224 protein-coding genes, 3 tRNA genes and 1 pseudogene (2 of these 228 running past the window's edge) are annotated in these 227,685 nt (G+C 70.7%); 74 read left to right on the top strand and 154 right to left on the bottom strand.

Annotated features, from left to right (window positions below):
- Positions 1-247, bottom strand: the beginning of a protein-coding gene (locus tag NYZ95_RS08965; RefSeq protein WP_262850794.1) for an acyl-CoA dehydrogenase family protein. It extends 932 nt beyond the left edge of the window; 247 of the gene's 1,179 nt are visible here — the first part of the coding sequence; the start codon lies at positions 245-247; its stop codon lies beyond the left edge, outside the window.
- Between the two features lie 80 nt (positions 248-327).
- Between NYZ95_RS08965 and NYZ95_RS08960 the strand changes: the two genes are divergently transcribed.
- Positions 328-957, top strand: coding sequence for a pyridoxamine 5'-phosphate oxidase family protein (locus NYZ95_RS08960; RefSeq protein ID WP_262850792.1), 630 nt, complete (start codon positions 328-330; stop codon positions 955-957).
- Here the strand turns inward: NYZ95_RS08960 and purE are convergent, their stop codons facing one another.
- Both purE and NYZ95_RS08950 read right to left on the bottom strand, forming a co-directional pair.
- Entirely contained in the window at positions 958-1,461 is a 504-nt protein-coding gene (purE, locus tag NYZ95_RS08955; RefSeq protein ID WP_262850790.1) for a 5-(carboxyamino)imidazole ribonucleotide mutase, read from the bottom strand. It abuts the gene before it with no gap.
- Positions 1,454-2,650 (bottom strand): 5-(carboxyamino)imidazole ribonucleotide synthase, encoded by a 1,197-nt coding sequence (locus NYZ95_RS08950; RefSeq protein ID WP_262850789.1) that lies wholly within the window; start codon positions 2,648-2,650, stop codon positions 1,454-1,456. The genes purE and NYZ95_RS08950 overlap by 8 nt, the downstream gene beginning before the upstream one ends.
- A 67-nt stretch (positions 2,651-2,717) precedes the next feature.
- Between NYZ95_RS08950 and NYZ95_RS08945 the strand changes: the two genes are divergently transcribed.
- Positions 2,718-3,143 (top strand): GtrA family protein, encoded by a 426-nt coding sequence (locus NYZ95_RS08945; RefSeq protein WP_262850787.1) that lies wholly within the window; start codon positions 2,718-2,720, stop codon positions 3,141-3,143.
- 6 nt (positions 3,144-3,149) lie between these two features.
- On the opposite strand, the gene NYZ95_RS08940 is transcribed toward NYZ95_RS08945, so the two are convergent.
- Genes NYZ95_RS08940 through NYZ95_RS08930 form a run of 3 tightly spaced genes read right to left on the bottom strand, consistent with a single transcriptional unit; the run spans position 3,150 to position 5,478 of the window.
- Entirely contained in the window at positions 3,150-4,130 is a 981-nt protein-coding gene (locus NYZ95_RS08940; RefSeq protein WP_262850785.1) for an adenylate/guanylate cyclase domain-containing protein, read from the bottom strand.
- Position 4,131: 1 nt separating this feature from the next.
- Complete coding sequence (locus NYZ95_RS08935) at positions 4,132-4,635, bottom strand: PH domain-containing protein (RefSeq protein WP_262850783.1); 504 nt, start codon at positions 4,633-4,635, stop codon at positions 4,132-4,134.
- Between the two features lie 12 nt (positions 4,636-4,647).
- Entirely contained in the window at positions 4,648-5,478 is an 831-nt protein-coding gene (locus NYZ95_RS08930) for a biotin--[acetyl-CoA-carboxylase] ligase (protein WP_262850781.1), read from the bottom strand.
- A gap of 66 nt (positions 5,479-5,544) precedes the next feature.
- Here NYZ95_RS08930 and NYZ95_RS08925 point away from each other — a divergent pair, with 66 nt between their 5' ends.
- Genes NYZ95_RS08925 through NYZ95_RS08915 form a run of 3 tightly spaced genes read left to right on the top strand, consistent with a single transcriptional unit; the run spans position 5,545 to position 8,017 of the window.
- The gene (locus NYZ95_RS08925; RefSeq protein WP_262850779.1) at positions 5,545-7,143 is read left to right on the top strand and encodes an acyl-CoA carboxylase subunit beta; all 1,599 of its coding nucleotides are present in this window, start codon (positions 5,545-5,547) and stop codon (positions 7,141-7,143) included.
- Positions 7,140-7,355, top strand: a complete 216-nt coding sequence (locus NYZ95_RS08920; RefSeq protein WP_262850778.1) for an acyl-CoA carboxylase epsilon subunit — start codon at positions 7,140-7,142, stop codon at positions 7,353-7,355. The genes NYZ95_RS08925 and NYZ95_RS08920 overlap by 4 nt, the downstream gene beginning before the upstream one ends.
- A 53-nt stretch (positions 7,356-7,408) precedes the next feature.
- Positions 7,409-8,017, top strand: a complete 609-nt coding sequence (locus tag NYZ95_RS08915; protein ID WP_262850776.1) for a Maf family protein — start codon at positions 7,409-7,411, stop codon at positions 8,015-8,017.
- Between the two features lie 80 nt (positions 8,018-8,097).
- Here the strand turns inward: NYZ95_RS08915 and NYZ95_RS08910 are convergent, their stop codons facing one another.
- From NYZ95_RS08910 to NYZ95_RS08900, 3 genes are read right to left on the bottom strand one after another with little or no spacing between them, the layout of a single operon-like run.
- The gene (locus NYZ95_RS08910; protein WP_262850774.1) at positions 8,098-8,658 is read right to left on the bottom strand and encodes a GNAT family N-acetyltransferase; all 561 of its coding nucleotides are present in this window, start codon (positions 8,656-8,658) and stop codon (positions 8,098-8,100) included.
- 11 nt (positions 8,659-8,669) lie between these two features.
- A complete protein-coding gene (locus NYZ95_RS08905; protein ID WP_262850772.1) occupies positions 8,670-9,839 on the bottom strand; it encodes an acyl-CoA dehydrogenase family protein in 1,170 nt (389 codons plus the stop codon).
- Positions 9,840-9,858: 19 nt separating this feature from the next.
- Positions 9,859-11,010, bottom strand: a complete 1,152-nt coding sequence (locus NYZ95_RS08900) for a glycosyltransferase family 4 protein (protein ID WP_262850770.1) — start codon at positions 11,008-11,010, stop codon at positions 9,859-9,861.
- A 344-nt stretch (positions 11,011-11,354) separates the two neighbouring features.
- Here NYZ95_RS08900 and NYZ95_RS08895 point away from each other — a divergent pair, with 344 nt between their 5' ends.
- Positions 11,355-13,370: a vWA domain-containing protein gene (locus tag NYZ95_RS08895; protein WP_262850768.1), complete on the top strand. Its 2,016-nt coding sequence runs from the start codon at positions 11,355-11,357 to the stop codon at positions 13,368-13,370.
- A 48-nt stretch (positions 13,371-13,418) separates the two neighbouring features.
- Positions 13,419-14,807: a hypothetical protein gene (locus tag NYZ95_RS08890; protein ID WP_262850766.1), complete on the top strand. Its 1,389-nt coding sequence runs from the start codon at positions 13,419-13,421 to the stop codon at positions 14,805-14,807.
- 6 nt (positions 14,808-14,813) lie between these two features.
- Here NYZ95_RS08890 and NYZ95_RS08885 read toward each other — a convergent pair whose 3' ends face one another.
- Positions 14,814-15,848, bottom strand: coding sequence for a serine/threonine-protein kinase (locus NYZ95_RS08885; protein ID WP_262850764.1), 1,035 nt, complete (start codon positions 15,846-15,848; stop codon positions 14,814-14,816).
- Positions 15,841-16,299: a DNA-binding protein gene (locus NYZ95_RS08880; protein ID WP_262850762.1), complete on the bottom strand. Its 459-nt coding sequence runs from the start codon at positions 16,297-16,299 to the stop codon at positions 15,841-15,843. The genes NYZ95_RS08885 and NYZ95_RS08880 overlap by 8 nt, the downstream gene beginning before the upstream one ends.
- A 96-nt stretch (positions 16,300-16,395) precedes the next feature.
- Between NYZ95_RS08880 and NYZ95_RS08875 the strand changes: the two genes are divergently transcribed.
- From NYZ95_RS08875 to NYZ95_RS20390, 7 genes are all read left to right on the top strand, one after another.
- Positions 16,396-18,183, top strand: a complete 1,788-nt coding sequence (locus NYZ95_RS08875; protein WP_262850760.1) for an acetyl/propionyl/methylcrotonyl-CoA carboxylase subunit alpha — start codon at positions 16,396-16,398, stop codon at positions 18,181-18,183.
- 7 nt (positions 18,184-18,190) lie between these two features.
- Positions 18,191-19,540 carry a hypothetical protein gene (locus NYZ95_RS08870; RefSeq protein WP_262850758.1) on the top strand — a complete coding sequence of 450 codons (1,350 nt, stop codon included), beginning with the start codon at positions 18,191-18,193 and terminating at the stop codon, positions 19,538-19,540.
- The gene (locus NYZ95_RS08865; protein WP_262850756.1) at positions 19,537-20,232 is read left to right on the top strand and encodes a hypothetical protein; all 696 of its coding nucleotides are present in this window, start codon (positions 19,537-19,539) and stop codon (positions 20,230-20,232) included. The genes NYZ95_RS08870 and NYZ95_RS08865 overlap by 4 nt, the downstream gene beginning before the upstream one ends.
- Positions 20,229-21,431 (top strand): hypothetical protein, encoded by a 1,203-nt coding sequence (locus tag NYZ95_RS08860; RefSeq protein ID WP_262850754.1) that lies wholly within the window; start codon positions 20,229-20,231, stop codon positions 21,429-21,431. Before NYZ95_RS08865 ends, NYZ95_RS08860 begins: the two co-directional genes overlap by 4 nt.
- A gap of 49 nt (positions 21,432-21,480) precedes the next feature.
- Positions 21,481-21,891 (top strand): universal stress protein, encoded by a 411-nt coding sequence (locus NYZ95_RS08855; protein ID WP_262850753.1) that lies wholly within the window; start codon positions 21,481-21,483, stop codon positions 21,889-21,891.
- Positions 21,892-21,956: 65 nt separating this feature from the next.
- Positions 21,957-25,334, top strand: a complete 3,378-nt coding sequence (locus tag NYZ95_RS08850) for a pyruvate carboxylase (RefSeq protein WP_262850751.1) — start codon at positions 21,957-21,959, stop codon at positions 25,332-25,334.
- Positions 25,335-25,462: 128 nt separating this feature from the next.
- A complete protein-coding gene (locus NYZ95_RS20390; protein WP_262850749.1) occupies positions 25,463-26,371 on the top strand; it encodes a DUF559 domain-containing protein in 909 nt (302 codons plus the stop codon).
- An 83-nt stretch (positions 26,372-26,454) separates the two neighbouring features.
- Here NYZ95_RS20390 and NYZ95_RS08840 read toward each other — a convergent pair whose 3' ends face one another.
- The gene (locus tag NYZ95_RS08840; protein ID WP_262850747.1) at positions 26,455-27,828 is read right to left on the bottom strand and encodes an NAD(P)H-quinone dehydrogenase; all 1,374 of its coding nucleotides are present in this window, start codon (positions 27,826-27,828) and stop codon (positions 26,455-26,457) included.
- Positions 27,829-27,931: 103 nt separating this feature from the next.
- Positions 27,932-28,582: a biliverdin-producing heme oxygenase gene (locus NYZ95_RS08835; RefSeq protein WP_262850745.1), complete on the bottom strand. Its 651-nt coding sequence runs from the start codon at positions 28,580-28,582 to the stop codon at positions 27,932-27,934.
- A gap of 219 nt (positions 28,583-28,801) precedes the next feature.
- On the opposite strand from NYZ95_RS08835, the gene NYZ95_RS08830 reads away from it, so the two are divergent.
- The 6 genes from NYZ95_RS08830 to NYZ95_RS08805 all read left to right on the top strand — a co-directional run bounded on the left by NYZ95_RS08830 (position 28,802) and on the right by NYZ95_RS08805 (position 36,950).
- Positions 28,802-29,902 carry a heme/hemin ABC transporter substrate-binding protein gene (locus NYZ95_RS08830; protein ID WP_262850743.1) on the top strand — a complete coding sequence of 367 codons (1,101 nt, stop codon included), beginning with the start codon at positions 28,802-28,804 and terminating at the stop codon, positions 29,900-29,902.
- A complete protein-coding gene (locus NYZ95_RS08825; RefSeq protein WP_262850741.1) occupies positions 29,899-30,969 on the top strand; it encodes a FecCD family ABC transporter permease in 1,071 nt (356 codons plus the stop codon). Before NYZ95_RS08830 ends, NYZ95_RS08825 begins: the two co-directional genes overlap by 4 nt.
- Complete coding sequence (locus NYZ95_RS08820) at positions 30,966-31,766, top strand: heme ABC transporter ATP-binding protein (RefSeq protein ID WP_262850739.1); 801 nt, start codon at positions 30,966-30,968, stop codon at positions 31,764-31,766. Before NYZ95_RS08825 ends, NYZ95_RS08820 begins: the two co-directional genes overlap by 4 nt.
- Positions 31,763-32,854, top strand: a complete 1,092-nt coding sequence (locus NYZ95_RS08815; RefSeq protein WP_262850737.1) for a hypothetical protein — start codon at positions 31,763-31,765, stop codon at positions 32,852-32,854. The genes NYZ95_RS08820 and NYZ95_RS08815 overlap by 4 nt, the downstream gene beginning before the upstream one ends.
- Positions 32,851-34,971 carry a hypothetical protein gene (locus NYZ95_RS08810; RefSeq protein ID WP_262850735.1) on the top strand — a complete coding sequence of 707 codons (2,121 nt, stop codon included), beginning with the start codon at positions 32,851-32,853 and terminating at the stop codon, positions 34,969-34,971. The genes NYZ95_RS08815 and NYZ95_RS08810 overlap by 4 nt, the downstream gene beginning before the upstream one ends.
- Before the next feature lie 62 nt (positions 34,972-35,033).
- Positions 35,034-36,950 carry an Ig-like domain-containing protein gene (locus NYZ95_RS08805; RefSeq protein WP_262850733.1) on the top strand — a complete coding sequence of 639 codons (1,917 nt, stop codon included), beginning with the start codon at positions 35,034-35,036 and terminating at the stop codon, positions 36,948-36,950.
- An 83-nt stretch (positions 36,951-37,033) separates the two neighbouring features.
- Here the strand turns inward: NYZ95_RS08805 and NYZ95_RS08800 are convergent, their stop codons facing one another.
- Entirely contained in the window at positions 37,034-37,633 is a 600-nt protein-coding gene (locus NYZ95_RS08800) for a TetR/AcrR family transcriptional regulator (RefSeq protein ID WP_262850731.1), read from the bottom strand.
- Between the two features lie 62 nt (positions 37,634-37,695).
- Between NYZ95_RS08800 and NYZ95_RS08795 the strand changes: the two genes are divergently transcribed.
- From NYZ95_RS08795 to NYZ95_RS08780, 4 genes are read left to right on the top strand one after another with little or no spacing between them, the layout of a single operon-like run.
- Positions 37,696-38,505, top strand: coding sequence for a purine-nucleoside phosphorylase (locus NYZ95_RS08795; RefSeq protein WP_262850729.1), 810 nt, complete (start codon positions 37,696-37,698; stop codon positions 38,503-38,505).
- Positions 38,505-39,293, top strand: coding sequence for an NAD-dependent epimerase/dehydratase family protein (locus NYZ95_RS08790; RefSeq protein WP_262850727.1), 789 nt, complete (start codon positions 38,505-38,507; stop codon positions 39,291-39,293). Before NYZ95_RS08795 ends, NYZ95_RS08790 begins: the two co-directional genes overlap by 1 nt.
- Complete coding sequence (locus NYZ95_RS08785) at positions 39,290-40,918, top strand: phospho-sugar mutase (protein ID WP_262850725.1); 1,629 nt, start codon at positions 39,290-39,292, stop codon at positions 40,916-40,918. Before NYZ95_RS08790 ends, NYZ95_RS08785 begins: the two co-directional genes overlap by 4 nt.
- A 7-nt stretch (positions 40,919-40,925) precedes the next feature.
- On the top strand, positions 40,926-42,953 hold the full coding sequence (locus tag NYZ95_RS08780; RefSeq protein ID WP_262850723.1) for an alkaline phosphatase family protein: 2,028 nt from the start codon (positions 40,926-40,928) through the stop codon (positions 42,951-42,953).
- 3 nt (positions 42,954-42,956) lie between these two features.
- Here NYZ95_RS08780 and NYZ95_RS08775 read toward each other — a convergent pair whose 3' ends face one another.
- From NYZ95_RS08775 to NYZ95_RS08755, 5 genes are all read right to left on the bottom strand, one after another.
- The gene (locus tag NYZ95_RS08775) at positions 42,957-43,733 is read right to left on the bottom strand and encodes an ABC transporter permease (protein WP_262850721.1); all 777 of its coding nucleotides are present in this window, start codon (positions 43,731-43,733) and stop codon (positions 42,957-42,959) included.
- Positions 43,730-44,713, bottom strand: coding sequence for an ATP-binding cassette domain-containing protein (locus NYZ95_RS08770; protein ID WP_262850719.1), 984 nt, complete (start codon positions 44,711-44,713; stop codon positions 43,730-43,732). Before NYZ95_RS08770 ends, NYZ95_RS08775 begins: the two co-directional genes overlap by 4 nt.
- 172 nt (positions 44,714-44,885) lie before the next feature.
- Positions 44,886-45,560: a PadR family transcriptional regulator gene (locus tag NYZ95_RS08765; protein ID WP_262850717.1), complete on the bottom strand. Its 675-nt coding sequence runs from the start codon at positions 45,558-45,560 to the stop codon at positions 44,886-44,888.
- 114 nt (positions 45,561-45,674) lie between these two features.
- The gene (locus tag NYZ95_RS08760; RefSeq protein ID WP_262850715.1) at positions 45,675-46,760 is read right to left on the bottom strand and encodes a glycoside hydrolase family 25 protein; all 1,086 of its coding nucleotides are present in this window, start codon (positions 46,758-46,760) and stop codon (positions 45,675-45,677) included.
- Positions 46,761-47,089: 329 nt separating this feature from the next.
- Positions 47,090-47,926, bottom strand: coding sequence for a universal stress protein (locus NYZ95_RS08755; protein ID WP_262850713.1), 837 nt, complete (start codon positions 47,924-47,926; stop codon positions 47,090-47,092).
- Between the two features lie 60 nt (positions 47,927-47,986).
- Here NYZ95_RS08755 and deoC point away from each other — a divergent pair, with 60 nt between their 5' ends.
- Genes deoC through NYZ95_RS08735 form a run of 4 tightly spaced genes read left to right on the top strand, consistent with a single transcriptional unit; the run spans position 47,987 to position 51,906 of the window.
- The gene (gene deoC, locus NYZ95_RS08750; protein ID WP_262850711.1) at positions 47,987-48,937 is read left to right on the top strand and encodes a deoxyribose-phosphate aldolase; all 951 of its coding nucleotides are present in this window, start codon (positions 47,987-47,989) and stop codon (positions 48,935-48,937) included.
- Positions 48,938-48,947: 10 nt separating this feature from the next.
- A complete protein-coding gene (locus tag NYZ95_RS08745) occupies positions 48,948-50,429 on the top strand; it encodes an aldehyde dehydrogenase family protein (RefSeq protein ID WP_262850709.1) in 1,482 nt (493 codons plus the stop codon).
- Positions 50,426-51,286 (top strand): aldehyde dehydrogenase family protein, encoded by an 861-nt coding sequence (locus NYZ95_RS08740; protein ID WP_262850707.1) that lies wholly within the window; start codon positions 50,426-50,428, stop codon positions 51,284-51,286. Before NYZ95_RS08745 ends, NYZ95_RS08740 begins: the two co-directional genes overlap by 4 nt.
- Positions 51,283-51,906, top strand: a complete 624-nt coding sequence (locus NYZ95_RS08735; protein ID WP_262850705.1) for a nucleoside/nucleotide kinase family protein — start codon at positions 51,283-51,285, stop codon at positions 51,904-51,906. The genes NYZ95_RS08740 and NYZ95_RS08735 overlap by 4 nt, the downstream gene beginning before the upstream one ends.
- Here NYZ95_RS08735 and NYZ95_RS08730 read toward each other — a convergent pair.
- The 14 genes from NYZ95_RS08730 to NYZ95_RS08665 form a co-directional block, all read right to left on the bottom strand.
- Complete coding sequence (locus tag NYZ95_RS08730) at positions 51,881-53,497, bottom strand: substrate-binding domain-containing protein (protein WP_262850703.1); 1,617 nt, start codon at positions 53,495-53,497, stop codon at positions 51,881-51,883. The two genes, NYZ95_RS08735 and NYZ95_RS08730, sit on opposite strands and share 26 nt — an antisense overlap.
- Positions 53,498-53,588: 91 nt before the next feature.
- A complete protein-coding gene (locus NYZ95_RS08725) occupies positions 53,589-55,199 on the bottom strand; it encodes a substrate-binding domain-containing protein (protein ID WP_262850701.1) in 1,611 nt (536 codons plus the stop codon).
- Between the two features lie 68 nt (positions 55,200-55,267).
- Positions 55,268-56,335 (bottom strand): adenosine deaminase, encoded by a 1,068-nt coding sequence (locus tag NYZ95_RS08720; RefSeq protein WP_262850699.1) that lies wholly within the window; start codon positions 56,333-56,335, stop codon positions 55,268-55,270.
- 48 nt (positions 56,336-56,383) lie between these two features.
- Positions 56,384-57,673, bottom strand: a complete 1,290-nt coding sequence (locus NYZ95_RS08715) for a thymidine phosphorylase (protein WP_262850698.1) — start codon at positions 57,671-57,673, stop codon at positions 56,384-56,386.
- The gene (locus NYZ95_RS08710; protein WP_262850696.1) at positions 57,670-58,881 is read right to left on the bottom strand and encodes a cytochrome P450; all 1,212 of its coding nucleotides are present in this window, start codon (positions 58,879-58,881) and stop codon (positions 57,670-57,672) included. Before NYZ95_RS08710 ends, NYZ95_RS08715 begins: the two co-directional genes overlap by 4 nt.
- Positions 58,882-58,904: 23 nt before the next feature.
- Positions 58,905-59,303, bottom strand: a complete 399-nt coding sequence (locus NYZ95_RS08705) for a cytidine deaminase (RefSeq protein WP_262850694.1) — start codon at positions 59,301-59,303, stop codon at positions 58,905-58,907.
- Complete coding sequence (locus tag NYZ95_RS08700; RefSeq protein ID WP_262850692.1) at positions 59,300-60,559, bottom strand: ABC transporter permease; 1,260 nt, start codon at positions 60,557-60,559, stop codon at positions 59,300-59,302. Before NYZ95_RS08700 ends, NYZ95_RS08705 begins: the two co-directional genes overlap by 4 nt.
- A complete protein-coding gene (locus NYZ95_RS08695; RefSeq protein ID WP_262850690.1) occupies positions 60,556-61,650 on the bottom strand; it encodes an ABC transporter permease in 1,095 nt (364 codons plus the stop codon). Before NYZ95_RS08695 ends, NYZ95_RS08700 begins: the two co-directional genes overlap by 4 nt.
- Entirely contained in the window at positions 61,647-63,152 is a 1,506-nt protein-coding gene (locus NYZ95_RS08690) for an ABC transporter ATP-binding protein (protein ID WP_262850688.1), read from the bottom strand. The genes NYZ95_RS08695 and NYZ95_RS08690 overlap by 4 nt, the downstream gene beginning before the upstream one ends.
- A 110-nt stretch (positions 63,153-63,262) precedes the next feature.
- Positions 63,263-64,333, bottom strand: a complete 1,071-nt coding sequence (locus NYZ95_RS08685; protein ID WP_262850686.1) for a BMP family lipoprotein — start codon at positions 64,331-64,333, stop codon at positions 63,263-63,265.
- A 251-nt stretch (positions 64,334-64,584) separates the two neighbouring features.
- Positions 64,585-65,766 carry an amidohydrolase gene (locus NYZ95_RS08680; RefSeq protein WP_262850684.1) on the bottom strand — a complete coding sequence of 394 codons (1,182 nt, stop codon included), beginning with the start codon at positions 65,764-65,766 and terminating at the stop codon, positions 64,585-64,587.
- 110 nt (positions 65,767-65,876) lie between these two features.
- Positions 65,877-66,623, bottom strand: a complete 747-nt coding sequence (locus NYZ95_RS08675; protein ID WP_262850683.1) for a succinate dehydrogenase/fumarate reductase iron-sulfur subunit — start codon at positions 66,621-66,623, stop codon at positions 65,877-65,879.
- Positions 66,620-68,599: a fumarate reductase/succinate dehydrogenase flavoprotein subunit gene (locus NYZ95_RS08670; protein ID WP_262850681.1), complete on the bottom strand. Its 1,980-nt coding sequence runs from the start codon at positions 68,597-68,599 to the stop codon at positions 66,620-66,622. Before NYZ95_RS08670 ends, NYZ95_RS08675 begins: the two co-directional genes overlap by 4 nt.
- Before the next feature lie 5 nt (positions 68,600-68,604).
- Positions 68,605-69,324 (bottom strand): succinate dehydrogenase cytochrome b subunit, encoded by a 720-nt coding sequence (locus tag NYZ95_RS08665; protein WP_262850679.1) that lies wholly within the window; start codon positions 69,322-69,324, stop codon positions 68,605-68,607.
- Positions 69,325-69,411: 87 nt separating this feature from the next.
- Here NYZ95_RS08665 and NYZ95_RS08660 point away from each other — a divergent pair, with 87 nt between their 5' ends.
- Complete coding sequence (locus NYZ95_RS08660; RefSeq protein ID WP_262850677.1) at positions 69,412-70,335, top strand: LysR family transcriptional regulator; 924 nt, start codon at positions 69,412-69,414, stop codon at positions 70,333-70,335.
- Positions 70,336-70,340: 5 nt separating this feature from the next.
- Here NYZ95_RS08660 and NYZ95_RS08655 read toward each other — a convergent pair whose 3' ends face one another.
- From NYZ95_RS08655 to NYZ95_RS08635, 5 genes are read right to left on the bottom strand one after another with little or no spacing between them, the layout of a single operon-like run.
- On the bottom strand, positions 70,341-71,300 hold the full coding sequence (locus tag NYZ95_RS08655; protein ID WP_262850675.1) for a serine/threonine dehydratase: 960 nt from the start codon (positions 71,298-71,300) through the stop codon (positions 70,341-70,343).
- Positions 71,297-72,379 carry a YihY/virulence factor BrkB family protein gene (locus NYZ95_RS08650; RefSeq protein WP_262850674.1) on the bottom strand — a complete coding sequence of 361 codons (1,083 nt, stop codon included), beginning with the start codon at positions 72,377-72,379 and terminating at the stop codon, positions 71,297-71,299. The genes NYZ95_RS08655 and NYZ95_RS08650 overlap by 4 nt, the downstream gene beginning before the upstream one ends.
- 34 nt (positions 72,380-72,413) lie before the next feature.
- Positions 72,414-72,923, bottom strand: a complete 510-nt coding sequence (locus tag NYZ95_RS08645; protein WP_262850672.1) for a 2'-5' RNA ligase family protein — start codon at positions 72,921-72,923, stop codon at positions 72,414-72,416.
- 41 nt (positions 72,924-72,964) lie between these two features.
- Entirely contained in the window at positions 72,965-73,981 is a 1,017-nt protein-coding gene (gene trpS, locus NYZ95_RS08640; protein WP_262850670.1) for a tryptophan--tRNA ligase, read from the bottom strand.
- Positions 73,974-75,299 carry a hemolysin family protein gene (locus NYZ95_RS08635; protein ID WP_262850668.1) on the bottom strand — a complete coding sequence of 442 codons (1,326 nt, stop codon included), beginning with the start codon at positions 75,297-75,299 and terminating at the stop codon, positions 73,974-73,976. The genes trpS and NYZ95_RS08635 overlap by 8 nt, the downstream gene beginning before the upstream one ends.
- Before the next feature lie 40 nt (positions 75,300-75,339).
- On the opposite strand from NYZ95_RS08635, the gene galK reads away from it, so the two are divergent.
- Both galK and NYZ95_RS08625 read left to right on the top strand, forming a co-directional pair.
- Positions 75,340-76,458, top strand: coding sequence for a galactokinase (gene galK / locus NYZ95_RS08630; RefSeq protein ID WP_262850666.1), 1,119 nt, complete (start codon positions 75,340-75,342; stop codon positions 76,456-76,458).
- 91 nt (positions 76,459-76,549) lie between these two features.
- The gene (locus NYZ95_RS08625) at positions 76,550-77,410 is read left to right on the top strand and encodes a prephenate dehydratase (protein WP_262850664.1); all 861 of its coding nucleotides are present in this window, start codon (positions 76,550-76,552) and stop codon (positions 77,408-77,410) included.
- 3 nt (positions 77,411-77,413) lie between these two features.
- Here the strand turns inward: NYZ95_RS08625 and NYZ95_RS08620 are convergent, their stop codons facing one another.
- The gene (locus NYZ95_RS08620; RefSeq protein WP_262850663.1) at positions 77,414-77,875 is read right to left on the bottom strand and encodes a hypothetical protein; all 462 of its coding nucleotides are present in this window, start codon (positions 77,873-77,875) and stop codon (positions 77,414-77,416) included.
- A gap of 26 nt (positions 77,876-77,901) precedes the next feature.
- Positions 77,902-78,210 (bottom strand): hypothetical protein, encoded by a 309-nt coding sequence (locus NYZ95_RS08615; RefSeq protein WP_262850661.1) that lies wholly within the window; start codon positions 78,208-78,210, stop codon positions 77,902-77,904.
- A gap of 443 nt (positions 78,211-78,653) precedes the next feature.
- Between NYZ95_RS08615 and trxA the strand changes: the two genes are divergently transcribed.
- The 7 genes and pseudogenes from trxA to NYZ95_RS08580 all read left to right on the top strand — a co-directional run bounded on the left by trxA (position 78,654) and on the right by NYZ95_RS08580 (position 85,398).
- Positions 78,654-79,037, top strand: coding sequence for a thioredoxin (gene trxA / locus NYZ95_RS08610; RefSeq protein WP_262850659.1), 384 nt, complete (start codon positions 78,654-78,656; stop codon positions 79,035-79,037).
- Positions 79,038-79,116: 79 nt separating this feature from the next.
- Positions 79,117-80,604, top strand: coding sequence for a DHA2 family efflux MFS transporter permease subunit (locus NYZ95_RS08605; protein WP_262850657.1), 1,488 nt, complete (start codon positions 79,117-79,119; stop codon positions 80,602-80,604).
- Between the two features lie 5 nt (positions 80,605-80,609).
- Complete coding sequence (gene purU / locus NYZ95_RS08600; RefSeq protein WP_262850655.1) at positions 80,610-81,473, top strand: formyltetrahydrofolate deformylase; 864 nt, start codon at positions 80,610-80,612, stop codon at positions 81,471-81,473.
- A 162-nt stretch (positions 81,474-81,635) separates the two neighbouring features.
- The gene (locus NYZ95_RS08595; protein ID WP_262850653.1) at positions 81,636-82,661 is read left to right on the top strand and encodes a sulfate ABC transporter substrate-binding protein; all 1,026 of its coding nucleotides are present in this window, start codon (positions 81,636-81,638) and stop codon (positions 82,659-82,661) included.
- A gap of 147 nt (positions 82,662-82,808) precedes the next feature.
- Positions 82,809-83,567 (top strand): annotated as a pseudogene (gene cysT, locus NYZ95_RS08590) (sulfate ABC transporter permease subunit CysT); the annotation flags it as partial.
- A complete protein-coding gene (locus NYZ95_RS08585; RefSeq protein WP_262850651.1) occupies positions 83,564-84,427 on the top strand; it encodes a sulfate ABC transporter permease in 864 nt (287 codons plus the stop codon). The pseudogene cysT and the gene NYZ95_RS08585, both read left to right, overlap by 4 nt.
- The gene (locus NYZ95_RS08580) at positions 84,424-85,398 is read left to right on the top strand and encodes a sulfate/molybdate ABC transporter ATP-binding protein (RefSeq protein ID WP_262850649.1); all 975 of its coding nucleotides are present in this window, start codon (positions 84,424-84,426) and stop codon (positions 85,396-85,398) included. Before NYZ95_RS08585 ends, NYZ95_RS08580 begins: the two co-directional genes overlap by 4 nt.
- A gap of 59 nt (positions 85,399-85,457) precedes the next feature.
- Here the strand turns inward: NYZ95_RS08580 and NYZ95_RS08575 are convergent, their stop codons facing one another.
- A complete protein-coding gene (locus tag NYZ95_RS08575; RefSeq protein WP_262850647.1) occupies positions 85,458-86,684 on the bottom strand; it encodes an MFS transporter in 1,227 nt (408 codons plus the stop codon).
- Between the two features lie 163 nt (positions 86,685-86,847).
- Here NYZ95_RS08575 and aqpZ point away from each other — a divergent pair, with 163 nt between their 5' ends.
- Positions 86,848-87,600, top strand: coding sequence for an aquaporin Z (gene aqpZ / locus NYZ95_RS08570; RefSeq protein ID WP_262850645.1), 753 nt, complete (start codon positions 86,848-86,850; stop codon positions 87,598-87,600).
- Between the two features lie 101 nt (positions 87,601-87,701).
- Positions 87,702-88,691 carry a malate dehydrogenase gene (locus NYZ95_RS08565; RefSeq protein ID WP_262850643.1) on the top strand — a complete coding sequence of 330 codons (990 nt, stop codon included), beginning with the start codon at positions 87,702-87,704 and terminating at the stop codon, positions 88,689-88,691.
- An 82-nt stretch (positions 88,692-88,773) separates the two neighbouring features.
- Here NYZ95_RS08565 and NYZ95_RS08560 read toward each other — a convergent pair whose 3' ends face one another.
- The 3 genes from NYZ95_RS08560 to NYZ95_RS08550 are packed head-to-tail and all read right to left on the bottom strand — an operon-like array spanning position 88,774 to position 90,348.
- A complete protein-coding gene (locus tag NYZ95_RS08560) occupies positions 88,774-89,178 on the bottom strand; it encodes a phage holin family protein (RefSeq protein ID WP_262850642.1) in 405 nt (134 codons plus the stop codon).
- Between the two features lie 28 nt (positions 89,179-89,206).
- A complete protein-coding gene (locus NYZ95_RS08555; RefSeq protein ID WP_262850640.1) occupies positions 89,207-89,491 on the bottom strand; it encodes a DUF3017 domain-containing protein in 285 nt (94 codons plus the stop codon).
- Entirely contained in the window at positions 89,488-90,348 is an 861-nt protein-coding gene (locus tag NYZ95_RS08550) for a bifunctional methylenetetrahydrofolate dehydrogenase/methenyltetrahydrofolate cyclohydrolase (protein WP_262850638.1), read from the bottom strand. The genes NYZ95_RS08555 and NYZ95_RS08550 overlap by 4 nt, the downstream gene beginning before the upstream one ends.
- A gap of 30 nt (positions 90,349-90,378) precedes the next feature.
- Between NYZ95_RS08550 and NYZ95_RS08545 the strand changes: the two genes are divergently transcribed.
- Positions 90,379-90,918 (top strand): YbaK/EbsC family protein, encoded by a 540-nt coding sequence (locus tag NYZ95_RS08545; RefSeq protein WP_262850637.1) that lies wholly within the window; start codon positions 90,379-90,381, stop codon positions 90,916-90,918.
- 27 nt (positions 90,919-90,945) lie between these two features.
- Here the strand turns inward: NYZ95_RS08545 and purH are convergent, their stop codons facing one another.
- The 3 genes from purH to NYZ95_RS08530 are packed head-to-tail and all read right to left on the bottom strand — an operon-like array spanning position 90,946 to position 94,377.
- Positions 90,946-92,547 carry a bifunctional phosphoribosylaminoimidazolecarboxamide formyltransferase/IMP cyclohydrolase gene (purH, locus tag NYZ95_RS08540; RefSeq protein WP_262850635.1) on the bottom strand — a complete coding sequence of 534 codons (1,602 nt, stop codon included), beginning with the start codon at positions 92,545-92,547 and terminating at the stop codon, positions 90,946-90,948.
- On the bottom strand, positions 92,544-93,137 hold the full coding sequence (purN, locus tag NYZ95_RS08535; protein ID WP_262850956.1) for a phosphoribosylglycinamide formyltransferase: 594 nt from the start codon (positions 93,135-93,137) through the stop codon (positions 92,544-92,546). Before purN ends, purH begins: the two co-directional genes overlap by 4 nt.
- Before the next feature lie 13 nt (positions 93,138-93,150).
- Positions 93,151-94,377, bottom strand: a complete 1,227-nt coding sequence (locus tag NYZ95_RS08530; RefSeq protein WP_262850633.1) for a cell division protein PerM — start codon at positions 94,375-94,377, stop codon at positions 93,151-93,153.
- 140 nt (positions 94,378-94,517) lie between these two features.
- Between NYZ95_RS08530 and NYZ95_RS08525 the strand changes: the two genes are divergently transcribed.
- On the top strand, positions 94,518-96,371 hold the full coding sequence (locus tag NYZ95_RS08525; RefSeq protein ID WP_262850631.1) for a SigE family RNA polymerase sigma factor: 1,854 nt from the start codon (positions 94,518-94,520) through the stop codon (positions 96,369-96,371).
- A 77-nt stretch (positions 96,372-96,448) separates the two neighbouring features.
- Here the strand turns inward: NYZ95_RS08525 and sucD are convergent, their stop codons facing one another.
- Both sucD and sucC read right to left on the bottom strand, forming a co-directional pair.
- Entirely contained in the window at positions 96,449-97,342 is an 894-nt protein-coding gene (sucD, locus tag NYZ95_RS08520) for a succinate--CoA ligase subunit alpha (RefSeq protein WP_262850630.1), read from the bottom strand.
- 14 nt (positions 97,343-97,356) lie between these two features.
- Positions 97,357-98,520 carry an ADP-forming succinate--CoA ligase subunit beta gene (gene sucC, locus NYZ95_RS08515; protein ID WP_262850629.1) on the bottom strand — a complete coding sequence of 388 codons (1,164 nt, stop codon included), beginning with the start codon at positions 98,518-98,520 and terminating at the stop codon, positions 97,357-97,359.
- A gap of 105 nt (positions 98,521-98,625) precedes the next feature.
- On the opposite strand from sucC, the gene NYZ95_RS08510 reads away from it, so the two are divergent.
- Positions 98,626-99,519, top strand: a complete 894-nt coding sequence (locus NYZ95_RS08510; RefSeq protein ID WP_262850627.1) for an alpha/beta fold hydrolase — start codon at positions 98,626-98,628, stop codon at positions 99,517-99,519.
- 169 nt (positions 99,520-99,688) lie between these two features.
- On the top strand, positions 99,689-101,044 hold the full coding sequence (locus NYZ95_RS20385; protein WP_262850626.1) for a peptidoglycan DD-metalloendopeptidase family protein: 1,356 nt from the start codon (positions 99,689-99,691) through the stop codon (positions 101,042-101,044).
- A gap of 44 nt (positions 101,045-101,088) precedes the next feature.
- Here NYZ95_RS20385 and pcrA read toward each other — a convergent pair whose 3' ends face one another.
- Positions 101,089-103,506: a DNA helicase PcrA gene (gene pcrA, locus NYZ95_RS08500; protein ID WP_262850625.1), complete on the bottom strand. Its 2,418-nt coding sequence runs from the start codon at positions 103,504-103,506 to the stop codon at positions 101,089-101,091.
- Positions 103,507-103,624: 118 nt separating this feature from the next.
- Between pcrA and NYZ95_RS08495 the strand changes: the two genes are divergently transcribed.
- On the top strand, positions 103,625-104,014 hold the full coding sequence (locus NYZ95_RS08495; RefSeq protein ID WP_262850623.1) for a GntR family transcriptional regulator: 390 nt from the start codon (positions 103,625-103,627) through the stop codon (positions 104,012-104,014).
- 24 nt (positions 104,015-104,038) lie between these two features.
- Here the strand turns inward: NYZ95_RS08495 and zwf are convergent, their stop codons facing one another.
- Positions 104,039-105,469 (bottom strand): glucose-6-phosphate dehydrogenase, encoded by a 1,431-nt coding sequence (gene zwf, locus NYZ95_RS08490; RefSeq protein WP_262850622.1) that lies wholly within the window; start codon positions 105,467-105,469, stop codon positions 104,039-104,041.
- A 152-nt stretch (positions 105,470-105,621) separates the two neighbouring features.
- On the opposite strand from zwf, the gene NYZ95_RS08485 reads away from it, so the two are divergent.
- Both NYZ95_RS08485 and NYZ95_RS08480 read left to right on the top strand, forming a co-directional pair.
- The gene (locus NYZ95_RS08485) at positions 105,622-106,713 is read left to right on the top strand and encodes a ferredoxin reductase (RefSeq protein WP_262850621.1); all 1,092 of its coding nucleotides are present in this window, start codon (positions 105,622-105,624) and stop codon (positions 106,711-106,713) included.
- 10 nt (positions 106,714-106,723) lie between these two features.
- Positions 106,724-108,007 (top strand): fatty acid desaturase family protein, encoded by a 1,284-nt coding sequence (locus NYZ95_RS08480; protein ID WP_262850620.1) that lies wholly within the window; start codon positions 106,724-106,726, stop codon positions 108,005-108,007.
- A 92-nt stretch (positions 108,008-108,099) separates the two neighbouring features.
- Here NYZ95_RS08480 and NYZ95_RS08475 read toward each other — a convergent pair whose 3' ends face one another.
- Genes NYZ95_RS08475 through NYZ95_RS08460 form a run of 4 tightly spaced genes read right to left on the bottom strand, consistent with a single transcriptional unit; the run spans position 108,100 to position 113,588 of the window.
- Positions 108,100-110,202 carry a heavy metal translocating P-type ATPase gene (locus NYZ95_RS08475; RefSeq protein ID WP_262850619.1) on the bottom strand — a complete coding sequence of 701 codons (2,103 nt, stop codon included), beginning with the start codon at positions 110,200-110,202 and terminating at the stop codon, positions 108,100-108,102.
- 18 nt (positions 110,203-110,220) lie between these two features.
- Positions 110,221-111,567: a protealysin inhibitor emfourin gene (locus tag NYZ95_RS08470; protein ID WP_262850617.1), complete on the bottom strand. Its 1,347-nt coding sequence runs from the start codon at positions 111,565-111,567 to the stop codon at positions 110,221-110,223.
- Positions 111,568-111,606: 39 nt separating this feature from the next.
- Positions 111,607-112,293, bottom strand: a complete 687-nt coding sequence (locus NYZ95_RS08465; protein ID WP_308212229.1) for a response regulator — start codon at positions 112,291-112,293, stop codon at positions 111,607-111,609.
- Positions 112,290-113,588, bottom strand: a complete 1,299-nt coding sequence (locus tag NYZ95_RS08460) for an ATP-binding protein (protein WP_262850616.1) — start codon at positions 113,586-113,588, stop codon at positions 112,290-112,292. The genes NYZ95_RS08465 and NYZ95_RS08460 overlap by 4 nt, the downstream gene beginning before the upstream one ends.
- A gap of 142 nt (positions 113,589-113,730) precedes the next feature.
- On the opposite strand from NYZ95_RS08460, the gene NYZ95_RS08455 reads away from it, so the two are divergent.
- The 3 genes from NYZ95_RS08455 to NYZ95_RS08445 are packed head-to-tail and all read left to right on the top strand — an operon-like array spanning position 113,731 to position 115,531.
- Positions 113,731-115,002, top strand: a complete 1,272-nt coding sequence (locus NYZ95_RS08455; RefSeq protein ID WP_262850614.1) for a PspC domain-containing protein — start codon at positions 113,731-113,733, stop codon at positions 115,000-115,002.
- Entirely contained in the window at positions 114,999-115,340 is a 342-nt protein-coding gene (locus NYZ95_RS08450) for a hypothetical protein (RefSeq protein WP_262850612.1), read from the top strand. The genes NYZ95_RS08455 and NYZ95_RS08450 overlap by 4 nt, the downstream gene beginning before the upstream one ends.
- Entirely contained in the window at positions 115,337-115,531 is a 195-nt protein-coding gene (locus NYZ95_RS08445) for a PspC domain-containing protein (protein WP_262850610.1), read from the top strand. The genes NYZ95_RS08450 and NYZ95_RS08445 overlap by 4 nt, the downstream gene beginning before the upstream one ends.
- Before the next feature lie 81 nt (positions 115,532-115,612).
- Here NYZ95_RS08445 and NYZ95_RS08440 read toward each other — a convergent pair whose 3' ends face one another.
- The 5 genes from NYZ95_RS08440 to NYZ95_RS08420 form a co-directional block, all read right to left on the bottom strand.
- Entirely contained in the window at positions 115,613-116,053 is a 441-nt protein-coding gene (locus NYZ95_RS08440; RefSeq protein ID WP_262850608.1) for an Lrp/AsnC family transcriptional regulator, read from the bottom strand.
- Between the two features lie 49 nt (positions 116,054-116,102).
- Positions 116,103-116,489 carry a nuclear transport factor 2 family protein gene (locus NYZ95_RS08435; RefSeq protein WP_262850606.1) on the bottom strand — a complete coding sequence of 129 codons (387 nt, stop codon included), beginning with the start codon at positions 116,487-116,489 and terminating at the stop codon, positions 116,103-116,105.
- 38 nt (positions 116,490-116,527) lie between these two features.
- Positions 116,528-118,276 carry an ABC transporter ATP-binding protein gene (locus NYZ95_RS08430; protein ID WP_262850605.1) on the bottom strand — a complete coding sequence of 583 codons (1,749 nt, stop codon included), beginning with the start codon at positions 118,274-118,276 and terminating at the stop codon, positions 116,528-116,530.
- Entirely contained in the window at positions 118,269-119,993 is a 1,725-nt protein-coding gene (locus NYZ95_RS08425; protein WP_262850603.1) for an ABC transporter ATP-binding protein, read from the bottom strand. Before NYZ95_RS08425 ends, NYZ95_RS08430 begins: the two co-directional genes overlap by 8 nt.
- Before the next feature lie 84 nt (positions 119,994-120,077).
- On the bottom strand, positions 120,078-120,599 hold the full coding sequence (locus NYZ95_RS08420; protein WP_262850602.1) for a VOC family protein: 522 nt from the start codon (positions 120,597-120,599) through the stop codon (positions 120,078-120,080).
- A 136-nt stretch (positions 120,600-120,735) separates the two neighbouring features.
- On the opposite strand from NYZ95_RS08420, the gene nhaA reads away from it, so the two are divergent.
- The 4 genes from nhaA (at position 120,736) to NYZ95_RS08400 (ending at position 124,845) form a co-directional block, all read left to right on the top strand.
- The gene (gene nhaA, locus NYZ95_RS08415; protein WP_262850600.1) at positions 120,736-122,031 is read left to right on the top strand and encodes a Na+/H+ antiporter NhaA; all 1,296 of its coding nucleotides are present in this window, start codon (positions 120,736-120,738) and stop codon (positions 122,029-122,031) included.
- Positions 122,032-122,087: 56 nt separating this feature from the next.
- Complete coding sequence (locus NYZ95_RS08410) at positions 122,088-123,191, top strand: GNAT family N-acetyltransferase (protein ID WP_262850598.1); 1,104 nt, start codon at positions 122,088-122,090, stop codon at positions 123,189-123,191.
- An 80-nt stretch (positions 123,192-123,271) separates the two neighbouring features.
- Positions 123,272-123,622, top strand: coding sequence for a YciI family protein (locus NYZ95_RS08405; RefSeq protein WP_262850596.1), 351 nt, complete (start codon positions 123,272-123,274; stop codon positions 123,620-123,622).
- Positions 123,619-124,845 (top strand): RNA polymerase sigma factor, encoded by a 1,227-nt coding sequence (locus NYZ95_RS08400; RefSeq protein WP_262850595.1) that lies wholly within the window; start codon positions 123,619-123,621, stop codon positions 124,843-124,845. Before NYZ95_RS08405 ends, NYZ95_RS08400 begins: the two co-directional genes overlap by 4 nt.
- 8 nt (positions 124,846-124,853) lie before the next feature.
- Here NYZ95_RS08400 and NYZ95_RS08395 read toward each other — a convergent pair whose 3' ends face one another.
- A complete protein-coding gene (locus tag NYZ95_RS08395) occupies positions 124,854-125,375 on the bottom strand; it encodes a DinB family protein (protein ID WP_262850593.1) in 522 nt (173 codons plus the stop codon).
- A 3-nt stretch (positions 125,376-125,378) separates the two neighbouring features.
- Entirely contained in the window at positions 125,379-126,935 is a 1,557-nt protein-coding gene (guaA, locus tag NYZ95_RS08390) for a glutamine-hydrolyzing GMP synthase (RefSeq protein ID WP_372500469.1), read from the bottom strand.
- Between the two features lie 155 nt (positions 126,936-127,090).
- Between guaA and NYZ95_RS08385 the strand changes: the two genes are divergently transcribed.
- Positions 127,091-127,381: a GIY-YIG nuclease family protein gene (locus tag NYZ95_RS08385; protein WP_262850589.1), complete on the top strand. Its 291-nt coding sequence runs from the start codon at positions 127,091-127,093 to the stop codon at positions 127,379-127,381.
- A gap of 373 nt (positions 127,382-127,754) precedes the next feature.
- Here the strand turns inward: NYZ95_RS08385 and NYZ95_RS08380 are convergent, their stop codons facing one another.
- The 9 genes from NYZ95_RS08380 to groES form a co-directional block, all read right to left on the bottom strand.
- Positions 127,755-129,461 carry a GMC family oxidoreductase N-terminal domain-containing protein gene (locus tag NYZ95_RS08380; RefSeq protein WP_262850588.1) on the bottom strand — a complete coding sequence of 569 codons (1,707 nt, stop codon included), beginning with the start codon at positions 129,459-129,461 and terminating at the stop codon, positions 127,755-127,757.
- Positions 129,462-129,545: 84 nt separating this feature from the next.
- On the bottom strand, positions 129,546-131,162 hold the full coding sequence (locus tag NYZ95_RS08375) for a succinic semialdehyde dehydrogenase (RefSeq protein WP_262850586.1): 1,617 nt from the start codon (positions 131,160-131,162) through the stop codon (positions 129,546-129,548).
- 107 nt (positions 131,163-131,269) lie between these two features.
- The gene (locus tag NYZ95_RS08370) at positions 131,270-132,985 is read right to left on the bottom strand and encodes a helicase HerA-like domain-containing protein (protein WP_262850585.1); all 1,716 of its coding nucleotides are present in this window, start codon (positions 132,983-132,985) and stop codon (positions 131,270-131,272) included.
- A gap of 48 nt (positions 132,986-133,033) precedes the next feature.
- Positions 133,034-134,137 carry a GuaB3 family IMP dehydrogenase-related protein gene (locus tag NYZ95_RS08365; protein ID WP_262850583.1) on the bottom strand — a complete coding sequence of 368 codons (1,104 nt, stop codon included), beginning with the start codon at positions 134,135-134,137 and terminating at the stop codon, positions 133,034-133,036.
- 50 nt (positions 134,138-134,187) lie between these two features.
- Positions 134,188-135,705, bottom strand: a complete 1,518-nt coding sequence (gene guaB, locus NYZ95_RS08360; RefSeq protein WP_262850581.1) for an IMP dehydrogenase — start codon at positions 135,703-135,705, stop codon at positions 134,188-134,190.
- A gap of 107 nt (positions 135,706-135,812) precedes the next feature.
- Positions 135,813-136,661 (bottom strand): hypothetical protein, encoded by an 849-nt coding sequence (locus NYZ95_RS08355; protein ID WP_262850580.1) that lies wholly within the window; start codon positions 136,659-136,661, stop codon positions 135,813-135,815.
- Positions 136,658-137,257 carry a sigma-70 family RNA polymerase sigma factor gene (locus NYZ95_RS08350; protein ID WP_262850578.1) on the bottom strand — a complete coding sequence of 200 codons (600 nt, stop codon included), beginning with the start codon at positions 137,255-137,257 and terminating at the stop codon, positions 136,658-136,660. Before NYZ95_RS08350 ends, NYZ95_RS08355 begins: the two co-directional genes overlap by 4 nt.
- A 199-nt stretch (positions 137,258-137,456) precedes the next feature.
- Positions 137,457-139,055 (bottom strand): chaperonin GroEL, encoded by a 1,599-nt coding sequence (gene groL, locus NYZ95_RS08345; RefSeq protein ID WP_262850577.1) that lies wholly within the window; start codon positions 139,053-139,055, stop codon positions 137,457-137,459.
- A gap of 102 nt (positions 139,056-139,157) precedes the next feature.
- Positions 139,158-139,457 (bottom strand): co-chaperone GroES, encoded by a 300-nt coding sequence (groES, locus tag NYZ95_RS08340; protein ID WP_139085961.1) that lies wholly within the window; start codon positions 139,455-139,457, stop codon positions 139,158-139,160.
- A 219-nt stretch (positions 139,458-139,676) separates the two neighbouring features.
- On the opposite strand from groES, the gene NYZ95_RS08335 reads away from it, so the two are divergent.
- The gene (locus NYZ95_RS08335; RefSeq protein ID WP_262850573.1) at positions 139,677-140,858 is read left to right on the top strand and encodes a class I SAM-dependent methyltransferase; all 1,182 of its coding nucleotides are present in this window, start codon (positions 139,677-139,679) and stop codon (positions 140,856-140,858) included.
- Between the two features lie 70 nt (positions 140,859-140,928).
- Here the strand turns inward: NYZ95_RS08335 and NYZ95_RS08330 are convergent, their stop codons facing one another.
- Positions 140,929-143,007 carry an Ig-like domain-containing protein gene (locus tag NYZ95_RS08330; RefSeq protein ID WP_262850571.1) on the bottom strand — a complete coding sequence of 693 codons (2,079 nt, stop codon included), beginning with the start codon at positions 143,005-143,007 and terminating at the stop codon, positions 140,929-140,931.
- A 249-nt stretch (positions 143,008-143,256) separates the two neighbouring features.
- Entirely contained in the window at positions 143,257-144,321 is a 1,065-nt protein-coding gene (gene tsaD, locus NYZ95_RS08325) for a tRNA (adenosine(37)-N6)-threonylcarbamoyltransferase complex transferase subunit TsaD (RefSeq protein WP_262850569.1), read from the bottom strand.
- Between the two features lie 25 nt (positions 144,322-144,346).
- On the opposite strand from tsaD, the gene NYZ95_RS08320 reads away from it, so the two are divergent.
- Together NYZ95_RS08320 and NYZ95_RS08315 are read left to right on the top strand one after the other, a co-directional pair.
- Complete coding sequence (locus NYZ95_RS08320) at positions 144,347-144,847, top strand: DinB family protein (protein ID WP_262850568.1); 501 nt, start codon at positions 144,347-144,349, stop codon at positions 144,845-144,847.
- A complete protein-coding gene (locus NYZ95_RS08315; RefSeq protein ID WP_262850566.1) occupies positions 144,847-145,824 on the top strand; it encodes an aldo/keto reductase in 978 nt (325 codons plus the stop codon). The genes NYZ95_RS08320 and NYZ95_RS08315 overlap by 1 nt, the downstream gene beginning before the upstream one ends.
- Before the next feature lie 10 nt (positions 145,825-145,834).
- Here the strand turns inward: NYZ95_RS08315 and NYZ95_RS08310 are convergent, their stop codons facing one another.
- From NYZ95_RS08310 to glmS, 9 genes are all read right to left on the bottom strand, one after another.
- Positions 145,835-146,596: a lysophospholipid acyltransferase family protein gene (locus NYZ95_RS08310; RefSeq protein ID WP_262850565.1), complete on the bottom strand. Its 762-nt coding sequence runs from the start codon at positions 146,594-146,596 to the stop codon at positions 145,835-145,837.
- Between the two features lie 49 nt (positions 146,597-146,645).
- Positions 146,646-147,029 (bottom strand): RidA family protein, encoded by a 384-nt coding sequence (locus NYZ95_RS08305; RefSeq protein WP_262850563.1) that lies wholly within the window; start codon positions 147,027-147,029, stop codon positions 146,646-146,648.
- Positions 147,029-147,478 (bottom strand): ribosomal protein S18-alanine N-acetyltransferase, encoded by a 450-nt coding sequence (rimI, locus tag NYZ95_RS08300; RefSeq protein ID WP_262850562.1) that lies wholly within the window; start codon positions 147,476-147,478, stop codon positions 147,029-147,031. The genes NYZ95_RS08305 and rimI overlap by 1 nt, the downstream gene beginning before the upstream one ends.
- The gene (gene tsaB / locus NYZ95_RS08295; RefSeq protein ID WP_262850560.1) at positions 147,475-148,131 is read right to left on the bottom strand and encodes a tRNA (adenosine(37)-N6)-threonylcarbamoyltransferase complex dimerization subunit type 1 TsaB; all 657 of its coding nucleotides are present in this window, start codon (positions 148,129-148,131) and stop codon (positions 147,475-147,477) included. Before tsaB ends, rimI begins: the two co-directional genes overlap by 4 nt.
- Before the next feature lie 65 nt (positions 148,132-148,196).
- Positions 148,197-149,246 (bottom strand): tRNA (adenosine(37)-N6)-threonylcarbamoyltransferase complex ATPase subunit type 1 TsaE, encoded by a 1,050-nt coding sequence (gene tsaE, locus NYZ95_RS08290; protein WP_262850558.1) that lies wholly within the window; start codon positions 149,244-149,246, stop codon positions 148,197-148,199.
- Positions 149,243-150,256, bottom strand: coding sequence for an alpha/beta fold hydrolase (locus NYZ95_RS08285; RefSeq protein WP_262850557.1), 1,014 nt, complete (start codon positions 150,254-150,256; stop codon positions 149,243-149,245). Before NYZ95_RS08285 ends, tsaE begins: the two co-directional genes overlap by 4 nt.
- A 12-nt stretch (positions 150,257-150,268) precedes the next feature.
- Positions 150,269-151,414 carry an alanine racemase gene (gene alr, locus NYZ95_RS08280; RefSeq protein ID WP_262850555.1) on the bottom strand — a complete coding sequence of 382 codons (1,146 nt, stop codon included), beginning with the start codon at positions 151,412-151,414 and terminating at the stop codon, positions 150,269-150,271.
- A complete protein-coding gene (locus NYZ95_RS08275) occupies positions 151,411-152,883 on the bottom strand; it encodes a bifunctional ADP-dependent NAD(P)H-hydrate dehydratase/NAD(P)H-hydrate epimerase (RefSeq protein ID WP_262850553.1) in 1,473 nt (490 codons plus the stop codon). Before NYZ95_RS08275 ends, alr begins: the two co-directional genes overlap by 4 nt.
- 56 nt (positions 152,884-152,939) lie before the next feature.
- Entirely contained in the window at positions 152,940-154,787 is a 1,848-nt protein-coding gene (gene glmS, locus NYZ95_RS08270; RefSeq protein WP_262850551.1) for a glutamine--fructose-6-phosphate transaminase (isomerizing), read from the bottom strand.
- 52 nt (positions 154,788-154,839) lie between these two features.
- On the opposite strand from glmS, the gene coaA reads away from it, so the two are divergent.
- Positions 154,840-155,799 (top strand): type I pantothenate kinase, encoded by a 960-nt coding sequence (gene coaA, locus NYZ95_RS08265; RefSeq protein WP_372500465.1) that lies wholly within the window; start codon positions 154,840-154,842, stop codon positions 155,797-155,799.
- A 70-nt stretch (positions 155,800-155,869) separates the two neighbouring features.
- Positions 155,870-156,751: a bile acid:sodium symporter family protein gene (locus tag NYZ95_RS08260; RefSeq protein ID WP_262850549.1), complete on the top strand. Its 882-nt coding sequence runs from the start codon at positions 155,870-155,872 to the stop codon at positions 156,749-156,751.
- Positions 156,752-156,760: 9 nt separating this feature from the next.
- Here NYZ95_RS08260 and NYZ95_RS08255 read toward each other — a convergent pair whose 3' ends face one another.
- From NYZ95_RS08255 to rplM, 4 genes are read right to left on the bottom strand one after another with little or no spacing between them, the layout of a single operon-like run.
- Positions 156,761-157,753, bottom strand: coding sequence for a hypothetical protein (locus NYZ95_RS08255; protein WP_262850547.1), 993 nt, complete (start codon positions 157,751-157,753; stop codon positions 156,761-156,763).
- 51 nt (positions 157,754-157,804) lie between these two features.
- Positions 157,805-159,151 (bottom strand): phosphoglucosamine mutase, encoded by a 1,347-nt coding sequence (gene glmM / locus NYZ95_RS08250; protein ID WP_262850545.1) that lies wholly within the window; start codon positions 159,149-159,151, stop codon positions 157,805-157,807.
- 13 nt (positions 159,152-159,164) lie between these two features.
- Positions 159,165-159,671: a 30S ribosomal protein S9 gene (gene rpsI, locus NYZ95_RS08245; RefSeq protein ID WP_262850543.1), complete on the bottom strand. Its 507-nt coding sequence runs from the start codon at positions 159,669-159,671 to the stop codon at positions 159,165-159,167.
- Positions 159,672-159,695: 24 nt separating this feature from the next.
- Positions 159,696-160,139, bottom strand: a complete 444-nt coding sequence (gene rplM, locus NYZ95_RS08240) for a 50S ribosomal protein L13 (protein WP_262850541.1) — start codon at positions 160,137-160,139, stop codon at positions 159,696-159,698.
- Positions 160,140-160,468: 329 nt separating this feature from the next.
- Here rplM and NYZ95_RS08235 point away from each other — a divergent pair, with 329 nt between their 5' ends.
- The 5 genes from NYZ95_RS08235 to NYZ95_RS08215 all read left to right on the top strand — a co-directional run bounded on the left by NYZ95_RS08235 (position 160,469) and on the right by NYZ95_RS08215 (position 164,903).
- Positions 160,469-161,782: a citrate synthase gene (locus NYZ95_RS08235; RefSeq protein WP_262850539.1), complete on the top strand. Its 1,314-nt coding sequence runs from the start codon at positions 160,469-160,471 to the stop codon at positions 161,780-161,782.
- Between the two features lie 111 nt (positions 161,783-161,893).
- Positions 161,894-162,931, top strand: coding sequence for an NADP-dependent oxidoreductase (locus tag NYZ95_RS08230; RefSeq protein WP_262850537.1), 1,038 nt, complete (start codon positions 161,894-161,896; stop codon positions 162,929-162,931).
- A gap of 21 nt (positions 162,932-162,952) precedes the next feature.
- Positions 162,953-163,777 (top strand): tRNA pseudouridine(38-40) synthase TruA, encoded by an 825-nt coding sequence (gene truA, locus NYZ95_RS08225; protein ID WP_262850535.1) that lies wholly within the window; start codon positions 162,953-162,955, stop codon positions 163,775-163,777.
- Positions 163,770-164,369, top strand: a complete 600-nt coding sequence (locus tag NYZ95_RS08220; protein WP_262850533.1) for a class I SAM-dependent methyltransferase — start codon at positions 163,770-163,772, stop codon at positions 164,367-164,369. The genes truA and NYZ95_RS08220 overlap by 8 nt, the downstream gene beginning before the upstream one ends.
- A gap of 81 nt (positions 164,370-164,450) precedes the next feature.
- Positions 164,451-164,903 carry a hypothetical protein gene (locus NYZ95_RS08215; protein WP_262850531.1) on the top strand — a complete coding sequence of 151 codons (453 nt, stop codon included), beginning with the start codon at positions 164,451-164,453 and terminating at the stop codon, positions 164,901-164,903.
- Here the strand turns inward: NYZ95_RS08215 and NYZ95_RS08210 are convergent, their stop codons facing one another.
- Entirely contained in the window at positions 164,904-166,619 is a 1,716-nt protein-coding gene (locus NYZ95_RS08210) for an ABC-F family ATP-binding cassette domain-containing protein (RefSeq protein ID WP_262850529.1), read from the bottom strand.
- Positions 166,620-166,715: 96 nt separating this feature from the next.
- Here NYZ95_RS08210 and NYZ95_RS08205 point away from each other — a divergent pair, with 96 nt between their 5' ends.
- Positions 166,716-167,213 carry an NfeD family protein gene (locus tag NYZ95_RS08205; protein WP_504923840.1) on the top strand — a complete coding sequence of 166 codons (498 nt, stop codon included), beginning with the start codon at positions 166,716-166,718 and terminating at the stop codon, positions 167,211-167,213.
- A gap of 28 nt (positions 167,214-167,241) precedes the next feature.
- Positions 167,242-168,765, top strand: a complete 1,524-nt coding sequence (locus NYZ95_RS08200; RefSeq protein WP_262850525.1) for a flotillin family protein — start codon at positions 167,242-167,244, stop codon at positions 168,763-168,765.
- Between the two features lie 9 nt (positions 168,766-168,774).
- Here NYZ95_RS08200 and NYZ95_RS08195 read toward each other — a convergent pair whose 3' ends face one another.
- The 34 genes from NYZ95_RS08195 to rpsJ all read right to left on the bottom strand — a co-directional run bounded on the left by NYZ95_RS08195 (position 168,775) and on the right by rpsJ (position 186,975).
- Positions 168,775-169,083 carry a 2'-5' RNA ligase family protein gene (locus NYZ95_RS08195; RefSeq protein ID WP_262850523.1) on the bottom strand — a complete coding sequence of 103 codons (309 nt, stop codon included), beginning with the start codon at positions 169,081-169,083 and terminating at the stop codon, positions 168,775-168,777.
- Positions 169,084-169,326: 243 nt separating this feature from the next.
- Entirely contained in the window at positions 169,327-170,379 is a 1,053-nt protein-coding gene (locus tag NYZ95_RS08190; RefSeq protein ID WP_262850521.1) for an LLM class flavin-dependent oxidoreductase, read from the bottom strand.
- 52 nt (positions 170,380-170,431) lie between these two features.
- Positions 170,432-170,698, bottom strand: coding sequence for a GlsB/YeaQ/YmgE family stress response membrane protein (locus tag NYZ95_RS08185; protein WP_262850519.1), 267 nt, complete (start codon positions 170,696-170,698; stop codon positions 170,432-170,434).
- Between the two features lie 118 nt (positions 170,699-170,816).
- Positions 170,817-171,368, bottom strand: a complete 552-nt coding sequence (rplQ, locus tag NYZ95_RS08180) for a 50S ribosomal protein L17 (protein ID WP_262850517.1) — start codon at positions 171,366-171,368, stop codon at positions 170,817-170,819.
- Positions 171,369-171,414: 46 nt separating this feature from the next.
- A complete protein-coding gene (locus NYZ95_RS08175; protein WP_262850515.1) occupies positions 171,415-172,428 on the bottom strand; it encodes a DNA-directed RNA polymerase subunit alpha in 1,014 nt (337 codons plus the stop codon).
- A 100-nt stretch (positions 172,429-172,528) separates the two neighbouring features.
- Positions 172,529-173,137, bottom strand: a complete 609-nt coding sequence (gene rpsD, locus NYZ95_RS08170; RefSeq protein ID WP_262850513.1) for a 30S ribosomal protein S4 — start codon at positions 173,135-173,137, stop codon at positions 172,529-172,531.
- A gap of 27 nt (positions 173,138-173,164) precedes the next feature.
- Positions 173,165-173,563: a 30S ribosomal protein S11 gene (gene rpsK / locus NYZ95_RS08165; protein WP_167005636.1), complete on the bottom strand. Its 399-nt coding sequence runs from the start codon at positions 173,561-173,563 to the stop codon at positions 173,165-173,167.
- Complete coding sequence (gene rpsM / locus NYZ95_RS08160; protein WP_262850510.1) at positions 173,563-173,940, bottom strand: 30S ribosomal protein S13; 378 nt, start codon at positions 173,938-173,940, stop codon at positions 173,563-173,565. Before rpsM ends, rpsK begins: the two co-directional genes overlap by 1 nt.
- Positions 173,941-174,073: 133 nt before the next feature.
- A complete protein-coding gene (gene rpmJ, locus NYZ95_RS08155; RefSeq protein ID WP_068116313.1) occupies positions 174,074-174,187 on the bottom strand; it encodes a 50S ribosomal protein L36 in 114 nt (37 codons plus the stop codon).
- A gap of 29 nt (positions 174,188-174,216) precedes the next feature.
- Positions 174,217-174,438, bottom strand: coding sequence for a translation initiation factor IF-1 (gene infA / locus NYZ95_RS08150; protein WP_167005645.1), 222 nt, complete (start codon positions 174,436-174,438; stop codon positions 174,217-174,219).
- 122 nt (positions 174,439-174,560) lie between these two features.
- Positions 174,561-175,397 (bottom strand): type I methionyl aminopeptidase, encoded by an 837-nt coding sequence (gene map, locus NYZ95_RS08145; RefSeq protein ID WP_262850507.1) that lies wholly within the window; start codon positions 175,395-175,397, stop codon positions 174,561-174,563.
- Positions 175,398-175,403: 6 nt separating this feature from the next.
- Positions 175,404-175,976 (bottom strand): adenylate kinase, encoded by a 573-nt coding sequence (locus NYZ95_RS08140; RefSeq protein ID WP_262850506.1) that lies wholly within the window; start codon positions 175,974-175,976, stop codon positions 175,404-175,406.
- Complete coding sequence (gene secY / locus NYZ95_RS08135) at positions 175,973-177,280, bottom strand: preprotein translocase subunit SecY (protein WP_262850504.1); 1,308 nt, start codon at positions 177,278-177,280, stop codon at positions 175,973-175,975. Before secY ends, NYZ95_RS08140 begins: the two co-directional genes overlap by 4 nt.
- A 131-nt stretch (positions 177,281-177,411) precedes the next feature.
- Entirely contained in the window at positions 177,412-177,852 is a 441-nt protein-coding gene (gene rplO / locus NYZ95_RS08130; RefSeq protein WP_167251632.1) for a 50S ribosomal protein L15, read from the bottom strand.
- Between the two features lie 14 nt (positions 177,853-177,866).
- Positions 177,867-178,049 (bottom strand): 50S ribosomal protein L30, encoded by a 183-nt coding sequence (gene rpmD / locus NYZ95_RS08125; protein ID WP_167005657.1) that lies wholly within the window; start codon positions 178,047-178,049, stop codon positions 177,867-177,869.
- The gene (gene rpsE / locus NYZ95_RS08120; RefSeq protein WP_262850485.1) at positions 178,049-178,651 is read right to left on the bottom strand and encodes a 30S ribosomal protein S5; all 603 of its coding nucleotides are present in this window, start codon (positions 178,649-178,651) and stop codon (positions 178,049-178,051) included. Before rpsE ends, rpmD begins: the two co-directional genes overlap by 1 nt.
- A 26-nt stretch (positions 178,652-178,677) precedes the next feature.
- Positions 178,678-179,061, bottom strand: a complete 384-nt coding sequence (rplR, locus tag NYZ95_RS08115; RefSeq protein ID WP_262850483.1) for a 50S ribosomal protein L18 — start codon at positions 179,059-179,061, stop codon at positions 178,678-178,680.
- A complete protein-coding gene (gene rplF / locus NYZ95_RS08110; RefSeq protein WP_262850480.1) occupies positions 179,061-179,603 on the bottom strand; it encodes a 50S ribosomal protein L6 in 543 nt (180 codons plus the stop codon). Before rplF ends, rplR begins: the two co-directional genes overlap by 1 nt.
- Before the next feature lie 16 nt (positions 179,604-179,619).
- Positions 179,620-180,027, bottom strand: coding sequence for a 30S ribosomal protein S8 (gene rpsH, locus NYZ95_RS08105; RefSeq protein ID WP_262850478.1), 408 nt, complete (start codon positions 180,025-180,027; stop codon positions 179,620-179,622).
- Positions 180,028-180,102: 75 nt separating this feature from the next.
- Positions 180,103-180,288 (bottom strand): type Z 30S ribosomal protein S14, encoded by a 186-nt coding sequence (locus NYZ95_RS08100; protein ID WP_139087798.1) that lies wholly within the window; start codon positions 180,286-180,288, stop codon positions 180,103-180,105.
- Between the two features lie 2 nt (positions 180,289-180,290).
- Positions 180,291-180,860 carry a 50S ribosomal protein L5 gene (rplE, locus tag NYZ95_RS08095; protein ID WP_262850476.1) on the bottom strand — a complete coding sequence of 190 codons (570 nt, stop codon included), beginning with the start codon at positions 180,858-180,860 and terminating at the stop codon, positions 180,291-180,293.
- Positions 180,860-181,228, bottom strand: coding sequence for a 50S ribosomal protein L24 (gene rplX, locus NYZ95_RS08090; protein ID WP_262850474.1), 369 nt, complete (start codon positions 181,226-181,228; stop codon positions 180,860-180,862). Before rplX ends, rplE begins: the two co-directional genes overlap by 1 nt.
- A complete protein-coding gene (gene rplN, locus NYZ95_RS08085) occupies positions 181,228-181,596 on the bottom strand; it encodes a 50S ribosomal protein L14 (RefSeq protein WP_139087795.1) in 369 nt (122 codons plus the stop codon). Before rplN ends, rplX begins: the two co-directional genes overlap by 1 nt.
- 64 nt (positions 181,597-181,660) lie before the next feature.
- Positions 181,661-181,936: a 30S ribosomal protein S17 gene (gene rpsQ, locus NYZ95_RS08080; protein ID WP_262850472.1), complete on the bottom strand. Its 276-nt coding sequence runs from the start codon at positions 181,934-181,936 to the stop codon at positions 181,661-181,663.
- On the bottom strand, positions 181,933-182,157 hold the full coding sequence (gene rpmC / locus NYZ95_RS08075; protein WP_262850470.1) for a 50S ribosomal protein L29: 225 nt from the start codon (positions 182,155-182,157) through the stop codon (positions 181,933-181,935). Before rpmC ends, rpsQ begins: the two co-directional genes overlap by 4 nt.
- Positions 182,157-182,576 carry a 50S ribosomal protein L16 gene (gene rplP / locus NYZ95_RS08070; protein WP_167005679.1) on the bottom strand — a complete coding sequence of 140 codons (420 nt, stop codon included), beginning with the start codon at positions 182,574-182,576 and terminating at the stop codon, positions 182,157-182,159. The genes rpmC and rplP overlap by 1 nt, the downstream gene beginning before the upstream one ends.
- Positions 182,577-182,579: 3 nt before the next feature.
- A complete protein-coding gene (gene rpsC / locus NYZ95_RS08065) occupies positions 182,580-183,416 on the bottom strand; it encodes a 30S ribosomal protein S3 (RefSeq protein WP_262850467.1) in 837 nt (278 codons plus the stop codon).
- On the bottom strand, positions 183,416-183,862 hold the full coding sequence (gene rplV, locus NYZ95_RS08060; protein WP_262850465.1) for a 50S ribosomal protein L22: 447 nt from the start codon (positions 183,860-183,862) through the stop codon (positions 183,416-183,418). The genes rpsC and rplV overlap by 1 nt, the downstream gene beginning before the upstream one ends.
- A gap of 29 nt (positions 183,863-183,891) precedes the next feature.
- A complete protein-coding gene (gene rpsS, locus NYZ95_RS08055; RefSeq protein ID WP_262850463.1) occupies positions 183,892-184,173 on the bottom strand; it encodes a 30S ribosomal protein S19 in 282 nt (93 codons plus the stop codon).
- Positions 184,174-184,186: 13 nt separating this feature from the next.
- The gene (rplB, locus tag NYZ95_RS08050) at positions 184,187-185,017 is read right to left on the bottom strand and encodes a 50S ribosomal protein L2 (RefSeq protein ID WP_262850461.1); all 831 of its coding nucleotides are present in this window, start codon (positions 185,015-185,017) and stop codon (positions 184,187-184,189) included.
- 21 nt (positions 185,018-185,038) lie between these two features.
- Complete coding sequence (rplW, locus tag NYZ95_RS08045; protein ID WP_262850459.1) at positions 185,039-185,344, bottom strand: 50S ribosomal protein L23; 306 nt, start codon at positions 185,342-185,344, stop codon at positions 185,039-185,041.
- A complete protein-coding gene (gene rplD, locus NYZ95_RS08040) occupies positions 185,341-186,000 on the bottom strand; it encodes a 50S ribosomal protein L4 (RefSeq protein WP_262850457.1) in 660 nt (219 codons plus the stop codon). Before rplD ends, rplW begins: the two co-directional genes overlap by 4 nt.
- Positions 185,997-186,656 (bottom strand): 50S ribosomal protein L3, encoded by a 660-nt coding sequence (rplC, locus tag NYZ95_RS08035; RefSeq protein WP_262850455.1) that lies wholly within the window; start codon positions 186,654-186,656, stop codon positions 185,997-185,999. Before rplC ends, rplD begins: the two co-directional genes overlap by 4 nt.
- Before the next feature lie 10 nt (positions 186,657-186,666).
- A complete protein-coding gene (rpsJ, locus tag NYZ95_RS08030; protein WP_039345402.1) occupies positions 186,667-186,975 on the bottom strand; it encodes a 30S ribosomal protein S10 in 309 nt (102 codons plus the stop codon).
- Positions 186,976-187,379: 404 nt separating this feature from the next.
- Between rpsJ and NYZ95_RS08025 the strand changes: the two genes are divergently transcribed.
- Positions 187,380-187,865, top strand: coding sequence for a nucleoside deaminase (locus NYZ95_RS08025; protein ID WP_262850453.1), 486 nt, complete (start codon positions 187,380-187,382; stop codon positions 187,863-187,865).
- A 10-nt stretch (positions 187,866-187,875) separates the two neighbouring features.
- On the opposite strand, the gene NYZ95_RS08020 is transcribed toward NYZ95_RS08025, so the two are convergent.
- From NYZ95_RS08020 to NYZ95_RS07995, 6 genes are all read right to left on the bottom strand, one after another.
- Positions 187,876-188,787 carry a cation diffusion facilitator family transporter gene (locus NYZ95_RS08020; protein WP_262850451.1) on the bottom strand — a complete coding sequence of 304 codons (912 nt, stop codon included), beginning with the start codon at positions 188,785-188,787 and terminating at the stop codon, positions 187,876-187,878.
- A gap of 105 nt (positions 188,788-188,892) precedes the next feature.
- Entirely contained in the window at positions 188,893-190,086 is a 1,194-nt protein-coding gene (tuf, locus tag NYZ95_RS08015) for an elongation factor Tu (protein ID WP_262850449.1), read from the bottom strand.
- Between the two features lie 73 nt (positions 190,087-190,159).
- Positions 190,160-192,268 carry an elongation factor G gene (gene fusA / locus NYZ95_RS08010; RefSeq protein ID WP_262850447.1) on the bottom strand — a complete coding sequence of 703 codons (2,109 nt, stop codon included), beginning with the start codon at positions 192,266-192,268 and terminating at the stop codon, positions 190,160-190,162.
- Positions 192,269-192,348: 80 nt separating this feature from the next.
- Positions 192,349-192,819, bottom strand: coding sequence for a 30S ribosomal protein S7 (gene rpsG / locus NYZ95_RS08005; RefSeq protein WP_262850445.1), 471 nt, complete (start codon positions 192,817-192,819; stop codon positions 192,349-192,351).
- Positions 192,819-193,193 carry a 30S ribosomal protein S12 gene (gene rpsL / locus NYZ95_RS08000; protein WP_139087780.1) on the bottom strand — a complete coding sequence of 125 codons (375 nt, stop codon included), beginning with the start codon at positions 193,191-193,193 and terminating at the stop codon, positions 192,819-192,821. Before rpsL ends, rpsG begins: the two co-directional genes overlap by 1 nt.
- 313 nt (positions 193,194-193,506) lie before the next feature.
- Positions 193,507-194,796 carry a hydroxyacid-oxoacid transhydrogenase gene (locus NYZ95_RS07995; RefSeq protein WP_262850441.1) on the bottom strand — a complete coding sequence of 430 codons (1,290 nt, stop codon included), beginning with the start codon at positions 194,794-194,796 and terminating at the stop codon, positions 193,507-193,509.
- Positions 194,797-194,933: 137 nt separating this feature from the next.
- Between NYZ95_RS07995 and NYZ95_RS07990 the strand changes: the two genes are divergently transcribed.
- Entirely contained in the window at positions 194,934-196,121 is a 1,188-nt protein-coding gene (locus tag NYZ95_RS07990; RefSeq protein WP_262850439.1) for a hypothetical protein, read from the top strand.
- On the opposite strand, the gene NYZ95_RS07985 is transcribed toward NYZ95_RS07990, so the two are convergent.
- The 3 genes from NYZ95_RS07985 to rpoB all read right to left on the bottom strand — a co-directional run bounded on the left by NYZ95_RS07985 (position 196,100) and on the right by rpoB (position 204,733).
- A complete protein-coding gene (locus NYZ95_RS07985; protein ID WP_262850437.1) occupies positions 196,100-197,176 on the bottom strand; it encodes an acyltransferase family protein in 1,077 nt (358 codons plus the stop codon). The two genes, NYZ95_RS07990 and NYZ95_RS07985, sit on opposite strands and share 22 nt — an antisense overlap.
- A 121-nt stretch (positions 197,177-197,297) precedes the next feature.
- On the bottom strand, positions 197,298-201,176 hold the full coding sequence (locus NYZ95_RS07980) for a DNA-directed RNA polymerase subunit beta' (RefSeq protein WP_262850435.1): 3,879 nt from the start codon (positions 201,174-201,176) through the stop codon (positions 197,298-197,300).
- Positions 201,177-201,262: 86 nt separating this feature from the next.
- Entirely contained in the window at positions 201,263-204,733 is a 3,471-nt protein-coding gene (rpoB, locus tag NYZ95_RS07975; protein WP_262850433.1) for a DNA-directed RNA polymerase subunit beta, read from the bottom strand.
- Between the two features lie 340 nt (positions 204,734-205,073).
- On the opposite strand from rpoB, the gene NYZ95_RS07970 reads away from it, so the two are divergent.
- A complete protein-coding gene (locus NYZ95_RS07970) occupies positions 205,074-205,787 on the top strand; it encodes a class E sortase (RefSeq protein ID WP_262850431.1) in 714 nt (237 codons plus the stop codon).
- Between the two features lie 4 nt (positions 205,788-205,791).
- Here the strand turns inward: NYZ95_RS07970 and NYZ95_RS07965 are convergent, their stop codons facing one another.
- From NYZ95_RS07965 to NYZ95_RS07870, 20 genes are all read right to left on the bottom strand, one after another.
- Positions 205,792-206,436 (bottom strand): hypothetical protein, encoded by a 645-nt coding sequence (locus tag NYZ95_RS07965; protein WP_262850429.1) that lies wholly within the window; start codon positions 206,434-206,436, stop codon positions 205,792-205,794.
- Positions 206,433-206,990, bottom strand: coding sequence for an Rv1363c family protein (locus NYZ95_RS07960; RefSeq protein WP_262850427.1), 558 nt, complete (start codon positions 206,988-206,990; stop codon positions 206,433-206,435). Before NYZ95_RS07960 ends, NYZ95_RS07965 begins: the two co-directional genes overlap by 4 nt.
- Positions 206,957-208,231 carry an MCE family protein gene (locus tag NYZ95_RS07955; RefSeq protein ID WP_262850425.1) on the bottom strand — a complete coding sequence of 425 codons (1,275 nt, stop codon included), beginning with the start codon at positions 208,229-208,231 and terminating at the stop codon, positions 206,957-206,959. The genes NYZ95_RS07960 and NYZ95_RS07955 overlap by 34 nt, the downstream gene beginning before the upstream one ends.
- The gene (locus tag NYZ95_RS07950; protein WP_262850424.1) at positions 208,228-209,334 is read right to left on the bottom strand and encodes an MCE family protein; all 1,107 of its coding nucleotides are present in this window, start codon (positions 209,332-209,334) and stop codon (positions 208,228-208,230) included. The genes NYZ95_RS07955 and NYZ95_RS07950 overlap by 4 nt, the downstream gene beginning before the upstream one ends.
- Entirely contained in the window at positions 209,331-210,515 is a 1,185-nt protein-coding gene (locus tag NYZ95_RS07945; protein WP_262850423.1) for an MCE family protein, read from the bottom strand. The genes NYZ95_RS07950 and NYZ95_RS07945 overlap by 4 nt, the downstream gene beginning before the upstream one ends.
- Positions 210,512-211,495 (bottom strand): MCE family protein, encoded by a 984-nt coding sequence (locus NYZ95_RS07940; RefSeq protein WP_262850422.1) that lies wholly within the window; start codon positions 211,493-211,495, stop codon positions 210,512-210,514. Before NYZ95_RS07940 ends, NYZ95_RS07945 begins: the two co-directional genes overlap by 4 nt.
- On the bottom strand, positions 211,483-212,589 hold the full coding sequence (locus tag NYZ95_RS07935) for an MCE family protein (RefSeq protein WP_262850420.1): 1,107 nt from the start codon (positions 212,587-212,589) through the stop codon (positions 211,483-211,485). Before NYZ95_RS07935 ends, NYZ95_RS07940 begins: the two co-directional genes overlap by 13 nt.
- Positions 212,586-213,902, bottom strand: coding sequence for an MCE family protein (locus NYZ95_RS07930; RefSeq protein ID WP_262850418.1), 1,317 nt, complete (start codon positions 213,900-213,902; stop codon positions 212,586-212,588). The genes NYZ95_RS07935 and NYZ95_RS07930 overlap by 4 nt, the downstream gene beginning before the upstream one ends.
- Complete coding sequence (locus NYZ95_RS07925; protein WP_262850416.1) at positions 213,902-214,729, bottom strand: MlaE family ABC transporter permease; 828 nt, start codon at positions 214,727-214,729, stop codon at positions 213,902-213,904. The genes NYZ95_RS07930 and NYZ95_RS07925 overlap by 1 nt, the downstream gene beginning before the upstream one ends.
- 1 nt (position 214,730) lies before the next feature.
- Positions 214,731-215,510: an MlaE family ABC transporter permease gene (locus NYZ95_RS07920; protein ID WP_372500464.1), complete on the bottom strand. Its 780-nt coding sequence runs from the start codon at positions 215,508-215,510 to the stop codon at positions 214,731-214,733.
- A complete protein-coding gene (locus NYZ95_RS07915) occupies positions 215,507-216,496 on the bottom strand; it encodes an ABC transporter ATP-binding protein (protein ID WP_262850415.1) in 990 nt (329 codons plus the stop codon). Before NYZ95_RS07915 ends, NYZ95_RS07920 begins: the two co-directional genes overlap by 4 nt.
- 70 nt (positions 216,497-216,566) lie before the next feature.
- Entirely contained in the window at positions 216,567-217,616 is a 1,050-nt protein-coding gene (locus NYZ95_RS07910; RefSeq protein ID WP_262850413.1) for a DUF6801 domain-containing protein, read from the bottom strand.
- 277 nt (positions 217,617-217,893) lie between these two features.
- Positions 217,894-218,286: a 50S ribosomal protein L7/L12 gene (rplL, locus tag NYZ95_RS07905; RefSeq protein ID WP_262850411.1), complete on the bottom strand. Its 393-nt coding sequence runs from the start codon at positions 218,284-218,286 to the stop codon at positions 217,894-217,896.
- Between the two features lie 55 nt (positions 218,287-218,341).
- The gene (rplJ, locus tag NYZ95_RS07900; protein ID WP_262850409.1) at positions 218,342-218,947 is read right to left on the bottom strand and encodes a 50S ribosomal protein L10; all 606 of its coding nucleotides are present in this window, start codon (positions 218,945-218,947) and stop codon (positions 218,342-218,344) included.
- A gap of 272 nt (positions 218,948-219,219) precedes the next feature.
- Positions 219,220-220,032, bottom strand: coding sequence for an SCO4651 family lipoprotein (locus NYZ95_RS07895; RefSeq protein ID WP_262850408.1), 813 nt, complete (start codon positions 220,030-220,032; stop codon positions 219,220-219,222).
- Between the two features lie 108 nt (positions 220,033-220,140).
- On the bottom strand, positions 220,141-220,854 hold the full coding sequence (rplA, locus tag NYZ95_RS07890; protein ID WP_262850406.1) for a 50S ribosomal protein L1: 714 nt from the start codon (positions 220,852-220,854) through the stop codon (positions 220,141-220,143).
- Between the two features lie 77 nt (positions 220,855-220,931).
- The gene (rplK, locus tag NYZ95_RS07885; RefSeq protein ID WP_262850404.1) at positions 220,932-221,360 is read right to left on the bottom strand and encodes a 50S ribosomal protein L11; all 429 of its coding nucleotides are present in this window, start codon (positions 221,358-221,360) and stop codon (positions 220,932-220,934) included.
- An 89-nt stretch (positions 221,361-221,449) separates the two neighbouring features.
- Positions 221,450-222,352: a transcription termination/antitermination protein NusG gene (gene nusG, locus NYZ95_RS07880; protein WP_262850951.1), complete on the bottom strand. Its 903-nt coding sequence runs from the start codon at positions 222,350-222,352 to the stop codon at positions 221,450-221,452.
- 107 nt (positions 222,353-222,459) lie between these two features.
- Positions 222,460-222,687 (bottom strand): preprotein translocase subunit SecE, encoded by a 228-nt coding sequence (secE, locus tag NYZ95_RS07875; protein ID WP_262850402.1) that lies wholly within the window; start codon positions 222,685-222,687, stop codon positions 222,460-222,462.
- Positions 222,688-222,752: 65 nt separating this feature from the next.
- Positions 222,753-222,825 (bottom strand) — tRNA-Trp (locus NYZ95_RS07870).
- A 140-nt stretch (positions 222,826-222,965) separates the two neighbouring features.
- On the opposite strand from NYZ95_RS07870, the gene NYZ95_RS07865 reads away from it, so the two are divergent.
- From NYZ95_RS07865 to NYZ95_RS07860, 3 genes are all read left to right on the top strand, one after another.
- A complete protein-coding gene (locus NYZ95_RS07865; protein WP_262850401.1) occupies positions 222,966-223,997 on the top strand; it encodes an adenosine deaminase in 1,032 nt (343 codons plus the stop codon).
- A gap of 72 nt (positions 223,998-224,069) precedes the next feature.
- The gene (locus NYZ95_RS20560; RefSeq protein ID WP_372500463.1) at positions 224,070-224,447 is read left to right on the top strand and encodes a type IV toxin-antitoxin system AbiEi family antitoxin domain-containing protein; all 378 of its coding nucleotides are present in this window, start codon (positions 224,070-224,072) and stop codon (positions 224,445-224,447) included.
- On the top strand, positions 224,389-225,108 hold the full coding sequence (locus NYZ95_RS07860) for a putative endonuclease domain-containing protein (protein WP_262850399.1): 720 nt from the start codon (positions 224,389-224,391) through the stop codon (positions 225,106-225,108). The genes NYZ95_RS20560 and NYZ95_RS07860 overlap by 59 nt, the downstream gene beginning before the upstream one ends.
- Before the next feature lie 60 nt (positions 225,109-225,168).
- Here the strand turns inward: NYZ95_RS07860 and NYZ95_RS07855 are convergent, their stop codons facing one another.
- The 4 genes from NYZ95_RS07855 to NYZ95_RS07840 form a co-directional block, all read right to left on the bottom strand.
- Positions 225,169-226,200 carry a UDP-N-acetylmuramate dehydrogenase gene (locus NYZ95_RS07855; protein WP_262850397.1) on the bottom strand — a complete coding sequence of 344 codons (1,032 nt, stop codon included), beginning with the start codon at positions 226,198-226,200 and terminating at the stop codon, positions 225,169-225,171.
- A gap of 90 nt (positions 226,201-226,290) precedes the next feature.
- Positions 226,291-226,461: a 50S ribosomal protein L33 gene (rpmG, locus tag NYZ95_RS07850; RefSeq protein WP_139088538.1), complete on the bottom strand. Its 171-nt coding sequence runs from the start codon at positions 226,459-226,461 to the stop codon at positions 226,291-226,293.
- Between the two features lie 43 nt (positions 226,462-226,504).
- Positions 226,505-226,578, bottom strand: a tRNA-Met gene (locus NYZ95_RS07845).
- Between the two features lie 53 nt (positions 226,579-226,631).
- A tRNA-Thr gene (locus NYZ95_RS07840) sits at positions 226,632-226,704 on the bottom strand.
- 124 nt (positions 226,705-226,828) lie between these two features.
- On the opposite strand from NYZ95_RS07840, the gene NYZ95_RS07835 reads away from it, so the two are divergent.
- Positions 226,829-227,685: the 5' portion of a serine hydrolase domain-containing protein gene (locus tag NYZ95_RS07835; protein WP_262850394.1), read on the top strand. The gene runs 316 nt beyond the window's last position; the window shows 857 of its 1,173 coding nt (coding positions 1-857); the start codon lies at positions 226,829-226,831; the stop codon falls past the right edge of the window.

The raw sequence follows: 227,685 nt of genomic DNA, 5'->3' as shown, positions 1-227,685 counted from the left end.
CCTCCTCGATCACGAGGACGGTGGCGAGCGCGTCGGCGCCCGCTCCCCCGTACTCCTCGCCGATGTGCGGCGCGTGGAAGTCGGAGGCGACGAGCGCGTCGTAGGCCTCCTGCGGGAAGCGCGCCTCCTCGTCGACGGCGGCGGCGAACGGGGCAACCTTGGCATCGCACACCGCGCGGACGGCCTCGCGGATGGCCTGGTGCTCCTCGGACAGAGCGAACATGGGCTGGTCAGTCACGACTCCCATGCTAATAAGGGTTAACCAGCCCACTCCGTCGCCCCTTAATCCATGGACACCGCCCCCACGCGCGGCCCTAGGCTGTGCTCGTGAGCGCCGTCACCGATGTCCACGAGATCACCACCGTCGAGGGTTTGCGGGCCGTCGTCGGCGAACCGCTCCCGCGGGCCCGCGACAAGGTGCGTCCGTCGCTCGTCGACGACCACCTCACGTGGCTCGCCGCGTCTCCGTTCTGCCTGGTCTCGACGTCCGACGCCAGCGGCCGCTGCGACGTCTCGCCGAAGGGCGACCCGGAGGGCATCGCCCACGTCATCGACGAGACGACGCTCGCGATCCCCGAGCGCCCCGGCAACCGGCGCGTCGACGGCTTCCTCAACGTCCTCGAGAACCCGTACGCAGGGCTGTGCTTCCTCGTCCCCGGTCGCGGTGACACGTTGCGCGTCAACGGCCGGGCCCGGATCGTGTCCGACGCCCCGTACTTCGACGAGCTCGTCGTCAAAGGCCACCGCCCGATCCTGGCGCTGGAGGTCCAGGTCGAAGAGGTGTTCTTCCACTGTGCGAAGGCGTTCATGCGCTCGCACCTGTGGGACCCGCAGACGTGGCACCCCGACGCGCTGCCCAGCCGGGCAGAGGTCGCCCAGCGCCTCGAACGGCCGAACGACACGCTCGAGGAGCTCGAGGCGTACTACGGCGAGCAGTACGCCAAGGGCCTCTACTAGTTAGTCGCTGCGCGCCCCGCGTACGACGGCGCCCTTGGCGCGAGCCGCGTCGGCCAGGCGTTCCTGGAACCCGACCATCGCGTCACGCAGGGCGGGGTCGGAGGCGGCGAGGATCCGTACGGCGAGCAGACCGGCGTTGCGGGCGTTGCCGATCGCGACCGTCGCCACCGGCACGCCTGCGGGCATCTGCACGATCGAGAGCAGCGAGTCCATCCCGTCGAGGTACTTCAGCGCGACCGGCACCCCGATCACCGGCAGCGGCGTCACCGCAGCGAGCATCCCCGGCAGGTGAGCCGCTCCCCCGGCGCCGGCGACGATCACCTGCAGGCCTCGGGTGTGCGCCTCACGCCCGTACGCCAGCATCTCGTCGGGCATCCGGTGCGCGGAGACGACGTCCGCCTCGTACGCGACGCCGAACTCCTCGAGCGCCTCCGCCGCCGCCTTCATCGTCGGCCAGTCGGAGTCCGACCCCATGACGATGCCGACCTTCGGTGTCTCACTCACGGGGGGCCTCCTGAGCCTCGTCCTCGATCTCGTCGTCGAGGCGTCCCTCGAACCATGCCGCCGCGTGGCGGGCCCGCTCCAGCAGGTCGTCCAGGTCGTCGCCGTAGACGTTGACGTGCCCGACCTTGCGCCCGGGCTTGACCGCCTTGCCGTACAGGTGGACCTTGATCCCCGGGTCGCGCGCCATCACGTGCGCGTAGCCGTCGTACAGGCGCCCGACCTCGCCGCCGAGGATGTTGACCATCACCGTGTACGGGGCGCGGGCGCGCGGCGAGCCGAGCGGCAGGTCGAGCACGGCGCGGAGGTGGTTCTCGAACTGGCTGGTGACCGCACCGTCCATCGTCCAGTGCCCGGTGTTGTGGGGGCGCATCGCGAGCTCGTTGACGAGGATGCGGCCGTCGGCGGTCTCGAAGAGCTCGACGGCGAGGATGCCCACGACGTCCAGCTCGCCGGCCACCTTCATCGCCAGCATCTCCGCCTCGGCGGCGAGCTCGGCCGCCAGCCCAGGCGCCGGCGCGATCACCTCGCGGCAGATGCCGTTCTCCTGGCGGGACTCGACGACCGGGTACGCCGCGACCTGGCCGGAGGCCGAGCGCGCGACCAGCGCGGAGAGCTCGCGGGAGAAGTCGACGAGCTCCTCGGCGAGGAGCGGGACGCCCGCAGCGAACGCGTCCGCGGCGTCGTCGATGCCCTCGACGACCCATACGCCCTTGCCGTCGTACCCGCCGCGCGTGGTCTTGAGCACGACCGGGAAGCCGCCGCCCTCGGCGGCGAACCGCTCCAGGTCCGCCGCGTCGGCGACGGGTGCCCACCGCGGGCACGGGACGCCGAGTGCAGTGAGGCGCTCGCGCATCTCCCGCTTGTCCTGGGCGTAGAGCAGCGCGTGCGGCCCCGGGCGGCAGGCGTGCCCCTCGGCGTCCAGGGTCCGCAGGTGCTCCGGCGGTACGTGCTCGTGGTCGAAGGTGACGACGGCGCACTCGGCGGCGACCGTACGGAGGGTGTCGAGGTCCCGGTAGTCCCCCACGGTCGACGTCGGGTTGACCTGGGCCGCGCTCACGTCGGGCGCCTCGGCCAGCAGGCTCACGGGGACCGCGAGCGAGACGGCTGCCTGCTCCATCATCCGGGCCAGCTGGCCGCCTCCGACGATCGCGAGCACGGGGCTGTCGATGGGGCTGTCCACGCGGCACATGCTACTGCGGCACCGCACGGCCTCCGCTGGGCAGACCCGTGGCCGTCGGCGCGCGTAGTCTCGGGGGATGACGACCACCGAGCGAGTCCGCGAGGTCGGCGCCTTCGGGATCGTGGGGTTGGCCGGGTACGTCACGGACGTCGCCGTCTTCAACCTGCTGAGCTACGCAGGCGAGGACCCGCTGCTGGCGGACAAGCCGTTGACGGCGAAGGTGCTCTCGGTCGTCGCGGCCATGGTCGTGACCTATCTCGGCAACCGGCACTGGACGTGGCGTGGACGCTCGCCCCACACACGTCGCCGCGAGATCGCGCTCTTCGTCGTGATGAACGTGATCGGCATGCTCATCGCGGTCGCGTGCCTGGCGTTCTCCCAGTACGTGCTCGGGCTCGACGGCCCTCTCGCGGACAACATCTCGGCGAACGTCGTCGGGCTGGGGCTCGGCACGCTGTTCCGGTTCTGGGCGTACCGACGGTACGTGTTCCCTGCGCAGTGACCGGCGTCAGCCGTTGTAGGACCAGCGGTGGCGCACGGTGAGCGGCTCGACCGTGCCGAACCCGCGGAGGTGCCGCTGCGCCATCGCCCGGGTCTCGAACCGGTCGCTCAGGCCGTCCGCGGTGGCGCGGTCGATGATCACGCGGTTGCGGCGCGCCACCGCGGTCAGGCGCGACGCCAGGTTGACCGGCGGGCCGTAGACGTCGCCGAGCCGGGAGATCACCTGGCCGGTCCCGAGCCCGACCCGGACGTCGGGCAGGTCGCGGTCCCCGCCGATCTCGGCGACCACCGCGAACGCGATGTCGGTCGCCAGCTCCGGCGTCTCGGCCACGAACAGCACCGCGTCACCGAGCGTCTTGATCGGGCGTCCACCACCCTCCGTGATCACGTCGATGCACCGGGTCTCGAACTCCTCGACCAGGTCGGCGAGGCCGTCGTCGTCGAGTCCGTTGGAGAGCTTGGTGAAGGCGACGAGGTCGGCGAACCCGACGGTCACCACCATCCGCAGCAGGTCCTCCTCGTCCGCGGCCAGCGCCTCCGCGCGGCTCGCGGACGCGGCGAGGTGCCGGCGCCACGCGTACACGAGGAGCCGCTCGAAGACCGGCCCCAGCGCCTCGGCGACCGCCCGCCCCGACGTCGCCCACGCGTCGGGCCCGTCGTTCTCGCTCGCCTCGATGCGCCGCTCGAGCACCTCCGCGATCGTCGACACCTGCCAGTCGGCGAGGCGGGCCATGGTCGACCCGAGCGCGCGAGTGAGGCGGACGACCGTGTCCGCGTCGACCACGCCCGTGCCGATGACGGCACGGACGGTCTGCAGCGCGTCGAGGTCGGCGGGGACGAACGCCTTCGAGCCCGCCGAGTCGGGGAACCCGAGCGCGCGCCACAGCCGGCGGATCTCGTCGTACGACAGACCTGCCGCAGCAGCGATCTCCTCGCTGGTGAAGATGGGTTCCGCACCGAGGATGGCGCGGGCCAGGTCGTCGGCCACGTCAGATCTGCTCGTCGCTCGTCATGGTCGGGTGGTGCGCGGCGAAGACCAGCGAGGTGAGCTCGCGGTGGACGTGCTCGACGCGCGGGACGTCACGCACGCGCAGACCCTCCTGCTCGCTGGCGTCGTGCACGATCAGCGTCCCGCACCCGAGGATGCGGTCGGTGAGGTGCTTCTCGTACGAGACGTCGTTGATCCGGTTGAGGGGGATGATCCTGCCCGTACGGGTGAGGAGGCCCTTCTGCTCGATGAGGCGGCGGTTCGTGATCGTGTAGGTCCAGGTGAACCACCGCAGGAACGGCAGCACGGCCCAGACCAGGATCAGGACCACCGCGACGACGAGCACCCCCGTACGGAGGACACCGTCGGTCACCGCCGCTGCGAACCCGCCGGCGCCGGCGACGACCACGAGCACCAGGAACGCGCCGACCAGCGCCTTCACGTGCGTGCGGACCGTCAGGATCTCGTGCTCACCGTCGATCAACAGCTTCTTGGAGACACCCACGGGGTCATGGTGTCATGCCGGGGTGCGCAGATGGGTGATGTCTCCGGCGCTGACTGCGGTGACGTCGCCGTCGTGGCGGACCTGGAGTCGCCCGCTGTCGTCGAGCCCCACCGCGGTGCCCTCGAGCGTGGTGCCGTCGGGGTAGAGCACCGAGACCTCGCGCCCCAGGGTCGCGCTGACGTTCTCGTACGCCGCGCGCAGGCCGTGGTCGGGATCTCCGCCGGCCTTGGTCCACCCGTCGTACAGCGCCTCGAACGCCCGCGCGTACTCGCTGACCAGGCCGGTCCGCTCCGCCGTCTGTGAGCCCTCGTGGGTGAGCGACGTCGCCTGGGGGACGCCGATCTCCTCCGGCGTGAGGGAGACGTTCATTCCGCAGCCGACGACGGCGGCCGGGCCGTGGGGGGTGTCGACGCGCTCGACCAGGATGCCGGCGAGCTTGCGGTCCTCGACGACCACGTCGTTCGGCCACTTGAGCTCCGCGATCACCCCCGCCTGGCGTGCGGCGGCGACCGCGGCCAGCCCGGCCAGCAGCGGGAGCCACGTCCAACGGTGCCCCTCGACGTTCGGGTGGACGAGGACCGAGACGGCGATCGCCGAGTACCGCGGCATCTCCCACGTCCGGTCGAGGCGCCCGCGCCCGGCGGTCTGGTGGTCGGTCGTCAGGAGGGTGCCTTCGGGAGCGCCGGCACGCGCGAGCGCGGCCAGGTCGGCGTTGGTGCTCGCGGTCTCGGGGACGACCCGGACCTCCTGCCACCAGGACCTCGGACTGACCAGCGCCTGTTCGAGGCCCGCGGCGTCGAGGGGGCGGCGGACGAGTGGCGAGTCGGGCGGCAGCTCGTTCATGGGCCCACTGTCCCACGATCCGCGCCCTTCGGTGGGGTGGCGGCACCGTGCGGCTACCCTGACCCCGTGAGCGAAGCAGTGGCACCCGAGCCGGGTCAGATCGACACGCACACCACGGCCGGCAAGCTGGCCGACCTCGAGCGTCGTCTCGACGAGGCCGTGCACGCCGGGTCGGCGAAGGCGGTCGAGAAGCAGCACGCGAAGGGCCGCCAGACCGCCCGTGAGCGGATCGAGATGCTCTTCGACGAGGGCTCCTTCGTCGAGATCGACGAGCTCGCACGGCACCGCAGCACCGCGTTCGGGCTCGAGAAGAACCGCCCGTACGGCGACGGCGTCATCACCGGCTACGGGACGGTCGACGGCCGGCAGGTCTGCGTGTTCTCGCAGGACTTCACCGTCTTCGGCGGCTCGCTGGGCGAGGTGTACGGCGAGAAGATCACGAAGATCATGGACCTCGCGATCAAGACCGGCTCCCCGATCGTCGGGATCAACGAGGGCGCCGGCGCACGGATCCAGGAGGGCGTCGTCTCCCTGGGCCTCTACGGCGAGATCTTCCGCCGCAACGTCCACGCCTCCGGCGTGATCCCCCAGATCAGCCTCATCATGGGCTCCTGCGCAGGCGGTCACGTCTACTCCCCGGCCGTCACCGACTTCACGGTGATGGTCGACGGCACCTCCAACATGTTCATCACCGGACCCGACGTCATCAAGACCGTCACCGGCGAGGACGTCACCATGGAGGAGCTCGGCGGCGCCCGTACGCACAACACGAAGTCGGGCAACGCCCACTACATGGCCTCCGACGAGGACGACGCGATCGACTACGTCAAGGCGCTGCTGTCGTACCTCCCCCAGAACAACATGGAGGACGCCCCGGTCCACCACGAGGAGGCCGACCTCGAGATCTCCGACGAGGACCGTGCCCTCGACACGCTGATCCCGGACTCGCCGAACCAGCCGTACGACATGCACACCGTCATCGAGTCGGTCCTCGACGACGGCGATTTCCTCGAGGTGCAGCCGCTGTTCGCGCCGAACATCCTCATCGGCTTCGGCCGGGTCGAGGGACGCTCGGTGGGCGTCGTGGCCAACCAGCCGATGCAGTTCGCAGGGACCCTCGACATCGACGCGTCGGAGAAGGCCGCCCGCTTCGTGCGCACCTGCGACGCGTTCAACGTGCCCGTGCTGACCTTCGTGGACGTGCCGGGCTTCCTCCCCGGCACCGACCAGGAGTGGAACGGCATCATCCGCCGCGGCGCCAAGCTGATCTACGCGTACGCCGAGGCGACGGTCCCGCTCGTCACCGTGATCACCCGCAAGGCCTACGGCGGCGCGTACGACGTGATGGGGTCCAAGCATCTCGGCGCCGACCTCAACATCGCCTGGCCGACGGCGCAGATCGCGGTCATGGGCGCGCAGGGCGCGGTCAACATCCTGCACCGCAAGACGCTGGCCGCCGCCGACGACCCGGAGGCGACCCGCGCCGAGCTGATCGACGAGTACGAGCAGACGCTGGCCAACCCGTACATCGCGGCCGAGCGCGGCTACGTCGACACGGTCATCCAGCCGCACGAGACGCGCACCGAGATCGTCCGCGCGCTGCGCCTGCTGCGCAGCAAGCGGGAGACGCTGCCGCCCAAGAAGCACGGGAACATCCCGCTGTGAGCGCCGAGACCGCACCTCTCCTCCGCGTCGTCAAGGGCGACCCGACGCCGGAGGAGCTCGCTGCGCTCGTCGCTGTCGTCGCCGCCCGCGGCGCTGCGGCAGGGCCCGCCCCTGCGGCGCGGCGTTCGGCGTGGGGCGACCCCGCCCGCGCGACGCGCCCCGTCCACGCCCACGGGCACGACGGGTGGCGCCGGTCGGCGTTCCCGCGCTAGAACCGAGGCGAGGTGGCCCGACCTGCCGCTGACGCCTCGCCTACGCTGACGGCGTGACCCGACCGCGCCTCGTCCTCGCCTCCCAGTCCCCCGCCCGGCTCGCCACGTTGCGCAGCGCCGGCATCGTCCCCGAGGTCATCGTCTCGGGCGTCGACGAGTCGGTGATCGTGTCGGACGACCCGGTCGTGGTGGCCACGGAGCTGGCGCGCCTGAAGTGCCGCGCGGTGGCTCACCGGCTGAAGAGCCCCGACGACACGCTCGTGGTCGGGTGCGACTCGGTGCTGGCGTTCGCGGGAGAGGTCCTCGGCAAGCCGGCCGACGCCCAGACGGCGGTCGAGCGCTGGCGGGCGATGCGCGGCCGCTCCGGCGTGCTCCACACCGGGCACTGCGTGCGGCTCGGGGAGCGCGAGGTGTCCGACGACGCCGCGACGACGGTGCACTTCGCCGACCTGGACGACGCCGAGATCGAGGCGTACGTCGCGACCGGTGAGCCGCTGCAGGTCGCCGGCGCGTTCACCGTCGACGGCCTCGGAGGCGCGTTCGTCGAGCGGATCGAGGGTGACCACCACAACGTCGTCGGACTGTCGCTGCCGCTGCTGCGGACGATGGTCGCCACGCTCGGCGTCCGGTGGACCGACCTCTGGCGCACCCCGGTGCACTGATCGCCCGCAGCGTTGGTCCCTCAGTGGTCACCGGCGCGGCTCGCGTGACGACTCATGCACCAACGCGTGCGTACGGGACCTCAGTCGAGCGGGAGCACCATCTCGCGCTCGGCGCCGGGATGCAGGACGTCGGTGTAGGACTCCCCCGTGGCCACGAACCCGTACCGGCGGTAGAACGCCGCCGCCCGCGGGTTGTCCTCGTGCACGTGCAGGTGCAGCCGGTCGAGGCCCTGCTCGTCACGCGCCCAGGCGACGACGGCGTCGAGCAGCGCCTCGGCGACGCCGGCCCCGCGCCCTCGCACCTGGGGGTCGACGAACACGCCGACGAGGTTCGCCTGACGCGGCGCGTCAGGCTCCTCGACCGCGCCGGGGAGGTACGGCGGCAGGCCCCGCGAGACGAACGCCGCCATCGTCCCCACCCAGCGTCCGGCCGCCTCGCCGTCCGTCAGGCGCGCGACGACCTGCACGCTATCCTGCGCATCTCCGCGGGCGGCACGCGTGCGCCACTCGGCCTCGTCCAAGCGCACCGCGTCCCCGTACCGCTCGCCGTACGCGATCGGCGTGTCCTTCAGCGCCCGCAGACGCAGGTCGCGGACCTGCTCCCAATCGCCCTCGACCGGTCGGAGCAGCTCGTACGCCATGGCCGGCGACTCTACTCGACGGGCAGGCCGAGGCCGCGCGCGATCAGCATCCGCTGCACCTCGGACGTCCCCTCGCCGATCTCGAGGATCTTGGCGTCGCGGTAGAAGCGCGCGACGGGGTACTCCTCCATGAAGCCGTACCCGCCGAACACCTGCGTCGCGATGCGCGTCGCGGTGACCGCCTGCTCGGTCGCGTACAGCTTGGCGATGGAGGCGGCCTGCTTGAGCTCCTGCCCGCCGACGCCGGCGTCCTTCATCGCCGCGGCCTCGTACGTGAGCGCGCGCGCCGCTCGCGCGGCGACGGCGAGGTCGGCGATCTGGAAGGCCACGCCCTGCTTGCGACCGATCGGGCCGCCGAACGTCTGCCGGTCCAGCGCGTACTCGCGCGCGAGATCGAGGCACGCCTCGATGCAGCCGACGGCGAGCGCGGCGATCGCGATGCGGCCGTCGTCGAGCGTCGCGAGGAACTGCGCGTAGCCGCGACCACGCTCGCCCAGCAGGTTCTCCTCCGGCACGCGGCAGCCGGTGAACGTCAGCGGGTGGGTGTCGGAGATGTGCCAGCCGAGCTTGTCGTAACCGGGCTCGGCCACGAACCCAGGCGTGCCGGCGGGGACCATGATGGTGGAGATCTCGGGCTTGCCACCCTCACGGACGCCCGTACGGGCGGTCACCGTCACCACGGAGGTGATCGCCGACCCGGAGTTGGTGATGAACTGCTTCGCGCCGTCGATCACCCACTCGCCGTCCTCCAGCGTGGCCTTGGTCGCGGTCGCGCCCGCGTCCGACCCCGCGCCCGGCTCGGTGAGCCCGAACCCGGCGAGCGCCCGGCCCTCGACCAGGTCGGGGAGCCACCGCGCCTTCTGGGCGTCGGTGCCGTACGTGAGGATCGGGCTGATCCCGAGCCCCACCGCGGCCTCGAGGGTGATGCCGATCGACTGGTCGACGCGACCGAGCTCCTCGATGGCGACGCACAGGCTCGTGAAGTCGCCTCCGGAGCCTCCGTACTCCTCCGGCGCCGTCAGTCCGAACAGGCCCAGCTCGCCCATCTTGGTGACGAGGTCCACCGGGAAGTGGTGGTCCTTGTCCCACTGCGCGACGTGCGGGGCGATCTCGGCCTGGGCGAAGTCGCGGACGACCTTGCGGAAGGCCTCGTGCTCAGAAGAAAGGGTGCTGTACGCCATCCGCCAATGTTAACAGTCGTTAACGTTCAGGCCCATCCTTGCCGGCCGTCACGACGTGACCGGGCAACACGGCGCGCGTCAACGCCGTCGGCGACGCCGCGGGCGCCGCGATCAGCTCCTCGAGCTCGCGGACGATCATCGCCGGAGAGATCGGCCGCGGCCGGGCGAACACCTCCAGAAGAGCATCGACCGACTGGGCGACGGTGAACATCCTTCCCGCGGCCCGCCGTGTGGCGTCCGGGAGCGGACCACCCGCAATCGCGCTCCGAAGGCCCCAGGCGAGCGCCTCGGCGTCGTCAGGAGCGACCAGCACCACACCTCCGCAGTCGGTCTCGGGCAGACCTCCGTCGTCCGAGGCGACGACCCGGCAGCCCGCATGCTGTGCCTCGATGGAGACGATACCGAACGTCTCGTGCCAGTACTGGCTGTTGGACGGCATCACCACGACATCCTGCGTCGCCATCAGCGCGGCCATCGACTCCGGAGTCGTACGGCTCGGTACGACCGAGATCCCGGGATGGACGCCGAGCATCTGCTCGATGATCCGGCCCTGCGGCTTGTCCGCCCCTGCGGACGTCGCCGTGAAGATGAGCTCCACGTCGTCGTCGATGACGTCGATGTGGAGCATCGACAAGAGGGTGTAGACCCCCTTCTCGGGACTCAGCCTGCCGGCAAAGAGGACCCGAGTCTTTCCGGTCGCGTTCTCCGTACGCGGCTCGTCGGCGAAGCACGGCTCCGCGAACGGGTAGACGACGCTGATCGTCTCCGGGTCGACATCCAGGAAACGCGCCCACAACGCCGCGGCGTAGCGGCTGGTGGCGATGAGAGTGAGGTCGCGCGTTCCGTCGACGGCGAATGCTCGCTCGTGCTCTCGAAGCGGCGGCGGATTGTGCAGGATCAGGAACGCCGGTTCGCGGGTGCGCACGACGTGCGGCTCGTTGACGAAGACGACCGTCCCCGCGAGGTCCTCGATTTCGGCGAGCGTCGCCAACGACGCGAAGGGGAGGTCGGGGAATCCGTCCCGTCCGTCGTTCTGCCCGAGGCCGACCGTGACGACCTGGGCGGGCACACCGCGGCGGTTCAGCTCCCGCACCTGCCCGACCGTGTAGTTCTCGGAGCCACCGGTGCCTGCCGGCAGGCGGTTCCCTGGGGACCAGACGAACGAGATCATGCGTACCACCCACGTGTGTTCGACGAGCTCAGTCGGGTGGCGGGCGAGAGGACCGCGGCCGCGAGTCGGAAACCGACCCCACACGGGAGGAGAGAGCATCACGCCGATGATCCGCGACCCGGGTCTCGGCGTGGACGAAGCTCTGTGAAGCAGACCGACCTGCAGCACCTCGTCGTCGGCGCCTGCAGGTACTTGCGACACTAGCACGCAGCCAGCGAGCCCGGCGTCTCGTAGCGTGACACACCGCGCCAGCGGCTTGACGTATTCGCAATCGCAAACATATGGTCAGGTTCGCAATCGCAAACGTCTTGGCCTTGCCGCCTCACCCCCGAGAGGAACCCCCCGTGCGACTCCCCCATGTCCTGGCGCGCCGCACCGCCGGGATCGCGACGACCGTCCTGGCCGGTGCCCTCATCGGCGCCACAGCGCTCGCGCCCGGCGCGCTCGCGTCCGACGCCGACGACACCGGCCGCATGATGCTGGTCCTCGACTCCTCCGGGTCGATGAAGGAGAAGGCCGGCGACGGCACGACCAAGATCGAGGCCGCCCGCACGGCACTCGAGAACGTCGTCGACAAGCTGTCCGACTCCCAAGACGTCGGCATGCGCGTCTTCGGCGCGACGGTGTTCTCACGCGGAGACAAGGGCGCCTGCACCGACACCCAGCAGGTCGTCGCTCCGGGCACCGACAACCGCGACGCGCTGCGCGCCGCGATCAGCGCCTACAAGCCGTACGGGGAGACCCCGATCGGCACCGCGCTGCTCGAGGCGGCCCGTGACCTCGGCGACGAGGGACGGCGCTCCATCGTCCTCGTCTCCGACGGAGAGTCCACCTGCGACCCTGATCCGTGCAAGGTCGCGGCTCGCATCTCCCAGCAGGGCATCGACCTGACCGTCGATGTCGTCGGCCTGTCGGTCGACGCCAAGACCCGCAAGCAGCTGCGTTGCATCGCCGAAGCCGGCAACGGTCGCTACTACGACGCCGAGGACGCCGGCGAGCTGACCGGCGCGCTCGACACCGCAGCCGTGCGCGCCGCCCGTCCCTGGACCGCGATCGGCACCCCGATCGCCGGCGGCCCCGACGCCGCGAACGCGACGCCGATCACCACGGGAGACTGGCGTGACGTCCTCGGTCCGCAGCTGACCGTCCAGGGCCAGCGCTGGTTCCGCTTCACCCGTACGATCCCCGGGTCCACGGTGCGCGTCTCTGCCGCCATCGCCGGCCCGACCGGCGGCTACAAGGTCGACGACGGCCTCTACGTCGAGACGTTCGCCGGCAGCGAGGACTGCGGTACGGGCGCAGACTCGCAGTCCGGCACCGGTTACCAGCCGATCCTCGTCGCCACCGAGACCGTCCCCGGCAACCGTGACTACAAAGAGGATTGCAAGGACGGCTCCGAGATCACCTTCAACGTCACGCGCGGCAAGCAGTCCGGCGACGTGACGAGGCGGACCGACGAGCTCGTCGAGATCCGCATCATCGAGGAGCCTCCCGCGGCCAACGCTGCGGCGCTGCCCGCCTCTGCGCCGGAGGCGTCCAAGGAGGTCCCCTCGATGTCCGACCCGAAGCCGCTGCCCACCGGCGGCGTCTCGTTCGGGGACGCCGTCGTCCTCGATCCCGGCGCGTACCGCGGATCCATCGTTCCCGGCGAGACCCAGATCTATCGCCTCGAGCTCGACTGGGGCCAGAGCCTGTCGTCGCTCGTCCAGTTCGACCCGGTCACGGACACGCAGAAGCAGGCCCTCGGCGACGTCGACCTCAACACCACGCTATGGACGTTCTCCCCCGGTCGCGCCATCGCGCGCGCGCCGTTCGTCTCGGACTCGCAGGGAAGGCTCACGGAGCACACGTCGCCGGAGCTCGTCGCCGTGAGCCCCGTGGTGACGTACAACGAACGGGGGTCGGCATCCGACACCAGCGCCGCGGCCTCGATCGCCGGGCCGTACTACCTGGTGCTCGGGGTCGCCGGGGAGGACGGCGCGACCGTCGAGGGCGCCGCTGCCGGCGTCGAGCTGGGGTTCACCCTCGGCGTCGCGCGGAACGGCGAGCGCAAGGGCGTGCCCGAGTACCAGGGCGAGGCACCGGAGTTCGGTGGCGAGACGAGCACGGCGGCCGACGACGACGAGGACGCCGACCAGGACGCCGGACCGGCCAGCCCGGCGGACAAGACCGACGACGGCACCGGTTGGCTCCCGTTCGCCCTGGCCGGAGGCGGCGCGGTGCTCGTGCTGGGAGGGCTCGGCGCGCTCCTCGTCGCCCGCCGTCGGCGACGCGAGCCGACCCCTCAGCCTTACCAGCAGCCGTACCCCCAGCCCTCCCAGTCATGGGAAGGACCGGGCGGTGGCCCCTCGTCGCCCTGACGACGACCGACCGTGCTCCCCTCGCCCCTGATCCACGAAAGGACCACCGTGCACCGACACCTTCTCCCCCGCCGCGCGCCCGGCCTCGTCGCCGCCGCGGCGCTGGCGACGACCGTCGTCCTCACCTCACCGCTCCCCTCCTGGGCCGACGACGCCGCGGCGTACGAGGCCACCGGGAAGTCGGTCGATGGCGGGGCCAGCGCCGGCGACGCGACCTCGCTCGAGGCGGGTGACTGGAAGGACACCCTCGGCCTCACGGGCACCTCCGACGGCCAGCGCTGGTACACCGTCAAGCGCACGGTCGACGGCTCGACCGTGCGGCTCACCGCGGCGCTGCCGTCCGGGGCGCCGACGGCCCGGCACTCCGTCACCGTCGAGGCGTTCTCGGGCAACAGCAGCTGCGGCAAGGGCGACACCTCCTCGGCAGGCGGCGGCCACCAGCCGGTCGTCGTCGCGAGCGCGTCCGCCGGCGGGAACGGCCGGGAGGAGTGCGCCGAGGGCGACGTGACCTTCAGCGTCACGCGCGAGACCTCCGACGGCACCGAGGAGCAGCAGGAGGAGCCGCTCGAGATCCGGGTCGTGGAGGAGGCGCCCGCCAAGGACGCCGAGCAGCTCCCGACCGAGTCGGCCGACCTTCCGGAGGAGCAGCCGTCGCTGTCCGATCCCGACGACCTGCCTGGCGGCGGGGTGTCGTTCGACGACGCCGTCGCCCTCGAGCCCGGCGCCTACCGTGGCAGCATCGCGCCGGGTGAGACGCGGATCTACCGGGTCGACCTCGACTGGGGCCAGAGCCTGGACGCCGTCGCGCAGTTCGCGCCCCTCACGGCGACGCAGGCCGAGGCCTTCGACAACAGCGACATCCGGCCGAGCCTCGTGACGTACGCGCCGTCGCGCGCGGTGGCCGCCGACAACACGTCGAACACGTACGGGCGCCTCAACGCGTACTCCTCGCCCGAGCTGCGCGCGACCACGCCGTTCGTGCTCTACCACGCGCGCGGGGCGTGGAGCGGGGCGTCGCAGGCGGCCTCGACCGCGGGTCCGTACTACGTCGTCCTCGCGGCAGCGCCCGTGGAGGAGGGCTCCGGCGCCGCCGGGGCGGAGGTGGGCGTCACGCTCGGGGTCGCCGTCAACGGGGAGGTGTCGGGCACCCCGGACTTCGGCGATCAGCAGGCCGTCATCGGCCCCGATCTCGACGGGGGCTCCTCGATGGGCTGGCTCACGTGGGCGCTCGTCGGCCTCGGGACGTTCCTCGTCGTCGGTGGGGTGACAGCGGTGCTGATCGCCCGCCGGCACGCCGCTCGAGCCCGCACACAGGCTCCCCCGTACGGCGGCTACGTGCCGCCGGGGCAGCAGGCTTACCCGCCGTACGGCGGGCAGCAGGGCCCGCAGCGGGGATCGCAGCACGGCCCGGGCGACCACCCGGGCGGCGGCTGGTGAGGCTGCTCAGCCGAGCAGCATCAGGAGCGCCACCACGATGACGACTCCCCCGGCACCGACGCTCAGCAGGCCGAGGACGGCCAGCGGCGCCGGCCGCCGGGCGGGCGTGCCGGGACCCGCCGGGGCCACCGGCGACGGCGTCGCCGGGGGGCGGAGCGAGGGAGTGAGCTCCGGCGTCGGCCGGGGAGAGGGTACTCCGACCCCGTCGGCCCGTACGTGCTCGAAGACCTCGACCTGTGCCCCGCCGTCGTCTGGCACGAAGGTGCTCGGCGGAACGAGGCCGGTCTCGTGAAGCATCTTGCGGGCCTGCGCCGCCGTCGCCGGCCGGAGCGCAGGATCGGGGTTGGCCATGCTCCGCGCGACGTCCCACAACCGCCGATCGACACCGGGCGGCGCCACGGCCGGCAGCGCACGCCCGTCCGGGGGTCGCTCACCGGTGAGCATCTCGGCCAGGACGACACCGGCGCCGTAGAGGTCCTGGACAGGGAGCGGGTCGACGCCGAACGCCGTCTCCGGCGCGCGGTAGCCGCGCGTCCCGAGGACGACCGCCGGTGCGGTCATCCGGGGCTCGTGCATCGGCACCGCCACACCGAAGTCGCTGAGCCGCAGGTACGGCCGGCCGCGACCGGTCGGCTCGAGCAGCAGGTTGGCGGGCTTGACGTCGCGGTGCACGATGCCCGCCTCGTGCACGGCCTCCAGCGCATCGAGCAGCTGGTCCAGGAGGCAGGCGGCCCACGCCGGAGGAAGGGCGCCGAAGTCCTCGAGAAGGTGGTGGACGGAGCCGCCGCGTACGACGTCCATGGTGAAGAGGACGGTGTCGTCCTCTCCGGCCCAGCCCCTCGGGACCACCGTGTGCGGGTGCTCGACGCGGGTGCTCAGCTCGCGGATGAACCGCAGCAGCAGCGCCGCGTCGACCTGGCGGACGAGCTTGGCCGCGCGGATCTCGTCGTCGCGCCTGTCGTGGACGAGCCACACCGTGCCCATGCCGCCGGACCCGATCGGCTCCAGGAGCTCGTACCGGCCCGCGAACACCTCACCCATCGGCGCCGTACCTGCGCAGCAGCGCCGCGATCTGCGGGTGCGCGTCTGCGACGAGCGCCGCCGCGTCCTCGTACTCGGCGGCGGTCCCCTCCGCCCGGAACAGGGCCCGCACGGCGCTCGCGTCGGCCTTCGTCCACGAGGTGACGACCGCGGCGCCCCCCTGCGACGCAAGGCCGGCGATCGCGTCCTCTCGGGTCGTCTCCCCGGACGCCACCGCCTGGGCCGCGGCGTACATCGCCTGGAGCCGGGAGACGACGGCCGGGTTGCCGATCTTGACGCGGTGCCCGTTGGCCAGCTGGGAGAGCATCGGCGCGGAGATGCCGAGCGTCGCCGCGACCCTGGCCTGCGTGAGCCCGAGGACGTCCGCGCAGCGCCGGACGATGACGCCGAGCGGCTCTCCGTACAACGCTGCCTGCGCGCGCTGGTTGGCCTCCACGTCGGGTCCGCTCATGCTCCGCACCCTAGCCGGGGGATGGACTCCTGCCGGAGGCGAGAGGGCCTCGCCCTAGACTCGGCAACGCAGCCCCCAGGTACCCGAGGAGCATCCGTGACGAACAGCCAGGGCATCCGTCCGCTGACCAAGGTCCTCATCGCCAATCGCGGCGAGATCGCGGTCCGCGTCATCCGTGCGTGCAAGGACGCCGGGATCGGCAGCGTCGCGGTCTACGCCGACGCCGACCGCGACGCCCTGTTCGTCCGGCTCGCGGACGAGGCCTACGCCCTGGGCGGCGCCACCCCGGCCGACACGTACCTCTCGATCGAGAAGATCCTCGACGCCGCGCAGCGCTCCGGCGCCGACAGCGTCCACCCCGGGTACGGGTTCCTCGCCGAGAACGCCGACTTCGCCCAGGCCGTGATCGACGCCGGGCTCATCTGGATCGGTCCTCCGCCGCACGCGATCGAGGCCCTCGGTGACAAGGCCAAGGCCAAGCACATCGCCGAGCGGGCCAACGCCCCTCTCGCCCCGGGGACGAAGGACCCGGTCACCGACGCCGACGAGATCGTCGCCTTCGCCAAGGAGCACGGCCTCCCGGTCGCGATCAAGGCCGTCTTCGGCGGCGGCGGTCGCGGCCTGAAGGTCGCCCGCACCCTTGAAGAGATCCCGGAGCAGTACGACTCCGCCGTCCGCGAGGCCGTCACCGCCTTCGGGCGTGGCGAGTGCCTGGTCGAGAAGTTCCTCGACCAGCCGCGCCACGTCGAGACCCAGTGCCTGGCCGATGCGCACGGCAACGTCGTGGTGGTCTCGACCCGCGACTGCTCGCTGCAGCGCCGCCACCAGAAGCTCGTCGAGGAGGCGCCCGCGCCGTTCCTGACCGACGAGCAGATCGACCGCCTCTACACCTCGTCCAAGGCGATCCTGCGCGAGGCCGGCTACGTGGGCGCGGGAACCTGCGAGTTCCTCGTGGCCCGAGACGGCACGATCTCTTTCCTCGAGGTCAACACCCGGCTCCAGGTCGAGCACCCGGTCTCCGAGGAGGTCACCGGTCTCGACCTCGTACGCGAGATGTTCCGCATCGCCGCCGGTGAGGAGCTCGGCTACGACGACCCGGAGATCCGCGGCCACTCGATCGAGTTCCGGATCAACGCCGAGGACGCCGGCCGCAACTTCCTGCCCGCGCCGGGGACGCTCACCACGTGGGACCCGCCGGCCGGACCCGGCGTCCGCGTCGACTCGGGCTACGTGGAGGGCGAGACGATCCCGGGCTCTTTCGACTCGCTCATCGCGAAGCTCATCGTCACGGGCAACAGCCGCGAGCAGGCGATCGAGCGTTCCCGCCGTGCCCTCGACGAGTTCGCCGTCGACGGCATGCCGACCGTCATCCCGTTCCACCGCCGCGTCCTCGACGACCCGGCGTACAACGCCTCGAACGGCTCGTTCGACGTCTACACGAGCTGGATCGAGACCGACTTCGACAACACCATCGAGCCGTACGCCGGCGGGGCCGCCGAGGCGCCCGAGGCCGCGGAGCGCGAGTCCGTGGTGGTCGAGGTCGGCGGCAAGCGGCTCGAGGTCGTCCTCCCTGCCGGGCTCGGTGCCGTCGCGGGAGCCGCGGCAGCCGGTGCCGGCGCGAAGAAGCCCAAGCGCACCGCGGGCAAGAAGGCCGGCGCAGCCGCGGGCGGCGACGCGTTGGTCTCGCCGATGCAGGGCACCATCGTGAAGGTCGCCGTCGCCGAGGGCCAGGTCGTCGCCGAGGGAGACCTCGTCGTGGTCCTGGAGGCGATGAAGATGGAGCAGCCGCTCAACGCCCACAAGGCCGGCACGATCGCCGGCCTCGTGGCGGTCGCCGGCGAGACCATCTCCGCCGGGGCTGTCGTGGTCGAGATCAAGGACTGACGTCCCCGTGCGGGGGGAGACGGCGCGGCGACGCGCCGGACGAGACGCTGCTCTGAGGGCCCTGGCGGCCGCCGTGCTGACGCTCGGTGCCGTCGTGCTCGGTGCCGTCGCGCTCGGCTCCTCCCCCGCGCTGGCTGACGCGCCCGCGTCGGCAGCGCACGAACCGGCGTCGACGGTCGACCAGATCGCTGAGGCGCTGCGTGAGGATCCTGTCCTCGTCCAGCAGGTCCTCGGCAACGGTGACGCCGCGGGCGCGGAGCAGCGGATCCGCGACGCAATCGCAGGGTCCGCGCACCCGGTCTACGTCGCGCTGGTCGCCGACCCCGGCGGGCTCGCCGACAAGTTCCCTGCCCGAGACCTCGCCCGGAAGCTTCACAACCGGCTCGGAGACGGGTACTTCGTCGTCAGGGTGACCCGGTCGATCCTCGAGGTCGAGGGCTGGGGCGTCCCCGAACCGGTCTCCGTCTCGCTGGCGAAGTCGGAGGCCGTCGAGGCGGTGCGCCAGACCAACGACCACTTCGAGCCAGGCCGGCTCCGCGTGACGACTCCGGCCGAGGCGCAGATCGCCGCGGAGATCGCGGCCGCCGGCGAGCCGTTCGCGATGGAGCCGGAGCGCGCGGTCGAGATCGCCCGCCTCCCAGGGAACGTGTCCGTCGAGCCGTACTCGATGCTCGACGACGACCGTGAGCCGACCACGTCGGGCAAGCGGGCTGTTGTCGCCACCGTCGTCGGTGCCGGCGTCCTCCTCGTCGGTCTCCGGCTGCTGCTGTGGCTGACCGCGCCGAGGCGTCGCGGGCCCGCGCGAGCTCCGGCTCCTTGGACGCCGACAGACCTCGACCTCTCCGACCTCGTCTCCCGGGCGGAGAAGGAGGCGACGCGGTTGTCGCGCGACCTCGCCAAGGCACCGGCAGGGCCGGACGCGGACACCGCCGTCGGCTACAAGGAAGCAGCCGAGGTCGTGCTCCGCGACCTGGTCAGCCGCGCCGAGCCGGGCGACCGCCGCTACGGCGCGCAGCTGCGCGACGCGGTGGGCGCACTGGTCCTCGCCCGCGCCGGGCGCGCCGTCCTCGAGGGTGACGACCCCCGCCCGTGCTTCTCCCACCCGCTCCACGGGCGCGCGACCGGCCGGGCCGAGGTCGTCGGCCGACGTGCCGTCGTCGTCCCGGCCTGCGCCCAGTGCGCCGCTTCCATCAAGGCAGGCAAGGCACCGGACGCACTCGTGTTCGCCCATCCGGCCCAGCGGAGGCCGCGTCCGTACTACGAGGAGCGCAGTCTGTGGGCGCGGACGGGGTACGGCGCGCTCGACGACACGCTGTGGAGCACCGTCCTCGCCGCGAGGGCGGGGGCGAGGCAATGAGGCGCGTACGCGCCCTCGGCGCGCTCGTCGTCGCGGTGCTGGCGGTGGTGGCCGCCGTCCTCGCCGTGGGCGCCGCCGAGATCGACCCGGCGAAGGCGACGACGGCAGGTGAGCCTGGCGACCGCGCGCGTACGATCATCGAGACCTTCGAGGCCGGTGAGCACGTCTACGTCGGTCCTGAGATGGCGTCGCTGCTCACCGCTGAGCAGATCGCCCAGGTCGAGGAGGCGGCCGCCTCCTCCGACCCGCACGTGTTCGTGGCGTTGGTGGGGAGCCACCTCGAGGCCGGTTACGACGGGACGCACCACCTGCTGGCCCAGCTCGCCGAGGGTGTCGACGCCGAGGGAGTGTTCCTCGCGTGGGACGGGGACCCGAGGACGGGCTACTCGAGACCGAGCGAGGGCCTGAGGGGCTACCTCTCCCCCGAGATGGCCGGCAAGGAGGACCAGGCTCTTCTGCGCTTCATCGACAGGGCGGACAACGAGGTCGAGCGCATCGACCCGTCGGACCCCGACCAGCAGCCGTTCGACTACTGGGGAGGCGTCGGCGGCGGCGTGACGGCCGGTCTGCTGATGGTGCTCGTCGGCTACCCGGCGCTCATGCTCGTGCTGGGAATCTTCCGCGCGCTCGCGGGGGCACCGTTCCTCCCTCCCGGCCGCTGGCGCGACTTCTTCGTCGGGAGGACGACATGACCGGCACGGCACCCGGAGCCGCAGACCTCGACGCGATCTGGGCGGCACTGGAGAACGAGCACGTCTACGTCCACCCGTCGATGAAGGGTGAGGTCACGGCGCCCCAGCTGGCCGAGGCGAAGGCCAACATCGCGCGCTCCGAGGCCCCTGTGTACGTGGTCGTCTACCCGCTGCACCCGGACGACGAGTTCACCGGAGAGCCCTCCGACCTCGTGGCGACGCTCCACGACCACCGTCCCGAGCCGGGGATCTACCTCGCGACCGACGTCCGGTGGGACCGCAACAAGCTCGACGGCGCCTCGTGGGATGTCAGGACCGAGGACCGCGACCCGGTCTACCAGGCGAGCTTCGCCGCCGAGATCGAGGAGCCGGACGACCTCGGAGCACAGGTCGTGGCGGCGACGGAGATGATCGCCGACGGCACGACCCAGGAGCGCTACGACAAGGCGTGGGCGGTCTACGAGAAGACGCTCGAGAAGCGCGAGACGTCGACGGGCTCGCAGCAGCCCTCGTCGTACGCCGACGACGACGGCGCGGGTGGGGCGTTGCCGTGGGTGGTCGGCGCCGTCCTCCTCGCCACGGCTCTCGCGCTCGCGTGGCGGGCCTTCAGGAAGGAGCGGGGTGACGCCGCGAGCGACCGCAAGGCGTTCACGCTGCCCGCATCGGTCGTCGAACGCGTGCGGGACGCCCACGACAGCGCGCTGATCGCCCGGGCGGACCGTGAGCTGCTCGCGCTCGGCGAGCTCATCGACGAGACGGAGCTCGCGGGTGACACGGCCGCCTGGCAGACGGCGCTCGACCACTACGACGCCGCCAAGCGCGTACGTGGTGAGTCCCGCCAGCCCGACGTCCTGGACGTCGTCGGGGCCCTGGTCCTCGTCGAGCGTGGCGGGGCCGCGCTCGCGGCCGCGGCGGCCGGCAAGCCGTACGAGCCGGCTCGTCCGTGCTACCTGAACCCGCTCCACGGCACGGCTGCGGGCTCGACCCCGCTGGCCACCGAGCGCGGGAAGGTCGTGGTGCCGCTCTGCGCGCAGTGCCGCCGCGACCTGAAGGCGAAACGACGCCCCGACATCCTCGACGTCGTCCGCGGCGGCAAGCCTGTCCACTACTTCGACTCCGGTGTCGAGCCGTGGGCGTCGACGGGATACGGCGCGCTGGACCCGGATCTCGTCACGCAGCTGCACCGCACCCGCCGCTGACCCGCGAGCCGTCGCGACGTGACACCGGCGGTGTGCCATCGTGCTGCCCATGACGATCGCTGTCGCCTACACCCCTGACGAGTTCGGCGAGGTCGCCCTCGAGCACGCGATCGCGTGGGCCCGCGATCGTGACACGCGTCTCGTCGTGATCAACGTCGCCAAGGACGCGCGCTTCCACGAGGACCACGACGTCGTCTCCGGGTACGACCTCGAGCAGCTCCAGCGCCGGCTCGGCTCGGAGGGCCTCCGCGGCCACAAGGTCCGCCAGCCCGTCGGCCCCGGCGTCGCCGACCTGGTGCTCCAGACGGCGGAGGAGGAGGGTGCCGACCTGCTCGTCATCGGGATCCGCCACCGGTCACCGGTCGGCAAGCTGATCATGGGGAGCGTCGCCCAGCAGCTGCTCCTGGATTCCCAACTGCCGGTCTTCGCGGCGAAGCCGGGACAGCACCCGTTACGGTAATTCCGGTCGATCCACCGACGTGGCGGAACGACCGGACCTGACGCGCTCCCGATCGGAGTTCCCCCATGTTCCGCAAGGTCGTCGTCGCCAACCGCGGCGAGATCGCGATCCGTGCGTTCCGTGCCGCCTACGAGCTCGGAGCCCGTACCGTCGCCGTGTTCCCGTACGAGGACCGCGGCTCCGAGCACCGTCTGAAGGCCGACGAGGCCTACCAGATCGGCGAGGTCGGCCACCCCGTCCGCGCCTACCTCGACCCTGAGGAGATCGTCGCCACCGCCGTACGCGCAGGGGCTGACGCCGTCTATCCCGGCTACGGGTTCCTCTCCGAGAACCCGGCCCTCGCGAGCGCGTGCGCGGATGCGGGCATCACCTTCGTCGGGCCGTCCGAAGAGGTCTTGCGCCTGACGGGCAACAAGGCGCGCGCGATCGAGGCGGCCCGCGCCGCCGGCGTCCCGGTGCTGGCGTCGGTGCCGCCGAGCCGGGACGCCGACGAGCTCGTCGCCGCCGCCGGGGCCCTCCCCTACCCGCTGTTCGTCAAAGCCGTCGCCGGCGGCGGTGGTCGCGGCATGCGGCGCGTCGACGAGCCCGCGCAGCTGCGCGACGCGGTCGAGACCGCGATGCGCGAGGCGGAGGGCGCGTTCGGCGACCCGACGTGCTTCATCGAGCAGGCCGTGGTCGACCCGCGTCACATCGAGGTGCAGATCCTCGCCGACGCGACCGGGGACGTCGTGCACCTGTACGAGCGCGACTGCTCGGTGCAGCGCCGCCACCAGAAGGTCGTCGAGATCGCCCCGGCTCCCCGGCTCGACCCCGAGATCCGCGAACGGATGTGCGCCGACGCGGTCGCCTTCGCCCGGTCGATCGGCTACACCTGCGCGGGCACGGTCGAGTTCCTGCTCGACCCGCAGGGCAACTACGTCTTCATCGAGATGAACCCGCGCATCCAGGTCGAGCACACCGTCACCGAGGAGGTGACCGACGTCGACCTGGTGCAGGCGCAGCTGCGCATCGCATCGGGCGAGACGCTGGCCGACCTCGGGCTGCGCCAGGACGCCATCACCGTACGCGGGGCCGCGATGCAGTGCCGGATCACGACCGAGGACCCGGCCAACGGCTTCCGCCCGGACACCGGCCGCATCACCACGTACCGCTCCCCCGGCGGTGCCGGGGTCCGTCTCGACGGCGGCACGACGTACGCCGGCGCCGAGATCGGCGCGTACTTCGACTCGCTGCTCACCAAGCTCACCTGCCGGGGCCGCGACTTCGAGTCGGCCGTCGAGCGGGCCCGGCGCGCGATCGCGGAGTTCCGCATCCGTGGTGTCACGACCAACCTGAGCTTCCTGCAGGCGGTGCTGGACAACGACGAGTTCGTCGCGGGCGGGGTCACCACGTCGTTCATCGACCGGCACCCCGAGCTGACCGAGGGCGCCCCGTCGGCCGACCGCGGCACGAAGCTCCTGGCGTACCTCGCCGACGTCACCGTCAACCGCCCGAACGGCTCGTCGCCGGAGGTCATCGACCCCCGCGAGAAGCTGCCGAAGGTCGACCTCGGGGCGGCGGCGCCGGCCGGGTCGCGCCAGCAGCTGCTCGAGGTCGGGCCGGAGGCGTTCGCCCGTGCGCTGCGCGAGCAGACGCAGGTCGCGGTCACCGACACGACGTTCCGTGACGCCCACCAGTCGCTGCTCGCGACGCGGGTGCGGACGTACGACCTCCTCGCGGCGGCGCCCGTCGTCGCGCGGACCACTCCCGAGCTGTGGTCGATCGAGGCCTGGGGCGGGGCGACGTACGACGTCGCGCTCCGCTTCCTCAAGGAGGACCCGTGGAAGCGGCTCTCCGACCTGCGGGCCGCGATCCCGAACGTGTGCCTCCAGATGCTGCTGCGGGGCCGCAACACGGTCGGCTACACCCCGTACCCCACCGAGGTCACCGACGCCTTCGTCGCCGAGGCGGCCGAGACCGGCATCGACGTCTTCCGCATCTTCGACGCGCTCAACGACGTCGAGCAGATGCGGCCGGCGATCGAGGCCGTGCGCGCGACCGGCACGGCCGTCGCGGAGGTCGCTCTCTGCTACACCGGGGACCTCATGAACCCGGACGAGCCGATCTACACGCTCGACTACTACCTGCGGCTCGCCGAGCGGATCGTCGACGCCGGTGCGCACGTGCTGGCGATCAAGGACATGGCGGGCCTCTTGCGCGCCCCCGCAGCCGCGCGACTGGTCACGGCGCTGCGCGAGCGCTTCGACCTTCCCGTCCACCTCCACACCCACGACACCGCCGGCGGCCAGCTGGCGACGCTGCTCGCCGCGATCGACGCAGGCGTGGACGCCGTCGACACCGCCTCCGCGTCGCTGTCCGGCACGACGTCGCAGCCGCCGATGTCGGCGCTGGTCGCGAGCACCGACCACACCGAGCGGACGACCGGTCTGTCCTTGCAGGCCGTCAACGACCTCGAGCCGTACTGGGAGGCCGTCCGCAAGCTCTACGCGCCGTTCGAGGCCGGGCTGCCGTCACCGACAGGTCGCGTCTACCGGCACGAGATCCCGGGCGGCCAGCTGTCCAACCTGCGGCAGCAGGCCATCGCACTGGGTCTCGGCGACCGCTTCGAGCAGATCGAGGACATGTACGCCGCCGCGAACGACATCCTCGGCGACATCGTCAAGGTCACGCCGTCGTCGAAGGTCGTCGGCGACCTCGCCCTGCACCTGGTCGCGGTGGGGGCCGACCCTGCGGAGTTCGCGGCGAACCCGCAGGCGTACGACATCCCGGACTCCGTGATCGGCTTCCTCGCCGGTGAGCTGGGCGACCCGCCCGGTGGATGGCCCGAGCCGTTCCGGACCCGCGCGCTGGAGGGCCGTACGGTCAAGATCGGCGAGACCGCGCTCAGCGCCGAGGACCGCGCGGGGCTGGAGGCAGACCCGCGGCCGACGCTCAACCGGCTGCTGTTCCCGGGGCCGACGCGCGACTTCGAGCACGCGCGCGGCGAGTACGGCGACCTGTCGGTGCTGCCGACCGAGGCGTACTGGTACGGGCTGCGCTCCGGCGGTGACGTCGAGGTCTCGCTGGAGGAGGGCAAGACGCTCATCCTGGGGCTGGAGGCGATCAGCGAGGCCGACGCGCGCGGGCTGCGCAACGTGCTGTGCACGCTGAACGGACAGCTGCGGCCGGTCACCGTCCGCGACCGTTCGGTGGCCAGCGACGTCGTGAGCGCCGAGAAGGCCGACGTCGGCGACCCGCTGCAGGTCGCGGTGCCGTTCGACGGTGTCGTCACGCCGACGGTCGCCGTCGGAGACGTCGTGGAGCCGGGCCAGCAGGTGGCGACGATCGAGGCGATGAAGATGGAGGCGTCGATCACCTCGCCGAACGGTGGCACCGTGCAGCGCCTCGTCATCGACGGCCCGCGCCAGTCCGAGGGCGGCGACCTCCTCCTCGTCCTCGGCTGACCTTCCCGTCCCCGGTTTGGGCACTTCCCCACCGTTCTGTCCGCGGATTCGGTGGAGAAGCGCCCGAATCGGGGAGGGGCTGTGGACGAGGGCGCCGACCAGCGCTGCGGCGGACACACGCTGCGTGCGTGAAGAACCTCCCCGACGGACCGTTCACCCCCGCTCACGCCGCCTCGGCGGGTGTTTCCGCGCGACAGCTCGAGGGACGCCGGTTCATCCGCCTTTTCCGTGGCGTCTACGTCGTCGCCGGCACCGAGTGCACGCTCACGGTCTGGATTCGCGCTGCCCTCCTGCTGCTCCCCGCCGACACCCTCGCGAGCCACCTCACCGCCCTCCAGCTGTGGGGCCTCGAGCTGCGCTCGGTGCTCCCGCTCCACTTCTCGACCAACACGGACTCCCGTGTCCGGCGCAGCCAGATCCGTCTCCACCGACGGCGTGGTCGCTTGCGGACGTACGTGCGCGAGCGCATCCCCTGCACAGGGCCTGACCGGACGTACGTCGACTGCGCGGCGCTGCGCCTCACCCTCGTCGAGCTCGTCCAGGCCGCCGACCACCTCGTGCACCACGGCCACACCTCGCTCGACCAGCTGGGCGCCTACCTCGACCAGTGCCACATCGACGGCGTCGTCCGAGCCCGACGCGCCTTCGCGTACGTCCGGGAGCGGGCCGAGTCACCGATGGAGACCCTCGTACGCCTCGCGCTGGTCTTCGCCCGGCTGCCCGAACCCGACACGAACCGCGAGATCCTCGACGCCGACGGCCGCTTCGTGGCGCGGTGCGACCTCGTCTACTGGAAGCACCGCGTGATCGTCGAGTACGACGGGGCGTGGCACGAGCGGTCGAAGAAGCAGCGCGCCCGCGACCGTACGAGGCGCGAAGCGCTCGAGCGCCTCGGGTGGACGGTCATCGTGGTGCTCGAGGACGACCTGCCGAACAAGAGGGCGATCGTCTGGCGGGTCTACCAGGCCCTGCGGGACAACGGGTACGACGGCCCGCGCCCGCACGTCAACGCCATGTGGACCCGCTGGTTCGCGTGAACGCCCCGTCCCCGATCTGGGCAGTTCGCCACCGATCTCGGCCCGAAACGGGTGGGGAAGTGCCCAAATCGGGGACGGGATGGTCAGCGGGGCTGGTGGAGGCGGCGCGCGGCCTCCGCGACGGAGCCGCTCACCGACGGGTAGACCGTAAACGCGTTGGCGACCTGGTCGGTCGTCAGTCCCGTCGAGACGGCGAGCGAGACCGAGTGGATGAGCTCGGAGGCCCGCGGCGCGACGACGACGCCACCGATCACGGCTCCGCCTCCCGGACGGCAGAAGAGCTTGACGAACCCGTCGCGTACGCCCTGCATCTTGGCCCGCGGGTTGCCGGACAGCCGCAGCGTCACCGACTCTGCGTCGACCTCGCCGGCGTCGACCTCCTTCTGGGTCACGCCGACGGTCGCGATCTCCGGCGCCGTGAAGACGTTGCTCACGACCGTCCGCAGACGCAGCGGGTGCACGGCGTCGCCGAGTGCGTGGGCCATCGCGATCCGGCCCTGCATCGCCGCGACCGACGCGAGCATCAGCACGCCCGTGCAGTCACCGGCGGCGTACACGCCGCGTGCCGACGTTCGCGAGACCCGGTCGACCTGGATGAATCCGCCTTCGTCGACGTTCACGCCGGCCGACTCCAGGCCGAGGTTGGCGCTGTTCGGGATGGACCCCAGCGCGAGCAGGCAGTGCGACCCCTCGACCTCCCGCCCGTCGGTGAGGCGCACCAGGACCCGGTCGCCCTTGCGCTCGACCGACTCCATGCGCGAGCGCGACAGGACGTTCATGCCGCGTCGGGTGAAGACCTCCTCGAGGACGACGGCGGCGTCCGGGTCCTCGCCAGGAAGGACTCGGTCGCGGCTGGAGACCAGCGTGACCTCGCACCCGAGCGCCTTGTACGCGCCCGCGAACTCCGCGCCCGTCACGCCGGAGCCGACGACGACGAGGTGCTCCGGCAGCTCCTCGAGCTCGTAGACCTGCTCCCACGTGAGGATCCGCTCACCGTCCGGGACGGCAGAGTCCACCACGCGAGGGTGCGCCCCGGTCGCGAGCAGGACGATCTGCGAGTGCATCTCCTCGGTGCCCCCGTCGGCGCGCTCGACGACGACCGTCTCGGGCCCGTCGAGGTGGGCGGTGCCGGAGATGACCTGGATGTTCTCCCGCTCGACGCGTCGCCGGATGTCGTCGGACTGGGCGAGCGCGAGGCGCTTCACGCGCTGGTTCACCTGCCGCAGGTCCACGTGCGACGGGGAGGTCGCGCGGATCCCGAGCTCGGTGGAGCCCGAGACGTCGGTCATGAGGTCGGACGTGGCGATGAGCGTCTTGCTGGGGACGCAGTCGGTGAGCACGGTCGAGCCGCCGAGGCCGTCGCGCTCGACGACGGTGACCTCCGCCCCGAGCTGTGCCGCGACCAGCGCAGCCTCGTACCCACCAGGTCCACCACCGACGATCACCACACGATTCACGTGGTCATTGTCTCGCACCCGCGTCGCCGGGCACGTCACGGCTGGGTACGGACGACCCCCGCTGTCGCGTACGCCACAGCGGGGGCCCGGGTCCGGCGCAGGGTCAGGCAGACATCTCCGCGAACAGCGCCTCGTTGAGCGCGAACGCGACCTTGACCTCGGCGACGACCCGCTGCTTGGCGTCGGCGTCGAGCGGCAGCGCGTCGAGCCCGGCGCGGTAGGCATCCTTGTAGAGCTTGGGCTTGGGCACCGCCGGGAACTCGTAGAACGCGGTACCGCCCTCGGTCAGGCCGTACTCGCGCGCAAGGATGCGTCCGATCGCCTGACCGCCCGACAGGTCGCCGAGGTAGCGCGTGTAGTGGTGGGCCAGGTAGCGCTCGGCGTCGTCACGCGTCTCGTGGATGCGCGCGACGTACGCGACCGCCGCGGGGCCGACGGGCAGGTCGCGCCACTCCTCTCCGGCGAGGAAGCGCATGTCGGTGTCGATGGCCTCGCCGCGCATCACGGCCTCGTCGACGACGGCGGACGCGACGGGGTCGGAGGCGAGCTCGCGGCCCACCGACTCCAGCGCGTCGTAGACCGCGGCGAGCTGGCGCAGGAACACCGTGTACGTCTCGACCGAGGAGCGGCCCTCGAGCAGCTCGGTCATGAACGTCGAGCTCTCGGCGGAGGTGTGCTCGGCGCGCGAACCGTCGCGCATGAGGGTCGAGAGCGCGTCCTGCGTGACGGTCTCCGGGGCGGCGGTCACGGTCATGGGAGGGCCTCCAGCGGCGTTTCGGGATACGGCAGTCAGCGGTCCCCCACAATATGACACACCGTCAGAATCAATCGGACATCGCGTCAGCACGAACCTGACGATGCGTCACTTTAACCCCGGAGTTCCGGGCGAGGCAAGGCTTACCTATGCTAGGTTCCATCGAGGTTAGGTAAGCCTCAGTCAGAGGCAGCCTCCAGGTCAGATCGGAGTGCCCCCGTGCGTCGCCGTCTTCTCCCCTCCGTCGCGCTGCTGTGCGCCGGCGCGCTCCTGTCCGGTTGCGGCACCGGAGGAGGCGAGGCGAGCGGGGACGTGCCCACGGCCTTCACCGAGATCCCGTCCCTCGCCGACGTCGAGGTCTCCTCGAAGCCGAAAGAGCTCTCCGGCGAGATCAACGTCGACCTCGGCGCCGACGAGCCGGAGCCGGTGACCACCGACCCCGAGCAGAAGCTCCCCGTCACGGTGAAGGACAGCCAGGGCACGCGGGTCACCGTCAAGACGGCCGACCGCATCCTCGCGCTGGACCAGTACGGGACGCTGACCCAGGTCGTGTACGAGCTCGGCCTCGGCGACACGCTCGTCGGTCGCGACATCTCGACGCAGTTCACCCAGGCGAAGGACCTCCCGCTCGTCACCGACAACGGCCACGAGCTCAACGGCGAGGCGATCCTCGACCTCTCCCCCGACCTCATCCTCACCGACACCTCGCTCGGCCCGTGGGACGTGATCGAGCAGGTCCGCGACGCGGGCATCCCTGTGGTGGTCGTCGACAGCAGGCGCGACCTCGACAACATCGACACGATCGTCGAGCAGGTGGCGACCGCCCTCGGCGTCCCCGACGCAGGCGACGCGCTGGCGCAGCGCACGGCCGACGAGGTCGCCGCCGCCCGCGCCGTCGTCGCCGAGAAGGCGCCCGGCACCGTGCAGGACAAGCTCCGGACGGTCTTCCTGTACGTACGCGGCCAGAGCGGCGTCTACTACATGTTCGGCGAGGACTCCGGCGCCGACTCCCTGATCGAGGCGACCGGCGCGTACGACGTCTCCGCCGAGATCGGCTGGAAGGGCATGAAGCCCCTCAACGACGAGGGCCTGGTCGCCGCGCAGCCGGACACGATCATCATGATGACCAAAGGCCTGGAGTCGGCCGGTGGCGTCGACGGCCTCCTCGAGCGCTACCCGTCGCTGGCCAACACCCCCGCCGGCAAGAACCGCCGCTTCATCACGATGCCCGACAGCCAGATCCTCAGCTTCGGGCCGCGCAGCGCCGACGTGATCAACGCGCTCGCCGTCGCGATGTACGCCCCGGAGTCGTTGCGATGACGGTGGTCGACCCCACGGTCTCGGCGCGGTTCCGCCTCAGCGCGACGGTCGTCCTCTTCGCCGGACTCTCCGTCGCACTCGTCGTGCTCGCCGTCGTCTCCGCGGGCACGGGCCAGCTCGCGATCCCCCCGTCCGAGGTGCTCGGGTCGTTCCTCCACCGCCTCGGGATCGACGCGGGCCCGATGCCCACCCACCCGCAGGGCGACGCCGCGCTGTGGAGCATCCGGTTCCCGCGCGTCGCGATGGCGATCCTCGTCGGCGCGACCCTGTCGGCCGCCGGCGCGCTCATGCAGGGCGTCTTCGGCAACCCGCTCGCCGAGCCGGGCGTCATCGGCGTCTCGTCGGGCGCCGCGGTCGCGGCCGCCGTCGCGATGGTCTTCGGCTTCACCGCCCTCGGTACGTGGACGGTGCCCGCCCTCGCCTTCGTCGGTGGCCTCGTCACGACCGTGGCGGTGTACCTGCTCGCGCGCTCCGACGGTCGTACGGAGGTCGTCACCCTGGTCCTCACGGGCATCGCCGTCAACGCCGTCACGGGCGCGCTGCTCGCGCTGATGATGTTCCTCGCCGACACGCAGGCGCGCGAGGAGATCGTGTTCTGGCAGCTCGGCAGCCTCAACGGCACGCGGTGGGACTACGTGGGCGTCGTCGCCCCGCTCGCCGTCGTCGGCATCACCGGCGCGTTCCTCCTCAGCCGCAAGCTCGACCTTCTCTCCCTCGGCGACCGCGCGGCCCGCCACCTCGGCGTCGACGTCGAGCGGCTGCGGATCGGGGCGATCACCCTGGTGGCCCTGCTCACCGCAGCCGCGGTCGCCTTCTGCGGGATCATCGCCTTCGTCGGCCTGGTCGTCCCGCACCTCATGCGCATGGTCGTGGGCCCGGGGCACAAGCTCCTCCTCCCCGCCAGCGTCCTCGGCGGCGCCGTGCTGCTGCTCGCCGCCGACCTCGTCGCGCGTACGGCGGTCCCGTACGCCGAGATGCCGATCGGCATGCTGACCTCGCTGATCGGAGGCCCGATGTTCTTCTGGCTGCTGCGTCGTACCCGCCGGACGGCAGGTGGCTGGGCATGACCGCGCGAGCCACCCTGCAGGTCCTCGGCGGCACGGTCTCGTACGGGTCGGCGACGATCCTGCGCGAGGTCGACCTCGACGTACGTCCGGCCGAGCTCCTCGTGCTGGTCGGCCCGAACGGCGCCGGCAAGTCCACCCTCCTGGGCGTGCTCGCCGGTGACGTCGCGCTGACGTCCGGCAAGGCCCTCATCGACGGCGAGCCGATCGCCACCCGCCGTGCGGGTGAGCTGTCGCGGCGGCGCTCCGTGCTCCTCCAAGAGCACCGGCTGTCGTTCCCCTTCACCGTCGCCGAGGTAGTCGCGATGGGCCGCGCCCCGTGGCACGGTCGCGACGAGTCCGACTCGGACGAGGCCGTGATCGCCGACGCGATGCGGCGTACGGACGTCACGCGGCTGGCGGAGCGCAAGTTCCCGACGCTGTCGGGTGGCGAGAAGGGGCGTACGTCGTTCGCCCGCGTCATGGCCCAGGAGGCGCCGATCGTCCTCCTCGACGAGCCGACGGCCGCGCTGGACATCGCCCACCAGGAGGCACTTCTCACCGAGGCGCGCAGGCTCGCCCGCGAGGGCCACGCCGTCGTCGCCGTCCTCCACGACCTGTCGCTCGCGGCCGCGTACGCCAACCGCATCTGCGTCCTCGCGGGCGGCCAGGTCCGCGCCGACGGCACGCCGGCCGAGGTCCTGCGCCCGGAGCTGCTGACCGACGTGTACGGCCACCCGGTGGACGTCTTCACCCACCCGCGCACGGGCGACCTGATCGTCTCCCCGCTGCGCACTCCCGTCGAGGAGGTCGTCCGATGAACCCCCTGCTCCGGCGTGGTGCCGCCAGCACCGCCGCGCTCGCCGTCCTCGGTGCGACGCTGGTGCTCGGTGCGCCGTCGCCCGCGACCGCCGCCGCCCGCGTCACCGTCACCAACGGCGACGGCAAGGCGACGGTGGCGATCGACCGGCCGACCACGTTGACGGTCAAGGGGCGCGGGTTCCAGGCGGTCAAGGGTGGCGCCGGCGGGATCTACGTCGCGTTCGGCTGGGTCTCGGACCCCGACGGCGGGTCCTGGAAGCCGTCGCAGGGCGGCAGGACCGGTGACGACTACCGCTACGTGCCCGACGCGGAGTCGGCGGACAACGAGGGCCACCAGCGGTTCCTCGCCTTCCCCGGCGCCCAGACGGAGTCGTCGGCGAACGGCACGATGAGCGAGTCCGGCGCCTTCACGACGACGCTCAGCGTGCCCGGCGCCCGCTTCTCCGCGATGGACCGCTCGGGCCGGTCCGTCGAGGTGGACTGCACCAAGGCCACGTGCGGGGTCATCACGATCGGCGCCCACGGCATCAAGAGCCCGCCGAACGAGACGTTCACCCCGGTGCGCTTCACCGCATCGTCGGCCGGCAGCACGAAGAGCCAGGCCGAGGCCGCACCCAAGGCCGCCGCAGCGACGCCGACCGCCCCCGCGGTCAAGGGGAAGGCCACGGTCGCCGTGGACCGCGCGACGGCGGTGGTCGGCCGAGTCCTGACGTTCACCGGAGCGCGCTTCCAGCCCGGCGAGCAGGTGGTCGCGACCCTCGACGACGGTGTCGCCGCCGTGGGTCCGCTCGCCGCGGGCCAGTCCGGCGAGGTCGCCGGCGTCCTCCAGCTGCCGGCGACCATCGAGCCCGGCACGCACGTCCTGCGCCTGACCGGCGCCGCGAGCGGCGCCGCACCGGAGGTCGCCTTCCCGATCGCCGCGGCGACGCCGGTCGTCGACGCGACGGCGGCCGAGTCCTCCGACGAGGCACCGCCTCCGACCGCGTGGGTGTTCCTCGGGTTCGCTGCGCTGCTGCTGCTCGCAGCCGTGCTCACCGCGGCCGCGCGGGTACGTCGCGCCCGCCACTCAGGAAGGGCCCCGCGATGATGCGCCGCCTCGCCGTTCTCGCCGCTGCCGCGCTCGTCGCCGTGATCGTGCCTTTCGCACCCGCCTCGGCGGAGGACGAAACCACCGCCCGCGCGGTCTCCGGCGCGACCTTGCGCTGGGGACTGTCGAACGAGGTCAACAACCGGGCGTACGCCCCCGGCTCCTTCAACTTCCTGTCCGCCGGACGGATCGCCAACCCCGGCGAGGGCGGACAGACACTGACGTCCGCCGAGTCCTGGGGGAACGGCAAGCCGGCTGGATGGAGCGCCTCGTCCGGCAACGTGACGCTGGAGAAGAAGGACGCCTCGGGCTCGTACGCTCCGGCGACCTGGAGCGGGCTCACGACCTCCGCGAGCGGCGGCCCCATCCCCTCGCCGACCAGCGGCACCTTCACCGACCACCGGATCGTGCTGTCCGACGGCACGGGGTGGGTGGACCCGGACACGGGGCGCGCCTCGCTCTCGTGGCGGGGCTCCTTCACCGTCGTCTTCTACTCGGGCATGTCGTACTTCCACGTCGCGGATCCCACCCTCACCGTCGGGCGAGACGGCAGCGGTGTGCTGTCGGCGACCCTCAGCGGTTTCGGCTCGAGCCTCGAGGACCACTCAGTGTGGAAGCCGATGGCGGCGAAGAAGGTCACCCTGGCGACGCTGCCGAAGGTCGACCTCGGCGCGGACGGCGCGACGGTGACGCCGGCGTACGAGGGTGTCCGCAACGGCGCGGCCGACCAGAACGCCACGAAGCCCGGCTGGGGCTCGTGGCCGACCTCGTTCGTCGAGTGGGTCACGGCGGCCGGAGCCGGCTCATACTGGTACTCCTCCGGCGGCGCCGTCGACGCCAACAAGCGCCCCCTCCCGGTCCACTTCGCGTGGGAGCTCGGCGACGTCCTCGACACCGATCCCGCGGACCCCGGCGTCCCGACCGAGCCCGAGCCGCAGACACCGCGTCCGAGCACGCCGACCCCGAACGGTTCGCCGTCCCCGACAGCGCCGACGTCGGGCGACAAGGCCACGAAGGCCTTCCGGGTCTCCGACGCGCAGCTGCGCTGGGGCCTGAACAGCGAAATGAGCAACTCGGCCTTCGCGCCGGGGACGTTCAACTTCTTCTCCGCAGGCACCGTGCCGAACCCCGGTCGTGGCGGTCACTCGTTCGCCGAGGGCGAGTGGAAGGCGCGCGCCGGCAACGTCCGGATCGAGAAGCAGACCACGAACGGCGGATCCCGCCTGGCGACCTGGGACGGCCTGCGTACGACGCCCGGCGGGCAGCCGCTCGGCTCCCCCACCAACGGGCTGCTCAGCGGCCACTCGGTCGTCATCGACGGCGGCAGCGGCACCGTGGACCCGAAGAAGAAGAAGGCGACGATCCGGTGGAAGGGCACCTTCAGCGTGGTGCTCTACAGCGGCCTGTCGTACTTCACGGTGAGCGATCCCGTCCTCACCGTGCGCAACGGCGTCGCCCGCCTCGACGGGACGCTCGGCGGGTACGCCTCCGACCGCGACGACACCTCGCTCTGGCAGGCGCTGCCGCCGACGCGGGCCCGCCTCGCCGACGCGTCCGTGACGAGCCTGTCCGGCGCCCGCGGGTTCACGGTCACACCTCGCTTCGCCGGGGTCCGGTACGACGCTCCTGCCGCGGCCGCCGCGCAGAACCGTACGGACAGCGGCTGGGGAGCGTTCCCCACCTCGTTCGTCCGGTTCCAGGAGCGGGTCGGCACCGCCGCGTACTGGTACACCAGCGGCGCGTCCACCGACCGGTTCAAGGCGGCGCTGCCGATCGCCTTCAGCTACGACGCGGACAAGCCGGTCAAGGCACCGAAGGGCGACGGGGAGGCCGGTGGAGGTCCCGGCTCGCCGTCCACCGGCTCGACCGGCTCGCTGCCCATGAGCGGAGGACCGCTGCTCGCGCCGTCGAGCGCGGTGCTCCCGCCGACGGCCACCGGCGCTCGTACGACCCTCGGTGCCACCGTCCCGGTCGGCACCACCGAGGGCATCCGGCCCGTGGCCCAGCCCCTTGGCGCGTCGTCGGCGACCTGGCCGTGGTGGGCCGGCGGGGGGCTCCTGCTCGCCGCCCTGCTCGTCACCGTCGGCTCGCGCGTCCTGACACGCCGACCCTCATGACACTCCCCCGCCCCCACTCCGAGCGCTTCAGTCTCGGAAGAACACCGAAGGGAAGCACCACCATGTCCACCCCCCTCCCCCGACGGTTCAGGCGCCTCGTCGCCGGCACCGCCGCGACGGCCCTCGCGGCCGGTTCCCTGGTCCTTGCGGCCGGCCCGGCACAGGCAGCACCGACACCTGTCACCGGAGCGGTGTTCGCCTGGGGCCTGAGCAACGAGGCCAACAACTCGGGCTACGCGCCGGGCACCGCCAACTTCCTCTCGGCCGGGAAGATCGCGGACCCCGGTGCCGGCGGCAACACCCTCACGTCGGCGACCACGTGGAGCAACGGCGTCGCCGCGAACTGGAGCGCCACGGACGGCAACGTCGAGATCCAGAAGAAGACCGCGAGCGGCGGCTACGCGACCGCCACCTGGGCGGGCCTCAAGACGAGCCCGACGGGAGCGTCGATCTCGCCGCCGACCAGCGACGTCTTCAGCGAGCACCGCGTCACCATCAAGCGTGGCACCGGCACCGCCGACGCTGCGACGGACGACGCCACCCTCAGCTGGGACGGCGACTTCACCGTCCTCGGCTACTCGGGCATGACGTTCTTCTACGTCTCGGACCCGACGCTGACAGTCAACGGCGGTGTCGGCACCCTGACGGCCACCCTCGACGGCTTCGGCACCAGCCAGGACGACATGACCGAGTGGACCGACCTCGAGAGCAAGGAGGTCACGCTCGCGACCTTCACGGGCGTCGACGTCACCCCTCAGGGCATCACCGCCACACCTGCGTTCGAGGGCGTGGAGTACGAGAGCACGGGCACCCCGCAGGACCGCACCACCGCAGGCTGGGGCTCGTGGCCGTCGTCGTTCGTCTCGTTCGTCGAGCCGACCGGCCAGGCCCCGTACTGGTACTCGACCGGCAGCGCGGTCGACCGCAACAAGAAGCCGCTCCCGGTGAGCGTGTCGTTCCCGGCTCCTGCCAAGGTCACGGTGAGCAGCACGGCGATCCCCGACACGGGCACGCACACCGTCACGGTGAAGGGCAGCGGCTTCGACCCGTCGCTGGCGACCGGGACCCGTCCGCCGCTGGCAGGCAAGCCGACCGGCGCGTACGTGATCCTCGGCACCGTCGCGGACACGTGGAGGCCGAGCGAGGGTGCGCCCTCGAGCGCGCGCAAGGCGATCACGCAGAACTGGGCGGTCCTCGCCGAGGACATGGCCACGATCGGCGGGGCCCGCAGCGGAGCGATCGAGCTGAAGCCCGACGGCACCTTCACCACCTCCTTCACGGTCTCGAAGGCCGACATCGACGCCGCTGAGGGCAAGCTCGCGAACCTGGGCATCTACACCTACGCCGGTGGCGGAGCGACGCAGGCGCTGTACGAGACGTTCACCCCGCTGAGCTTCTTCCCCGTGGTCGCCTCGACCACCACGCTGAGCGCGCCGACCACGCTCACGTACGGCCGCACGGGCACCGCCACGGCGACCGTCTCGGCGACGAAGGCGCTCACGGGCTCGGTCCAGCTGCTCGACGGCACCCGGGTCCTCGCGACCCGTCCCGTCGGTACCGGCAAGGTGTCGTTCGCGCTCCCGAAGAACCTGACGGTCGGCACGCACCGCCTCTCGGCACGCTTCGTCTCGAGCAGCACGCCGGTCGTGAAGTCGTCCGCCTCCGCCGTCCGTACGCTGTCGATCGCCAAGGTCGCCACGAAGACGGCGGTGAAGGTCAACAAGAAGCCGACGCGCAAGAAGGCCGGCAAGGCCACGGTCACCGTCTCGGGCACCCCGAAGGCGACCGGCAAGGTCACGCTCGTGGTCAAGGGCAAGGGCCTCAAGAAGACCGTCCGCGGGACCGTCAAGAACGGCAAGGTCGTCGTCAAGCTGCCCAAGCTGAAGAAGAAGGGCACCTACAAGCTGACGGCGACGTTCGCCGCGACCAGCACGCACACGGCCTCGAAGAAGACCGTGAAGCTGAAGGTCACGAAGTAGCGGACGTACGTCCCGACATCAGGACCCGACGTTCCGCCCCTGAATCCGGGGTGGAACGTCGGGTCCTTCTGTCTGGTCGTACGTCAGATGTCGCGCGCGCCGACGGCACGGAGGACGAAGCGCTCGGTGACGGCGACGGCGGAGTCACGCTCCGGCCCCTCCCCGTGCGTCACCTGACGGCCCTGCAGGCAGGCGAGGACGAGCGCGGTGGTCGCGCGCAGGTCGTCCACGACGAACGCCCCCTGCTCCATGCCGTCGGCGAGGACGCCGCGCAGCAGGTCCTCGACGACGAGGACGTGCTCGCGCATGTGGAGCAGCGCGTCGCGCGAGAGCACCGAGTAGAGCTGCGGGCCGAGCCCCATGTGCATCTCGCGCGAGAGCGCGACGTGCATCCGGACGTACGTGCGCAGCTTCTCGACAGGGCCCTTGGCCTCGTCGAGAGCGCCACGGATGGCGTCGGCGTACTGCTGGGTCTCGTCCATCGCACAGGCGAGGAGGATCCCCTCCTTGTCGGCGAAGTGGTTGTAGATCGCCGTCCGCCCGATCCCCGCGCGAGTGGCGACGTCGGCGAGCCGCACCGCGTCGTACCCGCGCTCGGTCAGCAGCTCGCCGAACGCGTCGAGCACGCGGCGACGCGTCTCGAAGCGGTGGGCGGCCAGGTTCTCGCCGATGATCTTGGGCACCCCGCCAATCTACCGGGCCTGAGGATCGCCTGGGTTAGTGTGCCGAGGTGAGTTCCGAACACATGATTCCCCTTGACCGCCCCCGCTCGCCGGAGGAGATGGCCACCGCCGCCGCGAAGGTGCTGCGCGAGCGCACCGGCGGCGACCACGACGTCGCCCTCGTGATGGGCTCCGGCTGGAAGCCGGCCGCCGACGTCCTCGGCGAGCCCGAGCACGAGTTCCCGACGACCGAGCTCCCGGGCTTCGTCGCGCCGGCGGTCGCCGGGCACGGAGGGACCGTCCGCTCCGTCCGCGTCGGTGACACCCGTGTGCTCGTGTTCCTCGGTCGCACCCACCTGTACGAGGGCCACGGTGTCGACGCCGTCGCGCACGGCGTCCGCACGGCGGCCGCCGCGGGGTGCCGGGCCGTCGTCCTGACCAATGCCTCCGGCGGCCTGCGCAGCGAGTGGGTCCCGGGAACGCCGGTCCTCATCAGCGACCACATCAACCTGACGGCGACCTCCCCGCTGCACGGCCCCCAGTTCGTGGACCTGACCGACCTCTACGCCGGCCGGCTGCGGGCGCTCTGCCTCGACGTCGACCCGACGCTGGCCCAGGGCGTGTACGTCCAGGTCCCCGGCCCGCACTACGAGACGCCCGCCGAGATCGGGATGATCCGCACCATCGGCGGCGACCTCGTCGGCATGTCGACCGTGCTCGAGGCGATCGCGGCCCGCGCCGCCGGCCTGGAGATCCTCGGCATCTCGCTCGTGACGAACCTCGCCGCCGGAGTCACCGGCGAGCCGCTGAACCACGAGGAGGTCCTCGCGGCAGGTGCGGCCTCGGCGCAGACGATGGGCCACCTCCTCGCCTCGGTCGTGGGCCGGATCTGATGCGCGTCCTCGTCACCGGGGTCTCGGGGGCGATCGGCCGTACGGTCGCCCCTGGGCTCACCGCGCTCGGCCACGAGGTCCGCGGCCTCGACCTGGTCGAGCCCGACGACGAGCTCGCGGGCGTGCTGGGCGCCGACGTGCTCGTCGGCGACGTCGTCGACCTCGCCGACCAGGCCGTCGCGGGCGTCGACGCGGTCGTCCACCTCGCGGGCCGGCCGTCGGAGTCGTCGTTGCCCGAGGCGTTGTCGTCGCACGCCCACACCACCGCAGCCCTCCTCGACGCGATGGTCAGGAGCGGCGTCGGTCGTCTCGTGTACGCCAGCAGCAACCACGCCGTCGGGATGACGCCGCGCGGCGAGCAGGTCGGCGTCGACGTGCGGCCGCGTCCCGACACCTTCTACGGCGTCGCCAAGGTGACCGCCGAGGCGTTGATGAGCCTCTACGCCGACAGGTTCGAGATCACGGCGGTCGCGATGCGGATCGGCTCGTTCCTCGAGGAACCGACGACCCGTCGCGCGCTCTCGACGTGGCTCTCGCCGGACGACGCGGTGCGGCTGGTGGCGGCGGCGCTCACGACCGACGCCCCCGGCTTCAGCGCGGTCTACGGCATCTCGGCGAACACGCGCGCGTGGTGGGACCTGGAGCCCGGGCGCCGCCTCGGCTACGACCCGCAGGACGACGCCGAGACGTACGCGTCGACGATCCCCCACCGTGACGAGGACGAGGCCGAGGGCGATCGGGTCGGTGGCCCGTACGCCGTGATGCCGTTGGAGAAGCCGCTGCCATGACGACGCCCCCGAGCACCCAGAACCTCGCCGAGGCGTGGATCGCGCAGGACCCCGACCCGCAGACGCGTGACGAGCTGCGGGCGCTGCTCGACTCCGGAGACGAGACCGCGCTCGCCGCACGCTTCGCAGGGCGCCTCGTCTTCGGCACCGCCGGTCTGCGTGGCCCGCTCGGCGCCGGACCGACCCGGATGAACCGGGTCGTGGTGGCGCAGGCGGCTGCAGGGCTGTCGGCCTACCTGCGTGAGCACGCGGGCGGGTCCCCGACCCTCGTGGTGGGCTACGACGCCCGGCACAACTCCGCGGTCTTCGCGCGCGACACCTGCGAGATCGCGCAGGCCGCGGGCGTCCGCGCGCTGCTGCTGCCCGAGCCGTTGCCGACGCCCGTGCTCGCCTTCGCGATCCAGCACCTCGGCGCGTCGGCGGGCGTGATGGTGACGGCTTCGCACAACCCTCCGCAGGACAACGGATACAAGGTCTACCTCGGGGACGGCAGCCAGATCGTGCCGCCCGCCGACGTCGACATCGCCGACGCGATCGCCGCGGTCGGACCGGTCGACGCGCTCCCCCGCGACACCTCGTACGAGGTGCTCTCCGACGAGGTCCGCGCCGCCTACGTCGCGGCCGTCGCGGCGCTGCCCGCTCCGGGGCCACGCGACCTCGTCGCCGCGTACACGCCCCTGCACGGTGTCGGCCTCGCGACGACGGCCGACGTCGTCCGTACTGCGGGCTTCGCTGCGCTGCACGTGGTCGAGGAGCAGGCGCAGCCCGACCCCGACTTCCCGACGGTCGCGTTCCCCAACCCCGAGGAGCCGGGCGCCACGGACCTGCTGCTCGCGCTCGCTGACCGGGTCGGCGCGGACCTGGCGATCGCGAACGACCCCGACGCCGACCGCTGCGCGGTCGCGGTGCCCACCGCCTCCGGTTGGCACCAGCTCTCCGGCGACGAGGTCGGCGTCCTGCTGGCGGACTTCCTGCTGCGGCGCGGCACGACCGGCACGTACGCGACGACGATCGTGTCGTCCTCGCTCCTCGGGCGGCTCGCGGAGGCGTACGGGCAGCCGTACGCGGAGACGCTGACGGGCTTCAAGTGGATCGGACGGGTGCCCGGCCTGGCCTACGGGTACGAGGAGGCGCTGGGCTACGCGGCTGCTCCCGACATCGCCCGCGACAAGGACGGCATCTCCGCAGCGGTTCGGGTGCTCGAGCTCGCGGCCGAGCTGCGCGCCGAGGGACGGACGCTGCGCGACCGTCTCGACGAGATCGCCGCACGGTTCGGTCTGCACGCGACCGACCAGCTCTCCGTACGGGTCGAGGACCTGTCGCTGATCGCCGCGGCGATGGCGCGCCTGCGCACGACGCCGCCGACGGTGCTCGGCGGGTACGCCGTCGCGCGCGTCGACGACCTCGCCACCGGGAGCGCGACGCTCCCCCCGACCGACGGCCTGCGGCTGGTGCTCGCCGAGGGCGGTCGCGTCGTCGTACGCCCGTCGGGGACCGAGCCCAAGCTCAAGTGCTACCTCGAGGTCGTGGTCCCCACCGACGACGGCGTCGACGCAGCGCGGATCGCGGCTGCCGCGAGGCTCGACGCGATCCGCACCGACCTGGCCGTCGCCCTGGGGCTCTGAGACGGCGATGACCACCTCCCCCCGGCGCCGCTTGCGACTCGGCGACGTGGGGAGGCTGCTCCTGGCGTGGCTGGGTGCGACGCTCACGCTCGTGATCGTCGGGCTGGTCCTCGACGAGCTCGCGTTCCGCACGTGGTGGGCACCGGCCGTGGCGGCGGCGGTCATCGGGCTCGTCGGACTTGTCCTGCACCCGCTGCTGGTCGCTGTCGCGGCGCGGATCGGGTGGGTGGCGGTGATCGCGCTCGCCGTCGCCGGCCAAGGCTTGGTCGTCGCCGTCGCGCTCGCGGTGGTGCCCGGGATCGTGGTCGAGAGCTGGTGGGCGCCGCTGGTGGCCGCGTGGCTGGCGGCGTTCGTCGGGTCGCTGCTCGCGTGGCTGGCGACCGCGGGGACGGACGAGGGCTTCGCCGTGGCGCTCGCACGCCGCGGCCACCGGGCGGGTCGGCGCGACGACGGCCCCGCCTCCGACGGCCTGCTGGTCGTCCAGCTCGACGGTGTCGCCTACCCCGTCCTGACCTGGGCCCTCGCCGCCGGCAACATGCCCACGCTCGAGCGCTGGTTGCGCGAAGGCACCCACACCCTGCACGAGTGGCGACCCACCACGCCGTGCACGACCCCGGCGAGCCAGCTGGGGATCCTCCACGGGACCTCCGAACGGGTGCCGGCGTTCCGGTGGTACGACCGAGAGCTCGGTCGGGTGCTGACGGCCAACCATCCTGCGGACGCGGCAGTGATCGAGCAGCGCGCGCCCGGGCCGGGGCTGCTCGCCGACGGCGGCGTCTCGGTCTCCAACCTCTTCAGCGGTGGCGCCGACCGTACGGCGATGGTGATGTCGCGCCTGCGCAGCGGCCGCGGCACCACGATCACCCGCGAGGCGGTGGCGTGGTTCGTCCTGCGGCCCGACGGGCTCGCCCGCAGCCTTTTCCGGACGATCGGCGAGGTGGTGCGCGAACGCGTGCAGGCGCTGCGCCAGGTCCGCCGCGACGTCCGGCCGCGGGTGAAGCGCGACTGGACGTTCGCGTTCCTGCGCGCCGGGTCGAACGGTGTGGTCCGCGACCTGTCGACGGCGGTGGTCGCGCAGGAGATGCTCCGCGGGACGCCGATCGTCTACGTGGACTACGTCGACTACGACGAGGTCGCGCACCACGCAGGCGTCTTCCGCCGCGAGTCGCTGGCCGCGCTCGAGGCGCTCGACGGCGTGCTCGCGACGCTGGAGACGGTCGCCTCGCACGCGCGACGGCGCTACCGCATCGCGGTCGTCAGCGACCACGGCCAGTCGCAGGGCGCGACGTTCCTGCAGGTGCACGGTGCCACGCTCGCCGACCTGGTCGCCGACCTCACCTCGGGCTCGGTGGAGGCCGTCCAGGCGAGCAACGAGGACTACGCACGGCTGCGCGCCCTCGCCGAAGAGATGGCGGGGACGGGGTCGGTGACGGCGCGGCGGGCGGCTGAGCGGATCGACCGCCGTACCGGCAGCGCGAGCGCGGGCGCCGGCGAGGCGCCCGAGAGCGTACGGGGGCAGGAGCCGGCGAGCGACCTCATCGTCCTCGCGTCGGGCAACCTCGGCCTGGTGCACGCCCGTACGGACCGCCGCCTGCTGCTCAAGGAGATCGACGAGCGGTGGCCGCGCCTGGTCCCCGGACTGGTCAACGACCCGGCGATCGGGTGCGTGATCGCGATGACCCAGGACGAGGGGCCCGTCGCCATCGGCGACGACGGCATCCTCGCGCTGCGGACCGGGAAGGTCGTCGGCGACGTCGACCCCCTCGCCGCGTACGGCGAGGGGGCGCGCGAGCGGATCCTCCCGACCTCGGAGCGGGCCGAAGCGCCGGACCTCTACGTCGTGAGCGCGTGCGACCCCGCCACCGGGACCGTGCACGCGTTCGAAGAACTCGTGGGCAGCCACGGCGGGCTCGGGGGCTGGCAGGACCGCGCTGTGCTGCTCGCACCGGCCGACCTCACCCCACCACCCGACGACCTCCTCGGCGCCGACGCCGTGCACCAGGTCCTTCGAGGGTGGCGCGACCAGCTCAGCTGACGCTCACACCGAACGCTGGTACGCCCGGAAGGCCCGTGTCGCCAGCCACGCCAGCACGAGGCCGAGGGCGAGGAGCAGACCGAGACGCTCCGCGACGACGCTCCAGTCCGGGCTCGCCGACAGTGCTTCCCGAGAGGCGACAGCCGCCCAGTCGACGGGATTGAACCGAGCCGCCTCCGCGACCCATCCTGGCATCAGCGCGGACGGGAGCATCACCGACGACAAGAACGTCAGGGGAAGCGTGAGGAACTGCGAGATGCCGATCAGCGCCTCCTGCTGGCGGACGAGCAGCGCCACCGCGTCCGACAGCGCCGCGAACACCGCCCCGAGCAGCACGGCCGCGACGACGACCACGACCCACCCGGCGACGCCGCCGTCGAAGCGGGCACCGGCCACGACGCCGACCACCATGACGATGAGGGCCTGCACCGCGATCGTCACCGACTGCGAGGCGAGCGAGCTCGCGATCAGGGCCGTACGGCTGACCGGCGAGCTGAGGTCACGGTCCATGACGCCGCGGTCCATCGCGACGATGAACCCCGTCCCCGCCCACCCGGCCGAGAACATCGCGGTCATCACGACGACACCGGGCGTGAGATAGGTGAGGTACGAGCTGCCGCCGAACCCGGGCAGCTCCACGACGTTGCGGAACAGCTCCCCGAACAGCAGGAGCCACACGAGCGGCTGGATCAGCGTCAACGCCAGATAGGCCGGCTGGCGCCCGAGGGTGCGCAGCGACCGACCGGTGAGCAGCCGCGTGTGGGTGATCACGGTGGTCATGCGGCCACCTCCGCCGCGAACGTCCGCCCGGCGTACCGCAGGTAGACGTCGTCGAGCGACGGGCGCGACACCGTCACCGCCGCCAGCCGGACGCCGGCCGCGTCGAGGGTGCCCATCACCCGAGGGAGAGCGAGAGCACCGTCGTCGACACGAGCCCGCAGCGTGTCGAGGTCACGAGCGAGCTCGGTGACGCCGTCGAGACCGGCGAGGGCGCCGTAGGCACGCGGGAGGTCGTCCCGCTCGGCGAGAGAGACACTGATCGCGTCGCCGGACAGGCTGCGCTTGAGGCCGTCCGGCGTCCCCGAGACGACGACGCGGCCCTGGTCGACGATCACCAGCTGCTGTGCGAGGTGGTCGGCCTCCTCCAGGTAGTGCGTCGTGAGCAGCACCGTGAGGCCGTCTGCCGCCAGGCGCTCGATCTCCGCCCACATGTCGGCGCGCGCCTGCGGGTCGAGCCCGGTCGTGGGCTCGTCGAGGAACAGCACCTGTGGCCGGTGCATGAGGCTCATCGCGACGTCGAGCTTGCGCTGCATCCCGCCGGACCAGGTCCGGGCCAGGCGGCGCCCGGCCTCGGTCAGCCCGAACCGCTCGAGCAGCTCGTCCGCGCGGGCACGGGCCCCGCGCGCCGGCATCCCGTAGACCCGCCCGGCGAGGACAAGGTTCTCCTTCCCGGTCCCGATCGGGTCGAAGCCCGGCTTCTGGGACACGTAGCCGATCGCGCGTCTCACCGCGGCGGCCTCGCGTGCGACGTCGTGGCCCGCGACCGTCGCCGTACCGGAGTCGGCCCGCGCGAGGGTCGTGAGGATCTTGACGGTCGTCGACTTCCCGGCCCCGTTGGGGCCGAGCAGTCCCATCACCGTCCCGGCCTCGACCTCCAGGTCGATGCCGTCGAGCGCCCGGACCTCACGGTCGCGGGTGCGGTAGGTCTTGGTCAGGCCGGCGACCGTGATCGCCGGGCCCGACCGCGTCGTGCGTGGCACGGCGGTCTCCTTCCGGTGAGGAGTCCGGTGCGCGTGCCGTAGCCTTGAGGTGCAGCCGTCGGGCGAGGCGCACGCGCCGGACTCGGTGGTCACGGTCCCCGGCCGATGGCAGTCGGTCGGGGACCGCTCTTGTGTTCCGTACGGTCCGCTGGTGCGGCCGCACGGGGTCGCGTCACGAGCTGGGCATCATCGCCTCGAGCTCGGGGAACTCGTCCCGCAGCACCCGCTCCAGCGCATCGGGAGCGAGCCCTTCGTCGCGCAGCTCGTGAATCCGCCGCCACACGGCCAGTCCACCGAAGGTGCCGTCGCGCAGCTCGCCGACCAGCCCGCTGACGAAGGCTGTCTCGGCGTCGCGCAGCGCCTGCTGGTAGTCGCTCTCGACGACGAACAGGCGCGGGAACCCCTCGGGCACGGCGGCGCGGATCGCCTCGTGCGTCCGCGCCTGCAAAGCGAGCTCGGTCAGCCGACGCTCGAGCAGACGCAGCACGTCCTCGGGCGGGAGCGTCGCCATGAGCGAGAGGGCAGCCTCGAAGTCGGTGTACTGCGGGCTCGGCTCGCTGAGGAGCTCGCTGAGCCAGTCGGTCATCACGACCTCGCCGTCCGACGTGATCTCGTACACGGTCCGCTCGGGACGCCTCCCCTCGCGCACGGTCTCGCGAGCGGCGATGAGGCCCTTCTTCTCCAGCGACTCGACGACGGAGTAGAGCGACCCGTAGTTGAGGCGGATGCTCTCCTCCTTGTGCCGCTCCCGCAGCGTGCTCGACATCTCGTAGGGGTGCATCGGCCGCTCGGCCAGCAGGCTGAGCACCGCGAGCGCGAGAGCGTTCGCCGGGCGTCGTACGGCCATGACTTCCTCCGATGTCGAGTACTCGGCTCAGAGTATTACACGCAGGATAGACAGACAAGCCGCGCCGCGCCTCCTTCGAGGCACGGCGCGGCTGCGTCCGTAGGGTGGGTGAGCTCAGCGGGTCAGGCCGGGGACACCGCTCAGCTTCTTGCCGGACTTGGAGTGCGCGGTGATCGCGTCGAGCAGCGCGCCCGACAGCGGCGCCTTGGCGTGCCGCTCGTCCTTCGGGGCGTCCTTGATCTCCGCGTCGGTCGCGTTGGGGTCCTTGGCCGAGGACTTGCTGGTCCCGCCGGCCGCCGGACGCTCGCCCGAACGGCTCGTCGTCGCCTCCGCGCGCTTGGCCGCGGCGGCCTTGGCGGACTGCCCGAGGTGCGACTTCGGCGGCGCCAGACGCTCGGCGAGCGAGCGAGAGCCGACGTTCGCATCGGCGCGACCGGGGATCCCAGGGACGCGCTTGGTGCTGGTGTGCTGCCAGATCGTGTAGCCGCGCCACGGGCCCGGGACGGTCGGACGGCTGGTCCCGTAGTGGGCGACCCACAGCGGGTACTTGGCGAAGGCCGCATCGTCCGCGACCGACCCCTTCCAGAAGCCCGGCCCGGTGTAGAGGATGGGGCGGGTGCCGGTCATGCGCTCGACGGTCCGGAGCCACTGCTTGGTCCACGCCCGCATGTACACGGGGCCGCGACCGTCGTTCGCCTCGAGGTCGAGGACGAGCATCGGCTTGTGGACACCGGTGCGACGGACCTGGTTGACGAAGTGGCGCGCCTGCGGGACGGCCGGGGTGCCGGGCCGGGCGAAGTGGTAGAAGCCGGTGGCGAGCCCGGCACGCTCGCTCGCGCGCCCGTCGGTCTTGACGTACTCGTTGACGAAGCCGCGGCCCTCGGTCGCCTTGATGAAGGCGTACGTGTAGCCGGCCTTGCGGATCTTGCCGAAGTTGATCGCACGGCCCTTCGGGTGCTGGTGACCCGAGACGTCGACGCCGCGGGCGAGGCGGCCGCCGGGCTTGTCGGCCGACCGCACGGCCTCGACCTGGGTGTCGACCTGGGCCGTCGACGCCGTCGCGGGCGTCTGGGCGGCGGAGGCGGGAGCCGAGGTGGCGAGGGTGGCGCCTACGAGGGAGGCACCCACGGCGAGGACGGTCGCGCCGGCGCGGCGGACTCGTCGGGGATGGCGGAAGGGGTTGCTGAAGGGGGTGTTCACGATGCTGCTCCTGTACCGGTAGGTCGTTCGCGACCGGACCGGAGCAGGCAGGACCGACCGAGCACAAGGCTCGGGCAGGGCGTCCTTCACAGGACTGCCGTTGACGCGCCGGGGGTCGCACGTACGGCATCCGGCAGCGGCGGCGGACACCGCCGCCACCGGACGCACAGGAGCGGATGCTCGTCATCCCAGCGTCCACGCCCGCCCGGGGGTGCGGGGGACGCTACGCATGGCCACTGAAGGGCCGTACTCCTAGACCGAGAGTGACATACCTGCCCAATTCGGACAAATAGTACAAAGCGCGATCAGAATGTGGTCCCTGGAGACCGTCAGCGGACGACGGCCACGCTGCACCGGGCGCGGTGCAGCAGGCTCTGGCTCACCGAACCGAGCAGCATGCCCTCGAACGCTCCCCTACCCCGCGAACCCACCACGACCAGCGCCGCCGCGTCCGACGCGTCCGTCAGGGCGACGGAGGCGGGCACGGTGATCGCCTCCTGCCGCACGGCCACCCCGGGATAGCGTGCAGACAGCGGCGCCACCGCCTCTGCCAGCATCCCCTCGGCCACGGCGATCTCGTCGCCCACGTTGGTCGGGATGTAGCCCGAGAGCACCGCGGGGCTCGAGGCGGAGGTCTGGAAGCCGTAGATCGCGGTCAGCTCCGCGCCGGTCGCCGCCGCGTACGCGAAGGCCCACTCCAGCGCGGGGGCGGCCTCGTCCGAACCGTCGGTCCCGACGACCACCTGGGTCGCCGCGGCGCGTGCGGGCTCGCGGACGACGACCACCGGGCACGCGGCGTGGCGAGCGACGTGCTGGCTGACCGAGCCGACCACCAGGCCCTGGATCGCCCCGTGCCCCTGGCTGCCCAGGACGACGACGGACGCCTCCGACGACAGACCGATGAGCTCCTCGGACGCCTTGCCGACGCGGGTCTCGACCTCGTACGTCGTCGCCCCCGACTCCGCCAGCACGGACTGGGCCTCCTGGACCAGCGTCGTCTCGACCTCCTCTGCGGCGTCGGAGCCGGCCAGGTCGCGACCCAGCACGGCCACCGCCCTCACCGCCGAGCCGGTCGCCACCGCGTACGCGCTGGCCCACCTCAGCGCACGTGTCGCGTCGTCCGATCCATCGATGCCGACCACCACGGGTCCGTTTGTGTCACTCATGGCCCCAGCATGCCTGCAGGACGGGTACGCCGCCCAGTCCCCCCAAACTAGACTGTCCAAGTGACCACGACACCGACCGTGCTCGGCAGCGCCGCCGACGTCCGGACCGTGCTGGGCGACCTCTCAGGGGTCGACCAGGTCGGGCTGGAGGCGCGCGCCGCCGCTCTCGCGACCCGATCCATCAAGAAGGACGCCAAACGCACGGCGATCGACCTCGCGATCTCGATGGTCGACCTGACGACGCTGGAGGGGGCAGACACCCCCGGCAAGGTCCGCTCGCTCGCCGCGAAGGCGCTGCGACCCGACCCGTCCGACGCGACCTGCCCGCAGGTCGCCGCCGTGTGCGTCTACCCCGACCTCGTCGCCACCGCCCGTGAGGCGCTCGGCGACGCCCCGGTCGGCGTGGCGAGCGTCGCCACCGCCTTCCCGTCCGGCCGCGCCGCCCTCCCGATCAAGATCGCCGACACCGAGAACGCCGTAGCCGCGGGCGCGAGCGAGATCGACATGGTCATCGACCGTGGCGCCTTCCTCGCCGGCGACCTCCTCAAGGTCTACGAGGAGATCGTCGCCGTCCGCGCCGCCTGCGAGCGCCGCGACGGCACCCGCGCCCACCTCAAGGTGATCCTCGAGACCGGCGAGCTCGCGACGTACGACAACGTCCGTCGCGCCTCCTGGCTGGCGATGCTGGCCGGCGCCGACTTCATCAAGACCAGCACCGGCAAGGTCGCGCCCGCGGCGACGCTGCCGGTGACGCTGCTCATGCTGGAGGCAGTGCGTGACTTCCGCGACACCTTCGGCGTGCAGGTGGGCGTCAAGCCCGCCGGCGGCATCCGCACCACCAAGGACGCCATCAAGTACCTCGTCACGGTCAACGAGACCGCCGGCGTCGACTGGATGACCCCGACGTGGTTCCGCTTCGGGGCATCGAGCCTGCTCAACGACCTGCTCATGCAGCGCCAGAAGCTCGAGACCGGCCGCTACGCCGGCCCCGACTACGTGACGATCGACTGAAGGCAGCGACATGGCCGACCACGCCGTACCCCCCACCCCGCTCGACTACGCGCCCGCGCCCGAGTCGCGCTCGATCGTCGACCTCCAGCCCTCGTACGGGCTCTTCATCGACGGCGCCTTCACCGAGGGCGCCGACGGCAGGACGTTCAAGACCGTCAACCCGGCGACCGAGGAGGTGCTCGCCGAGGTCACCGAGGCGACCGACGCCGACGTCGACGCCGCGGTCGCCGCCGCCCGCCGGGCCTTCTGCACCTGGTCGCGGATGCCGGGCCGCGAGCGCGCGAAGTACCTCTACCGCATCGCCCGCATCCTCGCCGAGCGCAGCCGCGAGCTCGCCGTGCTGGAGTCGCTCGACAACGGCAAGCCGATCAAGGAGTCGCGCGACGTCGACATCCCGCTCGTCTCGCAGTGGTTCTTCTACTACGCCGGCTGGGCGGACAAGCTCGCGTACGCGGGCCTGGGCGCCACGCCGCGCCCGCTCGGTGTCGCGGCCCAGGTGATCCCGTGGAACTTCCCGCTGCTCATGCTCGCCTGGAAGATCGCTCCCGCGCTCGCCGCCGGCAACACCGTCGTCCTCAAGCCCGCCGAGACGACGCCGCTGACGGCGCTGCTGTTCGCCGAGATCTGCCAGCAGGCCGACCTCCCGCCGGGCGTCGTCAACATCGTCACCGGTGCCGGCGCCACCGGGCAGACACTCGTGTCGCACCCCGACGTCGACAAGGTCGCGTTCACGGGGTCGACCGACGTCGGCCGCCAGATCGCGCGCGCCGTCGCCGGCACCGACAAGCGGCTGACCCTCGAGCTCGGCGGCAAGGCCGCCAACATCGTGTTCGAGGACGCCCCGATGGACCAGGCGGTCGAGGGCATCGTCTCCGGGATCTTCTTCAACCAGGGCCACGTGTGCTGCGCAGGCTCGCGGCTGCTGGTGCAGGAGAACGTGTACGACGAGGTCATGGAGCGCCTCAAGCGCCGCATGACCACGCTGCGCGTCGGCGACCCGCTCGACAAGAACACCGACATCGGTGCGATCAACTCGCGCGAGCAGCTCGACCGCATCACCGCGCTGGCGAGCACCGGCGACGAGGAGGGCGCCGAGCGGTGGTCGCCGCCGTGCGAGCTGCCGTCCTCGGGCTACTGGTACGCGCCGACGGTCTTCACCGGCGTCACCCAGGCGCACCGGATCGCCCGCGAGGAGATCTTCGGCCCCGTGCTCTCCGTGCTCACGTTCCGCACGCCGGACGAGGCGGTCGCCAAGGCCAACAACACCCCGTACGGACTGTCGGCCGGCGTGTGGACCGAAAAGGGGTCGCGCATCCTCGCCATCGCCGACCGACTGCGCGCCGGCGTGGTCTGGGCCAACACCTTCAACAAGTTCGACCCCGCCTCGCCGTTCGGCGGCTACAAGGAGTCGGGCTACGGCCGCGAGGGTGGCCGTCAGGGCCTCGCCGCCTACCTCACCAGCTCGGACCTGCAGGAGGGCGAGACCGCATGAGCCGGCTCGACGTGCGCAAGACCTACAAGCTCTACATCGGCGGGGCGTTCCCCCGCTCCGAGTCGGGCCACACGTACGAGGTGAGCGACACCAAGGGCCGCTTCCTCGCCAACGCCGCCAAGGCCTCGCGCAAGGACGCGCGCGACGCCGTCGTCGCCGCCCGCAAGGCGTTCGGCGGGTGGGCGGGGCGCACCCCGTACAACCGCGGCCAGATCCTCTACCGCGTCGCGGAGATGATCGAGGGGCGTCACGAGCAGTTCACCGCCGACGTCGTCGCCGCCGAGGGGCTCACCAAGGCGCAGGCCGCCAAGGTCGTCGACGCCGCGATCGACCGGTGGGTCTGGTACGCCGGGTGGGCCGACAAGCTGGCGCAGGTCACCGGCAACGCCAACCAGGTCGCCGGCCCGTTCTTCAACCTCTCCTCGCCGGAGCCGACCGGGGTGGTCGCGGTCGCCGCACCCGCCGACGACAGCCTCCTGGGCCTCGTGTCGGTGCTCGCCCCGGTGATCGTGTCGGGCAACACCGCGGTGGTCGTCACCTCCTACGAGCGTCCGCTCGCCGCCGTCACGCTCTCCGAGGTCCTCGCGACCTCCGACGTCCCGGGCGGTGTCGTCAACGTCCTCACCGGTGACGTCGCCGAGCTCGGGCCGTGGCTCGCGGCCCACCTGGACGTCAACGCGCTCGACCTGACCGGCGTGACCGACGCCGACCTCGCCACCACGCTCGAGGCCGAGGCCGCGGTGAACCTCAAGCGCGTCCTGCGCCCGAGCGCCCCCGACTGGACGGCAGAGCCGTCGATCGCCCGCATGACGGCCTTCCTCGAGACGAAGACCGTCTGGCACCCCGTGGGCGTGTGAGCGGCCGCGTCGGAGTGGTCGTCCTGTCCGGACCGTCGGGCTCGGGCAAGTCGCGGGTCGCCGCGCGCAGCGGCCTGCCCGTCGTACGGCTGGACGACTTCTACCGCGAGGCGGGCGACCCCGGGTTGCCGACCATCACCTTCGGCGACACCGAGGTCGTCGACTGGGACGACGAGCGATCGTGGGACGTCGTGGCGGCGTGCGACGCCTTGGAGGTCCTCTGCACCGTCGGCACCGTCGAGGTCCCCGTCTACGACATCGCGCTGAGCCGGCGTACGGGCGCGCACACCCTCGTCCTCGCCGACGCCGCGACCGTCGTCGCCGAAGGTCTCTTCGCGCACGTGGTGGTTGCGGAGCTGGAGCGTCGCGGGCTGCTCGCCGACGCGATGTGCGTACGCCACCACCGGCTTGTCACGTTCGTCCTGCGGCTGGCCCGCGACCTGCGCGAGAAGCGGAAGTCGCTGCCCGTGCTGCTGCGCCGTGGCTGGCACCTGATGCGTGAGGAGCCTGCCGTCGTGGCCCTGGCGGAGCGTCACGGGTGCCGACCCGTCACGCCCCGCCAGGCTGAGCGGCGCATCGCCGCCCGCGCCCGCGTCAGTGACGCGAGCGCAGGGCGTTGATGAACACGTTCGCGATCTCGCTGGGCTGACGGGCGAGGTACACCTGGCCGCCGGTGGCCTTCGCGATCTCCTGCAGGGAGAACGCGTCGGCGTCCTCGGTGATCCCCAGCGCGATGATCACGACCGGCCGTGCGGGGTCTCGCTCACGCTTGAGCGTCTCGACGAGCTCCCCGCGCGAGATGCTGCCCGGGTCGTCGTTACGCCCGCCGGTGACGAGGATGACCGAGTTGACGGCCTTCGGGTCGTACCGTGCCTGGACCTCGCGGAACGCGGCGAGCGTCGTGTCGTAGAGGCCCGTGCGGCCCTCGACGCGCTTGTTGAGGGACTTCGTCTGACGGATCACCAGCTCGCGCTGGTTCACGCCTCCGGTGCTGGTGGACAGCGGACGGATGGGGACGAGCTCCTTCCAGTCCTTCTTGCCGTCGACCTTGCGCGCGAAGGCCCACATGCCGAGGGACCACGAGTCGGGCATGAGCCCGAGCCCGGTCATCGCCGCCTCCATCGTGAGCTTCATACGCGTCGAGCCGCCTGCGCGCTCCCCCATCGGCTCGGAGACGTCGATGACCGCGAGCGCCTGCGCCGGCAGCGCGATCAACGACCAGCGCCGCAGCGTGTCGCCGATGACCGCCGGATCCTCGATCGTCATCGAGGCGAAGCGGCCGATCGCGCCGCCCTTGCTGAGAGGCTCGCCGGAGGGGCGACGGAAGCCGGCCTTCTCCAGGGCGGCGACCCCGTCCGCAGAGGTCAGGGCGTCGGCCAGCGCGGTCGCCGCCTTCTCGTGCCCCTCGTCGTCGGAGACCAGCGCCAGCGGATAGCCCAGCGCGAAGCTGCCGTCGCCCGGCAGGACCGGCACGAAGGAGTCGGCGGCCGGGGACGCGTTGAAGACCTGCTCGCTCACGACGGTGCTCCCGCCGGTCTTCGCGGTCTCCACGAGCAGCGCCGCGGGGTCGGCCGACGCCGTGCTGGCGGACTGGCGCTGCGCCAGCGTCACCTGCGCCCTGCTGACGGTGTCGAAGACCGCGGGCGTCAGGCTGCTGCCGGCCTCGGCGTGCGCGGCCAGCAGGGGCGCGGTCGCGGTGGCCGTCGACAAGGGGTCGCCGATGGTGAACCTCGGGTTGGTGAGCACCTGGAGCCACTTCGCAGGCGGCTCACCGCCGTTCTTGGGCCAGGCGAGCACGACCGGCGAGGTCGCGACGGAGCGGACGAGGGTGCGCGGAGCCTCGACACCCTCCACCAGCTGCCCCGCGACCCGGGTGAGCCAGACGGCCGAGTCCGGGATCCAGAGGTCAGGCGCGCCGTCGTCGAGCGCGACTGCCTGCGACGTGAGGGCCGGTGGCTCGGCGAGAATCTCGAAGGTCACGCACCGGGCGGTGGCCGCCCGGTCGGTCGCCGACTCGACCAGAGGCGCGAGCTCGGGCGCGACAGCGACCGTGACCGGCTCGGACGTGCCGCACTGCGCCTCCGCAGAGCCGTCGTCGTCGCGCAGCGCCAGCAGCCCGACGAGCAGAGCGACGACCACCGCGAATCCGACCGCGTACGTGGTCGGTCCTAAGCGGGCGGCGTCCTTGTCGCCCGCATGACGTCCTCCCATGGTGGAGCTCCTGCCGAGAGCTAGGCGCCACGCTGACAGCGCCGCGCCGCCCCTGCGAAAGGGCGGCGCGACACGGAGCGAGCGGAGTGGATCACCCTCGAGACTCGAGGGCGTTGACGAACACCTTCGGGATCTCTGAAGCCTCCCGAGCGATATAGGCCTGGCCCCCCGTGGCCTTGGCAATCTTGTTGAGCGCGTCCTCGTCGGCGTCCTCGGTGATACCGATCGCGACGACCATCACCGGACGTGCCGGGTCACGCTCGCGCTGGATCGTGGCAAGGAGCTCGGACAGCGACAGGCTGTCGGAGTCCTCGTTCTTGCCGTCGGTGAGGATGATGACCGAGTTGATCGCCTTCGGGTCGTACTGCGCCTGGACGGTCCGCCACGCCGCGAGCACCGTGTCGTAGAGACCGGTGCCGCCGCCGACGAGCGTCGCCATCTCGCGGGTCTTCTGGACGACCACGTCGCGGTGCTTGACGCCGCCGTTGACGGAGCCGAGCTTGCGGATCGGGGCGAGCTTCTTCCAGTCCTGCTCGCCGTCCAGCTTGTGCGAGAAGGCCCACGAGCCCACGGCCCAGGAGTCGGGCATGAGCGAGAGCCCGGTGAGCGCGGCCTCGATCGTGAGCCCCATGCGGGTCGAGTCGCCGGCCTGGGCCTCCATCGAGCCCGACACGTCGATCACCGCGACGGTCTGGGCCGGGAGTGCGATGACCGACCACTTGCGCAGGGTCTGCGCCACGAGCTGCGGGTTGTCGAGCGCGATCGGGGTGAACTGGCCGACGCCCTTGCCCTCGGGCAGCGGGTCTCCGGACGGCGTGCGGAAGCCCGCCTCGCTCAACGTCTCGACACCGGCGGCCGATCCGAGAGCGGCGGCGAGCGCCTTCGCGGCGCGCTCGTTGCCCGGGTTGTCGGAGGCGGTGGCGAGCGGGTAGTCGAGCACGAGGCTGCCGGTCTTGGGCACGACGGCGACGAACTCGGCGCTGCCCGGCACGGCCTGGAAGACCTGCTCGCTCACGACGGTGCTGCCACCCGACTTCGCGACCTCGGCGAGGAGCTCGGCGGGGTTGGTCTTCGGCGCCGCGACGGACTGCCGCTGGGCGAGGGTCACGAGAGTCGCGCCGACGGTCTCCGCGCTGGTCAGGCCCTTCGCGGCCTCGGCCTGGGCGGCCAGCAGCGGCACCGTCGCCGGCGTCGTCGCCAGCGCGTCACCGTTGGTGAACTTGGGGTCGGTCATCGCCTGGAGCCACGTGTCGGGCCGTCCGGGTCCGTCCTTGGGGAGCGCGAGGACCACGGGAGAGGTCGCGACCGACTTCGTGACGACCTCAGGGCCCGCGGCTCCCTCCGGCTGCTGGGCGGTGACGCGGGCGAGCCACAGCGAGGAGTCCGGGATCCACAGGTCCGGCGTGCCCTCACCGATCGCGAGGGACTGTGCCACGAGCGCGGGGGCCTGTGCCTCGACCGTGTACGCCGCGCACGCGTCGTCTCCGACGCGCTCGACCGCGGCCTCGATGACCGGCGCGATCTCAGGTGCTGCGGCGACCGAGACGTCGTGCGTCGTCGAGCATGACGCAACGGCCGGGGTGTCCGGGTCCCTGAGGACGAAGACCCCCGTCAGGATCGTGGCGACGACGACGAGACCGATTCCGTACTGCCACTTGCGGCCGGCTTCGTTCTCCTTCGCCAAGGTGTGACGCCCACCCATGGATTCTCCCTACTTCGTGGCATGTTTCACACGCGGCTGCGCACAAGGTAGCAGAGTCCAGAAAGGGGCTATATAGCATAGCCCGGCTTGATCGCATCTTGAATGAGCGCGAGGCGCTGGTCGAAGGGGAGGAACGCGCTCTTCATCGCGTTCACGGTGAACCACCGGAGGTCGTCGAGGTCGTAGTCGAACGCCTCGACGAGCAGCGTCATCTCGCGCGTCATGGACGTCTGGCTCATCAGCCGGTTGTCGGTGTTGACGGTGACGCGGAAGCCGAGCGAGGCAAGCGTGCCGATGGGGTGCTCGGCGATCGAGGGGGCCGCTCCCGTCTGGACGTTCGACGACGGGCACAGCTCGAGCGGGATGCGCTTGTCGCGCACGTACGCGGCGAGCCGACCGAGGCGCGGCTCGTCGGGGTCGCTGAGGTCGATGTCGTCGATGATGCGCACACCGTGGCCGAGCCGGTCGGTGCCGCACCACTGGATCGCCTGCCAGATGGACGGGAGACCGAACGCCTCGCCCGCGTGGATCGTGAAGTGCGCGTTCTCGCGATGGAGGTACTCGAACGCGTCGAGGTGCCGGGTGGGCGGGTAGCCCGCCTCGGCCCCGGCGATGTCGAAGCCGACGACTCCCCGGTCGCGGTAGGCGACGGCGAGCTCGGCGATCTCCAGCGAGCGCGCCTGGTGCCGCATCGCCGTGAGGATCTGGCGCGCGTGGATCGTCCGTCCCCGCCTGGCCGCCTCTGCCGTGCCCTGGGCGAAGCCCTCACGGACGGCGTCGACGGCACCGGTGAGCGTGAGTCCGTCGCGAAGGTGCTGCTCGGGAGCCCAGCGGACCTCGGCGTAGAGGACACCGTCGTCGGCGAGGTCCTCGACGCACTCGCGCGCGACGCGGACCAGGTCCTCGGTGGTCTGCATGACGCCGACGGTGTGCGCGAACGTCTCCAGGTAGCGAACCAGGCTGCCCGAGGTCGCGGCCGACGCGAACCAGTCCCCCAGGTCGGCCGGGTCGGCGACCGGCAGCTCGTGGCCCGTGCGCTCGGCGATGTCCGCAACCGTCTCGGGCCGCAGACCGCCGTCCAGGTGATCGTGCAGGAGGACCTTCGGGACGCGCGCAATCTGCTCTGGGCTGACCATCGGACCAGCCTATCTGCGCACCCCCGCCCGCGATCCGGGCACCGACCTCTAGGCGATGCGCTCGAGCACCGGGTTCGTCCGCGGAGCCGGTGCGGTGTCCACGACGTCGTAACCGCCCTCCAGCGCCGCCAGCGCGCGCGAGAAGCGCGCGGGCTCGTCGGTGTGCAGCGTCATCAGCGGCTGGCCCGTACGGACGCGGTCACCCGGGCGTACGTGCAGCTCGACGCCGGCACCGGCCTGCACCGACTCCCCCGGGCGCGAGCGACCGGCTCCGAGGCGCCACGCGGCGAGCCCGACCGCCATCGCGTCGACCCGGCCGACGTAGCCGTCACGGTCGGCGGCGACGACCTGGATGTCGGAGGCGTGCGGCAGCTCGGCGTCGGGGTCGCCGCCCTGCGCGGCGATCATGCGACGCCACACGTCCATCGCACGCCCGGAGGCGAGCACGTCCGCAGGGTCGACGTCCTCGCGGCCCGCGGCCGAGAGCATCTCGCGCGCGAGCGCCACGGTCAGCTCGACGACGTCGGCCGGTCCCCCGCCTGCGAGCACCTCGACGGACTCCGCGACCTCGAGCGCGTTGCCGGCGGTCATCCCGAGAGGGGTCGACATGTCGGTGACGAGCGCGCGGGTGTCGACACCGGCGTCCTTGCCGAGGGCGACCATCGTACGAGCGAGCTCGCGTGCCGCGTCGAGGTCCTTCATGAAGGCACCGGACCCGACCTTCACGTCGAGCACGAGCGCCCCCGTGCCCTCGGCGATCTTCTTGCTCATGATCGAGCTCGCGATCAGCGGGATCGACTCGACCGTCCCGGTCACGTCGCGCAGCGCGTAGAGCTTCTTGTCCGCCGGGGCCAGACCCGCGCCCGCGGCGCAGATGACCGCACCCACGTCCTCGAGCTGGCGCATCATCTCGTCGTTCGTGAGGTCGGCACGCCAGCCGGGGATCGACTCGAGCTTGTCCAGCGTCCCGCCGGTGTGCCCGAGCCCACGGCCCGACAGCTGGGGCACCGCGACGCCGCACGCGGCGACCAGCGGTGCGAGCGGCAGCGTGATCTTGTCGCCGACCCCTCCCGTCGAGTGCTTGTCGGCCGTCGGCCACGACAGCCCGGAGAAGTCCATCCGCTCCCCGCTGCGGATCATCGCGTCCGTCCAGCGTGCGATCTCGCCGAACTCCATGCCGTTGAGGACGATCGCCATCGCCAGCGACGCCATCTGCACGTCGGCGACCTCGCCCGACGTGAACCCGTCGACGACCCAGTCGATCTGCGAGTCCGTCAGGACGTTCCCGTCCCGCTTCACCGCGATCACCTCGACGGCGTCGTGCCTGCCGATGGTCATGCGGCCTCCCCAAGATCGATCTCGACACCTTCGAACCCGCGCAGGACCCACGTGGGGCGTCGCGGCGCGACACCGGTGAGCTCCAGGCGCGGGAAACGCTCGAGAAGCCGGCTGAGCGAGATCTCGAGCTCCATGCGCGCCAGCGGTGCGCCCAGGCAGAAGTGCAGCCCCATCCCGAACCCGACGTGGGGGTTGGGGTCGCGCGACACGTCGAACGCGTCCGCGTCGGCGAAGACCGCGGCGTCCCGGTTGGCCGAGCCCATCAGGCACGCGACCTTCTGGCCGGCGCGGACGGTCGTGCCGGCGACGTCCACGTCCTCGGTCGCCGTGCGCTCGAACAGCTGCAGCGGCGCGTCGTAGCGGATGAGCTCCTCGAGCGCGGTCGCGACCGAGACCTCGCCGGACAGCACGCGGTCGCGCTGCGCCGGGTGGGACAGCAGCGCGTGCACGCCGTTGCCGAAGACGTTCACCGAGGCCTCGTGCCCGGCGTTGAGCAGCAGCACGACCGTCGCCACCAGCTCGTCCTCGCTCAGGCGTGCGGCGCCGCCGGACTCGGGGTCCCGCTCGGCGATCAGGTCGGTGAGCAGGTCGTCGCCCCGGATGCCGCGGGCCATCTGCGCCTTGCGCTCCGCGACCAGCGCGGCGACGTACTCGCTGAACGCCACGCTGGCGGCGATGGCCTCGCGCTTGGTCTCCTCACCCACTCCCTGCTCGTACATGTGGACGATGCCCTGCGACCACGTCCGCAGCTGGGCGTGGTCGTCTCCGGGGACACCGAGCAGGTCGCAGATCACGTACACAGGCAGCGGCTCGGCGTAGTCGCCCAGGATGTCGACCGTGCCGGACAGCCCGTCGAGCAGGCGTGCCGTCAGCTCCTCCACGCGCGGGCGCATCCGCTCGACGTGGCCGCGCCCGAACGCACCGGCGACGAGGCGTCGCAACCGGGTGTGGGCGGGCGGCTCGTTCTCCATCATCTGGTTGCGGTGGAGCGCGTTGAACGGCTCCATCTCGTCGACCGGCTCCCAGTCGGTCCAGATCCGCCCGAGCCTGCGGTTGCGCAGGGTCTGGCTCACCGCGTCGTGCGTCGTCGCCAGCCAGCGGCCGCTCGGCTCGTGCCACAGCACGGGGCCGGCGGCGCGCAGCTCGGCGAGCACCGGGTACGGGTCGGCGACGAAGGCAGGATCGTTCAGGTCGACGTCGGTCTTCACGGCATCATCATCGCCCGCGAGCCTCAGGACCGTGCTCCGAGGTCGCCGTCGTCGAACGCGTCGGGCAGCACCTCGGTCATCGGCACGACACCTCGCGGGGTGCGCAGGAGCATCGTCGGACCGCCGTTCTCCCAGAGCAGCTGGCGGCAGCGCCCGCAGGGCATCACCGGCTCCTCCGAGCCGTCGACGCACGCGACGGCGACGAGCCGGCCCCCGCCCGTGGCGTGCAGCGACGACACCATGCCGCACTCCGCGCACAGACCGACGCCGTACGCGGCGTTCTCGACGTTGCAGCCCACGACGAGGCGGCCGTCGTCGGTCAACCCAGCAGCACCCACGGGATAGTGCGAGTACGGCGCGTAGGCGCGGCGCATGACCTCGACCGCGGCGTCGTGCAGGCGATCCCAGTCGACGTCGGTCATCCGGCTTGTCCCTTGCGGTACGGCTTGCCGTCGGCCGCGGGCATCCGTAGCCGTTGGGTGGCGAGCGCGAGTGCCAGGAGCGTCGCGACGTACGGGGTCATGCCGGCGAACTCGCGCGGGACCTCGTCGCTGAGCAGGTACCAGACGAGGAACGCCACGCCCAGCACCGCGAACAGGATCCCGTTCTTGCGGTCGCCCTTGCGCATCCGCAGGAAGGCGAAGACGAACAGCAGGAGCGCGACGAGCAGCAGCAGCGCGTGCACCGCTGCGGCGTTGCGCAGCTGCATCGCGTCGGTGTAGCCGAACATCGTCGCCGCACCGGCCGCACCGAACGGTCGCCAGTTGCCGAAGATCATCGCGGCCAGGCCGATGTAGCCGCGGCCGCCGGTCTGGCCCGTGACGAAGCCGCTGGAGGAGACCAGGACGAGCATGTAGCCGCCGAGGCCGGCGAAGACGCCCGAGATGATCACGGCGATGTACTTGAAGAGGTAGACGTTGACGCCCAGCGTCTCCGCCGCCTGCGGGTTCTCGCCGCACGAGCGCAGCCGCAGACCGAAGGTCGTCTTCCAGAGCACCCACGAGGTGAACACGACCAGGGCCGCGACGAGGTAGACCATGATCGACATGTTGCGCGTCAGCGCCGCGACCACGGCCGCGACGTCGGAGATCACGAACCAGTGCTTGCCGGCCAGCTCCGCGGCGGCGTCCCCGAGCCACGGGACCTCGACCCGCGGTGGCGTCGGCAGCCCGGTGAGCTGCTTGATGCCGCCGCCGTCGAGGTCGCGGAAGTAGGCCTCCGCCAGGAACGCGACCGCGCCGGCGCCGATGATGTTGAGCGCCACACCGGAGACGATGTGGTCGACGCCGAAGGTGACCGTCGCGATCGCGTGCAGGATGCCGCCGACGGCGCCGAGGAGCGCCGCGCCGATCAGACCGACCCACGGGCCGTAGAAGTACGTGAAGTAGGCCGCGCCCCAGGTGCCGAGGATCATCTGGCCCTCGAGGCCGATGTTGACGATGCCCGCCCGCTCGGCCCACACGCCACCGAGAGCGGCGAGCAGGATCGGGCAGGTCGCGATCAGCGCCGCCTGGATGGTGCCGACCGAGTCGATCTCGTTGGCACCGCTGATGACGCGGACGGAGGACACGATCGCGATGAAGCCGACCGTGACCAGGAGCCAGCGGTACGAGCGTCCGAGCGACGCGGACGGAGTCGGCGGCGGCGGGGGTGCCGTCTCGGTGGCGAGGGTGCTCATGCCGAGACCTCCTCGGGGGTCGCGTCGGGACGGGGCGCCTCGGCCACCTGCTTCTCCTCGGCGCGCAGCCGGTAGCGGCGTACGAGCTCGTAGGCGATGACGACCGCGAGGACGATGATGCCCTGGGTGATCTGGATGACCTCGACGGAGATGCCGGCCTCGATCGTGAGGCGGTTCGACTGCTCGTTGAGGAAGGCGAACAGCAGCGCGGCGAACGCGATCGGCAGCGCTCGGTTGCGTCCGAGCAGGGCGACCGCGATGCCGGTGAAGCCGAGACCGACCTGGAAGGTGGTGCCGTAGTAGTGGGCGCTGCCGAACAGCGACGGCATCCAGATCAGGCCGGCGATGCCGCCGGAGATGAGCAGCGTCAGCAGCGTCATCTTCTTGGTGTTCACGCCGCTCGCCACGGCGGCGGTCTCCGACTGACCCGTCGTGCGGAGGTCGAAGCCGAAGCGGGTCTTGTTGAGCACCAGCCAGAACGCGACACCGGCGATGACCGCCAGCAGGCCCAGTGTCCAGACCTCGCCGGCCGACTTGTCGAACGGCTGCCAGCCGGGGACCTGGCTGGACTCGGGGATCACCGTGGTGCGGCGCGAGTCGCCGGCCTTGAACCCGTACGTGCTGAGCAGGTAGCCCGTGATCGTCACGGCGATCGCGTTCAGCATGATCGTCGAGATGACCTCGCTGACGCCGCGCGTGACCTTGAGGAGTCCGGCGATGCCGGCCCACGCGGCGCCGGCGGCGACCGCGACGAGCAACGAGCCGATGACGTTGAGGGCGCCCGGCAGCAGCGCAGCGCCGGCGAACAGCGCGCCCGCGTAGGCCGCCATGCGGTACTGACCCTCGACGCCGATGTTGAAGAGGTTCATCCGGAAGCCGACCGCGGCCGCGAGCGCGGACAGGTAGATCAGCGACGTCTGGTTCGCGATGTTGACCAGGATGCGGTCGGCCGGCCACGAGAAGATGATCCCGATGAAGTCCCCGGCCGAGCCGCCGGAGATCTCGATGACGATGCTCGTGACGGCGAGCGAGAAGGCGATCGCGAGGAGTGGCGCAGCGATCGCCACGCCGGCGTTGCGCAGGCGGTTCATGCTTCCTCCTGTCCGCCCGTCATGGCCTCGCCGAGGTCCTGAGGGGTGACGGTACGCGGGTCGAAGCTGCCGACGATCCTGCCGCGCAGGAGGACCTCGATGCGGTCGGACAGACCGATCAGCTCGTCGAGGTCGGCAGAGATGAGCAGCACGGCGAGGCCGACGCGACGCGCGTCCTTGATCTGGTCCCAGATCGCGGCCTGCGCTCCGACGTCGACGCCGCGGGTCGGGTGTGCGGCGATGAGCAGGCTCGGCTTGCCCGAGAGCTCGCGGCCGACGATGAACTTCTGCTGGTTGCCGCCCGACAGCGCGCGGGCCATCGTGTCGATGCCCGGGGTGCGGACGTCGTACTCGGAGACGATCCGCTCGGCGTCGCCGCGAGCTCCGCCGCGGTTGATCCAGCCGCGCTTGACGGCGACGTCCTCGTACGTGTGGCCGAGGACGCGGTTCTCCCAGAGGGGCGAGTCGAGGAGGAGGCCGTGCCGGTGACGGTCCTCGGGGATGTAGCCGATCCCGGCCGCGCGGCGGCGCCGCGTGCCCCAGCGCGAGATGTCGGTGTCGCCGAGCTCGACCTGCCCGGTGGTGTGGCGCATCGCGAGGATGCCCTCGACCAGCTCGGTCTGGCCGTTGCCCTCGACACCGGCGATGCCCAGCACCTCGCCGCGGTGGATCTCGAGGTCGATGCTGTCGAGCACGGTGCGCCCGAAGTCGTCGACCATCGTGAGGTCGCGGACACGCAGCTCGACCGTCTCGGTGACGGTCGACTCCTCGGTCTCCGGCGACGGCAGCTCCGAGCCGACCATGAGCTCGGCGAGCTGACGCTTGGTGACCTGCTTCGGGTCGGGGCTGCCGACCGTCGTCCCGCGGCGCATCACCGTGATCGCGTCGGCGACGTGGAGCACCTCGTCGAGCTTGTGCGAGATGAACAGCAGCGTGTGCCCCTGGGACTTGAGGCCCTCGAGGTTGGCGAAGAGGGCGTCGACCTCCTGCGGCACCAGCACCGCGGTCGGCTCGTCGAGGATGATGATCTTGGCGCCGCGGTAGAGGACCTTGAGGATCTCCAGCCGCTGCCGCGCGGCGACGCCCAGCGTCTCCACCAGCACGTCGGGGTCCAGGTCGAACCCGAAGCGGTGCGAGATCGCGCGAACCTGCTCGCGCGCCTTGGCGCCGGTGCCGTACAGCTTCTCGGCACCGAGGACGACGTTCTCGAGGACGGTGAGGTTGTCGGCCAGCATGAAGTGCTGGAAGACCATCCCGATGCCCTGGGCGATCGCGTCCGACGGGCTCGAGAACTCGACCTTCTGGCCGTTGACCGTGATCGTCCCCGCGTCGGGCTTCTGCACGCCGTACAGGATCTTCATCAGCGTCGACTTGCCGGCGCCGTTCTCGCCGACCAGCGCGTGGACCGTGCCGGGGGCGATGCGCAGGTTGACGTCGTGGTTCGCGATCACACCGGGGAATCGCTTCTCGATCCCCTCGAGCTCCACCGCGGAGGTCGTCATCGTGCTCCTTCTGAGTACCGGTCAAGCGGCACAGGCCCGGGGCGGCAGCACGCCACCCCGGGCCCATCTCGACCACCGTGGAGGGCTGCTCAGCGAGCCCTCCGAGGCGATCACGGCGCGGTCGGAACCTTGATCTCGCCGCTCTTGATCTGATCGGCGTAGCCGTCGAGGTCGCCGATGATGTCGTCGACGAAGCCGCCGGAGGTGGCGTAGCCGACGCCGTCCTTGGCCAGATCGTACGTCTGGTAGCCCGACAGCGGCGAACCCTCGGCCACGGCGCTGATCGCGTCGAAGGCCGCGACGTCGACGCGCTTGAGCATCGAGGTCAGGATGTGCGGCTTCTCCGACTCCGAGGCGGTCTGCCACTGGTCGGAGTCGACGCCGATGGCCCACATGCCGTCGCCGGCCTCGACCGCGGCCTGGAACACGCCCGCACCCGAGCCGCCCGACGCGTGGTAGACCACGTCAGCACCCTGGTCGAACATGCCGGTCGCCGCAGCCTTGCCGCCGGCCGGGTCGTTGAAGCCGCTCGCGTCCGACTCCTCGATGTACTTGACCTGGACCTCGATGTCCGACTTCACGGCCTTGGCGCCCGCGGTGTAGCCGGCCTCGAACTTCTTGATGAGGTCGGAGTTCACGCCACCGACGAAGCCGACGTTGCCGGACTTCGACTTCAGCGCGGCCGCAGCACCGACGAGGAAGGAGCCCTGCTCCTCGGCGAAGGTGAGGTAGGCGACGTTCTCGTTCGGCTGGTCGTCGGGGTCGAAGCCGTCGACGACGTCGAAGTTGATCTCCGGGTAGTCCGGAGCGACCTTGTTGACGGCCTCGCTGTAGAGGAATCCGACCGCGACGATCGGGTTGTGCCCACCGTCGGCGAGCTGACGGAGGCGGTCCTCGCGGGCCGACTCGGCCTCGCCGTCCTGCGCCTCGGCCTCGGTGCACTGCGCACCGAGCTCGTCGACGGCCTTCTTCACACCGACAGCGGCGGCGTCGTTGAACGACTTGTCGCCCTGTCCGCCCACGTCGTAAGCGATGCCGACCTTCGGGCCGTCACCATCGGCGACGCCGCAGTCCAGCGTGTTGCTGCTGCCGGCGTTCTTGTCGTCGCCGTTGTCATCGTCGCTGCCGCAGCCGGCCAGAGCCAGCACGGCCACCGCGGCCAGCGCGGTGATCTTGCCCATTCGACGCAAGAGGACTCCTCAGTCACGAGTTTGTTTCCTCACTCCGGGCCAGCCCCGGAGGATTTTCGAACCATAACCCCGCCGCCCCTTGACACAAGGGCGAACCCCTCGCCGTAAGGAGACCCGATACTCACTTGTTACCCTGGTGGGCGACCTTTGCCTCCAGCCGGGGCGGAGCCAGGTGATTGCCCACAGGCGCGCCGCCTGGACGCTGTCGAAGGTTGCCGTAGTCGCGGCCTCCGGGCACTCTGTCAGACGACCGCCGCGCTGGCCAGCGCCGCCATCGCGAGCACCTTCGCACCGATCGCGACCGCCCGCTCGTCGACGCGCAGGTTGCCCTGGTGGAGGTCGTACGTGGGGCCGCCGGGCGTGCGTGTCCCGAGGCGGCCCATCGATCCGGGGACCGACTCCACGAACCACGCGAAGTCCTCTCCCCCGAGGCTCTGGCTCGTCGTCGTCACCGCGCTCGGGCCCAGCGCCACCGCGGCCGCGTCGCGCAGGATCTCGGTCGACTCGACGTCGTTGACCACCGGCGGCACCCCCTGCGTGTAGGTGACCTCGGCGTCGACCCCGTACGGGGAGACGATCTCGCGCACCAGCGCCCGTACGAGGTGCTCGGCCTCGTGCCAAGCGGTCGCGTCGAGCATGCGCAGGGTCCCGGTGGCCTCGCCGGTCGCGGGGATGACGTTGGGTGCGCTGCCGGCGTTGATGCTGCCCCAGACCAGGCTCGCACCGGCGCGCGGGTCGAGACGTCGCGAGAGCGCGGCCGGCAGCTGGGTGCACAGCGTCGCCAGGGCGAAGGTGAGGTCCTGGGTCAGGTGCGGGCGCGACGTGTGCCCGCCGCGGCCGGTCAGCTGGATACGGACCCGGTCGGCCGCGCCGGTGATCGAACCCTCGCGCAGCCCGACGAGGCCGACGTCGAGCGACGGGTCGCAGTGCAGCGCGAACGTCCGCGAGACCCCGGACAGGGCGCCGGCGGCCAGGACGGCGAGGGCGCCGCCGGGCATGACCTCCTCCGCGGGCTGGAACACCAGCCGCACGCGGACCGGAAGACCGCCGTCGCGGGAGAAGCGGGCGAGCGCGCCGGCGGCCCCGAGCAGGGCGGCGGTGTGCACGTCGTGCCCGCACGCGTGCGCCACACCCGGGACGGTCGAGCGCCACGGGTCCGAGGTCTTGTCGGCGACCGGGAGCGCGTCGAGGTCTGCCCGCAGCGCCACGATCATCCCGTCGTGCTCACCGATGTCGGCGACCAGGCCGGTCGGGTCGAGCCGCTTCGACTCGATGCCGAACTTGTCCAGCCACCGGGCGACGACCTCGGTGGTGCGGTGCTCCTGCCAGGAAAGCTCGGGGTGGGCGTGCAGGTCGCGTCGGACGTCGAGCAGGTCGGGAACGAGCGCATCGACAGCCGAGACGAGGTCTGCAGGGGTGGGCATGCCCCCAGGCTAACGCCCGGCGTTCGGCAGGCGGGCCCGGGCGATGCCGGACGAGACGACGGCCCCGCAGCCGCCGTGAGGCAGCCGCGGGGCCGTCGTACGGGAGACCGTCAGGCCTTGCCCTTCGCGAGGGCGCCGAGCAGGTCGCGGTTGAGGCGCGAGATCGTGTCCAGCGGGATGCCCTTGGGGCAGGCCGCCGTGCACTCACCGATGTTGGTGCAGTTGCCGAAGCCCTCGGCGTCGTGCTGCTCCACCATGCCGATGACCCGCGAGGTCCGCTCCGGCTGTCCCTGAGGGAGCAGACCGAGGTGGGTGATCTTCGCCGCGGTGAAGAGCATCGCGGAGCCGTTGGGGCACGCGGCCACGCAGGCGCCGCAGCCGATGCACGTCGCCGCCTCGAACGCGTGGTCGGCGTCGGCCTTCGGGACCGGCAGGTTGTTGGCCTCCGGGGCCGAACCCGTCGGGGCGCTGATGTAGCCGCCGGCCGCGATGATGCGGTCGAACGCGCCGCGGTCGACGACCAGGTCCTTCACGACCGGGAACGACGAGGAGCGCCAGGGCTCGATGTCGATGACGTCGCCGTCCTTGAACGAACGCATGTGCAGCTGGCACGTGGTCGTGCGCTCAGGACCGTGGGCGAGGCCGTTGATCACCAGGCCGCACATGCCGCAGATGCCCTCGCGGCAGTCGCTGTCGAACGCGATCGGCTCCTCGCCCTCGAGGGTGAGGCGCTCGTTGAGCACGTCGAGCATCTCGAGGAACGACATGTGCTCCGAGACGTGGTCGAGGTCGTAGGCGACCATCTTGCCCTCGGCGGACGGGTTGGCCTGACGCCACACACGAACGGTGATCTTCACTTGTAGCTCCGCTGCTTCATCTCGACGTTCTGGTAGATCAGGGCTTCCTTGTGGAGGATCGGCTTGCCGCCGTCCCCTCCGAACTCCCAGGCGGCCACGTAGGCGAACTCGTCGTCGTGACGCAGCGCCTCGCCGTCCTCGGTCTGGCTCTCGACGCGGAAGTGACCGCCGCACGACTCGCGACGGTGCAGCGCGTCGATGCACATCAGCTCGCCGAGGTCGATGAAGTCGGCCACGCGGCCGGCGCGCTCGAGGGTCTGGTTGAGGTCCTCGTTGACACCGGTCACCTTGACGTTGCGCCAGAACTCGGTGCGCAGCTCACGGATGAGCTCGATCGCCTTGAGCAGGCCGCCCTCGCTGCGGGCCATGCCGCAGTACTCCCACATGATGTTGCCGAGCTCGCGGTGGAACGAGTCGACCGTACGGGTGCCGTTGACCGACAGCAGCTTCTCGATGCGGTCGGTGACCTGCTTCTTGGCCTCGACGGCGGCCGGGTGGGTCTCGTCGATGGCGTCGAACGGCCCGTCGGCGAGGTAGTTCGCCAGCGTGTACGGGAGCACGAAGTAGCCGTCGGCCAGACCCTGCATCAGCGCGCTGGCGCCGAGGCGGTTCGCGCCGTGGTCGGAGAAGTTCGCCTCGCCGGTCACGAACAGGCCGGTGATCGAGCTCTGCAGGTCGTAGTCGACCCAGAGCCCGCCCATCGTGTAGTGGACCGCCGGGTAGATCCGCATCGGCGTCTCGTACGGGTTCTCGCCGGTGATCTGGGCGTACATGTCGAAGAGGTTGCCGTACTTCGCCTCGACGGTGTCGCGCCCCAGACGCGTGATCGCGTCCGCGAAGTCCAGGTAGACGCCGAGGCCGCCGGGACCGACGCCACGTCCCTCGTCGCAGACGTACTTGGCGGCACGCGAGGCGATGTCGCGGGGCACCAGGTTGCCGAAGGAGGGGTACTGCCGCTCCAGGTAGTAGTCGCGGTCCTCCTCGGGGATCTGCGAGGCAGGACGGTCGTCGCCGGCCTTCTTCGGGACCCAGATGCGGCCGTCGTTGCGCAGCGACTCGCTCATCAGCGTGAGCTTGGACTGGTAGTCGCCCGAGACGGGGATGCAGGTCGGGTGGATCTGCGTGTAGCAGGGGTTGCCGAAGTAGGCGCCCTTGCGGTGCGCACGCCAGTTGGCGGTGACGTTGCAGCCCATCGCGTTCGTCGACAGGAAGAAGACGTTGCCGTAGCCGCCGGTGGCCAGCACCACGGCGTCGGCGAAGTGGGTCTCGATCTCGCCGGTCACCATGTCGCGGACGATCACGCCGCGGGCACGCCCGTCGGCGACGATCACCTCGAGCATCTCGTGCCGTGTGTGGTTGACGACCGTGCCGGCCGCGACCTGACGCTCCAGCGCCTGGTAGGCGCCGAGCAGCAGCTGCTGGCCCGTCTGGCCGCGGGCGTAGAACGTGCGCGACACCTGGACGCCGCCGAAGGAGCGGTTGTCGAGCAGGCCGCCGTACTCGCGCGCGAACGGCACGCCCTGCGCGACGCACTGGTCGATGATCTCGACCGAGACCTGCGCCAGGCGGTAGACGTTCGACTCGCGGCTGCGGAAGTCGCCGCCCTTCACCGTGTCGTAGAAGAGGCGGTAGATCGAGTCGCCGTCGTTGCGGTAGTTCTTCGCGGCGTTGATGCCACCCTGCGCGGCGATCGAGTGCGCGCGACGGGGGCTGTCCTGGTAGCAGAAGCTCGTGACCTGGTAGCCGGCCTCGCCCAGCGTGGCGGCGGCCGAGGCGCCGGCGAGGCCGGTGCCGACGATGATCACCTTGAGCTTGCGGCGGTTGGCCGGGTTGACGAGCTTCGCCTCGAAGCGACGGGTGTCCCAGCGCTTCGTCACGTCGACGTCGGGCGCCTTCGTGTCGGCGATCGGCGCACCGAGGTCGTACAGGTCGGTGAAGTCGTCGGTGCGTGCTTCAGTGTTGACGGTCACGGTCATGGGGTTCAGCCCACCCATCCGAAGAAGATGGCGAACGGCGGCACGAGGAACCCGAGGGTGATGATCCCGGCCACGGCGTACGCGAGGACGTTGAGGTTGCGGCGCGCCTTCACGCTGGTGTTGGCGCCGAGGGTCATGCCGGCGGCCCACACGCCGTGCCGGAGGTGGAACCCGACCGCGAGCAGCGCGAGCGTGTACGCGAGCACCATGTACCACTCGCTGAACGTGTTCATCACCCGCACGTACGGGCTCGGCGACGCGCCGCCGGGAGCGATGTCGTTCGTCGTCAGGTTGAGCAGGTGGAAGATGATGAACAGGAAGATGATGACGCCGCCCCAGCGCAGGGTGAACGACGCGTAGGTGCGCTGGAAGCCGCGCTTGTTCTGCTTCGACTTGTAGCGCGGCCCCGAACCCACCCGCGTCGCCTTGCGGTCGCGGATCGTCAGCACCACCGCCGAGTAGACGTGCGCGATGATCGCGGCCAGCAGGACCACGCGGATGATCCAGAGCGCGCCCTCGTACGGAAGGATCGGCTCGCCCAGGGTGCGGAGGTGGTGCGAGTACTCGTCGAACTTCACCTGGCCGCTGAAGACCTTGAGGTTGCCGTACATGTGAAGCAGGAGGTAGCCGACCATGAGGAGGCCGCTGACCGCCATGAGCGCTTTGAGCGCGACGGTGGAACGCCGTGCGCCCACCCGCTGCTTGGTCATCTCGGTTGTCGCCACCTGATCACGATAGGCCGGAGGATGGCGAGTGCGCCAAGTCATACTAAGGCTCACTTTCATAGCCGATGGCTATGGAACACTGGAGGGGTGCAGATCCACCAGCTCGGATACTTCGTCGCCGTGGCCCGGACCCGGCACTTCACCCAGGCCGCCGAGGAGTGCGGCGTCTCCCAGCCCACCCTGTCCAAGCAGATCCGCGTGCTCGAGAACTCCCTCGGTACGGCGCTGTTCGCCCGCGAGCGCGGGGACGTCCGCCTGACACCCGCGGGCGAGGCGCTCCTCCCCCACGCCCAGGAGATCCTCATCGAGGTCGACGAGGGGCAGCGGGCGGTGCGCGAGGTCAGCGGCCTCCAGCGCGGGCGCGTACGCGTCGGCGCGACGCCGTCGATGTGGGACGGACTGATGGCCGACGCCATGGTGGCGTTCCGGTCGGCGTACCCGGGCATCGAGCTCGAGGTCACCGAAGGCGGCTCACGGCTGCTCACCCGTGACCTGGGACGTGGCGCGCTCGACCTGGCCCTCGTCATCGTGCCGTTGCGGGGGGACGACCCCGACCTGGTGGCGACGCCGCTGCTGCGCGAGCGCCTGGTCGTCGCGGGGCCCGCCGACGGGCCGGGGCTCGGTCCGGGACCGGTCACCGTCAGTGACCTCGAGGGCGTGCCGCTCGTCATGTTCCGCGAGGGCTACGACCTGCGCGACACGACGACCAACGCGTGCCTCGACGCCGGGTTCGAGCCGACGATGGCGATCGAGGGCGGCGAGATGAACGCCGTCCTGCGGTTCGTGGAGGCGGGGCTCGGCTACGCCGTCGTGCCCAGCATGGTGCTCGCCTCGCGGCCCGGCCTGCGAGCGACGCCCATCGTCTCGCCCGAGCTCACCCGGACCATCGCGCTCGCCCACCGGCGGACCCTCGCGATGCCCCTGGCCTCGCAGGCGTTCCGGGACCAGCTCGTGGAGCACCTGCACGGCCTCGCCGCCGACCAGCTGGGCGACGTGGACCTCATCGGCTGACGCTCTCAGGCCGACACCGGCGCGACGACGTCCTCCGGGACCGTCGGGTGGTTGGCCCCCGAGATCACGACGACCACGGTCTCGCCGTCACGGACGTCGACCTTGCCCGCCACCAGCGCGGCCAGCGCGGTCACGCCGCCCGGCTCCGCGAGGACCCGGCACTCCTCCCAGAGCAGCCGCCGCGCAGCCAGGATCTGGTCGTCGCTCACCAGCAGCGGCTCCGCCTCGAGCGCGCGCGCCACGGCGAAGGCACGCTCGCCCACGCGCCCCGCGCCGAGTGAGTCCGCCGCCACGCCCGAGACCTCGACGTCGACACGCTCACCGGCCTCCAGCGACGCGGCCAGCGACGGGCATCGCTCCGGCTCGACCGGCACCACGGGCATCTGGTCACGCAGCGCGAGCGCCGTGCCGCTGTACAGCCCGCCGCCACCGCACGGGACCAGCACCCGGCGGGCGTACGGGGCCTGGTCGCCGATCTCGATCCCCACCCCGGCCGCGCCCGCGACGATCGCGTCCGCGTCGTAGGCGTGGACGGGGACGACGGCGCGGCCCTGCGCCCACTCCAGCGACGCCTCGTACGCGTTGGCGTAGTACCCGTCGACCACGTGCGCCGTCGCGCCGTACCGCTCGATCCGGCGCACCTTCTCGACCGGCGACGTCGCCGGGACGAAGACGTCGGCCTCGATCCCCGCGATGCCGCACGCCCAGGCCACGGCCGCGCCGTGGTTGCCGCCCGACGCCGCCACGGCGCCCGTCGTCCCCTCCGGCATGCCGAGGACGGTGTTGAGGGCGCCGCGGGCCTTGAACGAGCCGGTGTGCTGGAGGAGCTCGAGCTTCAGCAGCACGCGCCCACCGACTCCCAGGTCCCCGCCGGCGATCTCGACGACCGGCGTCCGGCGCACCATCGACCGCAGCCGCGCGTACGTCTCCTCGATCTGTTCGCGCTCGGGCAACACCACCGTCACTGCCTGCTCCTCGCCTTGTCGTGCCGTACCCAGGCCCACGCCGCGGCGGCGAGCGCCCCCGCTACCAGCAACGTACGAGACGGAGCGAGCACCTCGCGACGCTCGGCGGGCGCCGCCACCGGGGCCACACCTCCCGCCTCGACGCCGTCGAAGGCCGGGACGACGTGCGGGACCACCTCGACCCCGCGACGCCGCGCCTCAGGAGCGGTCACGGCCCACGACGCGCCGTAGATCGTGAGCTGGGCGAAGTAGTAGATCCAGACCAGCAGCGTCACCGACAACGCCAGCGACGCGAGCGCACCACCGGCGGCCGCACCCAGGATGAGTGACGCGAGCTGCTTGACGACCTCGAAGCCCACGGCTGCCACGATCGCGCCGCGCCAGAGCGCGTGGTCGGGCACGTCGGTGTGCGGAAGGATCTTGTAGAGGGCGAAGAACAGCAGCGCACCCGAGGCGACGCCGAGGACGACGCTCAGGACCTTCACGGCGAGGTCGACCGGCGTGCTGTCGACTCCGATCGCGCGCAGCAGGTCCCCTGTGTACTGGGTGACGGCGCCCGAGATGCCGACGGTGACCAGCAGGATCAGCCCCACGAGCACCAGCGTGGCGAGGTCGCGCAGCTTGCCCGGCAGGAACCCGTACGACCTCTGCGGCGGCACCTCGAAGGCTCCCTCGAGCGACGTGCGCAGGTTGGAGACGAACCCGAGACCGGTGTACAGCACACCCAGGGCGCCGAGGACGCCGGCGATGTTGCGGGTGGCCGCGATCTGGTCGAACGAGATCTTGCCGGCGGGCGGCGGGTCCTGCGTGGTCACGATCCCGGGCAGGATCTGGTTGATCGCCGTCTCGAGGGCGTCCTGCACCCCGGGGAAGTACTCGGCGACGTAGCCCACCACGAAGAACGCGAGCGCGAGGATCGGGAAGACCGACAAGAAGCCGAAGTACGTGATGCCGCCGGAGAGGATGCTGCCCCGGACCCGCCCGAAGTGCTGCACGGTGCGGACGACGTGGTCGACGAACGGCCACCGGCGCCGTACACCTGCGAACCACGCCTTCAGCCGCGCGATGAGCCTTCCCACCAGCCGTTCCCCCGTCTCGGCCCGTGCAGGGCCGTCAGCCGAGCTCGAACTCCCGGAACGGCACCCAGCCTGCCTCGTCATCGTGCAGGTACACCGCGAACGCCTGCACCTCGAACTCGCACTCGAAGTCGGCCAACGCCTCGTACGCGTGGTCGAGCGCGTCGTCGCTCAGCCGGTGGGCGACGGTGACGTGCGGGTGGAACGGGAACTCCAGCTCCCCCTCCAGCAATCCGTCGCGGACGTGCTTGGCGAGCTGCTCGGTGCTGGAGATGCCCTCGCTCACCGCGACGAACACCACCGGCGAGATCGGACGGAACGTGCCGGTGCCGCGCAGCCGCATCGTGAACGGCTCCACGTTCGTCGCGTCCACCGTGAGCTTGGCGTAGATCTGCTCCAAGGCGTGGTCGGCGACCTCGGTCGGCGGCAGCAGCGTCACGTGCGAGGGGACGAGCACCGCCTGCGGGTCGCCGAACTCGGCTCGGCGCTCGCGCAACTCGCTGCCCCAAGGGTCAGGAACGGGAATAGCGACGCCGATCGTGGGCATGGCGACCACCCTAGCGTCCGCAGGCACGTCCCGGTCGAGGCCTACGACGCGCGTACGAAGCCCACCCGGTCGTAGACGTCGCGCAGCGTCTTGGACGCGACCTCCCGGGCCTGCTGGGCGCCGTCGCGCAGGATCGCGTCCAGCTCTGCCTTGTCGTCGAGCAGCTCGTTGGTGCGCTCACGCAGGGGCGTCACGAACTCGGACACGACCTCCCCGAGGTCGACCTTGAACGCGCCGTAGCCCTGCCCTTCGTACTGCGCGACGATCTCGTCGACCGGGCGTCCGGTGAGGGCGGCGTAGATCGAGAGCAGGTTGGAGACGCCGGGCTTGTTCTCGCGGTCGAAGCGCACCTCACCGTCGGAGTCGGTGACGGCGGAGCGGATCTTCTTCGCGGCCGACTTCGGCTCCTCGAGGATCTCCAGGATGCCCTTGGGCGACGACGCCGACTTGCTCATCTTGATCGTCGGGTCCTGGAGGTCCAGGATCTTGGCGGTGTCGGACACGATGAACGGCTCCGGCACGGTGAACGTGTCGCCGTAGCGTGCGTTGAAGCGCTGCGCGAGGTCGCGGGTGAGCTCGAGGTGCTGGCGCTGGTCCTCGCCGACGGGCACGCCGTCGGCCTGGTAGAGCAGCACGTCCGCCGCCATGAGGACGGGGTACGTGAAGAGGCCGACCGACGCCGCCTCGACGCCGCCCTTGGCCGACTTGTCCTTGAACTGCGTCATGCGCCGCGCCTCGCCGAAGCCGGTGAGGCAGTTCAGGACCCAGGCGAGCTCGGCGTGCTCGGGGACGTGGCTCTGGACGAAGAGCGTGCTGCGCTTCGGGTCCAGCCCCAGCGCGAGCAGCTGGGCCGCGGCGCGGTACGTGCGGTCGTGCACGGTCGCCGGGTCGAACGCGACCGTGATCGCGTGCAGGTCGGGGATGAAGTAGTAGGCGTCGTAGTCCTCCTGGAGCGCCACCCAGTGCCGCAGCGCTCCGAGGTAGTTGCCGAGGTGGAACGAGTCCGCGGTCGGCTGGATACCGGAGAGCACACGGGGGCGGGTGGTCGCGTCAGGCATGGTCCGATTCTGCCAGCCCGCTCTCGCGCTCCGCGTCGACGTCCGGCTCGGCCTCCACGCGCAGGCGCGACGCGCGTCGCCCGTCCATCGCCGAGACGGTGAGGCGGTGGCCGTCGAGACGGACGGAGTCGCCGACGGCCGGGATCCGACCCAGCCGCGCCACGACGTACCCGGCGATCGTCTCGAACGGGCCCTCGGGGAGCTCGATGCCGGTCTCGTCGGCGAACGCGTCGCGGTTGAGCAGCCCGTCGACCTCCATCGCCCCGCCGTGGAGGCGGGTGGTCTCGGCGTCGGCGGTGTCGTACTCGTCACGGATGTCGCCGACCAGCTCCTCGACGAGGTCCTCGAGGGTGACGATCCCATCCGTGCCGCCGTACTCGTCGAGGACGATCGCGAGGTGGATCTTGGCGCGCCGCATGTCCGTGATCGCCGCCAGCACGTTGCGGGTGCCCGGGATCCGCATGACCTCGCGGACGAGGTCGCCGACTCGTACGGAGCGGTCGCGCATGCCGGGGTCGAACAGGTCGCGCACGTGCACGAACCCCTCGACCTCGTCGGCGCTGCTGCGGATGACCGGGTAGCGGGAGTGCGGCTTCTCCCGAGCCAGCTGGACCGCCTTGTAGACGGGGGTCGCGACGTCCATGAAGTCGACCTCGGTGCGCGGCAGCATCACCTCGCGCACCTGCAGGTCGCCGGCGGCGAAGACGTCCTCGACGATGCGGCGCTCCTCGTCGGACAAGCCGTGCGTGGTCTGCACGAGACCTCGCAGCTCGACGTCGGTGATCTCCTCGCGCGCGGCGGAGGGATCGCCCCCGAGCATCCGGACCACGAAGTTCGTCGAGACCGACAGCAGCCAGATCACCGGGGTCGCGACTTTGGCGATGGCGTCCACCCCCGGGGCCAGAGCGAGGGAGAACGAGACCGCGTGCTGCATCGCGAGGCGCTTCGCGGTGAGCTCGGAGAACACGATGGACAGGTAGGAGATGAAGACCGTCACGAGGACCAGCGCGAGGGCGGAGGCGACACCGCTCGACATCCCGGCCTCCACGAAGAGCGGGCTCAGGTCGTTCGCGAGGGTGGCGCCGCCGAAGGCCGCCGACAGGAAGCCGGACAGGGTGACGCCGATCTGCACCGCGGACAGGAAGCGGTTGGGGTCGGAGGCCAGGCGGGCGACCGTCGCTCCACGCTTGCCGCGGCTCGCGATCTCGGGAAGCTGGGAGTCGCGCAACGACACCAGCGCCATCTCCGCCGCCGCGAACACGCCGCCGAGGAGGATGAACACGAGTACGAGGGCGATGTTCCACAGGGTCTCGTCCACCCCTCCAGCGTAGCCAGAGGGCATGCGCGAGGATGGCCGCATGACGGCACCGCAGCCCCTGGCCCCTGGCGAGATCGGCACGTGGGCCGCACCTGGCCGCGTCAACCTCATCGGTGAGCACCTCGACTACGTGGGTGGCCCCGTGATGCCGATCGCGCTCGACCTGCGCACCACGGTGAAGGTCCGCAGGCGCGACGACGGGCGGGTGCGCGTCTGGTCGGGGATCTCGGACCGCTCGGTGGAGTTCGGCGCCGACACGACGCCGGGCGACGTCAAGGGCTGGGCCCGCTACGTCGCCGGGACCGTGTGGGCGCTGGCGCAGTCCGGGCACCGTACGGGCGGTGCCGACCTCGTCGTCTCCTCCGACGTCCCGCTCGGCGCTGGCTTGTCGAGCTCGGCCGCGCTCGAGTGCGGCGTGGCCGTCGCGCTCGCCGGCGCCGAGGGCTGGGAGATCGACCCGATCACGCTGGCGCTGACCTGCCAGCGGGGCGAGAACGAGTACGTCGGCGCGCCGACCGGGTCGATGGACCAGCTCGCGTCGCTGTGCGGCGAGAAGGGCCACGCGCTCATGATCGAGACCGCGCCGACGCCACCGTCGGTACGCGCGGTGCCCGCGCACTGGGTCGAGGACGGCTACGCCCTGGTCGTCGTCGACACGCAGGCGAAGCACAGCCTGGCCACCGGCGAGTACGGCGTGCGGCGCGCGCAGACCGAGGAGCTGGGCGAGCTGCTGGGCGTCGACCGGCTGGCGAGCGCGCCGCCGGACGCGGTGCTGAAGGTCGACGACCCGGTGCTCAAGGCGCGGCTGCGCCACGTCATCACCGAGACCCAGCGCGTACGGTCTGCCGCGCGGGCGCTGTCGTCCCGCGACTGGGCACAGTTCGGGCAGCTGATGTCCGCGTCGCACGCGTCCTTGCGCGACGACTACGAGGTGAGCGCGCCCGAGCTCGACCTCACCGTGGAGACCGCGATGGAGAACGGCGCGCTCGGCGCCCGGATGACCGGCGGCGGGTTCGGCGGGTCGGCGATCGCGCTCGTCGAGGCCGATCGTGTCGAGGCCGTGGGCGAGGCCGTGGCCGCCGCCTTCGCGCGGGTCGACTTCACGGCGCCGCGGACGTTCGTGGTCGCGCCCGCCGACGGCGCGACCCGCCTCTCCTGACCCTCGCGAGAGACCCTGGGCCCCCTCGCGAGAGACCCTGGGCCCCCTCGCGAGAGACCGCGCGTACGGTCGCGATGCGATGATGGGCGCCGTGAGCCTCGACCTCGACCTCCCCCGCCGCATCGCCTACCAGGGCGAGCCCGGCGCCAACTCGCACATCGCCTGCGCCGACGCGTACCCCGACTGGGAGCCGATGGCGTGCGCGTCGTTCGAGGACGCGTTCGCGGCGGTGACCGACGGGAGCGCGGGGCTCGCGATGATCCCGATCGACAACACGCTCGCCGGCCGCGTCGCCGACATCCACCACTTCCTGCCGACGTCCGGGCTGCACATCGTCGGCGAGTACTTCCTCCCGATCCACTTCGACCTGCTCGCCGTCCCCGGGGCGACGCTGGACCAGATCACCGAGGTCCACAGCCACGTCCACGCCCTCGGCCAGTGCCGGCGCATCATCCGCGAGCACGGGCTCACCCCGGTCATCGCCGGCGACACCGCCGGCGCAGCACGCGAGGTCGCGGAGTGGGGCGACCCGACGAAGGCCGCGCTGGCGACGCCGCTGGCCGCCCGGACGTACGGGCTCGAGACGCTGGCGAGCACCGTCGAGGACGAGGAGCACAACACGACGCGGTTCGTCGTACTCTCGCGTCAGCCGGAGGTGCCGCCGCCGGGCGACTGGCCGACCGTGACGACGTTCGTGTTCCACGTCCGCAACATCCCGGCGGCGCTCTACAAGGCGCTCGGAGGCTTCGCCACCAACGGGATCAACATGACGAAGCTCGAGAGCTACATGGTCGGCGGCACGTTCGCCGCGACGATGTTCCTCGTGGAGGTCGACGGCCACCCGGACGACCCGCCGCTGGCGCGTGCGCTGGAGGAGCTGGCGTTCTTCTCGACCGACGTGCAGATCATGGGCGTCTACCCCGCCCACCCGCACCGCTTCGCCGACGCCTGACGATCAGCCCCGCCACTCGGCATCCCGCAGGCGCTGGAGGCGCCGCTCCCCCCGGGTCAGGTACACCTCCATCATCTGGCCGGCCACCCGCGCGGAGAGCGCGACGACGCCCACCGCGAGGAGCGCCGAAACCTTCAGGGTGATCATCCCGAAGAGGGCGACGGCGAATGCCATGCTGCCGCCGAGGCTCAGGGACAACGCTGCACGCCGCGCCGCGTGAGCCGAGGACGATTCACCGGGACGGGCGGGAAGCGTCCAGCCCGCGACGACGCTCCACACGACGACCAGCGCCAGTCCGCCCGCGAGGAGCCCGAGGTCGTACTCGTCGACCACGCCGATCGGCAGCAGCGCGGCCACCACCAGGGCCAGGCTCACCAGCAGCGAGGCCCACGCGGCAGTCTTCGTCGGTGCGGACCTCGGTCGAGGCGGACGCACCAGCGAACGGCGGGCGCCTCGCGTGACCACGGGCGGGTACCCTACCGGACGCACAGTCACCGCCGAAGCTTCTCCACGGCGATGAGGGCGGCCCTCGTACGGGCAGTCTCGGCAGCCAGCTCGGCCTCAGCCGCGGCAACGCGAGCCGCCTCCCATCGCCGCTGCTCGAAGGCCCATCGCTCCCGGTCTCGCCAGCGGCCCTGCGCACGTTCCGCCCGGGTCTCTCCGCCCTCGACGAACTCACCGGCGACGAAGACGGCGACGCCGACGAGGTGGAGCATCCACAGCCAGAGCGGAGGGTCAGACGAGACCGTCGTCAACGCCGCGCCGGTGACGAAGACGATGAACCCGCCGTGGCTCAGCACCAGCCCGCCTCGCCGCAGGCCGAACGACCAGCGCGTCTCCTCAGGACGGCACGATCATGCGCTCGCGTCCAGCCGATCGGCAGCATCACCAGGACGATCAACCCTGTCCCCGACGTCACGAGGGCGAGGATCGCGACCTCGACTCGCGTACGTCTAGGTCGTCCCGCACGTGCGAGCCGTCGATCGCCCCGACGAGACATGGCTGGACCCTATCGCCGCCACAAGGTCTGGGAAATCGGCTCGGGTACCCCGACGAACCCCCACTGACCCGACCGTGCACGGTCGGGTCGGATGAGCTTGGCTCGGGTACCCCAATCCGGTTCGCCGCCCAGCGCCTGGACCGGGCGTCTGCCTAGGGTGGACGTACGGGCGGGAATCCTGCGGGCCCGTCCGCTGTTGCAGCCTTCAGAAGCACAGACGTACCCGACCGAAATGGACGTGACATGGCAACCACTGCCCTGACCGCCGACACCTTCATGGACACCATCTCCGGCGACGGCATCGTCCTGGTGGACTTCTGGGCCTCCTGGTGTGGCCCGTGCCGCCAGTTCGCGCCCGTCTTCGAGGCGGCGTCGGAGAAGAACGACGACATCGCCTTCACCAAGGTGGACACCGAGGCCGAGCAGGAGCTCGCTGGTGCCCTTCAGATCACGTCGATCCCCACGCTGATGGCGTTCCGCGACGGCATCCTCCTGTTCAACCAGCCCGGCGCGCTGCCGGCGCAGGCGCTCGACCAGGTGATCGACGCCGTGCGCGAGGTCGACATGGACGAGGTCCGTGCCGAGGTCGCCAAGCAGCAGGCCGAGCAGGGTTCCGCCCAGGGCTGACGCGCCCCTCCGCTCCGACGACGCCCTCTCGCCCGCACCGGGCGAGAGGGCGTCGTCGTCCGGGAGTACGGTCTCTGCCGTGACCGCACCCGGAACGACCCGGCCCGACACCTCGACCCGCAGCCCTTGGCCGGCGCTGTGGGCGCTGGTGATCGGGTTCTTCATGATCCTGGTCGACTCGACGATCGTCTCGGTCGCGACGCCGACCCTGATCGCGAGCTTCGACGCCGACGTCACAGCCGTGGTGTGGGTGACGTCGGCCTACCTGCTGGCGTACGCGGTGCCGCTGCTCATCACGGGCCGGCTCGGTGACCGGTTCGGCCCGAAGCGCGTCTACCTCACGGGCCTGGTCCTCTTCACCGCCTCGTCTCTGTGGTGCGGTCTCACCGGCACGATCGAGCAGCTGATCCTGGCCCGAGTGTTCCAGGGCCTCGGTGCCTCGATGATGACCCCGCAGACGATGGCGGTCATCACCCGGACCTTCCCGGCCGACAAGCGCGGCCGCGCGATGAGCCTGTGGGGTGCGGTCTCGGGCGTGGCGATGCTCGTCGGCCCCATCCTGGGCGGCGTCCTGGTCGACTCGCTGGGCTGGGAGTGGATCTTCTTCATCAACGTCCCCGTCGGCGTGGTCGGCTTCGTCCTCGCGCTGCGGCTCGTCCCCGACCTCCCGACGCTGTCCCACCGCTTCGACCTCCTCGGCGTCGCGCTCAGCGCCGTCGGCATGTTCCTGCTGGTGTTCGGCATCCAGGAGGGCGAGACGTACGACTGGGGCACGATCACCGGTGTCGTGACCGTGTGGGGGCTGATCGGGCTCGGCGTGCTCGTCCTGGGCCTGTTCGTGGCGTGGCAGGCGGTCAACCGCGCCGAGCCGCTGGTGCCGCTCGGCCTGTTCAAAGACCGCAACTTCTCCCTGTCGAACGTCGCGATCACCAGCGTGGGCTTCGCGATCACCGCGATGGCGTTCCCGCTGATGCTGTGGGCGCAGGCCGTACGCGGCTGGTCGCCGACGCAGGCAGGCCTGCTGCTCGTGCCGATGGCGGTCCTCGCCTCCGCACTCGCCCCGTGGGTCGGCACGATGGCCGACCGGGTGCACCCCCGGATCCTCGCGTCCACCGGACTCACGGCGTTCGTCGTGGCGCTGGTGTGGCTGTCCCTCGTGATGTCTCCCGACGTCCCGGTCTGGCAGATCCTGCTGCCGATCGCCCTGCTCGGCGTCGCGAACGGCTTCATGTGGGCGCCGATCAGCTCGACCGCGACCCGCAATCTCCCCATGAGCAGCGCCGGAGCCGGGGCGGGCGTCTACAACACGGCACGCCAGGTGGGCGGCGTGCTCGGCAGCGCGGCCATCGCCGCCCTCATGGAGGCCCGGCTCACCGCCGAGCTGCGCGTCGAAGGCGCCGTCACCGGTGCGGGCACGGCCGCCGTCCCCGACGCCGCACGCGACGGGTTCAGCGCGGCGATGTCGCAGTCGCTCCTGCTCCCCGCCGCGATCCTGGTGGTCGGGCTGGTCGCCGTCGCGCTGTACCAGCGCCCCCGTCATCTCCGTACGGAGCGCGCCGTACCCTAGCGATCATGTCCAGCGCCGCCGCCACGTACGTCCTGACCCTCACCTGCCCCGACCGACCGGGCCTGGTGCACGCGATCTCCTCGTGGATCGTGGACCGCGGCGGCAACATCCTGGACGCCCAGCAGTTCACCGACGCCGGCGCCGGCCGCTTCTTCCTGCGGGTGCACTTCGAGAGCGTCACCGAGCCGTACGACCTGGAGGCGCTGCGCGACGCGTTCGTGCCCGTGGCCGACCAGCACGCGATGGCGTGGGACCTCGGTGTCGCCGAGGCGCCGTGCCGCACGCTCGTCATGGTGTCCAAGGAAGGGCACTGCCTCAACGACCTGCTGTTCCGGCAGAGCATCGGCGCGCTCAACATCGAGATCGGCGCGGTCGTCTCCAACCACACCACCCTCGAGCGGCTCGCCCGCTCGTACGACGTGCCGTTCCACCACGTCCCGGTCGTGTCCGGCGCGAAGGCCGAGGCGGAGGCGCGGATGTTCGCACTGGTCGACGAGCTCGACATCGACCTCGTCGTGCTCGCGCGCTACATGCAGATCCTGTCCGACGACGCGTGCCGTCGCCTCCAGGGCCGTGCGATCAACATCCACCACAGCTTCCTCCCGAGCTTCAAGGGCGCCCGCCCGTACCACCAGGCCCACACCCGCGGCGTCAAGCTGATCGGCGCGACCGCGCACTACGTGACCGCCGACCTGGACGAAGGCCCGATCATCGAGCAGGACGTGACCCGCGTCGGTCACCAGCAGGACCCGGCCGCGCTCGTCCAGGCCGGTCGCGACGTCGAGACCCGCGTGCTCTCGCGTGCCGTCGGCCTCCACGCGGAGCAGCGGGTGCTTCTCAACGGCGCCCGGACCGTCGTCTTCCCCTGACGACACCGGCGTCGCGGTGCCCTGAGCACGCCTGACGGCGCCCCGCCCACATCGTGAGAATCCGCGACACGGGTCTTTTCTCTCGCTATAGTCGAGTAATCTGCTCGGGATTAGTAAGTCACTACCAACAGCGCATGATGCGCTCGTTCCGAAAGGCACGACATGTTCACACGCAAGCGGTCGACCCGCCTGATTGCCGCGACCACCGCGCTCGCCGCCGCGCTGGGGCTGTCGGCGTGCGGTGGCGCCGACGCTGACAGCTCCAAGACGACGCTGTCGCTCGTGGGGTTCGCGGTGCCGAAGGCGGGCAACAACGCCGCCCAGAAGGAGTTCGCCAAGACTGACGAGGGCAAGGGCGTGGTCTGGAAGGAGTCGTACGGCGCGTCCGGCGACCAGAGCCGGGCCGTGGCCGGCGGGCTGAAGGCCGACTACGTGCACTTCTCGGTCACCCCCGACGTGACCCGCCTCGTCGACGCCGGCCTCGTCGAGGACACCTGGGACGACGGCGAGCACAAGGGCATCGTCACCGACTCCGTCGTCGTGCTGGTGGTCCGCGAGGGCAACCCGAAGAACATCCAGACCTGGGACGACCTGGTGAAGCCGGGCGTCTCGATCGTCACCCCCAACCCGGGCTCGTCCGGCGCCGCGCGCTGGAACATCCTCGCCGGCTGGCAGCAGGCCGCCGCCGACGGCGGTGACGCCGCGGGCACCGCGTACCTGACGAAGTTCTTCAAGAACGTCGCCGCGCTCCCCGGCTCGGGCCGCGACGCGACCGCCGCCTTCCAGGCCGGCACCGGCGACGTCCTCATCTCGTACGAGAACGAGGCCATCCTCGCCCGCCAGCAGGGCGAGAAGTTCGACTACGTCGTCCCGGACGAGACGCTGCTCATCGAGAACCCGGGCGCGGTGCTCAAGGACGCCGACCCCAAGGCCGAGGCGTTCCTGGAGTTCGTGCTGAGCGACGAGGGCCAGGAGCAGTACGTCTCGAAGGGCTTCCGTCCGATCAGCGACAGCGTCGAGGTCGGCAAGGTCGAGGGCGCGAACGATCCCGAGAACCCGTTCCCCACGCCGGCCAAGCTGTTCACCATCGACGGTGACCTCGGCGGCTGGGAGGCCATCAACAAGAAGTTCTTCGACGAGAACACCGGCATCGTCACGAAGATCCAGCAGGAGACGGGCAAGTCGTGACCTCTCCGGCACTCACGCAGGCGCGGCGCCCGGGGCCCCCCCCCCGCCCCCCCGCGGGCCCCCCCCCCCCCCCCCCCCGGGGGGGGGGGGGGGGGGCCCCCCCCCCCCCCCGCCCGCGCGGCAACCGCCCTCACCCCCGCTGCCGGGGTAGGGCTGGGGATCGCGCTGATCTGGTTCAGCATCCTCGTGCTGCTGCCCCTATCGGCGGTCGTCCTCACCACGACGGAAGGCGGGTGGGCGACCTTCGTCGACACCGTCCGCCAGCCGCAGACGTGGGCGGCGATCAAGCTCACGGTCGGCGAGGCGTTCCTCGTCACCCTCACCAACATCGTCTTCGGCACCTTGATCGCCTGGGTGCTCGTCCGTGACCGCTTCTGGGGCAAGCGCGCCCTGGAGGTCATCATCGACATCCCGTTCGCGCTGCCGACGATCGTCGCCGGCCTGGTGCTGCTCAGCCTGTACGGCCCGAACAGCCCGATCGGCGTCGACGTCGCCAACACGCGCATCGCCGTCTTCCTGGCCCTGCTGTTCGTGACCACCCCGTTCGTCGTCCGTACGGTCCAGCCCGTCCTCCTCGAGCTCGACCCGGAGACGGAGCAGGCCGCCGCGTCGCTCGGCGCCAGCAGGTTCACGACCTTCCGCCGCATCCTCATCCCCGCGCTCGCGCCCGCCATCACGGCAGGGGCGGCGCTGTCGTTCGCACGGGCGATCAGCGAGTACGGCTCGCTGGTCCTGCTGTCGGGCAACCTCCCGATGCGTACGGAGGTCACGTCGGTCCGCATCCTCACCTACATCGAGAACGGCAACATGGCGGCCGCCGCCTCCGTCGCGTCGCTGCTTCTCCTGGTGGCCCTCTTCGCGATCGTCGTCCTCGACGTCATCGCACGAAGGGTGGCGCGACGATGACCGGGAACCGCCTCACCCGCTACACGCTCCGGACGATCGTGCTCGTCTACCTCGGGCTGCTCATCGTGTGGCCGGTCTCGCTGGTCGCGAAGAACGCGTTCGCCGACGGCTTCGGGACCTTCTTCGACGCGCTGACCGAGGAGACCACCGCGTACGCGTTCCAGCTCACGCTGATCGTGGCCGTGTGGGCCGTGGTCATCAACACCGTCTTCGGCATTCTGATCTCGCTCCTGCTGGTGCGCTACACCTTCCCCGGGCGGAGGGCGCTCTCGGCGCTGATCGACCTTCCGCTCTCGGTGTCGCCGGTCGTCGTCGGCCTGGCACTGCTCCTCGCGTACGGCGGCACGAACGGCTGGTTCGGCCCCGCGCTCGAGGGCGCCGGGCTCCAGGTCATCTACGCGACGCCAGGGATCATCATGGCGACGGCGTTCGTGTCGCTGCCGCTGGTGATCCGCGAGATCGTGCCCGTCCTCACCGAGATCGGGACCGAGCAGGAGCAGGCTGCGCGCAGCCTCGGCGCCAACGCCTGGCAGACCTTCCGCCGCATCACGATCCCGGCGATCCGCTGGGCGCTCGTCTACGGCGTCGTGCTGAGCCTCGCTCGTTCGCTGGGTGAGTTCGGCGCGGTCAAGATCGTCTCCGGCAACGTCGTCGGCCAGACGCAGACGGCGACCCTGGTGGTCGAGGAGAAGTACCAGAACTTCGAGCAGACCGCCGCGTACGCCTCGTCGTTCGTCCTCGCGGCCGCGGCCGTCCTCGCGCTGATCGTCGTCACGCTGCTGCGGCCCGGCCACAGCGAGTCGGCCGAGACCGCCGGCGCCACCGCCACCCCCCTCCGTACCGAGAAGGACCCAGCATGAGCATCGAGATCGCAGGGGTCAGCCGCCGCTTCGGCGACTTCGTGGCCCTCGAAGACATCAACCTCTCCGTCCCGACCGGCAAGCTCACGGCGCTCCTCGGGCCCAGCGGCGGCGGCAAGTCGACGCTGCTGCGCATCATCGCGGGGCTGGAGAACGCCGACTCCGGCACCGTCGAGATCGAGGGGACGGACGCGACGCGCCTGCCGGCGCGCAAGCGCAACGTCGGGTTCGTGTTCCAGCACTACGCCGCGTTCAAGCACATGACGGTCGCGCGCAACGTCGCGTTCGGCCTCGAGATCCGCAAGCAGCCGAAGCAGCAGGTCGCCGAGCGGGTCGCCGAGATGCTCCGCCTGGTGCACCTCGAGCAGTTCGCCGACCGCTACCCGTCACAGCTGTCCGGCGGGCAGCGTCAGCGCATGGCGCTCGCCCGCGCCCTCGCGATCGAGCCCAGCGTGCTGCTGCTCGACGAGCCGTTCGGCGCCCTCGACGCGAAGGTCCGCAAGGAGCTGCGCGACTGGCTGCGCCGCCTGCACGACGACGTCCACGTGACGACCGTGTTCGTGACCCACGACCAGGAGGAGGCCCTCGAGGTCGCCGACCAGATCGTGGTGATCAACCAGGGGCGGATCGAGCAGATCGGCACGCCCGACGAGCTGTACGACCAGCCGGCGTCGGACTTCGTGCTGTCGTTCCTCGGCCCGGTGACCACGCTCGGCGGACGGCTCGTACGCCCGCACGACATCGAGGTCACCACCGCACCCGTCCCGGACGCCGTACCGGGGACGGTCACGCGATGGACGCGGATCGGGTACGAGGTGCGGCTCGAGGTGACGCCGACCGACGGGGGCGAGCCGATCCTGGTGCAGCTCACGCGCTCCGAGGCGGTACAGCGAGGCGTCTCCGACGGTGCCGCCGTGTGGCTGCGGGAGACCGCCGGGGTCAACGGCGCCCACTCCCCCGTACCGGCCTGACCTGACACTCTCCGTGGGGCCCACCCGAGCGGGGGCCCCACGGAGAGTGGACCGTGGGATCAGTGCGCGAGCGAGAGCGAGAGGCGTTCGCCGCGGTAGAGCCATGCCGAGACCACGAGGACGGCCAGTCCCGCGAGCGACAGGCCGACCCCGACCCATGCCGTCGACAGGTAGCCGAAGCCCGCAGCGATCGAGGCTCCGCCCAGCCACGCCCCAAGGGCGTTGGCGGCGTTGAGCGCGGAGTGGTTGAGGGCGGCGCCGAGCATCTGCGCGCTGCCGGAGACCTCCATGAGGCGCATCTGGAGCAGCAGCCCCAGCGCCGCCGCCGCGGCCGAGAGCAGGAAGACGCCGAGCAGCAGGAGCAGTCCGTGCTCGGCGGTGTAGGCGAACACCGCCAGCAGCAGCGCCATCGCCACCAGCATCGCGGACAGCCAGGCGAAGAGCGCATGGTCGGCGAGGCGTCCGCCGAGCGCGGTGCCGACGACAGACCCGACGCCGTAGACGAGCAGCACCCACGGCACGAAGCCGGCGCTCATCATCGTCACGTCGGTCGTGATCGGCGCGATGTAGCTGTAGACGGCGAAGAGCCCGCCGAACCCGATCGCACCGACGCCGGCGGTCAGCAGCACCTGCGGCTGCCGCAGCGCCTTCAGCTCTCGGCGTACGGTCGCGGAGGTGTCGCGCTGCTGCTGCGGGACGAAGGCGCCGATGAAGCCCATCGTCACCACGGCGAGCGCGACGACGACCCAGTACGCCGAGCGCCAGCCGAGCAGCTGCCCGAGGAAGGTGCTCGCGGGGACGCCGACCAGGTTGGCGGCGGCGAGACCGAGCATGACGGTCGCGACGGCCCGTCCGCGACGCAGCGGCGAGACCATCGAGGCCGCGATCAGCGACGCGACGCCGAAGTAGGCGCCGTGCGGCAGCCCGGCGAGGAACCGGGCGCCGAGCAGCGTCTCGTACGAGGGCGCGATCGCGGTGAGGAGGTTGCCGAGCGCGAGCGCGGCCACGAGCCCGATGGCCAGCGCGTGCTTCGGAAGTCTGGCCGTGAGCGAGACGATGACCGGGGCGCCGACGACGACACCGACCGCGTACGCGGAGATCACGTGGCCCGCGCTCGGGATCGAGACGTCGATGCCGTCGGCGATCTCGGGCAGCAGGCCCATCGTGACGTACTCGGTCGTGCCGATCGCGAACCCGCCCAGCGCCAGCGCGATCAGGGCCAGGAAGAGGTTCTGGGGTCGCGAAGAGGAGGTGCTCGTACGACGGGATGCGGTGGAGAAGGTCACCGTTCCCAGCATAAGTTGTTGGACAGAACAATTCTCGGCCTTGCGGGGTGAACTCGCTCACCCCGCTCCCCCGTCGTGCGTGTCCGCGCGCGCATCGGCGCCGACGCGAGCACAATGCGAGACGGACGGGCGTCAGGGGGGCGCCTCGTACGAAGGGGCCTGCATGACACCCGATCTTCGCTCTCGACTCGGCGCCGAGCTGCTCGGCTCCTTCTGGCTGGTGCTCGGCGGCTGCGGCACGGCAGTCCTCGCCGCCGTCTTCCTCACCGACGCGGGCAACCTCGGAGTCGGTCACCTCGGTGTGGCGTTCGCCTTCGGCCTGACGGTCCTCACCGGAGCGTACGCCGTCGGCCACATCTCCGGGGCGCACTTCAACCCCGCGGTCACCTTCGGCCTGGCGGTCGCCAAGCGCTTCCCGTGGAAGGACGTCGGCCCGTACTGGATCGTCCAGATCATCGGCGCGACGCTCGCCGGCGCCGTGCTGCTCGCCATCGCCAACGGCGTCGACGGGTTCTCGGCGGTCGACAGCGGCTTCGCGACGAACGGTTACGGCGACCGCTCGCCGGGCGGGTACGCGCTGTGGTCCGTCTTCCTCTGCGAGGTCGTGATGACGGCGATGTTCCTGTACGTGATCTTGGGCGTGACGTCGAAGCGTGCGCCGGTCGGGTTCGCCCCACTGGCGATCGGCCTGATGCTGACGCTCATCCACCTCATCTCGATCCCGGTCAGCAACACCTCCGTCAACCCCGCCCGGTCGCTGGGCGTCGCCTGGTTCGCCGGCGTCGACGCGCTGGCCCAGGTCTGGGTGTTCCTGCTCGCACCGCTGATCGGTGCCGCCATCGCCGGGGCGACGTTCGTCTTCATCACCGGGGTCGACCGCAGCGACATCGACGTCGTCGGCGACAGCGACCGCTGAGCCGCAGCGGCGGGCCCGCACCCCGTCACGGCGGCGGCGGGCGGGCTTGCTAGCGTCGTGAGGACGTACGTGTCGTACGCCCTGTACTCCAAGGAGATGTCGTGAGCGCAACACCCGTGAAGGTGGCCGTCACCGGCGCCGCCGGTCAGATCGGCTACAGCCTGCTCTTCCGTATCGCCGCCGGCGATCTGCTCGGCCCGGACACCCCGGTCCAGCTGCGTCTGCTCGAGATCACGCCCGCCCTCAAAGCGCTCGAGGGCGTCGTGATGGAGCTCGACGACTGCGCGTTCCCGCTGCTCGACTCGGTCGAGATCGGCGACGACGCCAACACCATCTTCGACGGCGCCAACCTCGCCCTCCTCGTCGGCGCCCGCCCGCGTACGAAGGGCATGGAGCGCGGCGACCTCCTCGAGGCCAACGGCGCCATCTTCACGGCTCAGGGCAAGGCGCTCAACGACCACGCCGCCAACGACATCCGCATCGGCGTGACCGGCAACCCGGCCAACACCAACGCGCTCATCGCCAAGACGAACGCCCCCGACATCCCGGCCGAGCGCTTCTCCGCGCTGACGCGTCTCGACCACAACCGCGCGATCTCGCAGCTGGCGGCCAAGACCGGCGCCAAGGTCACCGACATCACCAAGATGACGATCTGGGGCAACCACTCGGCCACCCAGTACCCCGACATCTTCCACGCCGAGATCGCCGGCCGTAACGCCGCCGAGGTCGTCAACGACCAGTCGTGGATCGTCGACGACTTCATCCCGACCGTCGCCAAGCGCGGCGCCGCCATCATCGAGGCGCGCGGTGCGTCGTCGGCCGCCTCCGCCGCGTCGGCCACGATCGACGCCGCCCGCGACTGGCTGCTCGGCTCGCCCGAGGGCGACTGGGTGTCGATGGCGGTCTCGTCCGACGGCTCCTACGGCGTGCCCGAGGGCCTGATCTCGTCCTTCCCCGTCATCACCAAGGGCGGCGACTGGGAGATCGTCCAGGGCCTCGACATCGACGACTTCTCGCGCGCCAAGATCGACGCGTCGGTCGCCGAGCTCGTCGAGGAGCGCGACGCCGTCACCAAGCTCGGCCTGATCTGAGCGCCTGACGCACCTCCCGACATCAGGACCCGACTGTCTCACCCCGGATCCGGGGTGAGACGTCGGGTCCTCTTGTCGGGTCCTACGTCGTACGCCCGCGCCGCGGCTGGTCGCCCTCGCGGCGGTTGCGCAGGACCAGGAACGGCAGGAAGAACGCGGCCACGGCCGTCACGAGCCACACGATGAGCGAGGCCAGCACCCACGTGGAGACGCCGGAGATCGAGAGGCCGTCGGTGAAGACGTTCGCGATGACGAGCGCCACCAGCGTCGAGACCAGGCCGATGCCGCCGAGGAACGCAGGCGCGTTGCGCGCAGCGACCTTCGTGATGAAGGGCGACAGGACGGCCTGCGCCAGCGTGAAGACGACGACCGCGACGACGAAACCGCTCGCCTTCACCGTCATGTCCTCGAGGAGCCAGGTCGCCACCAGGATGCCGACAGCGCTGGACCCGAGCGCGATCGCGACGTTGAGCAGCAGGCGGATCATGCCCGCAGCGTAGCGGCCCGGACCGGGGTTAGCCGGTGAATGCGCGCGGCACGATGAACGCGAGCGTGACGAGCGCGGACCCGAGGATCAGCATCCAGCCGCAGTCGAACGCCTTGCCTCGTACGCGCAGCAGGCCGGCACGCGCCTCGGGGAGCATCGCGCGCACCGCGGCGCCGAGGACCAGGCTGGCGCCGATGAGCGCGATCCCTTCTCGCCACGCGCCGAACGCGACCAGGGCGAGCCCCACGACGAGCGCGGCGACCAGCGCCGCGTACATCTGCGTCCCGCCGATCCCGCCCGTCCCGCGGGTCATGCCAGGCCGGCGGCGCGCTCAGCGGCCTCCACGACGTTCTGGAGGAGCATCGCCCGTGTCATCGGCCCGACTCCGCCGGGGTTGGGCGAGACCCAGCCCGCCACCTCGGCGACACCGGCGTCGACGTCGCCGGCGATCTTGCCGTCGGCACCACGGCTGACGCCGACGTCGAGGACGGCTGCGCCGGGCTTGACCATGTCGGCGGTGATGATCGAGGGCACGCCCGCGGCTGCGACCACGATGTCGGCGCGGGCGACCTCGGCGGCAAGGTCGCGGGTGCCCGTGTGGCACAGCGTCACGGTGGCGTTCTCCGTACGGCGCGTCAGGAGCAGACCGAGCGGGCGCCCGACCGTCACGCCACGGCCGACGACGACCACGTGCTGACCGGCGATCGGGACGCCGCCGGCGCGCAGCAGCTCCACGATGCCGCGCGGGGTGCACGGGAGCGGAGCGGGCTCGTTGAGGACGAGCCACCCGAGGTTGGTCGGCTGCAGCCCGTCGGCATCCTTGGCGGGGTCGATGGCGCCGATGACGGCGTTCTCGTCGATGCCCTTGGGGAGCGGGAGCTGGACGATGTAGCCCGTGCAGGCGGGGTCGGCGTTCAGCGCCGCGACGGCGTCGAGGATCTCGCGCTGCGTCGCGGTGTCCGGAAGGTCGACGCGGATCGACTCGATCCCGACCTGGGCGCAGTCGCGGTGCTTGCCCGCGACGTAGATCTGGCTGCCGGGGTCGTCGCCCACGAGCAGCGTGCCGAGACCCGGCCTGACGCCACGCTCGGCGAGGGCGGCGACCCGCGTGGTGAGGTCGGCCTTGATGGCGGCCGCGGTGGCCTTGCCGTCGAGAATCTGTGCGCTCACCCTCGAAGTCTCCCATGCCAGACTTCGGAGGTGATCCCGCGCCTCGGAACCCTCGACCTCGTCCCCGCACTCGATCGACCCGACCTCCTCGCCGCCCCGGTCGCGGCAGCGCTCGACGCCCTCGGACCGGCCGCCGGCGACGCGTGGGTGTGCGCGATCGACCCCGCCCTCGCCGACACGGCCGCCTTCTCGGAGGCGTACGAGGTGCCGCTCGAGGTCTCGGCGAACTGCGTCGTGGTCCTCGGTCGGCGCGCCGGGGAGGAGCGGGCCGCCGCGTGCGTGGTCCGTGCCGACACGCGGGCCGACGTGAACGCCACGATCCGCAGGCGGCTCGACGTCCGCAAGCTGTCGTTCGCCCCGATGGAGTGGGCGACGGAGACGACGGGCATGGAGTACGGCGGGATCACGCCCGTCGGTGTGCCGGCGACCTGGCCCGTGCTCGTCGACGAGCACGCCGCCGCTCTGGAGCGGGCGGTGATCGGCTCGGGGATCCGCGGGTCGAAGCTGGTCGTCCCCGGCACCCTGCTCGCCGCGCTCCCCTCCGCCGAGGTCGGCCCGTACGCCCGCTGACGCAGACGACGAGCGTCACGACGTCCGTCAGTGGAAGAAGTGCCGCGACCCCGTGAAGTACATCGTGAGGCCCGCAGCGTTCGCAGCGGCGACGACCTCGTCGTCGCGCACGGACCCGCCGGGCTGGACCACGGCACGGACACCGGCGTCGATCAGCACCTGCAGCCCATCGGCGAACGGGAAGAACGCGTCCGACGCGCCGACCGATCCGCGAGCGCGGTCGGCCCCCGCCCGCTCCACGGCCAGGCGGCACGAGTCCACACGGTTGACCTGGCCCATGCCGACGCCGACAGCACCGCCGTCCTTGGCGAGCAGGATGGCGTTCGACTTCACCGAGCGGCACGCCGTCCACGCGAACGCCAGCTCGGCCAGCGTCGCGTCGTCCGCCGCCTCACCCGCCGCGAGCGTCCAGCTCGCCGGATCGTCGCCCGGGGCGTCCACGTGGTCGCGCGACTGCACCAGGAGACCGCCGGAGATCGGCCGCATCTCGATCCGCTGCGGGTGCTCGTCGAGCGGCGCGACCAGGATGCGGATGTTCTTCTTGCGCGTCAGCACCTCGACCGCCCGCGGCTCGAACTCCGGCGCCACGATCACCTCGGTGAACACCTTCGCGACCTTCTCGGCCATCTCCACCGTCACCGGGCGGTTGGCCGCGATCACGCCGCCGTACGCCGAGACCGGATCGGTCGCGTGCGCCTTCTCGTACGCCGTGACGATGTCGTCACCGACCGCGATGCCGCACGGGTTGGCGTGCTTGATGATCGCGACGGCGGGCTCGGCGAAGTCGTTGGCCGCACGGCGGGCCGCGTCGGCGTCGACGTAGTTGTTGTACGACATCTCCTTGCCGTGCAGCTGCGTCGCGTTGGCGATGCCGGGACGGTCCCCGTGGTACAGCGCGGCCGGCTGGTGCGGGTTCTCGCCGTAGCGCAGCGTCGCCGACAACGCCCAGTCGCCACCGACCCACGCGGGGAACTGCTGCGCGGACTGCGGCGCGTACACGCTCTCGAACCACGAGGCGACGGCGATGTCGTACGAGGCGGTGTGCGCGAACGCCTCCGCGGCGAGCCGCTTGCGCTGCGCCAGCGTGAACCCGCCCTCGCGCACGGCGTCGAGCAGCACGTCGTAGCGGCGCGGGTCCACCACCACCGCGACCGACGGGTGGTTCTTGGCGGCCGCACGCACCATCGAGGGTCCGCCGATGTCGATCTGCTCGACCACCTCGTCCGGGGTCGCGCCGGAGGCGACCGTCTGCCGGAACGGGTAGAGGTTGACCACGACGAGGTCGAACGGCTCGATCTCGAGCTCGGTCAGCTGCTCCACGTGCGCGTCGAGACGCAGGTCGGCGAGGATGCCCGCGTGGACCTTCGGGTGGAGCGTCTTGACGCGTCCGTCCAGCGTCTCCGGGAACCCGGTGAGGTCCTCGACCTTGGTCACCGGGACGCCGGCGTCGGCGATCCGCGCGGCCGTGGACCCGGTGGACACGATCTCGACACCTGCGAGCTGCAGCCCGGACGCCAGCGCCTCCAGGCCGGTCTTGTCGTAGACCGAGATCAGCGCCCGCTTGATCGGCCGCTTCCCGTCGTCGTGCCCCGCCTCGTCGGCCGGCACCTCGCGCTCGACGTCGCTCATCCGATCGTGACCTTTCTTCCGTCGATGGTCCAGCCCTCGCGGACCATCGCTCCGACGGCGTCGACGAGCTGCCGACGCTCCGCTTCCTTGATGCGCTCGGTGAGCGCGTCCTCGTCGTCGTCGTCGAGGACGGGGACGGCGACCTGGGCGATGATCGGCCCGGTGTCGACCCCGTCGTCGACGAAGAACAGCGTGGCTCCCGCGAGCTTCACCCCGTACGCCAGCGCGTCGCGCGGGCCGTGGATGCCGACGAAGCTCGGGAGGAGGGAATTGTGGGTGTTGACGTAGCGGTCGGCGAACGCCGTGAGGAACGACGACCCGACGAGCTTGAGGAACCCCGCCGACACGACGAGGTCCGGCTCGTACGAGGCGACGGTGGCGGTGAGGGCGGCGTCCCACTCGGCACGCTCGGCGTAGTCGCGGACCCGGTGCACGAACGTCGCCGCTCCGGCACGCTCACCGCGGGCCAGGCCCTCGATCCCGTCACGGTCGGCGCCGACGGCCACGACCTCGGCCCCGTACGCCGGGTCGGCGCACGCGTCGAGCAGCGCCTGCAGGTTGCTCCCGGACCCTGAGACCAGGACGACCAGCCGCGCCGGCCGCTCAGACGCTGGAGGTGGAGTCCTGCGAGGCTGGGTCCGAGGTGGCGTCGTCGTCTGCTCCACGGCGACCACGATAGTGCGCCGCCGCCGCACCGACCGCGCCGCCCACGGCCAGGACGCTGATCGCGAGGAGCACCGAGAGCGGCAGGTCGGGGCCGCTGGTGCCAAGTCGGCCGGGGCCGAGGCTGCCTCCGGAGAGCAGCAGGCCGAGCCCGACCAGCGATCCGGCGAAGACCCCGGCACCGGCACCGGCCACGACGTCGGTACGGAGCTCGCCGAGCGCGCGCCGCTCAGCCCCCTCCACCGCGAGGTAGCCCGCGAGCGCTCCGGCGAGGAGCGGGGCCGCGGCGAACGCGATGAGCCAGCCCGGCCGAGGACCCGCCGGCGGGACGGCCGCGAGGACGGGGAGCGCCGGGACCGCACCCAGCGTGCTGGACGTCAGGGTGACCGACGTCCCGGCGCCGAGGGCGTACCCGGGTCCGAGCATCGCCGCCACGGTCCAGAGGACGAGGTTGGGCAGCACCAGGAGGCACACGAGGAGCAGACCGATCCCCCCGAGGAGACCCGGCCGCAGACCGGACCAGAGCGCGCCGACGGCGTCCGCCCGGGCCACGAGACCGCCGACGACGAGAACGCCGGCGAGCGCGACGAGCGCCACCGCGCCGACGATCCCCCCGCGCAGCGCGGAGCGTCCGGTCGGCGGGAGCGAGCGGTACTGGCGGCGCAGCACGCCCGAGCCGTGCGCGGCGCCGCTGGCTCCGAAGACCGCCCCGACGAGGAGGCCGGCGACGGCCGCACGCCACGGTTGGACGGCAGCACCGTCGAGCGGGGACCACCACGCCACGACCGCGAGCACCGCCGCGTACGTCACCGCGCAGGAGGACGCGACCACCCCGACCTCGCGGACGCCGTTGGCGACACCCCAGCCCGCGCTGACGCGGGCGACGGTCGAGTGGAGGGTGAGCACCGCCAGGAGGAAGAGACCGAGCGGAATGGCGTTGATCACGGTCTGGCCGACCGTCACCCCGCTCCCGTGGGCCGCGAGCCACGCGATCGCACCGCCCCGCAGGGCGCCGCCGGCCGTCCCGGTGTCGGCGGCGAGCCACACGACGACGGTCAGCCCACCGCACACGAGCAGGCCCAGCAGGGCGGCCGCGACAGCGGCCGTCGCGCCCGCCGCCCAACCGGGTCGACCGGAGCCGCCGAGACGGTTCCGGAGCGGGCGCATAGAGGTTTCCAAGGTCTCGATCATCGTCACCATCGTCCCTGTAGCCTGGGTCGCCGAGACGGAGGCACGCCGACGTGTGCCGCCTGGGGGGGCCGTCCACGAGCACCGACCCCGACCGCGACCGTAGGGAGACCCGAGTCATGCCGAAGGTGGATGAGTTCGACACCTTCTACGACTCCACGAGCCGGTACGTGACGCACCTCACGTACGCCGAGTGTGGCGACCGCTCCGTGACGGCAGAAGCCGTCGCCGAGGCGTACGAGAAGGCCTGGCAGGCGTGGGCGAAGCAGCGCGCACGCGACCCGCTGTCGTACGTGCGCAGCGAGGCGTTCCGCCAGGCCCGGCTGTCGCGCGGCACCCGCCCGTGGCGCCGGCGGCACGAGGAGGACAGCGACCTCGCGCTGATCGAGGCTCTCCAGGAGCTCAACAGCCGCTCGCGGCGCCTGATCATCCTGCAGACCCTCGGCGAGCTCGACCTCTCCGCCGCCGCCCGAGACGTCGGCATCGCGGACAACGAGGCCGTCGCCGAGACCCAGCACGCCGTCACCGAGCTCGAGCAGGCCCTCGGCCAGAGCATCGGGCAGATCGAGAGCCGCCTGCTGGGGCTCTCGGAGATCTCCGAGCAGATCATGCTCCCGAGCGCGTCGCGGGTGCGCTACAAGGCGCGGGGCCGCAGCCGTCGCCACACCCTCGTCTCGGTCGCCGCCGCCTGCGTCGGGGTGATCGCCGCCGGGCTCGTCGTCGCCCCCAGCGCGCCGCTGAGCCAGGCCGAGGCCCAGGAGCGCACCCGCGTGGGTGAGCGTCCCGTCAGCGCCGCCCGGCCCGGCGACGCGGTGACCGCCCGCTCCCTGATGACCGCCGTTGAAGCCGGACGGATCGACCCCTCCCACGACTGGACCACGGTCTCCACGGCCGCCGACGAGCCGAAGGAGTTCGAGAGCGCCGACGAGGCCGCCGAGCGGGCCTCCACCGCCGGCGAGCCCCTCACGGCGTGCACGCCACGGCGCTTCGCGACCGACGACCCCCGCAAGACCTACGTGCGCGAGTTCGAGGCGTACGGCGAGCCCGAGCTCGCCATCCAGGTGCTCGAGGTCGCTCGCAACGCGGACGCGGCCCAGGCGGCGTTCAAGCGGCGACTCCAGTGGTACGCCGACTGCTCGGTCCCCCGCATCCAGATGGCCAGCGCGGCGACGATCGCGGGCGCCTCCTCGCCGGTCACGATCCTGCGGATGCGCGAGAGCGGCTCGCCGGCGCGGACCCTCACCGTCGGGTTCATGCAGTCCGGAGTCGTCAACTCGGTCCTCGTGCACCGTACGGACGGGACGTCCGCCCCGTCGGTCGCCGCCTTCGGCAACGCGCTCGTCGAGAGCATGCGCCTGGCCTGCGCCGCGTCCGGCGGGCCGTGCACGACCTCCACGAAGACCGCCGGAGCCCCGCTCCCCCGGACGTCGAGCAACCCGGGGTTCCTGGCTGCGGCCGACCTGCCTCCGGTGGGACGCCAGACCAAGCCGTGGGGCGCCACCGAGCCCGAGCCGCCGAGCCCTAACCCGGCCGCCACGATGTGCGACAAGGCCGACTTCCTCAACCGCACCGTCGCCAAGACCCGCGCCCGCGTGTACGTCGTGCCGAACGACAAGGCCGTCCCGAAGCAGTTCGGGATCGGCCAGACGATCGCGACGTTCCGCTCGCCCCGTCAGGCTGCCGCGTTCGTCAGGAAGGTCGAGAAGCGCATCGCCAAGTGCGAGGACCGCAACCAGGCCGCGACCGTCCGTGCGGGCGGCGCGGTGCGCGGGAGCGGCTACGTGGGCAAGACCTGGCGGATGTCGTTCGAGACCGGCCCGAAGTCGACCGTGACGTACCGCCTCGCTCTCGTACGGCGAGGAGCCACGGTGACGCAGGTCGCCCAGTCGGGCAACAAGCGTGCCGACCTGAGCGCCGGCCAGTTCGCCACCGTCGCGAGCCGCGCCGCGCAGCGCCTCGCGTACTGGCGCTGACCGGCTCCGCCGCGCGAACGACGAAGGCGCCCCGACCCGCGAGGGTCGGGGCGCCTTTCGTACGACGCGGGCTCAGGTCAGAGCGACTTGAGGATCTCGCGCATGAGCTCAGCGGTCTCGGACGGCGTCTTGCCGACCTTGACACCGGCGGCCTCGAGGGCCTCCTTCTTGGCCTCCGCCGTGCCCGACGAGCCGGAGACGATCGCGCCGGCGTGGCCCATCGTCTTGCCCTCGGGAGCGGTGAAGCCCGCCACGTAGCCGACGACCGGCTTGGTGACGTGCTCCTTGATGTAGGCCGCGGCGCGCTCCTCGGCGTCGCCGCCGATCTCGCCGATCATCACGATCGCCTTGGTCTCGGGGTCGTTCTCGAACGCCTCGAGCGCGTCGATGTGCGTGGTGCCGATGACCGGGTCGCCGCCGATGCCGATGGCGGTCGAGAAGCCGTAGTCCGACAGCTCGTACATCATCTGGTACGTCAGCGTGCCCGACTTCGACACGAGCCCGACGGGGCCCTTGCCGGCGATGGTGTGCGGCGTGATGCCGGCCAGCGACTCCCCCGGCGTGATGATGCCGGGGCAGTTCGGGCCGATCATGCGGGTGTGCTTGCCCTGCAGGTACGACCACACCTCGGCGGTGTCCTGGACCGGCACACCCTCGGTGATGACGACCAGCAGGCCGATGCCCGCGTCGATCGCCTCGACGCAGGCGTCCTTGGTGAAGGCCGGCGGCACGAACACGACCGACACGTCGGCGCCGGTCTCGGCCATGGCCTCCTTGACGGTCCCGAAGACGGGCAGCTGGACCTCAGCGCCGTCCTTCGTGTGGGTCACCGTCGTGCCGGCCTTGCGCGCGTTCACGCCACCGACGATGTTGGAGCCGGCGTCGAGCATCAGAGCGGTGTGCTTGGCACCCATCCCGCCGGTGATGCCCTGGACGATGATCTTGGAGTCCTTGTTCAGGTAGATGGACATGTCCTCGTCCCCTCTCAGGCGTTCGCCAGCTCGGCGGCCTTGTCGGCCGCGCCGTCCATGGTGTCGACGAGGGTGACCAGCGGGTGGTTGCGCTCGTTGAGGATCTGCCGGCCCAGCTCGACGTTGTTGCCGTCGAGGCGGACGACGAGCGGCTTGGTGGCCGTGTCGCCGAGCAGGTCGAGCGCGCCCACGATGCCGTTGGCGACCTCGTCGCAGGCGGTGATACCGCCGAAGACGTTGACGAAGACGGACTTCACGTCGGGATCGCCGAGGATCACGTCGAGTCCGTTCGCCATCACCTCGGCGTTGGCGCCGCCACCGATGTCGAGGAAGTTGGCGGGCTTCACGCCGCCGTGCGCCTCACCGGCGTACGCGACGACGTCGAGCGTCGACATGACGAGGCCCGCGCCGTTGCCGATGATGCCGACCTGGCCCTCGAGCTTGACGTAGTTGAGGTTGAGCGCCTTGGCCTTCGCCTCGAGCGGGTTCTCCGCGCTCTTGTCGACGAACGCCTCGTGCTCGGGGTGACGGAACTCGGCGTTCTCGTCGAGCGAGACCTTGCCGTCCAGCGCCTCGAGCTTGTCGCCGGCCAGACGCGCCAGCGGGTTGACCTCGACGAGCGTGGCGTCCTCTTCGACGAAGACCTTCCACAGCGCCTGGATCATCTCGACGGCCTGCTCGAAGATCGGCTCCGGGAAGGCGGCCTCGGTCGCGATCGCGCGAGCCATCGCCTCGTCGACTCCGGTGCCGGGATCGATCGGGATCTGCTTGACAGCGTCGGGGTTGGTCTTGGCGACCTCCTCGATCTCGACGCCGCCCTCGACCGACGCGATGCAGAGGTACTGCCGGTTCGCGCGATCGAGCAGGAAGGAGAAGTAGTACTCCTCCTCGATGGTGGCAGCGGGCGCGATGAGCACGCGGTTGACCGTCAGGCCCTTGATCTCCATGCCGAGGATGTCGCTGGCACGGTCGAAGGCGTCCTGAGGCGTCGGCGCGAACTTGACGCCGCCTGCCTTGCCGCGGCCGCCGGCCTTGACCTGGGCCTTGACGACGACTGCGCCACCCAGGTCTTCGGCGCCCTTGCGCGCCTCTTCGGGAGTGTTCGCCACGACGCCGAGCGTCACGGGAACACCGTGCTTGGCGAAGAGCTCCTTCGCCTGGTACTCCATCAGATCCACGGTGATGCCGTCCTTTGGTACAGGTACGCTGCCGTACAACCTTCGCGACTCTAGCCCCGTGAGCCTCGTCACAGCGGGACGGGGTACGCGGACTAGGATCCACGCATGGCCGGTGAAAGCACTGCTCTCAGTGTGCCTTCCGACGACGTGACGCTCGCGGTCAGACGCTCGGGCACCCAGACGGGGCCCACCGTCGTGCTCGTCCACGGCTACCCCGACAACCACCACGTGTGGGACCGGGTCGCCCCGCTCCTCGACGACTTCGACGTCGTCACGTACGACGTCCGCGGCGCCGGCGGCTCGACGACCCCGACCGGTGTCGAGGGATATCGCGTCGAGCGGCTGGTCGACGACCTCGTCGCCGTGCTCGACGCCGTGCGCCCCGACGGCGGGCCCGTCCACCTCGTCGGCCACGACTGGGGCTCGGTCCAGCTGTGGACTGCGGTGTTCGCCGCCGGCACAGACGAGCGCCTGCGTGGCCGCATCGCCTCGTACGTGTCGATGAGCGGGCCCGACCTCCGCCTGTACGGCGACTTCCTCCGTACGGCGTTCGCACGGCGGCAGCTCGGCGTGCTCGCCAACCAGCTCGCGAGGTCCTGGTACATCGGGGCGTTCCAGGTGCCTTTGGTCCCCGAGCTGGTGATGCGCCGTGCGACGCGCCTCGTCCGTCGCGTGCTGGCGCGCGCGGAGGGCACGGACGACACCCACTGGTCGGAAGCGTTGGCGCGCGACGCCGCGCACGGCGTCAACCTCTACCGGGCGAACGCGTTCCGCGCCGTACGGACGCCTCCGCCGACGCCCACCCCCGTTCCGGTCACCCTCGTCGTCGCGATGCGCGACCCCTTCCTCTCCCCCGCGATGTACGAGGGCCTCTCCCGCTTCGTCCCCGATCTGACCCGCAGGGAGGTCGATGCCGGCCACTGGATTCCCTGGACCGAACCCGTCCTGGTCGCTGAGACCGTCCGGTCCGCGGTGCACACCGCGCGGGAGCCGCAATGAGGCGGGCTTCACACCTGCACACGTCCTCGCCCGGCATGACAGGGATCGCGACGCCAACCTTGACCATCTGTCCAAGATGCTGGACAGTGGTCCGGTTGTCACTCTTCGGTAACGGGGGCGCTTCCGCTAGTGTCGACAGCCGTCAGTCCACATCTGGAGGTCTCGTTTCGTGACGTCGCGCCCCGCCCCCAAGCGCCGCGCCGAGAAGCCCAAGAAGGGCCTCTCGCGATCGTCCGGCTCCAGCGCCTCCGCCGGCAGCGCCGGCACCGGCCGTCGAGTAGCCGGGAGGACGGTCCCGCCCGCTGGTGAAGCGACCCGCTCCCCGCAGGTCTCCGCCACACCGATGGCACCTCCGTCGCCCGCCGAGACGACGCTGATCCGGACCGAGATCACCGAGGCGCAGACCGAGATCACCTCGCATATGGAGGTCAGCCCCCCGCTGACCGCCCTCCCCGCAGCCGAGGCGGCACCGTTCCGCTCCTCCCCCGTCCCCTCCTCCCCCGCTTCCCCCTCGTACTCCCCCTCCTCGTCCGCAGCCGACGAGCGGCGCTCCGGCGGCCGCCGCGCTGCACGCACCTCCCCCGAGCCGACGGCGAGCGCCCCACGTGAGAGCGCCCCTCGGACCTCCTCCCCCAGCACCCCGCCGCCGAGCCCCAGCCGCGGCAAGCGCGTCGCCGAGCTTCCGCCGATCCCGGCCGACGCGACCGCGCAGATCGATGCGGTTTCCGAGCACACCACGATCACCGAGCGGCGCTCGGGTGAGCTCCGCCCCGCCCGCCGTGCCACGCCCCCGGGCTCGCGCTCCGCACGCACCCGTACGGGCAAGTCGCGTCGCCTCCCGACCCCGGCCGTCATCGGTGCCGCCGCCCTCGTCGTCGCCGGGATCGGTGCCGTCGCGGTCTCCTCGGCCAAGCCTCCGGTGATGGAGACGGCCGACTTCCAGGCACTCTCCGCCGACGTGAGCGGCTCGTCCGCCAAGCGGTACGACCCGAACAACGTCGACGTCACCCGCGACTTCGACCGCGCTCTCCTCGACAAGCAGGCCGAACAGCAGGCCGCCCAGCTCTCGGCATCGCTGGCCGCGCTCGCCGACCGTACCGAGGCACGCTCGCAGGAGATCAAGAAGAAGCAGTGGGTCCTGCCGCTCACCGGCTACCGACTCACCGCTCGCTTCGGCCAGTCGAGCTCGCTCTGGTCCACCGTCCACACCGGCCTCGACTTCGCGGCGCCGTCGGGCACCCCGCTCGTCGCCATCGCGCGCGGCACGGTCAAGAGCACCGGCTACGACGGCTCGTACGGCAACAAGACCGTGCTGACGCTCGAGGACGGCACCGAGATCTGGTACTGCCACCAGTCGTCGGTCAAGGTCAGCCCCGGCACCAAGGTGGATCCCGGCACCGTGATCGGCTATGTGGGGACGACGGGCAACTCCACCGGCCCGCACCTTCACCTCGAGGTCCGCCCAGGAGGCGGCAACCCAGTCGATCCGCTGGCCGCGCTCCGCGCGCACAACGTCAACCCCTGATCCCGCAAGTCACTCCGCGCCCACCCGCGAGTGGCTCGCGAGCGTCAGATCTTCTCGACGGGGGCGTAGCGCAGCAGGAGTCGCTTGACGCCTTCGGAGCCGAAGTCGACCGACGCCACCGCGCGGTCCCCTGCTCCCTCGAGCGCCACCACCGTGCCCAGCCCGAACGCGTCGTGCGACACGCGGTCGCCCGGCGACAGGCTCGGGACGTCGCGCTTCTCCTTGCTCGCCCGGTCGGCGCTCGCCGCCCGGATCGGCGTCGTCGTGCGGCGGGGCAGGTAGCCGCCGGACCAGGTCGTCGTGTCGGACTCGGTGCGCTTCCAGTCGACGAGCTCGGCCGGGATTTCGTCGAGGAACCGGGACGGCGGGTTGTGCGAGGGCGCGCCCCACGCCGACCGTACGAGGGCGCGCGTGACGTAGAGCCGCTCCTCGGCACGGGTGAGCCCGACGTACGCGATGCGGCGCTCCTCTTCCATCTCCTTCGGGTCGCCCATCGAGCGCATGTGCGGGAAGACGGACTCCTCCAGACCGGTGAGGAAGACGACGGGGAACTCCAGGCCCTTGGCCGAGTGCAACGTCATCAGCGTCACCATGCCCTCACCCGCGTCCGGGATGGAGTCGGCGTCGGCGACGAGCGAGACCCGCTCGAGGAAGGCGGCGACCGATCCGGGAGCGAGCACGTCGTCGTCTACCGGCTCGTCGTCGGCCGCCACCGGCGCGTCAGCCAGCGTCGCCGCGTCGGACACGAACTCGCGCGCGACGGCCACGAGCTCGGAGAGGTTCTCGACGCGCGCCTCGTCCTGCGGGTCGGTGCTGTTCTCGAGCTCGTCGAGGTAGCCCGAGCGCGCCAGCGTCGCCTCGAGCACGGCGTCGACAGGCTCGCCCGAGGCGGCGAGCTCCTGCAGCCCGGTCATCGTCTCGACGAACGCGCTGATCTGCTTCAGCGAGCGGGTCGCGATGCCGGGGGCCTCGTGGGCGCGCTGGAGCGCCTCCCAGAAGGAGATGCGGAGGCGGTCGGCGTGCGCACCGACGACGGCCTCGGCACGCTCCCCGATGCCGCGCTTGGGCGTGTTGAGGATCCGCCGCAGCGAGACGGCGTCGGCAGGGTTCACGAGGACCCTCAGGTACGCGATGGCGTCCTTGACCTCCTTGCGCTCGTAGAAGCGGACGCCCCCGACGACGCGGTACGGCATGCCGACGCGGATGAACACCTCCTCGAACACACGTGACTGCGCGTTGGTGCGGTAGAACACCGCCACCTCGCCCGGCTTGGCGAGGCCCTCGTCGGTGAGCCGGTCCACCTCGTCGGCGACGTACTGCGCCTCGGCGTGCTCGTCGTCGGCCACGTAGCCGACGATGAGCTCGCCCTTGCCCTGAGCCGACCAGAGGTTCTTCTTCTTGCGGCCCTCGTTGCGCGCGATCACGGCGTTGGCGGCGTCGAGGATCGACTGCGTCGAGCGGTAGTTCTGCTCGAGCAGGATCGTCGTCGCGGTCGGGAAGTCGGCCTCGAACTCGAGGATGTTGCGGATGTTGGCACCGCGGAACGCGTAGATCGACTGGTCGGAGTCACCGACCACGAGGAGGTCGGAGTCCGGCTCGGTGCACAGCTCGCGGATGAGGACGTACTGGGCGTGGTTGGTGTCCTGGTACTCGTCGACGAGCACGTGCCGGAACCGCCGGCGGTAGACGTCAGCGACGTCGGGGAACGCCTGGAACAGGTGCACCGTCGTCATGATGAGGTCGTCGAAGTCCATCGCGTTGGAGGCCCGCAGACGCTCCTGGTACGCCGTATAGGCCGACGCGTACGCCCGCTCGGTGTCGTTGTGCGCCTTGGTGGCGGCCTGCTCGTGGTCGACCAGCTCGTTCTTGAGGTTGGACACCCAGTTGAGGACGCCGCGCGGCGGGAACCGCTTGGGGTCGAGCTCGAGGTCGCGGCACACCTGCGTCATCAGCCGCTTGGAGTCGGCCGCGTCGTAGATCGTGAACGTCGAGGTGAAGCCGAATCGCTGGGCCTCCTTGCGGAGGATCCGCACGCACGCCGAGTGGAACGTGCTCACCCACATCAGCCGGGAGCGCCCGCCGACGTACTCCTCGACGCGGCTGCGCATCTCGGCAGCGGCCTTGTTGGTGAACGTGATCGCCAGGATCGAGCCCGGGTGGACGCGGTGCTGGGAGATCATCCAGGCGATCCGGCGGGTGAGCACCCGCGTCTTGCCCGACCCTGCGCCGGCGACGACCAGCAGCGGACCGCCCGTGTGCGTCACCGCGGCGCGCTGTGGCTCGTTGAGACCGGCGAGCAGGCGCTCGGCGTCGGCCTGGCGGCGTGCCTCGATCTCCTCGTCACTCGGGCGGTCGTGACCGCCACCTCCCCCGGCGTCGGAGAAGGCATGGGCCGTACGGAGGTCGCCGGAGCGACGCTCGGACGGCATCCGATCAGGGGGCACGGGGAACGAGAAGCTCATCGTGGTCCCAGCCTACGGGTGCGCTCGGACAGCGGCGGCAGGCGCGTGACACCTGTGGATCTCCGGCACGGAACTTACCCTGGTGGAGGAGACGTACGCGAGGGTGAAGGAGCGGGACGTGAACACCACCACCGAACCTGCGCCCCGTATGCGGATCGTCATCGATCCCACCACTGGCGAACCCCCGTACGAGCAGGTCAGGCGCCAGGTCGCTGCCCAGGCCGCCGACGGGACGCTCGGCCCGGGTGCCCGGATCCCCACCGTACGGGCGCTCGCCGACTCGCTGGGGCTCGCCGTCAACACGGTCGCCAAGGCGTACCGGGTGCTCGAGTCCGAAGGTGTCGTGGAGACGCTCGGGCGGCGCGGGACGTTCATCAAGCCCCGTGACCTCGAATCCGACGCCGCGCAGCAGGCGGGCGCCGCGGCCGACGCCTATGTGGCGCAGCTCCGTCGCCTCGGCCTCGCTCGCAGCGAGGCCGTCCGCATGGTCGAGGACCGCTGGCGCTGAGCCCGGTCGCCCGACCGCAGCCGCTCAGACCGGCTTCTCCCGCCACGGCCGCTCGAACGGCAGCCGCCACGCGTGCGGCGCGATCAGCTGGTGGATGGCGTTCGGCCCCCACGACCCGGCCGGGTAGACGCGCACGGGCGGCGGGTGGTCGAGGAGCTTCTGGGAGAGGCCCCACAGCTGCTCGATCCCGTCGGCGGTCGTGAACAGCGTGTGGTCACCGCGCATGGCGTCGTAGATGAGCCGCTCGTACGCCTCCAGCGCCGAGACCGCGCCCGGGTCCTCGTGGAACGAGAACTGCATCGAGTACTTGTCCATCCGCATCCCGTGGCCCGGCTTCTTGCCGTAGAACGAGAGCGACAGCCGCGCCCGGTCCGCCAGGTCGAACGTCAGGTGGTCCGGGCCCTGGGCGCCGACCCCCGACCCTTCGGGGAACATGCTCTTGGGCGGCTCGCGGAACGCGATCGAGATGATGCGCGCCCCCTCGGCCAGCTTCTTGCCCGTGCGGAGGTAGAACGGGACGCCGGCCCACCTCCAGTTGTCGATCCAGCACCGCAGCGCGATGAACGTCTCGGTGTCGGAGTCGTCGTTGACGTCGGGCTCCTCGCGGTAGCCCGCGTACTGGCCGCGCACGACGTCGGCGGGCTCGATCGGCAGCATCGAGCGGAAGACCTTGTTCTTCTCCTCCGTGATCGCGTACGGCGCGAGCTCGGTCGGCGGCTCCATCGCGACGAACCCGAGCACCTGGAAGAGGTGTGTGACCACCATGTCCCTGTATGCGCCGGTCTCCTCGTAGAACCCGATCCGCCCCCCGAGCCCGAGCGTCTCCGGCACGTCGATCTGGACGTGGTCGATGTGGTTGCGGTTCCAGATGGGCTCGAAGAGGCCGTTGGCGAACCGGAACGCGAGGATGTTCTGCGCCGCCTCTTTGCCGAGGAAGTGGTCGATCCGGAAGATCTGGTCCTCGCGGAACACCTCGTGCAGCGCGGCGTTGAGCCGGCGGGCGGACGCGAGGTCGGTGCCGAACGGCTTCTCCATGACGATCCGCGACCTCGGGGCGAGGCCCGCCTCGTCGATCTCGTGGACGACTGCCAGTGCGGCCTTGGGCGGCACGCTCAGGTAGTGCAGGATCTGCGGCTGCCCACCGACCTCGGCCTCCGCGCGGTGGACCGCCGTCGCGAGCGCGTCGGCTCCGCCGTCCCCGGGCGCCCAGCGCAGCAGCTCGGCGAAGTCGTCCCACGCCTCGTCCGTCGGAGCGGGCGTGCTGAACTCCGCCACCGCGTCGCGGGCGAGCGTACGGAACTTGTCGAGATCCATCTCGTCGAGCGACGTGCCGACGATCCGCGCGTTCGGGAGCAACCCCGCCTGCCACAGGTGCAGCAGCCCCGGCAGCAGCTTGCGTCGGGCGAGGTCACCCGTCGCACCGAAGAGCACGATGACGTACGGCTGCGACTCCATGCGGCTCAGCCTAGTGCGGTGCGCCGCCGGTCGTGCGCCGAGCGCGCAGCAAGGCGTGACCTGGCTCACACGCGAGTCGGGTTGCACCGACAACCTACGGTTGCGTAGGTTGTGGGTGCACAGACGTTCACTCAATTCGGTTCGGAGCGTTCATGGGATTCGTCCGCAAGGCACTCGCCTCGCGACCGGTCGCCGCCTTCACGTCCCCGCACACGGTCGACCACTACCTCGACCAGGTGCACCCGATGCTGGCGGTCCACCACGTACGCGCCCGGGTCGTGGAGGTGATCCGCGAGACCGGCGTCGCCAGCACCGTCGTGCTGCGCCCCAACGGCACCTGGGAGGGCTTCAAGCCCGGCCAGCACGTCGAGTTCGGGGTCGAGGTCGACGGCAAGCGACGCGTGCGGGTGTTCTCCGTGTCCAGCTCGGCACGCCGCAAGGACGGGCTGTTCAGCGTCTCGGTGAAAGCCCACCCGGACGGCTACGTCTCGCAGTACCTCCACCACGAGCTCGCTCCCCGCACGCTCGTCCACCTCTCGCAGGCCGACGGAGAGTTCGTTCTCCCCGACCGCATCCCGGACGACCTCCTGCTGCTGTCGGGTGGCTCGGGGATCACGCCCGTGATGTCGATGCTGCGCACGATGCGTGACTCGGGGCACCGCGGACGGGTGACCTTCCTGCACTACGCGCGCAGCCGCGAGGACGAGATGTTCTCCGCCGAGCTCGACGCGCTCGCCGACTCGCTGGACTTCGTCCAGATGACACGCGTCTACACCCGTGAGCCCGTCGAAGGCGCCGAGCTCTCCGGCCGCTTCACCCTCGACCACCTCAAGCACCTCGGCGTCGACCCCGCGAGCACCCTCTCGTACGTGTGCGGCCCCGCCGGCCTGATCGCGACGGTCCGCGCCGCGTACGAGGAGCTCGGCGCCGCCGACCAGCTGCGCATGGAGTACTTCAAGGTCCCGACCGTCGACCTCGACGCCGCCGACGCCACCGGCACGCTGACCTTCGAGGACTCCGGTCTGGCGGCCGACAACTCCGGCGCGACCATCCTCGAGCAGGCCGAGGCCGCTGGCCTCAAGCCCGCGTACGGGTGCCGCATGGGCGTCTGCAACACCTGCGCCACCAAGAAGAACCACGGCGCCGTACGCCACGTCATCAGCGGCGAGGTCACCGCCAACACCGACGAGACCGTCAAGATCTGCGTCCAAGTCCCCGTCGGCGACGTGAACGTCGCTCTCTGAGAGGAACGCCATGTCCCACCACCGCAAGAAGCGCGCTCCGATCGAGCCGCTCAGCGCGTCGAACCACAACAAGGCGCCGGTCCCCCTCGTCGGCGAGGACACCACGACCCGCGCCACCATCGGCCTCGACCTCATGACGTACGAGCAGCTGGAGGAGTTCGGGCGCGAGCTCGACACGGTCCGCCAGCGCGTCCTCGACGATCTCGGGCAGGCCGATGCCGACTACATCCGCCGCGTCATCAAGACCCAGCGCATCTTCGACGTGCTCGGCCGGATCGGCATCTTCATGCCGTTCTTCCCGCCCGTCTTCGTCGTCGGCATCGTCTTCCTCGGAATCTCCAAGATCCTCGAGAACATGGAGATCGGCCACAACGTGATGCACGGCCAGTACGACTGGATGAACGATCCACTCGTCGACGGCAAGAAGTACGAGTGGGACAACGTGGCGCCGGCCGAGGACTGGAAGCACGGCCACAACTACATCCACCACACGTACACGAACATCCACGGCATGGACCGGGACATCGGCTACAACCTGTTCCGGATCGACGACGAGCAGCCGTGGTACCCGAGCCACCGCTTCAACCTGCCGCTCGCCAGCCTGCTCATGCTCTTCTTCGAGTGGGGCGTGATGTACCACGGCATCGAGCTCGACGAGTACCTCGGCGGCCGGATGAGCAAGTCGGAGTTCAAGGCCCGCAAGAAGCGCGCGTGGCAGAAGGTCCGCCGCCAGGTCGTCAAGGACTACGTCGCCTTCCCCCTCGCCGCTGTCGCGCTGGTGCCGTTCACCTCGTGGTGGGTGCCGCTCGCGGTGCTCGGCGGCAACTTCGTCGCGAACATCATCCGCAACATCTGGACGTTCATCATCATCTTCTGCGGCCACTTCCCCGCCGAGGTCGAGACCTTCACCGAGGAGGAGGCGCTCAACGAGACGCGCGGCCAGTGGTACCTGCGCCAGCTCCTCGGCTCGGCCAACATCACCGGTCGCCCGTGGTTCCACGTCATGTCGGGCAACCTGTCGTACCAGATCGAGCACCACCTCTTCCCGGACATCCCGGCCCGCCGCTACCCGGAGGTCGCCGAGGACGTGCACCGTCTCGTCGAGAAGTACGGGCTGCGCTACAACACCGGCCGCCTCTCGAAGCAGATCGGCAGCGTCGCCCGGCAGCTCGCCGTACTCGGCAAGAAGCCGTCCGACCCGTACAAGGTCGGCAACTCCCCGGAGTCGAAGGCGCTGCGCCGCGCCAAGCGCGAGGCCGAGAAGGCCGCCCGCGAGGCGATGGCCAACGCCTGACCGTACGACCGACCGACACCCACCCCTCGGCACGTCATACGAACGGAGGCCTCTGGCCCTCGATCGGTATGACGTCCCGAGGGGTTCGTGTGTCAGGCGTCGGCTGCGACCCGTGCGCGTACGGAGGCCTCCGGGCTGAGGTCGAGCCGGCGCAGCGTCTGGGCGTTGAGCGCGACGACGACCGTGGAGGCCGACATCAGCAACGCCCCCACCGACATCGGCATCACGAACCCCACCGGCGCCAGGACGCCTGCGGCGAGCGGGACCGAGATCAGGTTGTAGCCGGCAGCCCACCAGAGGTTCTGCTTCATCTTGCGATAGCTCGCCCGCGACAGCTCACGCACCGAGAGGACCGAACGCGGGTCGTCGCTGGCCAGGATCACCCCGGCCGAGGCGATCGCGACGTCGGTGCCCGCGCCGATCGCGATGCCGACGTCGGCCTGGGCGAGCGCGGGCGCGTCGTTCACCCCGTCACCCACCATCGCGACCTTGCGCCCCTCGTCCTGCAACGACGCCACGGTCGCGGCCTTGTCCTCGGGACGTACGCCGGCGAAGTAGCGGTCGATCCCCAGCTCGTCGGCCACCGACCGCGCCACCGCCTCGGCGTCCCCGGTGATCATCACGACCTGGATACCGTCCCGGTGGAGAGCGTCCACGGCCTCGCGCGACTCCTGCCGCACCTCGTCGGCGAGCGACAGCGCCCCGACCGTACGACCGTCGACGAGGACGTGGAGGATGATCGCGCCCCCAGCGCGCCAGTCCTGCGCGACGTCGAGCTCGTCGGCGCCCTCCTGCTCGAGGAGCGCGGGGCCGCCGACCTGGACACGCCTGCCGTCTACCGTCGCGGTGACCCCGACCGCAGGCGACGACGAGAAGTCCGACGCCTGCGGCACGGAGAGCCTACGATGACGGGCGGCCTCGACGATCGCCTTGGCCAGCGGGTGCTCGCTGTCGGACTCCGCCGCCGCGGCGAGCGCGAGGACCTGGTCGACCCCCTCACCCTCGGCCGGCTCGGCCGGCTCGACCGCCGAGACTGCGGGCTCGCCCTTGGTGAGCGTCCCCGTCTTGTCGAACAGGACGGTGTCCACGGTCCGCATGCTCTCCAGCGCCAACCGATCCTTCACGAGGACGCCACCCCGTGCGGCACGCTCGGTCGCGATCGACACGACGAGCGGGATCGCCAGACCGAGTGCGTGCGGGCAGGCGATGACGAGCACGGTGATGGCCCGGATGACGGCCTCGTCGGACTGCCCGATCAGCGACCACACCAGTGCGGTGAGTGCCGCCGCGCTGAGCGCGAACCAGAACAGCCAGGCTGCGGCGGTGTCGGCGATGCGCTGCGCGCGAGACGACGAGGCCTGGGCGTCGGCGACCAGGCGCTGGATGCCGGCAAGCGCGGTGTCGTCACCGACGGCGTCCACCCGCACCCGGAGACCGGAGTCGGTGGCGACGGTCCCGGCGACGACGGCGTCGCCGACGGTACGGCGGACCGGCCGTGACTCACCCGTCACCATCGACTCGTCGACGTCGGCGGCACCCTCGGTCACCACCCCGTCGGCAGGGACGCTGGCGCCTGGACGCACCACGACGAGATCGCCGACGCGCAGGTCGGCCGGCGCCACGGTGACGATGTCGTCGCCGTCGACGCGCTCAGCCTCGTCGGGCAGCAGCGCCGCCAGCGAGTCCAGCGCCGACGTGGTCTGCGCGAGCGAGCGCATCTCGATCCAGTGGCCGAGCAGCATGATCACGATAAGGAGCGCGAGCTCCCACCAGAAGTCCAGGTCGTGGTGCAGCAGCCCCAGGCTCGCACCCCACGACGACACGAACGCGACCGTGATCGCGAGCCCGATGAGCAGCATCATCCCCGGCTGACGGGACCGGATCTCGCTCACCGCTCCCGTGAGGAACGGACGGCCACCCCACACGTACATGACGGTGCCGAGCAGCGGGGAGACCCACTCGACCCAGGTCGCGTCCGGCAGGTCGGAGCCGAGGATCGACGCGAACATCGCCGAGCAGAGCACCACCGGGACGGCGAGGACCAGCATGACCCAGAAGAGCCGCCGGAACTGCGCGACGTGGTCCCCGTGACCGCCGTGGGTCATGTGCCCGCCATGCTCGCCGTGGGACATGTGCTCGCTGTGCGCAGCGTGCTCCGTCGCCGTCGCGTGCCCGTGAGGATCGTGAGTGCTCATGAGGCCGAACGTATACCCCTAGGGGGTATCTGACAAGGCTTTTGAGTCGCCCCCGCCCAGGACCAGCGACACGACGCGCGCGAGCTCCGGCGTCAGGGCCGACTCGGGCACCGTGACCTCGTCGTCGCCGTAGACGAACGTGTAGGAGAACCGGTCAGGATCCGGCCGCTGCTCCCCCAGACCTGCGAAGTCGGTGCGGTCGAGCAGGTCGGCCACCTCGGCACCGCCCGGCCCGTCGAGCGCGAGGACCCCCTCGCGGACGATCCCGGCGAAGCCGCCCGAGCGCACGACCCGTACGGCGCCGGCGGGCGTCTCCACGCGTGGGGGCGTCGGCACGTCCACACCAGGGACGATCCCGACCTCGCCCCACGCGTCGCGCACCAGCTTCGACTCGCGAGACCCGAAGAGCCGCTCGGCGGCCTCGACGGTCGCCGCACCGAACCCCGCGAACTGGGTCCTCGGCCCCACCGATCCCCCGGTCAGCGCCGCGTACCAGATCTGCCCCGCGACCTCCCAGCTGTGCCCGCCCAGCGAGAGCGCCAGCAGCGCGAACGCCCGGTTGGGGATGCCCGAGTTGAGGTGCACGCCGCCGTTGTCGGCCCGGGTCTCGACGTAGTCGCTCATCGACCCGACCTGAGGGTCCTTACCGAGGACAGGGTCGTCGTACGCCGTCCCGGGCTCGAGCATCGACCTCAGCGCTACCGCGTCGACGCCCGGCACGAAGAGCCCCTCGCCGATCAGCCAGTCGGCCTCCTGCGCGGTCTGGCCGAGCAGCTGCTGCTTGGCCATCGCCGCGAAGCAGTCGGACATCGACTCGTTGAGCGCGCCCGGCTGGTCGGCGTAGACGAGGTCGGCGGTGAACTGGGTGACGCCGTGGGTGAACTCGTGGAAGAGCACGTCCGGCGGCTTGGTGAACCGCTCGAACACCTCGCCGTCACCGTCACCGAAGACGAGCTGCTGGCCGTCCCAGAACGCGTTGTCGTAACGCTGGCCGTAGTGCACGGTCACGGTCACCGGGCTGCCGGCACCGTCGATCCCGTCCCGGCCGAACTCCGTGGCGAAGAGGCTGTGGACCGCCCCCGTGCTGTCGTACGCCTCGTCCACGGCGACGTCGCCGGTCGGCGGCTCGTCGTCCCCGCGCGCCTTGTCACCGGGAAGCCGGGTCGTCCCCGCGGCGGTGAAGACGGTCTTGGTGCCGTCGGCGTCCTCGGGGACCGCGAGGTCGGTCGTCGACGCGGCGCGACGACGGGCGCGCAGCCCGGAGTCGAGCTCTCGCGTCTGGGCCGAGCACCGGGACGCCTGGGGATGCGCGGTGCTCTGCGCGATGCGGGCGAGCAGGTAGGGCGGGACGAAGGAGCAGCTCATCTCCCAGTCGTACCGCGCGCCACCGACACCGGCGACCCGTCAGATCAGCCGACGGTCGCTCGCCCACCGTGTCAGCTCGTGGCGGCTGGACAGCTGGAGCTTGCGCAGCACGGAGGACACGTGGGTCTCGACGGTCTTCACCGAGATGAAGAGCTCCTTCGCGACCTCCTTGTACGCATAGCCGCGCGCGATCAGCCGCATGACCTCCCGCTCGCGCTCCGTGAGCCGGTCGAGGTCGGAGTCGACCTGCGCCACCTCGATCGTGCCCGCGAACGCGTCGAGGACGAAGCCCGCCAACCGCGGCGAGAACACCGCGTCGCCTCCCGCGACCCGCCGGATCGCGTCGATCAGCTCGTCGCCGGTGATGTTCTTGGTGACGTAGCCACGCGCACCCGCCCGGATCACGCCGATCACGTCCTCCGCGGCGTCGCTGACGGAGAGGGCGAGGAACTTCGTCTCCGGGTGACGCGTCGCCACCCGCCGCAGGACCTCCGCTCCACCGCCGCCCGGCAGGTGCACGTCGAGGAGCACGACGGCCGGGCGGTACGTCTCGACGGCGGCGACCGCCTCGTCGACATCGCCCGCCTCCGCGACGACCTGGACGGCGGAGCCGAGCTCGGCGCGCACCCCGGTCCGGAACATCGCGTGGTCGTCGACGAGCAGGACCGTCAGGTCACGACCGCCCGTGGGTCCCGTGCCGCCGGGCTGGCTGGGCGTGGTGCTCACCTGTCTGATCCTCCGTCCGCGCCCTCGGGCGCACTGTCACGGCCGCCGTTCGGCGACCGGTCGCGTACGAGGGGCAGCGTCAGCCGCACCTCAGTGCCGTCTCCCGGGCTCGAGCGTACGACGGCGCGGCCGCCGTGCCGCTCCATCCGTGCGACCAGCGAGCGCCGTACCCCCAGCCTGTCCTCCGGGACCCGGGTCGGGTCGAAACCACGCCCACGATCTCGTACGAAGACCTCCGCCGTGGCTCCGCCCACCTCGACGTAGACGTCGATGCGGTCAGCTCCTGAGTGCTTGGCCGCGTTGGTCATCGCCTCGCGGGCCGCGGCGCGCAGCGCGTCGACGTCGGGATCAGGGTCGGCGTCTCCGACACCCACCACCTCGATCGGGATCCGGTACGTCGTCTCGATCTCTGCGGCGTCGGCCACGAGGCCCTTGCGCAGGGTCGTCCCGTCGTTGGACGGCTCGCCGTACAGCCAGTCGCGCAGCTCGCGCTCCTGGCGCCGGGCGAGCGTCGCGACCTGCGCGGGATCGTTGGCGTTCTTCTGCAGCAGGGCGAGCGTCTGGAGCACGGAGTCGTGGAGGTGGGCGGCGACGTCGGCACGTTCCTGCGACCTCACCCGCTCGCGCCGCTCCTCTCCCAGCGCGGTGACGAGGCGGATGATCCACGGCCCCAGCACGAGTCCCGCACCGGCCACCGCGACGATAAGCGCCCCGACGAGCTCTGCGATCTGTCGTCCGCCACCGAACTGCGCGACGAACACGGCGTACGCGATGAGGACGAGCACCGAACCAGCGGCGATCCGGAGCACCGCGTGCCACCCGGAGGTCTCGCGCACCCACCTGCGGAGCGAACGGTCGTCGGCCTGACGCCAGATCAGCCCGAAGCCGGCGATGGCGAGCACCGCGGGGAACAGCAGGCTCGAGACCCGGTCGGTGCCGAGCACGAACCAGACGATCCCCAGCCCGAGCACGATGAGTGCGGCCGTCTGGAGGGCGCCGCGGTTCGAGGTGGCCTCGTCCTCCTCCTCACCGCGGAGCCCGTCCTTGCGCAGCCCGCGCCGCGACGCGCTCGCCAGGCCCGGCGAGTCCTCCGCGCTGCCCAGGGGCACGCAGACCCAGAACGCCGCGTACGCCAGGATCCCGGCAAGCTGGAAGAGCGTCGTCACGACGAACGCCAGGCGGACCCAGAGCACAGGGACGCCGAGATGGTCGGCGAGTCCCTGCGCGACCCCGCCGAGCACCCGAGGGCTCGCAGAGCGGTAGAGCCGGCGCACCGGCGTCGCAGTCGTCGTCACGGTACCGATCGTCACACGCTGACGGTGCCGCGGACCAGCCGGATCGTCCCCGACGCGACCCTGGGCCCGACGGCAGCCGACCCGGCACAGATCAGGGCTCTCCCCCATACTCCGGAGGGACCGCGCACCGCAGGATGGAGGCATGGACGACACGACCCCGCCGCTGGGCGCTCCCGCCCCAGGAGGCACCGGCGAGACCTCACCCCCGGACGCTCCACGCCCCAGCACGGGCGCGCTCACCGACATCCGACGTACCGAGGACGGGCGCGTGGTCGCCGGCGTGTGCGCGGGGATCGGACGCCACCTCGGCATCGACCCTGTCATCCCGCGGATCATCTTCGCGGTGCTCACGGTCGTCGGCTTCGGTGGCGTGCTCGCCTACGCGGCGGCATGGATCCTCCTGCCGGACGAGCAGACGGGTGAGAGCTACCTCAAGCGCTGGCTCGGCCTGGGTGACAACGAGCCTCAGATCCGGCTCGTGGGACTCGGCGCCGCGGCGTTGATCGCCCTCACCTGGCAGTGGGGGTGGGGATGGGGCTGGGCGCTCGGCCCGTTGTGGTTCGCCGCCGTCGCGGTGGTCGCCTGGGTCGCGCTCCGCGAGTACCGCGAGCGCAGCCGGCGCAACGCCGCCCCGGTCGTCCCCCCAGCGCCCCCCTCACCGCAGGCGCCGCCGCACGCCGCCACCTCCCCGTACGGGCAGCCGCTCGCCGCGCAGGGTCCACCGACCCGCACGTACGCCCCGGTTCCGCCCGCTCCCCCGCGGCCGCCGTCTCCGCCGGTCGTCCCCCCGCCGGTCCCGGCGCCGCGACCGCCCAAGCCGCCGAACCCGCGGCACGACGGCGGGCTGCTCACGATCCTCACGCTCTCGGTGGCGTTGATCGCCACCGGCGTCATGATCATCGCCACCGACGGCGACCTGCACTCGTCGGTGTACGTCGCGGTCGCCACGGGCACCCTGGCACTCGGCATGCTCGTCGGCACGATGTACGGCAACGCGCGTCCGCTGATCTTCCCGGCGCTGGTCGCCGTGGCGGTGCTGGCGGTGTCGGTCGTCGTGCCGCGCTGGGACGCCGGCCGTGTCGAGGCGACGCCGTCGACGGCTTCGGGCGTCCGCGCCGCGTACGGCATCGGCTTCGGCGAGGTCGTCGTCGATCTCACCGGCGTCACCGACCCGCAGGCGCTCGACGGTCGGCGGATCCAGATCGAGAACGGCGTCGGCACCGTACGCGTGATCGTCCCGCCCAGCCTCGACATCGACCTGGACGCCAACGTCGGCGCGGGCGCGGTCCTCGCGTTCGGCTCGGAACGGGGCGGGCTCAGGACGCACGTCGCACGCCATGTCGACACCGCCCGACCCGACCTCACCCTCGACATCGACGTCCGACTCGGCACCGTGGAGGTGACCCGCTCGTGAAGCGCCATCCGCTCGACGCCCTCACCCTCGTCAGTCTGACGTTCGTCGCCGTCGCAGGCGCCGTCTGGGCGATGTGGTACGCCGGCTGGGACCCCGTCTCGATCGCCGTCGCCGGGCCGCTGCTCCTGGTGGCGCTCGGCGTCGCCGGCCTCGTCGCCACGATCGTGTCCGCGCGTCAGACCAGCCGTCGCACCCGCGAGCAGGCCCTCCAGGACGGCACCCTCCAGGACGGCACGCCGGACGACACCCTGCCGGACGACACCCCGTCCGACCCGACCCGCACCCTCACCCTGGAGGACCTGCCCGGGTCCTCCGACGAAGGAGAAGACAAGCGATGAACCGCTCCAAGAAGCTCGTCCGTACCACCAACGACCAGTGGGTCGCCGGAGTGTGCGGCGGCCTCGCCCGCTACCTCGGCGTCGACCCGACGATCGTCCGTCTCGGGTTCGTCGTCCTCACCGTGCTCGGCCTGGGGTCGATGATCCTCGTCTACCTCGCGGCCTGGCTCCTGATGCCGAAGGACGCCTGATCCAGTCCCGATGTGGGCGGTTCTCCACCTCCGAGGCGACTCAGAAGGTGGAGAACCGCCCACATCGGGGTCCTGGGGGCGTCAGCGCGAGCGGGGACGTTCGAACAGGCGCGACATGACGATCGCGCTGCGCGTGCGCTCGACCCGGGCATGCTCCCGCATCCGCTCGACCACCTGCTCGATCTCGGCCATGTTGGTCGCCATCACGTGCACGATCGCGTCGGGGTTGCCGGCCACGGTCCACGCCCCGACGACCTGCGGGATGGCCTCGAGGTTGCGCTTGAGCTCGGCCGCCGACACGTTGCCGTCGTAGTAGATCTCGACGTACGCCTCGGTCGTCCACCCCAGGGCCGCCGGGTCGATGAGCGCCGTGAACCCCGTGATCTGACCGCTCGCCCGCATCCGGTCGACCCGCCGCTTGACCGCAGGGGCGGACAGGCCGACACCAGCGCCGATCTCGGCGAACGTCGCACGTCCGTCGCGCATCAGGTGCCCGATGATCTCCCGGTCGACCGCGTCCATGTCGGCTCGTGCCCCTTCTCGTCTCTCGCCTCACGGCGTGCGAGCAAGCCTAGGGCCGCCGGCCCTCGGAGACGTACGGCGCGCGCCACGCCGGCGCCTCGTCGAGCGCGGGCCCGGACCAGTACTCGCGGCCGGCGACGACCTGCCCGTCGCGGACGGTCCAGAAGCCGGCGGCGACGAACACGCCGTCGACGCCTTCCTGCGACACCTCCAGGTCTGTCGCGGCCCGGTCGCCGGCGCCGACGACGTCACGCACGGTGATCGACCAGCCCTCGGGATAGGCCTGGTTCATCGCGACGTACGCCGACCCCGTGAACGTCTCCCCGGTCCTCGGCCACTCGATCACGGCGTCGGGGTGCACGAGCGCCGCGACCCCCTCCCAGTCGCGCGCCTCCATGCGCTCCTCCAGCGCCCTGACGGTCTCCACAGCATCCATCGCGCCAGCCTGCCCGAGACCTCTGACAGTCCGGTGCCTCAGCTCTGCCACGACTTCCACAAGGCCGCGTACGACCCGCCGCGCTCGACCAGCTCGTCGTGGCTCCCCAGCTCGCTGATCTCCCCGTCCTCGACGACGGCCACACGGTCGGCGTCGTGCGCGGTGTACAGCCGGTGCGCGATCGCGACCACGGTCCGCCCCTCGAGGACGGCGCTCAGCGAGCGTTCGAGCGCCCGCGCGGCACGCGGGTCGATGAGCGACGTGGCCTCGTCCAGCACGAGCGTGTGGGGGTCGGTCAGCACGACGCGCGCGAGCGCGAGGTGCTGGGCCTGCGCGTCCGTGAGCCGGTGCCCGCCGGAGCCGACCGGCGTGTCGAGACCGTGCGGGAGGTGCTCGACCCACTCGCGCGCGTCGACCGCGTCGAGCGCGGCCCACAGGCGGTCGTCGTCGGCAGTGCCCGGCTCGTCGAGCGCGAGCTGGAGGTTGTCGCGCAGCGTGCCGACGAACACGTGGTGCTCCTGGGTCAGCAGGGCGACCCTGCGCCGCAGGTCGTCGAGCTCCAGCTCGGTCACGCCCACGCCGCCGACCGTGACGGCACCCTCGGTCGGCCCCTGGATGCCGGCGATGAGGCGCCCGATCGTCGACTTGCCCGCACCCGACGGGCCGACGACCGCCAGACGCTCGCCCGCCGCGAGCTCGAGGTCGACGCCGTGCAGGACCTCGCGCCCCGCGACGTACGAGAAGCGCACGTCGTCGAGCTCGATGTCCTCGCCCTCAGGCGTACGCCCGGTGGGTGTCCGGTCGTCGGGCACCTCGGCGACGCCGAGCAGTCGAGCCAGCGAGGTCGCTCCGACCTGGAGGCTGTCCATCCAGTTGAGGATGCGGTCGACCGGGTCGATGAGGAAACGGACGTACAGCACCGCGGCCGTCAGCTCGGCGAGCGAGATCGTCCCGCGGTCGAGCAGGACGCCGCCGAGCAGGAGCGTGGCGACGATGGGCACCACGTAGCCCATCTCGACCGCGGGGAAGAACACCGTCCGCAGGTTGCGCGTGTACGACTCCGCCGCGAACGACTCCGCGATGTCCTCGTCGATGCGCGCCCGGCGCTGCTCGCCCAGACCGAGGGCCTCGACCGTGCGTGCGCCCTCGACGGTCTCGGCGAGGGTCGCGTTGATCCGCGAGTACGAGGCGTGCTCACGGATGTAGCCGTCGCGGGCCCGCTTGAGGTACCAGCGCGTCGCCACCCACAGCACCGGCACACCGAGGACCAGCGGCAAGGCGACCCATCCGCCGACCAGCAGCGCGGCGACGAGGGTGCAGACCGCGGTGACGAGCGCGACGACGGTCTCTGGCACCGCGAAGCGGACAGACCAGCCGAGGGTGTCCACGTCACGCGACGTCCGGGTGAGGAGGTCTCCGGTGCCGGCGCTCTCCACGACGCCGATCGGGAGCGTCAGCGCCTCGTCGACGAAGTCCTCCCGCAAGCGCGCGAGCACGGTCTCACCGAACACCGACGACCTCAGCCGGGCGTACCGGGTCAGGACGGTCTGGGCGACGAGGCACACCGCGACGAACAGCGCGAGCCGATCGATGGTGCCGTACCCGCCGCTGCCTTCGGTAGCGGCCTCGACGAGGTCACCGACGAGCCAGGGCACGACGAGACCGGCTCCGGCGGCGGCGCCGTGCAGGAGCACGATGACGACCAGGTCGCGGCGGTGGTCGCGCCCGAGGCGACGGAGGTACGAACGGAACAGGGTGGTGCCGGCGATGGGCAGCGCGTCACGCAACGTCCTCGGCCTCCTCTCGGGTCACGACCTGGCGGTACGCCGGGTCGGTGGTCATCAGCTGGTGGTGGTCTCCGGTCGCGACCACGCGACCGTCGGACAGGAACGCCACCTCGTCGGCGACGTCGAGCACGAGCGGGCTGCTCGAGACGACGACGGTGGTACGGCCGGCCCGGTGCCGGCGGAGCCGGGTCGCGACCCTCGCCTCGGTGTGCGAGTCGACGGCCGAGGTCGGCTCCACGAGCACGAGGACGTCGGCGTCGGTGAGCAGGGCGCGGGCGAGCACGATGCGCTGCCGCTGGCCTCCGGACAGGGAGCGTCCGCGCTCGGCGATCTCCGCGTCGAGCCCTTCGGTCAGGCCGTCGACGATGTCGTCGGCCGACGCTGTGGTCACGGCGCGGTCGATCTCCTCGGTGCTCGCCGTGCCACGGGCGTCCAGTGCGCTGCGCAGCGACCCGCTGAAGAGCGCGGACCCGGTGTCGTTGACGACGATGCGGCGGCGCAGCTCCTCGCGCGCCACCCCGCCGAGCGGCACTCCCCCGTACGAGACGGCGTCCACGTCCCCACCGGGCTCGACGTAGCCGCCCAGACGGTCGGCGAGCGCGACGGCGTCACGGGGGTCGTCGCTGACGATCGCGGTCAGCACGCCCTTGCGCGCGACGAATCCCGAACGCGCGTCGACCAGGTCGCCGTCGGGCGGGCTGACCGGGTCGGCGGGATCGCTCACGCTGGGCTGGATGCGCAGGATGCGCACGACGTGGCGCGCCGACACGTGCCCGCGGATCAGCTTGTTGGCCGCCTCGGTGAACGTCCTGAGGGGCAGCATGAGGAAGGTCGCGTAGCCGTAGAACGCCACCAGGTCACCGGCGCTGATCTGGCCGTTCGCCGCGAAGCGCGCGCCCAGCCACACGACGAGGACGACGAAGGCGCCGGGCAGCAGCACCTGGAAGGCATCGAGGACCGACTGGACCCGCGCCACCCGTACGCCGGCCCGCCGGACGTCCTGGGAGGCGGCGCGGTAGCGGCGGTCGAACATCGCCTCTCCACCGATCCCGCGCAGCACCCGCAGCCCGGCGACGATGTCGCTGGCCAGGGTGTTGAGCTGTCCCTGCAGGGCACGTGCCTGCTGGTTGCGCCGGTTGAGGCGCCGCAGCAGCGGGCCGGTGACGGCCATGAGCAGCGGAACCCCGACGAGCACGACGAGGCCGAGTGTGAGGGAGCTGCGGAGCAGGATCGCGGCGACGACCAGGTAGGCGACGATCGCGCCGATGAACCGGCCCATGACGTCGACGAAGTTGCCGAGGTTGGCGATGTCGGTCGCGCCGACGCTGACGACCTCGCCGTGCGCCACCCGGCGGTTGAGCTCGGAGCCGAGACGGCCGGTGTGGGTGCTGACCAGCTGGACCGTCCGGTACGCGGAGTCGAGCCACATCTGGACGGCGTAGCGGTGCCGCATGATGCCGGAGAACGCCTGTACCGCCCCGATCACGAGGAGCAGCGCCGACCAGAGGACGAGGGCACGCCCGGCGCCCTGGTCGACGACGGCGTCGATCGCCGCGCCGATCACGGCAGGGACGGATGCCTGGGCGACCATCCAGGCGATCCCGAAGCCGATCGCACCGACGAGGGTCCAGCCCTGCTCCCGCATGATCCACGCCATGTACCGCGTCGCCGAGCGAATGTCTGGTGTGCCGGGGTCGGCGAGCGGGAGGTTCTTCACAGCCGTCAAGCCTAGGCAGGGGCCCTGACGTGAGCGAACGAATATCGCCCGTGTGACCTGGGTCTCCGGGCTCGGGGGCTCCGCTCAGCCGGCGTCGGGGACGGGCCAGCTGATGCCGATCCCGCCGGGGGTGCGCGCCCCGTAACGGTCCTTCTCGCGCCCCAGGTCGAGCGGCACGATGCGCTCGCGCGCGGCCAGCGCCTCCGGGGTGAGAAGCGCCGCCGGGACGAGCCAGCTCACCTCGAACTCGATCCCGTCGGGGTCCTGCCCGTACAACGCCTTGGTGGTGCCGTGGTCGCTCGCCCCGACGAGGGCGTCCGCCTCGGCCAGTCGCGCCATCACCGTCTCGAGCTCGTCGAGGGTGTCGACCTCCCACGCGAGGTGGTAGAGCCCCACGGTCGTACGGCCAGCACCCGACGGACCTGCGGACGGGCCGACCTGGAACAGCCCGAGGTCGTGGTCGTTGGTGCTCCCCGAGGCCTGGAGGAACGCGGCTCCGGGGAAGCCCATCACCACCGTGAAGCCGAGCACCTCCGAGTAGAAGCGCGCGGAACGCTCGACGTCGCGGACGTACAGCACGGCGTGGTTGAGACGGGTGATCGGCATGACGACTCCTTAGTTGAACTTTCATCTAGTATGCCTGATCCCCCACCGCTCACGTCGGACGGGCCGTTAGACTGGCTCCCGGTGTGCCGGGAAGTCTGGTCGGCGTCCGTCCCGACGACCCCACTGAAGGAGCGCCGTGCCCAACACCGTCCTCGGCAGAGGTTCCTGGTCAGAGACCTCCCGCATCGCCGCGCTCCTCCGGCAGGAGACCGTCGGCGGCTTCCTGCTCATCGGCGCCGCAGCCCTCGCGATCGTGCTCGCCAACAGCGGTCTCGGCGACGCGTACGCGACCTTGCGCGACGCCCGCGTCGGCCCGGAGTCCCTGCACCTCGACCTGAGCCTCGGGACGTGGGCGGCCGACGGGCTCCTCGCGATCTTCTTCTTCGTCGCCGGGCTCGAGCTCAAGCGGGAGCTCGTGGCAGGCGACCTTCGCGACCCTCGACGGGCAGCGATCCCGATCGTGGCCGCCGTCGGCGGCATGGTGGTGCCGGCCCTGATCTTCGTCGTGGTCAACCTCGGCACCGAGGGCGCGCTGCGCGGGTGGGCCATCCCCACGGCGACCGACATCGCGTTCGCCCTGGCTGTGCTCGCCGTCCTGGGATCGTTCCTCCCAACAGCGCTGCGCACGTTCCTGCTGACGCTCGCGATCGTCGACGACCTCCTGGCGATCGTCGTCATCGCGTTCTTCTACACCGACCACCTCGCGATCGGGTGGCTCGCGGCAGCGCTCGTCCCGATCGGACTGTTCGCGCTGCTGGTCCAGCGCCGCGTCCGCTCGGCCTGGCTCCTGCTGCCCCTCGCCCTGCTCGCGTGGGCCTTCGTCCACGCCTCCGGCGTGCACGCCACGATCGCCGGCGTCGTGCTCGGGTTCACCGTCCCGGTCGTCCGCAGCGCCAAGGCCGGCGGCCCCGACGCGGGCCCCGGCCTCGCGGAGCACTTCGAGCACCTGTGGCGGCCCGTCTCCGCCGGTGTCGCCGTACCGATCTTCGCGTTCTTCGCCGCCGGCGTCGACGTCGGCGGCGTCAGCGGGTTCGTGGACGCGAACCGCAGCACGATCACGTACGGGATCGTCCTCGGCCTCGTCGTCGGCAAGACGGTCGGCATCGTCGGGGCGACGTGGCTGATGGCGCGCTTCACCCACGCGCGCCTCGACCCGACCCTGGGGTGGATCGACGTCGTCGGCGTCGGCCTGCTCGGCGGGATCGGCTTCACCGTCTCGCTGCTCATCGGCGACCTCGCGTACGGTCTCGCGTCGACGTGGGACGACTACGTCAAGATCGGCGTGCTGGAAGGATCCCTCCTGGCTGCCCTGCTCGCCACCGTCGTCCTCCGTCTGCGCAACCGCCGCTACCGGCGCCTGTACGAGGAGGAGTCGCGCGACGCCGACCACGACGGCATCCCCGACGTCTACCAGCGCGACGACGAGGGCTGACCGGGTCGGCGAATACTCGATTGCCGGGACCGCACGCGGGGGCAAGACTCGCGGACATGCCCCCTCATCTCGTGAAGGTCGCCCACCCGCGAACGCTGGACGCGCCGGAGGCATGGGCGCTGCGCGGCGTCGTCCGCGTGCGTGAGGCGATCGACCGCGAGATCCGCGGGCACCACGACGTGGTCCCCGACCTCGCCCGGTCGGCCGCGATGCTGGCCGATCGGCGCTACCGCGTGCAGGAACGCGTCGTGGCCGTCCTGGACGACTCCCGTACGCCGGAGTCGGTCGTCGGGCACGCGTCGATCATCCTGCCGCAGGTCGGGCACACGAACGTCGCCCTCGTCGACGTGGGCGTCGCCCCTCGATGGCGCGGGCACGGGATCGGCGGCCTGCTGGCCGAGGAGCTCGCACGCCGCGCGCGTGCGGCGGGACGTACCGTCGTCCAGGCAGACACGTCCCACGCGCCCGTCGTCGACGACGGCGCGGCGGTGCTCGAGGCCCCGACGGGCGCAGGCGCTGTCCCCGCCGACACCGCCACCACCCGGTTCCTGCTCAGGCACGACTTCACGTTGGAGCAGGTCGAGCGGATGTCGACGCTCCCCATGCCGATGCCCCCAGACCTGCTCGACCGCTTGTCCGCGGACGCGTCGGCGGTCGCCGGCACCGCGTACCGGATGCACACCTGGGTGGGGGGCATCCCTGCGGACCGGCAGGCGCAGTACGCCCGCCTGCTCACTCGGATGTCGACCGCGGCTCCGTCAGCGGGCCTGGAGCAGGAAGAGGACCCGTGGGACGTCCCCCGGTTGCAGGAGGCGCTCGCGCGTCAGCGACAGATGGGCTGGGTGGCGGTCGTCGTCGCGGCCGAGCATGTCGCCACCGGCGAGCTCGCCGGCTACACCGTCGCCGAGTACGCCGACACACGTCCCGAAGCGGTCCTGCAACAAGACACCCTGGTGCTCCCCGAGCACCGGGGCCACCGCCTCGGGATGCTCGTGAAGACCCACCTCATGAGGACTCTCGCCGCCGTACGGCCTCACGCCCGGCGCATCCACACCTGGAACGCCGAGGAGAACGCCCCGATGCTCGCGATCAACGTCGCGCTGGGCTACCGGCCCTCGTGCGTCGGCGCACAGTGGCAGCGCAGGCTCGAAGAAGCCTAGGCTGGCGTTCGATCTCGCGACGTCCCGTTCGTCACCAGAGTGAAGGCCCCGAAGAGCGGGACCCGACCGAAGGAGACCCGATGTCCGAGCGCTACCTCTTCCTCCTCTTCGATGACGAGTCGACGTGGGTCGACGCGTCCCCAGAGGAGTGGGACGCGATGATGGCCGCGCACGACCGGTTCAGCGCCGCCATCAAGGCCGCCGGAGCGATCGACCACGGTGGTGAAGCCCTGCAGCCGACGTCGACGGCCACCACCGTCCGTACCGGAGCCGAGCCGGTCGTCACCGACGGGCCGTTCGTCGAGACGAAGGAAGCCTTCGGCGGCTACTACGTCATCGAGTGCGACGGGCTGGACGCCGCACTCGCTCTGGCGAAGCAGGCGCCGAGCCAGGTCGTCGAGGTGCGACCGGTCCTCGACGTCGGCGCGTGACGGACCTCGCGGCGGTGCACCGCGACCACTGGGGGCGGGTGGTCGCGGCGACCGTCGGGACGGCCGGGGACCTCGACACCGCCGAGGACTGCGCGCAGCGGGCGTTCGAGAAGGCGCTCGAGACGTGGCGGCCGGGCGAAGAACCCCGCAACCCCGTGGGCTGGCTTGTGCGGACGGCGCGCAACCACGCCGTCGACCTCCACCGGCGAGCCGGGACGTTCCGAGACCGTGAGCCGGAGCTGGTGCTGCGCGAGGCGGACCGGCGTGCCGACGACCCGGCCGCGCGGTGGAACGACGACCTCCTGCGGCTCGTCTTCACCTGCTGCCACCCCGCACTGCCCGAAGCCGACCGCGTGCTGCTGACGTTGAGAGTCGTGTGCGGTCTGCCGACGCCGACGGCCGCGGGTCTGCTGCTGCTGAGGCCCGCGACGGCGGCCGCCCGTCTCACCCGTGCGAAGCGCAAGATCGCCGACGCGGGCATCCGGTACGCGGTCCCCGGGGCCGACGACCTCCCCGACCGTCTGGCCGCGGTGCTCGAGGTGATCCACCTCGTCGCCACCGCCGCGCACGACCGACCGCCCAGCCCTGAGACCGACGCCCTGGAGGCAGCGTCACGGTCCCTGGCGACGAGCCTCGCGGAGATCCTGCCCGAGGAGTCCGCGGTCCTCGGGCTGCTCGGGCTCGTGCTCTTCACGCAGGCGCGCACGGCGGCACGGCGCGCCCCCGACATCGTCCTGCTGGACGGACAGGACCGCGGCGCGTGGGACCCGCAGATGGTGGCCGCCGGACGGGCCGCCACGACCCGGGCGATCGAGGGTGCGCTCGCGCGGGGCGAGCGGGTCGGGCGGTACGCGCTTCAGGCAGCGATCGCCGGCGTCCACCTCGAGGCTGCCAGCGTCGAGACCACCGACTGGCCCGCGCTGGTGCGTCTGTACGACCGGCTGCTCGAGGTCTGGCCCACCCCTGTGGTCCGGCTCAACCGGGCGGTGGCGCTCTCGTACGTCGACGGCGCGGAGGCTGCGCTGGCCGAGGTCGAGGGGGTCGCGGACGAGCCGAGCCTGCGGGAGTACGCCTACCTGCCGGCCGTACGCGCGCGCCTGCTCGCCGAGCTCGGGCGCACCGGCGAGGCGGCCGCCGCATACCGGCGAGCGATCGCCGTCGCCGGCGACGACGCGCAGCGCCGGTTCCTCAAGACCCGGCTGGCCGACCTCCGGTCCGGCTGACCGGCGGGTCAGGCGGCTCCGACGTCGTGCGCGTGGTGCTCGATGTCGTGCAGGAAGTACGTCGCGAACGTCGTCACCGTGAACGAGGCACCGTCGCTGCGGCGCCCGGTCCGCGACCACTGGTCGCCGCGCACGGCGTCGAACGCGTCGGCGGTCATGGCCGCCTCGCCGGCGAGCGCCTCGGAGACGGCCGCGGGGTCCTGCTCGCCGTAGCGCGCCTCGACGGCGGTGGCGTCCTGGTCCCAGTTGGGATAGCGCGGGTCGTCCTCGTCGAGCATGAGCCCCAGACGGAACCGGAAGAGCTCGAGCACGTCGCGGACGTGGCAGGCGTACTCCAGCGGCGACCACGTGTTGTCGTTCGGCCGCTCGGTCGCGGTGTCGCGCCTGAGGATGGCGGGCCAGAGCGCCGCGTTCGCACGCACGCGCGCGCCGACCTCGCCAGGCGCCACGCCCGCCGGGTCGAACCCGCACTCCGGGCAGCGCTCACGCACCGTCCAGGTCCAGTCCTTGGTGTCGGGGACGATCGCCATGCGTCACTCCCACTCGATGGTGCCCGGCGGCTTGCTGGTCACGTCGACGACGACGCGGTTGACCTCGCGCACCTCGTTGGTGATGCGGGTCGAGATGCGCTCGAGGAGATCGTAGGGCAGGCGGCTCCAGTCGGCCGTCATCGCGTCCTCGCTGCTGACCGGTCGCAGCACGATCGGGTGACCGTACGTACGCCCGTCGCCCTGGACGCCCACCGAGCGGACGTCGGCCAGCAGGACCACCGGGAACTGCCAGACGTCGCGGTCGAGACCGGCTGCGGTCAGCTCCTCGCGCGCGATCGCGTCCGCCTCGCGCACGATCTCGAGACGCTCCTCGTCGACGGCACCCACGATGCGGATCGCCAGGCCCGGACCGGGGAACGGGTGGCGCCAGACCATCGCCGGCGGCAGACCCAGCTGCTCGCCGACCTGACGGACCTCGTCCTTGAACAGCGTGCGCAACGGCTCGATCAGGCTGAACTGGAGGTCCTCGGGCAGCCCGCCGACGTTGTGGTGGCTCTTGATGTTGGCGGCGCCCTCGCCACCGCCCGACTCCACCACGTCGGGGTACAGCGTCCCCTGGACCAGGAACTTCACCGGCGTGCCGGGCGTCTCGAGGATCTCGCGCTCGGCCGCCTCGAACGTACGGATGAACTCGCGGCCGATGATCTTGCGCTTCTCCTCCGGGTCCGTGACGCCGGCGAGGTGACCGAGGAACTGCTCGCGCGCGTCGACGACCTTGAGGTTGACGTCGGTCGCCGCCACGTAGTCACGGACCACCTGGTCGCGCTCGCCCTTGCGGAGCAGCCCGTGGTCGACGAACACGCACGTGAGCTGGTCACCGATCGCGCGCTGGACGAGCGCCGCGGCGACCGAGGAGTCGACTCCGCCGGACAGGGCGCAGATCACACGTGCGTCGCCGACCGTCTCGCGGATCCGGTCGACCTGCTCGTCGACGATGTTGACCATCGTCCACGTCTGGCGGCAGCCGGCGATCTCCACGAGGAAGCGCTCCAGGACCTGCTGGCCGTGCTCGCTGTGCAGGACCTCCGGGTGCCACTGCACTCCCGCGAGGCCGCGGGAGACGTCCTCGAACGCGGCGACGGTCGCGCGCGGCGAGGAGGCCGTGACCGAGAAGCCCTCCGGCGCGAGGGTGACCTCGTCGCCGTGCGACATCCAGGCGCGCAGGCTGTCGGGAAGGCCGGCCAGCAGGACGCCGGGCTCACCGATCGCGACGTCGGTACGGCCGTACTCGCGCTGGCCCGTGCTGGCGACGGTGCCGCCGAGCGTCTGCGCCATCGCCTGGAAGCCGTAGCAGATGCCGAAGACCGGGGTGCCCTGCGCGAAGAGCGCCGGATCGAGGCGGGGGGCGCCCTCCTCGTAGACCGACGACGGACCGCCGGAGAGGATGACGGCCTTCGGGTTCTTGGCGAGCATCTCCTCGACCGGCATCGTGTGCGGCACGATCTCGGAGTAGACCTTGGCCTCACGCACGCGGCGCGCGATGAGCTGCGCGTACTGGGCACCGAAGTCGACGACGAGGACCAGGTCGTGGTCAGGAATCTCGGTCACCCCTCGATCCTATCGAGCGACGCCCGTCACTCCCCCTCCGCGGCTGGTCGAGTAGTCCGAGCCGCTAGGCGAGGACGTATCGAGACCCGTCCACCCCTGTGGACAACCGTCACGCCGGGCAGCGCACCACCGCGACACTCACGGTCATGCCGTGGACCTACATCCTTCAGTGCGCCGACGGCAGCTACTACGTCGGCAGCACCAACGACCTCGACGCCCGCGTACATCAGCACCAGAACGGCATCGGAGCCAGCTACACCAAGCGACGACGTCCGGTCGAGCTCGTCTATGCAGCGGAGTTCGACACCGTCGTCGAGGCATACGCCTGGGAGAAGCGGGTCCAGGGGTGGTCCCGCGCGAAGCGGGAAGCACTGATCCGAGGTGACTACGAGGCGCTGCACGGCCTGGCGAAGAAGCGCTGGCGTCGGCGAAAGTGACGGAGTCTCGATACGAACCACCCTCACATCAGCCGGTCGAGTAGCGGGCGAGGCGCTAGCCGAGACCGCGTATCGAGACCAGGTCTCGATACGTCCTCGCCCAGCGGCTCGGACTACTCGACCAACCAAACCCGGCCGGTCGAGTGGCGGGCGAGGCGCTAGCCGAGACCGCGTATCGAGACCAGGTCTCGATACGCCCTCGCCCAGCGGCTCGGACTACTCGACCAACTAAACCCGGCCGGTCGAGTAGCGGGCGAGGCGCTAGCCGAGACCGCGTATCGAGACCAGGTCTCGATACGTCCTCGCCTAGCGGCTCGGACTACTCGACCAACCATGTGGGGCGGCTCGGGCTACTCGACCGACCACACAGGCGTCAGCTGACTCCGACGATGGGCAGGCGAAGGGCGGCGGGGGCGTCGGCGGGCACGACCGGGCTCTTGGGCGCGACGGCCTCGACCTGGGCGTACGGCTCACCCATGGCGGGCCGGGTGTCGGTCTCGCCCTTGTTGGGCCACATCGCCATCGCGCGCTCGGCCTGAGCGGTGATCGTGAGGGACGGGTTGACCCCGAGGTTCGCCGAGATCGCCGCACCGTCGACGACATGGAGGCCGTCGTACCCGTAGAGGCGGTGGTACGGGTCGATGACGCCGCTGTCGGGCGAGTCACCGATCGCGCAGCCCCCGATGAAGTGCGCGGTGAGCGGGATGTTGAACGGCTCGCCGATGGTGCCACCCGGCGTCCCGTCGATCTTGGTCGCGGTGCGGCGGACCGCCTCGTTCGCCTTCGGGATCCACGACGGGTTGGGCTCGCCGAGTCCTTGCTTCGACGTGAGGCGGGTACGACCGGTGACGGGGTTCCTCTTCATGTAGGTCGTGATCGAGTTGTCCACCGACTGCATGACCAGCATGATGATCACCCGCTCCGACCAGTGCTTGAAGTCGTAGAGCGTGCGCACGTTGCGACGCTGCGCCCACAGCTCCCGGAGCCAGGTCTGCCACCGAGGACGCGGGCCGTCGCCGTCGGTGAGGACGGTCTGGAGCATCGCCATCGCGTTGGACCCCTTGCCGAAGCGGACCGGCTCGATGTGCGTCACCTCGTCGGGGTGGAACGACGACGTGATCGCGACGCCTTCGGAGTAGTCGACGTCGCGGCCGTTGGCGATCGCTCCGAGGAGCGACTCGGAGTTGGTCCGGGTGAGGACCCCGAGCCGCTCGGAGATCCGCGGGAGCACCCCTTCGGAGCGCATCCGGTGCAGCAGCTTCTGGGTGCCGAGGGCCCCGGCGGCGAAGACGACCTGGTCGGCGGTGAACGCACGCACGACCTTGCGGCGACGGTCGGTACGCCGCGTCTCGACCAGGTAGCCGCCGCCGGCGCGCGGGCTGACCCGCGTCACCGTCGTCAGAGGGTGCACGTGCGCCCCGGCCTGCTCTGCGAGGTAGAGGTAGTTCTTGACCAGCGTGTTCTTCGCGTTGTGGCGGCACCCCGTCATGCACTCGCCGCAGTCGGTGCAGCCAGTCCGCTCGGGGCCGACGCCCCCGAAGTAGGGGTCGGCCGCCTTCTCACCCGGCCCGCCGAAGAACACCCCGACCGGCGTGGCGTGGAAGGTGTCGCCGACCCCCATGTCCTCGGCCACCTCGCGCATCACCAGGTCCGCGGGCGTGATGTGCGGGTACGTGGTGACGCCCAGCATCCGCTTCGCCTGGTCGTAGTACGGAGCGAGCTCGGCCTTCCAGTCCGTGATGTGCCCCCAGGCGCGGTCGCGGTAGAACGGCTCCAGCGGCTCGTACAGGGTGTTGGCGTACACGAGCGAGCCCCCGCCCACGCCTGCGCCGGACATGATCATCACGTCCTTGAGCAGGTTGATCCGCTGGATCCCGTAGCAGCCGACCTCAGGAGCGAAGAGGTAGCGCCTCAGGTCCCACGACGTCGCCGCGAAGTCCTCGTCACGGAACCGTGCCCCCGCCTCGAGGACACCCACGCGGTATCCCTTCTCGGTGAGGCGAAGGGCCGTGACGCTCCCGCCGAAGCCGGAACCGATCACGAGGACGTCGTAGTGCTGGGGGGCCGTGTCGTCGTTCACAGCGTCAGCGTATGACTCCGGTCACGCCGTCGCTACCCCTGGGTAACACATATGTCATCAAGAGTGTCGTATCTCCAGGTGGGCCTACGCGCGCCCGGTCTTCTTGAGCAGGCGCAGCGCCGACGTCACGGCCTTCTGGTACGTCGCGTCGCTCACGAACCGCGGCGCCGTGAGGGGCAGCAGCCGCTGGTTGGCGACCGACTGCGTCTCGGTGTAGCGGAGGATCCCCTCCGCGCCGTGGCGCCGCCCGATGCCCGACTCGCGCATGCCGCCCATCGGGGCCTCGATGGTGCCGAACGTGGCGGCGAATCCCTCGTTGATGTTCACCGTGCCGGCTTTGATCTGCGGGGCGAGCGCACGGGCGCGCGCGATGTCACGTGTGAAGATCGAGGCGTTGAGGCCGTACGACCCGGCGTTGGCGCGCTCGATCGCCTCGGCCTCCCCGCCGAAGCGGTAGACGGAGACGACCGGACCGAAGGTCTCCTCGGCGAAGCACTCCATCGAGGGGTTGACGCCCTCGAGGAGGGTGGGCTCATAGAAGTACGGGCCGACATCGGGGCGCGGGCGGCCTCCGGTCAAGACCCGTGCACCCTTGCTCACCGCGTCGGCGACGTGGGCGCTGACGGTGTCGAGCTGGCGCTGGGAGACCAGCGACCCCATGTCACCGTCGTAGCCGATCGCTGCCGAGAGCTTCATCCGCTCGATCCGCTTGACGAGCTTGGCGACGAACTTGTCGTAGATCGCGTCGGCGACGAACAACCGCTCGATCGACACGCACAGCTGCCCTGCCGACGAGTAGGCGCCGCGGACAGCCCCCTCGACCGCACGGTCGATCTGCGCGTCCGCGAGCACCAGCATCGCGTTCTTGCCACCGAGCTCCAGCGAGCACGAGACGAGGCGCTCCGCGGCCTGCGCGGCGACGACCTTGCCGGTCGCCGTCGAGCCCGTGAAACACACGTAGTCGGCGTGATCGATGATCGCGCCGCCGATCTGCGGCCCAGGCCCGCACACCACCTGCCAGAGTCCGGCGGGGAAGCCGACCTCACGGAACAGGTCGATGGCCGCGAGGGCCGACAGCGGCGTCTGGCTGTCGGGCTTGTGGACCACGGCGTTGCCGGCGCCGATGGCGGGCAGACCGTCGGAGATCGCGAGCGTCAGCGGGTAGTTCCAAGGCGAGATGATGCCGACGACGCCCTTGGGGACCCGGTTGATCCGCGCCTGCGTGAGCAGGGGGTAGACCCCGGGCACCCGACGGGTCTTGAGATGACGCTCGAGCGTCCGCGCGTAGTAGCGCGCAGTGAGGGCCACGTGCAGGACCTCGTCGTACGCGTGCTTGCGCGCCTTGCCCGCCTCCCACTGGACGAGGTCCATCAGGTCGTCCGCGTGGTCGAGAACGGCGTCGTGCAGGTCCAGCAGCAGCGCAGAGCGCTGGGCGAGATCGGTGCGTGCCCACGCCTTCTGCGCCGCACGCGCAGCGGCGAACGCGTCCGCCACGTCGCCCTCGTCCGACAGCGGCAGCGTGGCGATCGGCTGACCGGTGAACGGCGCGTACGTGGTCTCCGAGCTCCCCGACGTCGCCCGGAGCTGCGCGGTCAGCCGTCGTACCCGGGCGGGGTCGAGGGCGAACGCGGCCTTGGGGTCGTGCTCAGGATCCGCGGGGAGCGAGCCGTGCGACGGGGCGTGGGGATCGGGGCGTGACATGCCGCCACTGTAGAGCCGCTCCCCACCGGTGGCTACCCCGCGGTAACGCATGTGACACGTGCAGTGGCGGATAACGCCGGAGACCCCGCGCGTACGGGTCCGGGAGGTTACCGGCGTCCGAAGATGCGCTTCGCGACCTCACGGGCGAAGGTACGGCTCGCCTCCCCCACCGCGCGGTCCAGCGGGGACATGCGCGTGCTCCGGGAGCTGCCACGAGAGCGTGACTTGCGGCGCTTCGGGGGCGCGTCCCAGCCCTCCGGCATCAGCTCACCGGGCCCTCCCTTGCGCGTGTCCGCGTCGGGCGCCTCCTGGGCGGGGGGCTGCGCCGCCCGCTGGGCCAGGACATCGGCGGCTCCGGACGTGGGGGTCGTCGTCGCGTACCGCGCGCTCAGCGGCGAGCTGCCGACGAGCGCCTCCATCGTCTCCACCGGCATCGGGTCCATCGACCCCTGCGGGGCGCGGACACGTGTCCACGCCACCGGCGACGGCGCCCCCTTCTCGTTCATGACGGTGACCACCGCCTCACCCGTCGCGAGCTGGGTGAGGACCTCGGCGAGGTCGTACGAGGAGATCGGGTACGTCGACACGGTCGCCTTGAGGGCCTTGGCGTCGGCCGGGGTGTGCGCGCGCAGCTGGTGCTGGACCCGCGACCCGAGCTGCGCCAGCACGTCACCGGGAAGGTCCTTCGGCGTCTGGGTGACGAAGAAGACGCCGACGCCCCGCGACCGGATCAGCCGTACGGTCTGGACGACCACGTCGAGGAAGTCGTCCGAGGCGTCCTTGAACAGCAGGTGCGCCTCGTCGAAGAAGAAGACGAGCCGCGGCTTGTCGGTGTCGCCGACCTCGGGGAGCTCGGCGAACAGGCGCGTCAGCAGGAACATGAGGAACGTCGAGAACACCTCAGGCCGGTCGGCCACCCCGGGCACCTCGAGCAGCGACACGATCCCCGTGCCGTCGTCGGCGGTGCGCAGGAAGTCGGCGACGTCGATCGACGGTTCCCCGAAGAACTCCCCGGCGCCGGCGTCCTGGAAGGCGATCAGCTCCCGCAGGATCACCCCGGCGGTCGCCTTCGACAGACCGCCCAGCTCGGCGAGGTCCGCCTTGCCCTCGGCGCTGGTCAGGTGCTGCACGACCGCGCGCAGGTCCTCCAGCCGCAGGAGCGGGAGCTCGTGCTTGCGCGCGTAGTGGAACACCAGGCCGAGCGACGACTCCTGCGTCGCGTTGAGGTCGAGGACCTTCGCGAGCAGGGTCGCCCCGAACTGCTCCACCGTCGCCCGGATCGGGACACCCGTCCCCACCCCGCCGAGGCTGAAGAGCTCGGTCCGGGTGGCCACCGGCTTCCAGTCCTGCCCGATGCTCGCGGTACGGGCGGTGAGCGCCTCGCTCGGCGTACCGGCCACACCGATCCCCGAGAGGTCGCCCTTGATGTCAGCGGCGAACACCGGCACACCGTGAGCGGCGACCTGCTCGGCGAGCACCTGCAGCGTCTTCGTCTTGCCGGTGCCCGTCGCCCCCGCGACCAGGCCATGACGGTTCAGCATCGCCAGCGGGATGCGTACCTGCGCCTCCGGGCGAGCCTCGCCGCCGTCGACGAGCGCACCGATGTCGAGAGCGGCGCCCTCGAACGCGTACGCCTTCGCGACGGTGGCGACGAGGTCCCCGTCACCGTCCTCGTCGTCCGCGGTCTCGCTCGCCGCGGAGGCGTCCGCGGCCGCGAGCGCATCGGCCCTGCGACGCGCCTCCTCTGCCCGTTCGACCGCTTCTGCGGCCGCCTTCTCGGCCTCCTCGGCCGCCCTGCGTGCCTCGTCCGCGTCCTCGCCCATGACTCTCCCCCAAGTGCCGCCGTGGCGGCCTGTCGCGCTGAACGGCTCCTACTGGACGACGACCTCGACCCGCTGGAACTCCTTGACCTCGGTGTAGCCCGTGGTCGCCATCGCCCGGCGCAGTGCACCGATGAGGTTCATCGTGCCGTCGGGGGCGGTCGAGGGCCCGAAGAGGACCGACTCGAACGAGCCCACCGTGCCGAGGTCGATCCGCTGGCCGCGAGGCAGGTCGGAGTGCCAGGCCTCCGCGCCCCAGTGGAAGCCGCGCCCCGGCGCCTCCTTGGCCCGGGCGAACGGCGAGCCGACCATCACCGCGTCGGCGCCGCAGGCGATCGCCTTGGCGAGGTCGCCGCTGTGCCCGACCGACCCGTCCGCGATCACGTGGACGTAGCGGCCGCCGGACTCGTCGAGGTAGTCGCGTCGCGCCGCCGCGACGTCGGCCACCGCGCTGGCCATCGGGACGGCGACGCCGAGGACCTGGCGTGTCGTGTGCGCCGCTCCCCCGCCGAAGCCGACGAGCACACCTGCCGCACCGGTCCGCATCAGGTGCAGCGCGGCCTGGTGGGTCGCGCAGCCGCCGACGATGACCGGGACGTCGAGCTCGTAGATGAACTCCTTGAGGTTGAGCGGCTCGGTCTGGCCCGAGACGTGCTCGGCGGAGACGGTGGTGCCCCGGATGACGAAGAGGTCCACCCCGGAGTCGACGACCGTCTGCGCGAACTGCTTGGTGCGCTGCGGCGAGAGGGCGCCGGCCACCGTCACGCCGGCGTCGCGGACCTGCTTGAGCCGCTCGTGGATGAGCTCGGCCTTGATCGGCTCCTCGTAGATGCGCTGGAGGCGTACGGTCGCCTCACGGTCGTCCAGACCGGCGACCTCCTCCAGCAGCGGGAGCGGGTCGTCGTACCGCGTCCAGAGACCCTCGAGGTCGATCACGCCGAGTCCGCCGAGCTTGCCGAGCATGATGGCGGTCTCGGGCGACATGACCGAGTCCATCGGCGCCGCGACCACCGGGATGTCGAACCGGTACGCGTCGATCTGCCAGGCCGTCGAGACCTCTTCGGGGTCACGCGTACGGCGGCTCGGCACGATCGCGATGTCGTCGAACGCGTACGCCCTGCGGCCGCGCTTGGCGGCGCCGATCTCGATGTCCATGACCGCAGTCTAATGAGGCGCCGCGCAGGCGGCCGACCCCGCACGGGCGGTCAGAACCGCGAGTAGTTCGGCGCCTCGACCGTCATCTGGATGTCGTGCGGGTGGCTCTCCTTGAGGCCGGCCGCGGTGATCCGGACGAACTGGCCGCGCTCCTGCAGCTCGGGGATGGTGCGCGAGCCGACGTAGAACATCGACTGGTGCAGGCCCCCGACGAGCTGACGGACCACGGCGCCGAGCATGCCCCGGTACGCGACCTGGCCCTCGATGCCCTCCGGCACGAGCTGGTCGTCGCTGGTGACGTCGGCCTGGAAGTAGCGGTCCTTCGAGTACGACTTCTTGCCGCGCGACGACATCGCCCCGAGCGAGCCCATGCCGCGGTAGGACTTGTACTGCTTGCCGTTGACGAAGATCAGCTCACCGGGGCTCTCCTCGGTGCCGGCGAGCAGGGAGCCGATCATGACGGTGTCCGCGCCGGCGACCAGCGCCTTCGCGATGTCTCCGGAGTACTGCAGGCCGCCGTCGCCGATGAGCGGCACGCCGGCGGGCTTCGTCGCGCGCGAGGCCTCGTAGATCGCGGTCACCTGCGGGACGCCGACGCCGGCGACGACCCGGGTGGTGCAGATGGAGCCGGGGCCGACCCCGACCTTCACGGCGTCCACGCCCGCGTCTACCAGCGCCTTCGCCCCGGCGTACGTCGCGACGTTGCCGCCAATGATCTGGACGTGCGAGGTAGCGGGGTCGTTCTTGAGCCGCTGGATCATCTCGAGCAGCGCCCGGGCGTGACCGTGGGCCGTGTCGACGACGAGCACGTCGACGCCGGCCTCGACCAGCGCCGTGGCGCGGTCCCAGGAGTCGCCGAAGAATCCGACCGCCGCTCCGACGAGGAGACGGCCCTGCGCGTCCTTGCTGGCGTGGGGGAACTGCTCGGACTTCACGAAGTCCTTGACGGTGATCAGGCCGCGGAGGTGGCCGCTGTCGTCGATCAGCGGCAGGCGCTCCTTCTTGTGGGCGCGCAGCAGCTCGGCGGCGTCCTCGCGGTCGATGCCGACCGGGCCGGTGATCAGCGGCATCGGCGTCATGACCTCGCCGACGGTCTTCTTGGCCCACTCGGCGACGGGGACGAAGCGCAGGTCGCGGTTGGTGACGATGCCGAGGAGCAAGTCGTCGCCGTCGACCACCGGAAGGCCGGAGACGCGGTACTCGCCGCAGATCTCGTCGAGCTCCTCCAAGGTCGCCTTGGGCGTGATGGTGATCGGGTTGGAGATGACACCCGTCTGCGTCCGCTTGACGAGGTCGACCTGGTAGGCCTGGTCCTCGACCGACAGGTTGCGGTGAAGGATGCCGATCCCGCCCTCGCGGGCCATCGCGATCGCCATCCGGGCCTCGGTGACGGTGTCCATCGCCGCCGAGATCAGGGGGATGTGGAGCGAGATGCCACGAGTCAGTCGTGTACGGGTGTCGACCTCGCTGGGGATGACGTCGGTCTCCCCCGGCACGAGGAGGACGTCGTCGTACGTGAGACCCAGCGGTGCGAACTTCTCCGGCACACCTGCCGCGTTGAGATCCATGAGGCCCTTCCTTGCGCGCGCCCGACTTCCCCATCCTAACGAGGAGGTCCCTTACGGCTTCAACGACGAGGGCGTCGTGAGGCTTCCGCGTGGGTCTGCGGTACGGATCACTCCGACGAGCGGGGCTCCTCGACCGTGAGTCCGGACATCCACCACGGCCGGCGGGGGTCGTCCCGACGGTCGTCGGCGTCGGGCCAACGGTTGCGGTCACGGTCGCGATCGCGGTCGCGGTCCCCGTCGCGGTCACCGTCGCGGTCACCGCCCCGATCACGATCCCGGTCCCGGTCGCGGTGGTCCCCGTGCTCGCGGGGCGGTCGCGGCTGCGTGGACCACGGCGGGGTCGGCGACGTCGTCGGCGGGGACGCCTCCGGCCGGTCGGACGGGGCAGGCTCGCGCGGAGTCTTCTCCCCGTCGTCGCCTCCGCTGCTGGTGTCGTCGCCGTCACGCGTCGGTGCGTCGCGGTCGGCCTGTGGTCCCTCCGCCGAGCGGCTGGTGAGGGCACCGGCGTCCGCGCGGCCCGTGAGGACGTCCGGCGAGGCGAGCGCCGACGGGGTCGGCACCGTCCGCGGCTCCCGTACGTCGGACGCGCGCGGATCGGCCATGCCCTCTCCCAGGCCGACGGCGCGGTCGACGACGAACTGGAGCGGCGCGACCGGGTTGCCGGCCACCGCCTGGCTCACCCCCATCGAGAGCAGGACTGCGGCGGCCGTCCCCATCGTCGCCGCGCGACGAGTCTGCCGGGCCGCGACGGGCGCGACGTGACGACGCCTCGCGTGCCTGCCGCCCAGCGGCTCCTCCGTCACCACCGCGGTCGCCGTCGCCTCGCGCTCCTCTGCGAGCAGCACCGACCGCCAGGAGGCCAGACCTTCGAGGACCGGGTCGTCGGGCACACGACCCGCGATCAGGGCGTCCAGCAGCTCGTCGTCGCGTGCGACCGGGTCGTACCTGCTGCTCATGCCCTCACCTCCCCGCGGGTGACCTCACGAGCCTGGTGCAGCTCTCGCAGCCGTTGGAGGGCGCGATGCTGGGCGATCCGTACCGCGCCTGCGGTCATGCCCATCGTCACGCCGACGTCGGCGGCGCTCAGCCCCATCGCGACGCGCAGCACCAGCACCTCGCGGAGCCGCTCGGGCAGCGAGTCGAGGAGGGCGAGGACGTCCTTCGCCTCGAATCGGTCGAGGACCTCGGCCTCCGCGGACGCCGCAGTGTCGCCGAGGTCGGGCACCGCCTCGACGAAGATGTGGCGCGACCGGTACGCGCTGCGCTGGGCGTCGGCGACCTTGCGGCTGCCGATCGCGTACACGAACGCCTCGAACGGGACGCCCTGGTCCTGGAAGGTCGGCAGCGCCTGGAAGACGGCGATGCAGATCTCCTGCGCGACGTCGTCGGCCAGCGCCCCGCCGTCGCGGTAGCCCGACAGCCGTGCACGGCAGTAGCGGTGCGAGACCGTACGGACGTCACGCATCAGGGCGTCCATCACGTCACGGTCGCTCATCGCACGGTGAGCGAGGTCGGTCAGATCTTCCTCACCGGCGAGGTGGCTGGAGAGCATCGGGGGTCGTCCTCCGGGTCGAGCAGGGGACACGAGGTCCGAGGGCCGAGACGGCGCCGCAGCGCCGAAGGACACGGTCCCACGACATGCTCGCGACACGCCAGTCGTGGTGTCTTTTCACGTCGAACGGCCCACCCCGGGAGAGGGGTGGGCCGTTCGCTGGTGAGGCGCCGCGCCTGGCCGGCGCGGCCTCGTTGCGTCAGTGCGAGTGGCCTGCGGCGTCTTCGTCGTCGGCAGGCTTCTCGACGACCAGCGTCTCGGTCGTGAGCAGCATGGCCGCGATCGAGCCGGCGTTGGCCAGCGCGGAGCGGGTGACCTTCACCGGGTCGAGGACACCCTGAGCCACCAGGTCGCCGTACTCGCCGGTCGCCGCGTTGTAGCCCTGGCCGCTCTCGCGCACCTTGGAGACCACGACGTACCCGTTCTCGCCACCGTTCTCGGCGATCCAGCGCAGCGGCTCCACGGCCGACTTGCGGACGATCGCGACACCGACGGCCTCGTCGCCGCTCAGGCCGAGGTCACCGTCGAGGACGGAGACCGCAGTGACGAGGGCGGAGCCGCCGCCGGCGACGATGCCCTCTTCGATCGCGGCGCGGGTCGCGGAGACCGCGTCCTCGATGCGGTGCTTCTTCTCCTTGAGCTCGACCTCGGTCGCGGCACCCACCTGGATGACGCAGACGCCGCCGGCGAGCTTCGCCAGACGCTCCTGGAGCTTCTCGCGGTCCCAGTCGGAGTCGGTCGACTCGATCTCCGCCTTGATCTGGTTGACGCGTGCCGCGACCTCGTCGTCGCTGCCCGCGCCGTCGATGATCGTGGTGTCGTCCTTGGTGATGACGACGCGACGGGCGGTGCCGAGGTCGTCCAGCCCGATCTGGTCGAGCTTGAGGCCGAGGTCGGGCGTGACGACCTGCGCACCCGTGAGGACCGCGATGTCCTGCAGCATCGCCTTGCGACGGTCGCCGAAGGCCGGAGCCTTGACCGCGACCGAGGTGAAGGTGCCGCGGATCTTGTTGACGACCAGCGTCGAGAGCGCCTCGCCGTCCACGTCCTCGGCGATGATGAGCAGCGACTTGCCGGCCTGGACGACCTTCTCCAGCAGCGGCAGGAGCTCGGCGATGGCCGAGATCTTGCCCTGGTTGACGAGGATGTAGGGCTCGTCGAGGACGGCCTCCATGCGCTCGGTGTCGGTCACCATGTACGGCGACAGGTAGCCCTTGTCGAACTGCATGCCCTCGGTGAACTCGAGGTCGGTGCCCATGGTGTTGGACTCCTCGACGGTGATGACACCGTCCTTGCCGACCTTGTCGAAGGCATCCGCGATCAGGCCGCCGATGTGGGCGTCGCGCGCGGAGATGTTGGCGACGTGCGCCATGTCCTGCTTGTCGTCGACGTCGCGGGCGAGCTCGAGGAGCTTCTCCGAGACGGCTTCGACGGCCTTGTCGATGCCACGCTTGAGCGCCATCGGGTTGGTGCCGGCGGCCACGGCGCGCAGGCCCTCGTGGACCATCGCCTGGGCGAGCACGGTCGCCGTCGTGGTGCCGTCACCGGCGATGTCGTTGGTCTTGGTGGCGACTTCCTTGGCGAGCTGGGCGCCGAGGTTCTCGAACGGGTCGTCGAGCTCGACCTCACGCGCGACGGTCACGCCGTCGTTCGTGATCGTCGGCGCGCCCCACTTCGAGTCGAGGACGACGTAGCGGCCCTTGGGGCCGAGCGTCACCTTGACGGTGTCGGCGAGGATGTCGACGCCGCGCTCGAGCGACCGACGAGCGTTCTCGTCGAACTCAAGAATCTTGGGCATGGGGATCCTTCTGGTTGGTGCGAGCCCGTAGCCGGGCCCGGGTACGGCGGACGTGCAGTGCTCGCCCCAACGACCGACCGGCCGCCGGGGCGAGCGGGGTCATTACTTCTCGATGACCGCGAGGACGTCGCGCGCCGACAGGATCAGGAACTCCTGACCGTCGTACTTGACCTCGGTGCCGCCGTACTTGCTGAAGACGACGACGTCGCCGACCTTGACGTCGACGGGGATGCGCTCGTCACCGTCTTCGTTGAAACGGCCCGGACCGACAGCAAGGACCTCGCCCTCCGTGGGCTTCTCCTTGGCGGTGTCCGGGATGACCAGGCCCGAGGCGGTCGTCTGCTCCGCCTCGAGAATCTTGACGACGATACGGTCCTCGAGCGGCTTGATGGTGACCGACACTTGTCGACCTCCCCTTTCGGTGTACCCCGTACGCGGTGGTGACCCGTACGACATGACTGGGAATGTGTCCTGCGAGGTGCTTGCACGCACGCCGTCGCGGGGATCGTGCGCCGCTGCACCGTTAGCACCCAGGATACGAGAGTGCTAGCCCCTACCGTAGGACGGGGCTAGCACTCGGTCAAGCAGAGTGCCAGCCCGTTGCGCTGCCAGACTGGGCCCATGGAGCCCGCCACGTTCGACCTGCTCCTCGGCCCGGAGGGACAGCACGTGCTCCGCGAGGCGACCGAGGCGTACGGGCGCGTCGACGACCTCGTGCTCGGGACCCGGCTGCGGGCCGCCGGCCACCCTCCGGACCTGGTCGCCGCCGCGATCGGCCAGGTCGCGCTGCGCCGCCGCGCCGCGTCGAAGATGGGCGCGGACGCCGCGTCGATGTACTTCACTCCCGACGCCCTCGAGCAGGCGACGCGCACGCCCGTCGCTGCCCACCGCGCGGCGCGCCTCCAAGCGCTCGGCCCGCGCACGCTCGTCGACCTCGGCTGCGGCATCGGCGCCGACCTGACGGCCTTCGCCCGGGCGGGCCTGCACGTCCACGGCGTCGAGCTCGACCCGGTCAGGGCGGCGATGGCCCGACAGAACCTTGCGGCGCTCGACCTGAGCGGGACGGTCGAGGTCGCCGACGCGACCGCGGTCGACACCTCCGCGTACGACGTCGCGTTCGTGGACCCCGCGCGGCGCTCTGGCCGCGGGCGGACCTTCGACCCGCAGGCGTTCACGCCTCCGTGGCCCTTCGTCGAGGCGCTGCTCGAGCAGAACGGCGTCGCGAAGGTGCTCCCGGGGCTCGCGCACGACCTCGTCCCCGAGGGCGTCGAGGCCGAGTGGGTCAGCGAGCGCGGCGACCTCGTGGAGGCGTGCCTCTGGGGCCGCCCGTTCGCGGGCGCCTCCCGACGCGCCAGCGTCCTGTCGGCGACCGGGACCGCCACCCTCACCGACGAGGACCTGCCCGAGGACGTGCCGGTAGGTGAGCCCGCCGAGTGGTGGTACGAGCCGGACGACGCGGTCGTACGCGCGGGGCTGGTCGCCGCCGTGGCGTCACTCACCGGTGGGCGGCTCGTGGACCCGCACATCGCCTACGTCTCGAGCGCCACGCACGTCGCGACCCCGTTCGCCCGGCCGTTCCGTGTGCTCGACGAGCTCCCGTACCGCGAGAAGCAGCTGCGCGCCGCACTGAGGGAGCGCGACGTCGGGACCCTCACGATCAAGAAGAGAGGCGTGTCGGTGGTGCCCGAGGTTCTCGTCAAGCGTCTGCGACTCACCGGGTCGGCGACGGCGACCGTGATCCTCACCCGCGTCCAGGGCGAAGGACGCGCGTTCCTGGTCGACCCCGTCACCGCCTCCTCGTGACGCACCAGTGGCGGGGCGCCCCTCACGGCGCCCCGCCACCGGCGGTCATCGAGCTGTCAGCGTGCGGCTGTCAGCCCTTGAAGTGGAGCAGCAGCTTGCACGCCAGCCACTTGAGCCACTTGATCGGCTCGCGCAGCGGGTTCGGCATCGGACCGCACTTGTCGGCCGGCGGCTCCGACGCCTTCTTGACCGTCACGGTCACCGTGCCCGTCGCCTCGTCCTGACCGTCGGAGACGGTGTAGGTGAAGGTGTCGGTCCCGGAGAACCCGGTGTTCGGCGTGTACGTCACGTTCGCGCCGGACCCGGTCACGGTGCCGTTCGCCGGCGTGCCGTACGAGTACTCGAGGGTGTCACCGTCAGCGTCGGCGCCCTTGAGCGCGATCTGCACGGCCTTGCCCTGGTCGGTCGTCGCCGTCACGTCACCCGCGGTGGGCGGCGTGTTCGGCGGCGGCGTGTCCTCGTTCACCGTGATCGTCACCGTGCCCGTCGCCTCGGCCTGACCGTCGGAGACGGTGTAGTCGAAGGTGTCGGTCCCGGAGAAGCCCTCGTCCGGCGTGTAGGTCACGGTGGCCCCGGAGCCGCTGACCGTGCCGTTCTCGGGCTGCGTGTAGGTGTAGGTGAGCTCGTCACCGTCGGCGTCGGCACCCGCGAGCTCGACCTCGACGGCCTCACCCTGGTCGGTCGTCACCGCCACGTCGCCCGCGGTGGGCGGCGTGTTGGGCTCCTCGCCGGGGTTGACCGTCACCGTGACGGTGCCGGTGGCGGTGCCGCCGTTCCCGTCGTCCACGGTGTAGGTGAACGTGTCGGTGCCGGAGAAGCCCTCGTTCGGCGTGTACGTGACGTTGGCGCCCTCACCGGTCACGGTGCCGTTGGCCGGCGTGCCGTAGGTGTAGGTGAGGTCGTCACCGTCCGCGTCGGCCCCCTCGAGGGTGATGTCGACGGGCGAGCCGGCGTCGGTCGTGGCCGTCACGTTGCCCGCGGTGGGCGGCGTGTTCGGCGGAGGCGTGTCGGTGACCGTCACGGTGATCGTGGCCGTGTCGGTGCCACCGTTGCCGTCGTCCACGGTGAAGGTGAACGTGTCGGTGCCGGAGAAGCCCTCGTCCGAGGTGTAGGTCACGTTCGGGCCCTCACCGGTCACCGTGCCGTTCTCCGGCTGGGTGTAGGTGTAGGTCAGGTCGTCACCGTCGGGGTCGGACGCCGTCAGGGTGATGTCGACCGGCTCCCCGCTCTCGGCGGCGGCGGTGCCGTCGTTGGCCGTGGGCGCCTGGTTGGGCGCCTCGCCGACCGCGACGGTCACCGTGCCGGTGGCCTCGGCCTCGCCGTCGGACACCGTGTAGGTGAAGGTGTCGGTGCCGGAGAAACCGTCGTTGGGCGTGTACGTGACGTTCGCGCCCGTGCCGGTGACCGTGCCGTTCGCCGGCTGGCCGTACGTGTACGTGAGCTCGTCACCGTCGGCATCCGCGCCCTCGAGCGTGACGTCGACCGGGGTGCCGTACGCCGTCTCGGCCGAGACGTCGCCGGCCGTCGGCGGCGTGTTGACCGGGTCCGGCGCGACGATCGGGATCGCACCGAAGACGTCGTCGGTGCCGTTGAGCGTGCAGGCCATCGTGACCGCACCCTCGCCGCCGACCAGGTCGCCCGCAGCGTTGCGGAGCGACGCGATGACGTTGAACGACGCCGGCATGTGGATGACGGCGTCGGTCGGCAGCGTGAGGTCGGGGTAGTCGTCCGTGCTCGGGACGGTGATGGGCGGCACGTCACCCTCGGTGGGGATGCGCCAGGGGGTGGTGCTGTCGGGCGGCACCGGCGACCAGTCGGCCGCCAGGTTGGCGATCGGGTAGGTGAAGGTGTCCGGGACCCCTTCGGCGGTGACGGAGATGCTCGCGTCGTTCGAGTAGCCGCTCGCCGAACGTGCGCCGAGCAGGACGTACGTCGCGTTGCGCAACGTCTCCGGCAGGGTCAGGGTGATCTGCGTCTTGCGGGTCGGGATGACCTCGCCAGGGGTCACCTGGTCGGGGACGGTGACGCGGGCGTTGACCCCGACCTGGTGATCGCCGAGCGGGAGTCCGGCGGCCACGACGTTGCAGGTGTAGGTGAAGTCGCGGTTGAGGTCGGCGGCCTGGGCGGCCCCCGCTCCCAGGGTCGTCACGGTCGCGGCCATACCGGCGACGAGTGCCCCTGAAGCGACGATTGATAGTGGTCTGCGCACGGCTGTGCGACGGGAAATGGACATCGATCCCCTCCAGATCTCACCGGGCTCCCCCTCCAGGAGCCCGTGTCCAACGCAGGCGAACCAGCGTTACGGCTCAGTAACGTAGCCGTGGTAACCAGGGGTTGCAAGGGGGGAGACAATTTCTGTTTTCCCTGGTTGAAGGGGCAATGACCCCCAGCGGGGTCCTCAGGCGACGATCTGGGTCACCGGCATCGACGAGTCCGCCGGGAGGTCGAGCGAGCTCGGGGCGACACCCTTCGCGACCAGCGCCGAGCCCAGCGCGGCGACCATCGCGCCGTTGTCCGTGCACAGCACCGGCGGTGGGATGCGGACGTCGATGCCTGCCTCGCCCGCCCGCTCGAGCACGTAGTGCCGCAGGCGCTGGTTGGCCGCGACGCCGCCTCCGAGGACGAGGTGCTTCGCGCCGTGGTCGAGGCACGCGCGGACCGTCTTGGCCGACAGCACGTCGCACACCGCGTCCTGGAACGACGCCGCCACGTCGGGAACGGAGATCTCCCGCCCCATCCGCTCCTCGTGCTCCACGTGACGTGCCACCGCGCTCTTGAGGCCGGAGAACGAGAAGTCGTACCGGTGCTTCTCCATGTCGCGTGCCGCGGTCAGGCCGCGCGGGAAGGCGATGGCGGTCGGGTCGCCCTCGCGTGCGGCCTTGTCGATCTGAGGGCCGCCGGGGTACGGAAGGCCGAGCAGCCGGGCGACCTTGTCGAAGGCCTCCCCCGCCGCGTCGTCGATGGTCTCGCCGAGCATCCGCACCGAGCTCGTGATGTCATCGACCAGCAGAAGGTTGGTGTGACCCCCGGAGACCAGCAGCGCGGCCGTCGGCTCCGGCAGCTCGCCGTGCTCCAGGCGGTCGACGCAGACGTGCGCCACAAGGTGGTTGATGCCGTACAGCGGCTTGTCGTACGCGATCGCCAGCGCCTTGGCGGCAGCGATGCCGACCAGCAGCGCCCCCGTGAGGCCGGGACCGCTCGTGACGGCGATGGCGTCGACGTCGGCGACCGAGACCCCGGCATCGGCCTGCGCCTTCTCGAGCATCGGGACGAACGCCTCGAGGTGGGCACGGCTCGCGACCTCGGGGACGACACCACCGAAGCGGACATGCTCCTCGACGCTGGACGCCACCGCGTTGGCCAGCAGCTCGGTCCCACGGACGATCCCGACGCCGGTCTCGTCGCAGGACGACTCGATCCCCAGGACCAGGGGGCCGTCGGCGTGGGGCGCAGCAGTGCTCACTCCCCCATGGTGCCAGGGTGGTCCCATGAGCCGCACCGACGTCCCCACCGCACCTGACGAACGCACCACGGCCCTCGCCCTGCTGCGCTACGTCCGCGAGACCGCGCTGGCGAAGGCCGAGGGTCTCCCCGACGACCTGGCGCACGCCACCCCCCTCGCCACCTCCCCGCTCATGTCGGTGGCGAGCGTGGTCAACCACCTGCGCTGGAACGAGCACTACTGGGTGGAGGTCGTCCTCGCCGGCGGGGAGGACCACGCCCCGTGGTCGCAGGAGCACCCCGACGGCGAGTTCGAGGTCGCCCAGCAGATGACCCTCGACGAGGTCCTGACGGGCTACCGCCAGCAGATCGCGGCGTGCGACGCGGTCCTCGCCGATCTCGACCTCGACGCCCCGGCGGCCAAGCCCCGGCGCGACTTCCACCCGAACGTCCGGTGGGTCGTCGCGCACCTCGTCGAGGAGACCGCGCGCCACAACGGGCACCTCGATGTGCTCCGGGAGCTCGCCGACGGACAGGTGGGCGACTGATGCGTACGCGTGCGCTGGGCCGCAGCGGCCTGCAGGTGTCGGTGGTCGGGATCGGGTGCAACGCCTTCGGGACGCGCATCGACGAGGACCGTACGAAGGAGGTCGTGCACGCCGCGCTCGATGCAGGGGTCACGTTCTTCGACACCGCGGACACGTACGGGCGGGGCGCCAGCGAGGTGCTGCTCGGGCGGGCGCTGGGGGCGCGTCGTGGTGACGTGGTGCTCGCCACCAAGGCCGGCATGGACATGGGCGGGATGAACGGCCCTGACTGGGGAGCGCGGGCCTCCCGGCGGTACCTGCGCCGAGCCCTCGAGGCGAGCCTGAACCGCCTCGGCACCGACTACGTCGACCTCTACCAGCTGCACACGCCCGACCGCGTCACCCCGATCGAGGAGACGCTGAGCGTGATGGACGACTTCGTCCGCGAGGGCAAGGTCCGCTACGTCGGCTGCTCCAACTTCACGGCCTGGGAGCTCGTCGACGCCGACTGGACGGCACGGACGTCCCACCTGACGCCGTTCGTGTCCGCGCAGAACGAGTACTCGCTCTACAACCGCTCCGCCGAGGCCGAGCTCGTGCCGGCGTGCGAGGCGCTCGGCATCGGGCTCCTGCCGTACTTCCCGCTCGCGTACGGCCTGCTCACCGGCAAGTACTCGCGCGGCGAGGAGGCACCCGAGGGCACGCGGCTGGCCGAGAGCAGCCAGGCGGCACGGCTGGAGGGCGCGGACTGGGACCAGATCGAGGCGCTGGAGTCGTACGCCCGCGAGCGCGGCCGCACGATGCTCGACGTCGCGATCGGTGGTCTCGCCGCGCAGCCGGCGGTCGCGAGCGTGATCGCCGGAGCCACGCGCGCCGAGCAGGTCCACGCGAACGTCGAGGCGGCGCAGTGGGAACCGACCGCCGAGGACCTCGCAGCGCTGGACGCGATCCGCCCCACGGCCCGCTGGTCGTACACGACGTTCGCGCCCCGTCGCTGACCCCGCCTCGTCAGGCGCCGTCGGCCTTCGCGGCCTTGCGTGCGGCGCGGGCGGCCTTCTCCTCGACGTCGAGGCGCTCTGCCTCCTCCAGGGTCGGGGCGGTGCCACCGAAGCGTGCCGGAGCCCACCACTGACCCTCGAGCGGGTCGGGGTAGGCGGCGATCGCCTCCTCGAGCAGCGCCTGGAGGGCGGAGCGCAGCTGCGCGGTCTCGGCGGCCGGGTCGTCGCCGGTCGGGTGCAGCGGCTCGCCGACACGGATCTGGATCGGCAGTCCCCTCGGCAGCGAGAACTTCTGACCCTTGGTCAGGATCCGCTGGGTGCCGAACAGGACGACGGGGACGAGCGGCACACCCGCCTGAGCAGCGATGCGCGGCGCGCCCGTCTTGACCTCTTTGATCTCGAAGGACCGGCTGATCGTCGCCTCCGGGAAGATGCCGACCACCTCGCCGCGGCGGCAGTAGTCGACGGCGGCGTCCAACGAATCGGCACCGGCTGACCGGTCGACCGGGATGTGGTGCATCGACCGCAGGACCGGGCCGCCGACGCCGTGGTCGAAGGCTTCCTTCTTGGCCATGAACCGTACGAGCCGGCCCTGCCGCTCAGCGGGGAACCCGGTGAGGACGAAGTCGGCGAAGCCGATGTGGTTCGACGCCAGCACGGCGCCGCCCTCCCGAGGGATGTGCTCGGAGCCCGTGATCTGGATCTTCCACCCACGGAGGCGGAAGAGGGTCTTGGCCGTCAGGATGATCGGCGGGTACGTCAGGTCTCGCATCCGCCAACCCTACCGACCCTACGGTGGCGTAGGTTCGGCCCGCCCTGCGTCAGCCCCCCTCGGCGTACGCGTCGATCTCGACCTCGACGAGGTGGTCGGGGTGCATGAGCCGGTTGACCTCCAGCATGGACGCCGCCGGAGGGGTGGCGCCGAACAGCTCGCGGTGCGCGCGCCCCACCTCGTCGGCATCGGTGATGTCGACGACGTACATGCGGGTGCGCACGACGTGCTGGGAGTCGAGCCCGCAGCGTCGCAGCGCGTCCATCGCGATCCCGAAGGCGACCATGGTCTGCACGTACGGGTCACCGACGCCGATCACGGTCCCGTTGACGGTGGCCGTCGTGCCCGCGACCGCCACATGGGGCCCGTACGCGACCGCGCGCGCGTAGCCGTACTTGTCCTCCCACGGCGTACCCGATCCCACCCGGTACATCAGCCGTCCCTCCGGGTCTGCACGGCACGCTGCATCACCACGGCATCCGCGCCCGACCGGTAGTAGTGCGGCCGCGTCGCGATCGCGACGAAGCCTCCCGCTTCGTACAGCCCCAAGGCCGCCGCGTTGTCCGCCGCGACCTCGAGCAGCACCCGCTCTGCGCCCCGTCGAGCGGACTCGTCGAGCAGCGCGGCCAGCAGCCGCCGCCCGACTCCCCGTCTGCGCGTCCGTGGCGCGACCGCGATCCGTGCCACGTCCGCCGTGTCCCCCGCGACCATGAGGCTGGCGTACCCGACGACGCGCCCCTCGTCCTCCGCCACGACGACGTGGCGGGTCTGCCCGGCGACCTCTTCGGTGACCTGCGCGCGCGACCAGGCGTCGGCGCCGAAGGCCTCCTGCTCGAGCGACGCCAGCGCCTCGACGTCACCCGGAGCGCCTGGACGGATCACACCGAGGCGCGCTTGCGCTCGGCGGCGGGGGTGGCGTCCGGTCGCCGGAGGTAGAGGGGCTCGGTCCCGATCTCGACCGCCGCGCCCGAGGCGATCATCGACGCGAGGACCGCCGCGTCGGGGTCGAGAGGGCCGTCGGCACGGTGGAGGAGGTCGGCGTAGAGGTCGGCGCCACGCCCGATCACGGGCATCGAGGAGGGCAGTCGCGCCGCGAGGTCGGCGGGGCGCACGACGTCGGGGTCACCGACGCGCTCGCCGGTGGGCGTGTACTCCGCCCAGTAGACCTCCTTGCGACGCGCGTCGGTCGCCACGGTGAAGGCCTCACCGACCACACCGGCGGCGACCGCGTCCGCTGCGATCACGTCGAGCGAGCACACGCCGTGCAGGCGCGCGCCGAGGGAGACGGCGAGCGTCCGCGCCGTCACGACCCCCACGCGGAGCCCGGTGAAAGGACCGGGGCCGACACCGACGGCGACGTCGGTGACGTCCTGGCGGTCGACGCCCGCGGTCGCGAGCACCTCGGCGATCGCCGGAGCCAGCAGCTCACCGTGGCTCATGGCACCGGGTCGCGACACGCTCGCGCGGACGACGGAACCGTCGTGCAGCGCGACGGACGTCGCCGGGGCGGCGGTGTCGAGGGCGAGGATCAGCATCGTGGCAAGGGTACGCCCTGGGCTGCGCGTCTCACAGGGGTGTCACTCGACAGGACGCACCGATCTCAGACCGTGGCCTCGCCGAGCCCGCGCGCCTGCACCGAGTGCGTGATCGCCTCCGGCTCGAGGAGGGTCGAACGCAGCGGGACCCGCGCCCAACGGGCACCGTGCGGCTTCACGGTCACGAGGCGTACGTCGTGGTCGGCAGCGTCGCCACGCTCGGGCGACTCGGCGCCGAGCGGGTCGAGGACCGTGGCCGTCCGGCGCTCCAGACGCACCTCCAGCCACGATTCGCTCAGGTCCTCTGCCATGCCTTCGCCCCACTCGACGACGGTGACCGAGTCCTCGGTCGCGGTGTCGAGGTCGAGGTCGTCGAGCTCGACGGCACCGTCGAGGCGGTAGGCGTCGACGTGGACCAGCGGAGGGCCGTCACCCAGGTTGGGGTGGGTGCGGGCGAGGACGAACGTCGGAGAGGTGACCGGCCCACGGACGCCGAGCCCGTCACCGATCCCCTGGGTCAGGGTCGTCTTGCCGGCGCCGAGCCCGCCGGACATGACGATCACATCGCCCGGGCGCAGCAGCGTCGCGAGGCGCGCGCCGAAGCGGTGCGCGTCCTCCGGTGTCACGAGCTCGCGGGCGAGCCACAGCGTCTTGCCGAACTCGATGGTCGTGCCGTCACGACGCACGGGGAAGTAGCGGCGCCGGGTCCAGAAGGTCACGTTCTCGGGCAGCTCTTCGCGGACGTCGAGCCAGACGCCGTCGAGCCCGCGCTCCTCGGCGGTGTCCTCGGCGACACCGACCATCGCCGACGCCACGCCGCGGTCCTGGTGGTCGGGGTCGACCGACACCCGCCGGAAGCCGAGCAGACCGGGACGCGACATGTCGTACAGCATCGCGCCGATGGGCTTGCCGCGGCGCTCGACGAGCAGCCCACCCGCTTCCTCCAGCGCGGCGCGGACGGACTCCACGGTCTCCGCCATCGCGGTCCCCGGCGGGTCGAGCGCGGGCCGGGCCCCGAAGGAGCGGCGGATCACCGCCAGCACGTCCGCCGCACGGTCCGGCGGCGCGTCGAAGACGTTGAGGGCGTGGAAGTTGGGGTACGGGGTGCCGCTCACGCACCCTCCCAGAGGGTCTCGATCACCGCAGTGACCTCCTCGTGGCGCTCGAGCATCATCATGTGTCCTGCTCCCTCGAGGGTCAGCAGCTCCGACCCGTCGATCAGCTCGGCCAGCCGGCGCGAGTGCCGCATCGGGGTGAGCTTGTCCTTGGTGCCGCCGATGACGACGGTGTGCTTGCCGGGCAGCGCCGGCAGCGCGTCGTACAGGTCGAGGTCGACGAAGTTGCCGGCGAAGTCCCACAGAGCGGAGGGCCGCGAGCGGGTGATCATCTCATCGGTCATGTCGGCGTACTTCGCCGGCGACGCGGGGCCGATCGCGAACGCGCGCGTGACCGGGAACGAGTCGACGCGGCGCGCCTGGGCGAGCAGCGGGCCGAAGCGCTGGAGCCACGGCTGCAGCCGGGCCAGCGGGTCGGTCGGGCGCATGAGGTCGCCCGCGCTCGTCCCCATCAGCACGACGGCGGCGACCCGGTCGCGGACCAGCTCGCCGTACTGGGCGGCGAACGACATCACGGTCATGGCACCCATCGAGTGCCCGACCAGGACGAGAGGTCCGGTGGGGGCGACGGCGTCGACGACCGACTTCAGGTCGTCCCCGAGCTGGTCGAGCGTGCACGACTCGGGCGTCGCGTCGCCGGAGCTGCCGTGCTCGCGCTGGTCGTACAGGACCATCCGGACCCGCCCGCGCAGCGCCGCGCGCTGGTAGTGCCAGCAGTTGAGGTCGAGCACCCAGCCGTGCGCGAAGACGACGGTAGGCAGCCCCGCCGCCTCGTACGCCTCGGGGTCCTCCGGCTCCTCGACCTCCACGTGGAGCGGAACGCCGTCCGTCGCGTGCACGGTCACTGCGGGGACGTGCAACGTCCCGAACTCCATCGCGTCGCCGCGCCTGGCCCTGCGCCGCGCGCGCCTGCGATCCGTGGCGACGCGCGCCGCTGCCGCGGTGGCGCCTGCGGCGGCGAGGGTGCCCGCGGCGACGGCTGCGTAGGTCCCGAGCCTGCGCCACTCCATCGGTGCCTCCTGTCAGCCCCCGGTGCTGGTCGTCGCGACCGTGCCCGCGTGACGGCGCACGATCCTGCCTCCCAGCCTAGTGACGACCTCGTAGCCGATCGTCGAGGCCGCCTCCGCCCAGTCCTCGGCGAGCGGCTCGCCGCGCGAGCCGGGCCCGAAGAGGACCACCTCGTCACCGCGCTTGGCCGGGGTGTCGCCGAGGTCGAGCACGACCTGGTCCATGCACACCCGTCCGGCCACCGGCACCAGCACACCGTTGACGAGCGCGGAGGCACGGTTGGAGGCGGCGCGGAGGAGTCCGTCGCCGTAGCCGATCGGGATGAGGCCGAGCGTCGTCTCTCGCTTGGTCACGTACGTGTGGCCGTACGAGACGCCGGTGCCGGGCGGGACCCTGCGCACGAGCGCGAGCGCGGTGCGCAACGTCATGACCGGGGTCAGGCCGAGCTCTGCCGGGGTCCCGAGCGCGGGCCCGGGACTGATCCCGTACGAGGCGATCCCGACCCGGACGGCGTCGAGGTGGACGCTGGGACGCGTCAGGGTCGCCGCCGAGTTCGCGAGGTGGCGCAGCGGCGGCTCGACACCGAACGACGCGAGCTCCTCGACGGCAGCGGCGAACGCGTGCTCCTGGGCGTCGTTGACGGGGCTCGCGGGCTCGTCGGCGCAGGCGAGGTGGGAGAAGATCCCGGCGACCTCGATCCGTCCCGCACGCTGCGCGTCCGCCGCGGCCGCGAGGAGGGCGCTCAGCTCGGCACCCCGTACGCCGCCTCGGGCCATGCCGGTGTCGACCTTGAGGTGGACGCGCGGCCGTGTCGCGGCGCCGGCCCCGAGCACCGCGTCGAGCTGCTCCACGGACCCGGCCGCGACGTCGACGCCTGCGTCGATGGCGGGGGCGAGGTCGGCGTCGGCCGGGTTCAGCCACGCCAGCACGGCGCCCTTGTCGCCGGCCGTCCGCAGCAGCCGAGCCTCCTCAAGCGTGGCGACGCCGAGCCACTCCGCGCCGGCCTGACGGGCTGCGGCACCGATCTCGACCGCCCCGTGCCCGTACGCGTCCGCCTTGACGACCGCCATCTGCGCGGCGGTCGGCGCAGCCTCGCGGAGACGCGCGAGGTTGGCTCGGTAGGCGTCGAGGTCGACGACCGCCTCCGCGGGCGCGCTCACTGGTCCCTCCAGTCCCGCACCTGCGTCTCGAGGAGCGTCCCGTTGCGCCAGGCGGCGATCGTGGCGGGGACGGCGTCGGCGACCTGGCCGGCGGTGACCGGGCCCCCGCCCGAGGCTGCGACGGCTGCGGCGCCGTGCACGAAGGCGGCGAGCGAGCCGGCGTCACGCGGGTGGGCGCCTGCGGCGAGGAACGACCCCGCGAGCCCGGCGAGCACGTCCCCCGCGCCGGCGGTGGCCAGCCACGGGGTGCCCGTGAGGTTCACCCGTGTGGGTGCCCCCGGGTGGGCGACGAGCGTACGGGCGCCCTTGAGGAGCACCGTGGCTCCCCAGCGCTCGGCGGCGCGGGTGGCGTGCCCGAGCGGGTCGGCCTCGACCTCGGCGCGGTCCACGTCGAGCATCTGGGCCAGCTCGCCGGCGTGCGGGGTCAGCAGGGCGGGAACGGAGAACCGCTCGGGCAGGTGCGCGAGCGCGTCGGCGTCGACCACGACGGGCACCTCGTCCTCGAGCGCCATCGCGAGCCGCTGGGCCGCGTCGTCGCCACCGCCGGAGCCGACGACCCAGGCTTGGACCCGCCCGCGGGTCGCCGGGTCGGAGTGGGCGACGACCTCCGGGCACCGATCGACGACGCGCGCGGCGAGCGCGGGCTCGCCGACGAACCGGACCATGCCGGCGACGCCTGCCTGCGCGCCGCGCACGCACAGCTGGGCAGCCCCGGCGTACGCGGCAGAGCCTGCGGCGACACCGACGACGCCCCGCGTGTACTTCTGCGTCGGCTGCGGGCCGCGTCCGTCCAGGGTCGCTCGCAGGACGGCCAGCAGGACCTGGTTGTCGGCAGCGGTCAGCGCCTCCACCGAGGGAGGCGGCAGGAACGGACCGAGCCCGATGTCGACGATCCTCGGCAGCGCGCCGCGCACGGCCTGCGTGGCGGCGGGGTCGACGAGGAGGGCGTTCTTGTACGTGCCGAAGGTGCACGTGGCGTCCGCGGGGATGAAGCTGTCCGGCAGCGTCGCCCCGTCGACGTCGACACCGCTCGGCACGTCGACGGCGATGACGAACGGCCGCTCGGCGAGGAGGATCTCGCGCCACGCGTCGGCGGGCGGACGCAGTCCGGGCGAGCCACCGATGCCCACGATGCCGTCGACGACCACCGCGAAACCTCGCGGCGAGTCGACGAACCGACAGCCCGCCGCCTGCGCCGCCTGGGCGCCTGCGACGTGGACACGCGCCGGGTCGGCGAGCGCGACGGCGACGTACCGCTCCCGAGCGAGCTCGGCAGCGGCGAACAACGCGTCGCCACCGTTGTCGCCCGTCCCGACGAGGAAGACGACCGGCGACGACCCCGGCGCCACCTCACGGACGTACGCCGCGAGTCCCGCGGCCGCCCAGCGCATGAGGGAGCCCGGCGGGACCTGCGCCATCAGCGCGGCCTCGGCGGCCCGGACGTCGGCGACGGTGTGTGCGTACAGCATGTCGGCACTCTCCCACGACGAGGACGTGCGCTGGTGGCGCAGGACCTCCCTGACGGCTACTCGACCGTGACGGACTTGGCGAGGTTACGGGGCTGGTCGACGTCGTGCCCGAGCACCGACGCCAGCTCCGCGGCGAAGATCTGCAGCGGGACGGCGGCCAGGACCGGCTGCAGCAGCGTCGGCGCCTGGGGCAGCCGGATCACGATGTCGGCGTACGGGTCGACCGACGTGTCGCCGTCCTCGACGAGCACGACGGTGCGCGCGCCGCGGGCGCGGATCTCCTGGATGTTGCTGACGACCTTCTCGTGGAGCTGGTCGCGTCCCTTGGGCGGCACGATCACGAACACGGGCAGTCCGGGCTCGATCACGGCGATCGGGCCGTGCTTCAGCTCGCCGGCCGCGAATCCCTCGGCGTGGAGGTAGGCCAGCTCCTTGAGCTTGAGCGCACCCTCCAGCGCGACGGGGTAGCCGACGTGGCGCCCGAGGAAGAGGAAGGTCCGGTGGTCGGCGAGCTCGTGGGCGAGCGCACGGACCTCGTCGGCCCGGTCGAGCAGCGCCTGGACGCCGTCGGGCAGCTTCTCGAGCTCGGCGACGGTCGAGCCGATCTCGTCCCCGAACTTCGTCCCGCGCACCTGCGAGAGATAGAGGCCGAGCACGTAGCAGGCGATGAGCTGCGTGAGGAAGCCCTTGGTCGAGGCGACCGCGATCTCCGGGCCGGCGTGCGTGTAGATCACCGCGTCGGACTCGCGCGGGATCGTCGAGCCGTTGGTGTTGCAGATGGCGAGCACCTTCGAGCCCTGCTGGCGCGCGTGGCGGATCGCCTGGAGGGTGTCGGCCGTCTCGCCGGACTGGCTGATCGCGACGACGAGCGTGGAGCGTCCGACGATCGGGTCGCGGTAGCGGAACTCCGAGGCGAGCTCGACCTCGCACGGGATGCGGGTCCAGTGCTCGATCGCGTACTTGGCGACCATACCCGCGTACGAGGCGGTGCCGCAGCCGATGATGACCACCTTGTCGATCGCACGCAGCTCGTCGTCGGACAGCCGCATCTCGTCGAGCACGAGGCGGCCCTCGGCGTCGTGACGGCCGAGCAGCGTGTCGGCGACGGCGCGCGGCTGCTCCTCGATCTCCTTGAGCATAAACCAGTCGTAGCCGCCCTTCTCGGCGGCCGAGGCGTCCCAGTCGACGTGGTACTCGGTGACCGGCGCCGGGTTGCCGTCGAAGTCGATGACGTCGATGCCGTCGCGCGAGATCGTCACGACCTGGTCCTGGCCCAGCTCGACGGCCGAGCGCGTGTACTCGATGAACGCCGACACGTCCGAGGCGAGGAAGTTCTCACCGTCGCCGCGGCCTGCCACCAGCGGCGAGTTGCGGCGCGCCCCGACCACACGGTCGGTGTCCGCTCCGTCGGCGATGACGAGGGTGAAGGCACCCTCGAGGCGGTTGCACACGCGGCGCACGGCCTCGGTGAGGTCCGGGGCGTCGGCGCGCAGCTCGCGGTCCACGAGGTGGGTGACGGTCTCGGTGTCGGTGTCGGACGTGAACTCGTAGCCCTCGGCCTCGAGCTCGGCACGCAGGTCGGCGAAGTTCTCGATGATGCCGTTGTGGACGACGGCCACGCGGTGGTCGTTCGAGACGTGCGGGTGGGCGTTGCGGTCGCTCGGCGGGCCGTGCGTCGCCCACCGGGTGTGCCCGATGCCCGTCGTCGAGCCCGGGAGCGGGTGCTCGGCCAGCTCCTTGTCGAGGTTCGCCAGCTTGCCGACCTTCTTGGCCGCGCTGATCTGGCCGTCGACGACCAGGGCGACCCCGGTGGAGTCGTACCCCCGGTACTCCAGGCGGCGAAGCCCTCCCATCACGACGTCCAGGGCCGAGCGTTCACCGACGTAACCCACGATTCCACACATGATCTCCAGGGTACCGACAGCCTTGTCGAGGCCGACGGCAACAATGGGGACCATGTCGGTCACGCAGCCGGGCTCCAGCGACACCTCGCCGTACGTCGAGCTCGAACGACGCGCCTGGGCCGATCTCGCCGGCGACGCCCCTCAGCCGCTCACCCAGGCCGAGATCGACAAGGTGCGCGGTCTCGGGGACGAGCTGGACCTCGAGGAGGTCCGCCAGGTCTACGTGCCGCTGGCACGCCTGATCAGCATGCGCGTCCGGTACGCGGGCGAGCTCTACCGCTCCACCGAGGCGTTCCTGCGCCGTCCTCAGCCGCAGCGGACCCCGTACGTGATCGGGATCGCCGGCTCCGTGGCCGTCGGGAAGTCGACGACGGCGCGCCTGCTGCGGGAGCTGCTGGCCAAGGACGACGCCCACAGCAACGTGTCGCTCGTCACCACCGACGGCTTCCTGCTCCCCAACGCCGAGCTGGAGCGCCGCGGGCTCCTGGAGCGCAAAGGGTTCCCGGAGTCGTACGACCGCAAGGCGCTGCTGCGCTTCGTGATGGCGGTGAAGTCCGGTCGCGAGGTCGTGGAGGCCCCGGTCTACTCCCACCTCAGCTACGACGTCACGGACGAGGTCGTCACGCTGAGCCGGCCCGACGTCGTCCTCATCGAAGGGCTCAACGTCCTCCAGCCGGCGCGCACGCGAGGCGACGGACGCCCTGGCCTGGCGATCAGCGACTTCTTCGACTTCTCGGTGTACGTCGACGCCGCGCGCAAGGACATCCGCCGCTGGTACGCAGAGCGGTTCCTGCGACTGCGCGAGACGGCCTTCCGCGACCCGGACTCGTACTTCGTGCGCTACGGCGCACTCGACGAGGAGGCGGCGGTCGCCCAGGCCTCGCTGCTGTGGGACTCGATCAACGGGCCGAACCTCAAGGAGAACATCGAGCCGACACGGGGCCGCGCGACCCTCGTGCTGCGCAAGGGCGCCGACCACTCCGTGCGCTGGATCCGCCTCCGCAAGCTCTGACCCTCCCCACCCAAGCTCTGACCCTCCCCACCCTCGCGGTGTGAGGTGCGTCACCCCTAGGGTGTGCGCCATGGACTCTGCGCTCAGCACCGTCGGGCTCCCGATCGCCCTCGGCATCATCATGTTCGGCCTCGGCCTCTCGCTGACCGTCGACGACTTCCGTCGCGTCGGCCGGCAGCCCCGCGCCGTGATCGTCGCCCTGGCCTGTCAGCTCGTGCTGCTGCCGGCGATCTGCTTCGGCCTGGTCCTGCTCTTCGACCTGCCGCCGCTGCTGGCCGTCGGCATGATGCTGCTCGCCGCCTCCCCCGGCGGCACGAGCGCCAACCTCTACAGCCACCTCTTCCGGGGCGACGTCGCGCTGAACGTCTCGCTGACGGCCATCAACTCGATCGTCGCGATCGTGTCGCTGCCCCTCATCACCAACCTCGCCATCGCCTGGTTCGACGCCGACAACACCGTGTCCTTGCAGTTCAGCAAGGTCCTGGAGGTCTTCGCGATCGTGCTGCTGCCCGTCGCCCTCGGCATGGCCGTACGGTCGGCGCGCCCCGCCTTCGCCGAGCGGATGGACAAGCCGGTGCGCATCGCGTCCGCCGTGATCCTCGCCGTCCTGGTGATCGGCATCCTGCTCGACCAGCGCGAGAACGTCGGCGAGTACGCCGCCAAGGTCGGCGCGATCACGGTCCTGTTCTGCCTGCTGAGCCTGGCCGTCGGCTTCCTCGTCCCGCGGTGGGCGGGCGTCACCGAGCGCCAGGCCATCGCCTCGTCGTTCGAGATCGGCGTGCACAACGCGACCCTTGCGATCTACGTCGCCGTCGAGATCCTCGAGGAGACGGAGATCTCCATCCCGGGCGCGGTGTACGGGCTCGTGATGTTCTTCATCGCCGCCGCCTGGGGCGTCGTGCTCACGCGCTTCCTCGTACGCGACCGAGCGTCGACCACCGTCGACGCCTGAGCCGGGCGCTCAGACGTCGCAGCGGAACACGCCCGCGATGGCGACGAGGCGGTACCCCAGCGTCTCGTTGACCGCGATCATCGGGGCGTTGTCGGCCGCGTTCCAGGTGTGGATCAGGGAGCGCTGACCGAGGGCGTGCGCGGCGGTGCGAAGGTTCTGCACCTTCATCGCGAGCCCGAGGCGGTGACCCCGGTGGGCCGACAGGACCAAGGTGTCCCACTGCATCGCGTTGACCGGGTCGGTCCCCGGCACGACGATCTGGCTGTGCCCGGCGATCGTGCCGTCCTCGTGGACCGCGACGGTGGTGACCGACGTGCGCTGCTGCGCGGCCAGCTCCTCCTCCTCGTGGCGCACCCGATCGGCCGGGAAGTCCTCCGCCTCCCACTCCATCTCCCCCGACGGCGCCTCGGCCCCCATCACCGAGCGCATCGCGCCGTAGGCGTCGACGACGTCCTCCGGGACGGGGCCGACCCACGACCGCAGCGCGTACGAGGCGTGGTGCGGCGCCGTGCGTGTCGCGAGCCGCTCGAGGTGCTCCTCGTCGGCCGGCAGGTCGAGCACGCGCTGCGCCTCGACGTTTCCGAGGCGGAACCCGTGCGCCCGCAGCAGCTCGGCGTCAGGGCCTTCGGGGCCGCCAGACGCCCACCGCGCCTCGGCGGCGATCCTCGTGCGTCCGGAGAGGCGGGTGCGGTCCTTCAGGTCCCCGAGGAAGGGGCCGACCTCCGCGCGCCGCGCAGGGTCGATCCTCAGGTCCGCCCACAGGACCTCCAGGTTGTCCCGGAGCGACAGGTTCAGCTCGGCTGTCGCGACGATCGCGCCGTCGTCGTCGCGCGCCCACACGTACTGGCGCTCCGTCCAGGGGTCGCTAAGGCGTGCCCGGACCTTGCGCTCCTCCCGCGTCCAGACGACGTCGTACGGGTCGCCGGCGGCGAGACGTGCCTCGTGGGCCCAGAAGGCCTCGAGCGCCGCGTCGTCCGACGGGTCGATGTCCTCGATGCGCATCCCGTCACCGTAGGCGCAGGGCGGCCGTGAGGGCGCGCGAGTTTTGCAGGCTCAGAGTGCGAGCGCCTTGCCGACGACCGCAGCCAGCCGCCTGGCCACCTCGTCGGCCTGCGCGCTCGTGGCGGCCTCGACCATCACGCGGACCAGCGGCTCGGTGCCCGAGGGGCGAAGGAGAACCCGCCCGGTGCCGTCCAGCTCAGCCGTCGCCTCGGCGACCGCGGCCGCGACGTCGGCGTCGGTGCTCGCGCGGGACTTGTCGACCCCGGGCACGTTCACGAGGACCTGCGGGAGCCGCGTCATCACGGAGGCGAGGTCGGCGAGCGTCCGTCCGGAGGAGACGATCCGGGCAGCGATCGAGAGCGCCGTCAGGACGCCGTCACCGGTGGTGGCGTGGTCGCTCATGATGACGTGGCCGGACTGCTCGCCCCCGAGGTTGAACCCGCTGGCGCGCATCGCCTCGAGGACGTACCGGTCGCCGACGGCCGTCTGCACCACCGCGACGCCCGCGGCGCTCATGGCCTGGACGAAGCCGAGGTTGGACATGACCGTCGCCACGACGGTGTCGTTGACGAGGCGGCCCTGCTCCTTGAGCGCGAGCGCGAGGATCGCCAGGATCTGGTCGCCGTCGACGAGCTCGCCGAGGCCGTCGACGGCCAGACAGCGGTCGGCGTCGCCGTCGAAGGCGAAGCCGGCGTCGGCGCCGTGGGCGATCACGGCCTGCTGGAGCGCCTCAGGGTGCGTCGACCCACAGGCCTCGTTGATGTTGAGGCCGTCCGGCTCGGCGTGGATCGCCACCACCTCGGCACCGAGCTCGCGGAAGACCTCCGGGCCCACCTCGCTCGCCGCGCCGTTCGCACAGTCCAGGACGACCCGGAGGCCGTCGAGACGCTGTCCGACCGCGCCCACGAGATGGCGCTCGTAGGTGCGTAGCGCCGTCGGGCTGTCACCGATGCGGCCGACGCCGGCGCCGGTCGGGCGCTGCCAGGGCTGCTCCAGAGTCCGCTCGATCACGTCCTCGAGGGCGTCGTCCAGCTTGAGGCCACCGCGTGCCAAGAACTTGATGCCGTTGTCCGGCATCGGGTTGTGGCTCGCGGAGATCATGACGCCCATGTCCGCGGCGAGCGCGGACGTCAGGTACGCGGCACCGGGTGTGGGCACCACGCCGAGGCGGTGCACGTCGACCCCCGCAGACGCGAGACCCGCGACCACCGCGGCCTCGAGGAACTCTCCTGAGGCGCGGGGATCGCGGGCCACGACTGCGGTAGGCCTCTGATCGGCGAAGGCACCCGACTCCCCCAGCACGTGGGCTGCAGCCACGGCGAGGTCGACAGCGAGCTCGGCGGTGAGGTCGGTGTTGGCGACCCCCCGGACACCATCGGTTCCGAAGATCCGACCCAAGGCTCTGCCGCCGTCAGCGCTTGCTGTACTGAGGCGCCTTGCGGGCCTTCTTGAGGCCGGCCTTCTTGCGCTCCTTGGCGCGGGCGTCACGCGTGAGCAGCCCGGCCTTCTTGAGGGTGGGGCGGTTCGACTCCTCGTCGACCGCGTTCAGCGCGCGGGCCACGCCGAGGCGCAGCGCACCGGCCTGACCGGTCATGCCGCCACCGGAGACGCGAGCGATCACGTCGAAGCTCTCGCCGAGGCCGGTCGTCGCGAAGGCCTCCTTGGCGATCTGCTGGTGCAGCTTGTTGGGGAGGTACTCCTCGAGCGGCTTGCCGTTGACCGTCCACGCCCCGGTGCCGGGCACGAGGCGGACGCGAGCGACGGCCTCCTTGCGGCGGCCGGTGGCAGCAGCGGGCGCGATGATCGACGAACGTGCTGCCGACTCCGCGCTCGGAGCGGTCTCGGAGGTGTAGGCAACGCCCTCGGCGTTGGCGGCGAACTCGTCGGTCTCGACGGTCTCGGTGCTGGACTCGGCCACGTTGATCCTCACTGCTTCCTGGGCCTACTGGGCGATCTGCTTGATGTCGAAGGTCTGCGGCTGCTGTGCGGAGTGCGGGTGCTCCGGGCCGGCGTAGACCTTCAGCTTCTTCATGAGCGCGCGACCCAGGCGGTTCTTGGGGAGCATGCCCCAGACGGCCTTCTCGATCGCCTTGCGCGGGTCCTTGTCGAGCAGGTCGCCGTACGCGACCTGCTTCAGACCACCCGGGTAGCCGCTGTGGCGGAAGGCGAGCTTGTCCTCGCGCTTGTTGCCCGAGAGGGCGACCTTCTCCGCGTTGACGATGATGACGAAGTCACCGTTGTCGATGTGCGGAGCGAACGTGGGCTTGTGCTTGCCGCGAAGCAGGGTCGCTGTCTGGACGGCAAGTCGTCCGAGCACCACGTCTTCTGCGTCGATGACGTGCCACTTGCGGTCGACGTCACCAGGCTTCGGGCTGTACGTGCGCACGCTAGTTCTACCTTCGTATGGATGGGGACTGATGGAGTGCCTCAGAACGACAAGAGCGCTCGAGGCACAACGACGTACAAGAATACCCAGCCGCAACGTGCCCGGTCAAAACGGGCTCGGTCACGACGGCACGTCGTACGTCTGACGTGCCAGAGCAAGGATACCCTCGGCCCCCAAGAGGCCGACGGCCGAGGGGCCGCTCAGGGCCCCGGATGCACACACCCTTGCGCTAAGCAATAAGTTGGAGTGGGTCCGAACACCCCTGAGGACCCCCGACTCGAGCTGCGTACCAGCACAGGGTGCGCACCACGGCGCAAGGAGACCTCCTCGTGACAGACGCCACGCCCTCGGCCGATGGCCAGACCCTGACCGTCCGGGACGACCGGACTGGCAAGGAGTACGTGCTCCCGATCGTCGACGGGACGATCCGGGCGAGCGACCTCGGCAAGATCCGGGTCAGCGACGACGAGCCCGGGATCGCCTCGTACGACCCCGGCTTCACCAACACCGCCTCCACCCGCTCGGCCGTCACCTACATCGACGGCGAGAAGGGCATCCTGGAGTACCGGGGCTACCCCATCGAGCAGCTGGCGGAGAAGTCCTCCTTCCTGGAGGTCGCCTACCTGCTCATCAACGGCGACCTGCCGTCCAAGGAGCAGTACGACTCCTGGGTGCACGACATCACCTTCCACACGTTCGTGCACGAGAACATCAAGTCCCTGATGCAGGGCTTCCGCTACGACGCGCACCCGATGGGCATGCTGCTCTCGGCGGTCGGTGGGCTCTCGACGTTCTACCCCGAGGCCCGCAACATCCACGACGCCGACACGCGTCACCTCCAGATCGTCCGCATGATCGCCAAGATGCCGACGCTGGGCGCCTGGTCGTTCCGCCACGCGCAGGGCAAGCCCTACGTCTACCCGGACAACGACCTCTCGTACGCCGAGAACTTCCTCGCGATGCTCTTCAAGATGAGCGAGACGAAGTACGAGGCCGACCCGCGTCTGGTCAAGGCCCTCGAGGTGCTCTTCATCCTCCACGCCGACCACGAGCAGAACTGCTCCACCAACGCGGTGCGCTCGGTCGGCTCGAGCCAGGTCGACCCGTACTCGGCGGTCTCGGCCGGCATCGCGGCGCTGTACGGCCCGCTGCACGGCGGCGCCAACGAGGCGGTCCTCAAGATGCTGCGCCGCATCGGTGACGTGAGCAACGTCCCGGCGTTCATCGAGGGAGTCAAGGCCGGCAACGAGCGCCTGATGGGCTTCGGCCACCGGGTCTACAAGAACTACGACCCGCGCGCCACGATCATCAAGAAGGCCACCGACGACGTCTTCGAGGTCACCGGGGTCAACCCGCTGCTCAAGATCGCCGTCGAGCTGGAGAAGATCGCGCTCGAGGACGAGTACTTCGTCAAGCGCAAGCTCTACCCGAACGTCGACTTCTACTCCGGCCTCATCTACGAGGCGCTGCAGTTCCCGCCGGAGATGTTCACCGTGCTGTTCGCGATCCCGCGTACGGCCGGCTGGCTGGCGCAGTGGCTTGAGCTGGTGAACGACCCGGAGCAGAAGATCGCCCGTCCCAAGCAGATCTACACCGGCGAGCGCGGTCTGGTCTTCCCCGCGAGCAGCGAGCGCTGGGCCTGAGCCACAGCCTCACGGAGGGCGTCCCCGCACGGCGGGGGCGCCCTTCGGCGTTCGCGGACCCGCGAACCCTTCCCTCTACAGTGGCCTGGTCCCGGTGACGAGGAGGAGTCCATGAGCGAAGCCGCGTACATGACCCGGCAGGTCCGCCTGCGCGAACGCCCGGTGGGCTACCCCGGCCCGCAGACCTGGGACGTCACCACCGCCGAGGTGCCGCAGCCCGGCCCGGGCGAGCTGGTCGTCGCCGTCAGCCACGTCTCCCTCGACCCGGCGATGCGCGGGTGGCTCAACGACGTGCGCTCGTACGTGCCGCCGGTCGCCGTCGGCGACGTGATGCGCGCCGGCGCCGCGGGCACTGTCGTCGCTTCGCAGCACCCCTCGTACGCCGTGGGCGACACCGTGACCGGCACCTTCGGCGTCACCGAGTACGCGCTGTCGGACGGCACGGGAGTCGCCCGGACCGACCTCGGCCTCGCCGGGCATCCGACGTGGCTCGGTGCCCTCGGCATCCCCGGCATGACCGCGTACTTCGGGCTGCTCGACGTCGGCCGCGTCCGAGCGGGCGACACCGTGCTGGTCTCCGGTGCCGCCGGGGCGGTCGGCAGCGTCGCGGGGCAGATCGCCAAGGCCCTCGGCTGCACGGTCGTGGGCATCGCGGGTGGCCCCGAGAAGTGTGCCTGGCTGACCTCGCTCGGCTTCGACGCGGCGATCGACTACAAGAACGAGAACGTGCTCAAGCGGGTGCGCGAGGTGGCTCCCGGCGGCGTCGACGTCTTCTTCGACAACGTCGGTGGCGACACGCTCGACGCCGGGCTGGCCAACCTCCGGCGAGGGGCTCGGGTCGTGCTCTGCGGGGCGGTCTCGGGCTACAACGAGACGTCGCTGCCGCCAGGGCCGCGGCGCTACATGTCGCTGCTGGTCTTCCGGGCCTCGATGACGGGGTTCGTCGTCTTCGACTACGAGGACCGCTATCCCGAGGCCCGCGAGCAGATCGCCGGCTGGATCGCCGACGGCACCGTCGTCGCGCGCGAGACCGTCCTCCCCGGCGGCGTCGAGGCGTTCCCCGACGCCCTGCTCGGCCTCTACGCCGGGGTGAACACCGGCAAGCTCGTGCTCGAGGTCGACGCCCCCACCCCGGGCCTTCCGGGTTGACTCGCTCGATAGGTTGATCAGGTGCGCTGGAGACTCGACCTCGCCTACGACGGTGCGGCCTACCGCGGATGGGCCACCCAACCAAGCCTCCCTTCGGTGCAGCAGGCGATCGAGGACGCGCTCGCGCTGGTCCTGCGGCTCGAGGAGCCGGCCCGCCTGACCGTTGCCGGCCGAACCGACACCGGGGTCCACGCGCGGGGACAGGTGGTCCACGTCGACCTCCCCGACGACGTCGACATCGACGCCGACCACCTCGTGCGCCGCCTCGACCGCGTCCTCCCCGACGACATCGTCGTCCGAGCGGCCCGCCTCGCTCCAGACGGCTTCGACGCCCGCTTCTCGGCGCTGCGACGCCGCTACGTCTACCGGATCTGGGACGGCCCGACCGGCCCCGACCCGCTGCACCGCAACCACGTCGTCCACCACCACAAGCCCCTCGACGTGTCCGCCATGAACGACGCGGCCGTCGGCGTCCTGGGCGAGCACGACTTCGCCGCGTTCTGCCGTCGGCGGGAGGGGGCGAGCACCGTCCGCAGCCTCATCCAGCTGACGACCCGTCGTACCGACGCAGGCATCGTCGAGACGACCGTCGTCGCGGACGCCTTCTGCCACTCGATGGTGCGCTCGTTGATGGGCGCGCTCACCGCCGTGGGCGAGGGGCGCAACGAGCCCTCCTGGATGACGCGGGTGCTCAAGGCGAAGGTGCGCGACTCGCGCGTCAAGGTCATGCCCGCGCACGGGCTGACGCTGGAGGAGGTCGTCTACCCGGCCGACTCCCAGCTGGCCGAGCGCGCGCGGGAGAGCCGGCAGTTCCGGGGCACGGCCGAGAGCGCCGAGGATGACTGAGCACTACTTCGACGCGTCGCCCTCGGGGCCCGAGGAGCGACGCGACGTCCGGGCACGCGTCTGGGACCACGACTACGTCTTCACCACCGCCGCCGGCGTGTTCGCGCGCGACGGCCTCGACAAGGCGACGGCCGTCCTGCTCCGGACCTTCGAGCCGCCTGACCACGCGCGTACGGTCCTCGACCTCGGGTGCGGATGGGGCCCGATCGCGTGCGCGGTCGCCGCGGAGGTCCCCGCCTGCACCGTCCATGCGGTGGACACCAACGCCCGCGCCGTCGCGCTGACCCGCGAGAACGCCGAGCGCGCAGGCGTCGCCGACCGCGTCGTCGCCAGCCTCCCCGAGGACGTGCCGGCCCACGTCACGTTCGACGAGATCTGGTCCAACCCGCCGATCCGGATCGGCAAGGCGGCGCTCCACGCGCTGCTCCTCACCTGGCTCCCCCGCCTGGCCGACGACGGCGTCGCGCGCCTGGTGGTAGGGAAGAACCTCGGCGCCGACTCCTTGGCGCGCTGGCTCACCGAGCAGGGGTGGCCGACGGAGAAGGTCGCGAGCGCCAAGGGGTTCCGCGTCCTCCTCGTACGCCGCGGGTGATGCTCGCGCCTCCTCGCCCCGCGTGGACGTACCTGTGGATGACCGGAGCGGGAGGCACGCGACTCTCGGCAGGCTTGCGCCATGAGCGATCAGAGCCTCCCCTGCCTCCCCTCCCCCGACGACCCGATGCCGGACCAGCGCGCGCTCCACGAGCGGTGGTGCGCGCTGATGGGACCGCTGGGGTTCTCGACCCGGTCCCTGTGGTTCGCCCGGGTCGACGTCGACCGGCGCATGGTTCCTCCGCTGGTCCAGATCGACGAGTGTCCCGTCACTCCGGACCCCGCCGGTGTGCGCCGACTTCTCGGGCACGCCCGCACGTTCGTCGACGAGGAGGCCCCCGACGGGTCGCTGGCCGTGCTGCTGTCACGGCCGGGACGCGGTGCGATCACCGACGACGACCGCGAGTGGGCACGGGCGCTGATCGACGCCGGGCGCTACACCCGTGTCCCGCTCGAGCCGCTGCACCTCGCGACCGACGAGGTCCTCGTCCCGCTGGCTCCCGACGACCTCGCCGCGACGCGACGGTCCGCCTGATCAGCGCTCGCGGGCGACCCGCCCCTCGTCCCAGACCGGCTCGTCGCTCTCGTAGACGGTGCCGTCCTCACCGAACACGAGGAACCGGTCGAACCGACGAGCGAACCACCTGTCGTGGGTGACGGCGAGGACGGTGCCCTCGAAGGACTCCAGCCCTTCCTCGAGCGCCTCGGCCGACTCCACGTCGAGGTTGTCGGTCGGCTCGTCGAGGAGGAGCAGCGTGGCCCCCGAGAGCTCGAGCAGGAGGATCTGGAACCGTGCCTGCTGACCGCCCGAGAGCGAGTCGAACGTCTGCTCCGACGAACGGGCCAGGCCGTAGCGGTCGAGCTTGCGCGCGGCTTCCTCGCGTCCCATGCCCCGGCGTCCCAGCCCGCGCGGGTCGACCTCACCTCGGTGCAGGATGTCCAGCAGCGTCCGCCCGACGAGCTCGGGGTGGGTGTGCGTCTGGACGAACAGCCCGGGCCGGACGCGTGCCCCGAGCCGTGCCGTCCCGGTGTGGGCGACCAGCGCGACCGCGGCAGCGTCGGAGCCGGCGACCGGGGCGTGCTCCACGTCGGGGCGGGTCCCGCCCGCGGCGAGCAGCCGGAGGAAGTGCGACTTGCCCGAGCCGTTGGACCCGAGGACCGCGACCCGCTCGCCGAACCAGACCTCGAGGTCGAACGGACGCATGAGCCCGGTCAGCTCCAGGCTCTCGCAGACCACCGCGCGCTTGCCCGTACGACCGCCCGTCAGGCGCATCGCGACGTTCTGGTCGTGCGGCACCTCCTCGGGCGGTCCCGCCTCCTCGAACTTGCGCAGCCGCGTCTGCGCCGCCCGGTAGCGCGCAGCCATGTCGGAGTTGTAGGCAGCCTTGTTCTTGTACATGAGCATCAGCTCGCGCAGCTTGTGGTGCTCCTCGTCCCAGCGGCGGCGCTGCTCCTCCAGGCGGGCGAAACGTGCGGCACGGGCCTCGTGGAAGGTCGCGAACCCGCCGGGGTGCGTCCACGCGGTGCTCCCCGCGGCGCCGAGCTCGAGCGCCACGATCCGGGTCGCGGTGTTGGCGAGCAGGGCGCGGTCGTGGCTCACGTACAGAACGGTCTTCTTCGTGGCGTGCAGCTGTGCCTCCAGCCACTGCTTGCCCGGCACGTCGAGGTAGTTGTCAGGCTCGTCGAGCAGGAGCACCTCGTCAGGGCCGCGCAGCAGCCCTTCGAGGACCAGGCGTTTCTGCTCGCCGCCGGACATGGTCGAGAGGTCGCGCCACTTCGCGCGCTCGTACGGGACGCCCAGCGCCGAGGTGCAGCAGGCGTCCCACGTGACCTCGACGTCGTAGCCGCCGGCGTCCGCGTACTCGGCGAGCGCCGACGCGTACCGCATCTGGGTCGCCTCGTCGTCGCTCTCCATGAGCGCCAGCTCGACCTCGTCGAGGCGCGCGGCCGCCTGACGGACCCGCGGAGGCGCGACCGAGAGCAGCAGCTCGCGCACCGTCTCCAGGTGGGATCCGTCGGGGTGACGCGTCACCATCTGACGCATGACGCCGACTCCCCCGCTGCGCGCGACCACCCCGGCGTGCGGCGCGACCTCGCCCGTGATGATCCGCAGCAGGGTCGTCTTGCCGGCGCCGTTCGCGCCCACCAGCGCGACGACCGCACCGTCGCCGACCCGGAACGAGACGTCGTCCAGCAGGACCCGCCCGTCGGGGAGGTCGTAGCGGATTCCGGCCAGGTCGACGTGTCCCACGCCTCCCAGTGTCCGCTCCCCGTCAACTCGATAACGACGACCCCCTCGCTCCAGTACGATCCGCTCAGTCCTTCCCCCAGGAGCCCTCCTTTGACCGTGTACGTCATCCTCGGCCTGCTCGGCCTCGCGCTGCTCGCGGTCTCGCTGCTGGTCGGCGACCTGTTCGACGGCCTCACCGACGGGCTCCCCGGGGACGCCTTCTCGAGCGCGGTCATCGGCGGTTTCGTCTCGGCCTTCGGCTTCGGTGGTGCCGTGGCCGACGGCCTCGGAGCCCCGCTGCTCGTGAGCGTGCCGCTCGCCGTCGTCGCCGGTGGCGTCGTCGGGTGGTTCGCAGCGTGGCTGACCCGCCTCGTCCGGGGAGGCGGGAGCGACGCGACGCCCTCGACCAGCGACTGCCTCGGCCGGAGCGGGCGGGTCGTGTCCGAGGTGCCTGCCGACGGGTACGGCGTCGTCCGTGTCGCGGTCGGCGGCCACACGCTCCAGCTCAACGCCCGTGCCGCGCAGCCCCTCGCCGCAGGCGAGGAGGTGCACGTCACCGAGGTCCTCTCCCCGACGGCGGTCACGGTCGCCCCGGTGTGGGACGTCGTCGCCTGAATCCCCTTCCCCCCGAAAGGCCGCCGCTGTGTCCAGCTCTGTCCTCGTACCCGTCGTCGGGTTCGTCGCCCTCCTCGTGCTCCTCGTGCTGCTGGTCACCAGCCGCTACAAGGTCGCGGGCCCCAACCAGGCGTTCATCGTGACCGGCCGCAAGGGCAAGGCGGTCCTCAACCCGGAGACCGGTGCCCTCACCACCGACCTCTCCGGCCAGAAGGTCATCCTCGGCGGCGGCACGTTCGTCATCCCGTTCGTCCAGCGGCTCGCGACGATGGACCTCTCGAGCCGCCGGATCTCGGTCCAGATCCGCGGCGCCGTCTCCGGCCAGGGCATCAAGCTCAACGTGGAGGGCGTGGCGATCGTCAAGGTCGGGGGCAACGCCGACCAGATCCGTCTGGCCGCTCAGCGCTTCCTGTCGCAGCAGGCCGACATCGAGCCCTTCACGCAGGAGGTCCTCGCCGGTGCGCTGCGCTCCATCGTCGGTGGCCTGACCGTCGAGCAGATCATCCGTGACCGCGCGGCGTTCGCCCAGCGGGTCGCCGACGAGTCCGAGAACTCGCTGACCGGCCAGGGGCTCATCCTCGACACGTTCCAGATCCAGGACGTCACCGACGACGGCAGCTACCTGTCCGACCTCGGACGCCCCGAGGCGGCCCGCATCCGCCAGACCGCCGCCATCGCCGAGGCCGCCGCGCGCCAGGCCGCGGAGCAGGCCAGCCTGAAGGCCGAGGAAGAGATCGCGATCGCCCAGCGGACCCTCGCTCTGAAGCAGGCAGAGATCAAGTCCGAGACCGACGCCGCTGCGGCCAACGCAGCCTCCGCCGGCCCGCTCGCGCAGGCCGACCGTGACCAGGCGATCCTCGCCGAGCAGGAGAAGGTCGCGGTCCGCCAGGCGGCGCTGACCGAGCGGCAGCTCGAGACGCAGGTCCGTAAGCCCGCCGACGCCGAGCGCTACCGCGTCGAGCAGGAGGCCGAGGCGCGCCGCACGTCGGAGATCGCGGCCGCCGAGGCTCGCAAGGCCTCGACGATCGCTGCGGCCGAGGCGAACGCGGAGGAGGCCCGCCTGACGGGCGAGGCGGAGAAGGCACGCCGTGCCGCGCTCGCCGAGGCGGAGGCCATCGAGGGCGCACGCCGTGGTGAGGCGGAGAAGGCCCGGCGCGTCGCCGAGGCCGAGGCCACCCGCGCGGAGGGCGAGGCCCAGGCTGCCGCGACGCTCGCCATCGGTCGTGCCGAGGCCGAGGCGATGGACCAGCGCGCGGCCGCCTTCGCCAGCTACAACGACGCAGCCGTCCTCCAGATGCTCATCGAGGTGCTCCCGCAGATCGCGCGCGAGGTCGCCGCACCGATCGCGGCGATCGACCAGCTCACCGTCTTGTCGACCGATGGGGCAGGCGCCCTGCCGAAGCAGGTCAACGACAACGTCGTCCAGACGCTGCAGATGCTCAAGACCTCGACCGGGCTCGACCTCGAGGCGCTGCTGCACCGCTCCATCGAGAAGGCGGCGGGGAGCAAGGTCGCGCCGGTGGCCAACGGCGCGAACGGCGCGACCGTCTGAGCGCGCACGTCACGGGATCGTGTCGAGCACCCAGGTCTCGCCGCTGCCGCTGTCGACGAGCGCCGCTCGGTCGACGACCAGCGGCATCGGCAGGACCGCCGCCACGGCGTCGGTGACCAGCGGGAGAAGCGTTCCGGGCGCCCGCGTCGCGAGGGAGACGTGCGGCACCCACGACCCGTGCACGTAGTTGCGGTGGAGCTCGGCGCCCGTCGCCTGCACAGCCTCGGCGACCGCTTCCTGGCGCCGCGCGACCTCCGCGGTGATCGACGGTGCCAGCGCGGCACGGCCTCGCGGGAACGCGAGGCCGTGCCGTGGCACGTCATCGTGAACGGACCGCCGTCCGGCAGCGCCTCCAGAGCGCGCCGGACGGCGGTCAGGTCCCACGTCCGCAGCACCGCGTACGAGAGGTGCGGGTGATGACGGCCGTGGGTGTGCGAGGCGAGCGTGTGCACGCCGCGTTCCTCGAGTCGGTCCCACAACGCACGGAGGCGCCGCTCGGTGCGGCGGTCGAAGAGGGCGCAGACGGCGAGGGCCATGCCCCCTAGCCTGGCCGGTCCCCGCTCAGTCGACGAGCGCAGCGGCGAGGAGCTCCAGGGTCCGCTCGCGCGCCACCGAGCGTCGTGGGTCCTCACCCTTCCGTGCCGAGGCGACCGGGTGGACCATCACCTCGTCGACGTCGAACTCCGCCGCGAGCGCCCGGACCCGTTCTGCGGCCTGCCCAGGATCGCCGACCACGTTGCGCACGAGCCCGTCCGCGACCATCGCCTGCTGCGGACCGGTGAGGTCGGCCTTCTCCGCGTCCTCAACGAGGTCGAGCGCCGTCATGGGCGCACCCGTGCGCAGCCGGGCCATCGACTGGAGGTTCGGGACCGCGAGCGCGGCGGCCTCCTCGTACGTGTCGGCGACGACCACGTTCACGGTCAGGAAGGTCGTCGGCGTCGGGGTCTCCTCGCTCGGACGGAACTCGCGGCGGTAGATCTCCAGAGCCTCGGCAGTGCCCTGCCCCGAGAAGTGGTGGGCGAAGACGTACGGGAGGCCCTTGGCGGCGGCGAGGTGCGCGGAGTACGTCGACGAGCCCAGCAGCCACTGCCGCGGAGTCGAGGTGGCGCTCGGCGTCGCGCGCAGACGGTAGTCCTGGCCCCGGATCGGCACCCGGACGCCGACGGTCGAGTCCATCAGTGCCATCACGTCGTCAAGGTACTGCGGGAAGTTCGCGACGTCGGTGTCGTCACGCCCCGCCGCACCGCGCAGCGCCCAGGAGGTCACGGGATCCGACCCGGGCGCGCGCCCGAGCCCGAGGTCGATGCGGCCAGGGAAGGCCGCCTCGAGCAGCGCGAACTGCTCCGCGACCGCCAGCGGTGCGTGGTTGGGGAGCATCACCCCGCCCGACCCCACACGGATCTGCGACGTCTGCGCGGCGAGCAGCGCGATGAGGACCGGCGGCGAGGTCGCCGCGACAGCCGGCATGTTGTGGTGCTCGGCGACCCAGTAGCGGGTGAAGCCGAGACGGTCGGCGGTCTGGGCGAGCGACGTGGTCGCTGCGAGCGCGTCCGCGGTCGTCTGGTCGGTACGGACGGGGACGAGGTCGAGGACCGAGAGCTGGGGAGACGCCATGCCTCTGGTCAACGCCACGAGGCGGGCGTGGATTCCTCAGGCCCGCCGTCGCCTAGTGGCTCGTCCGCTCGCGTCCTCGCCACCACTGCCACGCGAAGGTGACGATCAGGGCCCCGACGATCGAGCCGATGATGCCGCTCGGGCGCAGCTCGAGCCCGTCGCCGGCGAGGAGGCTGATGAGCAGGCCGCCTACGAAGGAGCCGACGATCCCGGCGACGAAGGCGACGGTCCAGTCGACACCGGACATCCCGCTGCCGAGGATGATCTGAGCAAGGGCACCGGCAAGCATGCCGAAGAGGATGATCGCGATGATGAGCACGACCGCAGCCTAGGGCGCTCGGGCCCTCCGCGCAGGAGGAGTTGCACGAGGACGACACGAGGGCCGGCACCCGCCCCGTACGGGACTGGTGCCGGCCCTCGTGGTGAACCGGTGAGGGTCAGGCCTTGTCGGCGTCGCCCTCGGCCTTGTCGGCGCTCGCCTCGTCGGCGGCAGGCGCCTCCTCGGCGGGAGCCTCGACCTCGTCCGCAGCGGCGATCTGGTCCTTGACCTCGTCGGCGCTCTCGGGAGCCTCGACCGGAGCGGTCTCGGCCTTCTTGGCCTTCTTCGGCGTCTTCGTCGTGACGGAGAAGTCCTTCTCCTCGACGAGCTCGATCACGGCCATGGGGGCGTTGTCACCCTTGCGCGGCCCGATCTTGGTGATGCGCGTGTAGCCACCGGGACGCGTCGCGTACTTCGGCGCGATCTCGGTGAACAGCTCGTGCAGGATGCCCTTGTCGCGGATCACCTTGACGACCTGCCGCCGGTTGGCGACGGTGTCGACCTTGGCGCGGGTGATCAGCGACTCGGCGTACGGGCGAAGGCGCTTGGCCTTGGCCTCGGTGGTGGTGATGCGGCCGTGCTCGAACAGACTCTGTGCGAGGTTGGCGAGGATCAGACGCTGGTGCGCCGGGCTCCCGCCGAACCGCGGACCCTTGGTGGGCGTGGGCATTGCTTTGTCTCCTGGGAAGTAGTGCGGAGAGCAGCTGAGCGCAGGCTCAGTACTGCTCGTCCTCCGCGAAGCTCTCGTCGTCGTCGGCGAAGTTGTCGACGACTGCGCTCGGGTCGAAACCGGCCGGGCTGTCCTTCAGGCCCAGACCCATCTCGGCGAGCTTGGCCTTCACCTCGTCGATCGACTTCGAGCCGAAGTTGCGGATGTCCAGCAGGTCCTGCTCGCTGCGCGAGATGAGCTCACCCACGGTGTGGATGCCCTCACGCTTGAGGCAGTTGTACGACCGGACCGTCAGGTGGAGATCCTCCACCGGCAGGGCGAGGTCGGCGGCGAGCGCCTCGTCGACCGGCGACGGGCCGATGTCGATGCCCTCGGCCTCGACGTTGAGCTCGCGCGCGAGACCGAACAGCTCGACCAGCGTCTTGCCGGCCGACGCCATGGCGTCGCGCGGCAGGATCGAGCGCTTGGTCTCGACGTCGATGATGAGCTTGTCGAAGTCGGTGCGCTGCTCGACACGAGTGGCCTCGACCTTGTACGTGACCTTGAGGACCGGGCTGTAGATCGAGTCGACCGGCATGCGCCCGATCTCCTCGTCGCCGGTCTTGTTCTGGACCGCCGACACGTAGCCGCGTCCGCGCTCGACCACCAGCTCGACCTCGATCTTGCCCTTGTCGTTCAGGGTCGCGATCTTGAGGTCAGGGTTGTGCACCTCGACACCGGCCGGAGGCGCGATGTCGGCTGCGGTGACGTCGCCGGGGCCCTGCTTGCGCAGGTACATGACGACGGGCTCGTCGTGCTCCGAGCTGACCACGAGGTTCTTGAGGTTGAGGATGATCTCGGTGACGTCCTCGGTCACGCCGGGGATCGTCGAGAACTCGTGGAGCACACCGTCGATCTTGATCGAGGTGACGGAGGCACCCGGGATCGACGACAGGAGCGTACGGCGCAGGGAGTTGCCGAGGGTGTAGCCGAAGCCCGGCTCGAGAGGCTCGATGACGAACCGCGAGCGGAACTCGTCGACGACTTCCTCGGACAGTGTCGGCCGCTGTGCAATGAGCATGTTCTGGTTTCCTTTCCGCGTCGCCCGCTATATGACGGACACGGTGAATGAGGCTGGTGGTGACCTGCCCGGGCGCGGGCCCGGGCAGGCCGTCGAGGCGTCAGATCTTGGAGTAGTACTCCACGATCAGCTGCTCGGTGATCGGCACGACGATCTGCTCGCGCACCGGCGGCTGGTGGACGAGGACGCGACCCTTCTCCGGCACGGCGGTGAGCCATGCGGGGACGGAGTCGGCGTCGAAGGTCTCACGAGCCACGATGAACGGCGTCATCTCGAGCGACTTCGGCCGCACGTCGATGATGTCGTACTGGCTGACCTGGTACGACGGGATGTCGACCTTGTGGCCGTTGACCAGGAAGTGGCCGTGGACCACGAGCTGGCGCGCGTGACGACGCGTGCGGGCGAAGCCGGCACGGTAGATCACGTTGTCGAGACGGCACTCGAGGATCTGCAGCAGGTTGTCACCGGTCTTGCCGGGACGACGGTGCGCCTCCTCGTAGTACTTGCGGAACTGCTTCTCCAGGACGCCGTAGGTGTAGCGCGCCTTCTGCTTCTCCTGGAGCTGCGTGCGGTACTCGCTCTCCTTGACCCGGCCGCGGCCGTGCTGGCCGGGCGGGTAGGGGCGACGCTCGAACGCGGCGTCACCGCCGACGAGGTCGACGCCCAGGCGGCGAGACTTCTTGGTCAGGGGTCCGGTGTAACGGGCCATCTGTGTTCTCCTCTCCGATCCGGGCGATCAGACGCGCCGGCGCTTGGGCGGCCGCACGCCGTTGTGGGGGCTGGGGGTGACGTCCTGGATCGTGCCGACCTCGAGGCCGACGGCACCCAGGGAACGGATCGCCGTCTCGCGGCCCGAACCCGGACCCTTGACGAAGACGTCGATCTTCTTCATCCCGTGCTCCATCGCCCGACGCCCGGCGGCCTCAGCGGCCATCTGCGCGGCGTACGGAGTGGACTTGCGCGAGCCCTTGAAGCCGACCGTGCCGGCAGAGGCCCACGAGATCACCGCACCGGAGGGATCGGTGATCGTGACGATCGTGTTGTTGAACGTGCTCTTGATGTGGGCCTGGCCCGCAGCGACGTTCTTCTTCTCCTTGCGGCGCACCTTCTTGGCGCCCGTGCCCTTCGGAGGCATTACTTACCCTTCTTCTTGCTGCCGGCAACGGTGCGCTTCGGACCCTTGCGGGTGCGCGCGTTCGTCTTGGTCCGCTGACCGCGCACGGGGAGCCCGGCGCGGTGGCGGCGGCCCTGGTAGCTGCCGATCTCGATCTTGCGACGGATGTCGGCGGCCACTTCGCGACGAAGGTCGCCCTCGACCTGGAACTGGCCCTCGATCGCGTCACGGAGCGCGACCAGCTGGTCTTCGCTCAGCTCGTGGACGCGCAGGTCGGGGCTGATGCCGGTCTGCTCGAGCAGCTGCTGGCTGCGGGTACGGCCGATGCCGTAGATGTAGGTGAGACCGATCACCACGCGCTTGTCGCGCGGCAGGTCGACACCGATGAGGCGTGCCATCAGGCGGTTTCCTTCCACTGCGGAGGTGTGGGCGTGGCGCGTCCTGGCTGCCTCAGCCAGGCCCCGGCCTCCGGTCCGGGGGAAGCACCTCGTCGTCGACGAGGTGAGCGGCCACGTGTGGGTGGTGGGCTGGTCAGCCCTGCCGCTGCTTGTGGCGAGGGTTCTCGCAGATCACCATGACTCGGCCATGGCGACGGATGACCTTGCACTTGTCGCAGATCGGCTTGACGCTCGGTTGAACCTTCATCGAGCTCTCTTATCTCGTACGGACAGGGGTCACTTGTACCGGTAGACGATCCGACCCCGCGTGAGGTCGTACGGGGACAGCTCCACCACCACGCGGTCCTCAGGGAGGATCCGGATGTAGTGCTGGCGCATCTTGCCGCTGATGTGGGCAAGAACCTTGTGGCCGTTGGTCAGCTCCACTCGGAACATCGCGTTCGGCAGGGCTTCAATGACCGAGCCCTCGAGCTCGATGACGCCTTCCTTCTTGGCCATGTCCTCCGCAATCTGTCGTACGTCTCTCGGACCGGCCGGAGGCATGCAGAAACGCAGACTCCGGCCGACTGTCCATAGTACGGTGCGCGGCAACCCTGGGACAAATCCGGTCCCCCGGAGTCTCAGGCCTCGGCCGGGCCCCCGTACGGCACGCCGAGCTCGGCGAGCCGCGCGCGTCCACCGTCGAGCGCGGTCAGCACCCAGGCGCCGGCGTCGGTGAGGGTGAAGGTGTGCTCGAAGTGCGCGGACCAGCCACCGTCGTCGGTGACGACCGTCCAGTCGTCCTCGAGCGTCGTGGTCTCGATCGTGCCCTCGGTGAGCATGGGCTCGACGGCCAGCACGAGGCCCTTGACGAGCTTCGGCCCGCGGCCGGGAGGACCGAAGTTGGGGACGTTCGGAGGCATGTGCATCGCCGAGCCGATCCCGTGACCGACGTAGTCCTCGACGATCCCGTACGACTCGCCGTCCGGCTGGGAGCGTACGTAGGTCTCGACACCGTGGCCGATGTCGCTCACCCGGCCGCCGAGATGGGCGGCGGCGATCCCCCGCCACATCGACTCCTCGCAGACCCGCATCAGCTCGCGTCGACGCTGGGGCACCTCCCCGACCGCGACGGTCACTGCCGCGTCGGAGTGCCAGCCGTCGAGGACGCAGCCGCAGTCGATCGACACGAGGTCACCCTCGGCGATCACCCGCTCCCCCGGGATGCCGTGGACCACCTCGTCGTTCACCGAGGTGCAGATGGTCGCAGGGAACCCGTGGTAGCCCTTGAAGTTCGGGGCAGCACCGCGGCTGCGGATGTGCTTCTCGGCGATCGCGTCGAGGTCGGCCGTCGTCATGCCGGCACGAACGGACTCGCGCAGCAGCTGCAGCGTCTCGCCCACGATGATCCCGGCCTCGCGCATCACCGCGACCTGGTCGGGCTTCTTGATCTCGAGGCCGCTGCCGAACAGGCCCATCAGGGTCTAGCCCGCCTGCGGGAGCGCGGCGAGGATGCGGTTCTGCACCTCGTCGATGTCACCGAACCCGTCGACCTTCACGAGGAGGCCACGGTCGGCGTAGACCGCCAGCAGCGGCGAGGTCTGCGCCTCGTACACCTCCTGGCGGTGACGGATCACGTCCTCGGTGTCGTCGGTGCGGCCCGAGGTCTCGGCGCGCTTGAGGAGGCGCGTGATGAGCTCCTCGCGCTCGACGACGAGCTCGACGACGGCGTCGAGGCTCTCACCGAGCTCGTCGAGGATCCCGTCGAGGGTGTGGACCTGGTCCACCGTGCGCGGGTAGCCGTCGAGGAGGAAGCCGTTGCGTGCGTCGTCCTGCCCGAGCCGGTCGCGCACCATCGCGTTCGTGACCTCGTCGGGAACGTACTCGCCCTTGTCCATGTAGGCCTTCGCCAGCACACCGAGCTCGGTCCCCTCAGAGACGTTCGCGCGGAAGATGTCGCCGGTGGAGATCTGCGGGATGCCGAGCTTCTCGGCAAGCAGAGTCGCCTGGGTGCCCTTGCCGGCACCCGGAGGACCCATGAACAGGAGACGCGTCACTTGAGGAACCCTTCGTAGTTGCGCTGCTGCAGCTGGCTCTCGATCTGCTTCACCGTGTCGAGGCCGACGCCCACGATGATGAGGAGCGTCGTACCGCCGAACGGGAAGTTCTGGTTGGCGTCGACCAGCATGAAGGCCAGCAGCGGGATGAGTGCCACCAGACCGAGGTACAGCGAACCGGGGAAGGTGATGCGCGAGAGCACGTACCCGAGGTACTGCTCGGTGGGGCGTCCGGCACGGATGCCGGGGATGAAGCCGCCGTACTTCTTCATGTTGTCGGCGACCTCCTTCGGGTTGAACGTGATCGACACGTAGAAGTACGTGAAGAAGACGATCAGCAGGAAGAAGGTGAGCATGTAGACGGGGTGGTCGCCCTGGACGAAGTTCTCGTTGACCCAGTTGGCCCAGCCCTTGCCCTGGTTGAACTGCGCGGCCAGCGCAGGCAGGTACAGGAGGCTCGAGGCGAAGATCACCGGGATGACGCCGGCCTGGTTCACCTTCAGAGGGATGTACGTGGAGGAGCCGCCGAACATCTTGCGGCCCACCATGCGGCGGGCGTACTGCACCGGGATCCGGCGCTGCGCCTGCTCGATGAAGATGACGGCTGCGACGACGGCGAGACCGACGGCGACGACGATCGCGAAGACGCCCCAGCCCTTCTGCTCCTTGATGAGCCACATCGTGCCGGGGAACGTGGCCACGATCTGCGTGAAGATCAGCAGCGACATGCCGTTGCCGACGCCGCGGTCGGTGATGAGCTCGCCGAACCACATGATCATCGCGGTGCCGGCCACCATCGTGAGCACGATGAGGAGGAAGAGGGCGATCGAGTCGGTGTCGTGCAGCAGGTCACGCTGGCACTGGTTGCCGAAGAGGGCACCCGAGCGTGCCATCGCCACGATGCCGGCGCCCTGGAGGACGGCGAGGCCGAGAGTCAGGTAGCGCGTGTACTGCGTGATCTTCGCCTGGCCCGCCTGGCCCTCCTTCTTGAGGGTCTCCAGACGCGGGATGACCACCGTCAGCAGCTGCAGGATGATGCTCGCGGTGATGTACGGCATGATGCCGAGCGCGAAGATCGTCAGCTGGAGCAGCGCGCCGCCGGAGAAGACGTTGAGGAGGTTGAACAGACTGTTCGCGTTCTCACCGGAGGTCGCGGCGTTGAGGCAGAACTGGACGTTCTCCACGTTGACGCCGGGGGCCGGGAGCATGGAGCCCATCCGGAACAGCACGAGGATGAACAAGACGAACAAGATCTTCTTACGTAGATCAGGCGTCTTGAACGCGTTGGCGAAGGCGCTGAGCACCGGTCCCTCCTATGGACAGCGGCGACGGTGTCCCGTGCGTGTGCGGTATGGGGTGAAGCGAAACATGGCGACTCTAACAGCCACCTAAAAGGCAGCTGTCAGAGACCGCCATGTCTCATGTCGAAGAGATCTCAGAGCTCGGTGGTCGAGCCGCCGGCTGCTTCGATCTTGCTCTTGGCCGAGGCCGAGAACTTGTTCGCGGTCACCTGGACCGCGACCGAGATCTCGCCGTTCCCCAGCACCTTGACAGGCTGTCCCTTGCGGACGGCACCCTTCGCGACCAGTGCGGCCACGTCGACGGTGCCACCCTCGGGGAAGAGCTCGCCGAGGCGGGTCAGGTTCACGACCTGGTACTCCACCTTGAACGGGCTCTTGAAGCCGCCGAGCTTCGGGAGGCGCATGTGGATCGGGACCTGGCCGCCCTCGAACCCGACCGGCACCTGGTAACGGGCACTGGTGCCCTTGGTGCCGCGGCCCGCGGTCTTGCCCTTGCTTCCCTCACCGCGACCCACACGGGTCTTGGCCGTCTTCGCGCCCGGTGCGGGGCGGAGGTGGTGCAGCTTGAGCGTCATGTCAGTTCCTCCCCTCAGTCCACAGTCTTGACGTCGACGAGGTGAGGAACCGTCGCGATCATCCCGCGGATCTCGGGACGGTCCTCCTTGACGACGACGTCGCCGATGCGCTTGAGACCGAGCGTACGCAGGGTCTCACGCTGGTTCTGCTTGCGCCCGATGGCCGAGCGCACCTGGGTCACCTGCAGCTTCGCCATCACGCACCTGCCTGCGCCGGAGCCTGCGTGGGCTCCTTGCTGGACTTGAGCAGCGCGGCCGGCGTGACGTGCTCGACCGACAGGCCGCGGCGGTCTGCCACGTCCTGGGGCGACTCGAGCTCCTTCAGCGCCTGGATGGTCGCGTGCACGATGTTGATCGCGTTCGACGAACCGAGCGACTTGCTCAGCACGTCGTGGATGCCGGCGGCCTCGAGCACGGCGCGGACCGGGCCACCCGCGATCACACCGGTACCGGGTGCGGCCGGGCGCAGCATGACGACGCCGGCGGCCTTCTCACCCTGCACGGGGTGCGGGATGGTCCCCTGGATGCGCGGCACGCGGAAGAAGGACTTCTTCGCCTCCTCGACACCCTTCTGGATGGCGGTCGGCACCTCCTTCGCCTTGCCGTAGCCGACGCCGACCATGCCGTCGCCGTCACCGACGACGACCAGGGCCGTGAAGCTGAACCGACGTCCGCCCTTGACGACCTTGGCCACGCGGTTGATGCCGACGACCTTCTCGATGTATGCGGTCTTGTCCGCCGAGTCGCGACCGCGACCCCGACGGTCCCCGCCGCCACTGCGGCGCTGGGCTCCGCTCATTCGACTGTCCTCTTCTCTCGTGTGGCTCAGAAGGCCAGGCCGCCCTCGCGGGCGCCCTCGGCCAGGGCGGCGACGCGCCCCTGGTACTTGTTCCCTGCGCGGTCGAACACGACGGACTCGACCCCGGCGACCTTCGCGCGGTCGGCGATCAGCTCACCGACGCGACGGGCCTTGGCGGTCTTGTCACCGTCGAGGGTGCGCAGATCGGCCTCCATCGACGACGCCGACGCAAGCGTACGGCCCTCGAGGTCGTTGACGACCTGAGCGACGATGTGACGGCTCGACCGCGTGATCACCAGACGGGGACGCTCCTGCGTCCCTGCGACCCGCTTGCGGCCACGGACCTGGCGGCGGCGACGCCCCGCGATACGCGCAGCCTCGTGCTTGCGGTGCTTGAGAGCGATAGCCATTACTTACCAGCCTTCCCGGCCTTGCGGCGAACGTGCTCGCCGGCGTAACGCACACCCTTGCCCTTGTACGGCTCGGGCTTGCGCAGCTTGCGGATGTTGGCCGCAACCTCGCCGACCTGCTGCTTGTCGATCCCCGACACGGTGAGCTTCGTCGGCGACTCGACCGTGAAGGTCACACCCTCCGGAGCCTCGAAGGGCACCGGGTGGCTGAAGCCGAGGTTGAGCTCGATCGCGGCAGGGCCCTTCGCCAGGACGCGGTAACCGACGCCGACCAGCTCGAGCTTCTTCTCGTAGCCCTGGGTCACACCGATCACCATGTTGTTGATCAGCGTGCGCGTCAGGCCGTGGAGCGAGCGGTTCTGCCGCTCGTCGTTCGGACGCTCGACCGAGATCGCGCCGTCCTCGCCCTTGCTGGCGGTGATCGGTGCGGCCACGGTGTGCGACAGCGAGCCCTTGGGACCCTTGACCGTGACGACCTGGCCGTCGATCGCGACGTCGACACCGGAAGGAACCGTCACCGGCTGCTTGCCAATACGTGACATGTGTTTTCTCCTCCCGTCACCAGACGTACGCGAGGACTTCGCCGCCCACGCGCTTGTACTTGGCCTGCTTGTCGGTGAGGAGGCCCTGGCTCGTGGAGATGATCGCCACGCCCAGGCCACCGAGCACCTTCGGCAGGTTGTTCGACTTCGCGTACACGCGCAGGCCCGGCTTGCTGATGCGCCGGATGCCGGAGATCGCGCGCTCGCGGTGCTGGCCGTACTTGAGCGTGACGGTGAGCGTCTTGCCCACCTCACCCTCGGCCGGCTCCGCCACGGAGTAGTCCGTGATGTAGCCCTCTTGCTTCAGGATGTCCGCGACGCCGGCCTTGAGCTTGCTGTAAGGCATGCTCACCTCGTCGTGGAACGCCTGGTTGCCGTTACGGACACGCGTCAGCATGTCCGCGATCGGATCAGTCATCGTCATGAGTGTGTTTCCACTTTCCTGCCACGGTTTCCGTACCTGCGGTCCGGACCTGCGGCGTTCAGGGTCGAGTCGGGATTACCAGGAGCTCTTCGTGACGCCCGGGAGCTCACCGCGGTGAGCCATGGTCCGCAGGCAGATCCGGCACAGGCCGAACTTGCGGTAGACGGACTTCGGACGGCCACAGCGCTGGCAGCGGGTGTAGGCGCGCACGGCGTACTTCGGCTTGCGCGCGGCCTTCACCTTGAGCGAGGTCTTCGCCATTGTCAGTTCTCCTTGAAGGGGAAGCCGAGCTTGGTGAGGAGCGCGCGCCCCTCCTCGTCATTGGTCGCCGTGGTGACGATGGTGATGTCCATGCCACGCGTACGGTCGATCTTGTCCTGATCGATCTCGTGGAACATGACCTGCTCCGTGAGACCGAACGTGTAGTTGCCCCGGCCGTCGAACTGCTTCGGCGAGAGGCCGCGGAAGTCGCGGATACGCGGGAGGGCGATCGTCAGCAGACGGTCGAGGAACTCCCACATCCGGTCGCCGCGCAGCGTCACGTGCGCACCGATGGGCATGCCCTCGCGCAGCTTGAACTGCGCGATGGACTTGCGTGCCCGGGTGACCTGCGGCTTCTGGCCGGTGATCGCGGCCAGGTCGCGGATCGCGCCCTCGATGAGCTTCGAGTCACGAGCTGCCTCGCCGACGCCCATGTTGACGACGACCTTGGTCAGGCCCGGGACCTGCATGACGTTCTCGTACGAGAACTCCTCACGCAGTGCCGGGAGGATCTCCTCGCGGTAGCGCGTCTTGACGCGCGGCGTGACCTTCTCTGCGGTCTCGGCGGTCATCAGATCTCCTCTCCGGTGCGCTTGGCGACGCGCACGCTGCGCTGCGCCGTGTAGGTGGAGCCGTCCGCGCGCTTCTTGGTGACGTCGTCACGACGGAAGCCGACGCGGGTGGTGACCTTCTCGCCGTCGACCTCGACCAGGAGCGCCACGTTCGAGACGTGGATCGGGGCCTCCTTGGTGATGATCGAGCTGGTCGTGCCCGGCTGCAGCGCCTTCTGGTGCCGCTTGATCCGGTTCACGCCCTCGACGATGACGCGCTCGGTCTCGGGGATCACCGCGATGACCTTGCCCTCGACACCGCGGTCCTTGCCGGACAGCACGCGGACCTGGTCACCCTTCTTGATGTTCAGACTCTTCTTGGCAGCCATCACAGCACCTCCGGGGCGAGCGAGATGATGCGCATGAACCGCTTGTCGCGCAGCTCACGGCCCACGGGGCCGAAGATGCGCGTGCCACGGGGCTCACCATCGTTCTTCAAGATGACTGCGGCGTTCTCGTCGAACCGGATGTAGGAGCCGTCCGGACGACGGCGCTCCTTCGCGGTGCGGACGACGACGGCCTTGACCACGTCGCCCTTCTTGACGTTCCCGCCCGGGATCGCGTCCTTGACGGTGGCGACGATGGTGTCGCCGATCCCTGCGTATCGACGACCGGAACCGCCGAGCACGCGGATGCAAAGGATCTCCTTCGCACCGGTGTTGTCGGCGACCTTGAGTCGCGACTCCTGCTGGATCATCGGTTCTCTCCTGTTGTCTCGCCGGTTCTCACGGGGTCAGCCGCGAGCCTGGCGGAACGAGTGGTTACTTGGCCTTCTCGAGGATCTCGACGAGGCGCCAGCGCTTGGTGGCCGAGAGCGGTCGGGTCTCCGCGATCAGCACGCGGTCGCCGATGCCGGCCTCGTTCGCCTCGTCGTGCGCCTTGAGCTTGCTCGTACGGCGCATGACCTTGCCGTACAGGGCGTGCTTGACGCGGTCCTCGACGCTCACGACGACGGTCTTGTCCATCTTGTCGCTGACGACGAGGCCCTCACGTACCTTGCGGCGGTTGCGCTCGCCTGCGGTGTTACTCGTGCTCATGCCTCTTCACTTTCGATGATGCCGAGCTCGCGCTCGCGGACGACGGTGTAGATGCGCGCGATGTCCTTGCGCACCGTACGCAGCCGCGCGTTGTTCTCGAGCTGGCCGGTCGCGGCCTGGAAGCGAAGGTTGAACAGCTCCTCCTTGGCCTCACGCAGCTTCTCGGCCAGGTCCTCCGCGCTCAGCGAGCGGAGGTCGGCAGCGGTGGTGGCGTTCGCCATCAGAGTTCACCTGCCTCGCGGGTCACGATCTTGCACTTCATCGGGAGCTTGTGGATCGCACGGCGCAGCGCCTCACGTGCCACCGGCTCCGAGACGCCCGAGAGCTCGAACATCACTCGGCCGGGCTTCACGTTGGCGATCCACCACTCCGGGGAACCCTTGCCGGAACCCATGCGGGTCTCGGCAGGCTTCTTGGTGAGCGGACGGTCGGGGTAGATGTTGATCCACACCTTGCCGCCACGCTTGATGTGACGGGTCATCGCGATACGCGCCGACTCGATCTGGCGGTTGGTCACGTAGTGACCCTCGACCGCCTGGATGCCGAAGTCACCGAACGCCAGCGACGTGCCGCCCTTGGCGGCACCACGACGCTTGGGGTGGTGCTGCTTGCGGTGCTTGACCCTACGCGGGATCAGCATGGTTCAGCTCTCCGTTCCGTTCGCTGCGTCCGCCGGGGCGGCAGCAGCCTCACTGCTGGCGGGAGCCGACTCGGCGGCCTGCTCCTGCTGACGTGCGGGACGCTCGCCGCGCTGCCCGTCGCGCGCCGGACGGCGACCGCCGCCACGACCCGGACGCTGGCGCCCACCGGGGGCGGCTGCGCGGGCGGCGGCCTGAGCCTCGCGCTCGGCACGGGTGCCGGCGACCTCGCCCTTGTAGATCCAGACCTTCACGCCGATGCGGCCGAAGGTCGTCTTGGCCTCGTAGAAGCCGTAGTCGACGTCGGCGCGCAGCGTGTGCAGCGGCACGCGACCCTCGCGGTAGAACTCCGAGCGCGACATCTCCGCGCCGCCGAGACGGCCGGAGCACTGGATGCGGACACCCTTGGCGCCTGCACGCATCGTCGTCTGGAGCGCCTTGCGCATCGCACGGCGGAACTGCACGCGGCCGGCGAGCTGCTCGGCGACGCCCTGGGCGACCAGCTGCGCATCGATCTCGGGGTTCTTGACCTCGAGGATGTTGAGCTGGATCTGCTTGCCGGTCAGCTTCTCGAGATCGCCGCGGATGCGGTCGGCCTCGGCGCCACGACGACCGATCACGATGCCCGGACGCGCGGTGTGGATGTCCACACGGACGCGGTCGCGGGTGCGCTCGATCTCGACGCGGCTGATGCCGGCGCGATCCATGCCCTTGGTGAGCAGGCGACGGATCTTGATGTCCTCACCGACGTAGCTCTTGTAGAGCTTGTCGGCGTACCAGCGGCTCTTGTGGTCGGTGGAGATCCCGAGACGGAAGCCGTGCGGGTTGATCTTCTGTCCCACTAGCGGTTCCCACCCTTCTTGTTGGCCTTGCGTGTACGAGTCGGCGCCACCGCGTCGCGCGGCTGCACGACGACCGTGATGTGGCTGGTGCGCTTGAGGATGCGGTTGGCCGCACCACGCGCACGCGGACGCCAGCGCTTCATCGTCGGGCCCTCGTCCACGCGGACGGCGGAGACGACCAGCGTCGACCGGTCGAGGCCCTCGGTGGTCTCGGCGTTGGCGACGGCGCTCGCCACCAGCTTGTAGACGTCGGTCGCTGCGGCCTGCGGCGCGAACTGCAGCAGTGCCAGCGCCTCGTCCACGTCGAGGCCGCGGACCAGGTCGACGACCCGGCGTGCCTTCTGCGGCGTGACGCGGACGAAGCGTGCGACCGCGAAAGCACCGGGCTCGTCGCCGAGCAGGCTCTCGCGTCGGGCGCTGACGCCCTTACGCTCCAATGTGCTCATCTGAACTCTTCCCTTGGTTGTCGCCCGCGTCAGCGGCGGCGGCTCTTTCGGTCGTCCTTGACGTGTCCGCGGAAGGTGCGGGTCGGTGCGAACTCGCCCAGCTTGTGGCCCACCATCGCGTCGGTGACGAACACCGGCACGTGCTTGCGCCCGTCGTGGACGGCGATGGTGTGTCCGATGAAGGACGGGAGGATCATCGAGCGGCGCGACCACGTCTTGATGACGGTGTGCGTGCCGGCCTCGTTCTGAGTCTCGACCTTCTTGAGCAGGTGGTCGTCGACGAACGGCCCCTTCTTCAAACTGCGTGGCATGTCAGGTTCTTCCTCAGCGCTTTCCGGTCTTGCGGCGACGGACGATCAGCTTGTCGCTGGCCTTCTTCTTGCGGGTACGGCCCTCGGGCTGACCCCACGGCGACACCGGGTTACGTCCACCCGAGGTCTTGCCCTCGCCACCGCCGTGCGGGTGGTCGATCGGGTTCATCGCCACACCGCGGACGGTCGGGCGCTTGCCCTTCCAGCGGTTGCGGCCTGCCTTGCCCCAGTTGATGTTGGACTGCTCGGCGTTGCCGACCTCGCCCACGCTGGCGCGGCAGCGGACGTCCACGTAGCGCATCTCGCCCGAGGGCAGACGCAGCTGCGCGCGGTTGCCCTCACGAGCGACCAGCTGGACCTTGGCACCGGCCGAGCGACCCATCTTGGCGCCACCGCCGGGACGGAGCTCGATCGCGTGGACCGTGGTACCGACCGGGATGTTGCGCAGCGGCAGGTTGTTGCCGGGCTTGATGTCGGCGCCGGGACCGGCCTCGACCGTCATGCCCTGCTTCAGACCCTCCGGCGCGATGATGTAGCGCTTCTCGCCGTCGGCGTAGTGCAGCAGCGCGATGCGCGCGGTGCGGTTCGGGTCGTACTCGATGTGCGCGACCTTCGCCGGCACACCGTCCTTGTCGTACCGCTTGAAGTCGATGATGCGGTAGGCGCGCTTGTGACCGCCGCCCTGGTGACGGGTGGTGATCCGGCCCTGGTTGTTGCGACCGCCCTTCTTGGGCAGCGGGCGCGTCAGGGACTTCTCAGGCGTCGAGCGCGTGATCTCGCTGAAGTCGGCCACCGAGGAGCCACGACGGCCCGGGGTGGTCGGCTTGTACTTACGAATTGCCATGCGTACTCAGTCCTCGTTCGTTCAGGCGCCCGGCGCAGCGAAGATGTCGATGCTCTGGCCCGGGGCGACGCTCACGATCGCGCGCTTGACGTCGGCACGCTTGCCGGTGCCGAAGCGCGTACGACGCGTCTTGCCCTTGCGGTTCTGGGTGTTCACCGCGGTGACCGTGACACCGAAGATCTTCTCGACGGCGATCTTGATCTCGGTCTTGTTGGCGTCGGGACGGACGATGAACGTGTACTTGTTCTCGTCGAGGAGCCCGTAGCTCTTCTCGCTGACGACCGGAGCGATCAGGACGTCGCGCGGATCCTTGTGCAGCGTGCTCACTTGTCACCGTCCTTCGCGGTAGCGGCCTCGCTCAGCTTGTACGTCTCGGCGTCGCCGCTGGAGCGCAGTGCCACGAAGGCGTCGAACGCGGCCTTGGTGAAGACCACGTCGTCGCTGAGCAGGACGTCGTACGTGTTGAGCTGGTCGAGCTCGATGAGGTGGGTGCCCGTCACGTTGCGCAGGCTCTTGACCGTGAGCTCGTCGGTGCGCTCGACGACGACCAGCGTGCGCGGACGCGCCGTGATCTCGCGGAGCGTGGCGAGCGCGGCCTTCGTCGAAGGCGTCTCCCCGGTGACGAGCGACTCGACCACGTGCAGACGGCCGTTGCGCGCCCGGTCGGTGAGGGCCCCGCGGAGCGCGGCGGCCTTCATCTTCTTGGGGGTGCGCTGGTCGTAGCTGCGCGGCGTCGGACCGTGGACCGTGCCACCACCGGTGAACTGGGGTGCACGGATCGAGCCCTGGCGAGCGCGGCCGGTGCCCTTCTGGCGGTACGGCTTGCGCCCACCGCCGGCGACCTCGCCGCGGGTCTTGGTGTCGTGCGTGCCCTGGCGCGCGGCGGCGAGCTGGGCGACGACCACCTGGTGGATCAGCGGGATGTTGACCTGCGCGTCGAAGACGTCCTTCGGCAGGTCGACGTCGATGAGGTTCGCGGTCACTTGACGGCTCCCTTCTTGGCGCCGGTGCGGATCATGACGATGCCGCCCTTGGGGCCGGGAACCGCACCCTTGATGAGGATGAGGCCCTTCTCGGCGTCCACAGCGTGAACCGTGAGGCTCTGCGCGGTGACGCGGTCGGTGCCCATGTGGCCCGCCATGCGAAGACCCTTGAACACCCGGCCCGGCGTCGCGCAGCCGCCGATCGAACCCGGCTTGCGGTGGTTACGGTGCGCACCGTGCGAGGCGCTCACGCCGGCGAAGCCGTGACGCTTCATGACACCGGCGAAGCCCTTGCCCTTGCTCGTGCCGGTGACGTCGACGAAGTCGCCGGCCGCGAAGACCTCGGGGCTGACGGCCTGGCCGATCTCGTAGTCGGCGATGGCCTCGGTGCGGATCTCGGCGAGGTGACGGCGCGGGGTGACGTTGGCCTTGCCGAAGTGGCCGGCCTGGGGCTTGTTCACCTTGCGCGGATCGATCTCACCGAAACCGATCTGGACGGCGGTGTAGCCGTCGGTCTCCTGCGTGCGGATCTGCGTCACGACGTTGGTGTCGGCAGCGATCACGGTCACGGGGACCACGCGGTTGTTCTCGTCCCACGTCTGGGTCATGCCGAGCTTGCGCCCGAGCAGCCCGACGGGTGCCTTCTGGTTGCTCATCCGATCGTCCTCAGAGCTTGATCTCGATGTCGACGCCGGCGGGGAGGTCGAGGCGCATCAGCGAGTCGACGGTCTTCGGCGTGGGGTCGATGATGTCGATGAGGCGCTTGTGGGTGCGCATCTCGAAGTGTTCGCGGCTGTCCTTGTACTTGTGCGGCGAACGAATGACGCAGTAGACGTTCTTTTCCGTCGGCAGAGGCACCGGGCCAGCGACCGTGGCACCCGTACGCGTGACGGTGTCGACGATCTTGCGCGCCGAGGTGTCGATCACCTCGTGGTCATAGGCCTTGAGCCTGATGCGGATCTTCTGTCCCGCCATGCTCTCGCTTCGTCCTTCTCTTCGTACTGCCTCGGTCTCTCCACCTCGGGCTCGAGGAAGAGCGTCGCTCCCTCCGACCCCCGAGGTCGGGCGTGTCGCGGGCGCATGGCACGCGCGAATCCGTCACACCTCTGGAGTTGGATGGTTGGGCCTCGAGCGGCTGCGCACCCGGGGGTGTGCCTGCTCCACTCAGGGCCAGGCGCGACCACCGTCTCCGGTTCAGGAGACATGCGGACGCGCCGAAGCAACTTCCCAAGTCTGACAGACCCGACCCGTAATGCCAAATCGGGGGTCGAGACGTGCCTCACCCGGGCACTCCCAGGCTACCTGCCTCGCCTGCGAGCGACGAGCTGCCGGGACAGATCGTGACGAACCCCCCATCCCGGTCGCGCAAGAATGAGCTGATGAACGCGACGCCGAACGACGAGCATCTCCCCTACCTGGAGCGCGTCGTCCATGCGGCGACCCGCAACGTCGCCGCTGGCGGCGGTCCGTTCGCCGCTCTCGTCGTCGTGGACGCAGAACCGGTCAGCCTCGGCGTGAACCAGGTGACGAAGACGTACGACCCGACGGCGCACGCCGAGATCGTCGCGATCCGCCGCGCGTGCGCGGACCGCGCGACGTTCGCCCTGCCCGGAGCCGTCCTCTACAGCTCGTGCGAGCCGTGCCCCATGTGCCTCACAGCCGCGATGTGGGCCCGGTTAGGCGCGGTCTACTACGCGGCCGAGAGCCAGGACGCCGAGCGCGCCGGGTTCGACGACCTCGCCCTCTACCGCCTCCTGAGGTCCCCGCGCGACACCTGGTCCGTTCCGGTGACCAGGCTGCCGGCCGCCGACGCTGCGGCGCCGTTCGACGCCTGGCAGGCCTACGACGATCGCCGGCCGTACTGAGGCTCCCGCCTCAGCGGTGAGTGTGCTGCTCGGTCTCGGCGTGCGAGGCGGGCTCGAGCTGGAAGGTCGAGTGCTCGACGTCGAAGTGGTCGGAGAGGCAGCAGCGCAGGCGGTCGAGGACGCCGTGGCCGGCGTCGGTGCCGAGGACCTCGTCGTCGACCACGACGTGGGCCGACATCACGGGCATCCCGGACGTGATCGTCCAGACGTGCAGGTCGTGCACGTCCACCACACCGGGCACCTCGGCCATGTGGGAGCGCAGCTCCTCGAGGTCGAGCCCACGTGGCGTCGACTCGAGGAGGACGTCGACGACCTCGCGCAGGAGCCCGAGCGCGCGCGGCAGGATCAGCGCGGCGATGACGAGTGACGCCACAGGGTCGGCGGCGTACCACCCGGTCGTCGCGATCACGACACCGGCGACGATCACCGCGACCGAGCCGAACGCGTCGCCGAGCACCTCCAGGTAGGCACCCTTGACGTTGAGGCTCTCCTTCGCACCGGCGCGGAGCACGACCAGTCCCACGACGTTCGCGCAGAACCCGAGGACACCGGCGGCGAGCATCAGAGGCGAGTCGACGTGGGGGGCCTCACCGAGGCGCCGGACCGCAGACACGACGATCCCGACGCACAGACCGAGAAGGATCACACCGTTGGCGCCGGCGGCGAGGATCTCGGTGCGGTGGTTGCCGAAGGTCCGCCGAGGGCTGCCGGGCCGCTGGGCGACCGTGACCGCGACGAGTGCCATCACGAGGCCGAAGGAGTCGCTCAGCATGTGGCCCGCGTCGGCGAGCAGCGCGAGGCTCCCGGCCAGCAGCGCGACGACGACCTCGACGAGAAGGACCAGGACGGTCAGGCCGAGGACGAAGGCCAGCCGCGGCCGTTGCCGAGCCGACGGAGTCGCGTGCGCATGGTCGTGTCCCACGCCCTCACGATACGTCGCCCGGGCGGACGGCGAAGGGCCCCGCCCTGCTTGTCAGCAGGACGGGGCCCTCCTCAGAGATCGACCCGGGTCAGACCCGGGACCGGATCACTTGATGATCTTGGTGACGCGACCAGCGCCGACCGTACGACCGCCCTCGCGGATCGCGAAACGAAGACCCTCGTCCATCGCGATCGGCTGGATCAGCTGAACCGACATCTCGGTGTTGTCGCCCGGCATGACCATCTCGGTGCCCTCGGGCAGCGTGACGACGCCGGTGACGTCCGTGGTGCGGAAGTAGAACTGCGGGCGGTAGTTGTTGAAGAACGGCGTGTGACGGCCGCCCTCCTCCTTGGACAGGATGTAGACCTGGCCCTCGAACTCCGTGTGGGGAGTCGTCGTGCCGGGTGCGATCACGACCATGCCGCGCTCGACGTCCTCGCGCTTCGTGCCACGAAGCAGGAGGCCGACGTTCTCGCCCGCCTGGCCCTCGTCGAGGAGCTTGCGGAACATCTCGATACCGGTGACGGTCGAGGTCTGCTTCTCCGGACGGATGCCGACGATGTCGACGGTGTCGTTGAGCTTGACGATGCCGCGCTCGATACGGCCCGTGATGACGGTGCCGCGACCGGTGATCGTGAAGACGTCCTCGACCGGCATGAGGAACGGCTTGTCCGTCTCACGCGGGGGCTCGGGGATGTACTCGTCGACCGCGTTCATGAGCTCGAGGATCGACTCGCCCCACTTGGCGTCGCCGTTGAGCGCCGGGAAGGCGGCCACACGGACGACGGGGACGTTGTCGCCGTCGAACTCCTGGTCGTTGAGCAGCTCACGGACCTCGAGCTCGACGAGCTCGATGAGCTCCTCGTCGTCGACCATGTCGCACTTGTTGAGCGCGACGACCATGGCCGGCACGCCGACCTGGCGCGCGAGCAGCACGTGCTCGCGGGTCTGCGGCATCGGGCCGTCGGTGGCGGCGACCACGAGGATCGCGCCGTCCATCTGAGCCGCACCCGTGATCATGTTCTTCACGTAGTCGGCGTGACCCGGGCAGTCGACGTGCGCGTAGTGACGGTTCTCGGTCTGGTACTCGACGTGAGCGATCGAGATCGTGATACCGCGCTGGCGCTCCTCAGGAGCCTTGTCGATCTGATCGAAGGCCGAGGCCTCGTTCAGATCCGGGTACTTGTCGTGCAGCACCTTGGTAATCGCCGCCGTGAGCGTCGTCTTACCGTGGTCGATGTGACCGATGGTGCCGATGTTCATGTGCGGCTTAGTCCGCTCGAACTTCGCCTTAGCCACTGGGGCTCCTCCTCGATTGAATGTTGCTTGCGCCGTGCGGTTGAGCTGATCGAAGCCTAGGTCAGGCCAGCGATCACTCGCCCCTGGCCTTCTTGATGATCTCGTCTGCGACGTTCTTCGGAACCTCGGCGTAGGAGTCGAACTCCATGGAGTACGACGCCTGCCCCGACGTCTTCGACCGGAGGTCTCCGACGTACCCGAACATCTCGGAGAGCGGAACGAGTGCCTCGACGACCCGGTCACCGGACCGTTCCGTCATCTGCTGGATCTGCCCGCGGCGAGAGTTGATGTCGCCGATGACGTCGCCCAGATAGGACTCAGGGGTGGTGACCTCGACCTTGAACATCGGCTCGAGGAGCACCGGGTCTGCCTTGCGTGCCGCCTCCTTGAACGCCATGGAACCGGCGATCTTGAAGGCGAGCTCGGACGAGTCGACGTCGTGGTACTGACCGTCGGTCAGCGAGACCTTGACGTCGACCATGGGATATCCGGCGAGAACGCCGAACTCCATGGCTTCCTGGGCGCCCTCGTCAACAGCGGGGATGTACTCCCGCGGGACGCGTCCACCGGTGATCTCGTTGACGAACTCGTATCCGCCCTCGCCACCAACGACCGGGCCCGTGGGCTCGATGCTGATGAGGACCTTGGCGAACTGGCCCGAACCACCGGTCTGCTTCTTGTGGGTGTACGAGACCTTCTCGACCTTGCGCTTGATGGTCTCGCGGTACGCGACCTGCGGCTTGCCGACGTTGGCCTCGACGCGGAACTCGCGCTTCATGCGGTCCACGAGGATGTCCAGGTGCAGCTCGCCCATGCCGGCGATGATGGTCTGCCCGGTCTCCTCGTCGGTGTGGACCGTGAACGTCGGGTCCTCCTCGGCGAGACGCTGGATGGCGACGCCGAGCTTCTCCTGGTCGCTCTTGGTCTTGGGCTCGATGGCCACCTGGATCACCGGAGCCGGGAAGGTCATCGACTCGAGCACGACCGGGTTGCCCGGGTCGGCGAGCGTCTCACCCGTGGTGGTGTCCTTGAGGCCCATCACGGCGACGATCTGACCGGCACCGACCGACGCGATCTCCTCGCGCTTGTTGGCGTGCATCTGGTAGATCTTGCCGATCCGCTCCTTGCGGCCCTTCACAGAGTTCAGGACCTGGGTCCCGGCCTCCAGACGGCCCGAGTAGACGCGGACGTACGTGAGCTTGCCGAGGTGTGGGTCGGCCGCGATCTTGAACGCCAGGGCGGAGAAGGGCTCCTCCTCGCTCGGCTGGCGCGTGATCTCGGTCTCCTCGTCGCCGACCTTGTGGCCGGCGACCGAACCGACGTCGACCGGCGACGGCAGGTAGTCGACGACCGCGTCGAGCAGGGGCTGGACGCCCTTGTTCTTGAACGCGGTGCCGCACAGGACCGGGACGATCTTGTCGGCCAGCGTGGCGCGACGGATCGCGGCCTTCAGCGTGTCGACGTCGATGTCCTCGCCCTCGAGGTAGAGCTCCATGAGCTCGTCGTCGGCGGTCGCGACGGTCTCGAGCAGCTTCTCGCGGTACTCGGCGGCCTTGTCGGCGAGCTCGGCCGGGATCTCCTCGACCGTGTAGTCCTCGCCGATCTGGGTCTCGCCGCGCCACGTGAGGGCGCGCATGCCGACGAGGTCGACGACACCGAGGAAGTCCGACTCCGCGCCGATCGGGAGCTGCAGGACCGCCGGGTTGGCGTTCAGGCGCTCGACGATCGTGTCGACGCAGTAGAAGAAGTCGGCACCGGTGCGGTCGAGCTTGTTGACGAAGCACATCCGCGGCACGCGGTACTTGTTGGCCTGGCGCCACACGGTCTGCGACTGCGGCTCGACGCCGGCGACGCCGTCGAACACGGCCACCGCACCGTCGAGCACGCGCAGCGAGCGCTCCACCTCGACGGTGAAGTCGACGTGACCAGGCGTGTCGATGATGTTGATCTGGTGGTTCTTCCACCAGCAGGTCGTCGCGGCCGACGTGATGGTGATGCCGCGCTCCTGCTCCTGCTCCATCCAGTCCATCGTGGCAGCGCCCTCGTGGACCTCACCGATCTTGTAGGTGATGCCGGTGTAGAACAGGATGCGCTCGGTCGTCGTCGTCTTGCCCGCGTCGATGTGCGCCATGATGCCGATGTTGCGCACCGTGGCGAGGTTGGTGGTGATGTCTACGGCCACCTTGGCTGACTTCCCTTGCTGTCGTGAGTCGAATCAGGCGTTGACTGCCGCAGGCCCGCAGAGGGGCCGGCGGCAGATCGTCACCAGCGGTAGTGGGCGAAGGCCTTGTTGGCCTCGGCCATCTTGTGCGTGTCCTCACGCTTCTTCACGGCGCCACCGAGGCCGTTGCTGGCATCGAGGAGCTCGTTCATCAGGCGCTCCGCCATGGTCTTCTCGCGACGCTCGCTGGAGAACCGGACGAGCCAGCGGAGGGCGAGGGTGTTCGCGCGGGAGGCGCGGACCTCGATCGGAACCTGGTAGGTCGCACCGCCGACACGGCGGGACTTGACCTCGAGGGTCGGCTTGACGTTGTCGAGCGCACGCTTGAGCGTGATGACCGGGTCGGTGCCGGTCTTCTCGCGGGTGCCCTCGAGCGCGGAGTAGACGATGCGCTGCGCGACCTGCTTCTTGCCGTCCTCGAGAACCTTGTTGATCAGCTGCGTGACCAGGGGGCTCGAGTAGACCGGGTCGGCCTCGATGGGGCGCTTCGGCGCGGGTCCCTTGCGCGGCATCAGCTCTTCTCCTTCTTCGCGCCGTAACGGCTGCGAGCCTGCTTGCGGCTCTTGACACCCTGGGTGTCCAGCGCGCCACGGATGATCTTGTATCGGACACCCGGGAGGTCCTTCACACGGCCGCCACGCACGAGCACGATCGAGTGCTCCTGCAGGTTGTGACCCTCACCGGGGATGTAGGCCGTGACCTCGATCCCGCTGCTCAGACGAACACGAGCAACCTTCCGCAGCGCGGAGTTCGGCTTCTTAGGCGTCGTCGTGTACACGCGGGTGCACACTCCACGGCGCTGCGGCGAACCCTTCAGGGCGGGCGTCTTGGTCTTCGCCACCTTGTCCTGACGGCCCTTACGGACCAACTGCTGGATCGTTGGCACTACATGCTTCTTTCTGCTGTCCGGCTCTTGAGTCGTGCGGATGTCGTACGGCCTCCCCCGCAGGCGTCGCCGGGCGGCGCGCCTCAGGCGTGCCGCCACCGCGACGTGCGATGGTAGGTGTTGCTCTCGTGGCCCTGCACCCGTCCGCACCCTGACTCCGAGGAGCCAGTCGTACGAATCGACCGACGGTGTGGCGACACACGAATCGGTGCACGCGAACAGCGAGTCCACGGCACAATGTCCAAGACTACCGGGTGCCTGGGGAGGGGTCAAAACCGGTCCTGCCTGGTCGGACGATATGCGGGCCCCAGCCTCACCACAGGGTCAGCGAACGCTCGAAGATGCCGGTGACGTCCTCGGGCGAGACCGGCTTCGGCGCCGTCGCCAGCAGCCGCTGCTGCTTCATCGTGCCCTCCACCAGCGTACCGATGTCGGCCTTGTCGAACCCGACGGCTGCGATGCCCCCGGGGATCCCGATGTCGCGCATGAGACCGATAAGGACTTGCGGCAGGAAGTCGGCCATGTCGGCCGGCCGCTCCGCAGTCGGGTCGAGCAGCTCGGCCGCACGGATGTGACGCTCGGGTGCGGCGTCGAAGGTGAAGCGGAAGGCCTCGGGGGCGGTGAGCGAGACGGCCATGCCGTGGGGAACCATCGCCTCCTCCTGCGGGTACCCGGTGGGACGGAAGTCACGGACCTGCCCGGCGATCGGGTACGCGTTGGCGTGCGGGAGGTGGACGCCCGCATTGCCGAAGCCCATCCCGGCGAAGGTCGCCGCCAATGCCATCTGGCCCCGCGCCTCGACGTCGTCGCCCTCGCGGACGGCGGTACGGAACGAGGCAGCGAGCAGGCTCAGCGACTTCTCGGCCCAGACGTCCGAGATCGGGTTGGCGCCGCAGTACGGCACGCGCTCCTCGGGGCGCTTGCGCTCGTACGAGCTGTACGGCCGCGCGGTGTAGCTCTCGAGCGCGTGGCACAGGATGTCCATCCCGCTGGCTGCGGTGACCCCGGCGGGCTGGCTTAGCGTGAGATCGGGGTCGATGATCGCCAGCTCGGGGCGCAGACGTGGGTGGCTGATGCCGGTCTTGACGTGCTGGGCGAGGACGTCGAGCACGCAGATCGTCGTGCTCTCGCTGCCGGTGCCGGTCGTCGTGGGCAGGGCGATGAGGGGCAGCAGCGCTTTCGCCGGCGCCCGGCCGGCCCCGACGGGGACGTTGATGTAGTCCATCAGCTCGCCCTCGTTGGTCGTGAGGAGGTTGACGGCCTTCGCAGTGTCGATGCTCGACCCACCGCCGAGTGCGACGACGGCGTCGAAGGGCCCGTGGGCGCGGGCGAACGCGATCGCGTCCTCGAGGCTCGCGTCCGTGGGCTCGACGTGCGTGCCGGCGTAGACGACCAGCTCGACCGACTCCGCCGCCACCTGCTCGACCACCCGCGCCGGGATGCCCGTCGCCTCCAGCCCGGGGTCGGTCACGAGCAGCGCTCGGCGGACGCCCAGCGAGGCCAGCTCGTAGCCCAGCTCGGCACTGGCGCCGGCGCCGAACTTCAGGCGCGGTGACCCGTACGTGAAGATGCTCTCGGGCGTCGTAGGGGCAGAGAACGACATCGGCGCTCCTGGGGTGTGGGTGCGGTCACGGCGGCGGCGCGGTGTTGCGTAGACGACAATACGGCGCCGCCGGGCACTTGTTCGGCCTGCGCCCACGTTGCCCTAGGGTGATCGGGTTCTGACTCGGAGGTGGACGGATGCATCGGTCGGTCGTTGTCGCGACTCTCGCGACGGCCGTGGCTGTCGGGCTGTCGGCGTGCAGCCCACTCACGCCCTCGGCGCCTGACCCGGCCGAGACCACCCACGTCGGTCTTCGGGTCGACGTGGGCCAGCACGAGACGTTCTCCGGCACGCCGATCGCCCTCTCCCTGACCGTCCCCGACGGCACGACCCAGATGGGCCCCCTCGTCCGCCGCCGCAGCGCCCCGCTGCTGGCCGCGTACGCGCCGGTGCTGGCCGAGGCGAAGCGTCGCGAGGCGATCGAGGCCGCCACGGAGGCGGCGGAGAACCCCGAGGAGACCACCCCGACGACCGAGCCTCCGCACCCCCTCCCCACCGACGACACGTTCTCCCTCCTCGAGGAGGCCCCGGAGCCGGACACGACGACGGCGCTGCTGCGGGTCGACGGTGATCCCGGCGAGGCGTTCTCCGAGGTGATCGAGCAGGTCGCGACCCTCGTCCCGGGCCTGGAGCTGGACCCCGACGCCTGGTCACGCTTCTGCACGGTGGCGCAGGGCCTCTACACCGGGTGCACGCTCGACGTGACCGGGCGGACGACCGACGACGTCGGCGTTCGCGTGATCGCCACGGTCGACCCGGGCAACATGCGTACGAAGCAGTCCCCCGCCGGCTCTCAGGGCAAGCCGGTGATGACAGTGACCCTCGTCCAGACCGACCCGCCCGACATGCGCCCGGTCTGGGAAGCCCTCGACGAGAACACGGACACCCCCGCTGAGGGCGAGCGCCCCGAGATCGCGGCACCGAGCCCGGCGCCGGCGACGACGACCCCACTGCCGGCCGCTCCCCCGGTGGAGGCCGAGTGGCCGGACTTCCCCGTCTCGCGCCCGGTGACCACCGGCGGCACGCTCGGGACCGACCGCTGGAAGCTGCGCGAGGACTCCGCGCTGCTCCTCTCCGGCGACCGTCCCCTGTTCGCCAGCATCCTCGTCGAGCGCGGGGTCAACGCCGACGCCGTCGCGCGCAGCTACGTGCTGGCCTACAGCACTGCGGGCGCACCCACCCAGGACGTCATCGAGGACCGCACGGAGATCAGCACGACCTACCACGCGGTCACCCCGAAGGGCGGCCCGACGGTGTCGGCGACGTTCACCCAGGCCGGACGCGGCAACTACATCGCGCTGTTCTACACGCCGCCGGCGCGCTGATCCCTGAAGGCCCACCTCAGCTGGGGAGTCACGACCGGTCCGACGACGCGCGCCACCGGCGGTGACATCAGGGCCGTTCCGAGGAGCACCGACCCGATCACGACGACCGGCACGGAGAGAGCCCCCCAGCTCGCCAGGGCGCTGAAGACGCCGACGTGGGCGAGCAGGATCAGGACGAACCCGTGAAGCACGTACGCGTTCATCGTGTTCCGGCCGAGCTCGCTCGTACGGTCCTGCCGCGCCGGGACGACCGCGAGCACCGCGGCGCTCAGCACGAACCCGACCACGAGCAGCCCTGCACGCGTCGTCAGCCCGCCGACGGCATCGGCCTCCAGCGGCGCGTCCGCGTACGCGTCGCGCCAGTAGAGCCACGACACGTACCAGCCCTCGTGCCGCAAGAGGCACCAGGCGAGCGTGCCGCTGAGGGTGGCCAGGGAGACGAACCGCACCCACGGGCGGCGCAGGACAGCGAAGTGCTCCGGACGCAGGTACATGCCCGCCACGTAGAACGGCAGCAGCCCGAGGATGCGGTGGATCGACACGACGTTGCTGACCTGCCACAGCCCCGACAGCAGGCTCACCGCCACCGCGACGAGCACAGGGGCGCGGACGACCCGCCACACCGGTGACGACAGGCGCCACACGAACAAGGCGATCAGGAACCACGTCGACCACGCGGGGTCGAGCAGGTTCAGCTCCCACGGTTTGCCGTCGAGCAGCGCCCGGAAGCCGTCGAGCGCGATGTTGAGCCCCACGTACGGGAGGACGAGGCTGGTCAGCATCGTCCGGACCTGCTTCGGGGTCCCCTCGTAGCGTCGGGCGACATACCCCGAGATCAGCACGAACGCCGGCATGTGGAACGCGTAGATCCACGCGTAGGTGCCGCGGGCGTCGGGCACGTCGAGCAGGTACTGGAGGCCGTGACCGGCCACCACGAGCAGCATCACCCAGTAGCGGGCGTTGTCGAGGAGAGGATCACGGGCCTTGCGGCGCTCCACCGGGGTCGTCGTTTCGGCGGTCGCCGCAGCGGGGGGCTGCGTCAGCGTCGTAGACATCTCTCTTGACGTAACCAGCCGAGGCTGAACTATGCCTGAGAACCCCTGAGAACTGCCGTGCCACGCACGAGGGCCCCGGAGCGGGATGATCCGCTCCGGGGCCCTCGTCAGACCTCGTCCGTCAGCCCGAGAAGCTGCCGAAGTCGAAGTCGTCGAGCGCGACCGACTGGCCTCCGGTGTTGCCGAAGTCGTAGTCGTACGTCTCGTAGCCGGTGACCGCGTACGCAGCCTGGCGGGCCTCCTCGGTGGGCTCCACCCGGATGTTGCGGTACCGCTCGAGGCCGGTGCCCGCCGGGATCAGCTTGCCGATGATGATGTTCTCCTTGAGGCCACGGAGCTGGTCCGACTTGCCCTGGATCGCCGCCTCCGTGAGGACGCGGGTCGTCTCCTGGAAGGACGCCGCGCTCAGCCACGACTCGACCGCGAGCGAGGCCTTCGTGATGCCCATCAGCACCGGACGGCCGGACGCCGGCTGCCCGCCCTCTGCGACGACGCGACGGTTCTCCGCCTCGAACGTCGCACGGTCGTGCAGGTCACCCGGAAGCAGCGTGGTCTCGCCCTGGTCGATGACCGTGACGCGACGCAGCATCTGCCGCACGATGATCTCGATGTGCTTGTCGTGGATCGCCACGCCCTGGCTGCGGTAGACCTCCTGGACCTCGTCCACGAGGTGCTCCTGGGCCTTGCGGACACCGAGGATGCGCAGGACCTCCTGCGGATCCGGCGTACCGTGCGTGAGCTGCTGGCCGACCTCGACCTCCTCGCCGTCCGCGACGAGCAGACGCGAACGCTTGGAGACCGGGTACTCGTGCGGCTCCGACCCGTCGTGCGGGACGACGACGATCTTGCGCGCCTTGTCGCTGTCGTCGATCTGGACGCGGCCGGCCGCGTCGGAGATCGGCGCACGGCCCTTGGGCTGGCGGGCCTCGAAGAGCTCGACGACACGCGGCAGACCGTGCGTGATGTCGTCACCGGCCACACCACCGGTGTGGAAGGTACGCATGGTGAGCTGGGTGCCCGGCTCACCAATCGACTGGGCCGCGATGGTGCCGACGGCCTCGCCGATGTCGACGAGCTTGCCGGTCGCCAGCGAGCGGCCGTAGCACTTCGCGCAGGTACCGGTCTTCGCGTCGCAGGTGAGGACCGTACGGACCTTGATCTCCTCGACCCCGGCCTCGACCAGCGCCGCGATCTCGGGGTCACCGAGGTCGCCGCCGGCCTCGACGAGCACCTCGCCCGTCTCCGGGTGGGTGATCTCCGTGGCGGCGTTGCGGGCGTACGCCGACGTCTCGACGTTCTCGGCGAGGATCAGGCGACCGTCGTCGAGGCGCTCCGCGATCCGCTTCGGCAGACCGCGCTCGGTGCCGCAGTCCTCCTCACGGATGATGACGTCCTGGCTGACGTCGACGAGGCGACGCGTCAGGTAGCCGGAGTCGGCCGTCCGCAGAGCGGTGTCGGCCAGACCCTTGCGGGCGCCGTGGGTCGCGATGAAGTACTCGACGACCGAGAGGCCCTCGCGGTAGTTCGCCTTGATCGGGCGCGGGATGATCTCGCCCTTCGGGTTGGCGACCAGGCCTCGCATGGCGGCGATCTGACGCATCTGCATCATGTTGCCTCGTGCGCCGGACTGGATCATCATCCAGATCGGGTTGTCCTGGCTGAAGGTCTTCTCCATCTCGGCGGAGACCTCGTTGGTGGCCTGGGTCCAGATCTCGATGAGCTCGCTACGACGCTCATCGTCGGTGATCAGGCCGCGCTGGAACTGCTTCTGAACCTTGGCGTCCTGGTCCTCGTACGTGGCGAGGATCTCCTGCTTGCGCTCCGGCGTGACGACGTCCTCGATGGAGATCGTGACACCCGAACGGGTCGCCCAGTGGAAGCCGGTGTCCTTCAGCGCGTCCAACGACGCGGCGACCTCGACCTTGCTGTAGCGCTCGGCCAGGTCGTTGACGATCACGCCGAGCTGCTTCTTGCCGACCTGGTAGTTCACGTAGGCGTAGTCGACCGGGAGCGCCTCGTTGAAGAGGACACGGCCCAGCGTGGTCTCCAGCGTCAGCGGCTGACCGGCGGCCCATCCCTCGGGGACCTCTGTGCCCTCGGGCGGCACGACGTCCTCGAAGCGGATCTTGACCTTGCTCTGCAGCGTGATCTCGCCACGGTCGAACGCCATCCGCGCCTCGGCGGCCGAGGCGAACGCACGGCCCTCGCCCGGCTGACCGTCACGCTCGAGCGTGAGGAAGTACAGCCCGATGACCATGTCCTGCGTGGGCATGGTGACCGGACGGCCGTCGGCCGGCTTGAGGATGTTGTTCGTGGACAGCATGAGGATGCGGGCCTCGGCCTGCGCCTCTGCCGACAGCGGCAGGTGGACGGCCATCTGGTCACCGTCGAAGTCGGCGTTGAACGCCGAGCACACGAGCGGGTGGATCTGGATGGCCTTGCCCTCGATCAGCTGCGGCTCGAACGCCTGGATGCCCAGACGGTGCAGGGTGGGTGCACGGTTGAGCAGCACGGGGTGCTCGGCGATGACCTCTTCGAGGACGTCCCACACCTCGGCGCGGGCGCCGCGCTCCACCATCCGCTTGGCGGACTTGATGTTCTGAGCGTGGTTGAGGTCGACCAGCCGCTTCATGACGAACGGCTTGAACAGCTCGATCGCCATCTGCTTCGGCAGACCGCACTGGTGCAGCTTGAGCTGCGGGCCGACGACGATGACCGATCGACCCGAGTAGTCGACGCGCTTGCCGAGCAGGTTCTGACGGAAGCGACCCTGCTTGCCCTTGAGCATGTCGGAGATCGACTTCAGCGGACGGTTGCCCGGCCCGGTGACGGGACGGCCACGACGGCCGTTGTCGAACAGCGAGTCGACGGCCTCCTGGAGCATCCGCTTCTCGTTGTTGACGATGATCTCCGGAGCGCCGAGGTCGAGCAGGCGCTTGAGCCGGTTGTTGCGGTTGATGACGCGACGGTAGAGGTCGTTCAGGTCGCTGGTGGCGAAGCGGCCACCGTCGAGCTGGACCATCGGGCGCAGCTCCGGCGGGATGACCGGGACCGCGTCGAGGACCATGCCGGCCGGGTTGTTATCGCCGGTCATGAACGCCGAGACGACCTTGAGGCGCTTGAGGGCACGGGTCTTGCGCTGGCCCTTGCCCGTCGCGATCGTCGTCTTGAGGTTCTCGGCCTCGGCCTCGAGGTCGAAGTCCTGCAGGCGCTTCTGGATCGCCGCGGCGCCCATGTAGCCCTCGAAGTACTTGCCGAAGCGGTACGTCATCTCGCGGTAGAGCAGCTCGTCGCCCTCGAGGTCTTGGACCTTGAGGTTCTTGAAGCGGTTCCAGACCTCGTCGAGACGGTCGATCTCACGCTGCGCGCGGTCGCGGATCTGCTTGACCTCGCGCTCGGCGGCGTCCTTGACCTTGCGCTTGGCGTCGGCCTTGGCGCCCTCGGCCTCCAGCGCCGCGAGGTCCTCCTCGAACTTCGTCATGCGCTGCTCGATGTTGTTGTCGCGACGCGCCTCGAGGTTCTTGCGCTCGACGTCGATCTTGGCCTCGAGCGAGGGCAGGTCGCGGTGACGCGCGTCCTCGTCGACACGGGTGATCATGTACGCGGCGAAGTAGATGACCTTCTCGAGGTCCTTCGGAGCGAGGTCGAGCAGGTAGCCGAGACGGCTCGGCACACCCTTGAAGTACCAGATGTGGGTGACGGGAGCGGCGAGCTCGATGTGTCCCATGCGCTCACGGCGCACCTTGGAGCGGGTCACCTCGACGCCGCAGCGCTCGCAGATGATGCCCTTGAAGCGGACACGCTTGTACTTGCCGCAGTAGCACTCCCAGTCCCGGGTGGGACCGAAGATCTTCTCGCAGAACAGGCCGTCACGCTCGGGCTTGAGCGTGCGGTAGTTGATCGTCTCGGGCTTCTTCACCTCACCGTGCGACCAGGCACGGATCTCGTCGGCGGTGGCAAGGCCGATCTTGAGCTGATCGAAGAAGTTCACGTCGAGCACGTTGTCTTCTTTCCTTCGTGATGAAAAATCTGTGTGGCGAGGACGGAGGCGGGGCGCGGACTCAGGGAGTGCCGCGCCCCCGCGGCTCAGACCTCCTCGACGCTGGCGGGCTCGCGGCGCGAGAGGTCGATCCCGAGCTCCTCGGCAGCCCGGAACACGTCCTCCTCGGCGTCACGCATCTCCACCGCGGTGCCGTCGGACGAGAGGACCTCGACGTTCAGGCAGAGCGACTGCATCTCCTTGACGAGAACCTTGAACGACTCCGGGATGCCCGGCTCGGGAACGTTCTCGCCCTTGACGATGGCCTCGTAGACCTTGACGCGTCCGAGGATGTCGTCCGACTTGATGGTCAGGAGCTCCTGCAGCGCGTACGCGGCACCGTACGCCTCGAGGGCCCACACCTCCATCTCACCGAAGCGCTGTCCACCGAACTGCGCCTTACCACCCAGGGGCTGCTGGGTGATCATCGAGTACGGGCCGGTCGAGCGGGCGTGGATCTTGTCGTCGACCAGGTGGTGCAGCTTGAGGATGTACATGTAGCCGACCGAGATCGGGTCCGGGAACGGCTCGCCCGTACGTCCGTCGAACAGCCGCGCCTTGCCGTCGCGACCGACCATGCGCTCGCCGTCGCGGTTAGGCAGGGTCGACTCGAGGAGGCCCTGGATCTCGTCCTCGCGGGCGCCGTCGAAGACCGGCGTCGCGACGTTGGAGTCCATCGGGGAGCGGTCGGCACCGATCTGGCGCAGACGCTCGGCCCACTCGTCCTTGCTGTCACCGATGTCCCAGCCGGCCTTCGCGACCCACCCGAGGTGGGTCTCGAGCACCTGGCCGACGTTCATCCGGCCCGGCACGCCGAGCGGGTTGAGGATGATGTCGACCGGGGTGCCGTCGGACAGGAACGGCATGTCCTCCTGCGGCAGGATCTTCGAGATGACGCCCTTGTTGCCGTGGCGGCCGGCGAGCTTGTCACCGTCGGAGATCTTGCGCTTCTGCGCGACGTAGACGCGCACCAGCTGGTTGACGCCCGGCGGCAGCTCGTCGCCCTCCTCGCGGTCGAAGACGCGGACGCCGATGACCGTGCCGGACTCGCCGTGCGGGACCTTCAGCGAGGTGTCACGCACCTCGCGCGCCTTCTCACCGAAGATCGCGCGGAGCAGGCGCTCCTCGGGGGTCAGCTCGGTCTCGCCCTTCGGGGTGACCTTGCCGACGAGGATGTCGCCGTTGGAGACCTCGGCGCCGATGCGGATGATGCCGCGCTCGTCGAGGTCGGCGAGCATCTCGTCGCTGACGTTCGGGATGTCGCGGGTGATCTCCTCGGGGCCCAGCTTGGTGTCGCGGGCGTCGACCTCGTGCTCCTCGATGTGGATCGAGGTCAGCAGGTCGTCCTGGACGACACGCTGCGAGAGGATGATCGCGTCCTCGTAGTTGTGGCCCTGCCACGGCATGAACGCCACGAGGAGGTTGGAGCCGAGCGCCATCTCGCCCTCGTCGGTGCAGGGGCCGTCGGCGATCGGCGACCCCTTCTCGAGACGGTCGCCCTCGCGGACCAGCGGACGCTGGTTGATGCACGTGCCCTGGTTGGAGCGCGTGAACTTCGACATCCGGTACGTCTTGTACGTGCCGTCGTCCTGCATGACCTCGACGTAGTCGGCGCAGACCTCGGTCACGACGCCCGGAGCCTTGGCCACGGTGACGTCACCGGCGTCGACGGCCGCACGGAACTCCATGCCGGTGCCGACGAGCGGGGCGTCGTTGCGGATCAGCGGCACCGACTGGCGCTGCATGTTGGACCCCATGAGCGCGCGGTTGGCGTCGTCGTGCTCCAGGAACGGGATCAGCGCCGTCGCGACCGACACCATCTGGCGCGGCGAGACGTCCATGTAGTCGACCTCGTCGGCCGGGACGAGCTCGGCCTCGCCGCCACGCTGGCGGACGAGGACGCGGTCCTCGGCGAAGGTGCCGTCCTCGTTGAGGCGCGAGTTGGCCTGCGCGATGACGTAGCGGTCCTCGTCGCTGGCCGTCAGGTAGTCGATCTGGTCCGTGACGCGGATGCCGTCGACCTTGCGGTACGGCGTCTCGACGAACCCGAAGGAGTTGATGCGGCCGTACGAGGCCAGCGAGCCGATCAGACCGATGTTGGGGCCTTCGGGGGTCTCGATCGGGCACATGCGGCCGTAGTGCGACGGGTGCACGTCGCGGACCTCGTAGCCTGCGCGCTCACGCGACAGACCGCCCGGACCGAGGGCCGACAGACGACGCTTGTGCGTCAGGCCCGCGAGCGGGTTGTTCTGGTCCATGAACTGCGACAGCTGCGAGGTGCCGAAGAACTCCTTCAGCGCCGCCACGACGGGGCGGATGTTGATCAGGGTCTGCGGCGTGATCGCCTCGACGTCCTGGGTCGTCATCCGCTCGCGGACGACCCGCTCCATGCGGGCCAGGCCCGTACGGAGCTGGTTCTGGATGAGCTCGCCGACGCTGCGCAGACGACGGTTGCCGAAGTGGTCGATGTCGTCGGCCTCGACGAACGTCTGGCCCGCCGGCATCTCCAGCTCGGTCTCACCGGCGTGCAGCGCGACGATGTACTTGATCGTCGCGACGATGTCGTCGATCGTCAGCGTCTGCTGGTCGAACGCCTCGTCCGTGCCCAGCTTCTTGTTGATCTTGTAGCGGCCGACCTTGGCGAGGTCGTAGCGCTTGGGGTTGAAGTAGTAGTTGTCGAGGAGCTGCTGCGCGGCCTCGGTCGTCGGCGGCTCACCCGGGCGGAGCTTGCGGTAGATGTCGAGCAGCGCGTCGTCCTGGCCGGACGTGTGGTCCTTCTCCAGGGTCGCGCGGATCGAGTCGTACTGGCCGAACTCCTCGAGGATCTGAGCCTCGGTCCAGCCGAGCGCCTTCAGCAGAACCGTGACGCTCTGCTTGCGCTTGCGGTCGAGGCGGACACCGACCTGGTCGCGCTTGTCGATCTCGAACTCGAGCCAGGCACCGCGCGAGGGGATGACCTTCGCGGTGAAGATGTCCTTGTCGCTCGTCTTGTCGGGCGTGCGCTCGAAGTAGACGCCGGGCGAACGCACGAGCTGCGACACGACGACACGCTCGGTGCCGTTGATGATGAAGGTGCCCTTGTCCGTCATCAGGGGGAAGTCACCCATGAAGACGGTCTGGCTCTTGATCTCGCCGGTCTCGTTGTTCATGAACTCGGCGGTGACGAAGAGCGGCGCGGCGTACGTGACGTCGCGGTCCTTGCACTCCTCGACCGAGTTCTTGGGCGGCTCGAAACGGTGGTCGCGGAACGACAGCGACATGGTCTCGGAGAAGTCCTCGATCGGGGAGATCTCCTCGAAGATCTCCTCCAGACCGGACTTCGTGGAGACGTCCGTACGCCCGGCGGCCAGCTGCTGCTCGACGGAAGCCTTCCAGCTCTCGTCTCCGATCAGCCAGGAGAAGCTGTCGGTCTGGAGCGACAGAAGCTCAGGCACCTCGAGGGGCTCAGAGATCTTGGCGAAGGAGACACGGCGGGGATTGGTGGTGGCAGAGGCGGCGGCAGTGCGCGAGGAAGCCAAGAGGGGTCCTTCCGAAGGCTCGCAGTTCCCGGGTTGCGGCACCGACCGAACCCATGCCAAATCACCCAAGTCAAGGGTGAGTGGGCAGAGTGCAGGCAGCGCAAAGAATGAGTCTAGACGTCAACCCGGGCAGATTTCAACCCAGGGAGTCAAGCCTTCGCCGTCGATGATGAAGGCATCTGGGGCTCAGGTCAAGCAGCCGGGCGGTGCGGCACAGGTTTTCTCGCACCGTCGGCCCGAGAACTCGGGCCGACAGCCGCCTGTCGACGCGCCCGTGCCACCCTGGATGTGACACTCGTTACGCCGCCCCAGCCCGGGCCTGGACCCGAGAGGAGGACTCGTGCCGACGCAGATCGTCCCCCCGCGACGCGAGCGCCCCGAGCTCAAGCCCACCCCGCACCTGCGACCGGTTCGGATGCTGGCGACGCTGCTCACGCTGGTCCTCGTCGTGGGCGCGGGTTGGCTGGCCTGGAAGTACGTCGGCACCAACATCGTCGCCAAGCAGCGCCAGGGTGAGATGGCAGTCGCCCTGGCCGACGACTGGCGCGGCAACCGCCAGGGCGACGCCACGAACGACGAGATCGCGGTCGGCGAGGCGATGGCCGTCCTGCGGATCCCGCGCTTCGGCAAGGACTTCGAGGTCCCAGTGGTCGAGGGGATCGACGACTCGGCCCTCACCTCCGGGGTGGGCCACTTCCCCGACACCCAACGTCCCGGGCAGCTGGGCAACTTCGCCGTCGCGGGCCACCGCATCACCAACGGCCAGCCGTTCAAGGACTTCCCGGACCTGCAGGCAGGCGACAAGGTGTACGTGGAGACCCGGACCCACGTCTACACGTACGAGCTGAAGGGCTCCGGGACCGACACGATCGTCGACTTCTCCGACATCTGGGTGATCCAACCGGTGCCGGACGAGGCCAAGGAACGCCGCGACGGGCGCTCGCGGTCGAAGCCTCGCACCGCGCTCATCACGCTGACGACCTGCTCGGAGATCTTCCACACCGACAACCGCTCGGTCGTCTTCGGCGAACTGGTCGCCACCGAGCACGCCTGAGCGGTCAGGTCGTCGTCAGCTCGGCGACGAGCCACCGGCCGTCGACCTTCTCCATCCGCACCACCGCGGAAAGGGCCGCAGGCGAACCGGCCTTGCCGGCGACCGTACGGTACTGGTCGACGAAGGCGAGGAGCCGCACGCTCGAGGTCGAGCACTCCTGCCCGCAGCCGAGCGGAGCGATCGCGCGTACGGACGCGGTGACGTCGATCTTGCGCTGCTCGGCCGCCGAGGCGACCTGGGGAGCGAGCTGCTCGTACTCCGCGGCGAAGTCGTCCGTCATCAAATCGGTCGCCGCCTCGAGGTCCTCAGCGACGCTGGCGTGGCGGTAGCTCAGCATCGTGTCGAGGGCGGTCGTCGCCTCCTTCGCCGCCTGGTCCTGCGCCGCGACCTGGCGGTCGGCGTCGCCCTCGACCTGGCGGACCGCGAGCACCGCGACGACGGCGAACGCGACCGCGGCGACCGCGAGCAGCGCGAGTCCTGCGAGCACGAGCCGTGCCCGTCGCGACAGCGTGGGGCGCTCCGGAGCGGGCTCCGCGCTGGGCTCCGCAGCCTCGGGCGCGGCAACCTCGGGCTCGGAAGCCCCGGGCGTGTGCGCCGGCTCCGTCGGCCGACGCCGCTCCCCCGCGATCCGGGGTCGTCGGTTGCTCACGAGCCGTCCTCCTCGCCCTGCTTCGGCGCCTGGTCCTCCACCGGGATGTTGGCGAAGCTGTCCACCAACCAGTCGTCGCCGTCGCGCACCAGCGCGATGCGCCAGCGCAGCCGGGGTTGGCCGACCTGGACGTCCGCAGGCTCCGTGGCGACGTCGATCGCCGCGAGGACCTCGGCGCTGTCGTCGTCGAGGCTGTCGACGGCGACCTGCTTGACGATGCCCTTGGACACGATCCCGGCCTTCTCGAACTTCGAGAGCAGGTCCTTCGTCGAGGCCTCGAACTGCGTGGCGAGGTCGTCGGTGAGCAGCGGCCGCACACGCGCGACGTACGGGTCGAGGTCCTTGACGTCGTAGGTGTTCACGCTGGTCGCGAACTTCTCCGCGGCGGCCCGCACGTCGGCCTGCGTCGACGCGTCGGCGTACGCGGGGACCTGGGGCCCTCGGGCGAGTGTGAACGCGCCGACCGCGACGCCGGCGACCGCCACCAGGGCGAGCACCAGCGCGAGCAGCCGCACGCGGGTCAGCGCGCGACCGCCGGTCCGAGCAGCATCCACTTCCAGGACTCCTTCCCGAGATCAGGTGCGTCCGGGATCGTCGACCCCGTCACCGACACCTGCTTCGTCGCCACATCGTACGTTCCGACCGCGGATCCCCCGTCGTCCGCGGAGCTCGAGACCGTCGCTGCTGCCGACCCGCCGCCGGCGGCCGAGGCGCCCCGCGGCTGCGACTCCAGGCACCGGCGCGCCCGGTCCCACACCTCAGGGGTCCGGTCGAACGGCGTCCGCTGCCGGGCGCCGGGCACGTAGCCCTTGAGGCAGGGCGCGTTGTCCGGCTGCAGCGACAGGCTGAGCCGCGCGGCGTACTGTCCCGTGCGTCCGTCCCTGGCGATGATCGAGAACGCGCTCTCAACGCCGTACGGGGCGATGACGAGGACGTCCCGGACCCCGTCCAGGCGCGAGACGACCACCTTGTTGACCGTGATCGCGGCGTCGAGGAGCGTCGCGAGGTCGTCGGCGTTCTCCGCAACGACCGCACGCAGCGTCGCCGCCGTCGGGGCGCCGACGTCGAGGACCGTGCGCAGGTCGGCGTCGGAGGTGCGCATCGCCGTCGTGAGGTCGCGCAGGTTCGTGGCGAACTCGGCGATGTCGTCCTGCGAGTCGACCTGGGTCTGGAGCACCTGGCGTGAGTCCCTGATCAGCTCGGCGGTCATCGCGTACTTCTGGTCGGCCGTCGTGATGAACGAGCGCGACGTGTCGATGAGGGTGCGGAGGTCCCCCGCCGAGCCCTCGAACGCGTCGCCGAGCTCGGTGATGACCGTGCTGAGGTCGTCGGCGTCGACGGAGGTGAGGAGCGCGTTGACGTCGGTCAGCAGCGTCCGGGTGTCAATCGGCACCTGCGTACGCTCACGGGCGACGACGTCGTCTGCCTGGAGGAACGGCCCGTCGTCGGACGCGGGCTGGAAGTCGAGGTACTGCTCCCCCACCGCCGACTTGTTGGCGACGACCACCTGTGTGTCGGCCGGGATGTCGGGCGAGGAGTCATCGATCTGCACCTCGACGTCGACACCGTCACGGGTCAGCCACATGTCGGTGACCCGTCCGACGCTGACGCCTCGGTAGGTCACGTCGGCGCCGGTGAAGATGCCGCCCGACTCGGCCATCTGGACCACCACCGGGTAGCCACCGCCGCCGAAGAGCCGGTCGATGCGGGCGTACTTGGCGCCCACGAACGACACGCCGACGAGGGTCAGGACGAGGAAGAGGACCAGCTGGACACGCATCCGTCGGGTGATCACGGCGTCACCACGCTCTCGGCCATGACCGCACCGACGCCGTCTCCACGCAGGGCCTCCTTGAGCGACTTCAGCTCTGCCGGCGACATCAGCCCGATCGTCTTGGTGAAGTCGGTGGTGAAGTCGAGCGACACGTTGGTGTAGTCGCCCATCTGGTAGGACGCTGCCTCCCGCGGGGTGTCACCCAGCAAGGAGTCGGGGAAGGGGAAGGTCGGGAGCACCTCGAGCGAGGTGACCAGGGCGTCGCCTGCCGACGCGAGGTTGTCCAGCACAGGCTCCAGCGCCGCGAGGTCGGCGACGACGGCCTTCTTGGAGCGGACGATCACGTCCGTCCCGACGGTGCCGAGGTCGGTGAGGGCCTCGAGCATGCGGACGAGGTTGGCCCGCTGCGCGTTCACCGTCCGCAGCGCCTCCGGCATGTCGTCGAGCGCGCCCTCGATCGCCTTCTGCTGCACCCTCGTCGCCTTCGCGAGACGGTCGACCTGCTCGATCGCCGTAACGATCTCCGCCTTGGACTCCTCGGCCGTCCCGACGAACTCGTCGAGGCGACGCACGAGCGTCCGCATGTTCGCCTCGCGGCCGGACATCGCGTGGTTCAGCTCGCGCGCGATGACCTGCACCTTGTCGACCGCGCCTCCGTTGAGCACGAGCGAGAGCGCGCCGAGCACCTGCTCGACCTCCGGGGTATGCCCCGTACGGGCGAGCGGGATGCGGTCGCCGTCGGACAGCCGGCCCGTCGCGCCGGTCGGCGGCGGCGCCAGCGAGACGAACTTCTCGCCCAGGATGCTCGTCTGCCGGATGGACGCCAGGGCGTTGTCGGGAAGCTCCACGGCATCGTTGACCTGGAGCTCGACCTTAGCCTTCCAGCCGTCCAGCGAGACGCGGGTGACACGTCCGACGGAGACGTCGTTCACCTTCACCGCGCTCTGCGGCACGAGGTCCATGACGTCCTCGAACTCGACCACGACCGTGAACGGAGAGTCTCCGAGATCGGCCCCTCCGGGCAGCGGAAGGTCTCCGACGTTGCCCCGCCCGCACCCCGTCAGGAGGGCGAAGCCGGTCAAGGTCGCGACCGCGGCGGTCAGCCGGTGGCTGCGCGACGTCATGACGCCACCCCCATCAGCGAGGCGAGGCCGTCGGCCGGCGGCGTGGACGCCGATCCGGTCCCCTTGGCCTGCTTCTCCATCCATGACACGACCTCGCCGAGCGCGTAGCAAGCCTCGCGGTACTTCGGGTTCTGGTTGGCGGCCAGGCCGCAGTACGCCGAGACGTACGCGGCGTCGGTGAGCGTACGGAACTTGCCGTCGCGCTTGCCCTTGATCGTGGCGCGCGTGTCGAGCGTGCCGGTCGTCGGGTTGTACGCGGTGGCGAGGTTGGCCAGCGCCTGCGGACCGCGGTCGAGGATCTTCGCGAGGTTCTTGCGCTCCTTCGCCAGCGACTCCGTCACCTCGGCGAGCCCGTCGACGTTCTTGCGCAGGCTCGTCCGGTTCTCGGCGACATAGCCCTGGACCGCCGTCAGCGCGCCGGCGAGCTCACGCAGCGCGGACTGCAGGTCCTCGCGCTCACCGGCGAGCACTCCGGAGACCGAGGCGAGGCTGCTGTTGAACGCGCGCACCGAGGCGTCGTTCTTTTCCAGCGCCTCGACGAAGGTCGCGATCTTGTCCATCGACGAGAAGAGCTCGTCCTTGGACTCGTCGGCCGTGGTCGTGAGCTTCGACAGGGCCTCGATGCTGCGCCTGATCTCGGCCCCCTTGCCGTCGAGGTTGTCCGCAGAGGTCGCCAGCAGGTCGCCCAGGGCACCATCAGCGTTGGCGCCGTCGGGCCCGAGCGCGGTCGCGACCCGGTCGAGCGCCGCGAACGTCTCGTCCAGCTCGGTGGGGGTGGCCGTCCGGCTCTGGTCGAGGTACGCGCCGTCGGCCAGCTTCGGGCCGCCCGAGTACGCCGGCGTGAGCTGGACGAAGCGGTCTCCGACGACCGACGGGGAGACGATGACGGCCGAGACGTCGGCCGGCACCGGGTGCTCGGCGTCCCACGAGAGCCGCACACGGACCTTCGTCCCCCGTGGCGTGATGGAGTCGACCGTCCCGACGTCGACCCCGAGGATCCGGACCGTCGAGCCCTCGTACAGCGACACCGTACGGTCGAAGTCGACGGTCAGCGTGTGCTTCTCCGAGCGCGGCAGCAGCACCACGACGAGGGCAGCGACGAGTCCGACGACGAGCACGCCGACCAGGATCTCGGCCGCGCGGCGAGAGACCTTCGGCCCCCGCTCGACATGGGCGGTCACAGTCCCTCCTCCAGTCCGAGGATGCTCAGCAGGTTGTAGACGAAGCCCTCCAGCCAGGGGCCGTTGCCGCTGTTGGTGGCCACGGCGGCGTAGTACGCCGGGAGCTGCTCGAGCGCCGCCTGGATGTTGTCCTCGTTGCGCTGGAGGACCTTGACGACCCCGGCGAGCCTGTCGAGCGCGGGCTTGAGGTCCGCGCGGGTGTCGGCGACGAGCGTCTCGATCTCGTCGGACATCCGGGTGACCCCGACCAGGACGTCGTGGATCGCCTCGCGGCGGGCGGTGAGTGCGTCGAACAGGACCCCGCCGTCCTCGAACAGCGACACGACCTCGGCGTTGCGGTCGGCGAGGACGCCCGAGATGCCGTCGATGTTCTTGAGGAGGGTCTTGATCTGCGCGTCGCGGGCCGCGAGGTTCTCGGAGAGCTCGGTGACGCCCTTGACCGCCTTCTGGAACTCCTCGGGCGTCTTGGCCGTGACCTCGCCCAAGGTCTTCATCGCGTAGGCGAGCTGGTCGGTGTCGATCTCCTGCGTCGTCTCGGTGAGCCCGGAGAACGCCTGGACGATGTCGTACGGGGGTGTCGTGCGCGAGGCCGGGATCACCGCGCCCTCTTCGAGGGTGCCAGGCCCCTCGGGCTCCAGGCTCAGGTACATCGCGCCGAGCAGCGTCTTGATGCGCACCGACGCCCCGGTCTGCTTGCCCAGACGCTCGTTCTCGTCCTTGACCCGGAAGACGACACGGACCTTGTCGCCCCGCAGCTCGAGGCGCTCGACCTCGCCGACGCGCACTCCGGCGAGGCGGACGTCGTCGCCCTTGGCCAACCCGCCCACCTCGGTGAACTCAGCGGCGTACGAGGGCCCGCTGCCGACGAGCGGGAGCGAGCTCGCCTGGCTGGCCAGCACCATGACGAGCGCGATGAGGAGCACGCCGACGGCGCCGACGGCGACGGGGTTGCGCTCGCGGAACGGCTTCATCGTGCGCATCGGCTCACTCCTGCCCCCATGACGGTGACGCGCTTCGTCGTCTTGAAGGGCCGGGCGTTCTCCCAGCCAGGGACACCGCTGAGCGACGGAAGACGCCCGTCGATGCCCACGTCGCAGACGTAGAAGTTGAAGAACGACCCGTACTCCGTCGTCCGCCCGATCCGGTCGATCTTGATCGGCAGGATCGTCAGCGTCCGGTCGAGGGCCTTGCGTGCCTTCTTGGTGCCGATCTCGGCGGTGAGCTCGCGCAGGTGCGCGATGTCGGCGCTCAGGTCGGGCCGGATCTCGGTGAGCAGGCCTGCCGTCTCGGTGCTCAGCGTGGCGATGTCGTCGAGCGACCCGGTCAGCACGCCGCGGTCGTCCTTCAGGCCGGAGATCAGCTGCTGGAGCGTCGTGATCGTCGACGACAGCTCGGTGTCGCGCTCGTTGAACGACGTGAGGACCACGGTGAGGTTGGAGATGACCGACCCGATGAGGTCGTCGCGGTCGGCGAGGGTCTGCGTGAGCGAGGCGGTGTGACCGAGGAGCGACTCGACGGTGCCGCTCTCGCCCTGGAAGACCTGGATCAGCTCGTACGCCAGCTGGTTGGTGTCCTCCGGCGACAGGGCCTGGAAGAGCGGCTTGAACCCGGCGAACAACACGGTGAGGTCGAGCGCCGGCTGCGTCCGCGACAGCGGGATCGTCGCACCGGGCTCGAGCCGCGCCGAGGAGCCCTCGGCGCCTTCGGAGAGTGCCAGGTAGCGCTGACCGATCATGTTCCGGTAGCGCAGCGAGGCGAGCGTGCTCTGGGTCAGTGTCACGTCCGCGTCGACGGTGAACGTCACCTCCGCGGTGGCGTCGGAGTCCACCCGCACGTCGGAGACGTTGCCGACGCGCACGCCGGCGATCCGGACGTCGTCGCCCTTCACGAGGCTCGTCACGTCGGAGAAGACCGCCTTGTAGGTGTGCGTCGTGAGGAACGAGACGTTGCCGATGATGACAGCCAGGATCGCCGTGAGCGTGCCGGTCACCACGAGGAAGAGCAACAGCTTGCTGAGCGCTCCGGCCGTCCGGCGGTCCAGCCGGGGGTCGAGCCTGCGTCGGCGCCTGGTCATCCGAGCGTCACCTCCGCCCCACGGAGGACGGGACCGGCCAGCGCCTGAGCGACGGACGGCACCTCGTCGGGCGCGACACCCAACGCTGCGGCCATCAGCGCCTCGATCTGCGCCTTCTCGGTCGGTGACCCCGCAGGGCTCGCCGCGGCCGGCGACGCCAGCGGGCGCTCCTTGCCCAGCGGGCCTCCGATCCCGAGCTCGCGCAGCAGCGCCTTGCTCATGCCCGGCGCCGGTCGCGTCGCGTCGTACGACGTCGACGGGAGGCTCGCGCACGTGGGGTCGAGCGCGCTGCCGCCCCCGCTCGCGGGCGGGAGGTCGGCGGCGTCACCACCGTCGTACGCCCGCGGCGAGCGCGCCGCGAACTCGACGGTGATGTGGGCGCGGTTGTCGCGGAAGGCCGAGTCGAGCCGGGGCACCAGCCGGTCGACACCCTTGAGGACGCAACCGATCGTCGGCGCGTGGTCCGCGAGCAGCTCCAGCGTCGGGCGCGACTGGCGCGACAGGGTGATGAAGTCCTCCCCTGTGCGGTCGAGGAAGGCGTCGGCCGTGGTCGCGAATGCGGCCGTCTCGGTGAAGAGCGCCTGCAGCTGCGCCTTGCGGCCGGTCAGCGTGTTCCCGGTGACGACGGCGTTGCGCAGCGTCTCACCGATCTCCGGCATGACGTCGGCGTACGTCTCGGCAGCCTCGCCGAGCAGCGTGATGTCCTCGACGATGCGCGGGGCCAGCGGCGTGATCTTCTGCAGGTAGCCCTCGAGCGTCTCGAGGCTCTCGCCCAAGGCCTCGCCCTGCCCGTCGAGCGCCTCCGACAGGGCCGTGAGCGTGTACGAGAGGTCGACCGGGTTGAGGGCGGTCAGGATCGGGTCGAGGTCGATGAGCAGGTTCTCGACGTCGGTCGGCAGGTCCGCCTGCGCGATGACGTCTCCGGCCTCGATCGGCGTCCCCGCCGACTCGGCGACCGGCTGCAGGTCGACGTACTTCTCGCCGAAGAGCGTCTTGGGCACGATCAGGGCTTCCACGTCCGAGGGGATCAACGGCTGGTAGTCGGGGTCGATCCGCAGGTGGATCGACGCGAGGCCGGACTCGGAGGTGATCTTCTCGACCCGGCCGACGATCACGCCGCGCAGCTTCACGTCGGAGTTGCGGTTGAGCTGGAGGCCGGCGCTCTGGCTGCGGACGGTCACCGGGACGTCCCCGGAGAACTTCTTGGTGAAGACCGCGTACGTCAGGTAGACCGCCGCCAGCATCAGCACGAGCATGAGGACGCCGAGGACACGGACGATGCCGGGACGTTCGAGAGTCGGGGTGCGCGCCATTAGCCGGCCAACCTCACCGTCGTCGTGGTGCCCCAGATCGCCATCGACATCAGCAGGTCGACGACGTTGATCATGACGATCGACGTCCGTACCGCGCGGCCCACAGCCACGCCGACGCCGACCGGGCCGCCGGAGGCGTAGTAGCCGTAGTAGCAGTGGATCAGGATGACGACGACCGCGAACACCATCACCTTCACGAACGACCAGAGCACGTCCTCGGGCGGGAGGAACAGCGTGAAGTAGTGGTCGTACGTGCCGGTGCTCTGCCCGAAGACCCAGGTGACGGTCAACCGGGTCGCGAAGTACGAGGCGAGCAGGCCGACCACGTACAGCGGGATGATCGCCGCCAGCCCGGCGATGACCCGGGTCGTCACCAGGTACGGCAGCGACGGGATCGCCATGACCTCGAGGGCGTCGACCTCCTCCGAGATGCGCATGGCGCCCAGCTGGGCGGTGAAGCCGCAACCGACCGTGGCGGCGAGGGCGATCCCGGCGACCAGCGGAGCGATCTCCCGCGTGTTGAAGTACGCGGAGAAGAACCCCGCGAACGCGCTGGTGTCTAGCTGCTCGAGGGCGGTGAAGCCCTGGAGCCCCACCTCCGTGCCGGTGAAGAACGACATCGCGGTGATGACGCCGACGGTCCCGCCGATGACGGCCAGCGCGCCCTGCCCGAACGTCACCTCGGACAGGAGCCGCAAGATCTCGCGGGGGTAGTGGACGAGCGTGCGCGGGACCCACGCGAGGACCCGGAGGTAGAACGCGAGATGGCGGCCGAGCGCGTCGATCCCGCCGACCGGGCGGCGGTAGAGCTCCTTCACGTCCGCCATGTCACAACGCCTTCGCCGGGACGAGCTGGATGTAGAGGGCGCTCATCACGAAGTTCGCGAGGAACAGGAGCAGGAACGTGATGACGACCGACTCGTTGACGGCCTGACCGACGCCGCGCGGGCCGCCGTCGGCATGCATGCCCTTGTACGAGGCGACGATCGCGGCGATGAACCCGAACACGAGGGCCTTCGCCATCCCCTGCCACAGGTCGGGCAGCTGGGCCAGCGCCGTGAACGAGGCGAGGTACGCGCCCGGCGTGCCGCCCTGCAGCACCACGTTGAAGAAGTAGCCGCCGAGCACACCGACGACGCTGACCAGGCCGTTCAAGAAGACCGCCACGAGCATGCAGGCCAGGACCCGCGGGACGACGAGTCGTTGGATCGGGTCGATGCCCAACACCATCATCGCGTCGAGCTCTTCGCGGATCTTGCGCGCCCCGAGGTCGGCGGCGATCGCAGACCCGCCGGCGCCGGCGACCAGCAGCGCGGTGGCGATCGGGCCAGCCTCGCGGACCACCGCGAGCACGGCCGCGGACCCGGTGAACGACTGCGCGCCGAACTGCTGGATGAGGCTTCCCGCCTGCAGTGCGATCACCGCGCCGAACGGGATCGCGACCAGGGCGGTCGGGATGATCGTCACCGAGGCGATGAACCACGCCTGCTGGATGAACTCCCGCACCTGGAACGGGCGCCGGAACACCCCCACCACCACGTCCGCCCCGAAGGCGAACAGCTTGCCGATGGTCGCGAGCGGCGTCGTCAGGACGGCGACCGCGCTCACGCAACACCCCCGGACGAGTACGTGTCGGGAACGCGCAGCGGTCGGGGCACGAGCGGGTCGTCCTGGAAGGATCCGGGCGGAGGGACCACACCGTTGGCGGCGCACCACGCACCCGGAGGCGCCTGGGTCGGCCGCGGCTGTCCGTCGGACGGAAGCAGCTGGAGCGGGATCGGCGGAAGCGGAGGCAGCGTGCTGTGGTCCTCCAGCGCCAGCTCGTCGGCGTCCTTCTCCTCGCTCATCCCGATCGGTCCGACAGTCTGGGCGTTGAGGAACTGACGGACCGCGGGCTCCTCGCTCGACAGCAGCATCTCGCGGGGGCCGAACATCGCCAGGTGCCTGTGGAACAGCAGGCCGATGTTGTCCGGGACCGTCCGCGCGGTGTTGATGTCGTGCGTGACGATGAGGAAGGTCGCCTCGATCTGGGCGTTGAGGTCGACGATCAGCTGGTTGATGAAGGCCGTTCGTACGGGGTCCAGGCCGGAGTCGGGCTCGTCGAAGAGGACGATCTCAGGCTCGAGCACCAGCGCGCGTGCGAGGCCCGCGCGCTTGCGCATGCCGCCGGAGATCTCGCCCGGCAGCTTGCCCTCGGCACCCACGAGACCGACCATCGTCATCTTCTCCATGACGATCTCGCGGATCTCGGTCTCGGTCTTGCGGGTGTGCTCGCGCAGGGGGAACGCCACGTTGTCGAACAGCGTCATCGAGCCGAACATCGCGCCGTCCTGGAACAGCACCCCGAACAGCTTGCGGATCTCGTACAAGTCACGCTCGCTGCACGTCGCGATGTCCGTGCCCTCGATGAACACGTGGCCCTCGTCGGGCTTCAGCAGGCCGATCAGGGCCTTGAGGAAGACGGACTTGCCGGTGCCGGACGGTCCGAGCATGACGCTGATCTCACCTGCGGGCAGGGTGAGCGACACGTCGCGCCAGATCGTCTGCTTGCCGAAGGACTTCGTCAGACCTTCGACGCGTACCTCGACTCCCATGGGCGGGACTCCTTCGGGGGGACAGACGCCTCAGACGGTGAGGCGCCACGGAGGGACCAGAGGCCCCGCGTCAGGCGTTGTCGGCCCGACGACGGGTCCGGACGGCGAGGGCGAGGCGGCCGAGAGCCACCAGGCCGAACAGCCCGAGGAGGCCGACACCGACCGGCGAGCCGGTCGCCGGCAGGCTGGTCGTCGTGTACGGCGCGACGTCCGAGCCGCCCCCTCCGTTGCCGTTGCCGTTGCCGTCGGATCCGCCGTTGCCCCCCGGCGTGGTGGTGTCGGGGTTGCTGGGCGGGTCGATCACCGGCGGGTCTTCGCCGCCTCCGCCGTTGTTGCCTCCGCCGTTCCCGCCGCCGTTGCCGCCACCACCCGACCCGCCGGCGGCCGGCAGCGGGCACTCGGCCTCCTCGCATCCGTCGCCGACGGGGATCGTCCCGATCACGCGCGCGGCACGGCTGTCGAGGTTACGGACGCAGTTGAGCTCGGTCTCGGCGATCGCTCCCAGCACGGGCGGGTCGAGCTTCGCCTGGATCTTGAACGTCTTGGGCATCTGCACGTAGATGAGGGCGCCGGTCACCCCGTCGGGCAGCGCGGGAACCGTGATGGCGTCGACCGTGCCCTTGGCGGGGATGAGGAGTGAGCCCGAGGAGGGCACGGGGACCATCGGCGAGCTGAGTCCGCGGACCTGGGGCTCGAGAGTGGCGGCGACCTCTCCCCCGGGCACCACGCCCTGGAGAAGCACCGTCGAGGTCGCGCCGCCACCGACCTTCGTCACCTTCATGATGTCGCGGATGCGGGTGACGAGCGTGGCGGGGAGGATCAGGTCGAGCTCGGCCGCCGTCTCGGCGATGGTGTCGCCACCGTTCACCTGGTCGGGGAGCGACGTGCGCGCGTTCACGAGGAACTGCTGCGGGCCACCCAGAGAGGTGTTGATGATCTCGTTGTCCGACTCGCAGGTGTAGCCCACCTGGTTGATCGAGGCCGACTGCGCAGCGCTGGCCGACGGCGCCAGACCCACCTGCACTCCCCCGACGGCCATCCCTGCGGCGGCGGCGAGGCCGACGCCCCGACGCAGACCACCGTGGACCAGACCGTCATGAAGACGTGCGAGAGCGCTCACGCGCATACGGTTCTCCCTCCCAAGCGAACCTCAGCGGCCGGAAGCGCAGCAGTCCGCTACTCCCAGGTAACAAACGTGACTGTAACCCACATTTTCACTGTGACACAACCCACAACAGGTCCCAAACAGGTCACGGCGAGGGGTACCCACGGTGAGGCTCGTCACACTCGGTTCGAGGGTCAGCCTACTCCTCCGATGGCACCCGGGAATGACGAACGGGCACCCCTCCCGGAGGAGGAGTGCCCGTTCGTACGGGTGCGTCAGAGCGCGGGACGCGTCACTTGAGGGTGACGGTGGCGCCGGCGGCCTCGAGGGCCTCCTTGGCCTTGTCCGCGGCCTCCTTGTTGACACCCTCGAGGATCGGCTTGGGCGCGCCCTCGACGAGGTCCTTGGCCTCCTTCAGGCCGAGGCTCGTGAGACCGCGCACCTCCTTGATGACCTGGATCTTCTTGTCGCCGGCCGACTCGAGGACGACGTCGAACTCGTCCTTCTCCTCGGCAGCGCCGGCGTCAGCCGCGCCGCCACCGGCGGCAGGAGCGGCGGCAACCGCGACCGGAGCGGCGGCGGTGACGTCGAAGGTCTCCTCGAACTGCTTGACGAACTCGCTGAGCTCCAGGAGGGTCATCTCCTTGAAAGCGTCGAGCAGGTCCTCGGTGCTGAGCTTCGCCATGTTGGCGTCCTTCCTATCTGGGGACCCCGAGGGGGGTCGGATACGTGATCGGGCCCTAGCCCTCGGAGCCCTCGGCCGCGGCCGGGGCTTCTTCGGTCTCGGTCTGAGCCGAGGTGTCCTCGGCCGGAGCCGAGGCTGCGGACGGATCCTGCTCGACCTTGGTCTGCAGGGCGCCCACGGCACGCGCCGCCTGAGCGAGCGGTGCCTGGAACAGAGCGGCGGCCTTCGAGAGGTTCGCCTTCATGCCGCCCGCGAGCTTGGCGAGGAGGACCTCGCGCGACTCGAGGTCGGCAAGCTTCGTGATCTCGGCAGCGTCGAGCGGCTTCCCCTCGAGGAACCCACCCTTGATGACGAGCTTGTTGTTCGCCTTGGCGAAGTCACGCAGACCCTTGGCGACCTCGACCGGATCGCCCTTGATGAAGGCGATGGCAGTCGGCCCGTTGAGCAGGTCGTCGACACCGTCGACGCCGGCGTCACGAGCCGCGATCTTGGTCAGCGTGTTCTTGGCCACGGCGTAGTTGACGTTCTCACCGAGCGAGCGGCGCAGTTCCTGCAGCTGCTTCACGGTGAGACCGCGGTACTCGGTCAGCACAGCGCCGTTCGAGCTGCGGAACTCGTCCGCCAGCTCGGCAACCGCTGCGGCCTTGTCCGGTCGCGCCATGGTTCTCCTTCGTGTCGTACCCGCCGAACGGCGAGCACCTGGAACGTACGAAGGCCACCGGCGCATCTGGTCGTGAAACGACGAACGCCCCGGCGCAGGGCACGGGGCGCGACGCACGGGAGAGTGCGTAGAACTCGGTGAACCTGCGCGGGCCGCCCGCGGAGTGCGGGACCTTCGATCCGAGACTCTCCTGAGAGGGTCACGGACGACCGGCGGTCTTCGGCGTCGTCCAGACTACGTGAACGACCCGCGCAGATCCAAATCGGGTGGCGTCAGCCCATCATCGAGCTGCCGTCGACGACCTCGCCGGCCGGCGGCGCCTTGATCTCGAGGTCCTCGCCCCACTTGGTGAAGGCCATCTCGATCGGCATCTGCGGCATGTCCACGACGACCTTGCGCGGGAGGTCGTCCGGACCGACCCAGTACTGGTACGTGAGCTCCTTGGGCAGCTGCGCCGCAGCGGCCCCCTCCATGCCTTCGATCTTGGAGGTGTCGACCACGACGTCGTAGCGGGTGGCCTCCACCCCGTCGATGGTCTCGGTCTCACCGGTCTTCTTGACGTCCTTGAGCGCCGCCTTCAGGCTCTCGATGCTCTTGGCCGGGTCCATCGAGTCGCGCATCTGGGCGAACGACTCCGCCGCGGCGCCCTTCGCCTCGTCCAGCGAGATCTTCATCCACTTGTCGCCCGACATGCCCGGCGCCTTCGTGTAGATGGTGCCGTCGACGAGGATCATCTCGAGGTCCTGGCCGCCCATGTCCATCGTCATGCGCATCGCGGTCTTGTCGGGGTCCGGGTCGGTGGCCACGTCGGCCTCCGCGGCGATCTTCTGGCCGCCGGCCCCGATCGACATCGTCATGTGCGCGGTCTGTGCTTCGACCTGGGCGCCGGCGAGCACCTCGGCGAAGTTGGACGAGGTGAGCTTCGTTGCTCCCTCGTCGGTCGTGCCGCCCTTCGCGCCGGTCTGCGACGACGCCGTCGAGGCATCGCCACCGTCGCCGTCGGCGAGGTCGGCACTGCTCCCGCAGCCTGCGGTGAGAGCAAGGGCAAGGGCCGCGAGTGCGGTCGGGATCGTTCGGATGCGCATGACCTCCACGCTACCCGGTGGGTGGGTCCGCGAACGCGCGAACGCCGCCCCCCGGGAGGGAGACGGCGTCCGTCGGCTCGCGTCACGCGTACGGGCGTACGCGCGAGGTCACTCGTCGTCGGAGGCGACGTTGCGGGTGCGGTTCGGGTCGACCGGCACACCCGGGCCCATCGTCGTGGAGACGGTGATCTTCTTGATGTAGCGGCCCTTCGAGCTGGCCGGCTTCAGACGCAGGATCTCCTCGAGCGCGGCGGCGTAGTTCTCGGCCAGCGCGGAAGCGCTGAACGAGGCCTTGCCGATCACGAAGTGGAGGTTGGCGTGGCGATCGATGCGGAACTCGATCTTGCCGCCCTTGATGTCCGAGACAGCCTTCGCGACGTCCGGGGTCACCGTGCCGGTCTTGGGGTTCGGCATGAGGTTGCGGGGGCCGAGCACGCGACCCAGGCGACCCACCTTGCCCATCATGTCCGGCGTGGCGACGACGGCGTCGAAGTCGAGCCAGCCGCCCGAGATCTTCTCGACGAGGTCGTCGGCACCGACGTAGTCGGCCCCGGCCTCACGCGCGGCGTCGGCGTTCGGGCCGGTCGCGAACACGAGGACGCGAGCGGTCTTACCGGTGCCGTTCGGCAGGTTGACGGTGCCGCGCACCATCTGGTCGGCCTTGCGCGGGTCGACACCGAGGCGCATCGAGACGTCGACGGTCGAGTCGAAGTTCTTCGAGCCCGACTCCTTGGCCAGCTCCATCGCCTGGAGCGGCGTGTAGAGCGCGTCCTTGTCGATCTTCTGGGCGGCGTTGCGGTACGCCTTGCTGTGCTGAGGCATTCTGGTTCTTCTCTCTCTACCAGTCGTGGTCGTCGGGCCCAGCTGGCCCTGCCACAGGTCCGGTCGGTCGGTCTAGGTCAGTCGACGGTGACGCCCATGGAACGGGCGGTGCCGGCGATGATCTCCATCGCGGACTCGATGTCGTTCGCGTTGAGGTCGGGGAGCTTGGTCTGCGCGATCTCGCGGACCTGGTCCTTGCTGATGGATCCGACCTTGTCCTTGTGCGGGACGGCGGAGCCCTTCTGCAGGCCCGCGGCCTTCTTGATCATCTCCGCAGCCGGCGGCGTCTTGGTGATGAAGGTGAACGACCGGTCCTCGTAGATCGTGATCTCGACCGGGACGATGTTGCCGCGCATGGACTCCGTCGAGGCGTTGTACGCCTTGCAGAACTCCATGATGTTGACGCCGTGCGGACCGAGCGCGGTACCGACCGGCGGGGCCGGGGTGGCGGCACCGGCCTGCAGCTGCACCTTGACGAGGGCAGCGATCTTCTTCTTCGGAGGCATATCTCTTTTCCTTCTCGTGGTCTCGGTGGGCCTGCCTCGGCCCTCCCACTGGTGTTGCGCGGAAGCCCTGTCGAGCGTACCTGGCGTGCTCAGACCCTCTGGATCTGCGCGAAGCTGAGCTCGACGGGGGTCTCCCGACCGAAGATCTCGACGAGCGCCCGGACACGCTGGGCGTCGATGTTGATCTCGGTGATCGTGGCGTGCAGCGTCGCGAACGGACCGTCCACGACCATGACCGAGTCGCCGACGGAGAAGTCGGTGAACTCGACCTTCGGCGCCTGCGACTGCGCCGTTGCGGACGAGGCCGCTGCCGGCTGCTCGACCGCGACCTGGGCCTCGACGGCGGGAGCGAGCATGCTCTCGACCTCGGCCAGGGTGAGCGGCACGGGCTGGTGGGCGTTGCCCACGAAGCCGGTGACCGACGGCGTGTTGCGCACCGTCGACCAGGACTCGTCGGTGAGGTCCATCCGGACGAGGACGTAGCCGGGGAGCACGGTGCGCTTGACGAGCTTGCGCTGACCGTTCTTGATCTCGGCCACCTCTTCGGTCGGGACGACGACCTCGAAGATGTAGTCCTCCATGTGCATGGAGGTGATGCGGTTCTCCAGGTTGGACTTGACCCTGTTCTCCATGCCGGAGTAGGTGTGCACGACGTACCAGTCACCGAACTGGTTCTGGAGCTGCTCACGGAACTCGGCGAGCGGGTCGCTCTCGGCGGCGACCGCCTCGAGCACGTCCTCGGTGGTGCCGGCGGCGTCGGCGATCTCCTGCGCCTCCTCGAAGACCTGCTCGGCGAGGTCCTCGACCTCAGCCTCCGCCTCGTCCTCGCCCTCGGCGTCGGCCGCCTCGGCGTCCGCGCGCTCCACGTCGGACTCGGAGAGGTCCTCGAACGGCGTCAGCGGCTCGGGGTCGTCCTGCTCGGCCTCGTCGGCCGCGGCGTCGAGACCCTCCTGGACCTCCTCGACCTCGAGCTCCTGCTCGTCGTCGTCCAACGGCGCACGGTTGCCCGCAGGAGCGACGGCGTCACGCAGGGCGTCGTCGAACTCGTCATACGGCTGGGACACAGCGCCTCTTTCCTCGTCTCGTCTTGACCCTGGGGTCAGGCGAAGACCCAGAACATCAGCTTGCCGAAGCCGTAGTCCAGGCCCGCCACGAAGGCCATCATGACCAGCACGAAGAAGAGCACGACCACGAAGTAGTTGGCGACCTGCGAACGGGTCGGCCACACCACCTTGCGGAGCTCCGCGACGACCTGACGGTAGAAGGTCATCGGAGACGTGCGGCCGGAGCGGGTGCTCTCGGTCGGAGCGCTTGACGTCTCGCTCATGGTGACCGTTCCCTTCGATCGTGGTGCCTGTCATCGGTCCGCCGTCGGGACGGACCAGGCCATTGCAGGGCAGGAGGGACTTGAACCCCCAACCTTCGGTTTTGGAGACCGATGCTCTGCCAGTTGAGCTACTGCCCTTCGATGTGCGCCTCCGCTGCCTCGTCACCGCAAGCCGTTGGGGTGGCTCATGGGCATGACGACACAGTGGAAACATCCACCGGTCGTCAAGTGTACGGGGTGCCCCGGCACGGAGTCGAACCGGCTGGCACGATGACCGCATGGCCGAAGCGATGCGCTCGATCGATCGTCTCCCGAAGGCCCATCTGCACCTGCATTTCACGGGGTCGATGAGGCACACCACGCTCGTCGAGCTGGCCGAGCGCGACGGTGTCCGGCTCCCGCCGGCGCTCGTCGAGGAGTGGCCCCCGCAGCTGCGCGCGACCGACGAGAAGGGCTGGTTCCGCTTCCAGCGCCTGTACGACACCGCACGCTCGGTGCTGCGCACCCCCGACGACGTCCGGCGCCTGGTCCACGAGGTCGCCGAGGACGACGCGGCCGAGGGCTCGGTCTGGACGGAGATCCAGGTGGACCCCTCCGGCTACGCCGCGAAGTTCGGGGGCATCACGGCGTTCACCGACCTCGTGCTCGACTGCGTGCGCGACGCCAGCGCCACGTACGGGATCGGGATGGCGGTGATCATCGCCTCGAACCGCACGCGGCACCCGCTCGACGCCCGTACGCTCGCGCGTCTGGCCGCTCAGTACGCCGACCGCGGCGTCGTGGGGTTCGGGCTGTCCAACGACGAGCGGCGCGGTGAGACCGCGACGTTCGCCCCGGCCTTCGCGATCGCCCGCCGCGCAGGGCTGCGCAGCATGCCGCACGGCGGCGAGCTGCGAGGGCCGCAGAGCGTCAGGGCCGTCCTCGAGCACCTCTCCCCCGACCGGATCGGGCACGGCGTGCGCTGCGTCGAGGATCCCGCCGTGCTCGACGCCGTCGCCCGCGCGGGGCTGACGCTCGAGGTCTGCCCGTCGTCGAACGTGGCGCTGGGCGTGTACGACACCTTCGAGGAGGTGCCGGTGCGCACCCTGACCGAGGCCGGCGTCGGCGTCGCCCTCGGCGCGGACGACCCGCTGCTGTTCGGAGCACGCCTCTCGGGCCAGTACGCCGCGCTGCGGGCCGCCCAGGACTTCAGCGACGCCGAGCTGGCCGAGCTCGCCCGGATGTCGCTGCGCGCCTCGTACGCCCCCGACGACCTGCGCGAGACCGCCCTGGCCGCGGTCGACGCCTGGCTCTCCGCCGACCCGGACTGAGCCCCGCTCAGCACCACTTCGCCGTCGGTTGTCCACAGGCCGTCGGCCTGCTCGCTGCAGGGATCGACCGCAGTGGACCACAGTGCTCGGGTGGAACGATTGCAGCGGGTCGCGCGAGAGCAGGGCGGCTACCTCACGCGTCAGGACGGCAAAGACTGCGGCTACCCGCACTCCGAGCTCGGCAGGCTCGTCGAACGCAAGGTGCTGGTCCGACTGCGACGCGGCGCGTTCGCGTTCGCGGAGGACCACGTCACGTGGTCTCCGAGGGAGAGACATCTGGTGACCGCGCGCCGTCCTCGCCCAGCTCGGGCCCGGGTACGCGCTGTCCCACGACAGCGCGGCCGCCGCGCACGACCTCAGCACGTACGGCCTGGATCTCGACGTTGTTCACGTGGCCCGAGTCGGCGGCACCACCAGCCGTACGCGCAACGGCATCGTGCGCCACCGTGACGCCCTTCGGGCGAGCGACGTGGTCGACGTCGAGGGGATCCCCACCGTTCGTCCTCCCCTGGCCGTCGCACAGGCTGCGACGACGTCCGAGATCGACACCGGCGCCGTGCTCGTCTCGTCGTGGATCTCCCAGCTCATGTCCGACGCACGCCGTCGGGGCTGCCTGGAGTGGTTCTCGCAGGACGACGCGAAAGCCGAGCTCCGCGAGGTCCTGGCGTCGCTCGGCAGCCGGCCGGGGAGCCGGACCGCCGCGGACGCGGTGACGATCGCGGACGGTCGGTGCGAGAGCCCTGCCGAGGTGCGGGTCCTCGTTTTGTGCTGGCGCTTCTCCCTCCCTCGCCCTGAGACGCAGTACGAGCTCGCGCTACCTGAGGGCCGTCGGGCGGAGGTCGACTTCCTCTGGCCAGAGCAGCGACTTGTCGTCGAGTTCGACGGTCGCGTCAAGTACGACGGCAGCGGCGAGCAGACCGGAGCGAGCGTCTGGGCCGAGAAGACACGCGAGCTGAAGATCCGCGATCTCGGCTACCACGTGCTCCGACTGACCTGGGCTGACCTGGCTCCCGAGAACGCCGAGCGTACGGCAGCGCGCCTGCGGCGGGAGCTCGTTCGGGCGCAGCGACTGTACGGCCACCTCAGCGACGGTTCGTCCAGGACGTCGTGAGGGTCGAACCGTCGCTGAGTGTGGACGGCTGGCGGCGAGCCAGCCCAGCCGAGGGCAGGCTCAGAGCTCGGCGCCGACGAGGACGGGCTCGTTCTCGAGGCGTACGCCGAACTTCGCCTCGACCCCGTCGCGGATCTCGCGGGCGAGGGCCAGGAGCTCGTAGCCGGTGGCGCCGCCACGGTTCGTGAGGGCGAGGCTGTGCTTGGACGAGACGCGCGCCGCCGTCCGGCCGTACCCTTTGCCGAAGCCCGCGTGCTCGATCAGCCACGCCGCGCTCGTCTTGACCTGGCCGTCGGGCTGGGCGAAACGGGGGGCGTCGGCCGGCAGCGCGCTCGCGGCCTCGGCCGAGAGCACCGGGTTGGTGAAGAACGAGCCCGCGCTCCACGTGTCGTGGTCGTCCGGGTCGAGCACCATGCCCTTGCCTGCGCGCAGGCCGAGGACGGCCTCGCGGACGTCACCGAGCGGAGCGCGGTCACCGACGGAGATGCCCAGGGTCCGGGCCAGCTCGGCGTAGCGGACCGGCGCGCTCAGCGAGCCGAGCTCGAGCTGGAACGTGACCTCCAGGACCACGTGGCGGCCAGGCTCGGCCTTGAACCGGCTCGTGCGGTAGCCGAAGCGGCAGTCGACCGCGGAGTACGTGACGACGCGCTTGTCGCGCCGGTCGTACGTCCGGACGCGGGCGATCGTCTGAGCGACGTCCTGGCCGTACGCGCCGACGTTCTGGATCGGCGTCGCCCCGACCCGACCCGGGATGCCGGAGAGCGTCTCGACGCCCACCCACTCCTCGTCGACCGCGTGCGCCACGAAGTCGTCCCACACCTCGCCGGCCGCGACCGTCAGCGTCGCCCCGCTGCAGCGGTCGACGTCGGCCACCAGGCCTCGCGTACGGATGAGGACGACGGTGCCGTCGAAGCCCTCGTCGGAGACCACGACGTTGCTGCCGCCCCCGAGGAGGAGGACGGGCTCGCCGGCCTCGTCGAGCGCGCGGACGGTGTCGACGAGGTCGTCGGCGTCCGTCACCTCGACGATGTCGCGGGCGGGGCCGCCGATCCGCAGCGTGGTGAGCGGGGCGAGGACGGTCAGGTCACGCATCGAGAGGGCTCCCAACATGACACCGGGGTCCGCGCCTGCTCGGCGGGACCCCGGTGAACGGTGTGTACGTGGGAAGTCGTACGAGGTGGGTCAGCGGGTCTCGCGGTGGACCGTGTGACGACGCTCGTGCGGGCAGAACTTCTTGAGGTCGAGGCGATCGGGGTCGTTGCGACGGTTCTTCTTGGTGATGTAGTTGCGTCGCTTGCACTCGGTGCACGCCAAGGTGATCTTGGGGCGGATGTCAGAGCTCTTGCTGGCCACGAGTCTGCCTCTTCTTCGGTGGAACTGCTTCTGTCGTCTTTTGTAGCGGGGGCGGGACTCGAACCCGCGACACCACGATTATGAGCCGTGTGCTCTAACCACCTGAGCTACCCCGCCATGCGTCATCCCGCCGCCCTCTGCACCGGGCGGAGGGAGCGGGTGAGACTCAGAGCCCCTTTACGGAATCGAACCGTAGACCTTCTCCTTACCATGGAGACGCTCTGCCGACTGAGCTAAAGGGGCGTATCGGCGAACCGAGAAGCAAAGATACACGGCCCCTGCGACGAACCGAAATCGGGGGTCGCCCCCGTGACCTCGGTCACCTCCGGCCCGGTCCTGGCACCCACCTGCGCGCCACAATACGACCATGCGCACCCGTCGTACGGCACTCGTGGCCGCGAGCCTCCTGGCGCTCAGCGCCTGCAGCTCCGCAGGCAGCGAGCCCGCGGACGACGCGACCTCGGAGGCGTCGCCACCATCCTCCGCAGCAGCACCCAGCGTGTCGCCGACCGAGCCCGTGCCTGGCGACGACTGGGCCCGTACGGACCCGGAGGCCGCCGGGTTCGACCCCGCCGCGCTGCGCGCCCTCGACGCCGAGCTCGAAGCGTCCCGGTCGTCGTGCGTCGCCGTGGTGCGCGACGGCGAGCTGGTGCACGAGGCATCGTTCGGCGACGCCGACAGCACCACGATGGGACCCGCGTTCTCGGTCACGAAGTCGCTCACGTCGGTGCTGGTGGGCATCGCGGCCGACGAAGGGCTGCTCGACCTGGACGACCGCGCCTCTCGGTACGTCCGCGCCTGGAAGGGCACCCCCGCGGCGCGCGTCACGATCCGCGACCTCCTCGCCAACGTCTCCGGCCGGCACTGGGACTTCGTCACCGACTACCAGCAGATGGCGCTCGCCGCGCGCGACAAGACGGCCTTCGCCGTCGGGCTCGCGCAGGACGCCAGGCCCGGCACCGTCTGGCGCTACAACAACGCCGCTATCCAGACGCTCGACGAGGTGCTGACGGTCGCGACGGGTCGAACGCCGCGGGAGTACGCCCGCGAGAAGCTCCTGGACCCGCTCGGCATGTCGCGGACGTACTGGGGAGAGGACCCCGCGGGCAACACGACGATGTTCTCGGGCGTGAACTCCTCGTGCCTGGACCTGGCACGGCTCGGGTTGCTGATGATGCGCGACGGTCGCTGGGGAGACCGCCAGATCGTCTCCCCCTCGTACGT

Source organism: Mumia quercus (assembly GCF_025506335.1).
Taxonomy (GTDB): Bacteria; Actinomycetota; Actinomycetes; order Propionibacteriales; family Nocardioidaceae; genus Mumia; species Mumia quercus.
This window is presented reverse-complemented; position numbering and strand designations above follow the sequence as displayed.

Coding starts and splice junctions, on each gene's coding strand:
- NYZ95_RS08315 (WP_262850566.1), top strand. CDS start 144,847: ATGCGTACGCGTGCGCTGGGCCGCAGCGGCCTGCAGGTGTCGGTGGTC.
- NYZ95_RS08825 (WP_262850741.1), top strand. CDS start 29,899: ATGACGGTGGTCGACCCCACGGTCTCGGCGCGGTTCCGCCTCAGCGCG.
- NYZ95_RS08395 (WP_262850593.1), bottom strand. CDS start 125,375: ATGGCGATCGTCCCCGACACCAAGGACTGGACCTGGACGGTGCGTGAG.
- NYZ95_RS08880 (WP_262850762.1), bottom strand. CDS start 16,299: ATGAGCGGACCCGACGTGGAGGCCAACCAGCGCGCGCAGGCAGCGTTG.
- rplF (WP_262850480.1), bottom strand. CDS start 179,603: ATGTCACGTATTGGCAAGCAGCCGGTGACGGTTCCTTCCGGTGTCGAC.
- NYZ95_RS08525 (WP_262850631.1), top strand. CDS start 94,518: ATGCCGAAGGTGGATGAGTTCGACACCTTCTACGACTCCACGAGCCGG.
- NYZ95_RS07995 (WP_262850441.1), bottom strand. CDS start 194,796: ATGTCGTTCTCTGCCCCTACGACGCCCGAGAGCATCTTCACGTACGGG.
- NYZ95_RS08275 (WP_262850553.1), bottom strand. CDS start 152,883: ATGCTGTACGCACACACCGTCGCCGACGTCCGGGCCGCCGAGGCCGCG.
- NYZ95_RS08785 (WP_262850725.1), top strand. CDS start 39,290: ATGACGACGCCCCCGAGCACCCAGAACCTCGCCGAGGCGTGGATCGCG.
- rpsE (WP_262850485.1), bottom strand. CDS start 178,651: ATGAGCGGAGCCCAGCGCCGCAGTGGCGGCGGGGACCGTCGGGGTCGC.
- NYZ95_RS07930 (WP_262850418.1), bottom strand. CDS start 213,902: ATGGCGCGCACCCCGACTCTCGAACGTCCCGGCATCGTCCGTGTCCTC.
- rplK (WP_262850404.1), bottom strand. CDS start 221,360: ATGCCTCCGAAGAAGAAGATCGCTGCCCTCGTCAAGGTGCAGCTGCAG.
- NYZ95_RS08230 (WP_262850537.1), top strand. CDS start 161,894: ATGAGCGAAGCCGCGTACATGACCCGGCAGGTCCGCCTGCGCGAACGC.
- NYZ95_RS08670 (WP_262850681.1), bottom strand. CDS start 68,599: ATGACCGTGACCGTCAACACTGAAGCACGCACCGACGACTTCACCGAC.
- NYZ95_RS08530 (WP_262850633.1), bottom strand. CDS start 94,377: ATGCGCCCGCTCCGGAACCGTCTCGGCGGCTCCGGTCGACCCGGTTGG.
- NYZ95_RS08945 (WP_262850787.1), top strand. CDS start 2,718: ATGACGACCACCGAGCGAGTCCGCGAGGTCGGCGCCTTCGGGATCGTG.
- NYZ95_RS08025 (WP_262850453.1), top strand. CDS start 187,380: ATGAACGCGACGCCGAACGACGAGCATCTCCCCTACCTGGAGCGCGTC.
- NYZ95_RS08705 (WP_262850694.1), bottom strand. CDS start 59,303: ATGACCGACGTCGACTGGGATCGCCTGCACGACGCCGCGGTCGAGGTC.
- NYZ95_RS07865 (WP_262850401.1), top strand. CDS start 222,966: ATGGCCGAAGCGATGCGCTCGATCGATCGTCTCCCGAAGGCCCATCTG.
- infA (WP_167005645.1), bottom strand. CDS start 174,438: ATGGCCAAGAAGGAAGGCGTCATCGAGCTCGAGGGCTCGGTCATTGAA.
- NYZ95_RS08695 (WP_262850690.1), bottom strand. CDS start 61,650: ATGAACCGCCTGCGCAACGCCGGCGTGGCGATCGCTGCGCCACTCCTC.
- NYZ95_RS08485 (WP_262850621.1), top strand. CDS start 105,622: ATGGGATTCGTCCGCAAGGCACTCGCCTCGCGACCGGTCGCCGCCTTC.
- NYZ95_RS08355 (WP_262850580.1), bottom strand. CDS start 136,661: ATGAGCAGCAGGTACGACCCGGTCGCACGCGACGACGAGCTGCTGGAC.
- glmS (WP_262850551.1), bottom strand. CDS start 154,787: ATGTGTGGAATCGTGGGTTACGTCGGTGAACGCTCGGCCCTGGACGTC.
- NYZ95_RS08740 (WP_262850707.1), top strand. CDS start 50,426: ATGAGCCGGCTCGACGTGCGCAAGACCTACAAGCTCTACATCGGCGGG.
- NYZ95_RS08435 (WP_262850606.1), bottom strand. CDS start 116,489: ATGGATGCTGTGGAGACCGTCAGGGCGCTGGAGGAGCGCATGGAGGCG.
- NYZ95_RS08370 (WP_262850585.1), bottom strand. CDS start 132,985: ATGGGCGAGGACGCGGACGAGGCACGCAGGGCGGCCGAGGAGGCCGAG.
- NYZ95_RS08350 (WP_262850578.1), bottom strand. CDS start 137,257: ATGCTCTCCAGCCACCTCGCCGGTGAGGAAGATCTGACCGACCTCGCT.
- aqpZ (WP_262850645.1), top strand. CDS start 86,848: ATGACACCCGATCTTCGCTCTCGACTCGGCGCCGAGCTGCTCGGCTCC.
- NYZ95_RS08950 (WP_262850789.1), bottom strand. CDS start 2,650: ATGTGCCGCGTGGACAGCCCCATCGACAGCCCCGTGCTCGCGATCGTC.
- NYZ95_RS08255 (WP_262850547.1), bottom strand. CDS start 157,753: ATGCGCATCGAGGACATCGACCCGTCGGACGACGCGGCGCTCGAGGCC.
- coaA (WP_372500465.1), top strand. CDS start 154,840: ATGTCGGTCACGCAGCCGGGCTCCAGCGACACCTCGCCGTACGTCGAG.
- NYZ95_RS08580 (WP_262850649.1), top strand. CDS start 84,424: ATGAGCATCGAGATCGCAGGGGTCAGCCGCCGCTTCGGCGACTTCGTG.
- rpsM (WP_262850510.1), bottom strand. CDS start 173,940: ATGGCACGCCTCATCGGTGTCGACCTGCCGCGCGACAAGCGCGTGGTG.
- NYZ95_RS08385 (WP_262850589.1), top strand. CDS start 127,091: ATGCCGTGGACCTACATCCTTCAGTGCGCCGACGGCAGCTACTACGTC.
- NYZ95_RS08555 (WP_262850640.1), bottom strand. CDS start 89,491: ATGACCCGCGGGACGGGCGGGATCGGCGGGACGCAGATGTACGCGGCG.
- groL (WP_262850577.1), bottom strand. CDS start 139,055: ATGCCCAAGATTCTTGAGTTCGACGAGAACGCTCGTCGGTCGCTCGAG.
- NYZ95_RS08810 (WP_262850735.1), top strand. CDS start 32,851: ATGATGCGCCGCCTCGCCGTTCTCGCCGCTGCCGCGCTCGTCGCCGTG.
- NYZ95_RS08790 (WP_262850727.1), top strand. CDS start 38,505: ATGCGCGTCCTCGTCACCGGGGTCTCGGGGGCGATCGGCCGTACGGTC.
- NYZ95_RS08645 (WP_262850672.1), bottom strand. CDS start 72,923: ATGCCCACGATCGGCGTCGCTATTCCCGTTCCTGACCCTTGGGGCAGC.
- rplN (WP_139087795.1), bottom strand. CDS start 181,596: ATGATCCAGCAGGAGTCGCGACTCAAGGTCGCCGACAACACCGGTGCG.
- NYZ95_RS08220 (WP_262850533.1), top strand. CDS start 163,770: ATGACTGAGCACTACTTCGACGCGTCGCCCTCGGGGCCCGAGGAGCGA.
- NYZ95_RS07985 (WP_262850437.1), bottom strand. CDS start 197,176: ATGTCTACGACGCTGACGCAGCCCCCCGCTGCGGCGACCGCCGAAACG.
- NYZ95_RS08930 (WP_262850781.1), bottom strand. CDS start 5,478: ATGAACGAGCTGCCGCCCGACTCGCCACTCGTCCGCCGCCCCCTCGAC.
- rpsS (WP_262850463.1), bottom strand. CDS start 184,173: ATGCCACGCAGTTTGAAGAAGGGGCCGTTCGTCGACGACCACCTGCTC.
- rpmJ (WP_068116313.1), bottom strand. CDS start 174,187: ATGAAGGTTCAACCGAGCGTCAAGCCGATCTGCGACAAGTGCAAGGTC.
- NYZ95_RS08755 (WP_262850713.1), bottom strand. CDS start 47,926: ATGAGTGACACAAACGGACCCGTGGTGGTCGGCATCGATGGATCGGAC.
- rplA (WP_262850406.1), bottom strand. CDS start 220,854: ATGCCTCAGCACAGCAAGGCGTACCGCAACGCCGCCCAGAAGATCGAC.
- NYZ95_RS08820 (WP_262850739.1), top strand. CDS start 30,966: ATGACCGCGCGAGCCACCCTGCAGGTCCTCGGCGGCACGGTCTCGTAC.
- NYZ95_RS08320 (WP_262850568.1), top strand. CDS start 144,347: ATGAGCCGCACCGACGTCCCCACCGCACCTGACGAACGCACCACGGCC.
- purH (WP_262850635.1), bottom strand. CDS start 92,547: ATGAGCGACGTCGAGCGCGAGGTGCCGGCCGACGAGGCGGGGCACGAC.
- rpsG (WP_262850445.1), bottom strand. CDS start 192,819: ATGCCGCGCAAGGGACCCGCGCCGAAGCGCCCCATCGAGGCCGACCCG.
- NYZ95_RS08310 (WP_262850565.1), bottom strand. CDS start 146,596: ATGCGAGACCTGACGTACCCGCCGATCATCCTGACGGCCAAGACCCTC.
- NYZ95_RS08445 (WP_262850610.1), top strand. CDS start 115,337: ATGAACCGCTCCAAGAAGCTCGTCCGTACCACCAACGACCAGTGGGTC.
- NYZ95_RS07950 (WP_262850424.1), bottom strand. CDS start 209,334: ATGACGTCGCGCAGCCACCGGCTGACCGCCGCGGTCGCGACCTTGACC.
- NYZ95_RS08685 (WP_262850686.1), bottom strand. CDS start 64,333: ATGGGCAAGATCACCGCGCTGGCCGCGGTGGCCGTGCTGGCTCTGGCC.
- NYZ95_RS08285 (WP_262850557.1), bottom strand. CDS start 150,256: ATGGAGTGGCGCAGGCTCGGGACCTACGCAGCCGTCGCCGCGGGCACC.
- NYZ95_RS08510 (WP_262850627.1), top strand. CDS start 98,626: ATGGCCGGTGAAAGCACTGCTCTCAGTGTGCCTTCCGACGACGTGACG.
- NYZ95_RS08850 (WP_262850751.1), top strand. CDS start 21,957: ATGTTCCGCAAGGTCGTCGTCGCCAACCGCGGCGAGATCGCGATCCGT.
- guaB (WP_262850581.1), bottom strand. CDS start 135,705: ATGGATCTCAACGCGGCAGGTGTGCCGGAGAAGTTCGCACCGCTGGGT.
- rplP (WP_167005679.1), bottom strand. CDS start 182,576: ATGCTGATCCCGCGTAGGGTCAAGCACCGCAAGCAGCACCACCCCAAG.
- NYZ95_RS08375 (WP_262850586.1), bottom strand. CDS start 131,162: ATGTCACGCCCCGATCCCCACGCCCCGTCGCACGGCTCGCTCCCCGCG.
- NYZ95_RS08405 (WP_262850596.1), top strand. CDS start 123,272: ATGTCCGAGCGCTACCTCTTCCTCCTCTTCGATGACGAGTCGACGTGG.
- NYZ95_RS07895 (WP_262850408.1), bottom strand. CDS start 220,032: ATGCGCATCCGAACGATCCCGACCGCACTCGCGGCCCTTGCCCTTGCT.
- NYZ95_RS08730 (WP_262850703.1), bottom strand. CDS start 53,497: ATGGGAGGACGTCATGCGGGCGACAAGGACGCCGCCCGCTTAGGACCG.
- trpS (WP_262850670.1), bottom strand. CDS start 73,981: ATGCCTGACGCGACCACCCGCCCCCGTGTGCTCTCCGGTATCCAGCCG.
- rplJ (WP_262850409.1), bottom strand. CDS start 218,947: ATGGCGCGACCGGACAAGGCCGCAGCGGTTGCCGAGCTGGCGGACGAG.
- tsaB (WP_262850560.1), bottom strand. CDS start 148,131: ATGCTGATCCTCGCCCTCGACACCGCCGCCCCGGCGACGTCCGTCGCG.
- NYZ95_RS08475 (WP_262850619.1), bottom strand. CDS start 110,202: ATGAGCACTCACGATCCTCACGGGCACGCGACGGCGACGGAGCACGCT.
- NYZ95_RS08910 (WP_262850774.1), bottom strand. CDS start 8,658: ATGGCGTACGAGCTGCTCCGACCGGTCGAGGGCGATTGGGAGCAGGTC.
- NYZ95_RS08815 (WP_262850737.1), top strand. CDS start 31,763: ATGAACCCCCTGCTCCGGCGTGGTGCCGCCAGCACCGCCGCGCTCGCC.
- rplE (WP_262850476.1), bottom strand. CDS start 180,860: ATGACCGCCGAGACCGCAGAGAAGGTCACGCCGCGCGTCAAGACGCGC.
- NYZ95_RS08175 (WP_262850515.1), bottom strand. CDS start 172,428: ATGCTCATTGCACAGCGGCCGACACTGTCCGAGGAAGTCGTCGACGAG.
- NYZ95_RS08585 (WP_262850651.1), top strand. CDS start 83,564: ATGACCGGGAACCGCCTCACCCGCTACACGCTCCGGACGATCGTGCTC.
- rplX (WP_262850474.1), bottom strand. CDS start 181,228: ATGGCTGCCAAGAAGAGTCTGAACATCAAGAAGGGTGACCAGGTCCGC.
- NYZ95_RS08560 (WP_262850642.1), bottom strand. CDS start 89,178: ATGATCCGCCTGCTGCTCAACGTCGCGATCGCGCTCGGGTCCAGCGCT.
- rpsD (WP_262850513.1), bottom strand. CDS start 173,137: ATGGCCCGTTACACCGGACCCCTGACCAAGAAGTCTCGCCGCCTGGGC.
- NYZ95_RS08455 (WP_262850614.1), top strand. CDS start 113,731: ATGGACGACACGACCCCGCCGCTGGGCGCTCCCGCCCCAGGAGGCACC.
- rplO (WP_167251632.1), bottom strand. CDS start 177,852: ATGACGCTCAAGCTGCACCACCTCCGCCCCGCACCGGGCGCGAAGACG.
- rplV (WP_262850465.1), bottom strand. CDS start 183,862: ATGAGCACATTGGAGCGTAAGGGCGTCAGCGCCCGACGCGAGAGCCTG.
- purU (WP_262850655.1), top strand. CDS start 80,610: ATGTCCAGCGCCGCCGCCACGTACGTCCTGACCCTCACCTGCCCCGAC.
- NYZ95_RS08100 (WP_139087798.1), bottom strand. CDS start 180,288: ATGGCGAAGACCTCGCTCAAGGTGAAGGCCGCGCGCAAGCCGAAGTAC.
- pcrA (WP_262850625.1), bottom strand. CDS start 103,506: ATGAGCTTCTCGTTCCCCGTGCCCCCTGATCGGATGCCGTCCGAGCGT.
- NYZ95_RS08700 (WP_262850692.1), bottom strand. CDS start 60,559: ATGAGCACCCTCGCCACCGAGACGGCACCCCCGCCGCCGCCGACTCCG.
- NYZ95_RS08260 (WP_262850549.1), top strand. CDS start 155,870: ATGGACTCTGCGCTCAGCACCGTCGGGCTCCCGATCGCCCTCGGCATC.
- rpsK (WP_167005636.1), bottom strand. CDS start 173,563: ATGCCTCCGAAGGGCACGGGCGCCAAGAAGGTGCGCCGCAAGGAGAAG.
- NYZ95_RS08440 (WP_262850608.1), bottom strand. CDS start 116,053: ATGGACGCGGTCGACCGGGAGATCATCGGGCACCTGATGCGCGACGGA.
- NYZ95_RS08720 (WP_262850699.1), bottom strand. CDS start 56,335: ATGGTCAGCCCAGAGCAGATTGCGCGCGTCCCGAAGGTCCTCCTGCAC.
- rpsQ (WP_262850472.1), bottom strand. CDS start 181,936: ATGAGCACGAGTAACACCGCAGGCGAGCGCAACCGCCGCAAGGTACGT.
- NYZ95_RS08690 (WP_262850688.1), bottom strand. CDS start 63,152: ATGACGACCTCCGCGGTGGAGCTCGAGGGGATCGAGAAGCGATTCCCC.
- NYZ95_RS07990 (WP_262850439.1), top strand. CDS start 194,934: ATGCATCGGTCGGTCGTTGTCGCGACTCTCGCGACGGCCGTGGCTGTC.
- rplC (WP_262850455.1), bottom strand. CDS start 186,656: ATGAGCAACCAGAAGGCACCCGTCGGGCTGCTCGGGCGCAAGCTCGGC.
- sucD (WP_262850630.1), bottom strand. CDS start 97,342: ATGTCCATCTACCTGAACAAGGACTCCAAGATCATCGTCCAGGGCATC.
- NYZ95_RS07915 (WP_262850415.1), bottom strand. CDS start 216,496: ATGGGAGTCGAGGTACGCGTCGAAGGTCTGACGAAGTCCTTCGGCAAG.
- NYZ95_RS08865 (WP_262850756.1), top strand. CDS start 19,537: ATGAGGCGCGTACGCGCCCTCGGCGCGCTCGTCGTCGCGGTGCTGGCG.
- NYZ95_RS08835 (WP_262850745.1), bottom strand. CDS start 28,582: ATGACCGTGACCGCCGCCCCGGAGACCGTCACGCAGGACGCGCTCTCG.
- rpsH (WP_262850478.1), bottom strand. CDS start 180,027: ATGACGATGACTGATCCGATCGCGGACATGCTGACGCGTGTCCGTAAC.
- NYZ95_RS08715 (WP_262850698.1), bottom strand. CDS start 57,673: ATGACCATCGGCAGGCACGACGCCGTCGAGGTGATCGCGGTGAAGCGG.
- trxA (WP_262850659.1), top strand. CDS start 78,654: ATGGCAACCACTGCCCTGACCGCCGACACCTTCATGGACACCATCTCC.
- NYZ95_RS08335 (WP_262850573.1), top strand. CDS start 139,677: ATGGAGCCCGCCACGTTCGACCTGCTCCTCGGCCCGGAGGGACAGCAC.
- NYZ95_RS08305 (WP_262850563.1), bottom strand. CDS start 147,029: ATGTACCGGGTGGGATCGGGTACGCCGTGGGAGGACAAGTACGGCTAC.
- NYZ95_RS07935 (WP_262850420.1), bottom strand. CDS start 212,589: ATGACCAGGCGCCGACGCAGGCTCGACCCCCGGCTGGACCGCCGGACG.
- NYZ95_RS07925 (WP_262850416.1), bottom strand. CDS start 214,729: ATGGCGGACGTGAAGGAGCTCTACCGCCGCCCGGTCGGCGGGATCGAC.
- NYZ95_RS08905 (WP_262850772.1), bottom strand. CDS start 9,839: ATGGCGTACAGCACCCTTTCTTCTGAGCACGAGGCCTTCCGCAAGGTC.
- NYZ95_RS07855 (WP_262850397.1), bottom strand. CDS start 226,200: ATGCGTGACCTGACCGTCCTCGCCCCGCTCACCACGCTGCGGATCGGC.
- NYZ95_RS08900 (WP_262850770.1), bottom strand. CDS start 11,010: ATGATCTCGTTCGTCTGGTCCCCAGGGAACCGCCTGCCGGCAGGCACC.
- rpmD (WP_167005657.1), bottom strand. CDS start 178,049: ATGGCGAAGCTGCAGGTGACCCAGGTGCGCTCGGCCATCGGGCGCAAG.
- NYZ95_RS08775 (WP_262850721.1), bottom strand. CDS start 43,733: ATGACCACCGTGATCACCCACACGCGGCTGCTCACCGGTCGGTCGCTG.
- galK (WP_262850666.1), top strand. CDS start 75,340: ATGACGGCACCGCAGCCCCTGGCCCCTGGCGAGATCGGCACGTGGGCC.
- NYZ95_RS08765 (WP_262850717.1), bottom strand. CDS start 45,560: ATGGCCGTACGACGCCCGGCGAACGCTCTCGCGCTCGCGGTGCTCAGC.
- secE (WP_262850402.1), bottom strand. CDS start 222,687: ATGAGCGAGACGTCAAGCGCTCCGACCGAGAGCACCCGCTCCGGCCGC.
- rpsJ (WP_039345402.1), bottom strand. CDS start 186,975: ATGGCGGGACAGAAGATCCGCATCAGGCTCAAGGCCTATGACCACGAG.
- NYZ95_RS08725 (WP_262850701.1), bottom strand. CDS start 55,199: ATGGGTGGGCGTCACACCTTGGCGAAGGAGAACGAAGCCGGCCGCAAG.
- NYZ95_RS07940 (WP_262850422.1), bottom strand. CDS start 211,495: ATGCGCACGATGAAGCCGTTCCGCGAGCGCAACCCCGTCGCCGTCGGC.
- NYZ95_RS08885 (WP_262850764.1), bottom strand. CDS start 15,848: ATGGGTGAGGTGTTCGCGGGCCGGTACGAGCTCCTGGAGCCGATCGGG.
- NYZ95_RS08860 (WP_262850754.1), top strand. CDS start 20,229: ATGACCGGCACGGCACCCGGAGCCGCAGACCTCGACGCGATCTGGGCG.
- map (WP_262850507.1), bottom strand. CDS start 175,397: ATGGGCCTGTTCGGCAGCGGCCTCGAGATCAAGAAGCCCGACCAGGTC.
- NYZ95_RS08745 (WP_262850709.1), top strand. CDS start 48,948: ATGGCCGACCACGCCGTACCCCCCACCCCGCTCGACTACGCGCCCGCG.
- NYZ95_RS08190 (WP_262850521.1), bottom strand. CDS start 170,379: ATGGCGTCTCCCCAGCTCTCGGTCCTCGACCTCGTCCCCGTCCGTACC.
- NYZ95_RS08795 (WP_262850729.1), top strand. CDS start 37,696: ATGATTCCCCTTGACCGCCCCCGCTCGCCGGAGGAGATGGCCACCGCC.
- rplB (WP_262850461.1), bottom strand. CDS start 185,017: ATGGCAATTCGTAAGTACAAGCCGACCACCCCGGGCCGTCGTGGCTCC.
- NYZ95_RS08420 (WP_262850602.1), bottom strand. CDS start 120,599: ATGCCGATCACCCGTCTCAACCACGCCGTGCTGTACGTCCGCGACGTC.
- NYZ95_RS08855 (WP_262850753.1), top strand. CDS start 21,481: ATGACGATCGCTGTCGCCTACACCCCTGACGAGTTCGGCGAGGTCGCC.
- rplQ (WP_262850517.1), bottom strand. CDS start 171,368: ATGCCCACGCCCACCAAGGGTCCGCGGTTCGGCGGGAGCCCGGCGCAC.
- NYZ95_RS08680 (WP_262850684.1), bottom strand. CDS start 65,766: ATGCCCACCCCTGCAGACCTCGTCTCGGCTGTCGATGCGCTCGTTCCC.
- NYZ95_RS08365 (WP_262850583.1), bottom strand. CDS start 134,137: ATGGACATCGAGATCGGCGCCGCCAAGCGCGGCCGCAGGGCGTACGCG.
- zwf (WP_262850622.1), bottom strand. CDS start 105,469: ATGGAGTCGCAGCCGTACGTCATCGTGCTCTTCGGTGCGACGGGTGAC.
- rpmC (WP_262850470.1), bottom strand. CDS start 182,157: ATGGCGAACGCCACCACCGCTGCCGACCTCCGCTCGCTGAGCGCGGAG.
- NYZ95_RS08480 (WP_262850620.1), top strand. CDS start 106,724: ATGTCCCACCACCGCAAGAAGCGCGCTCCGATCGAGCCGCTCAGCGCG.
- NYZ95_RS08780 (WP_262850723.1), top strand. CDS start 40,926: ATGACCACCTCCCCCCGGCGCCGCTTGCGACTCGGCGACGTGGGGAGG.
- NYZ95_RS08595 (WP_262850653.1), top strand. CDS start 81,636: ATGTTCACACGCAAGCGGTCGACCCGCCTGATTGCCGCGACCACCGCG.
- NYZ95_RS08470 (WP_262850617.1), bottom strand. CDS start 111,567: ATGAGCTGCTCCTTCGTCCCGCCCTACCTGCTCGCCCGCATCGCGCAG.
- NYZ95_RS08215 (WP_262850531.1), top strand. CDS start 164,451: ATGAGCGATCAGAGCCTCCCCTGCCTCCCCTCCCCCGACGACCCGATG.
- rplL (WP_262850411.1), bottom strand. CDS start 218,286: ATGGCGAAGCTCAGCACCGAGGACCTGCTCGACGCTTTCAAGGAGATG.
- NYZ95_RS08410 (WP_262850598.1), top strand. CDS start 122,088: ATGCCCCCTCATCTCGTGAAGGTCGCCCACCCGCGAACGCTGGACGCG.
- rplR (WP_262850483.1), bottom strand. CDS start 179,061: ATGGCTATCGCTCTCAAGCACCGCAAGCACGAGGCTGCGCGTATCGCG.
- NYZ95_RS08805 (WP_262850733.1), top strand. CDS start 35,034: ATGTCCACCCCCCTCCCCCGACGGTTCAGGCGCCTCGTCGCCGGCACC.